We start from the raw sequence: 229,013 nt of genomic DNA, 5'->3' as shown, positions 1-229,013 counted from the left end.
CGCGGTGGCATTGGAGAACCTGGACGTCGAGGTGGCCCGCTGGGAACGCGCGGGCTCGTTCGCGGGCGTGCGTGGCGGGAGTCCCGGCACGATCACGTTCACGGTGGACAACCTGACGTTGATGGTGAACTTCACCTCGACCGGCGCACGGCACCGCATCGACGGTTGGCTGGTGCCGGCGGGTGAGCACACCGTCGAGGTCCGGGTGGCCGAGCACAAGTCGAGCACCACGAAGGCCGACGACGGTGGTCGGTTCGTGTTGTCCGACGTGCCCGCGGGGACCACGCAGATCGTGGTGCACCTGGTGAACTCCCGGGGTGAGCCGGGGCGGACGGTCGTGACGCCGACGATCATGTTGTAGGGGTGGTGTCACGGCGGGTCGACCGACGGCGGGCTCACGGGGAGTAACCCGTTCGGCTCAGCTATGACCACCACAAGACGGCTTCTCGAACACGTTCTGTGTGCCGACATAAGGCGTGTCCGTGCCTCGTGCTGCCCTGCCGATTTCACCGGCCGTCTACGGGCGTCGAAGCGACCACGGTCCGTACCCGGATCCTGATCACCTTGTCGTACGGTGAGGCGGAGACGGAGTCGGTCGAGGGCGGTCTGGCGTGCCTGTGGACGGCCGGTGAGCCGGTCTCGTCGTTGCCCGGGGGTCCGGACGCGGTGGGGTTGCGGGCGATCGTGCAGGACCAGCGGGCCTTGATCCTGCACCGGGCGGGGCGGACCGCCGAGGCGCTCGCGCTGTACGACGAGTCGGTGCGGCAGTTGTCGGTGCGGCAACTGGAGGACGGGCGGGCGTCGGGGGGCGGTCGGCGCGGCGACGTTGTCGACGGCGTTGATGAACCGCGGGTTGACCAACACCGGTGACGTGCCCCGGTCGTTGGGTTATCACGAGCGGGCCGAGCGGGTGTTCCGGTTGTTGGCGCCGATGGAGACGTTCCACAAGCTCCTGGCGGACGGCAAGTCGGCGTCCCACGCGCCGGCCGAAGCGACCGCCGTCGACCCACTACGTCGCCCGTTCGTGTGCTTCGGCGCTTAACCCATCCGTGGCCCGACCTGAGGCAGCATCACGTGCACGGTCCACCAGGTGGCGGTGGGCTTCAGAACGAGCCGATCAACGCACCCGCGTCACTCACCGGCACGGTGTGCGTGGCGAAACCGGATTCGGTGGCGACGTGCAGCAGGAACCCGGTCGGCTCGGCGAGGGCCCCGATCTGCCGGTCGGCGCGCAGGGTGAGCGACGTCTGGCGGTAGGTGCTCGGCGCGACGGACACCGAGGTGCCCGCGAACGGCACGCTGATCGCGCGGTGCACGTGGCCTGCGAGAACGCGCGCCACGTTGCCGTGGCGGCCGAGGACCGCGCCCAACGCCGGGCCGTTCTCCAGCCGCATCCCGTCGAGGAACGGGATCCCCACCGCGACCGGCGGGTGGTGCAGGCACACGAAGGCGGGCACGTCGGGGCGTTGGGCGAGCACGTCGTCCAGCCAGGACAGCTGGTCGTCGCCGAGGATTCCGGCAGGCCCGTCCGGTCGCCACGAGTCCAGGGCGATGACCGTGAAGCCGGGGTGGGCGACGGCGTAGTGCGTGGACGTCCCGCCGCCGAGGAACGACGTGCCGCCGAACACTTCGAGCAGCGCGCCGGGGTTGTCGTGGTTGCCGGTGGTCAGGTGGAGCGGCAGCGGGAAGGCGCCGATGACCTCGCGCAGCTGGGTGTAGGCGTCGACGTGCCCGTGTTCGGTCAGGTCGCCGGTGATGACCACGCAGTCCGGCCGCGGATCCAGCGCCAGGACGCGGCCCAGTGCGCGGCGCAGGGAGGCTGCGGGTTCGGCGGCCAAGGCGTCGGTCCGCAGGTGCGGGTCGCTCAGGTGCGCGATGAGCACGTGGTCGGCTCCAGTCCTCGATGGCGAACGGGGTGCGGCGGCGGACGTCGGGGCGGCGTGGTCGGAGGCTGGGTGTGGGCTGGGTGTGGGCAGGTGGGGTGGTTCGGGGTTCGGTCTGGTTTAACCGAGGTTCGGTAACGGTGTTTCCGTACACTTTTTGGTTGATCTCACCCGATGGTGTGATCCAGAGGCCGTTCTACCCCCATGCTCGCACGGCGAAGGGCCCGGTTCACCTGAGGTGAACCGGGCCCTTCCGTGACTTCAACCGATCAAACCGGTCCGGAGACCTGGCTCGATCAGAAGTCCATGCCGCCGCCCTCGGGCATGGCCGGGGCAGCGCCCGCCTTCTCCGGCTTGTCCGCCACCACAGCCTCGGTGGTGAGGAACAGCGCGGCGATCGACGCGGCGTTCTGCAGCGCCGAACGGGTGACCTTCGTCGGGTCCGGCACGCCGGCCGCGAGCAGGTCCTCGTACACGCCGGTCGCGGCGTTGAGGCCGTGGCCGACGGGGAGGCCCTTGACCTTCTCCACCACGACGCCACCCTCGAGGCCGGCGTTGATGGCGATCTGCTTCAACGGCGCCTCGACGGCGACCTTGACGATGTTCGCACCGGTCGCCTCGTCGCCCTCGAGCTTCAGGCCCGCGAACGCGATCTCGGCGGCCTGCAGCAGCGCGACGCCACCACCGGCGACGATGCCCTCCTCGACGGCGGCCTTGGCGTTGCGCACCGCGTCCTCGATGCGGTGCTTGCGCTCCTTCAGCTCCACCTCGGTGGCGGCGCCGGCCTTGATGACCGCGACACCGCCGGCGAGCTTCGCCAGGCGCTCCTGCAGCTTCTCGCGGTCGTAGTCGGAGTCCGACTTCTCGATCTCCGCGCGGATCTGGTTGACGCGGCCCTGGATCTGCTCGGCGTCACCCGCACCCTCGACGACCGTGGTCTCGTCCTTGGTCACGACGACCTTGCGGGCCTTGCCCAGCAGCGACAGGTCGGCGTTCTCCAGCTTGAGGCCGACGTCCTCGGTGATGACCTGGCCACCGGTGAGGATGGCGATGTCCTGGAGGATCGCCTTGCGGCGGTCGCCGAAGCCCGGGGCCTTGACGGCGACGGACTTGAACGTGCCGCGGATCTTGTTGACGACCAGCGTGGCCAGGGCCTCGCCCTCGACGTCCTCGGAGATGATCAGCAGCGGCTTGCCGCTCTGCATGACCTTCTCCAGCAGCGGGAGCAGGTCCTTCACCGACGCGATCTTCGAGCCGTAGAGCAGGATGTACGGGTCCTCGAGGACCGCTTCCTGCCGCTCCGGGTCGGTCACGAAGTAACCGGAGATGTACCCCTTGTCGAAGCGCATACCCTCGGTGAGCTCGAGTTCGAGCCCGAGAGCGTTGCTCTCCTCGACGGTGATGACGCCTTCCTTGCCGACCTTGTCCATCGCCTCGGCGATGAGCTCGCCGATGGTGGTGTCGCCCGCGGAGATGGACGCCGTGGCGGCGATCTGCTCCTTGGTCTCGACCTCCTTGGCGGTCTTGTGCAGCTGCTCGATCACGGCGTCGACGGCCTGCTCGATGCCGCGCTTGAGGCCGAGCGGGTTGGCGCCGGCGGCCACGTTGCGCAGGCCCTCGCGGACCAGCGCCTGGGCCAGCACGGTGGCGGTGGTGGTGCCGTCACCCGCGACGTCGTCGGTCTTCTTCGCCACTTCCTTGACGAGTTCGGCCCCGATCTTCTCCCACGGGTCCTCGAGCTCGATCTCCTTGGCGATGGAGACGCCGTCGTTGGTGATGGTCGGCGCGCCCCACTTCTTCTCGAGCACGACGTTGCGGCCCTTGGGGCCGAGCGTCACCTTGACGGCGTCGGCGAGAATGTTCATGCCACGCTCGAGGCCGCGGCGGGCATCCTCGTCGAACGCGATCATCTTGGCCATTGCGGTGTGTTCCTCCGCCTGATTACGAATGGGGCCACTGCGGGCTCGCGCCCACAGCGGAACACGGTGCTTCGGCCAGGACTCGGTGCCCGCGACGGACGACCTGCCCCCGGAGGGGGACCGGCCTCACCGTCCCAGCCTGCGTGTTGGCACTCGGGTGTTCCGAGTGCCAATACCGTGTTTAGCACTCGACCGAGGAGAGTGCAAGAAATCGAGGTCAGCGGGACGTGCGAACGGGCACGCTGGTGGGCAGCGCTTTGCTGCTCGTCGTGCCTCCGACCTCGATGGACTGGCTGGTGCCGCCGGTGCCGCCCTGGCGCGGCGGTTCGTCCTTCGGAGTGAGGATCACCACGAGGACGATGATCAGCACGATCGCCACCGCGCCGGCGATGACGGGCGCGAGCCACGACGGCCGGGACTTGGCGGTGGTGGTGAACGCGCTGGCGCCGACCTGCGCGGGCGGGCGCAGCCGCACCGGCTCCTGCAGGAAGCCCGGCTGCTGCTGGTAGGGCGGCCGGTACTGGGGCTGCTGCGCGGGCACGCCACCGGTCTGCGGGCCCATCTGCTGCGCGCCCATCGGCAACGGGCCGGAGTCCGTGCGGCGGGGCGGCGGGGCGCCCTGGGGCGCGGCGGACAGCGCGACGCGCGCCGCGGCGATCAGCTCGACGCACGAGCCGTACCGCTGGGACGGGTCCTTGGAGGTGCCCTTGCGCAGCACGTCGTCGATGGCCGGCGGCAGCGCCACCACGGCGGTCAGCGGCGGGATCTCGGAGCCGAGGTGGCCCTGGATGACGTCCTGCACGGACCCCTGGAACGGTGGCCGCCCGGACAGGCACGCGTACACCATGCACGCGAGCGCGTACTGGTCGGTGCGGCCGTCGAGCGGTTCGCCGCGCAGGTGCTCGGGCGCGGCGTAGGTGGGTGAGCCGAGGAAGTCGCCGGTGCGGGTGCGGTGCCCGGTGGCGCCGCGCCGGGTGAGGCCGAAGTCGGCCAGGTAGACGTGCTCGCCCGCGGCTTCCTTGGCGGTGACCAGCACGTTGGCCGGTTTCACGTCGAGGTGGACGAGGCCCTTGCCGTGCAGCATGTCCAGCGCCTCGGCGACCTGGCCGAGCAGCGTCAGGGTGCGCGCGGGCGAGAGGGGGCCGTCCTTGATGTGCGACGCGAGGTCCTGGCCGTCGACCAGCCGCATGGCGATGTAGAGCAGCCCGTCGACCTCGTCGAAGTCGTAGAGCGGCACGATGTTGGCGTGGTCGATCGCCGAGGTGTTGCGGGCCTCGTCGACGAACCGCTCGCGGAACTCGGCGTCCGCGGTGAGGTGTTCGCCGATGACCTTCAGCGCGACCTTGCGACCGAGCCTGACGTCCGTGGCCTTGTAGGTCACGCTCATGCCACCTCGGCCGAGCACCCCGTCGATCCGGTAATGGCCCAGCCGTCGCCCGCTCAGGTCCTCCGACACGCGAGGGAGCCTAACGTCCGCGGACAAGGGCTTGCGCGCGGTTCCCGGCATTGACGGCAAACACACACCCGGAAGCCACACCCGGGGAAGCCGCACACCGGGAAGCCACGCACCGGGAAAGCGGCCCGACCCGCCGCGCAGCGGGTCGGGCGGAGGTCACGATGCCTTCCGGACGTCCGATGCCTGGCTGCGGCCGTCGCGGCCCGCCTGGATCTCGAACTCCACGCGGTCACCCTCGGCCAGCGTGCGGAAGCCTTCCATCTGGATCGCCGAGTAGTGCACGAAGACATCCGGCCCGCCGTCGGCGGCGATGAAGCCGTACCCCTTCTCCGAGTTGAACCACTTGACCGTGCCGACAGCCAAGACGTCCTCCTTTGAGAAATACCTTGAGCAAACCGCCACGCTAGAGGCACGAGGGGGTTCCCCGATACCTCCTTATGGAGTCATGAGCGGGCGCTGAATCCGTTGTCGCGCAACCAACTGACAAGTCCTCGCGGGCTGCGGGTCCGGGTGAGCACCAAACCGGGACCGGCGAAGTCGAGCACGAGTCCTTCGCCATTCCGCACGGATTGGGGGGCGTCCGGGGAAACGGCGCGCAGCCGGCACTGGACCGTGTCGGCGAACGCGACCACGTGCCCGCTGCTCAAGGTGACCAGCTCGCCCGGGTCGAGGGTCACCACGTCGAGGGTGCCGTAGCAGCTGAGCACGACGGGCCCGGTGCCGAAGGCGTAGGTGAGGAAGCCGTTGTCGCCGCCGTGGAGGGCGCGCACGGGCGGTGCGGCGGGGTCGAGGTGCGCGGTGGCGGCGCAGGCGAGCCAGCTGTTGCGGGTGACGCACCAGCCGGTCTTGCCGTCGAGTTCGAGCACGTGCAGGTCGCCGGGCAGGGGCGGGGCGACGTCCACCCAGCCGCCTTCGGCGCCCGCGGTGCACAGCGCGGCGGTGACGCCGGGCGCCTTGGTCCTGTGGTCGATGCCGATCCCGTAACTGGTCGCGAGCACCGAGGAGCGCTCGACCACCACCGGTTCACCGGGTGCCAGGACGAGTCGGGCCACCCCGAACGTGGGGGTGTGGCGGGTCCGGACCTGCAACTTTCCCCCTGTCGTGATCAGCACCGGTTGGAGCAGTCTGCCACGCGGGCGGCAGGATGGTGTGCGTGTCGAACAGGCTGAGTCGAGTCGCTGATCACAAGGCCCGTGTCGCCGGGCTCGTCGGGCTGATGCCGGTGGTGGAACTGCCGGTGGCCAGCCGACAAGACGAAGAGCACTGCCTGGGGTTGGTGCTGGCCGGTGACGTGGTCGCGCCGGTGCCGTTGCCGCCGTTCGACAACTCGGCGATGGACGGTTACGCGGTGCGCGCGGTGGATGTGGCGTCGGTCCCGGTGGAGTTGCCGGTGGCGGAGGACATCCCGGCGGGGCGGACGTCGCTGGCGCCGTTGGAGCCCGGCACCGCGCACCGGATCATGACGGGTGCGCCGATGCCGCCGGGTGCGGACGCCGTGGTGCAGGTGGAGTGGACGGACGGCGGCACGTCGGTGGTGCGGGTCGATCGCGGGGTGGCGGTCGGGGCGAACGTGCGGCGGATGGCGGACGACGTGGCCGTGGGCACGACGGTGCTGCGTGCCGGCGTCACGCTCGGTCCGGCGCAGTTGGGGTTGGCGGCGGCGCTGGGGTTCGGTTCGCTGCCCGTCCGTCGCCGGCCTCGGGTGCTGGTGCTGTCGACCGGGTCCGAGCTGGTGGGGCCGGGTGTGGCGTTGGAGCCGGGGCAGATCTACGAGTCGAACGGCGTGATGCTGGCCGCGGCGGTGCGCGAGGCGGGCGGCGAGGCGGAGTTGCTGCGGTTCGTGCCGGACGACGTGGAGCAGTTCCACGCGGCGATCGCGCCGCGGTTGGCGTCGGTCGACCTGCTGCTCACGTCCGGTGGGGTGAGCGCGGGGGCGTACGAGGTGGTGAAGGACGCGTTCACCGGTCGTGGCGTGGAGTTCACGAAGGTCGCGATGCAGCCGGGCGGGCCGCAGGGCGCGGGGCGCTACCAGGGTGTGGCGGTGGCGACGCTGCCCGGGAACCCGGTGAGCGCGCAGGTGTCGTTCGAGGTGTTCATCCGGCCCGCGCTGCGGGCGGCCATGGGCTTCGCCACCGTGGAACGGCCGACCGCCGCCGCGCGGTTGAGCGCGCCGATCACCTCGCCGGCGGGACGCACGCAGTTCCGGCGCGGCGCGTACGACCCGGCTTCGGGTCAGGTGGTGACGCCGGTGGGCGGGCCGGGTTCGCACCTGCTGTCGGCGTTGGCGATCAGCAACTGCCTGATCGAGGTGCCCGAGGACGTCACGGAACTCGCGGCCGGGGCCGAGGTCGCGGTGCGCCTGCTGCACGGAGAGTAGTTTGGGGTTGACACTCCGACGTCGATCACGGAGTGTGACCAGGATTACACTTGAGTTGTCCTCGTTCCGGTCGGTCCGTGCGTTCGTCGGGGGACGCACGGGCGGGCCGGACGAGGGCCGGTGGAGCCGCGTAGCGTGTGGCGCGCCGGAAGCACCGCCCTGACACGGAAGAGCCATGACCGTCGATCGCGACAAGAACAGTGGTGCCGTCTCCCACTTCCTCGAGCTCGCCCGGGGGATCGTTCCCCCGATGCACCCCGCGGGCCGTCCCTTCGTGGCCGGCGCAGCCGTCGCGACACTGCTGCTGCGCCGGTTCTCCAAGCGCTTCGGCATCGCGGGCGCGCTGCTGACCGCGTGGGTCGCGTGGTTCTTCCGCGAGCCCAGGCGCACCACACCCACCCGTCCCGGCGTCGCGGTCGCACCCGCCGACGGCACGGTGTCGCACGTCGTCGAGGCCGCGCCGCCCGCCGAACTCGGGCTCGGCTCCGCGCCGATGACCCGGATCAGCGTGTTCCTGTCGGTGTTCGACGTGCACGTGCAGCGCGTGCCCGTGGCCGGCCTGGTGCGGCAGGTGTCGTACCGGCCCGGGAAGTTCCTGTCCGCGGACCTGGACAAGGCGAGCGAGGACAACGAGCGCAACACGGTGTGGCTGAGCACGCCGTCGGGGCAGGACGTGGTGGTCGTGCAGATCGCGGGCCTGGTGGCGCGGCGGATCGTGTGCGAGGTCGTCGAGGGCGACAAGGTCGGGGTCGGGCAGACGTACGGCCTGATCCGGTTCGGCTCGCGGGTCGACCTGTACGTGCCTTCGGGCAGCCGGGTGCTGGTCGAGGCCGGGCAGCGCACCATCGGCGGCGAGACCGTGCTCGCCGAGCTCCCGGAGGGCTGAGCGGATGGCTCCCAGCGGGCCGGGGATAAGGCTTCTGCCGAACGCCATCACGGTGCTGGCGATGTGCGCGGGGCTGTCGGCCGTGCACTTCGCGATCAGCGGGATGTACGGAGCGGCGATCGGATCGATCGCGGCGGCGGCGGTGTTCGACGGGTTGGACGGGCGGATCGCCCGGCTGCTCGACGCGACCAGCAAGATGGGCGCGGAGCTGGACTCGCTGGCCGACGCGATCTCGTTCGGCGTCGCGCCCGCCCTGGTGATCTACGTGTGGAAGTTCGACCCGGGTCGTGAGGGCTGGGTCGTCGCGTTGATCTTCGCGGTGTGCATGGTGCTGCGGTTGGCGCGGTTCAACACGCTGCTGGAGGTGGAGCAGCCGCCGTTCGCGAAGGAGTTCTTCGTGGGCGTGCCGGCGCCGGCCGGTGGCTTGTTGCTGCTGCTGCCGCTGATCGTGGACGAGCAGCTGGGCCGGTCCGGGTGGTGGTCGGAGAAGATCGTCGTCGCGGTGTGGACGGTCGGGATCGCGATGCTGCTGGTGAGCCGGATCCCGACGCTGTCCGTGAAGACGATCAAGGTGCCGCCGAGGTTCGTCGCGCCGTTGTTGGTGCTGGTCGGGTTGCTGGCGGCGGCGGTCATCACGTTCCCGCTGGTGGCGTTGATCGCGGCGATGCTGGTGTACCTCGGGCACCTGCCGTACTCGGTGCGGCGGTACCGGTGGCTGGCGAAGCACCCGGAGGCGTGGTCGGTGGCGGCGGCGGACCGGCGGGCGATCAAGCGGGCCCACGGTGTGGCGGCGCGGCGGTTGGGGTTGCGGCAGCCTCTCGGTGGACGGGTGGCGGGCGCGGCGATGCGTGCCGTGCGGCGGCCCCGGCGGGCGGTCGACCCGACGCAGGTGGCGGCGGAGACGAACGGCCAGCCGCGGCCCGGCAAGCGGCGCGGGTGGCGGCAGATCGGCTTGCGCCGGCACGACCGGCCTTGATCTTCTGCACGCCGGCACGACTGCCCATGATCTTCTACACTGTGTCTGACCTGCACTTTTACTTGAGAACGGGATACACGATCGGGTGATCATCGCCCGATCAAGTACGGAAACGCTGTTATTTCCGATGTGAAACGTCGGTTGGAACAACGAGGACCGCACCCAACCCCCGCCCCACCCACCCCGACCACACCCCACACCCCACACCCGCCCCGACCACACCCGCCGAACCACGCTGACCCCCACTACGCTCGACGCCGTGATCACCCTGACCGCCCGCCTGTCCCCCTCGGCCCTGGACACCCGGCGCGGGGTGGTGCGCCTGCACCCGGAGGTGCTGGACGCGCTGGGCCTGCGTGCGTGGGACGCGGTGCGCCTGACGGGCGCACGGGTGAGCGCCGCACTGGCCGCCGCGACGGCCGGCGACGGCGCGCCCGGCGTGGTGTTCGTGGACGACGTGACGCTGTCGAACCTCGGCGTGGTGGAAGGCGCGGAGGTGGTGGTGGCCCCGGTCGACGTCGCCGCCGCCCGCACGGTGACGGTGGCCGGGTCGCGGTTGGCGAGCACGTCGCTGACGCCCGAGACGCTGCGCATGGCGCTGACCGGCAAGGTGCTGACCGTCGGCGACGCGGTGTCGCTGCTGCCGCAGGACCTGGCACCGCCGCCCGGCGCGGACGTGAGCGCCACGCGGCGGAAGCTGTCCAACGCGATCGGCATGACGTGGACCAACGAGCTGCTGACGATCACGGCCGCCGACCCCGCCGGTGGGCCGGTGGCCGTGCAGCCGTCGACGGTGGTCGGCTGGCGTGACGGTCCGCGCACCGGTGACGCGCCCGCGGTCGTGGCGGGTGGGGGTTCGGCGCGCGGGGGTGCGGCGGGTTCGGGTGCGGCCGGTGCGCCTGGTGCGGCGGGTTTGGGTGCGCCTGGTGCGGCGGGCTCGGGTTCGGGCGGTGTGGTTTCGGCGGGGGCGGCCGGCGTGGGTGGTGGGTCGTCGGTGGCGGCGGTCGAGGCTGTGGCGCGGGTCGTGCCCGCTGTGCCGGTCGCGGATCTGGTGGGGCAGCAGGAGGCTGCGAAGCGGCTGGCGGAGTGGCTGGACCTGACGTTCAGCCACCCCGAGTTGCTGGCCCGGCTCGGTGCTACGGCGCGGTTGGCGGCGCTGGTGAGCGGGCCCGAGGGGGTTGGCAAGACGACGTTCGTGCGGGCCGTCGCGCACGGGGCCAAGGCGGCGGTCGTGGAGGTTGCGGCGCCCAGCATCGCGGTGTTGGAGGCGAACGCGGCGGCGCAGCGGGTGGCGGACGCGCTGGCTTCGGCGCAGGCACAGGCGCCGGCGGTGTTGTTGTTGACCGACGTCGAGGCCCTGTTGCCGGCAGCCACGCCTCCGCCGGTGGCGACGGTGGTGTTGGACGCGTTGCGCGGGCGGCCCGACGGGGTCGCGTTGGTGGTCACCAGCGCGCATCCGGAGGCCATCGACCCGAGGCTCCGGGTGCCGGAGTTGGTGGATCGGGAGCTGGTGCTGCCGTTGCCCGACGGCGGCGGGCGGACCGAATTGCTGCGGGTTCTGCTGCGGGACGTGCCGGTGGAGTCCGATGTGGACCTGGGTGCGGTCGCGGATCGGACGCCCGGGTTCGTCGTGGCGGATCTGGTGGCGTTGCGGCGGGAGGCGGCGGTCCGGGCGGCTTTGCGGCAGCGGGACGTGGACGAGCCCCGTGTCGGGCAGGCGGACCTGTTGGGCGCGTTGGAGGTCGTCCGACCGATCTCGATGTCCACTTCGGACACTTTGCGGACCGGTGGCCTGACGTTGGACGACGTCGGCGACATGGTCGAGGTCAAGCAGGCGTTGACCGAGGCCGCGTTGTGGCCGCTGCAGTACCCGGATTCCTTCGCCCGCCTGGGTGTCGCGCCGCCGCGCGGGTTGCTGCTGTACGGGCCGCCGGGGTGCGGTAAGACGTTCCTGGTGCGGGCGTTGGCCGGGTCCGGGCGGCTGAACGTGTTGTCGGTCAAGGGCGCGGAGCTGATGGACAAGTTCGTCGGCGAGTCCGAGCGGGCGGTTCGCGAGTTGTTCCGACGTGCCGCCGAGGCCGCGCCCGCGATGGTGTTCCTGGACGAGGTCGACGCGTTGGCGCCCCGGCGCGGGCAGTCGTCCGATTCCGGTGTGTCCGATCGGGTGGTGGCTGCTCTGCTGACCGAGTTGGACGGGGTCGAGCCGCTGCGTGACGTGATCGTGCTGGGCGCGACGAACCGGCCCGAGCTCGTGGACCCGGCGTTGCTGCGGCCCGGCCGGTTGGAGCGGCTGGTGTACGTGCCGCCGCCGGACGCCGAGGCGCGGGCGGAGATCCTGCGGGCGTCGTCCCGGAACACGCCGTTGGCGTCGGATGTGGATCTCGGTGCGTTGGCCGAGGAGTTGGACGGGTATTCGGCGGCGGACTGCGCGGCGTTGATCCGCGAGGCCGCGTTGACGGCGATGCGGGAGTCGTTGGCGGCGGCGGAGGTGACGGGTGCCCACCTCGCCTCGGCGCGTGCGGCCGTCCGGCCCTCGTTGGACCCGGTGCAGCTCGCGACCCTCGCCGCCTACGCCAAGTCCCGCGAACGGTGACCGTGGTCCCGCACGGTCACCCCGCACGGGTGACCGTGCGGGAGGGTCAGGAGCCCTTGGGTGAGGGGCCCTTGTAGTCGTTGGTGACGATCACGATGATGCCCGCGTGCGCGTCCTGGATGCCGTCGAAGCGGGCTTCCACCCGGGCGTTGAGGATCTGCGCGAGTTCGCGGGCGGAGGCTTCCTCGTCGGTGCCCGGCCGGTAGTAGACCGTGGTGGTCGGGATGAGGCCCTGCGAGTAGTTGCCCTTTTCGGCGACCTGCCAACCGGCTCGTTCCACGTCGTCCGACGCGCGACCGGCCAGGCCCTGGGTGGTGCTGTTGTTGTAGACGCGCACCGGGGGCTTCTGGGTCGTGGTCACCGGTGGTGGCGGGGTGGTCGTGGTGGTCGCGCCCGGGTTGCCGGTCGTCGTCGTGGGCGCGCCCGTGGTCGGGGACGTCTCGGACGGCGCGGGGGACGGGGTCGTCGGATCGCCGGTCGCCGACGAGGTGTCCGAGGTGGTGGACGGCGTGGTCGGCTGGGCGGTGGGCTGGTCGTCGTCCGGGCCGCCGATGAACAGGCTGACCAAGCCGATCACGAGGGCGATGACGGCCACGCCGATCAGCGCGTAGCCCAGGGCGCGTGCCGGGTGCGCGGGGCCCGCCGGCTGTTCCGGATTCGTCATCGGCGCTCGACGCCCAGCCGCTTCGCCGCGCGGGCGCGTTGCCTGCCGGAGCGGGACCTGCGCAGTCTCTTGATCAACATCGGATCGGCGGCCAACGCCTCTTCCTTCTCGATCAACGCGTTGAGCAGCTGGTAGTACCGCGTCGCGGACATGTCGAACAGTTCTTTGACGGCCTGTTCCTTCGCACCCGCGTACTTCCACCACTGGCGTTCGAAGGCCAGGATCTCGCGCTCCCGGTCGCTCAAACCGTCGTCCGGCCCCTCCGCCGGCGCCAGTGCCTCTGCGGCGTCCATCTGGCTCCTCAGCCGTGTCCCGTGCGTGGGTGCCATTACATCACGTGATCTTCGCGAGGGTCGGCTCATCGGTCGGCGCGTCCGGATCGACGCGCCGATAGGCTGGACGCCATGGCAGTTCACCCGATCCGGATCGCCGGAGATCCCGTGCTCCACAACCCGACCCGCCCGGTCGAGGTGTTCGACGACGCGCTGCGCGCCCTGATCGACGACATGTACGAGACGATGGCGGCGGCGCACGGTGTGGGGCTGGCGGCCAACCAGATCGGGGTCGACCTGCGGTTGTTCGTCTACGACTGCCCGGACGACGAGGGTGTGCGGCACCGGGGTGTGGTGGTGAACCCGACGTTGGAGACGTCCGAGGTGCCGCTGGGCATGCCGGATCCGGACGACGATTACGAGGGCTGCCTGTCCGCGCCGGGCGAGTCGTACCCGACGGGGCGGGCGTCGTGGGCGAAGGTGACCGGTTCCGACGGTGACGGCAAGCCGGTCGAGGTCGAGGGGACCGGGTTCTTCGCGCGGTGCCTCCAGCACGAGACCGATCATCTCGACGGGTTCATCTACCTGGACCGGCTGGTGGGGCGGCACAAGCGGGCGGCGCGGAAGATGCTGAAGTCCAACGGCTGGGGTGTGCCCGGCCTGTCGTGGGACCCGGCGACCTCCGAGGACCCGTTCGCGGACGACGACGAGGACGAGTAGCCCCGGCCGGTGCCGGTGTCGGTGCCGGTGTCGGTGTCGGTGTCGGCGGGCCGACCGGGTGGACGGCCGCCGACCTGGTGCTGGTCGGCGTGCTAGACCGGGTCCGTGGCCGGCTCGTCCGAGGCGGTGCGCGTCGGGTCCTGGAGCGTGTCTCCGGTGGCGTCCTCGTCGCGTCGGGGCTTCGCCTGGTGTTCGACGCGCGTTGAGCCCTCGGGCCGCCGCCAGGGCAGTTCGGGGAACGACGCCAGCTCGACGTGGGTGGTGCAGCCCGCCAGTTCGGGGTAGGCGCCGGCGAGGACGGAGGCCCGGATGCGCTGCACCTGGCCGACCGTCGGCAGCTCCCCCACCAGCAGGAACGGCAGCAGCAGACGCCACGCGCGGACGACCGCCGCACGTCGTCGGTGCGGTGCGCGCAGGGTCGCGCGGGCCACCCGCAGCGCGTGTTCGCCCGCCGTGATGGACGACGGGAACCCGGCGTGGTCCCACGACCAGCGCAGGCCGTCGGCCATGGCGCACCTGACGCAGTCCACCGGTCCGGTGCCCAGTTCCTCGCCGCACTGGGAGCACGCGAGCAGGCTCATGGCCCAGTCGGTGCACGTCCACGGGTGCAGCCCGACCTCGTCGGCCAGCACGAGTTCGGCCAGCTCACGCTCCCCCGCGCCGCCTTCGGCGAGCTGTTCGGCGGCCAGCAGCACCTGCCAGTCGAGCAGCCAGTACTGGTCGACCAGCTCGGCGCAGAACCGGCACCCGGGGTAGCCGCGCCCCGCCAGGTCGCCGCACGACGGGCACGGCGAGACCGCGGCGGGGCGTGCCACGCGCCGGGCGCCGGGCGGGAACGGCCGGTGATCAGCCACGCGGAGAAAGGTACGCGCAAACGGTGGCGGTTGGCATCCGCACCTTGGCATCGACACCGGGCCGTGGCTATGGTCAGGCCGACAGCTCAACACACACTGACAACTCAACACACGCGGGAGCTCGCGCCACAGCGGGCTGAGAGGGCGGCTGGGGCCAGGGGCTCCGGTGCCGCCGACCGCCTGAACCTGACCGGGTAATGCCGGCGTAGGGAGGAATGTCGTGACGGCACTTGACGACCGTTCGGTCAAGCCCAGTGTCACCACCGGGCCGATCTCCGGCTCGCACAAGGTCTACCGCCAGGTGGACGAGGACGTGCGGGTGCCCTTTCGGAGGGTGGAGCTGACCAACGGCGATCACGTCGATCTGTACGACACTTCCGGTCCGTATACCGACGACGACGTGACCATCGACGTCCACAGTGGACTTCCCGCACTGCGTGCGGACTGGATCTCGAAGAGGGAACCGGTCGGCGGGGCGGTGACCCAGCTGGCGTACGCCAAGGCGGGGGTCGTCACGCCGGAGATGAGGTTCATCGCGGCGCGCGAGAACATGAGCCCGGAGTTCGTCCGCGACGAGGTGGCGATCGGCCGGGCGGTCATCCCGCTCAACCGGAACCACCCCGAGGCCGAGCCGATGATCATCGGCAAGAAGTTCCTGGTCAAGATCAACGCGAACATCGGGAACTCGGCCGTGACCTCCTCGATCGAGGAGGAGGTGGAGAAGATGGTGTGGGCGTCGCGGTGGGGCGCCGACACGATCATGGACCTGTCGACCGGCAAGCGGATCCACGAGACCCGCGAGTGGATCATGCGGAACTCGCCGGTGCCGATCGGCACGGTGCCGATCTACCAGGCGTTGGAGAAGGTGGACGGCGATCCGGCGAAGCTGTCGTGGGAGGTGTACCGCGACACGGTGATCGAGCAGGCCGAGCAGGGCGTCGACTACATGACGGTGCACGCGGGCGTGCTGTTGCGGTACGTGCCGCTGACGGCTCGCAGGGTGACGGGCATCGTGTCGCGCGGCGGGTCGATCATGGCGGCGTGGTGCCTGGCGCACCACCGGGAGAGCTTCCTCTACACGCACTTCGAGGAGCTGTGCGAGATCCTGCGCACGTACGACGTCACGTTCAGCCTGGGTGACGGGCTGCGGCCGGGGTCGATCGCGGACGCCAACGACGAGGCGCAGTTCGCCGAGTTGCGGACGTTGGGCGAGTTGACGCACATCGCGCGGGCGCACGACGTGCAGGTGATGATCGAGGGTCCGGGTCACGTGCCGATGCACAAGATCGCGGAGAACGTGCGGTTGGAGGAGGAGTGGTGCGGTGAGGCGCCGTTCTACACCCTCGGGCCGCTGGCCACGGACATCGCGCCCGGGTACGACCACATCACGTCGGCGATCGGGGCGGCGCAGATCGGGTGGCTGGGCACGGCGATGCTCTGCTACGTCACGCCGAAGGAGCACCTGGGGCTGCCCAACCGGGACGACGTGAAGACCGGCGTGATCACGTACAAGATCGCGGCGCACAGCGCTGACCTGGCCAAGGGTCACCCAGGCGTGCAGGACTGGGACGACGCGCTGTCGAAGGCGCGGTTCGAGTTCCGGTGGGAGGACCAGTTCAACCTGTCGCTCGACCCGGACACCGCGCGGTCGTTCCACGACGAGACGCTGCCCGCGTCGCCCGCGAAGACGGCGCACTTCTGCTCGATGTGCGGGCCGAAGTTCTGCTCGATGAAGATCACCCAGGACGTGCGGCGGTACGCGGAGGAGCGCGGTCTGTCCACTGTGGAGGCGATCGAGGCGGGCATGTCGGAGAAGTCGCACGAGTTCACCGACCACGGCAACAAGGTCTACCTGCCGGTAGTGGACTGATGGGGGGTGGACTGATGGCGTCCACGCCACCGAGGGTCCTCACCATCGCCGGATCGGATTCCGGCGGTGGTGCGGGCCTGCAGGCCGATCTGCGGACGTTGTTCGCGTGCGGTGTGCACGGGATGACGGCGGTCACGGCGGTGACCGTGCAGAACTCGCTGGGCGTCACCGGGTACACCGAGATCCCGCCGGACGTGGTGGCGGCGCAGATCGAGGCGGTGGCCGCGGACATCGGGGTGGACGCGGCGAAGACGGGGATGCTGGCGTCGGCGGCGATCATCGAGGCCGTCGCGGCGGCGGTCGACCGGGTCCACATCGGACCGTTCGTGGTCGACCCGGTGGCGGCGTCGATGCACGGGAACCAGCTGCTGGCCGATGACGCGCTGGACGCGTTGCGGTCGTTGCTGTTCCCGCGGGCGACGCTGGTCACGCCGAACCTGGACGAGGTGCGGCTGCTCACCGGTATCGACGTGCGCAGCCGTGCGGACCAGCGGAAAGCCGCCGAGGCGCTGCACGCGATGGGCCCGGAGTGGGTGCTGGTGAAGGGCGGGCACCTGTGGGACGACCCGGAGTGCCTGGACGTGCTGTACGACGGCGCGGAGTTCGTCGAGTTCCTCGGGCCGCGGTACGACGTGAAGCACACCCACGGCAGTGGCGACACGCTCGCGTCGGCGATCGCGTCGCAGCTGGCGCGGGGTGCGGACGTGCCGGCGGCGGTGCGGTTCGGCAAGGACTTCATCGTCCGTTCGGTGGCCGCCGCGTACCCGTTGGGAGGCGGGGTCGGTCCGGTGTCGCCTTTGTGGCGGTTGGAGGGCTAGCTTCGGTGGGGTGGAGGTCGACCTGACCGGCGCCCCGGAGACGATGTCGGCGACGCTGTACGCGCGGGCGCTCGACGCCCGCGCGCAGCACCCGGTCCTCGGTGACACGGCGGCTCTCGGCGCCGTGTCGCGGATCGAGTACGACTTCCGCCGCGCGGGCATCAACGCGTCCGCGGCGGCGGGCGTGGCGATGCGCCGGCCGGTGGTCGCCGCCGCCGAGGGTCTGACCACGTACCTGCCCGAGGACGAGCAACACGGTCGGCGCGTTCGGGGCCGTCGTGCTCGCTTGGCTGATCACCGCTGACGTGATCACCGTCGACGGCGCCTTCGTCACCGCTCAGCAGTATTCCGAGAAGGTGCGGATCTGGTCGCCGGACGGCACGTCCGCGGTGCTCGGTGACATGGGTGGGCTGCGCTGCCTGGGCGGGACGCGGGTGGGTGGCCGCACGCTGATCATCGCGGGCGGGTCGGGAGTCAAGGTGTGGGACGCCGCCGACGGGACCGAGGCCGGCCACGTCGACACGCGCGGGCACGACGTCACGGCGCTGGGGTCGGCGGACATCGACGGGCGTCGGGTGCTCGTCACGTCCGGGAACGACGGCGTGCTGCGGATCTGGGACGAGTCCGACCTGGCCTGAAGCGCCGACGACGCGGTGCGGAGGCCGAACGCCGGCGTCAGGTCGTCTCGCCGACCAGTTCCTCCAACGCCGGCAGGGCGTTCACCAGGGCGTCCCGGTGTTCCGGCGTCAGCTCCTCGATGCGCCGCTGCAACTCGCGCACCCGGGCAGAGCGGACACCGGACACCATCGTCACGCCCTCCGGCGTGGGCGTCGCCAGCCAGGCCCGCCCGTCCTGCGGGTCCGGCTCACGCCGCACGTACCCGGCCTCCACCAGGGCGGCCACGATCCGCGACAGGGTCGGCGGGGCGACGCCCTCCTTGCCGGCGAGGTCGCCCAACCGCATCGGACCGCACCGCGCCAACGTGGCCAGCGCGGACACCGCGCCCGGCCCCAGCCCGGGTGACCCGGTGCGCCGCAGCAGCCGGGATAGCCTGCCGATCGCGAGGTACAGCCGGGCGGTGGCGTCCTCGACCTGGTCGGCCGTCACGGCACTCCTCCTCGGGCAGACGGACACGATGAGCGTCCATCATGCCGTGTCCGGCAATCACCCCACGGCCGGACTCGACGCATGCGCCCAGAACCGCTTCGGGATCCGTCCCGCCAGCCGCGCCAGCCGGCCCGCCTCGACACCGGCGCGCATGGCCGCCGCCATCCGCTCCGGGTCCTGCGCCCTCGTCACCGCCGTCGCCAGCAGCACGGCCGAACAGCCCAGCTCCATCGCCAACGCCGCGTCCGACGCCGTGCCGACACCCGCGTCGAGGACCACCGGCACCGACGCGCGGGACACGATGAGCTCGATGTTGTGCGGGTTCCGGATGCCCAGGCCCGTCCCGATGGGCGAACCCAGCGGCATCACGGCGGCGCAGCCGATCTGCTCCAACCGCAACGCCAGCACCGGGTCGTCGGAGGTGTAGGGCAGCACCACGAACCCGTCGTCGACCAGCTTCTCCGCCGCGTCCAACAACTCCACCGGGTCCGGCAGCAGCGTCTGGTCGTCCGCGACGACCTCCAGCTTCACCCAGTTCGTCTCCAACGCCTCCCGCGCCAGCCGCGCGGTCAGCACGGCCTCGGCGGCGGTGCGGCAGCCGGCGGTGTTGGGCAGCGCGGAGATGCCCAGCCGGCCCAGGAGGTCCAGCACGCCGCCGCCGGACGCGTCCAGGCGGCGCATCGCGACCGTGGTCAACTCGGTGCCGGACGCGACCAGGGCGCGTTCCAGCACCGACAGGTTCGCCGCGCCACCCGTGCCCATGACCAGCCGCGAGCCGAACTCGCGTCCGGCGATCACCAAGGGGTCGTCCACGTCAGCCTCCCTGCACGGCGGTCAGCACCTCGACCACGGCGCCTTCGGGCACCGCGGTCGTCCCCCACGCCGCGCGCGGCACGACTTCGCCGTCCACCGCGACCGCGACCCCGCTGGGCGGTGCGTCCAGCAGCGCGAGCACGGACGCGACGGTCGACCCGTCGGCCAGTTCCCGCTCCAGACCGTTGACCTTCGCCTTCACCGACTGTTTCCTCCCTCGCGGAGCAGGGTGAGCACCCGCCGCGCCGTGACGGGCGCGAGCAGCAGACCGTTGCGGTGGTGGCCGGTGGCGGCCAGCACACCGGGTTCGAGCCAGTCGACGACCGGCGCGTTGTCGGGGCTGCCCGCGCGGAACCCGGCGGCGGCCTCGACCAGCGCGTACTCGGCGATACCGGGCCACACCACCTCGGCGTCGCGCAGCAGGTCCCGCACACCGCCGACGGTGACGTCGCCGTCGAACCCGGCCTCGTACTGGGTCGCGCCGAGCACGAACCCGCCCTCGCGCGGCACCAGGTAGACGGGTCGCCCGGACACCTGGGCGCGGATCGTGTGCCGGGGCGGCGGCAGTGCGCCGGGTCTCGCTTTCAGCCGCAGGATCTCGCCCTTGACGGGCCGGATCACGCCGCGCAGCAACGGGTGCAGGTCGCGGCTCCACGCGCCGGCCGCGATCACCACCACGTCGGACTCCGTGGACTCCGTCGCGAACGCCACCCCGCTCGCGACGCACGCCTCGCGCAGCGCGCGCAGCAACGCCCGGTTGTCCACGGCCAGGTCACCCGGCACCGACAGTCCACTTCGGACAGGACCGAGGCCGGGTTCCAACGCGCGCAGCTCACGCCCGGTCAGCCGGGACGCGGACCGCCCCATCGTGGCCAGGTAGGCGCACAGCCGGTCCAGCACCTCGGCATCCGCCCGGTCCACGGCCACCGCCAACGTCCCCGCCGGCGACAGCTCCACCCCCAGCTCGCGGGCGAACTCCGGCCACAGCTCCAGGGATTCGACGCCGAGGTCCAGCACGTCCTCGTCACCGGGCCACGCCTCGGTGATCGGCGCGAGCATCCCGCCCGCCACCCACGAACCGCCGTGCGGCGAACCGTGGTCGACCAGCTCGACCGGGAAACCGGCGCGCGCGGCGTACCAGGCCGCGGACAGGCCGATGACACCACCGCCGAGGACGGTCACTCGCATTGCCAAGGCACTCACGCTCCCTGCGCCGGCATGACCCGGATCAGGTTCGACGGTCGGAGCGAACCACGCTCCCTCTCAGCCCGGTGTTTCCAGGCTCCCGTGCGGACCGCCTCCACCGTAGCGCAAGAAACGGCCCGCCGGTTACCGTGCGGGCCGTGCCAGGACTCGACGGAACGCAGATCAGGCGGCGGCTCGCCGACGCGCGGCTCTACCTCTGCACGCCGACGCGACCGGACCTCGCGGAGTTCGCGGACGCCGCGCTCGCGGGCGGCGTGGACATCGTGCAGTTGCGCGACAAGGGGCTCGAAGCCAGGCAGGAGATCGCCGCGCTCGAAGTGCTCGCCGAGGCGTGCGCGCGGCACGGCGCGCTGCTCGCGGTGAACGACCGGGCGGACGTGGCGCTCGCCGTGGACGCCGACGTGCTGCACCTCGGGCAGGACGACCTGCCGGTGCCGGACGCCCGCCGGATCCTGGGCGACGACGTCGTCATCGGCCGGTCGACGCACGACGTCGACCAGGCGCGTGCGGCGGCGGTCGAGCCTGGCGTGGACTACTTCTGCACCGGCCCGTGCTGGCCCACGCCGACCAAGCCGGGACGTCCCGCGCCGGGCTTGGACCTGGTGCGCGCCACGGCCGGCACGACGGACCGGCCGTGGTTCGCGATCGGCGGCATCGACCGGGCCCGGCTGCCGGAGGTGCTGGCCGCGGGCGCGGACCGGGTGGTCGTCGTGCGCGCCGTCACGGAGGCGGCGGACCCCCGTGAAGCCGCGGCCTGGCTGAAGCGCCGGCTGAGCGGCGTGCGGTCGGCGGTGTGATGCGCGGGAACACCCCCTGGGCCGAGGAGGTGGCCCAGAGGGTGTTCTTCAAGCGGTGCGCGGTCCGCAGGGGGAACGACCGCGCGCCTGGAGCCGCGATCAGCCGCGGGTCAGGCTCAACCCGTAGGCGCTGAGGATCTCGCCGACCGGCTGGAAGAACGTCGTGCCGCCGGACGAGCAGTTGCCCGAACCACCGGAGGTCACGCCCTGGGCCTGGCTGTAGCCGGAGCCCGCCACCCACGAACCGCCCGAGTCACCGGGCTCGGCGCAGGCGTTGGTGCGGGTCAGGCCGCCGACCGAGCCCTGCGCGTAGTTCACCGTCTGGTTCTTGGCCTGGACGGTGCCGCAGCGCCAGCCGGTGGTCGAGCCGGAACGGCAGATCGCCGCGCCGACCGCCGCCGACGTGGAGCCGGTCACGGTGACGTTGGAGCCGTTGTAGCGGTTGACCCACGGGCGCGAGGTCCAGCTGGAGTTCGTCCGCACCCAGGCGTAGTCGTTGCCCGGGAAGGACGAGCCGGCGAACGTGCCCTGCGAGACGCGGTTGTAGCCGGTCGTCGCGTTGCCCGTGCGACCGCAGTGGCCCGCGGTCACGAAGCCGCCGGAGACCGCGAAGCCAACCGAGCACCGGCCGCTGCCGATGTAGTAGGCGTCACCGCCCCTGGTGTCGTACAGGGTCGTCGGGGTCTCGTCGACCTCGACCACCCGGACCGCCGGGCTGACCGACTTGGCCGCGGCCAGGAACGACTCCGCCGCCGCGTCGCGCTGGAAGCGGTTGACCTCGACCACGACCGAGTTGGTCTGGTCGTCGACCCGCCAGCCGGTGATCGACTTCGGCGCCGACATGCCGTCCAGCGCCGACTTCGCGCCGGTCAGCTGCTGGTGGGAGAAGGCGACGTACTTGGCGTCGGCGCCCGCGGCACGGGCCGCGTCCGCCTTCGCCGGGTCGGTCACCGCGACGACCAGCTTGCCGGTCGACGCGTTGATCCACGAGCCCGCGTAGGCGCCGCCGACCGCCGACTTCGCCGCGGACTCGACCTCACCCGACCGGGCGTCACTCGCCAAACGGGCGGTGATCTGCTCGGCGTTCAGGCCCAGGTCGCGTTGCACCGCTTGGAGCAACTCGGTCGGGTAGCTCTCCGTATCGGCCGGGCTTGCCGCATAGGGCGCGGCGGTGTCCGCGATGGCCGGTACGCTGAGAGCTGTAGCCGTGCCGGTGGCCAGCAGGACGGCCGTGGCAAGGCGAGCCGCACTCGTGCGGTTCATTAGGCGTCTCCCTCATCTTCGGGTGCAGGGAACCCGAGAGCCTGGTTGCAGGGACCGCTCTCGGGGGCTCTAGGGGGACGGGCGGTGGGGCGGCGGCAGGGGTCGCCCCACCCCTTTACTTCTCGCCCAGGTCGTCGCTCGGGTCTCCGGGTCAGTGGTCGCGCACGGCGTCACACACGGCAAGGACAGGGCTCGCGGCTCGCGCATGGCCCTCCTCCCCGGTCTCTACTGACCAGTACTCGCCCGTTCGAGCGACGTTATGACCCTGTTACCTATTACGGTTCAGGCCATCTGAGGGCGAAGTGTGTCACAGCACACGCCTATATGACTGCGCTGTGTAGCGTTTGACTGTTAACTCTCACTCAAGGTAGTGAGTCGATCACCGATTCGGGCGGATTTACCAGAAGTGAGCGTTTCGCCGCTAAACGTCCCCATACGTGTGAATCCTCTTGCCCCGGCTGAGTGAAGCCGGAGGAATTCCGGTTGCCGCCCGTGTAGTCGTCGAGCCGCCGCCGGGGTGAGGATCGTCGGCATGGGACTCGTGACGATCTCCGACATCCGGGCCGCGACGGAAAGCATCGGAAACGCGGCGGTCCGCACACCGCTGCTGCGGTTCGACGACGGGCTGTGGCTCAAGCCGGAGAGCTTGCAGCCGGTCGGCGCGTTCAAGATCCGCGGCGCCTACAACGCGTTGGCGCGGCTGCCCGAGGACGTGCGGGCGCGCGGCGTCGTCGCCTACTCCAGCGGCAACCACGCGCAGGCCGTCGCGTACGCGGCGAAGCTGTTCGGTGTGCCCGCGGTGATCGTGGTGCCGGACACGACGCCGCGGGTCAAGGTGGTCGCGACCCGGTCGCACGGCGCCGAGGTGATCCAGGTGCCGATGGCGTCGCGCGAGACGCGGGCCGCCGAGCTGGTGGTGGAGCGGGGCGCGACGCTGATCCCGCCGTTCGACCACCCCGACGTCATCGCCGGTCAGGGCACCATCGGGCTGGAGGTGGTGGCCGACCTGCCGGACGTGGCGACGGTGCTGGTGCCGGTCAGCGGCGGCGGGCTGATCTCCGGGGTGGCGACGGCGGTGAAGGCGCTCAGCCCGTCGACCAGGGTGGTCGGGGTGGAGCCGGAGCTGGCGGGCGACGCGGCCGAGTCGCTGCGGGCCGGGACGCTGATCCGGTGGCCGGCCGAGGACCGGGCCCGGACCGTCGCGGACGGGCTGCGGGCCGAGCCGTCCGAGCTGACGTTCGAGCACATGCGGGCGTACGTGGACGACATCGTGACCGTGTCCGAGGAGGAGATCGGCGCGGCGGTCGGCCGGCTCGCCCGGCAGGCGCGGCTGGTGGTGGAGCCCAGCGGCGCGGTCACCGTCGCCGCCTACCTCGCGCGGCCGTCGGAGCGGACGGTCGCCGTGCTGTCCGGCGGGAACGTCGACCCGGAGGTGTTCGCCCGGTACCTCTCGGCGTGACTCGTCTTCTCAGCGTGGCTCGTTCTCGGCGAGCGCGTGCGCGGGTGGGGCGTCGACGCCGCAGCTGTGGCGCTCGGGTGCGGCGGGGGTGGTCTGGAGGACGCGGTTGTCGGTGCCGATGGCCAGCAGGCCGCCGGCGATCGACGCCACCGCGCACACCAGCAGCGCCGTCCGCCAGCCCGCGGTGAGGGCGATCGGGTCGGCGTACTGGGCGCCGGTCAGGCCCGCCACGGCGGGCAGCACGGCCACCGCGACCAGGCTGCCGGTGCGGGCGACCGCGTTGTTCACCCCCGAGGCGACCCCCGCGTACCGGTCGGGGGCGGCGGCCAGCACGGTCGCCGTCACCGGCGCCACCACCGCCGCCAGGCCGAAGCCGAACACGAGGAGGCCGGGCAGGACGCCGGTCCAGTAGCCGGCGCCCGGCTCGACCCAGCGCAGCATCAGCATGCCGACCCCGATCAGGACCGGTCCTCCGACGAGTTGGGCGCGGGGCCCGATCCGCTGGGCGATGTTCCCGGAGCGCGCGGACAGCACCAGCATGATGATCGTGATGGGCAGGCTGGCCAGGCCGGCGGCCGTCGGCGAGTAGAGCAGCGACACCTGCAGTTGCAGCACCATGAGCACCATCACCCCGCCCAGGGCCGCGTAGACGAGGAACGTCAGGGCGTTGGCCAGGACGAACGTCCGGTTGGTGAACAGCTGTGGCGGCACGAGCGGGTCGCGGCCGCGGCGTTGCATGACGACGAACACGACCAGGCCGACCACGCCGACCACGGCCGCCGTCACGACCAGCGGGTCGGCGCCCCGGCCCGGCGCCTCGACGAGCGCGCCGGTGATGCCCGCCAGGCCCAGTGCTCCGACGACCGACTCGGTGATGTTGGGGTGGCCGGTGAGCGCCTCGTCGCGGGACTCGGGCACGTGGCGCCGGGCCAGCCACACGCACACCACCGCGACCGGCAGGTTGATCAGGAACGCCAGGCGCCACGACCAGGCCTGCACCAGCAGGCCGCCGAGCAGCGGCCCGACCGCCGTGGCCACACCGGACAGACCGGACCAGGCGCCGATGGCCCGGCCGCGGTCGGTCTTGACGAACACCGACTGGAGGATGGCCAGCGAGCCGGGGGTGAGCAGCGCGCCGCCGACGCCTTGCAGGACGCGTGCGGCGACCAGCAGTTCGGTGGTCGGCGCCAGCCCGCACAGCAGTGACGCCGCGCCGAACCAGATGACGCCGAAGGTGAAGACCCGGCGGCGGCCGTAGCGGTCGCCCAACGAGCCCGCGATCAGGATCAGCGAGGCGAGGGCCAGCAGGTAGCCGTCGAGGATCCACTGCAGACCCGCGACGGACGCTTCGAGTTCGGTGCCGATCCGCGGCAGGGCGACGTTGACGATCGTGCTGTCGAGCATCGCCATGCCGGAACCGAGGATGGTCGTCGCGAGGACGGCTTTGGCGCGCCCGGTCCCCCACACCACTGTCTCCGTCACCGGGACATTCTGCGCCCGGAGTTGTCCACAGGGTGTGGCGAGACGCTCGAAAACCGTCGGTGCCGGCCGGCAAGATCAAAGCAGGGGTCCCCTGGGCGGGGACCCCTGCGAAGCGTGGCGGGCGGGGCGGTGGTGCGGGCGGTTCGCGTCAGTCGGCGGGCCGGTTCAGGGTGGCCACGAACTTGTAGCGGTCGCCCCGGTACACCGAGCGCACCCACTCGACCGGGTTGCCCTCCGTGTCGAACGAGTGCCTCGACAGCAGCAGCATCGGCAACCCGATGTCCGCACCCAGCAGCTCGGCTTCCTCCGGTGACGCGAGCGCCGTCTCGATGGTCTCCTCGGCGTGTCCCATCTCGACGCCGAACCGCTCCCGCAGCACCTGGTAGAGCGACGCCCCCGGCGCGAGGTACCGGCGCAGACCGCGGAACCGGCCCAGCGCCAGGTGCGTGGTCTCGATCGCCATCGGCTCGCCGTCGGCCAGCCGCAGCCGGTGCAGTCGGAGCACCTTCGCGCCCGCCCGCACGCCCAGCAGCCTGGCCAGCTCGGCCTCCGCGGGCATCTCCGACGCCTCGATCAACCGCGACGACGGCTGCCGACCCTGGGCCTTCATGTCCTCTGTGTACGAGGACAGCTGAAGCCGTTGCGCCACCTTGGGTTCCGCGGCGAACGTGCCCTTGCCCTGCACGCGCAGCAACCGGCCCTCGACCGTCAGCTCGGCAAGCGCTTGCCGAACCGTGGTCCGCGACACGTCGAACTCGGCCGCCAGCGACCGCTCCGTCGGAATCGGCGACCCTGGCGGCAACGCGCGCAGGAGGTCGAGCAGATGCCGCTTGAGTCCCCAGTACTTCGGCTCGCGCTGCGCGCGAGTCCTGGCGTCCACGCCAGTTGCAGGGCTCGTTTCGAGCATGCCTTCCTCCTCGACCTTGCCGGCGCTCCCAGACACAGGATGCCTTGTCCCCGTCCGATCGTGCGCCCGAACCCCCGACAAGGGCCGAGAAATTGATCCGATGACTTTGCAACGGTCCAGCAACGGCCTTGACATGCCTAGTGGCGAGGCACACTCTAGGCCGCATTGGTCTACACCACTTTGGGCGTTCCGGTCGCGGGATCGGGGCATTGGGAAAGGGCGCACACGTGAAGGGCTGGAGAGGACTGGCCGTAGGTGCCGCCGCACTCGCGGTGGCCGTGGCCGGATGTGGCACGAGCTCGGACGGCGGCAGCGGCAACTCCGGAGACCCCAAGACGCTCACGGTCTGGTTGATGGACGGCTCCGCGCCGACCACCCTGACCGACGCGCTGAACAAGGAGTTCCAGGACTCGCACCCCGGCGTCACCGTCAAGTACGAGGTCCAGAAGTGGAACGGCATCCAGGAGAAGCTGACCACCGCTCTGACCAGCAACAACCCGCCGGACGTCATCGAGCTGGGCAACACCCAGACGGCGAAGTTCGCGTCCGAGGAGACGCTGCTCGACCTCAGCGCCGACGTCTCCGGCCTCAACGGCGACCAGTGGCTCGGCGGCCTGAAGGACTCGCTGACCTGGGACGGCAAGGAGTACGGCCTGCCGTTCTACGCCGCCAACCGCACCGTCATCTACCGGACCGACCTGTTCCAGGCCGCGGGCATCGCGAGCCCGCCGAAGTCGCGTGACGAGTGGCTGGCCGCGATCGAGAAGCTGAAGACCGCGAACGCGGCCGACCCCGAGTTCCAGCCCCTGTACCTGCCGGGCCAGTCCTGGTACGTGCTGCTGTCGTTCATCTGGGACGAGGGCGGCGACGTGGCCGAGTCGCAGGGCTCCGCCTTCACCGGCGCGCTGGACACCCCGCAGGCCAAGGCCGGCCTGGAGTTCTACAAGAAGCTGGTCGACGCCTCCGGCACCAAGGCCCCGAAGGACACCGACGAGGCCACGCCGCAGCAGATGGAGGTCTTCGGCACGGGCAAGGTCGGCATGATGATCGGCCTGCCGTGGGAGCTGGGCGGCGCCGTCAAGGCCAACCCGGCGCTGAAGGACACCACCTCGGCGTTCCCGATCCCGTCGAAGACCGCGGGCAAGACCGCCCCGGTGTTCCTCGGCGGCTCGAACCTGGCCATCCCGGCCGGCAGCAAGAACGCCGACCTCGCCAAGGAGTACCTGAAGCTGCTCAGCTCGAAGAAGTACCAGGACATGCTGGCCGAGGGCGGCGCCGTGCCGGGCACGTCGACCGACACCGCGAAGCTGGCGACCACCCCGCTGGGCAAGGCGCTGGCGGAGTCCGCCCCGAACGGCAAGGTCACCCCGACCACGCCGTCGTGGGCCGCGGTCGAGGCGGGCCAGAACCCGCTGAAGGACATGCTGACCGCGTACCTGACCGGCGCGAAGTCGCTGGACCAGGCGACGGGCGACGCCAACTCCTCCCTGTCGAAGACCCTGGGCGGATGACGATCGCATGACGGCCGTGCACACGACCGACGCCGCGGTGCCGACGACCTCCACGTCGGCGCCGCGGCGTGCCGCACCGGACGGCGCGCCGCGTCGTCGGGGCGGCGCCTTCGACCGGGCGCTGCCCTACCTGCTGCTGGCCCCCGCCGTGGTGGCCATCCTCTGGCTGATCGGTTGGCCCGTCCTCTCCGTCGTGGTGACCAGCTTCCGCAAGCTGAACCTGCGCGAGCTGACCCGCGGCGAGGTCGTGTGGACCGGTCTGGACAACTACGTCGAGATCCTGGGCGACCCGGCGTTCTGGGGCATCACGGTGCGCACGGTGGTGTTCACCGCGCTCGTGGTGGCCGTGTCGGTGCTCGCGGGTCTGCTGATCGCGCTGCTGATGCGGCAGATCAGCCCGTTCGTGCGGATCGTGCTCCAGGTCGCGATGCTGCTGGCGTGGGCGATGCCGCTGCTGGCGGCCACCACGGTCTACCAGTGGATCTTCGACCAGCAGTACGGCATCCTCAACAAGACCCTGGTGAAGGTCGGGTTCGACTCGTTCGCCGGGTACTCGTGGTTCTCCACCGGCACGTCGACGCTGACCGTGATCGGGCTGCTGATCGTGTGGCAGGCGATCCCGTTCCTGGCGTTCTCGCTGTACGCGGGCGCGATCGGCATCCCCAAGGACCAGTACGAGGCGGCGGGCATCGACGGCGCGTCGGCGTGGCAGACGTTCCGCGCGGTGACGTGGCCGGAGCTGCGGCCGTTGCTGCTGATGGTGACGTTCCTGTCGCTGCTGTGGGACTTCAAGGTGTTCGCCCAGATCTGGGCGATGAAGAAGGGCGGCCCGGACGGCGGCAGCACCACGTTGGCCGTCTACCAGTACCTGGAGGGCATCTCGAAGAGCCACTTCGGGGTGGCGGCGGCGGTGTCCGTGGTGATGGTGGCGCTGTTGGCGCTGCTGACGTTCCAGTACCTGCGCAGGCTGGTCCGTTCTCAGGAGGGCTCGCTGTGATCGCGAAGAAGATTTCCGCGAACGTGGTCGCGCTGGTCGTGGCGCTGTTCTTCGCGTTCCCGACCTATTGGATGGTCGCGACCGCGTTGAAGCCGCGTGGCGAGATGCTGACCAGCGGTTACGACCTGGTGCCGTTCTCGGTGACGGACGCGAACCTCGTGACCGCGTGGACGAAGCCGGGGTTCCTCAACGCGCTGGGCAACAGCCTGCTGGTGTCGTTGGGCGCGGTGCTCGGCGCGATCGTGGTGGGTCTGCTGGCGGCGGTGGCGTTGTCCCGGATGCGGTTCAAGGGCCGCAAGGGCTTCGTGATGCTGATGCTGGTGGCGCAGATGGCGCCGTTCGAGGCGCTGCTGATCCCGATGTTCCTGATGATGCGCGACCTGGACCTGCTGGACCGGCTGCCCGCGTTGGCGCTGATCTACTTCGCGGTGACGCTGCCGTTCTGCGCGTGGACGCTGCGCGGGTTCGTCAACGGCATCCCGCTGGAGCTGGAGGAGGCGGCGATGGTGGACGGCTGCGGGCGGTGGGGCGCGTTCCGGCGGGTCACGCTGCCGCTGCTCGGCCCCGGTCTGGTGGCCACGTCGGTGTTCGCGTTCGTGACCGCGTGGAACGAGTTCCTGTTCGCGTTGTCGCTGATGAAGGACCAGGCCAAGGAGACCCTGCCGGTGTGGCTGTCGGGGTTCCAGACCAACTTCGGCACCGACTGGGGTGGCGCGATGGCCGCTTCGGCGCTGTTCACCCTGCCGGTGCTGGTGTTCTTCCTGATCGTGCAGCGCAAGATGGTCACCGGTGTCACCGCCGGTGCGGTGAAGGGGTAGGGCCGCATGTCGTTGCACCGGCTCGCGTCGGGTGTCCTGCTGCCGGGGTTCCACGGGACCTCGGCGCCGGACTGGCTGTTGAAGCGGGTGGCCGACGGGCTCGCCGGCGTGGTGCTGTTCGGGCGCAACGTCGTACCCGTCGGCGGAGCCGACGATCAGGCCGAAGACGCGCAGGTCAAAGCCCTGAACACACAGCTGCGGGGTGTGCGGGCTGACGTGGTGATCGGGATCGACGAGGAGGGTGGCGACGTCACCCGGCTCGACGCCGGTCACGGGTCGGAGGTGCCGGGCAACCACGCGTTGGGCGCGGCGGACGACCTGGGGTTGACGCGGGCGGTGGCGGCGTCGATCGGGTCGCGGTTGGCGGCGTGCGGGGTGAGCCTGAACCTGGCGCCGTCGGCGGACCTGGTGCTGACGTTGGACGACCCGGTGATCGGGGTGCGGTCCTTCGGGTCGGACCCGGTGGCGGCGGGCGCGCACGTGGCGGCGTTCGTGGAGGGGATGCAGGCGGTCGGGGTGGCGGCGTGCGCCAAGCACTTCCCCGGCCACGGTGCATCCACTGTGGACTCGCACGCGGCGCTGCCGGTGTTGCCGCGGTCGGTGGCGGAGCTGGAGGCGGTGGAGTTCGTGCCGTTCCGGGCGGCGGTGCGGGCGGGGGTGCGGTCGATCATGACCGGGCATCTCGTGGTGCCGGAGTGGGGTTCCGCGCCGGCCACTTTGAACCCGCTCGCTCTCCGGGTGCTGCGTGAGGAGCTGCGGTTCACCGGGGCGGTGATCACCGACGGGCTGGACATGAAGGCCGTCGGCGGCGACCTCGCGCAGGGGTCCGTGCGGGCGTTGGTGGCCGGTGTGGACGCGTTGTGCCTGGGTGGCGAGCCGTTGGACGACGACGGGTTGCAGTGGCTGGTCGACAGCATCGTGGCGGCCGTGGAGTCCGGTGAGCTGCCGTTGGCGCGGTTGGAGGAGGCGGCTCGGCGGACGGCGGCTTTGGGCACGCCTCCGTCTTCGGTGGACGGGCACGATCCCGCGTTGGGGCTGCGTGCGGCCCGTGAGGCGTTGGAGGTGCGCGGGTCGCTGCGGCTGTCGGGGCCGCCGGTGGTGGTGGATCTGGCGGTGGAACCGTCGATCGCGGTCGGTGACGTGCCGTGGGGGCTCGGGCCTTATCTGGTGGAGCTGTTGCCGGGCACCTCGGTGGTGTCTTCCAGGTCGGCTTCCGACATCGCTTCGTCGGCTTCCGGACGCACTGTCGTGGTGGTGACACGTGAGGCACACCGCCATGCTTGGACTCGCGAGCTGGTGGCGTCGCTGGTTAGTATTGGTCTAGACCTAGTTCACGTCGAGACGGGCGTGCCCGGACCGGACCTGGGCACCGCCGCCCGCGTCGACACCCACGGCGGTTCACGGGTGTGCCTGCGAGCCGCGGCAGAGCGCATCGCCGCAAGCATCTGAGTAGGGGATTGCGATGACCGACCACCAGCCCGGCAGGCACATGGCGGCCGAGATCGGCCAGCAGCCCGGGATCTTCGCCGACCTCCTCGCGCGGCGGGCCGAGATCGCGTCGGTCGCTTCGGCGATCGCCGCGCGCCGGCCGCGTTTCGTGCTGTTGGCGGCGCGCGGGTCCAGCGACCACGCCGCTTTGTACGCGAAATACCTGACCGAGGTGCTGCTGGAGTTGCCGGCCGGGCTGGTGTCGCCGTCCACGACCACGCTGTACGGGGCTCAGCCGGACCTGCGTGACGTGCTCGTGGTGTCGGTGTCGCAGTCGGGCGGGTCGCCAGACCTGCTGGAGGTGACGGAGTCGGCACGGGCGCGCGGGGCGTTGACGGTGGCGGTGACGAACACGGCGTCGTCGCCGTTGAACGGGGCCGCCGAGCTGTCGGTGGACGTCGGCGCGGGCGTGGAGCAGGCGGTGGCGGCGACCAAGACGTACTCGGCGACGTTGCTGGCGTTGTACCTGCTGGTGGACGCCATTCGGGGCGGTGACGGTACGGCGGCTGTGTCCCTGGGTGACCTGGCGCAGTCGACGCTGGACCTGTCGGCGGACGCGGTGGCCGAGGCGGTGCAGCGGTACCGGTTCGTGGACCGGGTGCTGACGACCGGGCGCGGGTACTCGCTGCCGACGGCGTTGGAGTCGGCGTTGAAGCTGGCCGAGACGTCGTACCTGGCGGCGCGGGCGTACAGCGGTGCGGACCTGCTGCACGGGCCGGTGGCGGCGGTGGACGCGGAGACGGCTGTCCTCGCCGTGACGAGTTCCGGCAAGGGCGGTGACGCTCTGCACGACGTGCTGGACGCGGTGCACGGCCGCGGCGCCGACGTCCTCGCCGTGGGTTCGGCCTCCGACAAGGTCTCCGCGGCGCTGCGCATCCCGGTGGCCGAGACCGCCGAGGAAGTCGCCCCGATCCTGGAAATCCTCCCGATCCAGCGCCTGGCCCACGGCCTGGCCCTGGCCCGCGGCGGCGACCCCGACAGCCCCCGCGGCCTGAACAAAGTCACCCGAACCCGCTAACCACACGCGTGTGTCCTACCTCCAGAACGCGTGTGTCCTACCTCCAGAACGCGTGTGTCCTACCTCCAGAACGCGTGTGTCCTACCTCCAGAACGCGTGTGTCCTACGTTCAGAACGCGAGAGTCGAACGTTCAGGACCCCTGAGTTCAACACTCAGGACTAGGCAAGCGCACATGCGAGAGGCCCGAGGGATCACCCTCGGGCCTCTCGCTTTTCCGCGACTACTGACCGGCCGCGGCCACGCCGACCGGCGCGTTCTCGTGCGCCGCCGTGTTGTCGAACACGACCTCGCCGTCGACCCACACCTTGCGCGGCCGGAGGTCGTCATCCCACCAGACCAGGTCGGCCACGGCACCGGGCTCCAGGCGGCCCAGCGTGGGCTCGCCGATCGCGTCGGCCGGGACGATGGTCGCCGACGCCAGCGCGTCCGCCAGGTCCACGCCCACCGACACGATGTTGCGCACGGCCCGGTCCAGGGTGAGCGCGCTGCCGGCGATCGTGCCCTCCGGTGAGCGCGGCACGCCGTCCTCGGTGAGCAGCACGTCCGCACCGCCGAGCTGGTAGCGGCCGGGCGGCATGCCGGCGGCGGCCACGGCATCCGTGACCAGCGCCACCCGGTGGCCGGCGGCGTTGAAGACGAGCCGGCAGACGTCCGGGCCGACGTGCGCCAGGTCCGCGATCAGGCCCAGCGTGAACCTGTCGTCCACGAGCGCCACACCGGGCACGCCCGGTTCGCGGTGGCCCAGCGGGCGTTGGGCGTTGAACAGGTGCGTCACCATCCGGGCGCCCGCGTCGGCGGCTGCCCTGGTCTGCTCGCCCGTCGCGTCGCTGTGACCGACGGCCACCAGCACGCCCGCCTCGGCCAGCCTGCGGACGGCGTCCAGGCCGCCCGGCTGCTCGGGGGCGAGCGTCACCATGCGCAGGGCGCGGCGCAGCACCTCGTCGTGCAGGAGCATGTCGATCTCGGCCGGGCCGGGCGCCACCATCAGCGCGGGATCGTGCACGCCCGCGCGTTTCGGCGACAGGAACGGCCCTTCCAGGTGCACGCCGAGCGGCTTGGCGCCCGCGTGCCGCGGCAGGATCGCCGACGCGGCCAGGACGGCGTGCGCCTGGCGCACCGCGACCGGCACCGGTGCGGTGATCAGGGTCGGCAGGAAACGGGTCACCCCCGTCCGCGGGAGCGCTCGCGCCACCGCGGCCATGCCGTCGGGGTCCACCTCGGCGAAGTCGACCCCGACCGCCCCGTTCACCTGCACGTCCACCAGGCCCGGGGTGAGCAGGCCGTCGGTCAGCACCTCGGCGCCGTCGGGCGGTGAGCCCGCGACGACGTCCACGATCCGGCCCGCCCTGAACCTCAGGCTGACGGGACCGGTGATGGTGCGACCGAGCAGTGCTCGCGGAGCTGCGACAACCGTGTCCAAGGTCCCTCCTCAATGGTCCAGACCATTATGGCGGCAAGTGGCGGACGCCGTCACGTCTGGTTATAAGATAACCGAATAGAGTGAAGGCGGGTAAATGTCTTGCCGCACGGTGGTTCCGCCGCGCGGCGCTTCGTCGTGGCCCATACTTGGCGCCAGACATCCGAGGTCTAGCTGACGAGTCGAGGACCGCCGTGGCAGTTACCGACGACGCCATCCTGCGCGTCAAGGAGATGATCGTCTCGGGCGAGCTGAAGCCGGGCGACCGGTTGCCGCGCGAGGCGGACCTCGCCGAGCGACTGGGGCTGTCGCGGAACTCCCTGCGTGAGGCGGTCAAGGCGTTGTCGCTGGTCAGGGTCCTGGACGTGCGGCAGGGTGACGGCACGTACGTGTCCAGCCTGCGTGCCGACGACCTGCTCGGCGCGCTGTCGTTCGTGCTCGACCTGCACCGCGGTGAGGACTCCGTGCTGGAGGTCCTGCAGGTGCGGCGGATCCTCGAACCGGCGGCCGCGGCGATGGCGGCGCAGCGGGTCGGGCCCGACGAGATCGCCTCGCTGCGTGCCCTGTGCGACGCCGCCGAGTCCGCCCGGTCGGTGGAGGAACTGGTCGAGCACGACCTGGAATTCCACCGCGCCATCGCCCAGGGTTCGGGCAACGCCTACCTCGCGCAGCTCCTGGACACCCTCGCCGGCCCGACCGTCCGGGTCCGCATCTGGCGCGGCATCACGCAAGGCGGCGCGGTGGACCGGACCGTCGCCGAACACCGCGCCATCGTCGACGCCCTGGCCGCACACCAACCCGAACTCGCCCGCTCCTGGTCCACGGTGCACGTGGCCGGCGTCGAGCAGTGGCTGTCCGACCTGGCCTGACCAACCAGCCTTCCCATGCCCTGCAGGGGTCCCCGCCAAGGGGACCCCTGCTTTAACCCTGCCACAAGGGACCGACAATCCGCGGCGTTCGCAGGCTGCCTGTGGACAACTGCACCGGGCAGCCTGCTCACGATCCCCGACCGGACGCCTCACGGTGCCTGAGAACGCGACTCCCGGTGTTCTGAGCGTTGAACTCAGGGGTCCTGAACGTAGGACACACCTGCCGTGAACGTAGGACACACGCGTTCCGAACGTAGGACACACCTGTCCTGAACGTAGGACACACGCGTTCTGAGCGTTCGACTCTCGGCACCTGAGTGTTCGACTCTCGGGATCTGAAGGTTCGACTCTCGTGTTTGGGGGCTGGGTCAGGGGGAGTTTGGGGTTGCGCGGCGGAAGTGGAAGGGGCAGGTGGGGGCGCCGTGGGCGATCGTGGTCGGGCGTTGGAAGTCCACGTGGTGACGGTCACGGTCGATGGCGCTGATCCACGCGGCGTCGAACTCGCAGAACACGGGGCCTAGTTCGGGCACGCCTGCCACCGCCAACACCTGGACGTAGAAGCAGCGGTGGACGTCGACCAGGTACTGAGAGGCGTCCTCGACGCGGGTGAACGAGAAGTCCGAGCCGAAGTAGTTCTCCTCCCGGTCCTTCGAGTAGCCGGTGATCACCGAGAACGGGTCGTCGGAGGCGTCCAACGCGGCACGGGTGCCGTCGTGCACGTACGGCCGGATGGGCTCGTGGAACGCCTGCGCCACCAGCGACAGAGCCTCCGACCTGGGTAGACGGCGGAGCAGCACCTGGTAGGCGCCCGCGACCAGGGCGGTCAACGGGAGGTGCGGGCTGGAGCCGCCGACGGCGGCGGCGATCCGGGCGGCCGCCGCGTCGACCTCGTCCAACGGGGCGGAAGGCTCGATGTGCGCGCGGAAAAGGGAGATGAGCTGTTCGTTCATGTGTGGTTGTTCCTCACGGTTGTCCGTACCCGCGCATGCGCGGGACGGCCAGCACGCTCCAACCACCAACCTGGCGCTGACCAGAATTACAGGATTACAGACTTACAGCGTCAGACCGTACACCCGAGCCGCGGTGCCGGAAAAGACCTCCCCCTGCTCGGCGGCGGCCAGGGAGGAGGTCAACTCCCGCGCCGCCTCCACACCTCGGCGTACGACGCGGCGAGCAGGCACACCGGCCAGTCCGACCCGAACATCAGCCGCGACGGCCCGAACGCGTCCAGCACGACCTCGAAGTACGGCCGCAGGTCGGCCACCGTCCACCGCTGCCAGTCGGCCTCGGTGACCAGCCCGGACACCTTGCACGTCACGTTCTCGTGCGCCGCCAGAGCCTGCGGCAACGCGGCCACCGCGCGCCGGTGAGGTCAGGTCCGTCCACCCCACCACCGCGCCGACCAACGGGTCGGAAGAAGCCAACGCCAACATCTCCGGCGTCTCCTCCGGCACCGCCACCGTCTGCACCAGCACCGTCCGCACCACCGAGTCGGAAACGGCCGCCGCCAGATCGGACAGCGAGAAGGAGCGCCGGATCGCGCCCATCGGCGGGTCGGTGATCCAGTCCTGATCCCGCACGGCCAGGTCCCACACGTGGTGGTGCGCGTCGACGATCACAGCAACCCCTCGACGATCACAGCAGCCCCTCCGTCCGCAGGTCGTCCCACAGCGCGTCCGGCACCGGCGCCGACAGGGCCGACGCGTTGGCCCGCATCTCGGCCGCCGTCCGCACGCCCAACAGCACCGACACCACCGCCGGGTGCCGGAACGGGAACCGCACCGCCGCCTGCGGCAACGTCACGCCGTGCCGCGCGCACACCGAAGCGATCCGCCGAGCCCGTTCCACCAGCGCGGCGGGCGCGGCCTGGTAGTCGTACGTGGAACCGACCTCGGGCCGCGCCAACAGCCCCGAGTTGAACACCCCGGCCGCCACCACGGACACCCCGCGCGAAGAGCACAACTCCAACAGCGAAGCCCCGGACTGGTCCAACACGGTGTACCGCCCGGCCAGCAGCACCACGTCCAGATCGGTCTCACGCACGAACCGAAGAGGCATCTCCCACTGGTTCATCCCGACACCGATCGCCCCGACGACCCCCTCGGACCGCAACGACGCCAACGCGGGCACCGCCTCCGAAACGGCCTGCTCCCAATGCGAATCGGGATCGTGCACGTACACGACGTCGACCCGGTCGAGCCCCAGCCGCTCCAAAGAGGACTCCAACGACCGCCGCACGCCGTCCGCGCTGAAATCCCACCGCCGCCGGGAGGAAGCGGGCACCGCGAACCCGTTGGCCAGGTCGTCCCCGCCGCCGGACCACGGCTCCAACACCCGACCGACCTTCGTGGAGACGACGAACGAGTCACGCGGCCGTGACGCGAGGAACTCACCGATCCGCCGTTCGGACAACCCCAGCCCGTAGTGCGGCGCGGTGTCGAAGTACCGGACCCCGACGTCCCACGCGGCCTCCAGCGCGCCGGAAGCGTCCGAATCGGACACCTCCGCGTACAGGTTTCCGATCGGCCCGCCGCCGAACCCCAACCGCGACAGGGGGATCACTCCTGCACCTTCCCCGTGGCGAACCGGGTCACGACCAGCGCGACGATGATCACCGCGCCGTACGACGCGTTGATGTAGAAGCCGCTGACGCTGAGCAGCCGCAGGATGTTCTCCACCAGCCCGAGCATCAGCACACCGGACAACGCGCCGAACAACGTGCCCCGCCCGCCCTGCAACGAGATGCCGCCGATCACCGCCGCCGCGAACACCTTGAAGATCATCCCCGAGCCCTGGGTGACGGCGACCGTGCCCAGCCGTCCGGTCATCAGGATGCCCGCCACGGCCGCCAGCAGCCCGCCGAGGATCAGCACGACCCACACCACCCGGTCGACCCGGATACCGGCGGCCCTCGCGGCCTCCTTGTTGCCGCCCACCGCGTACAGGGCGCGCCCCTGCCGCAGGTAGCTCAACGCGAAGATCCCCACCGCGAACAGCAGCACGCAGATCCACACCGCCGCCGGCAGCCCCAGCCACGTCGCCGCGCCCAGGTACAGGAACGACTCGGGCACGTCGAACAGCGTCTGCCCCTTGGTCAGCGCCTCCTGCAGCCCGCGCAGCATGGTGAGCATCCCGAGCGTCACCATGAACCCGGACAGCCCGAGCTTGAGGACCAGGAACCCGTTGAACCCGCCGATCAGCGCGCCGACCAGCAGGCACACCGGGATCGCCGTCCACGCGCCCAGTTCGACCCCGAGCCCGTTGGACGCCGCCGGGATGACCAGGGCGATCGCCAACGCGGGCGCGATGCCGATGGTCGACTCCAGTGACAGGTCCATCTTGCCGACGATCAGGATCAGCGCCTGCCCGAGCACCAGCAGCGACAGCTCGCTCTGCTGCTGCACGACGGCGATCAGGTTGTCCGCGGACAGGAAGATCGGGCTGACGACCGCGCCGACGATCAGCAGCACCACGATCGCGGGCACCAGCGCCAGGTCCTGGTAGCGGCCCAGGGAGAACGACCTGGTCGCAGGCTCCGCCTTGACCGGGCGCTCGACTTCGGTGGTCACCGGCTCATCCCTTCCACGGCGGCGATCAACTCCTGGTCCGACCAGCCGCGCCCGAATTCCCGCACCACCCGACCGTGGAACAGCACCAGCACCCGGTCGCACACCCGCAGGTCGTCCAGCTCGTCCGACACGACGACCGCCGCCGTGCCCGCCCGTGCCCGGTCGTCGACCACGCCGAGCAGCGATTCCTTCGACTTCACGTCCACCCCGGCGGTGGGGTTGATCAGCACCAGCACCGACGGGTCGGCGGCCAGCGCCCGTGCCATGACGACTTTCTGCTGGTTGCCGCCGGACAGGTCGGACACCGGCTGCGCCGGACCGTCGGCCTTGATGTCGTAGGACGCGATCGCGGCCCGGCCCGCGCTGTGCAGCGCCTTCCGCCGCACAACCCGGTCCAGCACGCTCAGCCGCGCGTTCTCCGCGACGCTCAGGTCGAGCACCAGCCCCTGGTGGTGCCGGTCGCGCGGCACACACCCGATACCCGCGCGCAGCGCGCTCGGCACGTCCTTCACCCGCACGCCCCGCACCGACACCGACCCGGCCGACGCCCGGCGCAGCCCGTACACGGTCTCCGCGAGCTGGTGCTTGCCGCTGGACGCACTGCCCGCGAACCCGACCACCTCGCCCGCGCGCACGGTCAGCGACACGTCGGTGAACGCCTCCCCGGACAGCCCGCGCACGGCAAGCACCTCTTCGGCAAGCACCTCCTCCCCTGGCTCACCGCGCCCGGACGCGCCGGGCACGGTCAACCCGCCCGGCTCGCCCGTCATGGCCTCGATCAGCGCGGGCTTCGACATCTCCGCGACCGGCGCGGTGACGACGTGCCGCGCGTCCCGGTACACCGTCACCGCCTGGCACACCTCGTAGACCTCCTGGAGGTGGTGCGAGATGAACAGGAACGCCACCCCGGCCTCGCGCAACGACCGCATCCGCTCGAACAGCCGCTCGATCGCCGGACCGTCCAGCTGGGCGGTCGGCTCGTCGAGGATGATCAGCCGCGCGCCCGTGGACAACGCCCGCGCGATCTCCACCAGCTGCCGCTGCTCCACGGTCAGGTCGGCCACCCGCGTGTCCGGCCGCACCGACACCTCGTACTGCTCCAGCAGGTCGACGGCCCGCTGACGCAGCCGTGACCAGCGGACGAACGTGCCCTGCCGGTTGAGGAACAGGTTCTCCGCCACCGACAGGTCCGGCACGACCGTCGACTTCTGGTAGACGCACGACACCCGCGCCCGCCACGCCGCCCGGTCGGCCACCGACGGCGCGGGCTCGCCGAAGAACCGGACTTCACCCGCGTCCGGCGCGCGCATCCCGGTGAGCACCGAGACCAGCGTCGACTTGCCCGCGCCGTTGCGGCCGACCAGCGCGTGCGTCTCGCCTTCGCGCACGCGGATGACCACGTCGTCCAACGCCACCGTGCGGCCGAACCGCTGCGTGACGCCCGTCGCCTCGACCGCGAACATCAGGACCCGATCTGGTTGCCCCAGAAGGCCTTGTCGTCCACGTTCTCCTTGGTGATCAGCGGCGCGGGCAGCTGGTCCTCGAGCTGGCCGCCGCCGACGTCCACGATCTCGCTGCCGTGATCGGTCTTGCCCGGCTGGAAGGTCTTGCCCTCCACGGCGGCCTTCGCGTAGAACAGCGCCCACTCCGCGTACAGGTCGGCGGGCTGGGACACGGTCGCGTCGATCTCGCCCTTGCGGATCGCCTCCAGCTCCTGCGGGATGCCGTCGTTGGACACGATGAACACGTGCTTCGGGTCCTCCGGCGGGACCAGCATGTTCTTCTGCCGCAACACCTGCAGCGTCGGCGCGAGGAACACGCCGCCCGCCTGCATGTAGATGCCGTTGATGTCCGGGTGCTGGGTCAGCCTGGTCTGCAACGCGGCCGAGGCCTTCGTGCCCTCCCAGTCCGTCGGCTCCTCGAACACCGTGATGTCCGGGTAGTCCCGCTTCATGCACGCGGCGAACGCCTCGGACCGGTCCCGGCCGTTCACCGAGGACAGCGAGCCCTGGAACTCGATCACCTTGCCCTTGCGGCCGAGCTTGTCGCCGAGGAACTTGCACGCCTTCTCGCCGTACGCCTTGTTGTCCGCGCGCACGACCATGTAGGCGCCGCCCCGGTCCGGCCGGGTGTCCACGGTGATCACCGGGATCTTCGCCTTGCCGAGGCGGTCCAGCGTGGACGCGATCGCGCCGGTGTCCTGCGGCGCCATCACGATCGCCTTCGCGCCCTGGCTCTGCAGGCTCTGCGCGTTGGCGACCAGGTTCTCGACCTTGTTCTGGGAGTTGGTCGGCGCCATCAGGTTGATGCCGAGCGCCTTGGCCTTCTCCGGCGTGTACTTGATGTAGGAGTTCCAGAAGTCGGAGTCGGCCCGCGGGTAGTCGACGCCGATCGGGCCCACCCCGGACGCGCCGGTGGTGCCCGCGGAACCGCAGGCGGTAGTGGTGAGCGCGAGGCATACCGCGGCGGTGAGGATGCTGCGACGCTTCATCGTCCCTCGTTTCGGTTAGCTACGACTCGGGCTTGTTCTCGGGGGAGCGCAACCGCAGCCCGTGCATGCCGCCGTCGACCGCGAGGACGGTGCCGGCGGTGGAACCGGAGAGCGGACCGGCCAGGTAGGCGATGGCCCCCGCGACCTCGTCCGCCGAGACCAGCCGCCCGTGCGGCTGCCTGGCCTCCAACGCGGCCCGCTCGGCGGCCGGGTCCGGCGCCGAGTCGAGCAGGCGGCCCACCCACGGGGTGTCCGCCGTGCCGGGGGCCACCGCGTTCACGCGGATGCCCTCCCGCACGTAGTCCGCGGCCATGGCCAGCGTCAACGCGTGCACGGCGCCCTTGCTCGCCGAGTACAGCGCGCGCTGCGGCAGACCTGTCCAGGCCGCGATGGAGCCGGTGTTCACGATCGCCGCCGACGGCGACTTCCGCAGGTGCGGCAAGGCGGCGCGGGCGACGCGGGCCATGCCGACCACGTTCACGTCCAGCACCCGGTGCCACTCGTCGTCCGGGTTCGCGGCCACGTCGCCCTGCGCGCCGATGCCCGCGTTGTTCACCACCACGTCGAGCCGGCCGAACCGCTCGACCACCTCGTCGATCGCGGCGCGCACCGACGCGTCGTCGGTGACGTCCACCCTGATGCCGTGCAACGGCGGGTCGACCCGCGGGTTCAGGTCCAGCGCCACCGCGGTCGCGCCCCGTGCGGCCAGCAGCCGTGCGGTGGCCAGGCCGATGCCCGACGCGCCGCCGGTCACCACCGCGACCAGGCCCTCGAACTCGCTCAACGCTCCTCCGTCTGATCGTCGGCTCCGCCGATGGCTAGGTCCATCGGCTTCGTCAGGTTCGTCAGGTTCGTCAGGTCAGCCAGGTCCGTCGGCTCCGTCGGTTCCGTCGGGTCGGTCGCGTCCGTCGGATCCGTCCACACAGGACCGTCCGGGTACCGGTAGTCGGCCAGGGTCTCGTCGCGCAGCCTGGCCGAGAAACCGGGCTCGGCGGGCGCGAGGTACCGGCCGTCGCGCACCACGGCCGGGTCGGTGAAGTGCTCGTGCAGGTGGTCGACCCACTCGATCACCCGGCCGTCCAGCGAACCGGACACCGCGACGAAATCGACCATCGCCAGGTGCCTGACCAGCTCGCACAGGCCCACGCCGCCCGCGTGCGGGCACACCGGGACGCCGAACTTGGCCGCCAGCAGCAGGATCGCCACGTTCTCGTTGACGCCGCCGACCCGGCACGCGTCGAGCTGCACCACGTCCACCGCGCCGGCCTGGAGCAGCTGCTTGAAGACCACCCGGTTCTGCACGTGCTCGCCGGTGGCGACCTTGATCGGGCTCAACGCCCTGGCGATCGCGGCGTGCGCGAGCACGTCGTCCGGCGAGGTGGGCTCCTCGATCCAGTACGGGTCGAACGGGGCCAGCTCGCGCATCCACGCGATGGCCGTGTCGACGTCCCACCGCTGGTTGGCGTCCACCGCGACGCGCACGCCCTCGCCGACGACCTCGCGGGCCAGCTTCATCCGGCGCACGTCGTCTTCCAGGCTGCCGCCGACCTTCAGCTTGATCATGTCGAACCCGTCGGCCAACGCCTGCCGCGCCAGGCCCGCCAGCTTCTCGTCGGAGTAGCCGAGCCAGCCCGGTGACGTCGTGTAGGCCGGGTAGCCGTCCCTGACCAGGATCTCCGCGCGTTCGGCGCGTCCGGGTTCGGCGCGGCGCAGGATCTCCAGCGCCTCGTCCGGGGTGAGCGCGTCGGACAGGTACCGGAAGTCGACCAGGCCGACGATCTCCTCCGGCGTCATCGAGGACAGGAACCGCCACAGCGGCAGGCCCGCGCGCCGGGACGCCAGGTCCCACGCGGCGTTGACCACCGCGCCCAGCGCCATGTGCGCGACGCCCTTCTCCGGGCCGAGCCACCGCAGCTGCGAGTCGCCGACCAGTTCCGCGTACAGCGCGCCCAGGTCGGCGGCCGTCTCCGGCACGGGTCGGCCGACGACGTGGTGCGCCAACGACCGGATCGCGGCGGCCTGCACGTCGTTGCCACGGCCGATGGTGAACGCCAACCCGTACCCGTCCGGTCCTTCGGAGGTGCGCAGCACGACGTAGGCGGCCGAGTAGTCGGGGTCGGGGTTCATCGCGTCCGAGCCGTCCAGCTCGCGCGAGGTCGGGAACCGGATGTCCAGCACGTCGAGCGCGACGATCCGCGCCTCTGGTGTCGCCATCACGCCTGGCCCGCCATCACGCCTGGCCGAACGTCTGCCGCTGGCGGCCGAGCCCGTCGATCTCCAGCTCCACCACGTCACCCGCCTTCAGGTACGGCTTCGGCTCCGGCTGCCCGAGTGCGACGCCCGCCGGCGTGCCGGTGTTGATGAGGTCACCCGGTCGGAGGACGAGGAACCAGCTCAGGTAGCGGACCAGCTCGGCCACCGGGAAGATCATGTTCTTGGTGGAGGAGTCCTGCCGCGGTGTGCCGTTGACCCACAGCCGCATGCCCAGTGCCTGCGGGTCGTCGATCTCGTCCACGGGCACGAGGAAGGGTCCGAGCGGGTTGAAGGTCTCGCAGTTCTTGCCCTTGTCCCACTGCCCGCCGCGCTCCAGCTGGAACTCGCGCTCGCTGACGTCGTGGGACAGGGTGTACCCCGCCACGCAGGTCAGGGCCTCCTCGGTGGACTCCAGGTACCGGGCGGTGCGCCCGATCACCACGCCCAGCTCGACCTCCCAGTCGGTCTTCACCGAGCGTCGCGGCACGAGCACCTCGTCGTCGGGGCCGACGATCGTGTCGGGGGTCTTGAGGAACACCACGGGCTCGGCCGGGACCGGTGCGCCGGTCTCCTCGGCGTGGTCCCGGTAGTTGAGGCCGATGCAGACGATCTTGCCCACGCCCGTCACCGGCGGTCCGATCCGCACGCCGTCGACCACGACCGGGTGGAGTTCACCGGCCGCGAGCGCGGCACGGGTGCGGGTGATGCCGTCGTCGGCCAGGAACGCGCCGGTCACGTCGTCGGTCACCGGCGTCAGGTCGTACGTGACGCCGTCGTCGGCACGGACGGCGGGGCGTTCGGAGCCCGACGGTCCCAGGCGCAGCAACTGCACGGCAGGTCCTCCTCAACAGCCGGTCGATAGATCGGATGTATAGCGCCCCAACGCGGGTCCGTCTAGAGGTTGTCCGGTTATTGGTCCGATGAATCCTGGTCACGAAAGGTTGCGATGAAACTCCACCGTGTGGTGTGGGCGTCCGCCGCCACCACCGCCGCACTGCTCGCCACGGTTGTTGTCGGCGGCGGCCCGGTGTCTGCGGAGCAGGCTGCCGAACCGCTGCCGCCGAACCGCGCCGAGCACGCGGGCACCGGGTCGTCCGAGCGGATCGGCGGCCCGGAGTCGTCCACAGGGCCGGAGTCGTCCACAGGATCGGAGTTGTCCACAGGGCCGGGCGGAGCGCGCGAAATCGTCGGTGCCGGCCGGCAGGATCAAGAACAGGGGACCCCCGGGCGGGGACCCCTGCGAAGCACGGCCGGCGGCGCGCTCGCCCGCGCCAACGGGCCGGTCACGGCGTTCGTCGAGCTGACCGAGACCCCGGCCGCCGAGGCGTACGGCGACGAGAAGGCGCGCGGCGCGGGCGACCCGGCGGCGGCGGCCCGAGCGGCACGGCAGCGCACCGACGTGCAGGCCGACCGGGTGGTGGAGGCGTTGCGGGACAAGGACGCGGGCACCCGCGAGGTAGCCAAGACGCGCAACGCGGTGCCCGGCGTGGTGGTCACCGCCGACGCCGCGAAGCTGCGCGAGCTGACCGCGTTGCCCGAGGTCAAGGCCGTGCGGCTGACCGTGCCGAAGGTGGTGCGGAACGCGTCGTCGGTGGAGCTGACGCGGGCCGCGCAGGTGTGGCGGGACACCGGCCGGTACGGCGAGGGCCTGCGCATCGGCATCGTGGACACCGGCATCGACTACACGCACGCCGACTTCGGCGGACCCGGCACTCCCGCCGCCTACGAGGCCGTCGACCGCACCGCGCCGTGGACCGCGACCGCGAAAGTCGTCGGAGGTCACGACTTCGCGGGTGACGACTACGACGCGCACGTGCCGGAGAAGGCGACGCCCGCGCCCGACCCGAACCCGTTGGACTGCCACAGCCACGGCACGCACGTCGCGGGCTCGGCCGCCGGGTACGGCGAGAACGCGGACGGCACCACGTTCACCGGCGACTACCGCACGTTGACGCCGGAGGCGGTGGCCGGCATGAAGATCGGCCCCGGCACCGCGCCGAAGGCGTCGCTGTACGCGTTGAAGGTGTTCGGCTGCACCGGGTCCACCGAACTCGTCGCCCAGGCCCTCGACTGGTCGCTCGACCCGAACGGCGACGGCGACTTCGGCGACCACCTCGACGTGGTGAACCTGTCCCTGGGCAACGACTTCGGCGGCCAGGACGACCCGGACAGCCTGTTCGTGCGCAAGGTCGTGGAGCACGGCGTGATGGTGGTCGCGTCGGCGGGCAACGGCGGCGACTTCTACGACGTCGGCGGCTCGCCCGCGAACACGCCGGAGGCGTTGGCGGTGGCCAACACGCGGGACGCGTTCGCGATCCTGGACGGCGTCGAGGTGGCGGGCGCGCAGCAGCCCGGCCAGTACAGCAAGAGCTACACCGGCTACGACACCCTCGACCAGACGCTGCCCGTGGTGCCGGTGTCCGACCCGGCGAACCTCGACGGCTGCGCGCCGATCACCGAGGACCTGAACGGCAAGTACGTGTGGCTGGAGTGGGACGAGGACGACACGACCCGCGAGTGCGGCTCGGGCGCGCGGACCGACAACGCCGAGGCGGCGGGCGCGGAGGGTGCGCTGTTCACCGCGACCAGCGACAACTTCAGGGCGGCCATCGCGGGCAACGCCCGCATCCCGGTGTTCCAGTTCACCGGCACCGCGACCGAGGCGGTGCGGCCCGCGTTGACCGGTGGGACGTTGCAGGTGCGGATGCTCGGGTCGCTGCGCAACTCCGTGCCGACGACGACGCCGAACCTGGCCGACACGATGACGCCGTCGTCGTCGCGGGGTGCGCGCAGTGCTTCGGCCGCCAAGCCCGACGTGGCCGCGCCCGGTGACACGATCCTGTCCGCCGAGGTCGGGACCGGCGTCGGCGCGATCAGCATGGGCGGCACGTCGATGTCCGCGCCGCACGTGGCGGGCATCGCCGCGCTGGTCCGCGAGGCGCACCCGGAGTGGACCGTCGAGGAGGTCAAGGCCGCGATCATGAACACCGCCGACGGCGAGGTGACCGACGGCGACGACCACACCACCGGCACGCCCGAGGCCCCGATGCGCGTCGGCGCGGGTCGGGTGGACGCGCTCGACGCGGTGGACGTCGACCTGCTGGCCATGGTGCAGGACGACCCGGGCACGGTCGGCGTGACGTTCGGGCCGGTCGAGGCCGCTCTTCCGTTGTCGGTGACGAAGGCGTTGAAGGTGGTGAACAAGTCCTCCGGGTGGCGCACGGCGGCGCTGTCCTACCAGGCCGCGACGACGGTGCCCGGCGCGCAGTTCGAGGTGTCGCCACCGGTGCTCCTGCTGCCGCCGGGCGGGTCGAAGACGGCCCGGGTGACTTTGCGCGTCACGCCCGGTGAGCTGCGCAAGGTGGCCGACCCGACGGTGGTGAAGCAGCAGGCGGACGTGGCCAGGCAGTTCCTGGCGGAGGCGTCCGGCCGGGTGCTCGTCCGGTCCGGTGAGGCCGCGCTCCGGGTGCCGGTGTACGCGGCGCCGAAGCCGGTCGCGGACGTGGAGGCGGTCGATCAGGGTGACGGCACGTTGGTGTTGCGCGGGTACGCGCTCGACCAGGGCGAGGGTGACGAGGCGTACCGGTCGTTGCTCAGCGCGTTCGAGTTGCAGGGCAGCAGCCCGGAGTTGCCCGACTGCACGGACGGGGTGCTGGTCGACTGCGCGTTGAACGGTTCGGCGAAGGGCGGTGACCTGCGGTACGTGGGCGCGGCGTCGTCCGGCGGGATGCTCGCGTTCGGGGTGGTGACCTGGCACAACTGGGTGACGCTCGGCAGCGCCAACAGCCCGGAGATCCGCATCGACACGACTGGTGACGGCGTGCAGGACTACACCGTGCGGGCGGTCAAACCGACCGACGCGAGCGGCAGCGTCACGGCGGACGTGTGGCTGGCGCGGACCGTGCGGGTGGCGGATCACACGGTGGTCGACGAGCAGCCGCTCAACGGCCAGTACGGCGACGTCGACACGAACCTGATGGACAGCAACGTGGTGGTGCTGCCGGTGGAGTTGGCGGCGTTGGGCATCGACCCGGCGGTGGGCAGCGCGCGGCTGACGTACACGGCGGGGGTGTCCGGGCAGTACCCGGCGCCGGGGAACGCGGACGGGTTCGTGGACCGGATCGACACGCCGATGTCGTTCGACCCGTTGCGGCCCGGGTTGGGGCTCGGCGAGGTGTCGTTCGTGGCGGAGTCCGGGGCGGTGCTGGAGGTGCGGCGCGATCCGGAGTCGTTGGCGGCGGACAAAGCGGACAGCCTGCTCCTGCTGCACCACCACAACGCGTCGGGCGACCGTGCGCAGGTCCTCGTTCCCCTGCCTTGATCCCCTGGCCTTGATCCCTGGACCTTGATCACGGAGAGCCAGGTCCGGCACAACCCGGTTGGGCGTGCCGGACCCGGTGCTCGCTGGGCATACTCGTGCGAATGGGTTTCGTGGTGGGTCTGGACGCGGGCGGCACGAGCACCCGGGCGTTGGTGCTCGACCTGGACGGCACCCGGCTGGGCGCCGGGGTCGCGGGCGGCGCGAACCCCAACTCCCACTCGCCGGAGCAGGCCGCCGCGCACGTCCGCCAGGCGCTGACGGCGGCGTTGGACGGGTTGGACCCGGCGAAGGTCCAGTCGGGTGTGCTCGGCATGGCCGGTTCGAGCAAGCTGACCGACCCGGCGGTGGCGGCGTTGTTCGAGGCGGCGTGGACCGGTGCGGGACTGCGGTGCCCGATGCACGTGATCACGGACTGCGAGGCGGCGTTCGCGACCGGCTCGTCGTCACCGGACGGCACGGTGCTGGTGGCCGGGACCGGTTCGATCGCGGCGAGGATCGAGAAGCACGAGCTGGTGTCCACCGCCGGCGGTTACGGCTGGTTGCTGGGTGACGAGGGTTCGGCGTTCTGGCTGGGCCGCGAGGCCGTGCGCGCGACGCTCGAAGCGTTGGAAAAGGACAGCCTGGACGCCCTCTCCACCGCCGTGCTCAACCGCGCGGGCATTCCCGCCCTGCCCCACCGCGACCAATGGCGCCGACTGATCACCGCCGCCAACAACGCCCCGCCGATCCGATTGGCGACCTACGCGCCCCTCGTGACGACCCACGCCACCGCACCGTCAGCGGACCGAATCATCACGGCCGCCGTGCGCACCCTGGCCGACCTGGCCGAAGCGACAAGACCCGAACACGACCAAACGCCGATCGTCCTGATGGGCAGCCTGATCCACGCCCACCCCCTGGGCGAGCGTTTGAAACGCGAACTGACAACCCGCACCACCGCCCCGGTGCGCGTAGCCACCGAAGGCGCAGCCGGCGCAGCGTGGCTGGCAGCCGTGAAAGTCCTGGGCGAATCCGCACCCAGGCCAACCTGAACGTAGGACACACCCGTTCTGAACGTAGGACACACGCGAGAGTCCTACGTTCGCGTTGCGAGAGTCCTACGTTCAGGTGCCCCGAGTTCAACGTTCAGGTGCGGGGGTGGCGTAGGCCCGGGTGGTCGGCGGGGAGGGTTCGGCGGAGGATCCACCAGCTCACGGCTATGCACGCGACTTGCAGGGGCCAAGTCAGAACTGCTCGCATGATGCCCAGGAGGATTACCTCGCCGGCCAGCCACAAGGCGCCGAAGAGGACTACGCGCAGAACGTATTGACCCACCCACGGCCACGAGGCGATTCGGTAGGCGCGCATCAGGTCCGGGTCGCGTCGCCATTTGAACTTCTGGCCGGTGACCAGGCCCACGACCACTCCCAGAAGAGGCCAGCGGAGCACGATCGACACCGACCAGACGAGCGCCGACGCGGCGTTCAGGAAGATCTGCACGAGGAAGAAGTCCTCGGCCCGCCCCGTCTGCAACGCGATGTACGCCGCCAGCACGACCAGCGCGACGGACACGAGCAGCGCGCGCGGCCGTCCGCCCCGCACCACCCGCACCACGCCGACGACGACACCGCACGCGACGGCGACGAGAGCACCGGCGGCGATGGAACGCCCACCCAGCAACCACCCCACCACGAAGGCCAACGGCGGCAGCGAGGCGTCCAACGCCCCACCCCGCCCGCCCAACAGGGCGGCCAGCGACTCCTGACGCGTGTCGGTCATACCTCCAGGGTGCCTTAGGCAAACCTAACTCAGGTAACGGACCCGTCTCGGAGCATTGACCGGGGTAATCCCCCTCACTACCGTCACCACGAAATCGTCTGGAAAGTTAACAGACAGGAGAGACGATGCGAGCCGGGAGCCCGAGGCTGCTGCGCGAGATCAACGACCGCGCCGCGATCGAGGCGTTGCTCCGCAACGGCCCGCTGACCAGGGCCGAGCTGGAAGGGATCATCGGCCTCTCGAAGCCGGCGACCGCGCAGCTCCTCACCCGCCTCGAAACCGAGGGCACGGTCCTGCGCAACGGCTTGCGGGGCGGCGGGCGTGGTCCGCGGGCGCAACTGTGGACCGTCAACGGCGCGCTCGCGCACGTCGCCGCGGTCGACCTCACCCCCGACACCATCGACATCGCCATCGCCGACATCTCCGGCACGACGCTCACCGAGCACCGCGCCCCGATGCCGAAGACCGACGTGCTGGAGGCGTTCCACAGCGCGATCACCAAGACCGCCGCCCAGGCGGGCCTCACCACCGACGCACTGCACCACGTCGTCGTGGGCAGTCCCGGCGCGGTGGACCCGGCGACCGGGCGCCTGAACTACGCGCCGCACATGCCGGGCTGGGAGAACAAGAACATCCCGGAGGAGCTGGAAGCCCTCCTCGACACCTCCGTCACGGTCGAGAACGACGTCAACCTCGTCGCCCTCGAAGAGATGATCGCCGGCCGCGCGGTCGGGGTGCGGGACTTCGTCCTGCTCTGGCCCGCCGACGCGGTCGGTGCGGCCGTGGTCGTCAACGGCGTCCTGCTCCGGGGCGCGACCGGCGGCGCGGGCGAGATCGACGCCCTGCAGGTCCCCGACCACGCGCACGCCGACACGGGCACGGCACGCACCGGCAGCCGTTACGGCGACCTGCTGGACAGCGGCGCCATCGCCCGCCTGGCCCGCGCGCACGGCGTGTCCGCGCGCACCGGTCAGGCCGCCGTGGAGAAGGCCTTGAGCGCGGGAACGGCCGGCCGCGAGTTCCTGGTGGACCTGGCCCGCCGCGTCGCCACCGGCGTCGCGAACGTGATCGCCGTGCTCGACCCCGAACTGGTGCTGCTCTCCGGCGAGATCGCGCAGGCGGGCGGCACCACGCTCGCCGACCTCGTCGCCGCCGAGCTGCGGCACCTGGTGGTTCCACGCACCCCCGTCCAACTCGCCCTGGTGACCGGGAAACCGGTGCGTTCCGGCGCACTGCACTCCGCGCTGTCGGTCGTCAGGGAACAGGTGTTCGGTCTTCCGGCCGCCACGACCGAACCCTTCCGCGGCCCTCGACGAGAAGAGCAAGCCGCAGCAACGTCCCCGTCCGCACGTTGACCTGAAGGAGAGCACATGCGCAAGCTCCACCGCGCAGCGTTGCTATGCGTGGCCGCAGCGGTGTCCGTCACCGCGTGCGCGGCAGGCTCGGGCAGCAAGACCGAGCAGTCGGGGCCAGCGGCGGCTCCCGGCCGGGACGACAAGTTCTCCCTGACCGTCTGGAGCAACTACTCGGGACGTGAGCAGGACGAGGTCACCAAGGCCTTGGAGAGCTTCAAGAAGAAGTACCCGAACGCGGAGATCAAGCACGAGGGCAGCCAGGACGACGACAAGATCACCGCGGGCATCCGCAGCGGCAACCCGCCGGACGTGGCCATGTCGTTCACCACCGACAACATCGGCCAGTTCTGCTCCAGCGGCTCGTTCCAGGAGCTGAAGCCCTACATCGAGCGCGACGACGTCGACCTCGGCCAGATCCCGGACGCGGTCCGCTCCTACACCGAGTACAAGGGCAACCGCTGCGCGATGCCCATGCTCAGCGACGTGTACGGGCTGTACTACAACAAGGACATGCTCGCCGAGGCGGGCATCACCGCGCCGCCGAAGACGACGGCCGAACTGCTGGACTTCGCCAAGCGCACCACCAAGAAGGCGCCGGACGGCACGATCGAGGTCGCCGGTTTCCTGCCGACCATGCTGTTCTACGCCAACCGCCCGCCGATCTGGGCGCCGAACTTCGGCGCGAAGTGGGAGACCCCGGACGGCAAGTCCGGTCTCGCCAGCCCCGAGTGGGCGGCGATGCTGGAGTTCCAGAAGCAGCTCGTGGACTTCTACGGCTACGAGAACCTGGAGCGGTTCCGCGCCGGGCTCGGCCAGGAGTACTCGAACGACCACGCGTTCCACCAGAAGAAGATCGCCATGATGATCGACGGCGAGTACCGCACGGCGTTCCTCGAGGACCAGGCCCCGGACGTCAGGTTCGGCACCGCGCCGTTCCCGACGATCAAGCCGGAGCTGTACGGCATCGGGTTCACCACCGGCACGATCATGGGCGTCCCGAAGGGCGCGAAGAACCCCGGCGCGGCGTGGGAGCTGATCAAGCACCTGTCGTTCGACACCGAGGCGATCGTGAACCTGGCCAACGGGATCAAGAACATCCCGAGCACGAAGGCGGCGCTGGCCGACCCGCGCCTGGAGGTGGACGAGAACTTCAAGACGTTCATCGACCTGGCCACCTCCGGCAAGCTCCAGGGCAACCCGGTGACGCCGATCGGTGACGCGCACATCAAGGCCATCGGCGACTTCGCCACCTCGTGGCAGGCAGGCAAGGTGCCCGACCTGATGGCCGGGCTGAAGGAAGTCGACCAGCAGATCGACGACCAGATCGCGAAGAGCGGCAAGTAGGGATGACGGCCACGCTGGAGCGCGTGGACGTGGTGCGGACCGCCCCTGCCAAGGGGCGGTCCCGCTCCCGGGCCCGTCACCGCCTCACCGTGCTGGCGTTCCTCGCGCCCGCGATCCTCGGGTTCACCCTGTTCTTCGGCTACCCGCTGATCGCCACGATCGGGTTCTCGTTCACCAAGTACGACCTGATCAACCCGCCCGAGTGGATCGGGCTGGAGAACTACGCCTACATGTTCTCCGACAAGCTGTTCCGCACCGCCGTCTACAACACGCTGTGGTTCGTGGTGGTGCTGACGGTCGCCCGCGTGGTGTTCGCGCTGGGTGTGGCGTCGGTGGTCGCCCGGTTGAAGTCGGGTGTGGGGTTGGTGCGCACCCTGTGCTACCTGCCTTCGTTGGCGCCGCCGGTGGCCGCGACTTTGGTGTTCTTCCTGGTCATGCGGCCGAACGAGGGTCCGCTGGACGCGTTCCTGGGTTGGTTCGGCATCGAGAGCCCGTTGTGGTTCGCCGACCCGGCGTGGGCCAAGCCGGGCATCGCGGCGGTGATGCTGTGGGTGTCCGGCGATTTGATGATCATCATTCTGGCGGCGATCCTGGACGTGCCGCAGGAGCAGTACGAGGCGGCCGAGCTGGACGGCGCGGGCCCGGTGCGGCGGTGGTGGCACGTCACGCTGCCGACGATCTCGCCGGTGCTGATGTTCGGCGTGGTGAACTCGATCATCCTGGCGTTGCAGCTGTTCACGCAGGCGGTCGTCGCGGGGTCGGCGGCGAGCGGGTCGGCCGACGTCACCGGCGCGACGAAGAACCTCGGTTTCCCGGAGAACTCGACGCTGACGTTCCCGGTGTGGCTCTACACGCAGGGCTTCCGCTACTTCGACATGGGTTACGCGGCGGCGATGGCGACCGTGCTGTTCGTCATCTTGTTCGCCGCGACCGCGCTGCTGGTGCAGCGCATGCGCAAGTCCGCGCACCAGGAGGAAGGGGGACCGGGCGCATGACGACGGCAACGCTCCCCGTCACGTCGCCGGCCTCGTCCCCGTCGCGGGAGCCACGCCGTCCGCGCGACTGGCGGCGGGTGCTCGACTGGGTGGCCGTGCACAGCCTCGGCATCGCGCTCGGGCTGATGTTCGCGCTGCCGATCGTGTTCGTGTTCCTGACCGCGGTGATGTCGGACAGCCAGGCGTTCACGAAGGACCTGTGGCCGCGCGAGTGGCACTGGGGCAACTTCCTGGAGGTCTTCGACAAGGCGCCGTTGCTGAAGTACCTGGGTAACAGTCTGCTGTACTCGCTGTTGGCGACGATCGGGATGCTGCTGTCGTCGATCCCGGCGGCGTACGCGTTGGCGAAGATGAAGTGGCGTGGCCGCAACGCGGTGTTCCTGCTGGTGGTCGGCGCGATGATGCTGCCGCCGCAGGTGGTCGCGGTGCCGTTGTACGACACGTGGTCGAGCCTCGGGCTGACGGGTACCTTGTGGCCGTTGATCGCGCCGTACTTCCTGTTCGACGCGTTCAGCATCTTCCTGCTGCGGCAGTTCATCCTGACGATTCCCCAGTCCTATGTGGATGCCGCACGGGTGGACGGGTGCTCCGAGTTCCAGGCGCTGGTGCGGATCATCGTGCCGATGGCGCGGCCGGGTATCGCGGCGACCGCGTTGTTCTGCTTCCTCTACACGTGGAACGACTACTTCGGCCCGCTGCTGTACACCAGCGAGAAGCCGGACCAGTGGACGCTGTCGTTGGCGCTGTCGTCGTTCAAGGGCATGCACCACGTGCAGTGGAACCTGGCCATGGCGGTCACGCTGCTGATCATGGTCCCGGCGGTGGTGCTGTTCGTGTTCGCGCAGCGCTCGTTCGTCAAGGGCATCACGTTCACGGGGGTCAAAGGGTGAAGCTCACCGTTGTCGGGGGCGGGTCGACCTACACGCCGGAGTTGGTCGACGGGATCGCGGGGCGGCGCACGAGCCTCGCGGTGGACGAGATCGTGCTGGTCGACCCGGACGTGTCGCGGTTGGAGGTGGTGGGGGCGTTCTCGCAACGGCTGCTGAAGCACGCCGGGCACCCTGCTGTCGTCACCACCACCACGGATCTGGAGCGGGGGGTCGACGGGGCGTCCGCTGTGCTGCTCCAGTTGCGGGTCGGCGGGCAGGCCGCGCGGGCGTCCGACGAGACGTTCCCGCTCATGTGCGACTGCGTCGGGCAGGAGACGACCGGCGCGGGCGGGTTGGCCAAGGCTCTGCGGACGGTGCCGGTGGTGCTGGACATCGCCGAACGGGTGCGCGCGATAGCCGGTGAGGACACCTGGATCGTCAACTTCACCAACCCGGTCGGGATCGTGACGCGGGCGTTGCTGCAGGCCGGGCACCGGGCGGTGGGGCTGTGCAACGTGGCGATCACGTTCCAGCGCTGGACGTCCGCGCTGCTCGGCGTGCACCCGGAGAGCGTGCGGCTGGGGCACGTCGGGTTGAACCACTTGACGTGGGAGACCGGGGTGTTCGTGGACGGCGTGGACCGGCTGCCGGAGTTGCTGGACCGGCACGGTGACGCGTTGGGCTCGCACATCGGTGTGCCGGCGTCGTTGATGCGGCGGTTGGGGATGGTGCCGTCGTACTACCTGAAGTACTTCTACGACCACGACGAGGTGGTGCGGAAGCAGAAGACCGAACCGCCGCGCGCCGAGGTGGTGGCGGGGGTGGAGAAGGAGCTGCTCGACGTGTACGGCGATGTGGGGGTTGTCACCAAGCCCGCGCAGTTGTCGCAGCGTGGTGGCGCGTACTACTCGGAGGCGGCGGTGCAGTTGGTGCACGCGTTGACCGGCGGGGCCGGGCCGGGAGCGGCAGATTCCGAGCGGCACGTGGTGAACGTCCGCAACGACGGCACGCTGCCGTTCCTGCCCGACGACGCGGTGATCGAGGTGCCCGCGGTCGTGGACACCAAGGGTGCTTCGCCGCTGCCCGTGCCGTCCGTGCCGCCGTCGATCACCGGGTTGATCGCCCACGTGACGAGCTACGAGCAGCTGGCGCTGGACGCGGCGGTGCGCGGTGGGCGTGACCGGGTGGCGGACGCGTTGCTCGCGCACCCGTTGATCGGGCAGCACTCGATCGCCGACCGGCTGGCCGACGAGTTGGTGGCGCGCAACGCGGACTTCCTGCCGTGGGCGAAGGGGCCCGCGGGAGACGTGCACGGGGGGAAAGGGGTCCAGTGACGGACCGGGTGCTCGCCATCGACGGCGGGAACAGCAAGACGGCCATGGCGCTGGTCGACGTGGACGGGCGGGTGCTCGCGCAGGTGCGCGGGCCCGGTGCGTCACCGCAGCAGGTGGGTCTTCAGCGCAGCGTGGACGTGTTCGAAGGGCTGGCCCGTGAGGCGGCCCGGCGGGCGGGACTGGGCGCGGACGAGCCGATCGCCGCGCACACCGCCGCGTACCTGGCGGGGGCTGACCTGCCGAAGGAAGAGGACGACCTGCGTTCGGCCATCGAGGCGCGTGGGTGGTCGGGGACGACGGTCGTCGGGAACGACACGTTCGCCTTGCTGCGGGCCGGCACGGCGGACGGCATCGGCGTGGCCGTGGTGTGCGGGGCGGGGATCAACTGCGTGGCGGTCGCGCCGGACGGGCGGACGCACCGGTTCCCGGCGTTGGGGCGGATCTCGGGTGACTGGGGTGGTGGCGGTCACATCGGGTCGGAGGCGTTGTGGCTGGCCGTGCGCGCCGAGGACGGGCGGGGTGAGCCGACGGCGTTGCTGGACGCGGTGATCGCGCACTACGGCACGGCGACGTTGGCCGAGGCGGTCGAGCTCCTGCACTTCGAGGAGGTCGAGTTCGACCCGCACGCGCTGTGCCCGCTGCTGTTCCAGGTGGCGGCGGCCGGTGACGCGGTGGCGCGGACGGTGGTGGACCGGCTCGTGGAGGAGATCGTGCTCTTGGCGCGGGTGTCGCTGTCGCGGTTGGCGCTGCTGGCGGAGCCGGTGGACGTGGTGCTCGGCGGTGGGGTGTTGACCGGGACGAGCGGTGTGGTGGTCGACGCGGTCGACGTTCGGCTGCGGGCGTACGCGCCGGCGGCTCGGGTGCGGGTGGTGGACGTGCCGCCGGTGGTCGGGGCGGCGCTGCTCGGGTTGGACGCGTTGGGCGCGTCACCGGGGGCTGAGCTGCGGTTGCGGACGGCGTACGAGACGCCGGTCGAGGTGGCGGCCGGCTGAGGTGACGGCTGGTTCAGGACGGGCCGGCTGAGAAGAGCCGGTCGATCGACACCGGTGCGCGGGAGGTACCTGGCGGCGGCCCCTCCCGCGCACCGGTCCTTCGCTCGACGTGATGTGCGACGCACTCGGTGGTCCGGAACCTGGTGAATCACCCAATGCAGACACTGGTTCACACCACCGAGTGACACCTTGGTAACAGGGCGGCCAATTGCCGGTGGCGCGGGTCGGACCTGGCGTTGCATGCTGTCCTGCGCGGTCATGGGGGTGTCGCGCGGAGGGGAGGGGCGATGCACGGTCTGGACAGCTTCGTCGCGGTGGGTGACAGCTTCACCGAGGGCATGGACGATCCGGCGCCGAACGGCACCTACGTGGGCTGGGCCGACCGGCTGGCCGCGATGATGTCGACCCGCCAGGAGGGTTTCCGGTACGCGAACCTGGCGATCCGGGGCAAGATGCTCCAGGAGATCGTGGACGAGCAGATCCCGCTGGCGGTGTCGCTGAAGCCGAAGATGGTGACGCTGTGCGGGGGCGGCAACGACATCCTGGTGCCCGGCAGCGACGCGGACGCGTTGGCCGAGGTGTACGAGATCGCGGTGGCCGACCTGCGGGCGGCGGGCGCGGAGGTGCTGATCTTCACCGGGTTCGACCCGAAGCACACGCCGCTGCTGCGGTCGTTGCGCGGCAAGATCGCGATCTACAACAACCACCTGTGGTCGGTCGCCGAGCGGTACCACTGCAAGGTGGTCGACCTGTGGTCGATGACCGTGCTGCACGACCGGCGCGCGTGGAGCGAGGACCGGCTGCACCTGTCGTCCGAGGGGCACCGGCGGGTGGCGCTGCGGGCTGCCGAGGTGCTCGGGTTCAAGTCGGACGAGGAGTGGAACACCCCTTGGCCGCCGCCGGCGGACGAGGATTGGATGACGCAGCGCCGGCACGATTTGAAGTGGGCGCGGGAGCACGTGATGCCGTGGATCGCGCGGCAGTTGCGGGGCGAGTCGATGGGTGACGGGCTGGCGCCCAAGCGGCCTGAGTTGTTGCCGGTCTGCGGGGAGTGACGCGGCTTGACCCCGGGGTTTGTTTTCCGGGGTTGAGGGTTGGGGTTGAGGGTTGGGGTTGAGTCCGGCTCCCGCCGGTTGGGTGCGGAGCGGGTGGGACTGGTGGCCGGCGGCGCGATGAACTGCAGGAACAGGCCAGCCGGCCGGCGCTCTCCCCCGAACGCCGGCCGGCTGGTTCGGGTGGCTTCCCCCCTGGTTCCCCCTCCCAAGAGCCACCCGGCGCCGACCACTACTCGCTTGATCAGCACCGTGTCCAAGTTCCCACGATTTCGGGCGGTCGCGCTAAACAGCGGCTAAACCTCGGAGGTCAAGGCTTCAAGAGCCGTTCGGACCAACATCGCCCGGGGTGAGCCGAGGCGTTCGAACAGCCGAAGCGATTCGGCCAGCTCTGCTTGTGCCGCAACGCGTTCACCCCGTTTCGTCAGCACTTGACCGAGGACTTCGCGGCCCCACGCCTCCTCGAACTGCATGGAGCCGCCGCGGGCCAGTTCGACGCCTTGGCGGGCGTGTTCCTCGGCCTCGGCCAGCAGTCCCAGTTCGGCGTACAGCTCGGCCAGGTTGTTCACCGCGACGGCGTACGCCCGCTCGTCGCCGTTGCGGTGGTAGATCTCCATGGCCAGGAACTGGTGTCGCGCGGCCGTTTCCCGGTGTCCGAGCCGTTGCTCCACGTGGGCGAGGTTGTTGAGCACGGTGGCCTCGCCGAGCGCGTCACCGTCCCGGCGGGCCAGGTCGACGGCTTCCCGGTAGTGCGCCAGGGCTTCCTCCACCAGTCCCTCGGCGTTGAGGGCCAACGCCAACTGGTCCAGCGTCATCACCAGGTAGCGCGGCTCGCCCAGCTCGACCGCGATGCGGTGTGCCAGTTCGGCGTGTTCGAGTGTGCCGCGGAGGGCTCCCGCGCGGTTGTTGATGTCGTGCATCGCGTTCAGGACCAGCATCTCGCCGCGGCGGTCGCCGCTGATCCTGGCGGATGCCAGGCCGAACTCGGCGATGCCGTGCCATTCGCGGCTGACCAGCCTGGTCACGCAGTAGGTGTGCACCAGCCGCACGAGTTGCCAGACGTGTTCGTGCAGACCGGCCTCCGAACCGGCGTGCACCAGCGCGATGAGGTTCGGCCACTCCTTGTCGAACCAGGACAGCGCCTGCCCCGACGTGGCCGGCCTGGGCGCGGTGGAGTCGGTGAAGTCGAGGCCGTCGGACACCGGCCGGATGAGCCGTCGCGCGTGGTCGCACGCGGCGAGGTAGTGCTCCATCAGCCGGCGCAGGGCGCCGTCGTGTCTCCGCTCCTCCAGCACTTCCCGGGCGTACAACCGGACCAGGTCGTGCAGCACGAAACCGCCGCGCCACTGCTCCACCAGCAGGTGCGCGTCGGCCAGGTCGGCCAGCCGGCCGGCGGCCGTGCCCAGGTCGATGTCGCACACCGCGGCGATGGCGTGCGGGCTCACCCACCGCCCGGGCACCAGACCGGCGGCGCGAAACGTCTCGGCCAGTTCCGGCGGGAGGTTGCGGTAGGACACCGCCAACGCGCGGCCGACGCCGACACCGGAGTCGGCTAAGTCCAACGTGCGCAGGCGGGTGTCGTCGTCGGAGAGCTGGGCCACCAGCGCCTCCACTGTCCACTCAGGACTGAACACGAGCTTCGCGGCGGCGATGCGGAGTGCCAGGGGCAGGTTGCCGCACAGCTCTACCAGCATCCGGATGGCCGCCGGCTCCTGGTCGGACAACGGCTTGCCGACGACCTCGTCCACCAGTCGGACGGACTCCTCATCGGACAACGTGTCCAGCGTGAGCATCCGCGCGCCGTTGCTGACGACGAGTGATTCCAGGCGGCGGCGACTGGTCACCAGCACGACCGAACCCGCGCCTGGAGGGAGCAGCAGTCGGACGTGCTCGGGGTCCCACGCGTCGTCCAGCACGACCAGCACGCGCCGCTTGGCCAGCACCGACCGGTACAGCCCTACCCGGTCGTCCAGGTCGCGCGGCACGCCGTCCGCGGGCACGCCGAGCGCCAGCAGGAACCGGGCCAGCACCTCGGCGGGCTCCACCGGCTCGCGGTCGGGCGCGAAACCGTTGAGGGAGGCGAAGAGCAGCCCGTCCGGGAACTGCTCGGCCCGCCGGTGCCCCCACGTCACGGCCAGCTCGCTCTTGCCGATCCCCGGCGCGCCGTTGACCACGGCGATCGTGGTGGCGGCCAGGTCGCGCGAGTCGCACAGGCGGTCCAACCAGGCCAGTTCCTCGTCGCGACCGATGAAACCGCTGGCCGCGGCGGGCAACTGGGCCGGCACGACCACGCCGGGACGCGGCGGCACCGGGGCCGCCTCGGGCAGGCCGGGCGAGCTGAGCGCCGGGTCGTCCCGCAACACCTGCTCGTGCAGCACCCGCAGGCCGGGACCGGGGTCGATGCCCAGCTCGTCGACCACGCGCCGGTGGAAGCGCTGGTAGGCCTCCAACGCGTCGGCCCGCTGACCCGACCGGTACAGCGCCCGCATCATGTGACCGACCAGGCGTTCCCGGAACGGGTACTCGTTCACCAGCTGCCGCAGCTCGCCCACCAGCTCCAGGTGCCTGCCCAGTTCCAGCTCGGCCTCGATGCGCTCTTCCACTGCGGCAAGCCGAAGCTCTTCCAGGTCGGTCGTGATCGGATCACCGGGAACGTCGGCCAGCACCTGGCCCCGCCACAGGCCGAGCGATTCGCGCAGCAGCTGCGCCCGGATCGGCGCGGGCTTGCCCCGCGCGCTCGACACGAGCTGCCGGGCCCGGTGGAAGTCCAGCCGCCACGGGTCCACCGACAGCTGGTAGCCGGGCGGCGTGGTGAGTATCCGCGCCGAGCCCGCCGGGTCGGCCTGCTCCAGCATCCGGCGCAGCCGCGACACGTAACCGTGCACGATCGTCCTGGCCGTGGCAGGTGGCTCGTCGGCCCACAGGCAGTCCACGATCTCGTCGATCGGGACGACCCGGTTGGCCTCCAGCACCAGCATCGCGAGCAGACCGCGCATGCCCTTGCGGCCGATCACGAGCTGCCGGCCGTCCGCGAGCACCTGCAACGGTCCGAGGACGCCGAACTCCAGCCCGCTCTTGCTCCGGTCAGCCATGCCCCTCCCCCGCCCAGTCTCACGGCTCGGTCACTGGATCAGGTGCGCCCGGTGTGCCGTTAGATACCTGTGGGTAAATGTTGCTTGCTCAAGTAGTCGTGCTCCCATGACCGGACGTCGGCACGACGGCTAGGGTTTTGGCCCCGGACAGTCCCAGCCGGCTTCTGGGCTAGTGCAGGAGGGCAAGTGCCGCGCGAGCCGATGAACGTGGTCGACCGTGGCGCCGCTTGCCTGTTGGGCGGTGCGCTCGGCGATGCCCTTGGCGCGCCCATCCAGTACCTGGGGTGGACGGACATCCAACGAGACCACGGCCCGGAAGGTGTTCTCGAGCCGCCGCGTCCCGCATTGGTCACCGACGACACGCAGCTCACCCTGTTCACCGCGGACGGCTACCTGCGGGCGTGGGTGCACGGGCGGGCCACGGGCGAGTGGGACCCGGTCGAGATCGTGTGGCAGAGCTACCGGCGGTGGTTGATCACCCAGCAGGTGGCCGCGCCCGAGCCGGGTGCGGTCGGCCTGGTCGGCGACGAGCGGCTGTACTCCAGCCGGTCGCCCGGTCTGACGTGCCTGCGCGCGTTGGCCGCCGACACGCCGCCGACGCCGGAGCAGCCGCACAACGAGTCGTCCGGCTGCAACGGCGTGACCCGCACCGCGCCGGCCGGGTTCGCGCCCAGCGCCGAGATCGCCTACGACCTGGGGTGCCGGTTCGCCGCGCTGACCCACGGCGGCACCGGCGGTTGGGTGTCCGGTGGGGCGTTCGCGCTGCTGATCCACCTGCTCGCGGTGAAGGGGCGGCCGATGCGGGAGGCGGTGGACCAGGTCATCGGACGGGTGCTGCGGGACGACCCGTACACCGCGAACACGCTGAACCGGGCCGTGGTGTTCGCCGACGAGCACAAGGCGCTGGGGTTCGACTCGGTGCGGGTGGACCGGTTGGGCAGCGGGTGGACCGGGCCGGAGGCGCTGGCGATCGCCGTGCACACGGTGCTGGTGTACCCGAAGCGGGCGCAGTTCGTCGACGCGCTGCGCGCGGCGGCCAACCACTCCGGCGGCAGTGACGCGACGGCGGCGTTGACCGGCAACATCCTGGGCGCCCTGCACGGCACGGCGGCGTTGCCCCGGGACTGGCTGGCGGGGCTGGAGCTGGTGGACCTGCTCACGCAGCTCGGCACGGATCTGGGACGTTCGGTGACGGGGCAGGAGTTCGACTTCGCCCGGTACTCGTGACGGTGGTGTGAAGACGGGGGAAGCCGGCCTCGGCACGCACGTTCCCGAATGCGTGCGACCGAGGCCGGCTCTCCACGTGGTCGGCGGTGGGACACGCCCCGAGCGCGGAACCCGGCCGACCTGCCGTGGAGCGGGAAACCCGTGGGCGGAACCGTAGCAGAGCGCATGTAAGCGGTCACAGGCGGCCCACCCCTAACATTGGTCACAGGCGGCCCACGCCTAACAATGGCGAGGTGGTGGTGCACCATCGTGCAGGTGGCGCTGGGACTGCGGACGGCCCTGGACCTGCTCGATGAAGTGGGTCCGGACGGCCTGACACTGCGCCGGTTCGGCTAGTGGCGGCGGGCATCCGCGCGGTCACGAAGATGTTGATCGCCCTCGACGCCGAGCCGGACGCACGCGATATCGGGAACCTGGCCGTTCAAGCTCTTCGACAAGCCCCGCCGCCCACTCGCGACACCGTCGACGCCCTCGCCGAACTGGCCGAGGTCACCGGCTGGATCCTGTTCGAGGAGGAACGCCAACCCGAGGCGCACCACCACAACCTCGCCGCCTTGGCACTGGCCCGTGCCGCAGGCAACCGGGACCTGGAAACCCTGACCCTGCTGACCATGTCGATGCAACGCGCCCACGTCGGCAGGTTCACGGAAGCCCTCCACCTGGCCGACCACGGCGAGTCCACCACCACCTCGCCCCGCGTACGCGCCATGTTCGCCCTCCGCCGCGCCCGCGCCTACTCCCGAATGCGCCTGACGTCACCGGCCCTCCACGCCCTCGACCGCTCCCGCGCGGCCCTCGAAGACGACCCGTCGGCCCCACCGTGGGCGTGGTGGATCGACGAAAGCGAACTGCTGGCCCACCACGGCGCCGTCCTGGCCAACCTCGGCCGCCTGCACGAGGCCCTCCCACTACTCACCGACGAACCCGGCCCGAGGTTCCGGGAAGTAGTCCGAGCCATGCGCTACCGAACCCTCGCGGCCCTAGGCGAATGGACCGGCCCACCACCAACCTTCACCAGCCCGAGAGCTGTATCGATTGCTGTGTCTAATTGCGCCGCCTCCGGCGTCGCGGGCTCGGCCGCCCGGGAGGTCGGCCGCTCGCGCCTGATTTTCCGACGATCGAAAAGCGTGATCGCCGGAAAATGAGTCGCGAACGACCGACGGCGGCCTCGCGTGGTGGTCGACGCCCAGCCGAACGGTCAAACCGCCGAACCGGTGGTGGCCGACGAGGCCGGTCAGTCCCACGGGACCACGACGGACCCGGCGGTGGCCGACGAGGCTCGATTTGACATGGGTTCGGGTGCCATAGGCTGGTCGGAGCCGGCAGGCGTGGCGGGACGCTCTTCCCCGCCATGCCTGCCGGCTGCGGCCTGCCTCCGGTGCCCGTAAGGGCCCCATGTCAAATCGAGCCGGACTGGACCCCAGGCGGTGTCGATCACCGGGCACCAAGCCGCCATCGGCTCAGCCGGCGACCGACGCTCCGGCAACCGACGCTCCGGCGACCGGCAGACCAGCGGTCCGGTGCACGCCGTGGTCGGCGTCCACCGCGAACACTTCGCAACCCTCCTGCTCGGCCGCCCACTCGATGCCGGCGACGCCCATCGCGAAAGCCGCCGTGGCGGTGGCGTCGGCGACGGTCAGGGTGGGGGCGACGACGGTCAGGCTCAGCAGATCCGTGACCGGCCGGCCGGTGCGGGCGTCGAGGATGTGGTTGCCCCGCTCGTACCGGGCCGAGGTCGCCACAGCCTCGGACGTCACTTCCAGGACCGTGCAATACCGGTCCGCCTCAAGCGGGTGGCGCACGCCCACCCGCCACGGGCCGCCCGACGTGGCCACGTCGCCGCCCGCGTTGATCACGAAGCTGGTGGAGCCTGCCGCCGCGAGCAGGTCGGCGGCACGTTGCACCGCCCAGCCCTTGACCACCGCGCACGGGTCCAGGCCGCGGCCGGGGATGCGGGCGCTGAACGCGCCGCCGGTGGCCCGTTCGTAGTGGTCGCACAGGTCCAGCACGTGTGCCAGATCCGGGCTGAGCCCGTTCGGGGCGGGCTCAGCCCGGTCCAGCCGGGACACCTCGCTGTCGGCTCGGAACGGGCTGAACCGCGCATCCACCTCGCGCAGCCACTCGAACGCCCGGTCCACCGCGGCGGGGTCCCCGTTGCGGAGGTCGACCGAGATCGGGAAACCCATGATGTGCTCGACCCTGCGCACTAGTCGCCCTTCGCATCGATCGCGGCCTGGAGCGACTGCACGTACGCCCCGCTGGTCGTGGTCGCGCCGGACACCGTGTCCACGTCGGCGCTCTGCGCGTCCAGCGTCTCCCGCACCAGCACCGGCACGGCCATCTTGGTCGGACCGCTGTTCGGCTGCTTGACCATGGTCACCGCGGTGATCTGATCACCCGCGTACGTCAGCCGCACCTGCACGTCGCCGTACTTGGTGCTGATCAGGGAACCGGTCACGGTCTGGGCACCGGAGGCGGCGGGCGCCTGGGACGTGCCGGAGACGTCCGGCGCGGCGGTGTCCGGCGCGGCGGCCGCAGGTGCTTCGGGAGCAGCGACCACGGTCTCCGGCTCGGCCTCGAACCGCCACAGCGGCACCAGGCCCGCGATGGTCAACAACAGGATCGGAACGGCTCGCTTCACTTTCGTTCTCCCTCAACCGGCCAGGCTGAAACGCTCGGCGTGCACCTGGTGCTTCGGCACACCCAGGTCCCGCATGGTCTGCAACACCGCGTTCGTCATCCCCGGCGGCCCGCACACGAACACGTCCCGGTCCCGCACGTCCGGCACCGCGCGCCCGATCGCGTCCGGTCCCAACGGCGCCCGGTCGGACGGCCCGGTCACCACGTGCAGCACCGCGCCACGCGCATGGGCCAGCCCGCGCATCTCGTGCAGCAGCACGGCGTCCTCCGGCCTGGTCACCCGGTAGATCACCACGACGTGCCCGCGCAGTTCCTCCAACAACGCCCGCACCGGCGTGATCCCGACCCCGCCGGCCACCAGCAACGTGTTCGGCCGCGTCTGGTGCAACGTGGTGAACGCCCCGTACGGACCCTCGGCGAACACCCGAGTCCCGACCTTCACCGACCGCAACGCGGCACTGCCCGGCCCCAACGCCTTGGCGGTCAGCCGCAGCGACCGGCCGTCCGGAGCCGCGGAGAGCGAGAACGGGTTCGCCTGCCACCACCGGTCCTTGGTCAGGAACCGCCACAGGAAGAACTGACCCGCCCGCGCGGGCAGCTTGTCCAGGTGACGTCCGGTGATGTGGATCGACACCACGTTCCCCGACTCGGGCACGACGGCCGCGACCCGCAACCGGTGCCGCAGGTTCCGCCACAGCGGCAGCCCCAGCCGGCCGACGAACACGGCGCCGAGCGCGAACCCCCACACGCCCCACCAGTAGGCGGTCGCGAACGCGGACGCGGTGAACGTCGGCCCGACCGCCACCTGGTGCGAGAACGCCAGCACCACGGCGACGTAGGTGTAGAGGTGGACGAAGTGCCACGTCTCGTAGGCCATCCGCCGCCGGGCGAACCGGGCGGACACCGCGCCGACCACGATGATCAGCACCAGCGCCACGATCGCCCGGAGGATGCCGTCGATGGTCGTGGCCATCGTCACCAGCTCGTCCACCGGCGGCAGCGAGGTCACCTGCGCGTACCCGAGCGTGATGAACACCGCGTGCGTGAGCAGCGTCCACAGCAACGAGAAGCCGATCCAGCGGTGCCACGACGTGAGCCGGTCCATGCCGAGCCGCCGGTCCAGCCACGGCAGCCGGGCCACCAGGAGCAGCTGGAACGCCATCAGCAGCGCCCCGTACAGCCCGGCGAGCCTGCCGATCAGGATCAACGCGTTCACCGACAGGCCGGCCTGGAAGAACAGCACGGTCACCAGGAGCACGTTCGCGGCCAACACCGCGAACAGGCCGGTGCGGGCCACCACTCCGGGGCGCGCGGACGGCCGGCGCTCGACCGGCGCCGAGAGTTGGAGGGTTGTCACGTGTGGCACTCCTTGCCGATGTGTGGCCGATACCGATGTGGGCACCGATACGGGGTGGGCCGGTACCGGGGTGGGGGCCGACACCGATGTGGGCCGACACCGAGCCTGCTGTGCGGACCTGTGCATCGCCTGTCACGAACCTGTCGACTCGCTGTTGATCCGTTCGGCGGCAGCGGATCGCCTCGCCCGCCCGGACGGCGGTAGCGCACCATGGACACGTGGACAAGGGCACTTCGGTTCGACTGCTCGTGGTGGACGACGAGCCGCACATCGCCGATCTCGTGGCGACGGTCGCGCGCTACGAGGGCTGGCAGGCGGTGACCGCGGGCAGCGGTGAGGCCGCGTTGCGGGCCGCCGCCGACTTCCACCCGGACATCGTGGTGCTCGACCTGATGCTGCCCGACCTGGACGGCTTCACCGTGCTGGACCGGCTGCGGTCGGCGGGCGCGATGGTGCCGGTGGTGTTCCTCACCGCCCGTGACGGCACCGCGGACCGGGTCGCGGGCCTGACCCGCGGCGGGGACGACTACCTGGTCAAGCCGTTCTCGGTGGAGGAGCTGATGGCGCGGCTGCGGGCCGTGCTGCGGCGGTCGACCGGGCCGACGTGGAAGCGGTCGGTGCTGAAGGTGTCCGATCTGGCGATGGACGAGGACACCCGCGAGGTGCGGCGGGGCAACCGGCTGATCACGCTCACGCCCACCGAGTACGAGCTGCTGCGGTACCTGATGCGCCGCTCGCCCGCCGTGCTGACGAAGGCGCAGATCCTCGACCACGTGTGGGAGTACGACTTCGGCGGCCGGTCCAACGTGGTCGAGCTGGTCGTGTCCCACTTGCGGCGCAAGCTCGACGACGGCGGCGAACCGCTGATCCACACCGTGCGCGGCGTCGGCTACGTGTTGCGGCGAGCGGCGGAGTGAAGTTCCGGCGGCTGAGCCTGGGCACCCGCCTCGCCCTGGGTCTGGGCGCGCTCGCGTTGGCGGTGTTCGCGGTCGTCGGCACGGTGATGGCACGGAGCATGCAGGGGTACCTGGAGCGCCGGCTCGACGCGCAGATGGAGACCACGCAGATCTCGCTGAAGAAGAACCTCGCCAGCACCGGCACGGTGAAGGGCGCCGCGTACGGCTGGTACACGGTCGTCTACGACGTGAACGACGGCAAGGCGGACCCGAAGAACCCCGACGACCTGCCGGAGGACGGGGACGATTTGGCCGCGGTGGCGTTGGACACCACCACGCGCGACCCCGTGTACCGGACCGAGTACTTGAAGGGCGACGGCACGTACCGGCTGCGCGGGTGCGCGGTGTCCGACGGTGTGGTGTTGGTCACGGCGGCACCGATGGGCGACATCTCCACCACCGTGCGGCAGCTGGTGATCGTGGAGGTGGCCACGTTCCTGCTCGCGCTGATCGCGTTCGTGCTGATCGGGCGGGCGGTGCTGCGGCGCGGGCTGCAGCCGTTGAGCGACATGGCCGCGACCGCGCACGACATCACGTCGCACGACCTGACCGACTCGGCCCGGCTGCCGGTGCGCGCCGAGGGCGGCAACGGCGGCGTGGAGGTCGAGGAGCTGCGCACGGCGTTCAACACGATGCTGGACCACATCGACACGTCCCTGGCCGCCCGCACCGCCGCCGAGCAGCGGTTGCGGCGGTTCATCGCGGACGCCTCGCACGAGCTGCGCACGCCGTTGACCTCGATCCGGGGTTACGCGGACCTGTTCCGGTACGCGGCGGCGAACGCGCCGGAGGAACGCGAGGCGCACCTGGAGAAGCTGCGGTCGGAGGCGGCGCGGATGAGCGTGCTGCTGGACGACCTGCTGCTGCTCGCCCGGCTGGACTCGGCGGAGGTGGAGACGCCGCTGCGGGTGACCGAGGGCGATCTGGTGGCGTTGGCGCGGGAGGCGGCGGACGCGTTCCGCGCGGCCCGACCGTCGCACCCGCTGACCGTGACCGTCCCGGACGGTCCGGTGCCGCTGGTGTTCGACCGGCTGCGGCTGCGGCAGGTCGTGGACAACCTGCTCACCAACGCCGCCGTGCACACCCCGGCGGGCACGGCGGTGTCGCTGTCGGTCTCGGTGGAACCCGGGTCGGCGGTGCTGCGGGTCGGTGACGCCGGTCCCGGCATCGCGCCGGCCGACCAGGCCCGCATCTTCGACCGCTTCTACCGGGTCGACGACTCCCGCACCCGTGATCGCGGTGGCAGCGGGCTCGGGTTGGCGGTGGTGCACTCGCTGGTCGCCGCGCACGGCGGCACGGTCGAGCTGACCAGCCGACCGGGCTCGACCGTCTTCGCGGTCGGATTGCCGCGGCTCGGGCGCGTCTCCCGAGTCGGGGCCGACGACCACGACCAGGACTAGGGAGTCCGGGAGTCCCACCAGGCGAGCACCCGGGTCCCGAACAGGGTCAGCCACTTCGACGGCTCCCCCGCCGGCACGTCGACCTCGAACCACACCCGCCCGGGGTGTCGGCGGGCCTGGAGCCAGGTGCCGTCCGGCTGCCTGGCGGCACGGACGAGCTCGATCGCGTCGGCCATGCGCGGGTCCGGCGGCGTGCCGTCCAGCAGTGACACTTGGCGGAAGTACTCGGCCGCGTTGAGCACGTCCGGAGATTTCACGGGGACACACCCTAGCCGGCGTTCGAGGACTCCGCCCACAGGTCGACGCCCGAGTCGACCGCGTGCTCGTCGATCCGCTCCACCTCGTCGCCGGCCGCCCGCAGAACGTCGGCTTCAACGGCGTGTGGCGGTCGAACGCGACGAAGTTCGTCGTCCTGGTGACCGACGCCGGACCGGGCGGGTTCGACGACACCCACACCGCCGCCGACGTGGCCGACGCCCGCCGTACCATGATCATGATCCACTCTGAGCCGGTGGCGGGACTTGAACCCGCAACCTTTCGCTTACAAGGCGAGTGCTCTGCCAATTGAGCTACACCGGCATGGCCCGGAGGCCTGGAACATCGTAAGCGCCCGCACGGGGTGCCACCTGCGGCGAACGGTCTGCTCACGGTGCGCTCACATTGGTCCATCCGGAGGTCACCAGTACCGTCCGGGTGGCCCTGCGAACCCCTAAAACCGCTGGCCAGCGGTATCAACAGTACTGAACGCACCGTGATCAAGTCACCTGTATTGGGTACCTCGTCCGGGGGTGGCGCATGACACAGCCCTGAATGTGAAACGGTCGGGCGTGGCGACCATCCGACCGAAGGAGGTGGCGCCTGGTGCGGTTGTGGCGCCGGCGGTACCAGGACACCCAGCAGGCACGCCCCGTCGAAGGACCGTCCCTCCCGGACGACTCGACCGTCCACCTCGTACTGGACCTCGCGCTGCGCGTCGGTGAGGCGCAGATGGCCGGCGGGGCCGGCGCGGCCGACGTCACCACCACCATCCTGGCGGTGACGAACGCCTACGGGCTCCCGCACACCGAGGTCGACGTCATCTACACGTCGATCACCGTCTCCTGCCACCGCGGCACGGAAGCCGCGCCCGTCACGCTGATGCGCGTCGTGCGCAGCCGCAGCGTCGACTACACCCGCCTCGCCGCCGTGGAGGCGCTGATCCGGCGGATCACCGCGGACGACACCCCGGCCGTCGAGGCGTACGCCGAGATCGACCGCATCAGCCGCGCCGACCACCCGTACCCGCGCTGGGTGGCGACGCTGGCGTGGGCGGGCATGGCGGGCGCGGTGGCGTTCCTGGTCGGCGGCGGGCCCGTGCTGGCCGCCACGGCGGCCGTCGTCACGGCGTTGATCGACCGCGTCGGGCGGTTGCTCAACCGGCGCGCGCTGCCGTTCTTCTTCCAGCAGGTCGTCGGCGGCGCCCTGGCCACGTCCGTCGCCGTCGCGATGTACGCCACCGACCTGCTGCCGGACCTGCGGCCGTCGCTGCTGATCGCGACCGGGATCGTGGTGCTGCTGTCCGGCCTGTCCCTGGTCGGCACCGTGCAGGACGCCATCACCGGCTACAACGTCACCGCCGCCGGCCGCACGGTGGAGGCCGGGCTGCTCACCGCGGGCCTCATCGCGGGCATCGCGCTCACGCTCCGCGCGGCCGTGCAGTTCGGCGTGCGGACGAACATCGCCGACCCCCTGCCGCCGCTGATCCCGGAGGTCCCGATGCAGTTCGCGGCGGGCGCGGCCACCTCCGCGTTCTTCGCCCTGGCCAGTTACGCACCACCACGGGCCCTGCCGGTGGCCGCCGCCGCGGGCGCGGTCGGCACGACGAGTTACGGCCTGCTCGCGCTGATCGGCACGAACGCCATCACCAGCGCCGCCGTCGCGGCCACCGTGGTCGGTTTCGGCGGCCAGATCGTATCCCGCCGGCTGCGGACGCCGCCGCTGGTCGTCGCGGTGGCCGGCATGGTGCCGCTGCTGCCCGGCTGGACCACGTACCGGGGCCTCTACCAGCTGACCGCGGAGGGTGACGCGGCCGGCCTGTCGACCCTCGTGCTGGCCGCCGGCACGGCGCTCGCGCTGGCGAGCGGCGTCGTACTGGGTGAACATCTGGGACGTCCGGTCCGCACCGGTCTGGGCAGGCTGGCCGCTCGTTCCCGGAGGTGACGCCCTGAACACGGGCTTTCCACGTGAGGTGGACCACCTGACGAGCTTTCGTCAAGTCAACACTGTGTGACGGGGGTGACGACAGGGCATCCAACCTGCGCGTTCCCACTAACCTCGACGGTGGGCGAGACGAATCCCTAGGAGGCGCTACCCGGTGAGCAGCATTGGCGAGAACGGCGCGGATTTCCTGGTCGTGGCCAACCGCCTACCGGTTGACCTGGAGCGCCTGCCGGATGGCACCCAGCGCTGGAAGCACAGCCCCGGTGGCCTGGTCACCGCCCTGGAACCGTTCCTCCGCACGCACAGCGGCGCGTGGGTCGGCTGGCCCGGCATCGCGGACGCGGAAGTGGACGCGTTCGAGGAGGACGGCCTCCAACTGCACCCGGTGGCGTTGAGCGCCACCGAGGTCGCCGACTACTACGAGGGCTTCTCCAACGGCACGCTGTGGCCGCTCTACCACGACGTCGTCGCGCCGCCCGCGTTCCACCGCCGCTGGTGGAACGCCTACGTGCGGGTCAACCAGCGGTTCGCCGACGTGACCGCGAAGGTCGCCGCGCAGGGCGCAACGGTGTGGGTGCAGGACTACCAGTTGCAACTCGTCCCGGCCATGCTCCGCGAGCTGCGCCCGGACCTGCGCATCGGCTTCTTCCTGCACATCCCGTTCCCGCCGGTCGAGCTGTTCATGCAGCTGCCGTGGCGCACGGAGATCATCCGCGGTCTGCTGGGCGCGGACCTGGTCGGGTTCCACCGGCCCGGCGGCGCGCAGAACTTCCTCTGGCTGGCCCGGCGCCTGGTCGGCCTGGAACCGAGCCGCGGCGCGGTCGGCGTGCGCACCCGGCCCGGTGTGGTCCAGGTCGGTGATCGCACGGTCCGCGTCGGCGCGTTCCCGATTTCGATCGACTCCGCCGGCCTGGACGCGCTCGCCCGCGACAAAGACGTCCAAAAACACGCGAAACAAATTCGCGAAGACCTCGGCAACCCGAAGAAGATCCTGCTCGGCGTCGACCGCCTCGACTACACCAAGGGCATCGACGTGCGCCTCCGCGCGCTGTACGAGCTGCTGGCCGACGGCCGCGTCGACCCGACCGAAGTCACCATGGTCCAGCTCGCCACACCCAGTCGCGAACGCGTCGAGCACTACAAGCAGATGCGCAGCGAGATCGAGCAGGCCGTCGGCCGGATCAACGGCGAGTTCTCCACCGTCGGCCACCCCGTGGTCCACTACCTGCACCAATCGGTGAACCGCCGGGAGCTGACCGCGTTCATGAGCGCGGCCGACGTCATGGTCGTGACCCCGGTGCGTGACGGCATGAACCTCGTGTGCAAGGAGTACGTCGCCACCCGCTACGACCTCGGCGGCGCGCTGGTGCTCTCCGAGTTCGCGGGCGCGGCGGCCGAGCTCACGAGCGCGTTCCTGGTGAACCCGCACGACCTCGACGGCGTAAAAAACGCGTTGGATGCCGCCCTCACGCTCGATCCGGCGGAAGGCCGCCGTAGGATGCGCGCGCTGCGCCGCCAAGTCCTCACGCACGACGTCGACCGCTGGGCTCGATCGTTTCTTGATGCCTTGGGCACGCAGACCACGATCTGATCAGTTTCCTCATCGGCTTCTGAATCAGTTCAGATCCGACTTTACCGACCTTGTCCCACCGAGCATTGAGGAGGGGCGTTGACCGCCGAGGCCCTCCCCGCCGAACTTCGTCGTGCGATCGTGCAGCTGGCGCGCACACCGCGCCTGCTGGTCGCCTGCGACTACGACGGGACATTGGCTCCGATCGTGGCCAACCCAGAGGACGCCCGCCCGCTGCCCGAGTCGGTGGGCGCGTTGCGCTCCCTGGCCGGTCTGCACGAGACGACGGCCGCGGTGATCTCCGGGCGCGCTCTGCGCGACCTGGCGACGCTGTCGCGCCTGCCGTCCGAGGTGCACCTGGTGGGTTCGCACGGATCCGAGTTCGACGTCGGTTTCGTGCACGCGCTGGACGCGGACGCGAAACAACTGCACCGCCGCCTGGAGACAGAACTGGAGGGAGTCGTCGCCGGCCACGAAGGCGTCGCCCTCGAGGTGAAACCCGCGAGCATCGCGGTGCACGTCCGGCGTGCCGATCCCGCCGTGGGGGAGCGGGTTCTGGACGCCGTCCGCACCGGTCCGGCGACATGGGACGGTGTGCAGGTCACCGAGGGCAAAGCCGTGATCGAGCTGGCCGTGGTGCAGACGGACAAGGGCCACGCCCTGGACGTCCTGCGGCACCGCGCGGCGGCGACCGCGGCCGTGTTCGTCGGTGACGACGTGACCGACGAGAAGGCGTTCGCCAGACTGACCGGGCCGGACGTCGGCATCAAGGTCGGCGAGGGCGAGACGCTGGCCCAGTACTACATCGCCGACAGCGTCGACGTGGCGACCGTGCTGGCGTTCCTGCTGGAAGAGCGGCGGGCGTGGCTGCACGGCGACCAGGCCGTGCCGATCGAGCGGCTGACCATGCTGGCCAACGAGCGTTCGGTGGCGCTGCTGACCCCCGACGCCCGGCTGAACTGGCTGTGCCACCCGGAGCCGGACTCGGCGGCGGTGTTCGCCGACCTGCTCGGCGGACCGGCCGCCGGCCACTTCTCGATCAAGCCCGAGCACGGCTCGCTGCCCCTGGGCCAGCGGTACGTGCCCGGCACGATGATCGTGGAGACCCGCTGGTCACGGCTCCTGGTGACCGACTACCTGGACCACGACCTGGCCTCGCACCGCACCGACCTGGTGCGGCGCATCTCCGGCTCGACCAACGCGGTGATCACGTTCGCGCCGCGCCCGGAGTTCGGCCAGGTGCCGGTGCGGCTGCTGCGCGAGCGCGACGGCCTGCGGGTCGTCGGCACCTCGGACCCGATGGTGCTGCGCTCACCCGGCGTCGACTGGCAGATCACGTCCGACGGCATCCAGGAGACGGCGACCGCCGTGGTGCGGCCCCGCGAGGCCGCGCCGATCCTGCTGGAGCTGCGCTGCGGCACGGACGACCTGTCCGAGGCCACCCTGGGCGAGCCGGAGCGCCGTGCGCGCGCCGGGGCGTACTGGTCGGACTGGGCGGCGACGCTGAAGCTGCCGCCCGTCGAGTCGGACCTGGTGCTGCGGTCGGCGTTGACGTTGAAGGGCCTGGTGCACCACGACACCGGCGCGATCATGGCCGCCGCCACCACCTCGCTGCCCGAGGAGCTGGGCGGCATCCGGAACTGGGACTACCGGTACTGCTGGCTGCGTGACGCGGCGCTGACCGCCCAGGCCCTGGTGTCGGTCGGGTCGACCGGCGAGGCGGAGGCGTTCCTGGGGTGGGTGCACGGGGTCCTGGCGACCCTGCCCGGCCCGGAGCGCCTGCACCCGCTGTACACGCTGCAGGGCACCATGCTGGGCGCCGAGGCCGTCATCGACACGCTGCCCGGGTACGCCGGGTCGCGGCCGGTGCGCGTCGGCAACCTGGCGAACCAGCAGGTGCAGCTGGACGTGTTCGGTCCCGTGGTGGACCTGGTCGTGCAGCTGGCCGCGGTGCGCGGTTCGCTGACCGACCAGGACTGGCGGATGGTGCAGGCGATGGCCGAGGCGGTCGCCCGCCGTTGGCACGAGCCCGACCACGGCATCTGGGAGGAACGGCACGCTCCGCGTCACCACGTGTACTCGAAGGTGATGTGCTGGGTGACCCTCGACCGGGCGGTGAAGCTGGCCGAGGCGTACGGGCGGGAGATCGACCCGTCGTGGCCGGTGCTGCGCGACACCATCTCCAACGACGTGCTCAAGAACGGGTGGAGCGAGGAAGCGCAGTCGTTCACCACCGCGTACGACGGTGACGACCTGGACGCGGCGTCGCTGCACGTCGGGCTGTCGGGTCTGATCGACCCGGCGGACGACCGGTTCCAGGCCACGGTGACCGCGATCGAGGCCGAGCTGCGGTCCGGTTCCACGGTGTACCGGTACCGGCGTGACGACGGTCTGCCGGGCGACGAGGGCGGCTTCCACCTGTGCGCGGCGTGGATGATCGAGGCCTACCTCCTCACCGGGCGGCGCACGGAGGCCGAGGAGCTGTTCGCGCAGATGGTGGACGCGGCCGGGCCGACCGGTCTGCTGCCCGAGGAGTACGACCCGATCGCGGAGCGTTCCCTGGGCAACCACCCGCAGGCGTACAGCCACCTGGGTCTGATCCGCTGCGCCCAGCTGCTGGCGGCCACCAAGTAGGTGTTCTTCGTTGAACGGCGCCCGGTCTCCTTCGGGGACCGGGCGCCGTTCTTTGCTCGGGGCTATTTCGTGAGCTTGAGCAGTTGCAGCGCCTCCAGCAGGTCGTACGCGACCAGCGCCCGCGTCTCCGGGGGCAGCTTTCCGGCGTCCGGCGGCACGAGGGCCTTCGTGTAGCCGAGCCGGGCGGCCTCGGTGAGGCGGCGGCCCACGCCGTTGACGCGGCGCAGTTCACCGGACAGGCCCACCTCGCCCACCACGACGAGGTCGTGCGGCAGGGGCAGGTCGGTGGCCGCCGACGCGACCGCCAACGCCACCGCGAGGTCGACGGCGGGCTCGGTGAGCCGCATCCCGCCGACCGTGGCGGTGAAGACGTCCTTGTTGCCCAACCCGACCTTGCCGCGCTTCTCCAGCACCGCGAGCACCATCGCGAGGCGGGCCGAGTCGAGGCCGCTCACCGCGCGCCTGGGCGCGGGCAGGGCGGTCGGGGCGACCAGCGCCTGCACCTCGCCCAGCATCGGCCGCTTGCCCTCCACGACGACCGTGACGGCCGTGCCGGACACCGCCTGGTCGCGGCGGTGGAGGAACAGGCCGGACGGGTCGGGCACGCCCGCGATGCCGTCGTCGCGCAACTCGAAGCAGCCGACCTCGTCCGCCGGCCCGAACCGGTTCTTCACGCCGCGCAGCAGGCGCAGGCTGGAGTGCCGGTCGCCCTCGAACTGGAGCACCACGTCCACCAGGTGCTCCAGGACGCGCGGACCGGCGACCGAGCCCTCCTTGGTCACGTGGCCGACCAGGACGACCGGCAGCCCGCGTTCCTTGGCGACCGCGATCAGACCGGACGTGACGGCGCGGACCTGGCTGACCCCGCCGGGCGCGCCGTCCACGGCGGGTGAGGACATGGTCTGGACGGAGTCCACGATCAGCATGCTCGGCTTGACCACGTCCACCTGGCCGAGGACGGCGGAGATGTCGCTCTCGGCGGCCAGGAAGATCTCTTCGTGCAGGTTGCCGGTCCGATCCGCGCGCAGCCGCACCTGCCCGGCCGACTCCTCGCCGGTGACGTAGAGGCAGCGGCCGACGGAAGACGCCCACTGGTGCGCGACCTCCAGCAGCAGCGTCGACTTGCCCACCCCCGGCTCACCCGCCAGCAGGACCACGGCGCCAGGCACCAGCCCGCCGCCCAACACCCGGTCCAACTCCCCCACGCCGGTCGAGACGGCACGGGCCGATTCGACGTCGACCTGGGCGATGGGACGCGCCTCACTGCTGGGCACGCCCGCGAGGAACCGAGGGGCAGCCGAGACCCCCCGCTCCTCCACCGTGCCCCAGGCCTGGCACTCCGGGCAGCGCCCGACCCACTTGGCCACCTCGTGCCCGCACTCGGCACACCGGTACGTCGGCCTGGCCACCCGTGCTGTCTTCGCCACGCCCCGGAGGCTATCCGGCACCCCCGACAACGCCGCCGAAGATCGCCCACTCCGGCGCGCCCGCCGCGCTTCAGGGCGGCGCGACACGCCCGGCGGACGGCGGTCACCGAGGTCCGGCCAGTTGTCCACAGGCCGCGGCCGATCACCCCGAATCGTCGGTCCCCGCCGGCAAGATCAAAGCAGGGGTCCCCTCGGCGGGTACCCCTGCGCAGCGTTCCTCAAGGTCGGCAGAGCGTGTTCACCAAGGTCGGCAGAGCGCGCTCACCGAGGCCGGAGCAACTGTCCACAGACCCCGCCCGACCAGCCCGAACTGTCGGTCCCACCCGGCAGAATCAAAGCAGGGGTCCCCTTGGCGGGGACCCCTGCGGAGCGTTCGTCGGTGGAGCTCAGTGGAGCTCAGTGCTCGGAGGGCTCGTCCTTGCGCGGTTCCGTGGTGGCGCCGATCGGCAGCTCCAGGGTCACCTCGCCGGCCTTCTCGAACAGGAACGTCACCCGGATCGTCTCGCCCGGCCGCAGCGGCTTCTTCAGCCCCTTCAGCACGATCTTCACCACACCCGGCTCACTCGGGTCGGCCGACGACGGGGTCTTCGTCGCCGTCGTCGGCGGGTTCGAGATGGACGTGCCGTTGCCCGTCGTCGGGGTCACCGTGGTCGTGCCCGCGGCCGGCGAACCCGTGGTCGTGGGCGTCGTGGTGGTCGTGCCCGACGGCGCGGAAGTCGTGGTGGACGGCGCGGTGGTCGTCGTGGCGTGGCTGCCCGCGTCGTCCTGGTCGGCACCGCCGACGATGGCCGACGCGGCCTCCAGCACCGAGTCACCGGTGATCTCGGCCGGCTCGGCGGACTCGCTGGTCACGGCCATCAGCTTGTCCGGCGTCGTGCCGTTGTTGGCGATCACGACCGTGATCGGCGCGTCGTCGCCCTCCTCGTAGGCGCCGTGCGCCTCCGGGAACAGGAACTGCGCGTCGCGGACGGCGATGGCTCCCGCCTGCCCACTAGCCCCGTTGACGGCGGCCACCTGGGTGTCCGTCTGGGTGACCTGACCTGCGCTGCAACCTGCGGCGGCCAAGCCGAGGCCCGTCGCCAGGGCGGCCACGACGGCCAGGCGGCGCGGCGCTGTGGACTTCTGGAGTGCGCGACCCACGGCTGCTCGGATCCTTCCCGGTGTGCTGACGAGGCGGGCCGTACCCTGGAGTAACGGGTCCGACCACCAGTCGAGGAGCCTAACGGGGTGCCCTCGGACCTGCGGCAGGCGGTGCCCCACAGTGGCCCCGAACCCCCGCCCACACGTCCACAGTGGAGCAAGATCGACGTCGGGTGTTGCATGCGACCGGGTGATTTGTCAACCCCCCACGCGGCCCTGACCAGCGCGAACTGATCTCCGCACGCCGAAGAGGGGATTGCTCGGCGTGTTAGGATGAGGTTAGCGAAAGGGGCAGAGGACACATGGTTTTCAAGGTCGGAGAGACCGTCGTCTACCCGCACCACGGTGCCGCTCTCATCGAAGCAATCGAGACCCGTGTGATCAAGGGCGAGGAGAAGAAGTACCTCGTTCTCAAGGTTGCCCAGGGTGACCTCACGGTTCGCGTCCCCGCCGACAACGCCGAGATCGTGGGCGTGCGCGATGTCGTCGGCCAGGAGGGTCTTGACAAGGTCTTCGAGGTCTTGCGTGCTCCCCACACGGAGGAGCCGACCAACTGGTCCCGGCGGTACAAGGCCAACCTCGAGAAGCTCGCGTCCGGTGACGTGAACAAGGTGGCCGAAGTGGTGCGCGACCTCTGGCGGCGCGAGAAGGATCGCGGACTGTCCGCTGGTGAGAAGCGGATGCTGGCGAAGGCTCGACAGATACTGGTTAGCGAACTGGCGCTGGCCGAGGGCACCGACGAGGACAAGGCCGAGGTCCTCCTCGACGAGGTCCTGGCTACCGCGTCCTGATCGTCCACCCAACATTCGGAAACCGCGAACATGGGTGTGGTCGTGCTCGTGCCCGCGGCGGGCCGGGGTGAGCGGTTGGGCTACGGGATGCCCAAAGCGCTCGTGCCGGTCGACGGCGTTCCGCTGCTCGTGCGTGCGGTGCGCGGCCTGCTCGACTCCGGCTGCGTGCAGCACGTGGTGATCGCCGCGCCCCCGTCCGATGTGGACATTGTGAACACTGTCACCGCCCCGTTGGCCCCAGCCGACGGGGCGGTGCACGTGTTGGCCGGTGGCGCCGAGCGGTCCGACTCGGTGCGCCTGGCGTTGGCGTACGCGATGCGTGAGGTACCCGACACGACGATCGTGCTGGTGCACGACGCGGCCCGCGCGTTCACCCCGCCGTCCGTGGTGAAGACCGTGGTGGACGCCGTTGCCGCAGGTCATCCGGCGGTCATCCCGGTGCTGCCGGTCGCGGACACGGTGAAGCAGGTCGACGCCGACGGCGTGGTGGTCGCCACACCCGATCGGGCGTCGTTGCGCATCGTGCAAACTCCTCAGGGTTTCGACGCGGCTGTGCTGCTGCGTGCGCACGAATCCGCACATGAGGCCGGTCTGCTGGCGACGGACGACGCGGGCCTGGTCGAACGGCTCGGTGTGCCGGTCGTCACGGTCCCCGGCCACCAGGACGCCATGAAGATCACCACGAAGTTCGACCTGGCGGTCGCCGAGGCGCTGCTGGTCGGCACCGAAGGAGCACCGTGATCCCCAGGGTGGGCATCGGCACGGACGTCCACCAGGTGGAGCGGGGCCGCGAGTGCTGGTTGGCCGGTCTCCGCTGGGACGACGCGGACGGTTGCGCCGGTCACTCGGACGGTGACGTGGCCGCGCACGCGCTGTGCGACGCCCTGCTGTCCGCCGCCGGACTGGGCGACCTGGGCGCGGTGTTCGGCACGAGCGACCCCCGGTGGTCCGGTCGGCACGGCGTGGAGTTCCTGGCCGAGGCGCGTCGGCTGGTCGAGGAGGCCGGCTACCAGGTCGGCAACGCGGCCGTGCAGGTGATCGGCAACGCGCCGAAGATCGGCAAGCGCCGTGACGAGGCGCAGAAGGTGCTGTCCGAGGCGGTCGGCGGGCCGGTGTCGGTCAGCGGCACGACCACGGACGGCCTGGGGCTGACCGGGCGCGGTGAGGGCATCGCGGCCGTGGCCACGGCGCTGCTCGTGCCACTAGCCTGATCCACATGGCGATCACCCTCAGCGCGGCGACGCGTGCCCTGGTCGACGGCAGGAACTACGCCACGCTGGCCACACTCAACCGGGACGGCAGCCCGCACACGGCGGTGATGTGGATCGCCCGGGACGGCGACGACCTGCTCTTCTCCACCCTCCGCGACCGGGCCAAGGAACGCAACCTCCGGCGTGACCCGCGGGCTAGCGTGAGCGTGTGGGACACCGCCGACCCGGAGGTGTACGCGGAGATCCGCGGCACCGTGACGATCACCGAGGACACCGGCCGCGTGCTGGCGAACGCCCTCTCGCACAAGTACTACGGCGGGGACTTCCCGGCCGACGCGCCCGGCCGGGTGCGCGTGGTGCTCCGACTGACCCCGACGAAGGTCACCGGCAACGCCGCCTAGCCCCGAGCCGTCGTGCACGGCACCAAGTCCGGCAAGCCCACCTGGACCACCACGCGAGGTCGACCTCCCAGGCGACCTCGCCCGCCGTCTGCGGAGCAGCGGCAATTAAGCACGGTGAGCCTGCTCTCGGTTCTCCTGCTTCCCGAGACCTCCGATGTCCGGACCACGTACCGTGCGCTCCGTGACGATCCGCGCCGTGCTCTTCGACTTCTCCGGCACCCTGTTCCGCTTGGAGCACGACTCGCTGGCCGCCCACGCCGAGTTGATGCGCGCGCTCACCGCACCCGTCGGCGTGGCGGACGGGCTGGACATCGATCCCGCACAGTGGGAACGCCGCGACCTCGACCCGGACGCGCACCGCGAGATGCACCTCGCCGTTCTCGCGAAGGCGGGCGCGAAGGACCCGGCGCGGTTCTACGCGGACCTGTGCAGCCCGCCGTTCTGGCAGGCCTACCCGGACACCGCGCAAGCGCTTGGCACCGAGCTGCCCACCGCGGTCGTCAGCAACATCGCCTGGGACATCCGGACCGTTTTCGCACGTCACGGCGTCGAGAACCGGGTGGACGAGTACGTGCTCTCCTACCAGGAGGGCTTCATCAAGCCGGACCCGAAGCTCTTCCGCATCGCCTGCGACCGGCTGGGCGTGCACCCCAGCGAGGCGCTGATGATCGGCGACAGCCTCGAAGCGGACGGCGGCGCGGCGGCGATCGGGTGCGCGGTGGAGATCGTGGAACCGCACCCCACCGGCAGTAGGCCGGATGCTCTGCTGCAGGTGCTCCGTAAGCACATTTGACCGGGCGATTCAACCCCGGCTGGTCATCGCCCGTACCATCTTCACGTGAGCCTCCACCTATTCGACACCGCGACCCGGTCCATGCGGGAGTTCGTCCCGCAGGTCAGCGGAACGGCGTCGATCTACGTCTGTGGGGCCACCGTGCAGGGCGTTCCGCACATCGGGCACGTGCGCAGCGGCCTCAACTTCGACGTGCTGCGCCGCTGGCTGGGCCGTGACGGCTCGACCGTGCACCTGGTGCGCAACGTCACCGACATCGACGACAAGATCCTCACCAAGGCCGCTGAGCACAACGCCGAGTGGTGGGAGTGGGCGTACCAGCACGAGCGGGCGTTCGACGACGCCTACGACGCGCTGGGCTGCCTGCCCGCCTCGTACTCGCCGCGCGCGACGGGGCACGTCACGCAGATGGTCGAGCTGATGGACCGGCTGATCGAGAAGGGCCACGCCTACGCGTCCGGCGGTGACGTGTACTTCTCGGTGACGTCGTTCCCCGAGTACGGCGCGTTGTCCGGGCAGAAGCTGGACGAGGTGCACCAGGGCGAGTCCGCCGCGACCGGCAAGCGCGACCCGCGCGACTTCACGCTGTGGAAGGCCGCGAAGCCGGGCGAGCCGTCGTGGCCGACGCCGTGGGGTCCGGGCCGTCCGGGCTGGCACCTGGAGTGCTCGGCGATGGCGACCGCGTACCTGGGCGGCACGTTCGACGTCCACGGCGGCGGCATCGACCTGATCTTCCCGCACCACGAGAACGAGCAGGCGCAGTCGCGGGCCGCGGGCGACGGGTTCGCCCGGTACTGGATGCACAACGCCTGGGTGACCATGGGCGGCGAGAAGATGGCCAAGTCGCTCGGCAACACGGTGTCCATCCCGGCGATGCTGGAGCAGGTGCGGGCGCCGGAGCTGCGGTACTACCTGGTGGGGCCGCACTACCGGTCGCACATCGAGTACTCGCCCGAGGCGTTGGACGAGTCGGTGTCCGCGTACCGGCGGATCGAGTCGTTCCTGCGGCGCGTGGTCGAGCGGACCGGGGCCGTCGGTGCGGACGGCGAGCTGTCGCCCGCGTTCGTGGCGTCGATGGACGACGACATGGGCACGCCCGGCGCGTTGGCCGCGATCCACAAGCGGTTGCGCGAGGGCAACACGGCGCTGGAGTCCGGTGACGACCTGGGCGCGCGTGCCGCCGCCGAGTCGGTGCGGGCGATGACCGACGTGCTCGGCTTGGACCCGCTGTCACCGCGGTGGCACGACGCCTCGGCGGGTGGTGGCGCGGGCAGACGCGCGCTGGGCGTGCTGGTGGATCGGCTGCTGGAAGAGCGGTCGCAGGCCCGCAAGGACCGGGACTTCGCGCGCGCGGACGCGCTGCGCGATCACCTGCTCCTGGCCGGTATCGCCGTCGAGGACACCCCCGACGGTCCGTTGTGGACTTTGAAGGACGACTGAGCTCGTGGCTGGTAACTCCAAGCGCCGGGGCGCCATGCGCAACCCCGGCTCCAAGAAGGGCGCGGTCGTCGGTTCCGGCGGGCAGAAGCCGAAGGGCCTGCACGGCAAGGGCCCGACGCCCAAGGCGGTCGAACGACCCAACCACCCCGCGTACAAGCGGGCCACCGCGGCGGCGAAGGTCGACCAGGCCCGGACGCAGCGGCGCAAGGCCGCCGAGAACGGGCCGGAGACCGTGGCCGGGCGCAACCCGGTGGTCGAGTGCCTGCGGGCCGGGATCCCGGCGACGGCGCTGTACGTGGCTTTGGGCATCGACGCGGACGACCGGGTCGCCGAGGCCGTTCAGTTGGCCGCGACCCGTGGCATCTCGGTGCTGGAGGTGCAGCGCGGTGAGCTGGACCGGATCACCGGCGGCGCGATGCACCAGGGGCTCGGGCTCCAGGTGCCGCCGTACGAGTACGCCGAGCCGCGTGACCTGCTGAAGATCGCGAACCAGTCCGGGATGCCGCCGTTGCTGGTGGCGTTGGACGGGGTGACGGACCCGCGCAACCTGGGCGCCGTGGTGCGGTCGGCGGCGGCGTTCGGGGCGCACGGGGTCGTGCTGCCGCAGCGCCGTTCGGCGGGTATCACCGCGGTGGCGTGGCGGACGAGTGCCGGCACGGCGGCGCGGATGCCGATCGCGGTGGCGACGAACCTGACCCGGCAGCTCAAGGAGTGGGCCGAGGCCGGGCTGATGATCATCGGTCTGGACGCGGACGGCGACGTCGACGTGGACGGCCTCGACCTGGCCACCGGCCCGCTGGTCGTGGTCGTCGGCTCCGAGGGCCGGGGCCTGTCGCGCCTGGTCAAGGAGACGTGCGACCAGACCGTCTCGATCCCGATGGCCGCCGGCGTGGAGTCGCTGAACGCCTCCGTCGCCGCCGGTGTCGTCCTGGCCGAGATCGCCCGCCGACGCCGCCAAGACATCCGCGGCTGACCCACCCCGAACGCACAACACACCCGTCCTGAACGCAGGACACACCGCGGAGCGTGTGTCCTGCGTTCGCGGGGGTGGGGGCTGCGTTCGTGGGGGTGCGCGGTGTGAGGTGGGTCGGTTTGTGGAGCGAACGGCTCCGGGGCGCGTGAGCGGCGGATAAGGTCTGCGGCGATGTCTTTCGCCAGCCCGTTGTTCCTGTGGTTCTTCCTGCCGGTCGTGCTCGCGACCGTCCTCGTCACGCCCAGGAACTGGCGCAACGGCGTGGTCGCGGTGGCGAGCCTGCTGTTCTACGTGTCCGGCGCGGGCGGGACGACGTTGCTGCTGCTCGCCTGCATGGTGGTCAACTTCCTGGCCGGGCGGCGGCTGGAGCCGGGCTCGCCGGGCGACCGGCGCCTGGTCCTGGTCGGCGCGATCGCGGTCGACCTAGGCGTCCTGATCATCTGGAAGTACGCCGGGTTCGCCACCGCCCAGCTGCACGACATCGCGTCCGTCGTCGGCGCCGACCTGCCGGTGCTCGAACTCGCGCTGCCGATCGGCATCTCCTTCTACACGTTCCACCACATCTCCTACGTGGTCGACGTGTACCGGGGCGAGCGCCCGGCCCTGCGCGAGCCGGTCGCGTTCGTCACCTACATCGCGATGTTCCCGCAGCTCGTCGCCGGCCCGATCGTGCGCTACCGGGAGATCGCCGACCAGCTGCCGCAGCCGCGCATGCACCGCTTGGACGACATCGCGGCCGGTTTCCCCCGGTTCGCCCTCGGCCTGTGCAAGAAGGTGATCATCGCCGACTCGCTCGCGCCGATGGTCGACGCCTGCTTCGCCACCCCGGCCGACGAGATGACCACGGCCGTCGCCTGGCTGGGCGCGGTCGGCTACACGCTCCAGCTGTACTTCGACTTCTCCGGCTACTCGGACATGGCCATCGGCCTCGGCCGCATGCTCGGCTTCCGGCTGCCGGAGAACTTCGCCCGCCCGTACTCGTCGGTCACGATCACCGAGTTCTGGCGCCGCTGGCACATGTCGCTGTCCCGCTGGTTCCGCGATTACGTCTATATCCCACTGGGCGGGAACCGCGGCGGTGTGGTTCAGACCTATCGCAACCTGACGATCGTTTTCGTGCTCACCGGTTTCTGGCACGGCGCCAACTGGACGTTCCTCGTGTGGGGTTTGTTCCACGGCGGCCTGCTCGTCCTGGAGCGCCGATTCGGGTGGGATTCGGCGCCCGTCACTACGCGTGCCCGAATTGCGCGGCGGGCCCTCACGATGTTGCTGGTGGTAATCGGCTGGGTGTTCTTCCGGTCCGCCGATCTAGGTACAGCGTTCACAATCATCGGGCACTTGCTGTTGCCGGATCTCAGCGGACTGACTGAAGCGGTCGCGGCCGCGGCGACCAATCAGCGCATTGTGCTGCTGCTGCTCGCGCTGGCGATTGTGGCGCTGCCCGACCACCCCGTGACCGGCCCCTACCTGGAGTCTTCCCGCGACAAGGTGGCCACCGCGGCCAGGGTCTCGCTGATGACGGTCGGCGTTGGCTACGCGGCGATCCTGGTCGCCAGCGGCACGTTCAGCCCGTTCCTCTACTACCAGTTCTGAAGATCGACAACTCTGTGTTTGTTCAACAATTACGCACCCAACCGTCGCGGTCGGCTCGGCGGCCCGCAGGAACGTGCTGACCCGGTCGGACCATCGACCTCAGACCCAATCGCGACCGCGGTCGACGTAGGGTAGGCGAGGATTGCTCACGCCGGGTCACCTACGGTCAACTGTGAAGAATAAGGAGCTGATTTTTCGCCATTGTAACTACTTTAGGTAACCGACCTGCTCCGTTCAGGTACACACTGTGGTAGGACTAGAGATTGCACATCCGGCAGCTTCTACCGTGCTAACCGAGGGAATTGTTACTTCGGGTGGGGGTAACGTGACTCACTCATCGGGGCCGAGCAACCTGGGGGAGTCGTGACTTCCGGGGGGACCATCCGCGCGCTCGTGGGCAACCGCGAGTTCCGCGGCATGTGGATCGGCTCGACGGTGTCGACTTTCGGCGACCAGCTCGCCGCGGTCGCGTTGTCGCTGTTGGTGTTCGAACGCACCCACTCCCCCGCCTGGACCGCCCTCACCTGGTCGTTGACGCTGTTCCCGTCGCTGATCTCCGGGCCGATGCTCGGTTGGATCGCGGACCGGTTCCCCCGTCGCACGGTGATGGTGTGCTGCGCGTGGCTCCAGGCCGTCCTGGTCGGCCTCATGGCCGTGCCCGGGATGCCGCTGTGGATCATGCTGGTGCTGCTGGTCGTCGTCCTGATGATCTCGTCGCCGTTCCTGGCGGCCCAGGAGGCGAGCCTGCCCCACGTGCTGCCGGAGAAGCGCTACGACGACGGCGTGGCGCTGTTCGGCACGTCCGTGGATGTCGCCCAGATGGCTGGTTTGGCCGCCGCGGGGTTCCTCGTCCACGGCGCCGGCGCCAACGTCGCGCTCGTGATCGACGCGGCGACGTTCGTGTGGGTCGCGGTCCTGGTCCAGCTCTCCGTCCGGCACCGGCCGGCCGCCGATCCGCTCGGTGCGCGTCGCGACCCCGAGGGCCCGCAGGGAGCCCTGACGCTCCTGCTCACCGAACCCAGGCTGCGCAGCCTGCTGGGCATCCGCCTGCTCGCCGGCCTGGCCATGGTTCCCGAGGGGCTTGCCGTGCCCCTGGCGGCGAGTCTGGACGCGGTGTGGGCGGTCGGCCTGATCCTGGCCATCGAGCCCGCGGCCAACGTCCTGGGCGTGGCCGTGCTCTTCCGGGTGGTGCGCGACCCCGCCAAGCGCGAGCGGCTCATCGGTCCACTCGCCATACTGTCCTTGGCGCCCCTGGTCATGTTCGCGTTGAACCCCAACCTGACCTGGACCATCGCACTGCTGGTCATCGCGGGTATGGCGGGCGCGTACCACACGCCGGCGCGTTCGGCGTGGATGCGAATCCTGCCCGACGCCTACCGCGGTCGGGCCTACGGGATCGCGCGCACGGCGCTGCGTTCGAGCCAGGGCGGCGGGATGGCCCTGGCGGGCGTGGTGGCGCACGCGATCGGCTCGGTGACCGCGACACTCGCGGGCGCGGGAGGCATCGGATTGCTCCTCGCGGCGCAGGCCACCGTAGCCTGGAACCGGTCGCGGACCAGGACGGACCCGAACGCGGTGACCACATGAAACGGACTCATCATGAATGACGATTCCCATGACGTAGCGTTCGTGCGCACTCCGCGAGGGCGTGCGCACTCACAGTGAAGATTCTCGAGGCGGGCTCTGGGGTAACGATGAGGTCACCACTCGCGGTTACGCATGGCAGATGCTCCTCTACGCGCGTGGGTACCGACTGGGTCCGTAAGGCCGGCGCAGCGCCGGCGTGGTGCCGCGCGGCGGCGGCATGAGTGTAGGGGGACGTGGTGAAGAACAGTTTGCCTGACCACGAGCCATCCGCGACAGTCGTCCAGAGGCACCAGATCCGCAGGTGGGATCTCTGGTCGCTGCGCCGCACCGCGATCGCCTACATCCTTTCGGTCGAGGCGGCTGTGGCAATTGCCGCCATTGGGCTGCTGACTACTGTCGGTTCTACAACGGGCACGGAATGGCTTCGGTTCACCGCCTTGGTGCTGGCGATCACCGTTCACCTCACGATCGTCCGGCGCGCCGAGGAATCCCGGCGTGACGAATCCGCCGGCCCGTACTTCGACCTGACTTCGGTGTGGACTTTCGCCGCCGCGATCGCGCTCCCGGGCAGCCTCGCCGTGTTGGTGGCCGTCTGGTTGCGGATCGTGATCTGGCCGATCGCGCGGCGGCAGCCGTACCGCTTCATCTTCACGTCCGCCCACATCGTGGCGAGCACGCTCCTCGCGGGCGGCGCCGTGCACCTGTCGGGCTTCTCCCTGGCGGCGTCCGGCAGCGTGCTGACCGACCTCGGCCTGCTCGCGGTGCTGGTCGGCGTCGCGGCGCTGTACTGGTTCGTCCAGGTGCTCCTGATGACCATCGCGATGAAGATCGTCAACCCGGCCACCCGGTTCGCCGACTCGCTCGGCTCGCGCAACGACAACATGCTGGAGATGACCACGCTGGGCGTCGGTGCGATGCTCGGCATGCTGATCGCGACGCACTGGGTGGCACCGTTCGTGCTGGTCGTGCCGGTGATCCTGGTGAACGCCCTGCTGCACCGCGCGTCGGAGCGCCAGGCCCACCTCGAACGGCTCATCGCCGAGCAGCACCAGGCGCACCTGCAGCTGACGAAGGACGCCCACACCGACTACCGGACCGGCCTGTTCAACACCAACGGCCTGAACGAGTACGGCGGCAGGCTCACCGACCGGTGCCGGCACGAGGGCAGGCCGGTGACCGTGCTGGCGATCGACCTGGACCACTTCAAGCGGATCAACGACACGTGGGGCCACCCGGCGGGCAACGCCGTGCTGGCCGAGGTCGGCCGGATACTGCGGGAGAAGCTGCGTCCCGGTGACGTCGCGGGCCGTGACGGCGGCGAGGAGTTCGTCGTGGTGCTCGCCGACACGGGTCTGGCGCAGGGCACGGCCATCGCGGAACGGGTGCGCGAGGCGATCGGTGAGATGTCCGTGGTGACCACCGACAAGCACCGCAACACGGTGACCCTGCGCGGTCGGAACCTGCCGTTGACGCCGGAGGGGCCGGAGGTGCGCGCCATCTCGGCGTCCATCGGCGTGGCCGTGCTGCCGGAAAACGGCGAGTGCCTGACCGACGCCCAGCACTGCGCCGACGCGGCGCTCTACGCGGCCAAGGAGAACGGCCGCAACCAGGTGCGGGTCGCTGCGGGCGAGATCCGACTGCTGCCCGCACCGCGGGTGGACCCGTCGCTGGACGAGTCCGTCGAGCAGGGGACGGCCAGGGCCACGCGGTCCGCCTAAGTGGACACGCGCTAAGTGGGCACGCGCACGACAGCCACGAGCACGACAGCCACGCGTGCGGCACGCACGAGCACGACAGCTGCGGGAAGAACGACGGTCGCGGGCACGGCCTGATCCGCCACCGCGACCGCGGTGGATCCCCGGCGTCATCGTGCGTCGCATGGCACCTGCTTCCGCGCGGCCCGCAGCCGGGCCGGTGCCCCCTTGCGACGCGTGTACCCGCTCGCAGCCGATCCCAAACGTGTTACTGGACTCTTTCCCGCTTGCCGCTCATCAGCCGGCAGACCAGGTAGATGAAGAACGACACGGCGGTGACGAACGCGCTCACCGGCATACCGGGCGCGAGCGACAGCAGCATCCCGCCCAGCACGGACACCTCGGCGAACACCACGGCCAGCACGGTGGCCTTCAGCGGGCTCGCGGTGACCCGGCTCGCCGCCGCCGCGGGCGTGATCATCAGCGACAGCACGAGCAGCGCGCCGACGAGCTGCACGCTCAACGCCGTCGCCACGCCCACCAGCACCGCGAACACCACCGACAGCGTGCGCACCGGCACGCCGCGCGCCACGGCCACCGCCGCGTCCACGCTGGCGAAGTGCAACGGCCGGTAGATGAACGCCAGCACCGCCAGCACGGCGACCGAGGAGCCGATCAGCAGCCACAGGTCGGTCGACCCGACGCTCACCACCTGGCCGGTGAGCAGGCCGAACTTGTTCGCCGCCCGTCCCTTGTAGAGGGCGAGGAACAGCACGCCGAGACCGAGGCCGAACGCGAGGATCGCGCCGATCACCGAGTCCCGGTCCGAATCACGCCTGCTCAGCAGCCCCAGCAGCAGGGCCGCGATGACGGAGCCCGCCAGCGCGCCGTACCCGACGCCGATCCCGATCAGCAGGGCCGCCGCGCCGCCGGTGAACGCCAACTCGCTCGTGCCGTGCACGGCGAACGCCATCTTGCGGGTCACGACCAGCGGGCCGAGCAGCCCGGCCACCAGCCCGAGCACGGCACCCGCGATGAGCATCGGCTGGACGTAGCCCAGCAGCTCGACGGTGAGCCGGAAGTCGAAGAAGTTCTCCATCAACCCTCATCCGCCACGTGGTGCGGCTCGTCCTCGCACACGTGCTGCGCGCCGACCACGTGGATCTGGTCGCGCACCCGGACCACCTCGACGTTCGTGCGGTACAGCTCGGTCAGCGTCCGCGAGGTCATCACCTCGGCGGGCGGGCCGATCCGGAACCGACCGTCCACCAGGTACAGCACCCGGTCGACCAGCGGCAGGATCGGGTTGATCTCGTGCGTCACGAACAGCACGGCCGTGTCCGCGGTGCGGCGGCGGGCGTCGATCAGATCGCTCACGACGCGCTGGTTCGCGAGGTCCAGCGAGAGCAGCGGCTCGTCGCACAGCAGCACCTCGGGGTCGCCGACCAGGGCCTGCGCCACCCGCAGCCGCTGCTGCTCGCCGCCGGAGAGCAGGCCGATCGGCTCGTCCGCGTACCTCATCGCGCCGACGGACTCCAGCGCCGCGTCCACCTTGCCCCGGCGTTCGCGCCGGTTCCGCCAGCCGACGCCCCAGCCGTGGCCGTCCAGGCCGAAGCCGACGAGGTCCCGGCCGCGCAGGGTGAGGCTGACGTCGATCGCCCGCTGCTGCGGGATGTAGCCGATGCGCCGGTTGCCGCCGGCGACGTGCACGGTGCCGGCGGACAGCGGCTGCAGGCCGAGCAGGACCCGGATGAGGCTGGTCTTGCCCGAGCCGTTGGGTCCGAGCACGGCCACGAACTCACCGGGGGCGACGTCCAGGTCGAGCCCGTCCCACAGCACGCGGTCGCCGTAGGACAGCCGCGCGCCGCGCAACGCGACCGCGGCGCGCGTCGACCTGTCCGTCACCTGGGCCGTCTTGCCCCAAACGGTCATACGCCGAGCGCCCCCACCAGCGAGTCGACCTGCTTCGTCATCCAGTCAAGGTAACCCGTGACGCCCTCGGGCAGCGTCTCGGTCACCTCGGCGATCGGCACGCCCGCCGTCTTGGCCTGGTCGACGACCTGCTTGGTGCCCGCGTTCTCGGTCTGCACGTTGTTGACCAGCGCGGTGATCTGCTTCTCCCCGATCAGCCGGGTGACGTCGGCGAGCGCGGCGGCGGGGATGTCCGTCTCGTTCTCCACGGCCTCGCTGAACGACTCGGGGGTGACGTCCTCGACGCCCGCGGTGTCGAGCAGGTAGTGCGCCACCGGCTCGGTCGCGACGACCTTCTTGCCCGCGCCCTTGCCCTCGACGCGCTGCTCCAGCTCGGTCAGCTTGGTGCCGAAGTCCTTGGCGTTGGTCTCGAACGTCGCCTTCTTGTCCGGCGCGATCGCGCCGAGGTCGGCGGCGGCCTGGTCGGCGACCTTGCGGACGGTCTCGAAGTCGTACCAGACGTGCTCGTTGACCGCGTGGTCGTGGGCCTCTTCGCCGGTGGGCTCGGGCTCGCCGCTGGTCTCCGGCTCCTCCTCGGCGGCCTTGCCGGAGACCGCGAACGTCTCGATCTTCTTGGCGGTCCCGCCCTCGCCGACCAGGGTGGAGAAGAAGTCGTCGTAGCCGCCGCCGTTGAAGATGACGAGCTTCGCGTCGCGCACCGCGGCCACGTCGGCGGGCTTGCTCTCGTAGGAGTGCGGGTCGCCGGACGGGTCGTTGATGATCGAGGTGACCTCGACGTCGTCACCGCCGACGGCCTTGACCACGCTGCCCCAGACGTTGGTGGAGGCCACGACCTTGATCGTGCCGCTGCCGCTCGCGGCGGGGGTGTCCTGAGCGCCGCAGGCGGTGAGGGCGACGGCGGTCGCGGCGGCCACCGCGCCGAGCAACACGTTGCGGACGGTCATCAGAGCACTCCTCGACAGGCGGATGGACAGGCAATGGAAACCGTTGTCGAGTGCAGCTTAGAACGCTCAGCCACCGCTCTGTCCACCGAAGGGGTGTTCCGCACGCCACAGGGGCCGCCTCCGTCGGAACGGAAGCGGCCCCTGTGGGTGGTTCGGGTCAGTCGGTCAGGCGGTAGCCCGACTCCGGGTGGAACAGGTGGACCTCGGTGGCGTCGCGCACGGCGATCTTCACCGTCTGGCCCAGGGTGGGCGGCGTGCGGCCGTCCACGCGGACCACGAACCGCTCGGGCACGTCGCCGATGCGGACCGAGCCGTGCATGAGCGCGTCCGCGCCCAGCTCCTCGACCAGCTCGACGGTCATGTCCATGCCCTGCTCGGAGGAGCTGACCAGCGCCAGCGACTCGGGCCGGATGCCGAACGTCACCTCGGACAGGCCCTCCGCGGTCGCCTTGTCCATCGCGCTGCGCTCCAGCGGCACCACGATGCCGTCGAGCTTCGCGCCCTCCGACGTCAGCGGCACGGTCTTGAGGTTCATCGCGGGCGAGCCCATGAACCCGGCGACGAACGCGTTGGCCGGCTTGTCGTACAGCGCGCGCGGGGTGTCGCACTGCTGGAGCAGGCCGTCCTTGAGCACGGCGACCCGGTGGCCCATGGTCATGGCCTCGACCTGGTCGTGCGTGACGTAGATCGTGGTGGTGCCGAGGCGCGCCTGGAGGGCGGCGATGTTCGCGCGGGTCTCCACGCGCAGCTTCGCGTCCAGGTTGGACAGCGGCTCGTCCATGAGGAACACACTCGGTTCGCGCACGATGGCGCGACCCATCGCGACACGCTGCCGCTGACCGCCGGACAGGGCCTTCGGCTTGCGGTCCAGGTACTTGCCCAGGTCGAGCATCTTGGCCGCCTCGGCGACCTTCTCCTTGATCTCGGCCTTGTTGACGCCGCGCAGCTTGAGCGCGAAGCCCATGTTCTCCGCGACCGTCATGTGCGGGTAGAGCGCGTAGGACTGGAACACCATCGCGATGTCACGGCCCTTGGGCGGAACGTTGGTGACGTCCTTGCCGCCGATGTGGATGGCGCCCTCGTCCACGTCCTCCAGACCCGCGAGCATCCGCAGCGCGGTGGACTTGCCGGAGCCGGACGGACCGACCAGTACCAGGAACTCGCCGTCGGTGACATCCAACGACAGCTCGTCGACCGCGCGGACCGGCGGGTTGCCGGAGAAGATCCGCGAAGCCTTGACGTAGGAGACCTCAGCCATGCGAACGCACCTTTCACTACCCGAGCTTTGCCGCAACGCTAGGGATTGCAAGCGCTTACGGGAACGGGTGAATTGGTCTAGTTCCGCATCGGTTCAGCGGGTCTGGTACTCCTGAGGCATGGCCACCGACCTCGTGCTCGTCCGCCACGCGAGCTCCGTCATCCCCACGCCGGACGGCCCGGACGAGATGACCAGGCCGTTGACGGACGAGGGGTTGGCGCAGGCCCGCGACCTGGTCGACGTCCTACGGGTCCTCGGTCCCACCGCGGTCCTGTCCAGCCCCTACCTGCGGGCAGTGCAGACGGTCAGCCCCACCGCCGAAGCGCTCGGCCTGACCGTCGACACCCGGTGGGACCTGCGGGAATGGGACTCCGGAATCGCGCCGACGCCCGATTACGTCCGGCACTTCGCACACAGCTGGGACAACCCCGACGAGGCCCGTCCAGGCGGCGAGAGCATGGCGCGGTTGAGCGCACGCGTGGCGCGGGTGTTGGCGGAAGTGGCCGAGGAGCACGACGGCGGCGTGGTGCTGATCGGCACGCACGGCACCTTCGCCGCCCGCGCCCTCCTCGCGGCGGGCCACGCCGTCGACTGGCCGTTCCTGAAGAACATGCCAATGCCGGCGATCTACCGGATGCGGTGGCGGGACGGCCGCCCCACCACCGCCCACGGCCCCGGCCTACCCCGCGAAGTGACCGCGGCGGACCTCATCGAGCAGCACAAGCGCCCACCTCAGCCCTTCACCGCGCCTGACGACAGGCCGGTCACCAGGAACCGCTGCACCAGGTAGAACACGACGATCGCGGGGATCGCGACCAGGATCGACGCCGCCGCCAGGTGGCCCCACTCGGTCCGGTTCTGCTGGACGAACACCTGCAGGCCGACCGCCAGCGTCTTCGACTCGTCCGCCGCCGACAGGAACGCCGACGCGAACGCCACCTCGCCCCAAGCGGTCAGGAAGGCGTAGAACGCGGTCACGGCCAGACCCGGCCGGGCCAGCGGCAGCACCAGGCGCCAGAACACGCCGATCGGTGACAGGCCGTCCACCCGCCCGGCCTCGTCGATGTCGGTGGGGATGGTGTCGAAGTAGCCCTTCAGCATGTACGTGCAGAACGGCACGGCGGTCGTGCAGTACACCAGCACCAGGCCAAGGGACGTGCCCTGCAGGCCCAGATCCAGCAGGATGTTGTACAGCGGCACGATCAGCACCGCGAACGGGAACATCTGCACGACCAGGAACGACAGCATCAGCGACCGCTTGCCCGGGAACCGGAACCGCGACGCCGCGTACCCCGTCGTGGCGGACAGGAACACCGCCAGCACCGTGGTCATCAGCGCGATCAGCACCGAGTTGCCGAACCACGCCAGGAAGTCGCCCTTCTCCCCGGACAGGATCCGCACGTAGTTGTCCACGCTGGAGTCGTTGACCAGCTTCGGCGTGGTCTCCACGGCCTTCGCGTCCGGCTTGAACGACGTCACCAGCACCCAGAACACCGGGAACACCGCGATCAGCGACGCCACGACCAGAGCGCCGTGCAGCCCGACGCTCGCGAGCACCGACCGTTCCGACCGCTTGAGCCCGCGGGCAGGCTGGACCGCCTGCAACGAAGCGGCTTCGACCGACATCACCACACCTCGCCTTGCTTGCGCAGCGCACGCCGGTACACGCCCGCGAACACGAGCAGCACGGACAGGATCAGCACGCCGTAGGTCGACGCCACCGCGAAGTCGCGGGACGCGCCGGAGAAGAACCGCTCGAACGCGTAGGTCACCAGGATCCGGGTGTTCGGGTTCGGCCCGGTGATCAGGTAGATGATCGCGAACATGTTGAACGTCCAGATGATGCCCAGCAGCACCACCGTGCTGGACACCGACCGCAGGCCGGGCAGCGTCACGTCCCGGAACCGCTGCCACGCCGAAGCGCCGTCCACCTCGGCCGCCTCGTAGAGGTCACCGGGGATCGACTGCAGGCCGCCGAGCAGCGCCACCATCATGAACGGCACGCCGAGCCACACGTTCACGATGACCACCGCGACCAGCGCCCAGTCGGACTGGCCCAGCCACACCGGGTCGGGCAGGCCGAGGAAGCGCAGGAACTGGTTGATGATCCCGTACTGCGCGTTGAACATGTACTTCCACGCGAACGCGCTGATGAACGCGGGCACGGCCCACGGCAGGATCAGCAGCACCCGGTACACCGCCCGGCCGCGCACCTGCCGGTTGAGCAGCAGGGCCAGCGCCAGGCCGATCGTGTAGTGGAAGAACACGCAGCCGAACGTCCAGACCAGCGTGCGCACCAACGTCGACCAGAACGCGCCGTAGCTGGCGTCGCCGGAGAGCACCTTCAGGTAGTTGTCCAGGCCAACGGAGACGTAGGTCGCCGGCCGATCCAGGATCGGGTTGGCGATGTTGCCCTCGTTGATGTTGGTGAAGGTGAAGAACACACCCTGGGCGAGCGGGAACAGCACCAACACCGCGATGACCACCACGACCGGCAGCACCATCGCGTACGCGTACCAGTGCCGGTCCAGGAACCTGCGCACCGAAGTCTCCCTTCGAGCGGTCCTCGCGGGGGCCTCTCCTCCGAGAGACCCCCGCGAGGGCACGGTCAGCCGACGGTGTACTCGGGGACGACGGTGTCCTTGTAGGCCTTGGCGACCTCGTCCAGCGCCGTCTTGGCGTCCTTCTTGCCGGCCAGCACGTCCGCGTAGGCGATCTTCAGCGGGTCGAACAGCTGGCCGCCCTCGGGGATCCACGCGCGCGGGTGGGCGGCGGTGACGACCGGCTCGAACGCGGAGACGACCGCGTTGGCCTTCACGTCCGCGTTCTCGTAGGCGGACTTGCGGGTGGGCAGCAGGCCCAGTTCCTTGGCGATCTGCACCTGCGACTCGACGCTGCTCATGCAGGCGATGAACTTGATCGACGAGTCCTTGGCCTTGGTGCCCTGGCGGATCACGTAGTCGTGGCCGCCGACCGGCGCGGAGCCCTTGCCGGCGGTGTCACCGGGGACGGGCGCGATGCCCAGGTTGGCGGGGTCGGCGAACGCGGCGCCCTTGAGGTAGTCGGCGACCGACCACGGGCCGTTGACGACCATGGCGACCTCGCCGGAGGTGAACGCGGCCTGCATGTTGTTGTAGGAGTTCGCCGGGTCCAGCGCGGTGGAGGCGGCCTTGGCGTCCAGCAGGCCCTTGGCGGTCTCCAGCGCCTTCACGTTCTCCGCCGAGTTGACCACGATCTTCTTCGCGTCGGCGTCGACCAGGTCGCCGCCCGCGCCGTAGATGAACGGCAGCGCGTAGTACGCGTCGTTGTTGATGAAGACGGTCTTCTCGCCGCCGAGCTTGGCCGCCGCGGCCTTCAGCTCGTCCCACGTCTTCGGCGGCTCGACACCCGCGTCGGCCAGCAGCTTCTTGTTGTAGAACAGCGCCAGCGAGTCGGTGACCTGGGGGACGCCGTACGACTTGCCGTCGTACTCGGTGGAGCCGAGCGGGGTCTCCAGGAAGTCGGCCGTGTCGGTGGCCAGCTCGGTGCCGGTCAGGTCGACGACGTAGCCGAGCTTGGCCAGCTGCGACACCCACGCGACCTCGGCGCGGAACACGTCCGGGCCCTGACCGCCCTGGGCGGCCGTCCGGTAGTTGTTGAGCGCCTGGTCGAAGGCGACGGTCTCGGTCTTGACCTTGTACCCGCCCTTGGTCGCGCAGTCCTGGGCGATCTTGGTGAACACCGGGCTCTCGTTCGGGCCGCTGGTGTCCCAGAAGGTGATCTCACCGGAGTCGCCGGACGCCGATCCGCCGTCGCCACCACCGCACGCGGTGAGGACTAGGGCGCCGACTGCCGCCACTGCGGTCACAAGGGTGGTACGTCGCATCGTTGCTGTCGTCCCTCCTGCGCCTCCACCGTGATGAAGGCTCTTGCAAGAACTTGCGAAATTGTTGACGCGGATTTCATCCCGCCGACCAGGGGCGGGTCAAGGGTCTTGACGTAACCAAGCCGTAACGGACGCGTCCGGTCGGCGGAAACCAAGGTGGGCGTTGCAAAAATTTGCCGCTGGCGGCAGGCTGCATTCACCCACTTCACGCAGTTGGACCGAGGAGGCACGGTTGTCCGGTCTGTCCGAGATCGCCAGGGCAGCCGGGGTGAGCATCTCGACGGTCAGCCGGGTGCTCAACCGCCGGGCGGGCGTAAACGACGAGACGCGCCAGCGCGTGCTCGGGGTGCTTGCGGAAATGCCTTACACCCCACGGGGGCTGGGCGCCCTCCAGCGGACCGGTGTGATCGGGCTGCTCGTGCCGGAGCTGTCCAACCCGGTGTTCCCGGCGTTCGCCGAGGCGCTGGAGGTGCGCGCCGCGCGGCTGGGCTACTCGTCGCTGCTGTGCAACACGCGTGCCACCGGCGCCGGCGCGATGGGCGAGGAGGAGTACGTGCGGATGCTCCTCGCGCGCGGTGTCGAGGGCATGGTGTTCGTGTCGCCGGAGATCACCAACGTCGAGGTGCCGCTCGGCCAGGCGCCGCGACCGTCGTACTACGCGAAGCTGCTGGCCGACGGCGTGCACATGGTGTTCCTCAACGGGGCGACGCCGTCGCTGGACGTGCCGGACGTGACCGTGGACGAGCAGCACGCGGGGTACGCGGCGACCAGGCACCTGGTGGAGTTGGGGCACCGGCGGATCGGGTTCGTGTCGGGTCCGGCGCGGTCGTTGCCGTCGCGGCTCAAGCGGGCCGGGTGGGCGGCGGCGTTGGAGGAGGACGGGTTGCCGGCGTCGTCCGACTTCGTGGCGCACGCGCCGTTCGGGCCGGAGGGCGGCGCGGAGGCGGTGTCGACGTTGCTGGACACGGTGCGGCCTTCGGCGGTGATCTGCTCGTCCGACCACATGGCGATCGGCGTGCTGCGGGAGGCGCACCGGCGCGGGCTGTCCGCGCCGGGCGACCTGTCGGTGGTGGGGTTCGACGACATCCCGCTGGCGTCCTATTGCTCGCCGTCGTTGACCACTTTGGCCCAGCCGATCGAAGAGATGGCGGCGGCGGCCGTGGACGAGTTGGTGCACCGGCTCGACCCCGATCGGCGGCGACGTCCGGCCGGCAATTACACGCGCGTTTTCCGACCCAGGCTGGTGGTGCGCGAGTCGTCCGCGCCACCCTCATTGGTTTAGACCATTGTACTTCAAGGTAACGTAGTCCTACCTGCACTGATGGCGATCCAGAGGGACGCCCGTCACCCCCACTTCTGTAATTGGTTCTGAACCGTTACGGTCACTTCATGGCGCGGTCGATGCATGTGCGACGCCCCGCGACGCTCGCCTCACTGGCGGCGGAGCTGGGTGTTTCCCGGACAACGGTGTCCAACGCGTACAACCGTCCCGACCAGCTCTCGCCAGAGCTGCGACGCCGGGTGTTGGAGACAGCTAGACGACTCGGGTACCCGGGGCCCGACCCGGTTGCCCGTTCACTGCGGACCAGGAAGGCCGGTGCGGTGGGCCTCCTGCTCACCGAGAACCTGTCCTACGCGTTCCGCGACCCGGCGGCGATCGGGTTCCTCGAAGGGTTGGCGCTCGCGTGCGAGGACGCCGGGACCGGGCTGCTGCTCGTGCCGGCGAACCCGGAGCGCGAGGACGTGGCGGCCGTGCACCGGGCGGGGGTGGACGGTTTCGTGGTGTATTCGGTGCCCGACGACGACCCGCACCTGGCCGCGGTGCTGGAACGGCCGGTGCCGACCGTCGTGTGCGACCAGCCCGACCTCGACAACGTCGACCGCGTCGGCATCGACGACCAGGCGGCCATGCACGCGTTGGCGCAGCACCTGATCTCGTTGGGGCACCGGCGGGTCGGCGTGGTGTGCATGAGGTTGGCGCGGGACCGGAACGACGATTTCGTGACGCCGGAACGTCAGCAGGCGGCGCACTTCCACGTGCAGCGGGCCCGGTTGGCGGGGCTGGCGCAGGCGTTCGCGTCGGTCGGCGTCGAGTGGGCCACCGTGCCGGTGGCGGAGCGGTTCGACCACACCATGGCGTCCGGCGCTTCGGCGGCGGCGCAGGTGCTGGAGCGCGACCCGCAGATCACGGCGCTGATCTGCACGTCGGACATACTGGCTCTCGGTGCTCTCGGCGAGGTCCAGCGGCGGGGCCTGCGCGTGCCGGCCGACATCACGGTCACCGGCTTCGACGGCATCCGCGAGGCCGAGCAGGCAGGCCTGACGACGGTGCGGCAGCCGGTCCTGGAAAAGGGCCGTGCGGCGGGCAAACTCCTCCTCGACTCGGCCGAGCGCACCCGTCCCCGAGCCGTGACCCTGTCCACCGAACTGGTCCTGGGCGCCACCGCCGCCTCCCCCCGCGGCACCGCCGAGGAACGCTGGTTCGGCCCGTGACCACGCACTGACCGCAAACGCCGAGCAGGGTCCCCGCCGTAAAGGGGGCCCCTGCTCGGCCAGGTGGCTGCGGTCATCGGCGGATGAACGCGCCCGGCCGAGGCTGCCGGGATCGTGGCGAACGATGCGGCGAACGTGAGTGAACGTGATGCTCGTCCGATTCTCTTGCCCGACATGCGGGACCCGGGTTCCAATCCCAGAGAACACGGGAGGTGCGCGATGACCGCGATCGATGAGCTGCTCCGCCGAAACGCCGAACTGGGCAACATCGTCCCCGGCGACCGTTCCTCACCACGTCCCTCGATGCACGTGACGATCCTGACCTGCATGGACTCGCGCATCCGGGTGTTCGAGATCTTCGGCCTCAAGCAGGGTGAGGCGCACGTGCTGCGCAACGCGGGCGGCGTCGTCACCGACGACATGATCCGTTCGCTGGCGCTGAGCCAGCGCAAGCTCGGCACCCGCGAGGTGCTGCTGGTGCACCACACCAACTGCGGCCTGGAACTGGTCACCGAGGACGCCTTCAAGGACGAGCTGGAGCAGGACTCCGGTATGCGGCCGACGTGGTCGGTCGAGGCGTTCCGCGAGGCCAAGGACAGCGTCCGCGGCTCGATGAACCGGGTCCGGCACAGCCCCTTCCTGCCGCACCGCGACAACGTGCGCGGGTTCGTCTACGACGTGCACACGGGTGAGCTGACCGAGGTGATCTGACCCGCGGCACGGTCGTGGGAGACTGGTCGGCGCTATGAGCCTGGACGCCGAGCTCCTCCTCGACTGGTTCGCCGACACCGCCCGTGACCTGCCCTGGCGACGGCCGGAGTGCACGGCGTGGGGTGTGCTGGTCAGCGAGATCATGTTGCAGCAGACCCCCGTCGCACGGGTCGAACCCGTCTGGCACGAGTGGCTGGCCCGGTGGCCGACGCCGTCGGCGATGGCGGAGGCGAGCCAGGGCGACGTCCTCCGCGCCTGGGGCAAGCTCGGCTACCCGCGCCGCGCGCTCCGCCTGCACGCCGCCGCGCAGGCCATCGCCGAGCAGCACGGCGACGTGGTCCCGCAGGACGTGGACACGTTGCTCGCCCTGCCGGGCATCGGCGCGTACACGGCACGGGCGGTCGCGGCGTTCGCCTACGGGCAGAAGTGCCCGGTCGTCGACACGAACGTCCGGCGGGTCGTGGCACGGGCCGTGCACGGCGCGGGTGACGCGGGCCCGCCGTCCACGACCAAGGACCTCCGGGACGTCGAGGTCCTCCTCCCCGACGAGCACGCCGCCGTCTACTCGGCCGCGTTGATGGAACTGGGCGCCCTCGTCTGCACGGCCCGCGCACCGAAGTGCGCCGACTGCCCGGTGTTCGACGCCTGCGCGTGGCAGCTCAACGGCCGCCCGGCGTACGACGGCCCGGTCAAAGCGGTGCAGAAGTTCGCGGGCACCGACCGCCAGGTGCGCGGCCTGCTGCTGGACGTGCTGCGCGGCACCAGCGAACCGGTGGCGAAGACCCGGCTCGACGTCGTCTGGTCGGACGCGGGCCAGCGGGACCGGTGCCTGCACTCGCTCCTCGTCGACGGCCTGGTCGAGCAGACGCAAGACGGCCTGTTCGCGCTGCCCGGGGAGCACTGACGTGCACGCGCTCGTGGTGTTCTTCGACGCGGAGGCGGACAACGCGGTGCGCGGCCTGTGGCGGCGGATCGGCGCGCGGTCCGAGCTGCCACCGCACCTGACCTACGCGGCGGCGGGCGCGATCGGGCCGAAGGTGCGCGCCGAGCTGCGCGAGGACCTGTCCCGGCTCTGGCTACCGGACGTGTGGCTGCACACGCTCAGCGCCACCGAGAACACCCTTCAGCTGGGCGCCGTCGTGGACAGCGAGCTGCTGGCCGTCCACTCGGCCGTGCACGACGTGCTCGCGGGCCGGGTGAAGCACCCGAACGCCCAGCACCTGCCGGGCAACTGGGTACCGCACTGCACGCTGTTCAACGGCGAGGACGCCGACGTGAAGACGGCCTTCGCCGAACTGCACCCGATCACGCCGATCCGCGCCAAGACCAGGGAGATGGCGATCGTGGACACTCAGACCGGCGCGATCGACCCGCTCAGGAACGCCTCCACCGCACCCCGGTAGACCTCCGGCGCCTCGTCGTGCACCACGTGCCCGGACTCGGGCACGACCAGGTGCCACGCCCCGGTCCGCCGCGCCACCTCGGCCATCTGCCCGGCCCGCAACCCGCCCCGCCCGGCCTCGATCACCAGCATCGGGCACCGGATTGCATCCACGAAGTCCCAGTACGCCCGCTCGCCCCACTCGGCGGCGATCTCGTACAGGTCGGGCAGCCGCGCGATGAGGTGCCAGCCGTCCTCCCGTTCCTCGAACATCTCCTCCACCCGCGGCACGTCCACCACCGACCGCACGTGCGCCAAGGACTGGAACGGCACCGGCCACGCGTCGAAGTACCACTTCCACTCGTCGATCGTGCGGCCCCGGTTGTCCGGCACCACGTCCTCGACCACGACCGCGCGCACGAGATCGGGCCGGGTCGCGGCGAGCGCCCACGCGTGCAGCCCGCCCATGGAGTGCCCGATCACCACCGCGGGCGCGAGGTCGAACCGCTCGATCACGGCCGCCGCGTCGGCGACGAAGTCCTCGGTCCGGAACGGTCCCCGCACCGGGTTGCGGCCGTGCCCGCGCGCGTCCGGCGCCACCACCCGGCCGTAGGGCTCGAGCCACCGCGCGACCGTCCACCACGTGCTCGCCCGGCTCATCAGGCCGTGGAGCAGCAGGATGCCCTGCCCGGATCCCCCGAACTCCGCAACACTCATGCGTGCATCATGTCGGCATGGCCATCAGCCCCAAGGCACGCCCGTACCTGCTCATCCTCACCCTGGTGCTGGTGGCCGCCGGGATCCTGGTGGCCAGACTGCCGCAGGACGAGCAGGCCGCGGCGCCCGCCACGACCGGCGCGACGACCCCGCCGGTGGTGAACGCCGAGGGCGGTGACGGCGCGGGTGACGCGTACTACCCGAAGGACGGCAACACCGGCTACGACGTCAGCGGCTACGACGTGTCGATCAGCTACGACCCGACGTCCAAGCGGCTGGACGGCGTCGCGAAGATCACCGCCAAGGCGACCGCCGACCTGTCCCGGTTCAACCTCGACCTGTACGAGCTGGAGGTCACCAGCGTCGACGTCGGCGGGACGAAGGCGGCGAGCTTCGAGCGGCAAGGCGACCACGAGCTGGTCGTCGTGCCCGGACGCGCGTTGCGCAACGGCGAGGAGTTCACCACCACGGTCGCCTACGGCGGGCAGCCGACCGTGGTGGAGGACCGGGCGCTCGGCCGCAGCGGGTGGCAGATCTCCACGACCGGCGGCGCGTTCGCGGCCGGCGAGCCGCACTCGGCCACCACCTGGTTCCCGGCCAACGACACCCCGCGCGACAAGGCGACGTTCTCGTTGACCGCGCGGGTCCCGGAGGGCTGGTCGGTGGTCTCCAACGGCGTCGAGCAGGGCTCGACCAGCGCGGACGGCTGGACGTCGTTCCGCTGGGCCGCCGAAGAACCGATGGCCACCTACCTGACCACGATCGCGATCGACAAGTGGACGATCGAGCGGTCCACCCTGCCCGACGGCACGCCGGTGGTGGACGCCTACGCGCCGGGCGCGCAGAACGGCCGCCAACACCAGGAGCGGCTGCCGGAGGTCCTCGCGTTCCTGTCCGAGAAGTTCGGGCCCTACCCGTTCGAATCGGCGGGCGGGATCTTCCTGGCCGACAACATCGGGTTCTCGCTGGAGACCCAGACCCGGCCGATCTACGCCGGGTGGGCCGATCTGGACACCGTCGTGCACGAGAACGCGCACCAGTGGTTCGGCGACTCGGTGACGGTGGAGAACTGGGCCGACATCTGCCTCAACGAGTGCTTCGCCAGCTACGCCCAGTGGCTGTGGGACGAGGCTCAGGGGAACGTCGACCTCGACAGCCTGTACCACGCCGAGATCGAGCGGACCGGCGACCGGGACACGTACTGGGGCCGCAAGCTCTACGACATGGGCCGCGGCAACGAGTTCCGCGGCGTCTACGACAAGGGCCAGCTCGCGCTGCACGCGTTGCGCCGCCAGGTCGGCGACCAGGCGTTCGACCAGGTCCTCAAGGGCTGGACGGCCAAGCACCGGGACGGCAACGCGTCGTGGCCGGAGTTCGAGGCGCACGTGGAGCAGGTCTCGGGGCAGGATCTGGACGCCTTCTTCGCCGCGTGGTTCCGGGGCGACGAGGTGCCCGCCGACGAATACCTGTACCCGGGCTCGCTGCGCCGTTAGCGCGGCCGTCCTGCGGTAACGTCGGGGTCATGGCGGTTGTGAAGATCAATGCGATCCACGTTCCCGACGGCTCGGGCCCGGAACTGGAGAAGCGGTTCGCCGCGCGGCTCGGCGCGGTCGACTCCGAGCCCGGTTTCCTCGGCTTCCAGCTCCTGCGGCCGGTCAAGGGTGACGACCGGTACTTCGTGGTGACGCAGTGGGAGACCGAGGAGGCCTTCCAGAACTGGATGGGCGGCCGGGCCAAGGAGGCGCACTCGGGCGAGCGGGCCAAGCCGGTGGGCACCGGTTCGGACCTGCTGGAGTTCGAGGTCGTGCTCAGCTCCCAGCCCAAGCGCTGACAATCAGGGGGTTGTCTGAGGGTCTCGACCGCGCGGCGGAGCTGATCGAGGGCGCCGACGCGCTGCTGGTGTGCGCGGGCGCCGGGATGGGCGTCGACTCCGGCCTGCCGGACTTCCGCGGCGCCACCGGCTTCTGGCAGGCGTACCCGCCGTACGAACGGCTGGGGCTGCGGTTCGAGGAACTGGCCGACCCGGTGCACTTCGTGGAGGACCCGACGCTCGCGTGGGGCTTCTACGGGCACCGGCTCGACCTGTACCGCCGCACCGTGCCGCACGACGGCTTCCGCGTGCTCCGGGACTGGGGCGCGCGGGTGTTCACGTCGAACGTGGACGGCCAGTTCCAGCGGGCCGGGTTCACCGACGTGGCCGAGGTGCACGGCTCGATCCACCACCTGCAGTGCGTGGAACCGTGCACGGACGACGTGTGGCCCGCCGACGACATCGCGGTGCACGTGGACCCGGAGTCGATGCGCGCGACCGGGTCGCTGCCGTCGTGCCGCAACTGCGGTGGCCTGGCCAGGCCGAACATCCTCATGTTCGGCGACTGGTCGTGGATCGCGGGACCGTCGCAGAAGGCGTTGGACGCGCTGGTGGAGTGGCGGCGCGCGCACCGGAACCTCGCCGTGATCGAAGTCGGCGCGGGTCTCGCGGTGCCGACCGTGCGCCGTCAGGCGGAGCTGGCCAGTGCCGCCTCGGGCGCGCTGATCAGGATCAACCCGCGTGAGCCGGAGGTCCGGCACGGGCGCGGGGTGTCGCTGCCCATGGGCGCGCTCGAAGCGATCACCGAGCTGGCACGACGAATCGGCTGACGACGGCCCGGTGGTCCGAGCCTGGGATGTCGACCACGGCGAACGTGTCCACCGGGCACCGGCTGTCCACCAGCACGTGGTCGATGGCCACCGGCGGCGGCCACAGCGCGCCGGACGGCCACGTCGGGTTCAGGCCTTCGCCGACCTGGTCGGCCGCGTCCACGTAACCGTCGTTGAGGAGCCGGCGCATGCCGACGTGGTCGAGGGTGGCGTTGAAATCGCCCGCCAGCACCCGCACCGGTCCGTTGATCTCCCGTTTCGGCAGGCCCGCCATGTCGCGCTGCCAGTTCTCCGGCCCGGCGGCGACCACCGGCGGCATCGGGTGCACGGACAGGATCTCCAGGTCGTCACCGGGCAGGTCGACCAGCGCGCCGGCCTGGCGCAACTTGCTGGGCGGCGTGAGCGTGCGCGGGAACAGCGGGTAGCGGGACGCGATACCGGAACCGGACCCGCCCGGTTCGTCCAGGAAGTGCCGGTACGGCAGCACCTTCCCGAGGCCGGCGCGTTCGAAATCGCGCACCATCGCGGGCGTCAGCTCCTGGAGGGCCAGCACGTCGACGTCGTGCGCCCTCACGGCCGCCACCACCGCCTCCGCCTCGGCCTTGCCGACCAGCAGGTTCGCCGCCATCACGGTGACGTCCTGGCCGACGCCCACCGGGCGTGAATCGGGGAACGCCCGCGGCGCGACGGCCGCCACCAGCACCACCGCGACCAACAACGTGACGAGGCCGACCACCCAACGTCTCAGGAGCAGCGCGAGCGCGCCCAACACGACCCCGGCCGCCGTGAAGTACGGCGTGAGGGCGGTCGTGGCGAGCATGTGCCGGCTGCCGTCGATCCCCAGCAGCCGGGTGCACGCGGCGAGAACGAACGCGATGGCCGCCACCACCAGCAGGAACGTCGTCCCGCCGCGCCTGGTGCGGCGTTCCTCGATGTCGACCACGACACCCAGTCTGCCCGAAACGGAGGTATCGCTGACGGCGTGCGCACGACCGCGTGCGCCCCGCACCGACCCCGGACACGCGAAGCGCCCCCCGGAGAACCGGGGGGCGCTTCGACTCGGGGTCGTTCAGCCGTCAGGCGTCAGGCGGACTCGGAGTCCGACTCGCCACCGGAGTCGCCACCTGCGGACGACGCGAGGTCGACCGGCGGAGCGTCCGGCACGCGGAGCGGCTTGGCCTCACCGCGGAACACGAAGTGCGCCTTGTCGTCGGCCTCGGACTCGCCGTCCCAGCCCGCGACGTCGGTGATGATGATCTGGCCGGGCTGGATCTCCCCGAACAGGATCTTCTCCGACAGCTGGTCCTCGATCTCCCGCTGGATCGTGCGACGCAGCGGCCGCGCGCCCAGCACCGGGTCGAACCCGCGCTTGGCCAGCAGCATCTTCGCGCGATCCGTGAGCTCGATCGCCATGTCCTTGTTCTTCAACTGCGTCTCGACGCGGGCGATCATCAGGTCCACCATCTTGATGATCTCGTCCTGCGTGAGCTGGTGGAAGACGATGATGTCGTCGATGCGGTTGAGGAACTCGGGCCGGAAGTGCTTCTTCAGCTCGTCGTTGACCTTGTTCTTCATGCGCTCGTAGTTGGACGCGGTGTCCTGACCCGAGGTGAAGCCGAGGCCGACGGCCTTGCTGATGTCCGACGTGCCCAGGTTGGACGTGAAGATGATGACGGTGTTCTTGAAGTCCACCGTCCGGCCCTGACCATCGGTCAGGCGGCCGTCCTCCAACACCTGGAGCAGCGTGTTGTAGACCTCCTGGTGCGCCTTCTCGATCTCGTCGAACAGCACCACCGAGAACGGCTTGCGGCGCACCTTCTCGGTGAGCTGGCCGCCCTCTTCGTAGCCGACGTACCCGGGAGGGGCACCGAACAGGCGCGACGCCGTGTAGCGGTCGTGGAACTCGCCCATGTCGATCTGGATCAGGGCGTCGTCCTCGCCGAACAGGAAGTTCGCCAGCGCCTTCGACAGCTCGGTCTTACCCACACCGGACGGGCCGGCGAAGATGAACGAGCCCGACGGGCGCTTCGGGTCCTTCAGACCCGCCCGGGTGCGGCGGATCGCCTGGCTGACCGCCTTGACGGCGTCGACCTGGCCGATGATCCGCTTGTGCAGCTCGTCCTCCATGCGGAGCAGACGCGTGGTCTCCTCCTCGGTGAGCTTGAACACGGGGATGCCGGTCCAGTTCGCCAGCACTTCGGCGATCTGCTCGTCGTCCACCTCGGCGACGACGTCGAGGTCGCCGTCCTTCCACTGCTTCTCCCGCTCGGCCTTCTGGCCGAGCAGCGTCTTCTCCTGGTCGCGGAGCTTCGCGGCGCGCTCGAAGTCCTGCGCGTCGATCGCGGACTCCTTGTCCCGGCGCACGTCGGCGATCTTCTCGTCGAACTCGCGCAGGTCCGGCGGCGCGGTCATCCGGCGGATGCGCATCCGCGCGCCCGCCTCGTCGATCAGGTCGATCGCCTTGTCCGGCAGGAACCGGTCGTTGATGTACCGGTCGGCCAGGGTGGCGGCGGCGACCAGCGCGGAGTCGGTGATCGAGACGCGGTGGTGCGCCTCGTACCGGTCACGCAGACCCTTGAGGATCTCGATCGTGTGCTCCAGCGACGGCTCGCCGACCTGGATCGGCTGGAACCGGCGCTCCAGGGCGGGGTCCTTCTCGACGTACTTGCGGTACTCGTCGAGGGTGGTCGCGCCGATGGTCTGGAGCTCGCCCCGGGCCAGCATGGGCTTGAGGATCGACGCGGCGTCGATCGCGCCCTCGGCGGCACCCGCACCCACCAGGGTGTGGATCTCGTCGATGAACAGGATGATGTCGCCGCGCGTGCGGATCTCCTTGAGCACCTTCTTCAGGCGCTCTTCGAAGTCACCGCGGTAACGCGAGCCCGCGACCAGCGAACCCAGGTCCAGCGTGTAGAGCTGCTTGTCCTTCAGCGTCTCGGGCACCTCGCCCTTGACCACCATCTGGGCCAAGCCCTCGACCACGGCGGTCTTGCCCACGCCGGGCTCGCCGATCAGGACCGGGTTGTTCTTGGTGCGGCGGGACAGCACCTGCATGACCCGCTCGATCTCCTTGGTGCGCCCGATCACCGGGTCGAGCTTGCCCTCCCGCGCGCTGGCGGTCAGGTTGCGCCCGAACTGGTCGAGGACCAGGGACGAGGACGGGGTGCCCTCACCGCGGCCGCCGGACTCGGCGGGCTCCTTGCCACCGGAGTAGCCGGACAGGAGCTGGAGAACCTGCTGGCGCACCCGGTTGAGGTCCGCGCCGAGCTTGACCAGCACCTGCGCGGCGACGCCTTCGCCCTCGCGGATCAGGCCGAGCAGGATGTGTTCCGTGCCGATGTAGTTGTGTCCGAGCTGCAGCGCTTCGCGCAGTGACAGCTCGAGCACTTTCTTTGCGCGCGGGGTGAAGGGGATGTGGCCGGATGGGGCCTGCTGGCCCTGGCCGATGATCTCTTCGACCTGCTGGCGGACGCCCTCCAGCGCGATCCCCAACGACTCCAGCGCCTTGGCGGCGACACCTTCACCCTCGTGGATCAACCCCAAGAGGATGTGTTCGGTGCCGATGTAGTTGTGGTTGAGCATCCGGGCCTCTTCTTGGGCCAGGACAACCACCCGCCTCGCGCGGTCGGTGAACCTTTCGAACATTCGCACTCCCTGACTGCTGCGCCGGCGGTCCTCGGGCTCACCCCTGGCCGACCGTCTGGCTGACCGTGGAGAGCGCGGCACCGTGGGACCACTGTAGTCGCCAGGCCCGACACTCCCAGTCCCCGATCGCAGGCAGTGGTCTTCGGGGATCTCTGACATCGGTATCAACGCGTGATCTGCCTGGCAGATTCCACGGATCGGGTGCTGTCCGCTCAGCGCGAACATTCAACCGTTTGGCGATTCCGGGGTGACCGGAGTCACCGCTACGGTGCGAGTTAGGCAAACCTCGGTAAGGTTAGGCAAGCCTCAACCACTCGAACCGACGAGGACCTTCTGGCCATGACCGTACCGGCGAAGGTGACCGTGTGCGACGTGACAACGGACGTGACGACGCCCGTCGCCGAGTCCGTCCGGCGGGCTGCCGCGCTGTCCGCGGGCTTCGAGGTGCGGTTCGGTCTGCCGGCCGATCGGGACGACTGGGTCCTGTGCTCGGAGTTCATCGGTGAGCCGGAGCGGTTCGACGTGTGGCGCAAGCAGCTGGCCGAGTGGCTGCGCGAGCAGTACGGCGAGGCGCCCGACCGCACCACCGCCGGGTATGTGATGAGTTGGTACCTCAACGTGGTCGGCGTGCTGGGCGGGCTGTTGTTCCACACGGCGCGGCGGGTGCCGTCGCTGCGGCCCTCCGACGTGGCGATCAGGCTGGCGCCCGAGGGTCGGCCGCACGCGGTCGGCGTGGCGCTGCTGTCGGACGAGTTCGCGTGCCTGCCGGACGACCCGGCGGGCAACCACCCGGCGGCGACCGCGGTGGCCGACGAGACCGCGTTGGCGGCGTTGCTGAGGGCCCGGTTCGCGGCGCACAGCGCGCAGTTCGTCGGCTCGTTCGGGCCGACCGTGCGGCTGGGGCGGCGGATGCTGTGGGCGGCGGCCACGGACGCCCTGGACGGTGCGGCGTGGACGGCGGGCCGGTTGGCCGGTGACGAGACGGCGGGCGTGATGGACTCGGCGCTGTTGCTGCCGGCCAAGCTGGACCCGTTCACCTCGGCGTCCACCCTGAAGGCCACGGACACAGGTTGGACCCGGCGCCGGGAGAGCTGCTGCTTCCACTTCGTGCTGCCGAACGCCGAAGCCTGCACCACCTGCCCCCGCGTCTGCTGACCCCACCCGAACCCGAGAGTCGAACCCTCACGTCCCGAGAGTCGAACGTTCAGGTAGGCCGAGTTCAACACTCAGGTTCCGGCCACACCGCGTCCTGAGCGTTGAACTCACCGCACCCGAGCGTTCGACTCTCGGCGCCTGAGCGTTCGACTCTCGTGCTCTGAACGTAGGACTCTCGCGTGTGTCCTACGTTCGCGGCGGGTGTGTCCTACGTTCGCGGCGGGTCTGCATCGGACGCTTCGCGTGCGATTCATCGAACGCTGCGCGTTCGAGGTGGCCGATGGGGATGACGAGTGGGGTGCCGGCTACGGGGTCGGTCACGACTCTCGCGTCCAGGCCGAAGACCTCCAGGAGGTTCGGCTCGGTCAGGACGTCCGCAGGCGGGCCCTCGACGACGATTCGGCCGTCCTTCATCGCCACCAGGCGCTCGGCGTAGCGGGCGGCCAGGTTGAGGTCGTGCAGGACCATCACCACGGTCCGGCCGTGCTCCCGGTGCAGCCGCTGCACGAGGTCCAGCACGTCGATCTGGTGGGCCAGGTCCAGGTAGGTCGTCGGCTCGTCCAGCAGGAGCAGGTCGGTGCCCTGGGCCAACGCCATGGAAATCCACGCACGCTGCCGCTGACCGCCGGACAGCTCGTCCACGGTCCGCTCGCTCAACTCCGCCATGCCCGTCATCTTCAGTGCCGCCGTCACGGCCTCCTCGTCGTCCGGCGACCACTGCCGGTACCAGGCCTGGTGCGGGTGCCTGCCGCGCGCCACCAGCTCGGCCACGGTCAGCCCCTCGGGCGCCTGCGGCGACTGGGGCAGCATCGCCAGCACCTTCGCCACCTCACGGGTGGGTGTGCGGTCGATGCGCTTGCCGTCCAGCACCACCGCGCCGGCCCGAGCGGGCAGCAGCCGCCCCAAAGCACGCAGCAACGTCGACTTGCCGCACCCGTTGGGCCCGATCACCGCCGTCACCGACCCGGCGAGCACGTCCAGGTCGAGGTCGGACACCACCAGCCGCTCCCCGTACCCGACGGACAGCGACTGGGTCTGGAGCCGAACAGCGGTCATACCCGTGCCTCCCGGCGACTGCGGACGAGCAGGTACATCAGATAAGGCGCGCCGAGCACCGCGGTCACCACGCCGACCGGCAGTTCGAACCCGCCGAACGCCAGCCGCGCGACCAGGTCCGACACCACGACCAGCAGCCCGCCGACGACGGCCGACCCGAGCAGCGGCGGCGTGGCGGTGCCAGCCAGCCGCAACGCGATCTGGGGTGACGCCAGCGCCACGAACGCGACCGGACCGGCGGCGGCCGTCGCCACGGCGGCCAGCACGACGGCCAACAGCAGCATCACGCTGCGCGCGCCGTTGAGCCGCACCCCGAGCCCGCGCACGGTGTCGTCGTCGAACTGCAGGGCTCCGAGCAGCCGGGTCCCGACCAGGGCCGCCGGGATCAGCAGCGCCAGCGCCAACCCGACCGGCACGACGTGCTCCCACCCGCGCCCGTTGAGGCTGCCGGTGATCCACACCATCACCCGCGCCGCATCGGTGACGTCACCGACGGTCAGCAGGTAGTGGGTGAAGTTGCCGGCCACCGCCGAGATGCCGATGCCCACGAGCACCAGCCGGAAGCCCTCGATCCCCCGCCGCCACGCCAGCCCGTAGACCAGGAGCCCGGCCAGCAGCCCGCCGGCCAGGCTCGCCAACGGCACCCCGACCCGCGCCATCGTCCCGTCCACCGCGCCGAGCGTCCCGGCGAACGTGATCACGCTGACCGCGCCCGCCCCCGCACCCCACGTGACGCCCAGGATGTCCGGGCTGGCCAACGGGTTGCGCGCGATCGACTGGAACACCGCGCCCGCCACACCGAGCGCCGCGCCGACGAACAGGCCGGTCAACGCCCTGGGCAGGCGCAGGTCGAGCACGATGAACCGCTGCCCGCGCTGCCCGCCGCCCAGGAGCACGTCGAACACCTGCCCCAACGGGATCGGGAAGTCACCGCGCGCGACGCTCACCGCCGCCGCGAGCACCAGCAGCCCCAGCCCGACGACCACGACGACGAACGGCCGCCACCGCAGCGGCCCGGACACCGGTCCGAGTCGGAACCCCGTGGACCCCGTGGACCCCGTCACAGCTTCACCAGCTTCCGCCGCCGCACCAGGGCGATGAAGAACGGCGCGCCGACCAGCGCCATCACCACGCCGACCTCCAGCTCGCCCGGCCTGGTCACCACGCGTCCGACCACGTCCGCGACCAGCAGCACGATCGCCCCGATCACCCCTGAGAACGGCAGCAGCCACCGGTAGTCCGGCCCGGTCAGCGCCCGCGCCGCGTGCGGCACGACCAGCCCGAGGAACCCGATCGGCCCGCACACCGCCACCGCGCCGCCCACCAGCAACGTGGTCGCGACGACACCCACGACCCTGGTCAACGCCACCCGCTGCCCCAACGACCGCGCCACGTCGTCACCGAGCGCCAGCGCGTTCAGCCCGGCCGCGTTGAACGCCGCCAGCACCAGCCCGAGCACCAAAAACGGCAGCACCTGCCACAGCACCGCGAGGTCACGTCCGGCGATCCCGCCGACCTGCCAGAACCGGAACGCGTCGAGGCTCTGCCGGTCGAGCAGCACCAGCGCGGCCACCAGCCCCTGCATGAGCGCGCTGACCGCCGCACCCGCGAGCGCCAACGTCACCGGAGTCGGCCCGGACCGCCCGGAACCGAGCAGGAACACCACGACGCTGGCCACCAGCGCACCGGCGAACGCGAACCACACGTACCCGTAAAGACTCGTCACGCCCAGCGTGAAGATCGACAGCACGACCGCGAACGCCGCACCCTGCGTCACGCCGAGGATGCCCGGATCGGCCAACGGGTTGCGGGTGTGCCCCTGCATCAACGCGCCGCCGATGCCCAGCGCGATGCCCACGGCGACGCCGAGCAACGTGCGCGGCACCCGCAATTCGCGGACCACGAGGTCGTTCTCCAGCCCGGTCGAGGCCGTCAGCGCGTGCCAGACGTCACCGAGCGGGATGTCCTTCGCACCGATGGCCACGCTCGCGAGAGCGACCAGGACGAGGAGCCCGACGAGCAGGAACAAGCGGGTGCTGCGGAGGGCCAAAATGCTGCTCCTCCCGCGGCAGCCCGACTTGGGTGAGGCGAGCCTAACCGAATGCGCGGGGGTGATCGCCGGGCACGCTCCGTGCCGCCGAACGGTCGAACGGAAGATCCCCGAACCGCACCCGGAACACCCCGGAACGGTCCGTGGAAAGGATCATCGTTTCGCGGAGAGCGGATCAGCGGGTCGGCAAAAACAACCGAGGGGCACCGGACGAATCCGGCGCCCCTTCGTCGATTGACGTAATTGCCGTGGCCTGCGCCACGTCAATGACTCCCGTCAGCCCTGCTGGTGGTAAGCCTCCAGCACCTCGGCCGGGATGCGCCCGCGATCGGACACCTTCATGCCCTGCTTGCGCGCCCACTCCCGAATGGCCTGGTTCTGCTCTCGATCAGCCGAAGCCGGACGAGCTGCCTTCACACCGGCCGGACGACCCGGGCCGCGCTTGCGGCCGCCCGCCTTGCGGGCACTGGCGACGAAGTCGGCGAGAGCGTCGCGGAGCCTGCCCGCATTGCTCGCAGAAAGGTCGATCTCGTAGGACACACCGTCCAATCCGAAGCCGACCGTCTCCTCGGCCTTCCCACCGTCCAGGTCATCGACCAGGGTCACGGTGACCTTCTGCGCCATGCGTATCCTCCTGGACTCGAATGCGCGGTGTTCCCCGACCGCGACCTAAAGCATTGGCGAGTGCAGGTTAGCGCACAACTCCCGGAATGCGCCGCCCGGAGTCCCAGAAGTTACTCATTCAGGTCGCACGAGGGGGAACAGGATCGTCTCCCGGATACCGAGACCCGTGAGAGCCATCAGCAGCCGGTCGATGCCCATTCCCACGCCACCGCTCGGTGGCATTCCGTACTCCAGCGATCGCAGAAAGTCTTCATCGACCGGCATGGCCTCGACGTCACCGGTGGCGCCAAGGCGTGCCTGGGCTTCCAACCGCTCCCGCTCGACCACCGGGTCGACCAGTTCCGAGTATCCCGTGGCCAACTCGAAACCGCGCACGTACAGGTCCCACTTTTCAGCGACACCCGGCCGGCTGCGGTGCTGACGGGTGAGCGGCGAGGTCTCCACCGGGAAATCGCGCACAAACGTGGGCGCGTGCAGGGTGTCGCCGACCAGGTGCTCCCACAGCTCCTCGACCAGCTTGCCGTGCCCGGTCTTCGGGTCCGTCTCCAGGCCGTGCTTGTCCGCGAGCTTGCGCAGGTGTTCCGAAGAAGTTTCAGGTGTGACGTCTTCACCGACCGCGTCGGACAACGAGTCGTACATGCTCAACGTGGTCCACTCGCCGCCGAGGTCGTACTCGGAACCGTCGACCAGCGTTACCACGTGCGAACCGGCGACCGCCAGCGCGGCCTCCTGGATCAGCTCCCGGGTCAGCACCGCGTTCGTGTCGTAGGTGGCGTACGCCTCGTAGTACTCCAGCATGGAGAACTCCGGCGAATGCGACGAGTCCATGCCCTCGTTGCGGAAGTTGCGGTTGATCTCGAAGACCTTCTCGATACCGCCGACCACGCACCGCTTCAGGTACAGCTCCGGCGCGATCCGCAGGAACAGGTCGATGTCGAGCGCGTTCGAGCGGGTGACGAACGGCCGGGCGGTCGCGCCACCCTGCAACGTCTGCAACATCGGCGTCTCGACTTCGATGAAACCGCGCCGGTGGAACGACTCCCGCAACGAGCGCACCACGGTCGCCCTGTTGCGCACCGTGTTCCGCGCCTGCTCGCGCAGGATCAGATCCACGTACCGCTGGCGAATGCGGGTTTCCTCGGCGAGTTCCTTGTGCGCGACCGGCAACGGGCGCAACGCCTTCGCCGTGATGGCCCACCGGTCGGCCATCACGGACAGTTCGCCGCGGCGGGACGTGATGACCTCGCCGTGCACGAATACGTGGTCGCCCAAGTCGACGTCGGACTTCCATTCGCCGAGCGCCTGCTCGCCGACACCGGCCAGGCTCAGCATGGCCTGCAGTTCGGTGCCGTCGCCTTCGCGCAGCGTGGCGAAGCACAACTTGCCGGTGTTGCGGATGAACATGACCCGGCCGGTCACACCGACGACTTCGCCGGTCGCCGTGTCGGGCTCCAGTCCCTGATGCGCTTCGCGCACCTCGCGCAACGTGTGCGTGCGTGGTACTTCGACCGGATAGGGATCGACACCGCGTTCCAGCAGTCGCGCCCGCTTCTCCCGGCGCACCCTCAGCTGCTCGGGGAGATCGTCGTCGCTGGTCGCGGAACCGGTCGCTGGCTGCTCACTCACAACAGGAAGGGTACGGAAAGACCGCTCGGGAAAACGAACCGGATCTCACTAGGGTGTGCGTGTGACGGGAGATGACTTGCGGGCGCGGCGGGCGAACTCCTTCGGAGCGCACGCCTCGGCTTACGCGGAACACCGACCGGACTACCCGATCGAGGCCATCCGGTGGGCGCTGGAACCGTTGGGCGAGGGGCCGCACCACGTGCTCGACCTCGCCGCGGGCACCGGCAAGCTGACCGGCGGTCTGCTCGCGGAGGGCCACCAGGTGACGGCTGTCGAGCCGGACGAGGGGATGCTCTCGGAGCTGGTGCGCCACCACGGGGCGGCACGCGCGCTGCCCGGCAGCGCGGAGCGGATCCCGGTGCCGGACGGCACGGTCGACGCGGTCGTGGTCGGGCAGGCGTTCCACTGGTTCGACACCGAGCGGGCGATGCCGGAGATCGCGCGCGTGCTGCGGCCGGGCGGTGTGCTGGCCGCGATGTGGAACGGCTTCGACGAGTCGGTGCCGTGGGCCGTCGAGTTCGACGAGTCGGGCGCGTCGAGCGCCAGCGCGAAGGGCGTGTACGGCGACGTGCCGGAGCACGAGCTGTTCGGCAGCAGGTCCGAGCGGCGGTTCGCGCACTCGCACCGGCGCACCGCCGAGTCGCTGGTGGCCACCATCAACACGCACTCGCACGTCCTGGTGATCCCGGAGGAGGAACGGGCCGAGCTGAACGCGCGACTGCTCGCGTTCCTCAAGTCCCGTCCCGAAACCGCCGAGGGCGAATTCGACTACCCCCTGGTGACCTTGGTGCAGCGCGCGGTGTGCACCAAGCCCGCTTGACCACCTCGCGAGGTCGCCGTCGATCGTTCGCGACTCATTTTCCGGCGATCACGCTTTTCGATCGTCGGAAAATCAGGCGCGAGCGGTCTGCCCCCGCGGAGCGGCGGATCGACTACAGCCCGGGCGACCGAGCCGCCGTCTGCGGAGCAGCGGCCATCCAACACAGTCACTTCATATTGCGCTCGAACACCAACCGCAGGCCCAGCAGCGTCAGATCCGGCACGTGCGCCTGGATGGTGGCCGACTCGGTCACCACCAGGGGCGCGAGACCGCCGGTGGCGATGACCGTCACCGGGCCCGGCTCGCTGAGTTGGAGTTCGTCCACGATCCGTCTCACCAGACCGTCCACCTGGCCGACGAACCCGTAGACGATGCCGGACTGGAGGCATTCCACGGTGTTCTTGCCGATCACCGACCGGGGTCGCACCAGTTCGACCTTGCGCAGCTGCGCGGCACGTGCCGCGAGCGCGTCCACGGAGATCTCGATCCCCGGTGCCAGCGCGCCGCCCAGGAACTCGCCCTTGGCCGAGATCACGTCGAGGTTCGTGGACGTGCCGAAATCCACGACAACGCACGCCGTGCTGTGCAGGTGGTGCGCGGCCAACGTGTTGATCACCCGGTCGGAGCCCACCTCCTTGGGGTTGTCCACCAGCAGCGGCACGCCGGTCCGCACGCCCGGCTCGACCAGCACCTTCGGCACGGTCGAGTAGTACCGGCCGAGCATCACGCGCAGTTCCCGCAGCACCGCGGGCACGGTGGACAGCGCCGAGATGCCGGTGATCTTGTCGGCGTACTCGCCGAGCAGGCCGCGCATGGTCAGCGCCAGCTCGTCGGCGGTCATCCGGGCGTCGGTGCGCATCCGCCAGTCGCGGATGAGCGCGGCGGAGTCGCCCGTGCCGTCGTAGAGGCCCAGGACGATGTTGGTGTTGCCGACGTCGATGGCGAGCAGCACTGCGGAACCCCCTAGTCCTCGGCCTGGATCAACGCGTCCAGCGCCGCCGCGTCCTCGGTCTCCGCCGACACCGGCTCCGGCTGCGCCTGGGCCGGTTTCTGGACCGTCGTCGACCCGCTGACCAGCCCGGAGCCCTCCGGAGCACGGGCCGGGTCGGCGCCGAGGTCGACCACCTTGTTGTCGGCGTCGACGAACACCACCTTCGGTTCGTACACCCGTGCCTCGGCGTCGTCCATCTGCCCGTAGGCGATGAGGATCACCAGGTCGCCCGGCTTCACCAGGTGCGCCGCCGCGCCGTTGATGCCGATCACGCCGGTGCCGCGCTCGCCGGGGATCACGTAGGTCTCCAGGCGCGCGCCGTTGGTGACGTCCACGATCGCCACCTGCTCGCCGGCGAGCAGGTCGGCGGCCTCCATCAGGTCCTCGTCCACCGTGACCGAGCCGACGTAGTGCAGGTCGGCCTGGGTGACGGTGGCCCGGTGGATCTTCGACTTGAGCATGGTGCGGAACATCGCGGTCCCCTTACTCGTCACCGGTGCCGAGCAGCACGGCGGTGTTGTCGATCAGTCGGGTGGAGCCGACGCGGGCGGCCACCAGCAGGCGGGCGTCGCCGTTCTCCGGCGCCGGACCGAGGTCGGGCGCGCGCAGCTCCAGGTAGTCGAGGTCGACGCCGGGCACCGCGGCGAGGGTGTCGCGCGCGGCCTTGAGCACGGCGTCCGCGCCCTGGCCGCTGACGTACGAGCCCGCCACCAGAGCGGCGGACAACGCGGTCGCGGCGGAGCGCTCCTCGTCGGACAGGTAGCGGTTGCGCGAGGACAGCGCCAGGCCGTCCGGCTCGCGCACGGTCGGCACGCCGACCACGTCCAGCGGGAAGTTCAGGTCGCGCGCCATCCGGTGGATCAGGGTGAGCTGCTGGTAGTCCTTCTCGCCGAACACCGCGTAGGTGGGCTGCACGATGTTGAACAGCTTGGCGACCACCGACAGCACGCCGGTGAAGTGGCCGGGCCTGGTCCTGCCCTCCAGCTCGTCGCCGAGCGGGCCGGGATCGACCGTGACGGTGCTGCCGGGCAGGTACATGTCGTCGACCGACGGCGCGAACACCAGGCCGACGCGTTCCGCGCGGCAGATGTCCACATCGGACTCGAAGCTGCGCGGGTAGCGGTCGAAGTCCTCGTTCGGGCCGAACTGCTTGGGGTTCACGAAGATGGAGACGACGACCACGGTGTTCTGCATGACGTGCGCTTCGCGGATCAGCTGCCGGTGGCCCTCGTGCAGCGCGCCCATGGTCGGCACCAGGGCGATGTTGCGACCCGCCGCCTTCAACGCCCTGGTGACGCGGCGCAGCCGCTCCGGGTCGCGGTGCACCGTCACGTCGTTCGGCGCGTAGTCGTCCTTGGTGAGCGGCTTGGTCATGCCTGTTCAGTCCTCGAGGGTGGTGCGGACGTCGGACGCCAGTTCGGGCTTGAGCAGCCCGGCGGCCTGTGCGCGCGCCGCGGTGCGGAGCGCGAGAACCCGGTACGCGGGCAGGGTGTCCTGGTCGGCGAGCACGGCCAGGTGCTTGGCCACGGTGCCCGCGTCGCCGCGTGCGACGGGGCCGGTGAGGGCGCGGTCGCCGTGCCGCAGGGCGTTGTCCAGCGCGGCGGACAGCAGCGGGCCGAGCATCCGCTCGGCGTCCTGGATGCCCGCGCCGCGCAGCAGGTCCGCGCAGTCGGCGACCAGGGTGATCAGGTGGTTCGCGCCGTGCGCGAGGGCGGCGTGGTAGAGCGGGCGGACGGCCTCGGGGATGCGCACCGGTTCGGCGGACATCTCCACCACCAGCGCCTCGCCCACGTTCCAGGCGATCTCGTCGCCGTCGGCCGCGGTGACGCCGACCGAGCAGGCGTTCATCCGCTGCACGTCCTCGACACGGCCGGTGAACGTCATGACGGGGTGCAGCGCCACGCACAGCGCGCCCAACCCGGCGGCGGGCCGGAGCACTCCGACGCCCTGCGCGCCGCTGGTGTGCACGACGATCTGCCCGGCGCGCAGCGAACCGGTGGCGACGAGGCCGCGGACCAGACCCGCCAGCTCGTCGTCGGGCACGGCGAGCAGCACCAGGTCGGCGGAGGCGGCGACGTCCGGCGGCGGCAGCACCGGCACGTCCGGCAGCAGGTCTTCGGCGCGGCGGAGGGAGTCGCGGGAGACGGCGGCGACAGCGCTCACGACGTGCCCCGCTCGGGACAGCGCGGCACCCAGCACCGAACCCACCCGGCCTGCCGAGATCACTCCCACGGCCAGCCGCGCGGGGCGGGGGGTCGCGTCCATGCGACGTACTCCTTCAGGCGGCGTTCCAGGCCCTGATGCGCGGGTACCGGACGACGGGCGCGAGCGTAATCCGGTGCGTCGGGATCAGCGCTCAACTGCGACGAACGCCACCCGCGGCCTTCAACGCACCCGGCGCGTCGACCGCGGCCTGGCGTGCGGCGATGAGGGCTTCGAGCAGCTTCGTGTGACGCTCTTCGGCGTCCTGACCAGCGGTTCCGTTTTCGATGCGGTGCCGCAGGAACGCCAGTTCGGTGGCCGCCACCTGGTAGCCCGCGACCGCCTTCGCGGCCTCGTCACCGGCCTTGCGCCGCACCAGGCGCCGCCACCGGCTGCGGCCCTGCAGGCTCGCCAGCAGGGTGACCTCGCTGGAGGCGATCCACTTGTTGGCCGCCATGGTCGGCAGCTGGCCGGCGACGATCCGCTGCTCCCGGCGGCGCTGCCAGACCACCATGGACACCATGCCGGCGAAGATCGGCACCATGATCAGGAAGTACAGGTTGATGAAGGTCGAGCCGGTGCCGACGGTGGTGGAGAAGTTCCACAACGAGTGCAGGCCGGCCGCGGCGAGGTAGCCGAGGACCGGCGCGACGACCCGCAGCTTCCGGTTGGCGGTCATGGCCGCGATGCCGATGCCGATCCCGGTCATCGACGTGAACAGCGGGTGCGCGAACGGCGAGAGCACGCCGCGCAGGATGAACAGGGCGATCACACCGCTGCTGAGGTCGCCGAACCCGCTGTCGGAGAAGACCCGGGCGAAGTACCAGATGTTCTCGGTGAACGCGAAGCCCGCGGCCGTCACACCCGCGTAGACCACGCCGTCCACCACGCCGTCGAACTCCTGCCGGCGGCGCAGGAACAGGACCACGATGAACGCCGCCTTGGCGGCCTCCTCGGTGATCGGCGCGCCGATGACGGCGGCGAACGTGCTGCCGTCACCGCCGTCGATCAGCTGGCCGAGCACGTGGGCGGTCTGGTTGAACACCAGCGAGGTGATCGTCGCGCCGCACGCGCCCCAGATGAAGGCGAGGAGGAGGATCTTCGCCGGCTCCGGCTCCCACCGGTCGATCCACAGGTAGGCGCCGATCACCGCGAGGACGGGCAGCAGCGCGGCCAGCGCGCCGACCAGGATGGGCAGCAGGCCGATCTTGCTCGTGCCGAGGCCGAGGAGCACGAGCCCGGACACACCCAGCGCGATCAGGCCCACGACCGGGAGCAGGACGGTCCAGCGGTGCTGGTCGACGCGCTTGCGGGCGGGAGTGGTCACGGGGAGGAACCTTAAAGGGACACTTGACCGATGGTTGACTCGGAAGCCCTGTGGCGGGAGGCGCTGTACGGGCCGTCGGGGTTCTTCACGCGTGGGGCGGTGCCCGCCGACCACTTCCGCACCGCGCCCCTGGTGGGGCCTGAGCTGGCCGAAGCGCTGCTCGTGCTCCTCGATCGGGTGGATTTTGCGCTGGGACGTCCCGAGCGGCTGGACTTCGTGGACGTCGGGGCCGGTGGCGGGGAGCTGTCGGCGGCGGTGCGGTCGCTGGCGTCCGGGTCGCTGGCGGCGCGGTTGGTGGTGACGGCGGTGGACGTCGGGCCTGCCCGGACGGTGCCGGGTGTGCGGTGGACCTCGGCGTTGCCTTCGTCGGTGTGCGGGTTGTTGGTGGGGCACGAATGGCTGGACGCGGTGCCGTGTCCGTTGGTTACGGGCCCGTTATCCCATCCTTGGTTGGATCGGTGGTGGCCGGTCGGGGACGGGGAGAAGGCGGAGGTAGGGGCGCCGAGGGATGCGGCGTGGGCGGACGCGGTGTCGCGGGTGCGCGGTGCGGCGTTGGCGGTGGACTACGGGCACGTGCTGGCCGATCGGGTGGCCGGGCGGTACGCGTCGGGGACGTTCGCGGCCTACCGGGACGGTCGGCGGGTGGAGCCGGTGTTCGACGGGACCTGCGACCTGACCGCGCACGTGGCGCTGGACGCGTGCGCGGCAGCGGCCGGGGGTGATCGGGTGCTGGTCTCGCAACGGGACGCCCTGGCGGCGTTGGGGCTGGTGGGCAAGCTGGGCTCGGCAGGCTCGGCAGGCTCGGCAGGCTCGGTCGGTGTGGGCGGTTCGGTGGGTGCGGCTGATTGGTTGGCGTCGGCCGAGCGGGCGTCTCGGATCGCGGAGTTGCGGGCGGAGGGCGGGCTGGGGTCGTTCGGGTGGCTCCTGCACGGCGTGGGCGTGCCCGTGTCGTCCCTGCTGCCGCCGCTGCCCCCGTGGCGGCCGTGATCAACTCCTTGGCCCCTGTCTCCAGGGCTGAAGACCGCCGGCGGCGCCGCACCTCCCCGACCACGATCAGGCGCATGAGGATCCACGCGCTGCCCACCGACGTCCTGGAGCGGGCCCGCAAGCTGGCGGGCACGGACGAACACCACGAGTTGCACGCGGACTCCCCCGGCGCACCGCTGCGCTGCTGCCTGCGCAAAGCCGAGCCGGGCGAACCGGTGGTCCTTTTCCGCCACACCCCCACGGCGGGCACCGGACCGTACGAGGAACTCGGCCCCGTGTTCGCCCACGCCGACCCGTGCGACGGCCCGGCGAGCACGACGGAGTTCCCGGAAGCCTTCCGCCACGCGCCCCGAACCCTCCGCGCCTACACGGCCGACGGCCGCATCCACGACGGCGAAATCGCCCGACCGGAAGTCCTCACCGAAACCCTGACCAGGCTGTTCGACAATCCCGAGGTAGCCGAAATCCAGGTCCGAAGCGTCTCCCACGGCTGCTTCCTGTTCGCCGTCACCCGCGATTGAGCCGTCGCCCGATTCAGAGGCCGGCGGCCGGGTGGCGGGTTTCCGCGGGTCGGACGGGGGCGTGCGAGCATGAACGGGTGGAGATCACCGTTGGCGTTGGCGCCGGGGCGCGGCACCTCGGGGTGGATCGGGTGGTCGATCTGGGCCCCCTGCACCCGTCGGCGCACGGCGCCTACCGGTTGCGGCTGACGGTTCGCGACGACGAGGTCATCACCGCCGCCGAACCCCTGGTCGGGCACCTGCACCGGGGCGCGGAGAAGTTGTTCGAGGTCCGCGACTACCGGCAGGTCCTCACCCTCGCCAACCGGCACGACTGGCTCGCCGCCTTCTGCAACGAACTGGCCGTCGCCCTCGCCGTCGAGCGGATGACCGGCATGGACGTCCCGCCCCGCGCCCAAGCCCTGCGCGCCCTGCTGTGCGAGCTCAACCGGATCATGGCGCACCTCGTGTTCCTCGAACCGCTCACCGGCGCCCGCAACCGCGACGCCGTGCAAGCCGTGCTGGAGGAGGCGTCCGGCGGCCGGATCCACTTCATGTTCAACCGGATCGGCGGCCTGCGCGAGGACGTCCCCGCCGGCTGGACCGACCGGGTCCGCGAGGTTATGTCCACTGTGGACCCCGGTGAGCCGCCGGAGGGCTTGGCCGGGATCGGTGTGCTGGCACGGGATGCCGCGCTCGCGTTCGGCGTCACCGGGCCGATCGGTCGAGCGTCCGGAGTGGACTTCGACCTGCGCCGCGACGACCCGCTCCCCGGCTACCGGAACCTGGACGTCCGGCCCGTGGTCCGGACCGAGGGCGACGCGCTCGCCCGCGTCCGCTGCATGGTGGACGAGGTCCGCCAGTCCATCGCGCTCGCCCACCAGTGCCTGGACCAGCTGCCGACCGGCCCGGTGAACCTGCGGCTGCCCAAGGCGATCAAGGCGCCGGAAGGCTCGGTCTACACGTGGGTCGAGGCGCCGTTGGGCACTTCGGGCGTCCACCTGGCGTCGCGTGGCGAGAAGACCCCGTGGCGGTTGAAGCTGCGGACGCCGTCGTTCAACAACGTCCAGGCCCTGTCCGCGCTGCTGCCTGGCACCCGGGTCGCGGACCTGCCCGCGGTGCTCGGGTCGTTCGCCGTGGTCGTCGGCGATATCGACAAGTAGCGGGCCTAGTCGTCGCGGCGGCGACGGCGGCGCGGCGAATCGGCACCGCCGAACGCGGCGAGCAGTTCGCTGACCGACTTGCCGTCCGCGTGCGCGCCGGCGGGCTCGGCCGGTTCGGGCGCGCTGCGCCTGCCGGACGGCTTGGGGCTGTCCTCCCAGCTGTCCCAGGACTCCTCGACCCGACGCCGACCGCCACCCGACTCGGCGGCGGGCTCGGCCGCCCGACGACGCCCCTCGGACGGCGTCACGGAGGCCGACGCGGAATCGGCCGAACGTCCACCGACCGACTCGCCGAGCACCGGCTCGTCGACCACCGGACGGTGACCACCGGTCATCTCGACCGCACGACGTGATCGGCGCACGTCGTCCTCAGCGGAACGTCGCGCGGGCTCCGCCTGCCGGGCCACCGGGAGGTGCTCGCCGGTCAAATCCGCACGCACCGCCGGCCGGCGCACCTGCTCGCTGATCGGGTCAGGACGACCCACCGGCCGGTGCTCACCAGTCATGTCGACACGGGCAGCAGGCCGACGCACCGGCTCGGCAACCGGCTCACCACGCCCGACAGACCGCTGTTCACCGGTCATGTCACCCCGCGCAGCAGGACGACGCACGTCCACCGGCCGGTGCTCGCCGGTCAACTCCACCCGCGCGGTCGACGGTCGACGCATCTCGCCCGGCACGGCCCGCTGCTCACCGGTCGACTCGGCACGCGGAACGGCCCGCTGCTCACCGGACGACTCGGGACGTCCACCGGGCGTCCGCCGCGCCGCGCCCTCCGCGGCCAACGCCTCCCGGCTGATCATCTCGGTCCGCTCGGCCACCCGGCTGCGCCGCTGCACGGTGTGCTCGGTCTTCGACGGCTCCGACGTCCGCTGCCGCTCGGCGGGCTCGGCCGGTCGACCGGAGGGAGCCGGAGGGGGCGCCAACCGCGCCGCCACGTCCCGGCTCACCCGCTCCGTCGGATCCGCCTTCGGCGCCTCCCGCCGCACCACCACGGGCGGCGTCGGGCGGGGCTGGGCGGCGGCACGGGCCGGTTCCCGGCGCACCGGCTGGGCCGGCTCACGCCGCGCGGGCTCGGGGCGCGTCGGTTCGGGACGCCGAACCTGATCTTTGCGCGAGGTGTCCACGTTGACCCGCTCGATCAACTCGGTGCGGTCCACCTGCGGCTTGTCCGGGGCCTTCTTCGTGACCGGCACGGCGGGCCCGGCGTTGATGATCCGCTTGTCACCCACAGCCATCAGCCGGGACTGGTCGGACAGGGCGCGCATCCGGGTCGACTCGGCGCGCAACGCCACCCGTTCGACCAACACCTCGCCACCGAGGAGGGCTTCCAGGTTCTCCCGCAGGGCGCGCAGCTCACCGCGCAGCGCCTCCAGGTCGTCCTTCGCCTCTTCCTGCACCCGCTTGCGGGTCTCGGCCTCGACCTCCAGCTCGTACTCGCGACGTGCGGCGACCTCGCGTTCCAGCTCCAGTTCGTACACCGACTGGAGGTCGGCCACCTCGTCCTCGCGCTCGGAGATCTGCTTGCGGTAGCGGGCGGCGAGGAACGCGCCGACCAGCGCGGCCCACAACGCGGCCACCACGGCCAACCGCAGCCAACGGGCGTTGTCGCTCAGCACGAGCACCGCCGCGGCCCCGAGTGCGAGCGCCAATGCCGCTACCAGCAGTAGCCGTCCGGAGCCACGACCGTGATCTTGCTGCTCGTCATCTTCCGACGCGCCTCGCCCGGTCATGGCGTCTACCGTACCGGTCAGTTACCCGATTGAGACCTCGGCGTCGGTATTCATTGATCGAGATGCGGATCATCCGGTGTCTTGCAGCAGCGTTCGAGCCACAGCGCGGCGCCGATGAGCACGGCCCCGCAGACGATCCCGACGATGCTGCTGACCACGTCGTGATCGGCCGCCTCGAACTCGCCGCGCGCCGGCAGCACGTAGATGAGCACACCGGCCCACGCGCCGACCATGATCGCCCCGAGCAGCGACGACGCCTTGGCGAACGCCACCGCCCGCGCCGCGGTCAACGGCTCCACCGGCCGCGCGCCGGGCTTGCGGAGGATGCGCGCTCGCAGCGAGAACGCGAGCCACAGGTTGACGGCCGCGATCACGAGGAGGGTGAACCCGGCGAACGTCGGCAGCGGCGGCAGCGTGTCGTAGGCGAGCCGGATGAGCAGGTGCGCGAGCAGGCCCGCGACGAGTCCGACGGCGAGCAGATCACGGGGTTTGGTGAACCTCACCCCACCATCGTCCCCGACTACTCGACCAAGGCGGTCTCGCGCCTGCCGAACAACACGGGCAGCACGGGCAGCCACGGCCCGGGATCGGTGTCCCAGTCCAGCGAACGCACCTGGTCGTCGCTGCGCCGGCCGCCCAGCACGCGCAACAACTCGAACGACGACGTGCGCAGCACGCCCGCCGGGTCTCCCTCGCCCACCACGCGGTCGCCGTGCTCCAACGTGATCCGCAACGCGGGCAGGTGCTGTTCCCGCATCCGCTTGTCCAACTCCTGCAACGGCCGCGTCAACGCCGCCCGCACGGCAACGTTGTCCCGTTCCCCCGGCTGCCCCAGCGCCGTCCGGATGTCGTGCTCGTGCGAGATGATCTCCGCGATCAGCACCGCGCCCACCGGCGAGTCGAAAAGCCCTTCGGCGATCTGGAAGTTCCGCTCCCACTCGACCAACAGCTCACCCATGCTGCGATCACGCCGGTCACGAACCTGCCGCTCGCCCCACGAACCGTCCTCGTACCCGTCGAGCCGCCGCTCGGTGAAATCCGCCAACCCGCCGGCGAGGTGCGCGACCACGTCCTTCACCGTCCACCCGGGACAAGCCTCGACCGCCGCGTCGGGATCGCCTTCGGTGACCATGCTGATGATCCGCCGCCGCGCGGCGTCGTAAGTGACCGCGTTGCTCATCCGCGCCACCTCCGCGCCCAACGCTAGCCCCGCCACGCACCCGCCGCACTGCTACTCGGCCCCTTGGGATGCCCGGTGCTTGTCTGCTCAACTCCTCCCAGCCCTTGGCCGCGTCGTTGTCGGCGAAGAGCACATCCCACTCGTCGGGTCGCGGCGTTGAAAGTCGGCGGCGTTGATCAGAGCAGCGAGAGATCAGCCCTTCGTGTGACCCCGCTCAGGTCCAGACCGGTCACCAAGTCGCGTACGCGGCCATGTCCGGGCACGACGGCGTCCGGCTCGATGTCCAGCCACGGCACCAGTACCGAGGCACGCTCGTGCGCGCCCGGATGCGGCAGCAGCAGCTCCGGATCCGATGACCGCACGCCGTCCACCGCCACCACGTCCACGTCCAGCGTGCGCGGCCCCCAGCGCCGCTCGCGGACGCGCCCGGCGGCCTGCTCCAACGCCTGGCCGCGCCGCAGCCAGCCCCACTCGTCCACGTCACCGGACACGATCAGCACCGCGTTGAGGAAGTCGTCCTGGTCGGTCACGCCCCACGGCGCCGTCTCGTACACCGGAGACGCCGCCACCAGCACGTCGGCGAACCCCTCCACCGCGAGACGCAGGTACCCCAGCCGGTCGCCCATGTTGGAGCCGAGCGACAGCACCGCCCTAGTCACGGGTGCGCCGGATCGTCACCGAGACATCGCTGAACGTCAACGGGATGGGGGCGGACGGCTTGTGCACCGTCACCTCGGTCGCCCGCACCCGCAGGTCGGTCATCACCTCGTCGGCGACCTTGCCCGCCACCGTCTCGATCAGGTCGTACGGCCCACCGGCCACGATCGCCGCCGCCCGCTCGGCCAGCTCCCCGTAGTGCAGCGTCTCGCGCAGGTCGTCCGTCGCCGCCGCCCGCGAGAGGTCCAGCCACGCCGTGATGTCCACCAGGAAGTCCTGGCCGTCCCGCTTCTCGTGCTCGAACACACCGTGGAACCCGCGCACCCGCAGACCCCGCAGTGCAATCCGATCAGCCACGTCCCTGCCTCCACGCCCGTGCCACAGCCACCGCATCAAGGGATCGGTCCACGTCGTGCACCCGCACACCCCACGCGCCGGTGAACGCCGCCAGAGCGGAGACTGCCGCAGTCGCGTCTTCCCTGCCATCGGGGGCCCGATCGCCGAGCAGCGTGCCCAGGAAACGCTTGCGGGACGCCCCGACCAGCACCGGGAACCCCAGCTCGAGCAGCGAATCCAGCCCGTGCAGCAGCTGCCAGTTGTGCGTGGCGTTCTTGGCGAACCCCAGACCGGGGTCGAGGATGATGTCGTCCGACGCCACGCCCGCGGCCAGGGCGGCGTCCACCTGGCGGCACAGCTCGTCGCGCACGTCGCGCACCACGTCGTCGTACACGGCCAGCTGGTCCATCTGCCTGCTGTGCCCACGCCAGTGCATCAGCACGTACGGCACGCCCGCCGACGCCACCAGCGGCGCCATCGCGGGATCGGCCAACCCGCCGGACACGTCGTTCACGATCGACGCGCCCGCGTCCAGCGCGGCCTCGGCCACCTCGGCCCGCGTGGTGTCCACGCTGACCGGCACGCCCTCCGCGACCAGCGCGCGGATCACCGGCGCCACCCGCGCGGCCTCCACCGACGGTGACACCCGCGACGCGCCGGGACGCGTGGACTCGCCGCCGACGTCCACCACGTCGGCCCCGCGCCGGAACATGGCCACGCCGTGCGCGACGGCGTCGTCCAGGTCGAGGTACCGACCGCCGTCCGAGAACGAGTCCGGGGTGACGTTCAGGACGCCCATCACCACGCAGTGCCCCGGCCTGGGGACGCTCACCGCAGACGTCCCCTGATCAGCTCGATGGCCTCCGCCCGCGACGACGCCGAGCTGCGCAGCAGCCCGCGCACCGCCGACGTCGTGGTCCGCGAGCCGGGCTTGCGCACGCCGCGCATGCCCATGCACAGGTGCTCGGCCTCGACCACCACGATCACGCCGCGCGGTTCGAGCCGCCGCACCAGCGCGTCCGCCACCTGCGACGTCAGCCGCTCCTGCACCTGCGGCCGCTTGGCGTACAGGTCGACCAGCCGGGCCAGCTTCGACAGCCCGGTCACCCGGCCGTGCTCGTTCGGGATGTACCCGACGTGCGCGACGCCGTGGAACGGCAGCAGGTGGTGCTCGCAGAACGAGAACATCGGGATGTCGGTGACCAGCACCAACTCCTCGTGGCTCTCGTCGAACGTCCTCGCCAGCACGCTGTCCGGGTCGGTGTGGAGCCCGGCGAACATCTCCCGGTACGCCCGTGCCACCCGCGACGGCGTGTCGCGCAGCCCTTCGCGCTCCGGGTCCTCACCGCACGCGAGCAGCAGTTCACGCACCGCTTCCTCGGCGCGCTTCTGGTCGAAGGGTCGGCGTGCGAGACCGGCCCCCCCGTTTCCGGAGAGGCCGGTCTGGTCGATCTCGGTCACGTGCGGTTGTCCGGGTCGGTGTCGAAGGACCGCTTCCCCGCTTCCGCGTCCGTCGGCTCCGGCTGCCACTGGGGTGGCTGCGGGGCGCCGCCGGGCACCGTGGCCGGGGTCCACCCGGGCGGCGCGCCGTAGTTCGGCGGGCCGGACGACGGGTGCTGCGGCTGGTACGGCTGCTGGTACGGCTGCGGCGGCACGCCGTTGCTGCCGTTCTGCGGCGGCGGCGACGTCGTCGACGGCGTCGGCACCGCGTCCGGGACGTCCGGCTCGGCGTCGAGGGTGTCCTCGATCGCGGGCGGCCACGGCTCGCCGCGCTCCCTGGCCAGTTCCGCCGGGGTCTTGACCGGCGGCTTGTCCGACGGGGTGCGGTTGCCGAACTCGTTGAACTTGGTGATCCGCGGCCGCTTCTCGACGCCGGCGAAGACCCGCTCCAGGTCCTTCTGGTGCAGGGTCTCCTTCTCGATCAGCTCCAGCGTCAACGCGTCGAGCACGTCGCGGTACGTGTTCAGCACCTCGTACGCCTCGGTGTGCGCGGCCTCGATCAGCTCGCGGACTTCCTCGTCGATCTCGTGCGCGACTTCCAGCGAGTAGTCGGCCTGCCGGCCCATGGCGCGCCCGAGGAACGGCTCACCCTGCTCCTGGCCGTACTTGACCGCGCCGAGCCGGGCGGACATGCCGTACTCGGTGACCATCGCGCGGGCGATCTTGGTCGCCTGCTCGATGTCGTTCGACGCGCCCGTGGTCGGCTCGTGGAAGACCAGCTCCTCGGCGGAGCGGCCACCCAGCGCGAACACCAGCCGGGCGATCATCTCCGACCTGGTCATCAGGTCCTTGTCCTCCTCGGGCACGGACAGGGTGTGACCACCCGTCCGGCCGCGGGCCAGGATCGTGACCTTGTAGACCGGGTCGATGTCCGGCATCGCCCACGCGGCCAGGGCGTGCCCGGCCTCGTGGTACGCGGTGATCTTCTTCTCCTTCTCGGAGATGATCCGGCTCTTGCGGGCCGGACCGCCGATCACGCGGTCCACCGACTCTTCCAGCTCGACGCCGGTGATGACGGTGCCGTTCTTGCGCGCGGTGAGCAGCGCGGCCTCGTTGACCACGTTGGCCAGGTCGGCGCCGGAGAAGCCCACGGTGCGCTTGGCCAGGCCGTCGAGGTCGGCTTCCGCGTCCAACGGCTTGCCCTTGGCGTGCACGCGCAGGATCTGCTTGCGACCCTTCAGGTCCGGCGCGGACACCGGGATCTGCCGGTCGAACCGGCCGGGGCGCAGCAGCGCCGGGTCGAGGATGTCGGGCCGGTTCGTCGCCGCGATCAGGATGATCCCGCCGCGCGAGTCGAAGCCGTCCATCTCGACCAGCAGCTGGTTGAGCGTCTGCTCGCGCTCGTCGTGACCGCCGCCCATGCCGGCGCCGCGGTGGCGGCCGACCGCGTCGATCTCGTCGACGAAGATGATGCAGGGCGCGTTCTGCTTGGCCTGTTCGAACAGGTCGCGGACGCGCGAGGCGCCGACACCGACGAACATCTCCACGAAGTCCGAGCCGGAGATCGAGTAGAACGGCACACCGGCCTCACCGGCCACGGCGCGCGCGAGCAGCGTCTTGCCGGTGCCGGGCGGGCCGTAGAGCAGCACGCCCTTCGGGATCTTCGCGCCCAGGGCCTGGTAGCGGCCCGGGTTCTGCAGGAAGTCCTTGATCTCGTAGAGCTCTTCGACGGCCTCTTCGGCGCCCGCGACGTCGGCGAACGTCGTCTTGGGCATGTCCTTCGACAGCTGCTTGGCCTTGGACTTGCCGAAGTTGAGGACGCGGTTGCCGCCGCCCTGCGCGTTGTTCATCATCCACATCAGCAGGAGCAGCAGCAGGCCCAGCGGGACCAGGTACAGCAGCATCTGCATCAGGAACGAGTCCTGGGTGACCTTGGTCTCCACGACCGGCTTGTTGCCCGCCTGGTCGAGGATGGTGAAGATCTCGTCCGTGGAGCTCGCCGGGAACTGGGCGCGCACGCGGTTGCTGCCCTCGACGGTCACCCCGTCGTTGAGGGTGAGCTTGAGAAGCTGCTCCTTGTCCTCAATCGTGGCTTCCTTGACCTGGCCGTCCCGGATCTGTTGCAGTGCCTGGGACGTCTTGATCGGGGTGTAACCCCGGTTGTCGTCGAAGAGCACGTTGAAGGCGTAAAAGAGCAGCAACACCGCCACGATCCACAGCAGCGGGTTGCGAAGCAGGCGCTTGCGGTCCATGCACTTACGGCCGGCGGGCGGCCTCGACCCTCCCTGACTTGTCGACGGGCGCAGACGGGCACACCCGTCCGACCAGCCTACCGCCCGAGGCTCGGGCGGAGCGCTCCGCGTGCGGGCCCTGTCGCGTCTTGCCGGACCAACGGGCGAGAGCGGTCCAGTGTTCCCGTGGTGGTTCCGTGGTGACCCTGAACACGGACCGCAGGTCAGCACGGTTCACCCGGTCGGGCGTTTTGACCATGAACCGCACGGGCATCAACCCCGTAACACTTACGAGGGGTATTCCGTTACTAGCAGGTAGCGACGATGTGAGGACCACTCGGGTGACGTAGAACACGAGAGTTTGTCACGCGAGTGAGCCGTGTCATCCTCGGCAACCACCGAGTGTTCTTCGCCCACCCGAAAGGGTGAACACCGACCAAAGGTACGAAGCATGTCAGCTCGCAACCCGGACAGCCCCGGTCGCCTCCGCCGCGTCATCCTCCCCGTCGGCGCCCTGCTCGGCGTCATCGCCGCCGCGGGCGTCACCGTGGTGGCGCTGCGAGCCACCAGCGGCCCCGAGTGCAAGGGCACCCTTCCGCTCAAGATCGCGGTCACCCCGGCGATCGAGGAGGTCGTGCGCGGCGCGGCCGACGACTACCAGACCAGCCAGCCCATCGTGGACGGCAAGTGCGTGCAGGTGCAGGTCGAGGCGCGCGGCGCGGCAGACGTGTCCAACGAACTGCCCACCGCGCAGATCAACCCGCCCGCGCTGTGGATCCCGGACTCGTCCATGTGGGCCGCCGAGACCCAGCGGCAGGCCGGTGACCAGGGCGCCGAGGCGCCGCGCCTGGACATCCTGGACTCGCTGGCCAGCTCGCCGCTGGTGATCGCCGGCTCGGAGCAGGCGATGACCGCGCTCGGCTGGCCCGTCACGCCCGTGACCTGGGCGAGGGTCGTGGACCCGAAGGTTTCCGTGACGCTGAGCGACCCGACCACGTCCACCGAGGGCCTGGCCACGCTCGCGGTCATCCGCGCGCAGCTCGGCAACCCGGACGGCACGCCCAAGCCGGAGCTGATCGGCGCGCTGCTGCGGGTCGGCCGCAACGCGCTGCCGTCCGTGCGCGACGCGTTCGGCAAGGTCGTGCAGGGCACGGAGAACGCCCCGGTGTTCACCGCTTCGGAGCAGTCGGTGCTGGTCGCCAACCGGGCCGCCGCGACACGCCGGGTCGTCGCCTCCTACCCGAAGGAGGGCACCGTCTCGTTCGACTACCCGGTGGTGCGGGTCAGCCGGTCGGGCGAGCAGGCGGGCACCGCGCAGGCCGCGGAGGGCTTCGAGAAGGCCCTGCGCACCGGCCGGACCGCCCAGCGGTTCGCCGAGGCGGGCTTCCGCACGCCCGACGGCAACGCGCCCGACGGCTGGACGAACGAGAAGGACGGCGTGCGCGGCGACGACGTGGCCGTGCTGAAGACCCCGGACCCGGACCAGGTCTCCGAGCTGCTGCGCACGTGGGGCGCGGTGAGCCTGGACACCCGGATGCTGGCCGTGCTGGACGTGTCCGGCTCGATGGCCGAGAAGATGAGCAACGGCCAGACCAGGATCGACTCGGCCAAGGAGGCGGCGCTGACCGCGTTGGGCATGCTGCCCGACACCTCCGAGATCGGCCTCTGGGCGTTCTCCACGGACAAGAAGCCGCCGAACGACTGGATCGAGCTGGTGCCGGTCGGGCCGCTGGGCGAGCCGATCGCGGGCGCGCCGCGGCGGGTGCAGCTGCAGAAGGGCGCGGGCACCCTGCCCGCCCTGGTCGGCGGCGGCACGGCGTTGAACGACACGGCGCTGGCCGCGTTCCGGCACATGCAGAAGACCTACGACCCGTCGAAGATCAACTCGGTCACGCTGTTCACCGACGGCAGCAACGACGACATCTCCAGCATCGACCTGCCCGGTCTGCTGGCCACGTTGAAGCAGGAGTCCGACCCGGCCCGACCGGTGCCGATGATCATGGTCGGCCTCGGTCGTGACGCCGACATGAACGCGTTGCGGCAGATCGCCGCCGCCACCGGCGGCAAGGCCTACCAGGCGCTGGAGCCGGAGGACATCCGCGGCGTGCTGCTGGACGCCATCTCACAGAGGCGCTGCCGGCCGAGCTGCTGAGTTCGGACGCACGAACGGGGCGGCCCTTCGCGGGCCGCCCCCGTTCGGCGTTCTCAGCTCGAGTAGACCTTCGGGTCGAGCGCGCCGATGTAGGGCAGGTCGCGGTAGCGCTCGGCGTAGTCGAGGCCGTACCCGACCACGAATTCGTTCGGGATCTCGAAGCCGACGTACTTCACCGGCACCTCGACCTTCACCGCGTCCGGCTTGCGCAGCAGCGTGCACACCTCCAGCGACCGCGGCTTGCGCGACGCGAGGTTCTTGAGCAGCCACGACAGCGTCAGGCCGGAATCGATAATGTCCTCGACGATGACCACGTCCCGGCCCGCGATGTCCCGGTCGAGGTCCTTGAGGATGCGCACCACGCCGGAGGACGAGGTCGACGAGCCGTAGGAGCTCACCGCCATGAACTCCAACTGGACCGGCACCGGCAACGCCCTGGCCAGGTCGGTCATGAACATCACCGCGCCCTTGAGCACGGTGATCAGGACCAGGTCGTTGCCGTCTTCGGCCGGGAAGTCAGCCGCGACCTTGTTGGCCAGCTCGGTGACCTTGTCGCTGATCTCCTGCTCGGTGATGAGCACGGAACTGATGTCGCCGTCGTACACGGACGGTTCCCCTTTTTGTCATGACTGCACTGGTTCCACTTGCAGCCTGCCATGCGCGCGCCGCGCCACAAAGCCGCCCGGCAACCAGACTCCGCCTTGACCTCGCCACTCGCTCACCAGGGCGTCTACCCGGCGCAGGTGCGAGTCGGACAACTCGGGCACGTTCTCCCGGAGCAGCCAGCGCCGCAGGACGCGGCGGCGCAGCGCGGTCGGCAGGCGTCCGACGTCCTCCACCGAGCGGCAGTCGCCGTCGAACGCCTCGGCCAACTCGTCCAGGGCGTCGTTGTCCTCGCGCAGGTGGGCGGCGGTGCGGGCGAGGGCGTCGGCCACCCCGCCCTGCAGCACTTCTTCCAGCAGCGGAAGGACTTCGCGGCGCAGCCGGACCCTGGTGTAGCGGGGGTCTTCGTTGTGCGGGTCGCTCCACGGCGTCAGGCCGAGTTCGTCACAGGCGGCCTCGGTCGTGGCCCGGGAGATGCGCAGGAGCGGGCGGCCCCACGGCGGGTCGTGCGGGCGCATACCGGCGATGCTGCGCGGTCCGGAGCCCCGGCCGAGGCCGAGCAGGACCGTTTCGGCCTGGTCGTCCCTGGTGTGGCCGAGCAGGACCAGGCCGCGTTCCGGCCTCAGCGCCGCGTACCTGACCCTTCGGGCGGCGGCTTCGGGGCCGCCCGGTCCGGTGACCTCGACCCGGCGCACCTCGGTGGCCAGACCCAGCTCTCGGCACGCCTGCGCGGCCCGTTCGGCGACGTCGGCGGAATCGGGTTGCAGGCCGTGGTCCACCACGACGGCCGACGCCTCCGTGAGGCCTGACGTGACGGCGGCCAGGGCGAGCGAGTCCGCGCCGCCGCTCACGGCCACCGTGACCCGCTCCGGGCGGTGTTCGAGCAGGAAGCGCTTGACGGCCGTGCGGACGTCGGCCACAGGGCCGTTCACGGTTGTGTGCTCATGGCTGGGCGCTCACGGTGCTTGACGCTCACGGTGCTGGGCGCTCACGGTCGGACGCGACGCAGCCAACCGGCGGGCTCGGCGATCTCCGCACGCGTGGGGAGGGTGTCGGGGCTGGTCCAGACGGTGTTGAAGCCGTCCATGCCGACCGCGTCGACCACGTGCCCGGTGAACGCCGCGCCCTCCGCGTACTGGCGGACCTTGGCCTCGACGCCGAGGAGGGTGCGCAGCACGCGGTCCAGCACGCCACCGCCCTGGCGGCGGGCGGTGAAGCGTTCGCGGATCGTGCGGACGGACGGCACGACGTCCGGGCCGACGGCGTCCATCACGTGGTCGGCGTGGCCCTCCAGCAGTGTCGACAGAGCGATGAGCCGATCAAGCACCTCGCGTTGGGCCGGGCTCTGCAGCAGTTCCACCAGGCCGTCCGCCTCGCGGAGCCGTTTCGGCAGGTCGCGCAGGCGGGGCGCGCTGCTCTCGTCCATGCTGCCGAGCAGGGTGGCGACCAGGCCCGCGAAGTGGTCGGCGAGCCACGGCACGGCGGTGAACTGCAGGCGGTGGGTGCCCTCGTGCAGGCAGACCCACATGCTGAAGTCCTCACCGGAGACGTCCAGGGCCCGTTGGGCGCCGACGATGTTCGGTGCGACGAGGAGCAGCCTGCCGCCGTCGGAGAACGGGTCGTACTGGCCGAGCACCCGGCCGCTGAGGAAGGCGATGACGACGCCCGCCTGGACGCCCGCCGTGCCCGCGAGGACGCCGCTGAACGCGCCGGACTGCTTGGGCAGGGCGTCGTCGGTGAGGGCGGCGAGGCCTTGCACGGCGGCCCGCACCCATCCGGGGCGGTCGACCACCTCGCCCTGCTTGAGCGGCAGGCCGTGACCGAGGCCGGTGAGCTCGCGGACGTGCACCTCGGCGTCCACGGCGAGTTCGCGCAGGCGGTGCACGGCGATGTCCGCCTCGGCTCTGGGCACGATCGGACCGGGGCGGACGAGCCTGGTCGCCGTGGTGACGGCCAGAGCCCAATCGACCGGGGCACTGCGGTCCTGCGTCGCCGGGTTCACCCTTCTGACGCTACCTGCGGAGACCGCCCGAACAACACTCCCGCCCACGCCCGCCGCCCGAGTTGTCCACAGGCACGGCCCGAAGGCCCGATCTCGTCGGTCCGCTCTGGCAGGATCAAATTCGGGGATCCCCCGAGCGAGGACCCCTGCGAAGCGTCGGCGCCGGCACGGCACGCCGTGGGGTTCGGTCAGCGCGAGCCCAGGTCAGCGCGGGTCCGAGTCAGTGTGAGCCCGAGTCAGCAGCCGCAGGTGCGCAGGGCGGCGGCCATCTCGTCCAGAGCACCCCGGACGGGGATGGCCTGCTCGGGGCTCAACGACATGAACGCGAACACCAGCAGCCGGCCGTCGGTGTCCAGGACCACGCCGGCCAGTGAGTTCACGCTGGTCAGCGTGCCGGTCTTGGCCCGGACCCAGCCGCGGCCCTCCGCGCCGGACTCCTCGTAACGCCCCGCCAGCGTGCCGCTGCCGCCCGCCACCGGCAGTGCCGTGAGGAGGGGTCGCAGCTTGGCGGTCTTGGGATCGGAGGCGTCCGGTTTGGCCGCCGCGGTGAGGACGTCGGCCAGCAGCTTCGCGGGCACCTTGTCGTTCGGCGACAGCCCGCTGCCGTCCACGACCGTGGACGACGACAAGTCGAAGCCGTTCTCGGTCAGCACGTCCCGCACGGCCTTGGCCGCGCCCTCGAACGACATCTCCGCGCCACGCGCCTTGGCCACCTCACGGGCCATCGTCTCGGCCAGCACGTTGTCCGAGATCTGCATGAGGTTCTCGACCAACTGGTCCACCGGCGCCGACTTCACCTCGCCGAGCACCTTCGCGTCCGGCGTCGCCACACCGGCCGCCACCGCCGGCACGCCCAACCGCTGCGCCAACGCCTGCGCGGCCGCCGCGGCGGGTGTGGACGTGCGCGGTGTGTCCATCTTCTTCGGGTCGCTACGCCCGCCGTCCAGCATCACCGGCTCGATCGGCGAGACGTACCCGGTCGGCACGTCGGCGGGGTCCCAGCCGGGCGCCATCCCCGGACCCGCGTACCGCGACACGTCGTACTGCACCTGCGTCACCGGCTGCCCGGTGGCACGCACCTGCGCGGCCAGGTCGTCGATCGTCGCCGCGCCCGGGTACACCGTGGTCTCGCCGGCGGGCAGGGACGACAGCGTCGGATCACCACCGCCGACCAGCACCACGGTCCCCGGCTGCGCACCCTGCACGACCTTGGTCGACAGCTGGGACGTGTGGTCGAGGGTGAGCAGCGCCGCCGCCGCGGTCAGGATCTTGATCGTGGACGCGGGCGTCTGCGGCGCCGTCTCGCCCTGGTTCCACAGCGTCGTGCCGGTCACCGGGTCGACCACCACGCCCGCCACGGGGGCCAGCAGAGCGTTCGCCGCCGGACCGCTCAGCACCGCCCGCACGCCGGCGGCCGTCGGCGCGGTGCCGTCCGCGCCGACGCCCTTCATCGACAACGCCACCGGTGCGGGAGGCAGGGGCGCGGCGGTCGTCGGCGCGGGCGTGGTGTCGAACCACCCCATCTGGGCGCCGGTCACCGCCGTGCCGGCGAGGGCGACCACCAGCAGCGCCGCGGCGCCGAGCACGAGCGGGCGCTTCCGACGACGAGCAGGCGGCGATGCGGTCGTTGGTGGCGGCGGTTCTTCACGTTCCGTGATCGGTTCAGGAACCCGTTCAGGTTCCGACTTGATCTCGGTCGCCGGCTCCTGCTGGGGCCGCGAAGGCGGCGCGACGGGCTTCGGCGGCACCCTCACGGGCTTGGCCGGAACCGGCGCCTGAATACGCATGGTGGGCGGGTCAGGCCGCCTGACCTGCACCGTCGGCGGCTCGCGGTCGACCTCGTCGTCATCAACGGTCGGCCACGATGGCTCGTCGGGCACGCAGTCCTCCGCGGTCGAGTACGGGCAACGTCACACCCTCGGCAAGGGGTTGACGAGACGTCGTAGTCCACACTAGTGGCGTAACGAACGGCGAAGACGAGCGAGGACCGCGCAGTGGAGTTCGACGTCACCATCGAGATCCCCAAGGGGGTCCGCAACAAGTACGAGATGGACCACAAGACGGGGCGCATCCGGCTGGACCGGACCCTGTTCACGGCCACTCAGTACCCGGCGGATTACGGGTTCGTCGACAACACACTCGGCGAGGACGGTGACCCGCTCGACGCGCTCGTGCTGGTCCAGGAACCGACGTTCCCCGGCTGCCTGATCCGCTCGCGCGCGATCGGCATGTTCCGGATGACCGACGAGAAGGGCGGCGACGACAAGCTGCTCTGCGTCCCGGCGGAGGACCCGCGTTCCGAGCACCTGCGCGACATCCACCACCTCAACGAGTTCTACCGGCTGGAGATCCAGCACTTCTTCGAGGTCTACAAGGACCTCGAGCCGGGCAAGAGCGTCGAGGGCGCGACCTGGGTCGGCCGCTCCGAGGCCGAGGCGGAGATCGTCCGCTCGTACCAGCGTCTGAAGGACGCCGTGGCGCGCGGCGAAGACCACTGAGCTGAAAAGCGCGAAGAGGCCCGCTCCCCCGATCGGGGGAGCGGGCCTCTTTCGTGTCAACGCGTTCGGGTCAACGGGTCAACGGGTCAGTGCATCGCGACCGGCGTGGGCACGTCGGCGTCCGCCTCGTCCTGCACCCGCTCCAGGCCGGAGCGGTTGGACAGCGGCACCTCGCGCAGGAACCAGATCACCACGAAGCCCACCAGCGTCACCAGACCGCCGACCAGGAACACGATGTCGATCGAGCTGGAGAAGCCGTCCAGGAACGGCCGGGCCAGCACCGGGTCGAGCTTGCTCAGGAACTCGGTGTTGTCCAGGTCGAAACCGGCGCCGCTCTGCAGGGAGCCCGCGAACTCGCGGTTCTCCGGACGGGCCAGCGCCGCCTGGAAGTCCGGCGAGCCCATCGCCGTGCGCAGCGCGTTGCCGATCTTGTCGCCGACCGTGCTGAACAGGATCGACAGGAACACCGCGGTGCCGACCGTGCCGCCGATCTGGCGGAAGAACGTGGCCGACGAGGTCGCCACACCCATGTCGCGCGGCTCGGCGTCGTTCTGGATGGCCACCAGCAGGGTCTGCATGCACAGGCCCAGACCGGCGCCCAGGACGAACATCAGCGCCAGCGGCAGGGAGACCGGCGTGTCCGTGCCGACCGTGCTGAAGATGAACAACGCGATCGTCATCAGCCCGAACCCGACGACCGGGAACACCTTGTACCGGCCGGTCTTCGCGGTGATGTTGCCGCTGGTGCCCGCCGCCAGCATGATGCCGAGCGTGAGCGGCAGCATCATCAGGCCGGACTCGGTGGCCGAGTAGCCCTTGACGATCTGCAGGTACAGCGGCAGCGAGACCATGCCGCCGAACATCCCGATGCCGAGCACGAAGTTGATCAGGTTGCCCAGCGAGAACGTCTGGCGCTTGAACAGCCGCAGCGGGAGCAGCGCCTCGTCGCCCATGCGCTTCTCGGCGAACACGAACCCGATCAGGCCGAGCACGCCGACGACGTACATCGCGATCGCGGTGCCCGACGCCCAGCCCCACTCGCGGCCCTGTTCGGCCACGATCAGCAGCGGCACCAGGCCGACGGTGAGCAGGCCGGCGCCGAGGAAGTCGATCCGGTGGTTCACCCGCTGGTGCGGGATGTTCAGCACCTTGGCGACGACGACCAGCGCGACCAGCGCGATCGGCACGTTGATCAGGAACACCCAGCGCCAGCCGGCCGTGCCCAGGAACGACTCCATGCCGGCGAACAGGCCGCCGACGACCGGGCCCGCGACGCTGGAGATGCCGAACACCGCCATGAAGTAGCCGGTGTACCGGCTGCGCTCACGCGGCGAGGTGATGTCCGCCAGGATCGCCATGGCCAGCGACATCAGGCCACCCGCGCCGAGGCCCTGCACCGCGCGGAACGCGGCCAGCTCGTACATGGAGCCCGCGATGCCGCTCAGCAGCGAGCCCGCGAGGAACAGCGAGATCGCGGTCAGGTACATCGGCTTGCGGCCGTAGATGTCGGACAGCTTGCCGTACAGCGGCGTGGAGATCGTCGCGGTGATCAGGTAGGCCGTGGTCGCCCAAGCCTGCAAGGTCTGGCCGTGCAGCTCGTCCGCGATGGTCTTCATGGCGGTCGCCACGATCATCTGGTCGAGCGCGGCCAGGAACAGCCCGAGCAGGAGGCCCGACAGGATCGTCAGGATCTGGCGGTGGCTGAGCGTCGAGGCGCCGGGTGGCGGCGCGTCCGCTCGGGTAGTCGTTTCCGACATCAGTGGTTCTCCCCTTCTGAGCGCGGCCCCAGTCCGCTCTCAGCGATGAAATACGGCAGCGCTTTCTCGTAGTCCCCCACGAAGCGCTCGAAGTACTCGATGAACTGGTCCCACTCCTCTGCGGACCAGCCGGAGTTCGTGAACAGGCGGGCCAGCGCCTCGTTGCGCTGCGCGCGGCGTTCCCGGAGCAGGCGGGCGCCCGCCTCGGTCACCGCCAGCACGCTCGCGCGGCCGTCCTCCGGGTCCGCCCGGCGTTCCACCAGGCCGTCCTTGACCAGCGTCGCCACCTGGCGGCTGACCGTGGACGGGTCGGAGAACACCGCCTCGGCCAGTGCGCTCGCCCGCGAGGGGCCGAGCTGGCTGAGGTTGGCCAACAGCACGAAGGAGGCCTTGTCCATGCCCGACTTGCTCATATGCGCGGCGACGCAGGCATGCATCTTGTTCATGCGCACCAGAGCCATGCCGAGCCGGTCGGCCTTCGCGAGCTCCTCGGCCCGCACTTCGTCACCCACCGGGGTCGCCATCACACACTCCGTTTGCTTGCATCAACCAACTAGTTGCTGAGTACAAGCATGAACCTGGGCGATCGACTTCGCAAACGGATTACCCGTGACTCGCGTCTCATGGTTACCGGTCGGTAGCATCTGTCCCCATGAGCGCTGACTACTCGTTCGTCGCCGACGCGATGAAGCAGGCCGTGCCGTGGGTGAAGACGATGGGCGTGGAGTTCCTCGAGGTCGCGGGCGATCGGGTGGTCGCCGAGCTGCCCGACCGCGAGGAACTGCGCAACCACGTCGGCGGCCCGCACGCGGCGATGATGTTCGGCGTCGCGGAGACCGCGTCGGGGGCCGTGGTGATGGCCGCGTTCACCGAGCACATGGACAAGGCGACGCCGTTGGTGGCGCGGTCGGAGATCACCTACAAGAAGTTGGCGCTGGGCGCCCTGCGCGCCGAGGCCGTGCTGGGGCGGCCCGCGGCGGACGTGGTGGCCGAGTTGGAGGCGGGCAGGCGGCCGGAGTTCCCGGTCGGCGTGACGCTCACCAACGCGGAGGGCGTCACGACCGGTGAGATGACCGTCGTGTGGACCCTCCGCCCGAACCGCTGATCAGCTCATGAAGGTCGACCGGCTGGAGATCGCTTACGACCCGCGGACCGTGCTCGACGCCGCCCGCGAGGCGGAGGCCGACGGCTGCGACGGTTTCTGGCTGGCGGAGACCCGGCACGACCCGTTCGTGGCGCTCGGCCGCGTCGCCGGGCAGGTGGAACGGGTCGAGTTGGGCACGGCGATCGCGGTGGCGTTCGCGCGCAACCCGATGAGCACCGCCGTGCAGGCGAACGACCTCCAGCTGCTCTCCGGCGGCCGGTTCAACCTGGGCCTCGGCTCACAGGTGGAGCCGCACGTCACCAAGCGGTTCGGCATGCCGTGGTCGCACCCGGCCGCGCGGATGCGCGAGTTCGTCCTGGCGTTGCGCGCGATCTGGCACAGCTGGGCCACCGGCGAGCGGCTGAGGTTCCGCGGCGAGTTCTACACGCACACGTTGATGACGCCGTTCTTCGACCCCGGCCCCAACCCGCACGGGACGCCCAAGGTGTGGCTGGCGGGTGTCGGCGAGCTGATGACCGAGGTCGCGGGCGAGGTGGCGGACGGGTTCCTGTGCCACAACTTCACCACCGAGCGGTACCTGCGCGAGGTGACGCTGCCCGCGTTGGCGCGCGGGCGGGCCAAGGCAGGCAAGCCGTTGGACGGCTTGGAGATCAGCGGGCCGCCGCTGGTGGCGTGCGATGAGGAGGCCGTCGTCGAGGTCAGGCGCCAGATCGCGTTCTACGGCTCGACGCCCGCGTACCGCAAAGTCCTCGACCTGCACGGATGGGGCGAGCTGCACGAGGAACTCCACCGCCTGTCCCGGCGGCGGCTGTGGGACGACATGGCCGCCGCCGTCACCGACGAGGTGCTGGACGCCTTCGCCGTCGTGGGCACGCCCGCGGAGGCGAAAGCCGAGGTGACCCGCCGCTACGGCGACGTGATCACCAGGATCGCCGCGCCGGTCGTCAGGACCGGATGAGGTGCCGTCCGCTCGGCTCCTCGCACACCCAGCAGTGCCGGAACAACTCGGTCCGAACCCGAGTCACGGTCCGCCGCCGAACCCTCCGGCGACGCCCCACCCGCGCCGCGAGCACGGCTAACGGCAAGGCCAGCACCGTAAACACGATCGTCGTGACCATCGCCCTCACCTCCACGGTGGCAACGACACGGTGACCCACACCTGACGCCAACGGCAAAAAGGTCACCCCGATGGAGCAACGACACCCCGTGTCCGACCGCCCCGTGCTACGCCGAAGATGAGCGGCGATACGCCGTTCGGAGGTCTTGGTTCCCGATCGCCGGGTACGCCCCACCGGGTTCACCCGAGGTCGGTCGACCGGGCGTTACGCCGGGTACAACCTCGTGCGCAGTTCCGACAGGGAGCGGTTCAGCACAGCCATTTCGAATTCCTGCGAGTCATGCCTGTCCGGATCGTACTCCGCCATCAATTGATGGGAAGACTCGAACCACCCGCGAAGGTGCCCGACCGCTTCCGGACCAATGCGCGCACTCCTCACGGCGTGTTCCGTGATCAATGCGAACTCCTGCTCCATGAGTTCCGGCTTGGGGCGCTGGGGATTCACCCAGTCGTCCGCCAGAACCGGACGCATGCGAACCGCGTGATCGTTCCAGTGGAGCAGCAGAGCCAGGTCTGAAGTAAATCCCGCCGGCAGGACGTCCGGCCAGAGTTCGCGCACGGCGGCACGTTGTCCCGACCAAGGGGTCGAGCCGGCTTTGGGAAGCAACTCGGGGAACAAAGTGCCCGCCAGCGGCGCGAAAAAGCCGTGCAACCACAACTGCGGGTAGAGCGGACGCCAGTACAGGTCGGAGATTGTGGCGTCGGCGATTCCGTTGAGGATCGGCTCCACCAGCAGGGGGACCAGAGGCGGATCACCGTAATATCGAACGTCGCCATCGACGAGGCACACCACGTCCCCGACACTCGCTTCGACTCCCCCGAGAATCGCCATTCCCTTCCCGATCCCCGACTCCACCACCTTCGCGCCCGCGCCGCGTGCCACTTCGACAGTGCGGTCGGTACACCCGCTGGCGCTGACGATGACTTCACCCGGCACGTCGAGCATGGCCAAGCCACGAGCTGATTCCGACACCACTTCGGTAATGCTCTGCTCCTCGTTGTGAGCCGGAATCACCACGCTCACGGTCGCGACCCTGCGCTCCAACGTACGACTGGCCACCAACTCGATGCCGAGTGCCGGATTGATGGGAGGCAGAGCCACGTTGCACATCCTCTTCAGCTGATTTCATTTGCCATCGCGCCACCCAGGACGGCGCTTGCACGCTCACCGACGACCGCGACCCCACCGCGCCGGAGCCGGCACGCCACACCCAGCCGCCCCGGCAACCCGGTCGCGCCGACCACGGGCGAGCTGTTCGGAGGTGCCGCACGCTCATGACTGAGCTGGTGTGCCGGAAGCGGATCCGGCCGGTGTCAGCGAGGCCGATGGAAACACGTCGGCCCCGGTGCGTCATTGCGCACCGGGGCCGACCGCATCTCACCTGAGCCGCCTGTCGGAATCGAACCGACGACCTGTTCATTACGAGTGAACCGCTCTGGCCGACTGAGCTAAGGCGGCGAGACGCGACAACTATAGCCCAAGCCGTGCCATCACCCGAGCGGGGGGCGGGTCGTTAGGCGAGGAGTGACGGTGCTCACGCGGGCGTCGCACGGTGACGCCGCTGTCATGGAGGTACGACCACATGCGCCTGATGGCTTTGCCCGCCGCCGCCGTGTTGGTCGCGCTCTGCGCCGCTCCCGCCTCCGCCCAGCCGTCGACCACGCCGGTGCCCGGACCGCGTGACCCGAACCAGCCGCCGGTGTCCGCGGTACCCACCACCCGGGCTCACGCGATCGGGGACGCGGGGACCGGGTTGGCCGTCGTCCGGCTCGCGCCGGGCTCCACGCCGATTCCGGTACGACCGGGACCCAACCAGGAAGTCGGCCGTGAACTCAGCCCCGCTGGAGGGTGGTGAGCATGGCCTCGACCGCGATCCGCGGCTTCACGTTCAGCTCCAGCGCGGTCCGGCAGTTCAGCACCGCCTCCAGCCGGCGCAACGTCGACTCCGGCGTCCACGACAACGCGGCCGCACGGGCGTCCTCGGCCCGGTCCGGGTGGTTCAGCACCGCCTGCGCGCCGGACGCCGTCACCAGCACGTCCCGGTAGAACGCGGCCAGGTCGACCAACGCCTGGTCCAACGAGTCGCGCTGGGTCCGGGTCGCCCGCGACTTCTGCCGCTTCTCCAGGTCCTTCAACGCGCCCTTGGCCCCACGGGTCGCGGCGGCCGTCCCCTTGCCGGTGCCACCACCACCCATGGCGGTCTCCAACGCCTCGCGTTCGGCCACGTCACGGCCCTCGTTCGCGGTCAGCGCGTCCCCCTCGGCCGCCGACACGAGCTGGTCGGCACACGTGAAGATGTCCGCCGGACGCCGCAACGCCATCGGGATCCGCAACACCGCCTCACGCCGCGCCCGCACCTGTTCGTCCGTGGCCAACCGCCGCGCCCGCCCCACGTGCCCGCCGCACACCGAGGCCGCCCACGACGCCACCTCCGGCGCCACGCCCTCGTACTCCAACGCCGACGCGATCGCCGCGACCCGGGGCGTGGCCAGCGACACGATCCGGCACCGCGACCGGATGGTCACCGACACGTCGTCCGGGTGGTCCGACGGCGCGCACAGCAGGAAAACGGTCCGGTCCGGCGGCTCCTCCACGGCCTTGAGCAGCGCGTTCGCCGCGCCCTCGGTGAGCCGGTCGGCGTCCGCGATGATCACCACCTGCCAGCGCCCGGACGTCGGCCGCCGGGCCGCGATCTGCACCAGCGACCGCATCTCGGCGACCGAGATCGACAACCCCTCGGGCGCGACCACCCGCACGTCGGCGTGCGTGCCGGCCAACGTCGTGTGGCACCCCGGGCACTCGCCGCACCCCGGCCGGTCGTCGACGGCGGTGCACTCCAGAGCGGCGGCGAACGCCCGTGCCGCCCCCGAACGCCCGGAGCCGGGCGGTCCGGTGAACAGCCACGCGTGGGTCATCGCTCCCGGAGCCGGCGACCCGCCTGCCACGATCGACGCGGCCGCCTCGGCCGCCGCCGACAACACCGCGACCGCCTCGGGCTGGCCGACGACGTCGCCCCACACACCACGGTTCACCAGGCGACCGTACCGATCCGTCAGGACGTCTCCGCCACCGGCTTGACCGGCACACCGGCCCGCCGCGCGAGCAGCGGCACGACCGCGACCCGCACCCGTTCGGCCACCTCGTCCTCGGTGCCGTCCGCGTCGACCACGACGTACCGCTCCGGGTCGGCCGACGCCATGTCGGTCAGCAGCTTCTGCACCCGCCAGTGGTGCTCGACCGTGTCCAGCGTGCCGCCGGACGCCCGCACCTGCGACGGCGTCCGGTCCAGCAGCACGGTCACGTCCGGCCGCAGCCGTCCGGTGGCCCAGTCGACCAAACCCTCCACCTCGCGCGGCTCCACGCTGCCTGCCGCGCTGAAGTGCGCCAACGGGCTGTCGACGTACCGCTCCATGACGACCAGCGCGCCGTTGTCCAACGCCGGCCGCACCTCGCGTTCCACCACGTCCGCCCGCACCGCCGCGGCGACCAGCGCGTGCGCCCGCACCCCGGCCAGGTCGGCGGTGGACAGCAGGTTGCGCAGCCGCTGCTCGTCCAGGTCCGGGTCGGACGCCAGCACCACCTCGCGCCCGGTCTCGCGCAGCGCCTCGGCGAGCCGCCTGGCCTGCACGGACGTGTCCAGCCGGGTGTCGCCCTCGACCGCGATCAGCACGCCACCGGTCGTCCGCCGGGCCCGGCCGCGCAACGCGGCGAGCAGGTCGGACAGGAGCGGCTCGGACCGCCGGTTGTCCATCTGCCGGTAGGCGATCAACCCGAGCAGCGCGGCGATCACGCCCGCGCCGAACAGCACCGGACGGGTGCCGTCCACCTGCATCGGGTGGTTGAAGATCGTGATCGTGCGCTTCTGCACCAGCGACACCAGCAGCGGCGCGGCGGCCGACGCGGCGAACAGCACGATCTTCAGCAACGACTGGAGCAGGGCCACGGTCCGGCCGCGCATCGCGTCCTCGACCTGCGAGCCGACGATGGTCAGGCCGGTCAGGAACGCCATGCCCGCCGACGCGCCGACGCACGCCACCGCGACCAGCGCCACCCACAGGTGCGGCGCCAGCGCCACCACCAGCAGGCTCAGGCCCGCGACCAGGATCGTCACGCCGAACAGCCGGTCGTACGGCAGCCGCTGGGCCATCCGCGGCGCGGTGGCCATGCCGACCGCCAGACCGGCGAACACGGCCACGAACAGCAGGCCGAACGTCGAGGCGCCGCCGAGCAGCGACTCCGCGTACGAGGGCGCGGTGCCGATGACCGCGCCCGCCGCCGCGAAAGCGCCGATCATGCCGATGACCAGGCCCCGGACCAGCGGTGTGCGGCCCGCGTACTTCATGCCCTCGCGCAGCATGGCGAAGAAGCCGGGCGCCTCGCCGTTCTCGCGGGTTTGCCTGACCGCGGTGATCCGGCCGGACAGCTCCGGGATGCGGGTCGCCACGATGATCGCCGACGTCACGTACAGCGCGCCGTTGACCATGACCGCGATGGTGGCGATGCGGAACTCGAGATCGCTGTTCTGCAGGCCCAGGTAGCCGGGGATGCCGGAGATGATCGAGTACAGGCCCGCGCCGGAGATCACCGAGATGCCGTAGGTCATCACCAGGCCGAGCTGGTTGGCCGTCTCCACCTGGTCCGGCCGGCGCAGCAGGTTCGGCACCGCCGAGTCCTTGGCCGGGATCCACAGCATCGCGCAGCAGCCGACCAGGAAGTTCGCGATGAACAGCCACCACGCGGTGCCGACCAGCGCGATCGAGATGAACAGGCCACCGCGCAGCAGGTCGCAGACCACCATGATCTTGCGGCGGTCGAACCGGTCGGCCAGCACGCCGCCGAGCGGCGCGAACAGGATGCCGGGCAGCAACTGCGTGAGCACGACCAGGCTGAGCGAAAAGTTCTGCCACTGGTAGCTCTCGGTCATCTGCCTGACCAGACCCGTCAGCGCCAGCAGTGACAACCAGTCACCGACGCTACACAGATAGGTGACACCCCAAAGCCTGCGGAACGGCCGGATCGCCAACACGCTGCGAATCCGGTGGCTGGTCGAGGCCGCTGTGCCGCCGTCTTGGATGGTGCTCACCCCCGCCAATGCTGCAGGCCGTAAGGGTAGCGGGGCGGATTCACCCCCATGACCACATCCGCCATTCGGGTGACCGAAGCGAAATCATCGCAGCAGGTCGACCACTGCTTCGATGATCTCACGCACCACGTTGAACAGCAGCCCGCTGAGCGCGGCGAGCACCACGAGGCACCCGATCAGCCCACCCCGGCTCTTCTTCGGGCCTTCCTGGACGACCGCCTGCTCGGGCTGACGACGGGCCGGCTCCGCGTGCGGCACGTGGGCCGCCGGCTGCCCCGAAACCTGCCTGGAAACGTGCGTCGAAACGTGCCCGGAAGCGTGCGTCGAAACCTGCCCGGAGGCCTGTCCGGGCACCTGCCTGGCCGGTCTGGAGTGCTGCGCGGGCCGCAGCGCCTGCCCACGTGCCGGACGGCGGGCAGGCGGGACGTAAGCCGGTCCCGGCTGCGGCAGGGGCACGGGTGGCGGCACCACGACCGGTGGCACCGCCTCCACGTCGTAGCGCTCGCCCGTCACCAGCCCCGCGAGCGGGTCCGGGAACACCCGCGGTGGCGGTGGGGCCTGCGTGCCGTCCTCGCCGAACAGACCAGCGCCGAAATCGTCCACCGCCCCGCCTCCACCAGCTAGCTCTTGGACTTCGCCGGAGCCTTCTTGCGCGCGGGGGCCTTCCTCGCCGCCGGGGCCTTCTTCTTGGTCGTCGGCCCCTTGGCCCGCTTCTCGGCCAGCAACTCGGCCGCCCGCTCGTCGGACAGGCCCTCGACGCTGTCGGACTTGCGCAGCGACGCGTTGGTCTCGCCGTCGGTCACGTACGGGCCGAACCGGCCCTCCTTGACCACCATCGGCTTGCCGGACACCGGGTCCGCGCCCAGCTCCTTCAACGGCGGCGCGGCGGCCGCCCGGCCCCGCTTCTTCGGCTCGGCGTAGATCTTCAGCGCCTCGTCCAGAGTGACCGTGAACAGCTGGTCCTCGCTGGTCAACGACCGCGAGTCGGTGCCCTTCTTCAAGTACGGCCCGTAGCGGCCGTTCTGCGCGGTGATCTCCGCGCCGGTCTCCGGGTCCTTGCCGACCACGCGCGGCAGCGAGAGCAGCTTCAGCGCGTCGTCCAGCGTGACCGAGTCCAGCGACATCGACTTGAACAGCGAGCCGGTGCGCGGCTTCGGCGCCTTCTTGGTGCCCTCCGGCGCCTCCGGCAGCACCTCGGTCACGTACGGCCCGAACCGGCCCTCCTTGGCCACGATCTCGTGCCCGGTGACCGGGTCCGTGCCCAGCGAGCGGCCCTCCTGCGGGGTCGCGAACAGCTTCTCCGCGACCTCCCGGTTCAGCTCGTCCGGCGGCAGGTCGTCGGGCAGGTTCGCCCGCTGCGCGCTGACCTGGCCGTCCGGCCCCTCGACCTCGCGCTCCAGGTAGGGCCCGTACCGGCCGACCCGGACGTACACCGTGCGGCCCTCGATGTCGGGGAACAGCGGGATCGAGTTGACCTCGCGGGCGTCGATCGCCTCGACGCTGGAGCCGACCAGCTTCTTCAGCCCGCCGGACCGGCCGACCGAGGACTCCGGGCCGACGTTGCCGCCGAAGTAGAACCCGGACAGCCACGTGGTGCGCTCCTGGCGACCGGCGGCGATACCGTCCAGCTCGTCCTCCAGCGCGGCGGTGAAGTCGTAGTCCACCAGCCGGCCGAAGTGCTGCTCCAACAGCCCGACCACGGCGAACGCGACCCACGACGGGACCAGGGCGGAGCCCTTCTTCCACACGTAGCCGCGGTCCTGGACGGTGCTGATGATCGAGGCGTAGGTGGAGGGGCGGCCGATGCCCAGCTCCTCCATCGTCTTGATCAGGCTCGCCTCGGTGAACCTCGGGGGCGGCGACGTCGAGTGGCCGTCCGCGGACAGCTCGGCCGCCAGCAGCGACTGGTCCTTGACCAGCTGCGGGAGACGCGACTCGGCGTCGTCGGACTCGCCGCCCGCCTCCGAGTCGACCGTCTCCACGTAGGCCTTGAGGAAGCCGGCGAAGGTGATCGTGCGGCCCGATGCGGCGAAGGTGACCTGCTCGCCACCGGTCGTCGTGCCCGAGATGCGGACGCTGGTCGTGTTGCCGCGTGCGTCGGCCATCTGGGAGGCGATCGTGCGCTGCCAGATCAGCTCGTACAGCTTGAACTCGTCCGAGTCCAGCTCACGGGCCACCTGGCCGGGGGTGCGGAACACCTCGCCCGCCGGGCGGATGGCCTCGTGCGCCTCCTGCGCGTTCTTGACCTTGCGCGTGTACTGGCGGGGCGACTTGGACACGAACTGCGAGCCGTACAGCTCGGTGGCCTGCGCCCGTGCCGCCGCGATCGCGGTCTCCGACAGCGTCGTGCTGTCGGTGCGCATGTAGGTGATGTAGCCGTTCTCGTACAGCTTCTGCGCGGTGCGCATGGTGCGGTCCGCGGAGAAGCGCAGCTTGCGGCCCGCCTCCTGCTGGAGCGTGGAGGTCATGAACGGCGCGTACGGCTTGCGCGTGTACGGCTTCTCCTCGACCGAGGAGACCGTCATCGTGGCCTTGGCCAGGCCCGCGGCGATGGCCCTGGCCTGCGCCTCGTCCAGCACTCGGACGTCGGAACCGGCCTTGAGCCTGCCGTCGGAGCCGAAGTCGCGGCCCGAGGCGAGGCGGGTGCCGTCGACCGCGATCAGCCGGGCGCCGAACGTGCGCGGCGAGGCGTCCTTGCCCGCGTCCATGGTCGCCGAGACGTCCCAGTAGGACGCGGTGACGAACTTCATCCGTTCGCGTTCGCGCTCGACCACGATCCGGGTCGCCACGGACTGCACGCGGCCCGCCGAGAGCTTCGGCATGACCTTCTTCCACAGCACCGGGCTGACCTCGTAGCCGTAGAGGCGGTCGAGAATGCGGCGGGTCTCCTGGGCGTCGACCAGGTCCTGGTCCAGGTCGCGCGGGTTCGCCGCGGCGGCGAGGATCGCGGGCTCGGTGATCTCGTGGAACACCATCCGCCGGACCGGGACCTTCGGCTTCAGCGTGTCCAGCAGGTGCCAGGCGATGGCCTCGCCCTCGCGGTCGCCGTCTGTCGCCAGGTAGAGCTCGTCGACGTCCTTGAGCAGCTCTTTCAGCTCCGCGACGGTCGACTTCTTGTCCGGCGTGACGACGTACAGCGGCTCGAAGTCGTGGTCCACGTCGACGCCCAGCCGGGCCCACGACATGCCCTTGTACTTCGCGGGCACGTCGGCGGCACCCCGGGGGAGATCCCGGATGTGTCCCTTGGATGACTCCACGACGAAGTCGCTCCCGAGGTACGACGCGATCTTCCGCGCCTTCGCGGGCGACTCGACGATCACCAACCGCCGGTTGCCGCTCGCTGATCCCCCGTTTGTCTTCCTCGCCCGTGTCGATCCAGCCACGCCGTCCCGCTCTCTTCGAACCCTGTGTCCCGACCCGCCAGTGTGCACTGTCCTTCGTCACCGCTGGGCAGCCCTGGTCGGGACAGGGTGACACAACTGTGCCCGATCCTCCGCCAAGAGGACGCGCTACGCGGCCGGCCAGGTGCGCTCGGCGACGCCCCGCGGCGCACGTCCGACCAGCTCCGCGAGCCGTTCGAGCCGCCGTCGGCCGACGACACGCAGCGCCGGTCCCCCGGCCTTCTCCGTCAAGAGTGTCGAGGGGAGGCCCGACGTGGCCAACGCTTTTCGCAACGCCTCATGCGTGTCGGGCGACTCCGGGTCGAGGCCGAGGAAGTACCCGGACTCCACCCACCGGCCGGACGCCAGCGCCCAGAGCCGCAGCGCGCCGCCGTCGAGGGCGAAATCGGCGGGCACGACCTTGCGGCGACCGTCCAGCCACTGCGCGGCCAACCCGGTCAGATCGGTCCGGAAAGCGGTCGTGACCTGCACGGGACCGTCCTCGTCGAGATCGGTCCGGGCCTGCACGCCGCGCTCGGCCAACGCCGCCACGACGGCAGCGGCACGGGCCCGGGTGTCGACTCCCACCGAAACCCGGGCCGCACGTCCACGGGCGAAGCCCAGCGCCTGGCCGGGCCCGCACAGCAGGCCCGCCAGGTCACCGAGGCAAGGCTGTCTCGCCTCGGCCGAGAAGAAGGACAGTTGCCCCACGGACAGGCAGCGTAGAACACACGTTCGACCACGGCCAGTCTCCGAAGGGCTGAACCACGTACCCCAACGGCCTCACGTGCATCAGCACGGTGTCAGCTGCCGAGGCTCTTCAGCGTCTCGGCCATCTGCACGCACTGCGGGGCCTGCTTGAACGCCTCGCCGAGCTTCGGGTCCTCCTGGAGCTTCTTGATCTGCTCCTGGAGCTTGGACGGGTCGGCCTGGTCGCCGCCCAGCTGCTCCAGCTTGGTGGCGAACTGCGGGTCGGCCGGGTCCAGCTTCGCCAACTCGGTGTTGACCTCGGTCAACGTCTTGCCCGAGTCGGTGAAGAACTTGACCAGCTCGTCGTGCAGGACCTGGGTCTCCGCCGAGGGCGCGCCGAGGCCTTCCAGCTTCTCGCCCGCCTCGGACATCGACTCGCCCGCCTTGGCGCTGTAGTCGAGCAGCGCGGCCTTCTGCTTGGCCGGGTCCTCGGCGCCGCCCTCGAACATGATCTTCAGCAGGTCCAGCACACCCTGCACGGTGGGCCCGATGCCGTCGCAGAACGTGCCGGTCCACTCGACCGGGTCGGCGGTGGCCGCCGCGGTCGTGGTCGTGGTGGTCGCGGACGAGCCCGAGCCCGAGGACGACGACGATCCGCCACCGCCGCACGCCGCGGTGACCAGAACAACGGCGAACGCCGCCGCGAGAACGACGCGGTGCTTCACGCTGTGCTTCACCAAAGCCCCCCAAGGAGTCGAAAGACGAGGGGGAAACCTACTACGAGGTGGGTGGCACCGACTCCGACGGGCTCAACGTCGTCAGGTTCTGGCAGGAAGCAGCCTGCTCGGCCGCCGCCGACAGCTCCGGTGACGCCTCCAGCTGCTTGAGGGGCTCCACGAAGTCGTTCAACCGCGTGATGGCCTCACCGGCGGCCTGCAGCCCGCCCACCGGGTCGTTGGCGTCCGCCGCCTCGATGGCCGCCTTCGCGTCGGTGAAGTTCTTCGCGATGTCGGTGAACGTCACCGCCATCTTCTCCACCTGCTCGGTGCCGCCCGGCATCGGCGACGGCCCGACCTCGCGCAGCTTGGTGGCGGTCTGGCTGAACGCGTCCGCCATCTGGCCCATGTACACGGCCATGTCGGCCTTGAGCTTCGCCGGGTCGTTCGCGTCGAGCTTCGGCGGCGTCTTGGGCACCGCCGTGAACGCGGCCACCGCCGTGCAGACCTTGTCCATGTACGCCACCGCCGGCGCGTCGGACGGCGCCGACGGCGACGTGGGTGGCGCGGAGTCACCCCCGGACCCGCACCCGGCAACCGCCACGACCAGGGCGGCCGCGGCGACCAGCGGAAGAAGTCTCATGAGGGTGCTCCCAACAGTCCTAGGCATCACCGACAAGTGTGCCCCCACTCGGCCTATCCGGAGCAAGCGAAGGCGGGGTGCCACCGAGTGCGGCACCCCGCCTTCACACCGGGCTCACGCGGAGGTGGTCGCCTCCGCCGGGGTGTCCGCGATGGCCGTGCCGCGCCGCTTGGACACGACCACGGCCGCCACGATGATCGCCACCGCCACGATCGCGATCGTGTACCGGATACCGGCCGACGCGTCCGCGCCGACCGAGAAGCCGACGATGGCGGGCGCGATCAGCACCGAGACCAGGTTCATCACCTTGATCAGCGGGTTGATGGCCGGACCGGCGGTGTCCTTGAACGGGTCGCCGACGGTGTCGCCGATGACGGTCGCGGCGTGGGCGTCGGAGCCCTTGCCGCCGTGGTTGCCGTCCTCGACCAGCTTCTTCGCGTTGTCCCAGGCGCCACCGGAGTTGGCCAGGAACACCGCCATCAGGGTGCCGGTGGCGATCGCGCCGGCCAGGTACCCGGCCAGCGGGCCGACACCGAGGCCGAAGCCGACCGCGATCGGCGCCAGCACCGCGAGCAGACCGGGGGTGGCCAGCTCGCGCAGCGAGTCCTTCGTGCAGATGTCGACGACCTTGCCGTACTCCGGCTTGACCGAGCCGTCCATGATGCCCGGGTTCTCCCGGAACTGGCGGCGCACCTCGAACACGATCGCGCCCGCCGCACGGGTCACCGCGTTGACCGCGAGACCGGAGAACATGAACACCACGGCCGCGCCGATCAGGAGGCCGACCAGCACGTTCGGGCTGAACACCACGTTGGTGAACGACACCGGCACCTCGCCGAGGCCGACCTGGACGTCCCGCAGCGCCTGTTCGATGGCGTCCCGGTAGGAGCCGAACAGCGCGGTCGCGGCCAGCACGGCGGTGGCGATCGCGATGCCCTTGGTGATGGCCTTGGTGGTGTTGCCGACCGCGTCCAGCTCGGTGAGGATCTGCGCGCCCTCGCCGTCGACGTCGCCGGACATCTCGGCGATGCCCTGGGCGTTGTCGGAGACCGGGCCGAAGGTGTCCATGGCCACGATGACGCCGACCGTGGTCAGCAGGCCACAACCGGCCAGCGCGACCGCGAACAGCGACACGACCACCGAACCGGACAGCAGGAACGCGCCGTAGACCGCGCCGCCGATGACCAGCGCGGTGTAGACCGCCGACTCGAAGCCGACCGAGATACCGGACAGGATGACGGTCGCCGCGCCGGTGAGCGAGGTGCGGCCGACCTCCTTGACCGGCTTGTGCTCGGTGCCGGTGAAGTAGCCGGTCAGCCACAGGATGACGCCCGCCAGCACGATGCCGATGATCACCGCGATGGCCGCGATCAGGGCCGGGTTGCCGCTGGTGCGGGCGATGTCCTCGGACACGCCCTCCAGGCCCGCGAACGAGCTGGGCAGGAAGAGGAACGCCGCCACCGTGCACAGCACCGCCGAGATGACCGCCGAGATGTAGAACGAGCGGTTGATCGCGGTGAGGCCGTTCTCGCCGGTCCGGGCGCCGGTGATGTAGACGCCGATGACCGCGGTGAGCACGCCGATCGCCGGGACGATCAGCGGGAACAGCAGGCCCTTCGCGCCGAACGCGGCGGTGCCCAGGATGAGCGACGCCACCAGGGTGACGGCGTAGGACTCGAACAGGTCCGCGGCCATGCCGGCGCAGTCGCCGACGTTGTCGCCCACGTTGTCCGCGATGGTCGCCGCGTTGCGCGGGTCGTCCTCGGGGATGCCCTGCTCGACCTTGCCGACCAGGTCAGCGCCGACGTCGGCGGCCTTGGTGAAGATGCCGCCGCCGACCCGCATGAACATGGCGAGCAGCGCGGCGCCGAAGCCGAAGCCCTCCAGCACCCGCGGCGCCTGGCCCACGTAGACGAACACGACCAGCGCCGCGCCGAACAGGCCGAGGCCGACGGTGAACATGCCGACCACGCCACCGGTGCGGAACGCGATCCGCATGGCCTTCTCCCGGCCGGCGGGCTCCCTGGCCGCGGCGGCGACGCGCACGTTCGCGCGGGTCGACAGCCACATGCCGAGGTAGCCGATGGTGGCGGAGAAGCCGGCACCGACGAGGAAGAACAGCGACCTGCCGATGCGCTCCCCCAAGTCCTCGGCGGGGAGCATGAACAGCAGCACGAACACGATGACGACGAAGATGCCGAGCGTTCGGAACTGCCGGTTGAGGTAGGCCGCTGCGCCCTCTTGGACCGCCTTGGCGATGTCCTGCATCTTGGAGGTCCCCTGGCCCGCGGCCAGTACCTCCCGGAGCAGCACATAGCCCACGGCCAGGGCAGCCAGGGCGACCACGGCGACCACGGCGACGAGGCCGCGATCACCTCCGGAGAGCTCGAGGCCCTCCGCGAGGAATTGCCGGGACATCCGTCCTCCTGGTGAGTTTTCCTAACCCAACGTGGGTCACACCCCGCTAGTGTGAGGCGGGTCACTCACGCGACTGTCAGCCCCGACACAACGTGATGCATCCCTCATTGGATGCGATTCGGCGGAGTCTATTCATAGCGCGCAAGTCCACAACGGCGCGTCCCGATCCGTGCACACACCGTTATGCGCGCAGGCTGAGTCTTATCCCTCGTGAGGGGGTCCGTGATGTGCGAAGCTGCGCCCGTGGCGAACCAGGGACGTCGTTTGCTGGACCGGGTCCTCGCCGGTGTTCCGGCCGGTGAATCGCCGCTGACGCACACCGAAAACCTGCCGCCGCGTGCGGCGCAGCCCGTCCCGTGGCCGTCGTGGACGCCGTCCCCGGTGGTGTCGGCGCTGGTGGAACGGGGTGTGGCCGAACCGTGGCGGCACCAGGTCGAGGCGGCGGAGCTCGCGTGGTCAGGATCACACGTGGTGGTGGCGACGGGCACGGCGTCCGGCAAATCACTGGCGTACCAATTGCCGGTTCTGAGCGCGTTGACAGTTGATCCGAAGGCAACAGCTCTGTACCTCTCGCCGACGAAGGCGTTGGGTGCGGACCAGTTGAGATCGGTGACTTCGTTGGGCGTGCCGGACGTGCGCGCGGCGTCGTTCGACGGTGACACTCCGATGGCGGAACGCGATTGGGTGCGGGCGCACGCCAACTGGGTGTTCAGCAACCCCGACATGCTGCACCGGGGCGTGCTGCCCAACCACGCCCGGTGGATCCGGTTCCTGCGCCGGCTGTCGTACGTGGTGGTCGACGAATGTCACTCGTACCGGGGTGTTTTCGGTTCGCACGTGGCGTTGTTGTTGCGGCGGTTGCGGCGGGTCGCCCAGCGGTACGGCGCGGACCCGGTGTTCGTGCTGGCGTCGGCGACGGTGGCCGATCCGGGTGCGTCGGCTTCGGCGCTGCTCGGGGCGCCGTGCGCGGCGGTGACGGAGGACGGTTCGCCGCGCGCCGGGCGGACGGTGGCGATGTGGGAGCCGCCGCTGTTGGCGGAACTGGAAGGCGAGAACGGTGCGCCGGTGCGCCGGTCGGCGGGGGCCGAGACGGCGCGGATCCTGGCCGAGCTGGTGGTGGAGGGCGCGCGGTCGCTGGCGTTCGTGCGGTCGCGGGTGGGTGCGGAGCTGACCGCGTTGGGCGCGCGGCGGCTGCTGTCGGAGGTCGACCCGTCGTTGGCTTCGCGGGTGGCCGCTTATCGCGGCGGGTACCTGCCGGAGGAGCGGCGGGCGTTGGAGCGGGCGGTGTCGTCCGGCGAGCTGCTGGGTGTGGCGACGACGAACGCGTTGGAGCTGGGCGTCGACATCGTCGGGCTGGACGCCGTGGTGGTGGCCGGGTTCCCCGGCACGCTGGCGTCGTTCTGGCAGCAGGCCGGGCGCGCGGGGCGGACGGGCGACTCGGACGCGCTGGTGGTGTTCGTGGCGCGGGACGACCCGTTGGACACCTACCTGGTGCACAACCCGTCGGCGGTGCTGGACAAGCCGGTCGAGGCGACGGTGCTGGACCCGACGAACCCGTACGTGCTGGAGCCGCAGCTGGCGTGCGCGGCGGCCGAGCTGCCGTTGACGCCGGAGTCGCTGGCCTCGTTCGGCGGTGACGCGGCGCTGGCCGTGGTGGAGGACATGGCGGCGCGGCGGGTGCTGCGGCGGCGGCCGAACGGCTGGTACTGGACTTCGCACGACCGGCCGCACGCCGACGTGGACATCCGCGGGTCCGGTGGCGAGCAGGTCGTGGTGGTGGAGGCCGATTCGGGTCGGATGCTCGGCACGGTCGACCCCGGCGCGGCGTGCTGGCAGGTGCACTCGGGGGCGGTCTACCTGCACCAGGGCGAGTCGTACGTGGTGGACCACCTCGACCTGGACGGCGCTATCGCGTTGGTGCACGCGGAGCGGCCGGACTGGTCGACGACGGCCCGTGACACCAAGGACATCTCGGTGGTGCGGGTGCTGGAGGAGCGGGCGTTCGACGGGGTGACGGTGTGCCTGGGCGAGGTGGAGGTGACCTCGCAGGTCGTCGGGTACCTGCGGAAACTGCCGTCCGGCCAGGTGATCGACTCGGTGCCGTTGGACCTGCCCGCGCAGACGCTGGTGACGCGGGCGGTCTGGTACACCGTGTCGGCGGAACTGCTGGGCAGTGCGCCGGGGGGCGCCGGTCTGGCTCCGGCGCGCGTCCCCGGCGCACTGCACGCCGCCGAACACGCGGCGATCGGCCTGCTACCGCTCTTCGCGACCTGTGACCGATGGGACATCGGCGGCGTCTCGACCGCACTGCACCAGGACACCGGGGAGGCGACGGTGTTCGTGCACGACGGTCATCCCGGGGGAGCCGGGTTCGCCGACCGCGGGTTCAACGCGGTCGTCCCGTGGTTGGTCGCTACTAGGGAGGCCATCGCTGCTTGCGCATGTCCGGCCGGGTGCCCGTCCTGCGTGCAGTCGCCGAAGTGCGGGAACGGCAACGATCCGCTGGACAAGGCGGGCGGGGTGGCCGTGCTGGACGTCGTGCTCGGGGTGGTCGGGGAGAGACGCCACGACATCCGGCACGGCCACGTGGATCAGGACCGGTCGGCGGCGACCAGGCCGTAGGCGGGGGTGGGGTTGGCGGCCTGGAGCAGGGCGTCCCGGACCACGTTCGCGTGCGGCAGCTGCCACGCGCAGATCTGCGGCTTGACCCGCCAGTGCACGACGCCGACCTGGGCGGGGCTCGGCGGCAGCGGGACGTACTCGCCCTGGCCGTAGTGCTTGACGTCCCCGTCGGTGCTCGTGGCGCTCGGGATGGCCGTGCCGCCGGAGGCGACCAGGAACATCCAGCGGCCCTCCGGGGTCGCCACGATCGGGACGGGGATGCCGGTGGCGCGCAGTTCGACCGCGGCCCGGCGGCCGAGGTCGGCGCTCACCTCGATGGCGTCCACGCCGTGACCGGTGGCCAGCAGGATGCTGTAGGAGTGGCCCGCCCACCAGGTGGCGACCTGCTCCGCCTCGGTGCCGATGCGCTCCTGCCAGTCGCGGTGCACCGGAACCGGGCCGTCGTCCTCGACCCCGTTGCGCCCGGCCCACTGCTCACCCGCCGGATAGGTGCCCGGCAGCACAGGCCACCCGTGCCACGCGAGGTTGACCGCCTCTGCGCGCAGCTCGATGCGGAAGGCCCCGCGCCAGCTATCCGACCACTCCATTTTTCGTTCGCCTCCATGCGTTGCGATCCACGACACCGTGTCGGGCGTTGTTCGACACCGTGTCGGTGCCACCACTTGAACTAACGACATGACCGGGGGTTTTGGTAACCGCCAGTCGACAACTGGTCGATGTGGCACGGCGAACGCGGTGGGTGCGGGCGGCCGGCAGAACGGTGTGGAGGCGGTTCACCCACCGCGAAGCCGCGAATCTGCGGTCATGTGAGTCCGCTCACCGCCAGTGGACGACCGTTCGTCGCGGCAGGTAGGGGTCATCGTTCAGTCGGACCTGCACGCGCACGTGCGCTGGGCGCGCCGAACACCGAGGCCGGACCGGACACCCGCACGATGACCTCCCACCCGTGCACGTCGCAAGCCGCCAACCGGGCGTCCATCCGTTCGACGACCCACTTGGCCCGTTCGCAGGCGTGGGCGGCTCCGGACACCAGCCTCCCGGCCGCCGCCAACGCGCCGAGATCGGCCGCCGCGCTCAACCGATGCCTGGTCACGACGGCCTCCCCCACCTGCACGCCGACCACGACCAGCGCGAACCACACCCCGGCGACGGCCACCGCGACGACCGAGGCCGCCCCGCGGTCATCCATCCGCCACCCCCGGCTCCAGCACGGCGTAGGCACGTGCCTTCAACTCCACGCCCAGGCGCGAGGCGCTGACCTCCACCCACGCCGTGTCCCCCTCTCTGTGGACCGCCCACCGAGCCCCTTCGGGCGCGATCGCTTCGACCACGCCGTCAGCCCGCGCGTCGTCGCCACGCGCGACCAACCGGGCCGCCTCCCGTGCCGCGTCGGTGCACCGGAGCTGCCCCACCACCGCCATGACCGCGGTGACGCCGAGCGCCAGGACGACGACCAACCCGCACACCGCCAGCGCCGCCTCGACCGTCACCGCGCCCCGGTCGTCCCCGAACACCTTCGCCGGGGCGCAGTCGCGCTTCACGCGTCCACCGTGAAAGCTCGTTGCAGCAGGCCTTGGAGGAGGTTCAGCGTCCAATCCCCGGTCACGATCGAGTACAGGAGCACGGCGAGTCCCGCCGCCGCGATCGTCCCGATCGCATATTCCACAGTGGACATCCCACTGTCGTCCAACACCTTTTCCCCGCTTCGAGGCATCTGCCTTCTCCCGTCTACTGTGGACTTTCACCAGTTCTCGCTGACGCTGCCGACGAGACCGATCACCACGGGCAGCACACCCAGGCACAGGAACGCCGGCAGGAAGCACAGGGCCAGCGGTCCCGCCACGAGGACGGCGGCTCGTTGCGCGCGGGCCTCGGCTTGGTCGGACACGGTCGCCCGCGCCTCCGCGGCCAGGTCCGCCGCGGCACCGGCCAGGGCCGCGCCGGAACGTGCGGTGCGGCGTGCGGCTCTCGCCAGCGGTGCGGTGTCCGGGTGGTCGAGGGCTTTGGCCCACGCGTTCACCGGGTCCGCGCCCAGCGTCAGCAGGTCGACCACCTCGCGGAGGCGTTCGGCCGGGCCCGGTGGGACGCCCGCCAGCACGGCGTGGACCGCTCTGGCCACCGGCAGCCCTGCCCGGAGGGCGGCGGCCAGCAGGTCCCAGGTCGCCGCTCGGGCGAACGGGTCCGGTGGCCTCGGCTTGGGCCTGGGCTGCCGCCGGGGTTTCGATTTCAGCCTCGACGCGGCCCTCGGTGGTGGTGGGAACGCGAGGAGCGCCAAGGCGAGCAGCAGCAGGGTCATGCGATCACCTGCCTGGTCAGGCGACCGCTCCAGCGCAGCCCGGCGCAGATCAGGACCACTCCGACGACCAGCAGCACCTGTCCCGGCGCGGTGCCGGTCAGGACGGCCAGCGGACCGGCGCCGCCCAGTTCGCCGAGCACCACGCCGAAGAGCGGTAGGCCGGCCAGGACGGCGGCGCCGGCTCGTGGACCGGCCATGCGGGCGTGGACCTGTCTGGCGAACGCGGTGCGCCGGTCGAGGTCTCGCCGGACCGCGTCCAGCACCTCGGCCAACGGCACGCCGTGCACCGCCGACAGCCGCCACGCCCGCGCCAGGTGGTGGGCGTCCGGGAAGTCGGTGAGCGCCGCTTCCACATCCCCGCCACGTGCCGACGTCGCCGCGATCGCCCGCAGGACGTCCGTCGCCGGTGGTTCCGCGTCCTCGGCGGCACCGATGGCGGCCTTGGCCGGGTGGGCGCCAGAACGCAGTTCGGCGACGAACGCCTTCAGCCCGTCTGCGAGAGCCGCAGACGCCTTCAGGTGGTCGCGTTGCCGTGCGCTCTCCCGGTACGTGCGCCAGACGGTCGAGGCCAGCAACGCGCCCGCGATCGCCCCGCCCACGCCGATCGGGATGCCCAATGCGGTGCCCGCCAGGACGGCAAGCGGCTGGTTGGGTTTCGGCGGCTTCCACCGGGGTTTCGGTCCGCGCTGAAGCCCGGCCAGGCGTCGGCGCGCCGCCGAGTGCGGCAAGACCAGCAGTGCGGCGGCCAGCAGCAGGAGGCTCACAGCGCCCCCACCAGGGACTCCAGCTCTGCGGCGGCTTCCTGCCGGCCATCGTCACGCCGCCAGGCCGGCCGGACGACCAGCTCGCCGGACCGGCGTTCCAGCACACCGATCTCGGCCAGGTACCGGGTGCCGTCGCGAGCACGGCGCATGTGCAGCACCACCTTCACCGCCGCGGCGAGCTGACTGTGCAACGCGTGCCGGTCAAGCCCGCCGAGCGCCGCCAAGGCCTCCAGCCGTGCCGGGACTTCCGCCGGCGAGTTGGCGTGCAACGTGCCCGCGCCACCGTCGTGCCCGGTGTTGAGGGAGGACAGCAGCTCGCACACTTCCGCTCCCCGAACCTCCCCGACCACGATCCGATCCGGCCTCATCCGCAACGCCTGCCGGACCAGGTCGCGCATCGTCACCTCGCCCGCGCCCTCGACGTTCGGACCGCGTGCCAACAGCCGAACGACCTGCGGGTGGTCGGGCTCCAACTCCCCCGCGTCTTCCACGCACACCACCCGTTCGTGGTGCGGCACGCAGCCCAGCAGCGCGGCGAGGAGCGTCGTCTTACCCGACCCCGTGCCGCCGACGACCAGGAACGCCTGGCGGCTCATCACGATCGCCCGGAGCAGGTCGCCCGTCGGTTCGTCGAACGTGCCGCACGCCTGCAGCGTCGCCAGGTCGTGCACAGCCGGGCGGAGGACCCGCAACGACAGGCAGGTGAGCGGCGCGATCGGCGGCAACACCGCGTGCAACCGCACCGAGCCCGGCAACCACCCGTCGACGTAGGGCGCCGCATCGTCCAGCCGCCGACCGGCCGCCACCGCGAGCCGTTGGGCGAGTCGGCGCACAGCGGCTTCGTCCGGGAAGGTGACGTCCGTCCGGCGCAGCCCGGTGACACCGTCGACCCACACCTGATCGGGCCCGGTGACGAGGACATCGGTCGTGTCCGGGTCGCGCAGGAGCGGTTCGAGCGGCCCAGCGCCGACGAACTCCTGGCGCAGCACCGTGAGCGCCCGCTGGACGTCCTCGTCGCCCAGCACCCCACCGGCCTCCCCCCGCACCGCCGCCGCGACAGCGGCGGAAGTGAGGTCGCTGCGCCCATTGGCCAGCCGCTGCCGAACGCGCTCAACCAGATCGTTCACAACCCACCTCCCCGCCACGCACCGCCAAGACCTCCCGCGCCGCCTCGACCAACGCCCGCCGCCCAACGCCCGCCTGCCGCTCCGAAGAGACCGAAGAAGCCACCGGATGAGGCAAGGACAGCTCGGCAAGCACGAGCGCCGACAGCAGCACCGGACGACAAGTCCGGAACACCGGAGCCGGCCGAAACCCGGGATGCCGCTTGACAGTCGGTTTCCGATCACAACTCACAAAGCACCCCCACTCCCGCCCCCGACCGCGAACCCGACCGCATGAAGCGAGCAGCCGGTCCGCGCCGGGGCGCGCACGTGAGGCGCGGACCGTTCACCGCACAGAACCGTCGACAGCGGCGTGGGGTGGTGGGGTCGGGTTGGAGCGCGGTTGCGATCAACAGGCCGATCAACAGTCACAGGCCGATCAACAGTCATGGAGTGCCGCCAGGACTTCTCGGGCCGCCTTCGCCAGGGGGCCGCGGGTGGTTTCGGGGAAGCGGCCGTTGTCCAGGGCTGTTGCCAGCCTCGGTTCCGGGCGCATGGTGGTGAGCAGGGGGACGTCCACCGCTTCGACCACCTGCGCGGTGGACAGGCCGCCCGGGGCTGGGCCTCGGACTACGGCTCTCAGCCGCACGCCGCGTTCGGCGGCCTGTTCGACCAACGTCTTGGCCGCCATGCACGCCTTGACGTCGGCCGGCACCACCAGGACCGCCAGGTCGGCTCGGTCGAGTGCGGCGCAGGCGGCGTCGGTCAGTTGGCGCGGTACGTCGCACACGACCGTTCCGCCGGCGCGCCGGCCGGCCTCGATCACCGCGACCACGGCATCCGGTTCCGGGCCGGGGCCGGTTCGGCCGCAGGACAGCACGGTCAGGCTCCCGCGCCTTCCGGTGCGACCCGGCAGCGCCGAGCGGAGTGCGGCGGCCGGGACGCGGCCACCGGTCAGCTGCAACGTGGGCCAGCGCAGGCCCTCCTGGCGTTCCGCGCCCAACGTCAGGTCGAGGCCGCCGCCCAACGGGTCGCAGTCGACGAGCAAGCCGTGGCCGCCTGTGGACAGCACGGCCTGACCCACCGCCACCGACAGCACCGACGCGCCGGCACCACCACGGGCGCCCAGGACCGCCAGGACCTTGCCCTCACCGACCGGACTGCCCTCGGCGGCGTCGGCCAGCACGGCGCGCAGCCGGTCGTGGTCGGCAGGTAGCTCCAAGACCTGCTCCGCACCCAAGGCCAAGGCACGCCGCCACGTCGCGGGATCGGGCGGACCGGCACCCACGACGTGAACACCCGGTCTGCGTGGGAACCCCGCCGCCGCGCACGCGACCACCGCCTCCTCGTCCAGCACCACCGCCGGAGCGCCGTGCCAACGACCGCGCAACGCGGTCACGTCGACCACCCGCTCCAACTCGCACCCGACGACCGCCGCCGCGTGCAGCACTTCCTCCACCAGACCCGCTTCGGCCACCAACGCCACCGGTCGCTTCATCCCGCCCTCCCCGTTGTCGATCTACGGGTCCCACGGTGGCGAGCGGTGAGGAAGGACACAACGGTTCATGATCAACATGTGGACAACCGGACCGGCTGTGGACAACCGAGGGCTCCGCGAGTGGACGCACGAGGGCCGACAGGGACAGCGCGGGACGGCCGCGGAACGGCGCGGCGGAAGATCGGAAGTCGATGCAAGAAGGGGCGCAAGTGCGCGGAGGTCCAGCGGAACGCCCCGGAAAACCGACCCCGGACATGGGACGACCCCCGCCAGGGGGGAGGGACGGGGGTCGTCATTGGTTCAGTCCCGGGGGGTCGGACTGAACCTGTCCGGTCGAGCCGGACCCGTCTACTGTATCCCCACAGGACAGGGTCATGCGTGTCTTCCGTTAGAGGGACGCGGAAAATTCGGTGGACCACACACTCAGTTCGTAAAGCACCGAACGACCACCGCCGCCGGTGCCGACCCGCCCGCCTTAAGCTGGACCGGTGACCGAGCACGCCACCGAAGGCAATCGAGTCGCCGCGTTCTTCGACCTGGACAAGACCGTCATCGCCAAGTCGAGCACGCTGGCGTTCAGCCGGCCTTTCTTCCAAGAGGGCCTGATCAACCGGCGAGCGGTGCTCAAGAGCGCCTACGCGCAGTTCGTCTTCATGCTGGCCGGCGCCGACGCCGACCAGATGGACCGGATGCGCTCGCACATCACCGCGCTCTGCGAGGGATGGGACGTCGAGCAGGTGCGCTCGATCGTCGATGAGACGCTGCACGACATCGTCGACCCCCTCGTCTACAAAGAGGCCACCCAGCTCATCACCGACCACAAGACCGAGGGCCACGACGTGGTCGTCGTGTCCGCTTCCGGCGAGGAGCTGGTCGCGCCCATCTCCACCATGGTCGGCGCGACGCACAGCGTCGGCACGCGGATGGTGGTCGCGAACGGCCGCTACTCCGGCGAGGTCGACTTCTACTGCGCGGGCGAGAACAAGGCGATCGCCGCCAAGCAGCTCGCCGAGCAGCACGACTACGACCTGAGCCGCTGCTACGCCTACTCCGACTCCATCACCGACCTGCCGCTGCTGGAGGCCGTCGGCCACCCGACCGTGGTCAACCCGGACCGCGCGCTGCGCAAGATCGCGGCACAGCGCGGGTGGCCGGTGCTGACGTTCTCCGACCCGGTGTCGCTGCGCGCCCGGATCCCCCGCCCGTCGGGCACGGCGGTCGCCGTCACCGCCATCGGTTTGGGCGCCGCTACGGCCGCGGGCGTGGCCTGGTACGGCCTGCGCAGGCGGCGTCGGAGCTGATTCACCCCGGCTTGCCCCGGTCAGCGGTACCTGCGGCCCCCACCCGCCGGGAACCACTGCCGGGAAAGCCTTTCCGCTACTGAACGTGGCTTGACCGGTGCACCCCATCGAGCCCTTGCTGTGACGCCGAACAGCTACTACAAATGGAGGTGCGGACCTCGGGTCGGCCAGGGACGAAGCGGAAGAGAAGCATCGTTCACCCCGACAGAGCTCCGTGCGCGGACTTCGAGACACCCACGCGCAGCACGCCGCGGGAGGCTTGTCGTCTAGGGCCTGCGTACCGGGACGCCGGACGCCGAGGCCAGGTTGGTACGACACGAGTTGCACGCTTGGTAACTCGGAAGCCCGCGCCGTTGACGGTGGGGCCCCTTACGAGGGTGCCCCACCGTTTTTGTGTGCCAAGAATTTGTGCCAAGAACTGAACAGCCGCCCGAGGCCGCCCGATCGGGTGACGCCCCCGCCTGCCGGATCTGTCGGTGCTCCCCGCCACAATGCCCACACAGCGCAACCCGTTGACCCGCCTCTGTGACGTGGGTAACTTACCGATTGTCACCACTTAGTGGTGGAAGATTTCCCAGTGGGAGGCCGCAGTGCTCCGTCCGCTCGTCGCCGTCGCCGTGGTCGCGGCTTCCGTCGCGACACCACCCGCGCAAGCCGCGCCGACAGGATCCCAGGGCATCGGGGTGCACAGCCTCACCGCCCTGGTCGAAGGCATGTCGCTGGAGCAGAAGGTCGGCCAGCTGTTCGTCACCTACGTGCACGGCCAGTCATCGGACGAGGCGCACCCCGGCAACCTGCGCGACTTCGGCGTCGCCACCCCGGCCGAAGTGGTGGCGAAGTTCCAGCCGGGCGGTGTCATCTACTTCAACAACTCGAGCTACGACAACATCGACACCCCGCGCCAGATCGCCGCCCTCTCCAACGGCCTCCAGGCGGCGAGCCGCATCCCGCTGTCCATCTCCACCGACCAGGAGATGGGCATCGTCACCCGCATCGGCGCGCCCGCCACCCAGTTCCCCGGCAACATGGCCCTCGGCGCGGGCCGCAGCACCGCGGACGCCGAGCGCGCCGCCCGGATCACCGCCCGTGAGCTGCGGGCCATGGGCATCACCCAGAACTTCGCGCCGGACGCGGACGTCAACTCGAACCCGGCGAACCCGGTCATCGGCGTGCGCTCCTACTCCAGCGACCCGGCGTTGGCGGCCGAGATGACCGCCGCCCAGGTGCGGGGCTACCAGGGGCGTTCCCTGTCCAGGCACGTGGTGAGCGCGACCGCCAAGCACTTCCCCGGCCACGGCGACACCGACCAGGACAGCCACGCCACCCTGCCGAAGGTCGACCGCACCGAGGCGGAGTGGAGCGAGCTGGACGCCCCGCCGTTCAAGGCCGCCATCGCCGCGGGCATCGACTCGATCATGACGGCGCACATCCAGATGCCGAAGATCGACCCTTCGGGTGAACCGGCGACGCTCTCCAAGCCCGCCATCGACCTGCTGCGGGAGAACCTGGACTACGACGGCGTGGTCATCACCGACTCGCTCGCCATGGCGGGCGTGCGGCAGCTGCACTCCGACGCCGAGATCCCCGTGCTGGCCCTGAAGGCGGGTGTCGACCAGCTGCTCATGCCGGTGAACCTGCAGGTGGCCGTCGACAGCGTGCTCGCGGCGGTCCGCGGCGGCGAGCTGACCGAGCGGCGCATCGACCAGAGCGTGCTGCGGGTGCTGCGGATGAAGTTCCTGCGCGGGATGCTCACCAGCCCGCCGGTGGACGTCCAGAAGGTCGATTCGGCCCTCGGCACGCCCGAGCACCTGGCCGCCGCACGGCAGATCGCCGACCGCACCATCACCGCCGTGCGCAACGACGCGGGCGTGCTGCCGCTGGCCGCCAAGCCGACGTCCGCGCTGGTCACCGGCTGGGGCGAGACGACGAGCCGCACCCTGGCCGCCGCGCTGGGCGGCACCGCGCTGCCCACCGGCACCGCGCCGACGGAAGCGCAGATCACCGCCGCCGTGCAGGCCGCGGCCAACGCGGACCTGGTCGTCGTGCTCACCAACGCGCTGTCCCGCCAACCGGCCCAGCAGACCCTGCTGACCAGGCTCCTCGCCACCGGCAAACCGGTCGTCGCGGTGGCCGCGCAGAACCCGTACGACGTGGCGCACACCGCCGCGCCGACGTGGCTGGCCACCTACTCCTACGGCGCGGTCTCGATGCAATCGCTGGCCAGGGTGATCACCGGCGAGGTGACGCCGGTGGGCAAGCTGCCGGTCGCGGTGCCCGGACCGACGCCGTACCCGTTCGGCCACGGCGTGGGTTGGTGACCCGGTGGACCGCAGGCACTTCCTCACCGCAGGCGCCCTCGCCGTACCCGCGTTCAGCGCCCTCGACGCCGACAATCCCGATCACTCCGATCACTCCGATCAGTCCGACCGGCTTGACCGGCCCGACCGCCCGCGCGCGGTCAAGACCGGGGCCGAGCAGCTGGCCGAGGACGGCTGGCGGCGGTTCGCGGGCCGCAAGGTCGGCGTGGTCACCAACCCGACCGGCGTGCTGCGCGACCACACGCACATCGTCGACTCGATGGTGGCCGCCGGGCTGAAGCCGCACGCCGCGTTCGGCCCCGAGCACGGCTTCCGCGGCACGGCCCAGGCGGGCGGCTCGGAGGGCGACTACCTCGACCCGCGCACCGGCGTCCCGGTCTACGACGCGTACGGCGCGAACGCCACCAAGCTCGCCGGCATGGTCGCCAAGGCGGGCGTCGACACGCTCGTGTTCGACATCGCGGACGTCGGCGCGCGTTTCTACACCTACATCTGGACCATGTACACGGCGATGCAGGCCGCCGCCGCGACCGGCGCGCGGTTCGTGGTGCTCGACCGCCCGAACCCGGTCGGCGGCACGGCCAGGGGCCCGCAGCTCGACCCGGCCTACGCGACCGGTGTCGGCCGCAAACCCGTGGTCCAGCAGCACGGCATGACGATCGGCGAGCTGGCCCGCCTGTTCGACGCCGAGTTCCTGCCCGTCGACGGCGGCGGGCTCAGCAGCCTCGAAGTGGTCGACGTGAAGGGCTGGAAGCGGGACGACCTGCACTCCGGCATCCCCTGGATCGCGCCGAGCCCGAACATGCCCACGCACGACACCGCGCTCGTCTACCCCGGCACGTGCCTGTTCGAAGGGCTCGTGTTCTCCGAGGGCCGCGGCACCACCCGCCCGTTCGAGACGATCGGCGCGCCCGGCCTGGACTGGCGGTGGGCCGAGGACCTCAACGCGCTGGCGCTACCGGGCGTCCGGTTCCGGGAGACCTACTTCACGCCCACGTTCAACAAGTTCGCGAACAAGCTGTGCGGCGGTGCAGCCCTGCACCTCACCGACCCGCACAGGTTCGACGCGGTCCGCACCGCGGTGGCCATGATCGTCACGGCGAAGGCCCGGTACCCGGAGGTCTTCGCCTGGCGGCCGGACAACTGGATCGACAAGCTCAGCGGCTCGGACCGGCTGCGCCGCATGGTGGACGCGGGCGCGGGCACCGACGAGGTGGTCGGCGCCTGGGCCGACGAGCTGGCCGCGTTCGAACGCACCCGCCGGCCGTACCTGCGCTACCGGTAGATGGAGACAGCGATGCGCATCCCTGCCCTGCTGATCGCTACGACCACGTTCGTCACGACGCTGCTCACCACGCCGGCGCACGCCGACCGCCGCGAGGCCCGCTTCGACCAGCCGCACGACGGCTGGTCGCACAGCGTGCTCCGACCGGGTACACCAGAGCGCGTGGGACTCGACCCGGCTCCGCTGGACGCCGCACTGGCGCAGATCGAGCGCTACACCGTCCCCGACGCCACCGGGCACCCCCTGTTCTCAGGCGCCGTCACGCTCTACGCGCACGACGGCGTCGTGGTCACGCACGAGCCGGCGGGCTGGGCGGTCCGCTACGCCGACGCGGCGGGCACCGAGCTGCCCGAGGCCGAGCGGGTGCCGATGGACCGGGACACGATCTTCGACCTGGCCTCGATCTCCAAGCTGTTCACCTCGGTCGTGGTGATGCGGCAGCACGAGCTGGGCCGGTTCGGGCTGGACGACCCGGTGGCCCGCCACCTGCCGGAGTTCGCGGTCAACGGCAAGGAGTCGATCACCGTCCGGCAGCTGCTGACCCACACGTCGGGCCTGGTGGCGTGGCTGCCGCTGTGGTCGCAGTACCCGGACGTCCCGTCCCGGCTCAAAGCCGTGATGGACACGAAGCCCCGCAGCGCGCCCGGCGCCACGTACCTGTACTCGGACCTGAACCTGATCACGCTGGGCCTGCTGGCCGAGAAGTGGTCCGGCAAGGAGCTGGACGAGCTGGTCCGCGACGACATCGCGCGTCCGCTGGGCCTCCAGGACACCGGCTACAACCCGCCCGCCGCCAAGCTCGACCGGATCGCGGCCACCGAGTACCAGGCGGGCCGGGGCGTCATCCGCGGCACGGTCCACGACGAGAACGCCTGGTCGCTGGGCGGGGTCGCGGGCCACGCGGGCGTGTTCTCCACGGCGCGCGAGCTGGCCACGCTCGGCCAGACGATCCTCAACGGCGGCGTTCACGCGGGCAGGCGGATCCTGCGCGAGGACACCGTCCGGCTCATGCTCACCGACTTCAACCAGGGCTTCCCCGGCAACTCGCACGGCCTGGGCTTCGAGCTGGACCAGCGCTGGTACATGGGCGCGCTGACGTCGCCGAGGTCCGCCGGGCACACCGGCTACACGGGCACCACGCTGGTGCTGGACCCGTTGTCGCGGTCGATCGCGATCCTGCTGACCAACCGGGTGCACCCGACCCGCAACTGGGGCTCGATCAACCCGGCGCGGCGCGTGGTGGCCAACGGGCTGGCGCAGGCGCTGGCGGTGCAACCGCGGCACGGCACGGCGTGGACGCCGGAGGCGGACGGCGCCACGTTGACCACGCGCGACCTCCCGCAGCGGTCCGCGACGCAGCGGCTGTCGTTCTGGGCGTTCGTCGACCTGGACCCCGGCGACAAGGTCGTGCTCGAGGCGACTGACGACGGGGCCACCTGGCGCGACGTCCAGGTGTTGGCCGGTTACGGGCAGCGGCGGTGGCACAAGGTCGAGGTCGAGACGGCGTCGGCGGTGAAGTACCGCTGGCGGTACGTCCGGGGCACGACCTCCTACGGCGGGCGCGGTGTGTACGTGGACGCCGTGCGGGTCACCGACCAACGGGGTGTGGCACTCGACGGCGAGCGCGAGCCAGCGGGTTTGCACCCCGAAGGGTGGCGCTCTGCGGCCCGTTAGTCACACACGGACAGCGGGATCCCGCCAAGCGGTGCGATTCGGTCACGGTTGGGGTGAGTTAGGCCCACCCTGCGTTGACCGCACGTTGAGCGGTTAGTAAGTTTCCCACGTGTCCACCGAAAGTACCGCCGACTCGAGCCCCCTGGTCAAGATCCGTTCACTCCTGCCGGGCCTGGCCCGCGCGGAACAGCGGGTCGCCAAGGTCGTGCTGGACAACCCGGCGACCGTCGCACACCGCAGCATCACCGAGGTCGCCGAGGCCGCGGGCACCAGCGAGACCACGGTGACCCGGTTCTGCAAGGCCATCGGCGTCGGCGGCTACCCCGAGCTGCGCATAGCGCTGGCCGCCGACACGGCCCGGACGTCCATGCGCACGGACCGCGACCTGGGCGGCGACATCGGCCCCGGTGACGACCTGCGGCAGGTGGTGGGCAAGGTCGCGTTCGCGGACGCGCGGGCGGTCGAGGAGACCGCCGAGCAGCTGAACGTGGAAACGCTCGAAGCGGTGGTCGAGGCGGTCGCGGGCGCGGGCCGGGTGGACGTCTACGGGTTCGGGGCCAGCGCGTTCGTCGCGTTCGACCTCCAGCAGAAGCTTCACCGGATCGGGCGAGTGTGCTTCGCCTGGAACGACACGCACATCGCGCTCACGTCCGCCGCCGTGCTCACCGAGGCCGACGTCGCGGTCGGGATATCGCACACCGGCTCCACCTCGGAGACCGTCGAGGCGCTGAGGGTGGCCAAGGAGCACGGCGCGACCACGGTGGCGCTCACCAACTTCCCGCGCTCGCCGATCAGCGAGGTCGCCGACCACGTGCTGACCACGGCGGCGCGCGAGACCACGTTCCGCTCGGGCGCGATGGCCAGCCGGATCGCCCAGCTCACCGTGATCGACTGCCTGTTCATCGGGGTCGCGCAGCGGCACGTGGACAGCGCCAAGACGGCCCTCGAAGCGACGTACGACGCGGTCTCGGGGCATCGCCTCGGGGCGCGTCCGGACGGCAGGCGGCGCCGGGAGTCCGGTAAATGACGCCGCCCCGGCACGATGTCGCGGTCCGCGTGGAATCCCCCACCGAGGCCAGGAACCCGCGCACCGAGGACATCGACCGGCTCTCCACGCTGGACGTGCTCCGTCTGATCAACACCGAGGACCACCTCGTCCCCGACGCCGTCGCCGCCGTGCTGCCCGAACTGGCGCGCGCCGCGGACCTCGCCGTCGGCGCGCTGCGCGCGGGCGGCCGGGTGCACTACGTCGGCGCGGGCACGTCCGGCCGGCTGGCCACGCTCGACGCCGCCGAGTTGGTGCCGACGTTCAACGCGCCGCCGGACTGGTTCGTCGCCCACCACGCGGGCGGCCGGGAAGCCCTGGTCAACGCGGTGGAGGACGTGGAGGACCAGGCGTCGAACGGCGCCGCCGAGATCCGTCGGCACGCGGCGGCCGGTGACCTCGTGCTGGGCGTCACGGCGTCCGGCCGCACGCCGTTCGTGGTGGCCGCGCTGGAAGAGGCCCGCACGATCGGCGCGCACACGGTCCTGGTGTCCAACAACCCGACCGCGCCGCCACCGGTCGAGGTGGACGTGCTGATCGCGGTCGACACCGGGCCGGAGGCGATCGCGGGTTCCACCCGGATGAAGGCGGGCACCTCGCAGAAGCTGGTGCTGACGTCGTTCTCCACCGCCGTGATGATCCGGCTCGGCCGCACGTACTCGAACCTCATGGTGTCGATGCGCGCCACCAACGCCAAGCTGCGCGGACGCACCGTGCGCATCCTACGTGAGGCGACCGGTCTGGGCGAGCAGGAGTGCACGACCGCGTTGGCCGACGCGGGCGGCGACCTGAAGGTGGCCCTCGTGCACCTGTTGGCCGACGTGCCCGCAGCGCGCGCTGCGGAGGCGTTGGAACGCAACCAGGGTCACGTCCGGCTGGCGCTCAGCCAGCTAGCACAGGGCGCCACGGGATAGGCGTCGAGAGCACCATCGCGCTGGACGTCTCGCCGTAGCCGCCCAGCCGCACGAGCAACCGCTCCAACTCGCTGATCGACGTGGTCACCACCTTCACCACCGAGCAGATGTCGCCGGTCAGCCGCACCACCTCCACCACCTCGGGGCAGTCGTCCAGCAGCTCCGGGTGCACCGTGATGCACCGCGGCCCGTAGCACTTCATCCGCACCAGGGCGACCACCGACCGCCCCACCGCCGTGGGGTCGACGGTGGCGCGGTAGCCGGTGATGACGCCCGCGTTCTCCAGCCGCCGCACCCGCTGCGCCACCGTCGGCGGCGACACGTGCACGCGCCGCGCCAGCTCGTTGTACGACAGCCGCGCGTCCTCCTGCAGGGCCTCCAACAGGGCCCAGTCCACGCCGTCCAGTTCGATGCTCATGACTGCAAAGCTATTGGCCCTGATGCTTGCCGGTCGTAAGAACTTGCCGGTGAAAGACCTTTTGTTGGCCATTCAGATCACCTGAACACGCCGTCATGATGAAGACATGACTTGCCCGGTCGCACCCAAACTTGATTTCGGCGGCACGACGCCCTACGAGGACTACGTGCACGCCTCCGTGCTGCACTCGCTGCAGCAGCAGTGGTCCGACGACCCGCGTGAGATGTCGTTCCTGGTGATCACGCAGGTCATGGAGCTGTACTTCGGGCTGCTGTGCTTCGAGTGGCGGCAGGCCAAGAAGGAACTGCGCGCCGACGACGTGCGCGCCGCCGTCCGCACCCTGCGCCGCAGCGATCTGCACATGCAGGCCCTCAACGCGGCGTGGCGGCCGATCGCCCGGATGACGCCCGCCGAGTTCAACTCGTTCCGCGACGCCCTCGGCGAGGGCTCCGGCTTCCAGTCCGGCCGGTACCGCGAGGTGGAGTTCCTGCTCGGCGAGAAGTCCCGGTCGCTGCTCGTGCCGCACCGGGCCGTGCCGCGGCAGCACGACGCGCTCGAAGCGCTGCTGCACGAGCCGAGCCTGTACGACGACGTGCTCGCCGCCCTGCACCGCCAGGGCCTGCCGATCCCCGCCGAGGTGCTGGAGCGGGACGTCAGCCAGGCGTACGAGCCGAACGCCCAGGTGGAGGCCGTGTGGGCGGACATCTACCGCAGCGGGTCCCGTGACCTGCTCGAACTGGGCGAGGCGTTGACCGACATCGCCGAGGAGTTCGCCCGCTGGCGTTACGACCACCTGCTCGCCACCCGCCGTTCGATGGGCGCGAAAACCGGAACCGGTGGTTCCGCGGGGGTTGCGTGGCTGGAGAAGCGCACGCAACGCTCTGTCTTCCCCGAGCTGTGGACGGCTAGGAGTCACGTATGACGCGTATGACCGACCCGTTGGCGACCGACCCGTTGGCGCACACCCGCGACCTGTTCGACCTCGACGACGACGTGGTGTACCTGGACGGCAACTCGCTGGGTGCGCCGCCGAAGGCCGTTGCCGAGCGGGTGCAGGACGTGGTGCGCAACCAGTGGGGCCGACGGCTCATCCGGAGCTGGTCGGAGGGCTGGTGGGAGGCGCCGGAACGGGTCGGCAACCGGATCGGGCGGCTCGTCGGCGCCAAGCCGGGGCAGGTCGTGGTCGCGGACTCGACCAGCGTGAACCTGTTCAAGGCGCTGATGGCGGCGGTGCGCAACACCGATCGCATGGAGATCGTCGTGGACGCCGGGACGTTCCCGACCGACGGGTACATCGCGCGGTCGGTCGCCGAGCTGACGGGTCTGGCTTTGCGCCCGGCGCCGCCGGAGGAGCTGGACCTGCGTGACACGACGGCGGTCGTGCTGCTGAACCACGTCGACTACCGCACGGGTCGGTTGCTGGACATGGCGAAGCTGACCGAGCAGGTGCACGCGGTGGGCGCGAAGGTCGTGTGGGACCTGTGCCACAGCGCGGGCGTGCTGCCGATCGAGCTGGACGCTCTCGGTGTCGACCTCGCGGTGGGGTGCACGTACAAGTTCCTCAACGGCGGACCGGGCTCGCCCGCGTTCATCTACGTGCCGAAGGCCGCCCAGCACGCGTTCGAGCAGCCGTTGACCGGGTGGACGGGCCACGAGGTGCCGTTCGCGATGTCGCCGGAGTACACCCCCGACCCCGGCGTGTCCCGCGCCCGCGTCGGCACACCGGACATCATCTCGATGCTCGCGCTGGACGCCGCCCTGGACGTCTGGGACCACGTAGACCTCAAGGACGTGCGCGCCAAGGGCCTACGCCTGACTGACCACTTCCGCGGCCTTGTCCAAGACCTCCCGGGCATCGAGGTGATCACCCCGGCCGACGAGTGGCGCGGCCACCAGATCTCCCTCCGCCACCCCGAAGCCGGCCGCCTCATCGACCAGCTGATCGAACGCCAGGTCATCGGCGACCACCGCCCGCCCGACGTCCTCCGCTTCGGCTTCGCCCCGCTCTACAACACCTTCGACGACGCCGAACGCGCCGCCACCACCCTAAAAGAACTCCTCTAACCCGAGAGTCGAACGCTCAGAACGCGAGAGTCGAACGTTCAGGTACCCCGAGTTCAACACTCAGGTTCGGCGGCCGCTGTCGTGAGCGTTGAACTCGGGTGTTCTGAGCGTTCGACTCTCGGGACCTGAACGTTCGACTCTCGCGGTTAGGGGGTGGCGGTGTCGGCGATGCTGCGGGCTTCGCGGGCGCCGGCTTCGAGGGCTTCGCACCAGAAGAGGATCCAGCGGGTGATGCCTTCGGGGTCGCCCGTTGAGAAGCCGTGCAGGGCTGAGGCGTAGTCGTTTTGACGACGTAGGCACAGGACCTCGGGGACGCCCAGGGATTTGGGGTCCAGGCCGGTGGCGATGGAGGCCAGGCGGGACGCGGCGCGCGCGACGACGCCGTTGGCGGTGTCGAACGGTGCCATCGACATCAGCTCGCCGTGCACCACGGCCACGTGGAGGGGACCGGGGACGGACGTACCGCCGGTCACCAGGTGGGCCAGCAGGTCCAGGCGCTCGGAAACGCCCGGGGCCAAGCGGGGGCGGCCGAGTTCGCCGCCCAGGTCGGCGCCGGCCAGGACGTGCAACCGCGCCAGAGCCTGCAACGGCGCCCGCTGCCACGTCGGCAGCACCACGCCCAGCGCCTCGGCCACCCGCAGCGCACCCGCCAGCACCGGATCGGACACCGATCCGTCGAACGGGATGGCGGTCGGCCCGCCGTCCAGGGCCGCCGACGCACGGGCGGCACGCACGGACGCCTCGGCCGCGGTGGTCGCCCAGCCACGCAGGTTCACCCGGTGCCGGTGCACCTGGAACACGGCGTCACGCGCCGCCGCGACGGCGTCGGCCACACCGGGCAGGTCCAGCAACGGGGCAAGCGGATCGGTCACGCCGGAGCACACTACCCGCCGGTAAGTGGCCACGAGGAACGAACCGGAAATGGCTATTCAAAGTAGCCACTAACGCAACTACCGTCCAAGGCATGAACTGGTACGACCGCCCGGTGCTCATCGGCAACCACGTCCGCCTCGAACCCCTGTCCACGGATCACGCCGAGGGCCTGCACGCGGCGGGCAAGGACCCGGAGATCTGGACCTGGCTCAGCACCCGCCAACCGGTCACCGTCGAGGGCACCCGCGCCTACATCGAGCAGCGCCTGGCCGACCGCACGCAAGTGGTCTGGGCGCAGATCGACCCGCGGACGAACGAGGTCGCCGGCACGACGTCGTACTACGAGATCGACCCGAAGCACCGCGGCCTCTACATCGGCCACACGTGGATCGGCACGCGCTGGCAGCGCACCGCGCTGAACACCAACGCCAAGTTCCTCCTGCTCCAACGCGCGTTCGAAGACCTGGGAGCGCACCGCGTCGGCTGGCACACCGACCTGCGCAACGAGCGCTCCCAACGAGCCATCGAACGCCTGGGCGCGACCCGCGAGGGCGTCCTCCGGGTGCACCGGGTCAGACCGGACGGCACGCTGCGCGACACAGTGGTGTACTCGATGACGGCGGCCGAGTGGCCCGACCTGAAGGCCAAGCTCACCACGTGACGCGAGTCACGCCAGGTGCCGCTGGTCGCAACCTACGTGTCGTTCGGCGGAATCGCGGTGGTCAAGGGGCACGGGTCGGGTTACACAGTTACCCACGCGTTTCGAACTCGGCCGAAATTGGTCTGAACCTTTTGGGTGCGCAGTGACCTGAACCGCACTACGGTCAGTGCGCATCCCCACGGATTCAGGAGGTCCGCCCACCATGACAGAGCCGCAAGCCGCCGCCCTGGACAACCTGTTGACGGAGAACAGGACGTTCCCGCCGAGCGAGGACTTCGCCGCGCAGGCCAACGCCACCGCCGCGCTGTACGAGGAGGCGGATGCCGACCGCGAGGCGTTCTGGGCGAAGCAGGCCGAGCGGCTGTCCTGGGCCACCAAGTGGGACCAGGTCCTCGACTGGTCGCAAGCCCCGTTCGCGAAGTGGTTCGTCGGCGGCAAGCTGAACGTCGCCTACAACTGCGTCGACCGGCACGTCGAGTCCGGCCACGGCGACCAGGTCGCGATCCACTGGGAGGGCGAGCCCGGTGACAGCCGCGCCATCACCTACGCCGAACTCCAGCGCGAGGTCTCCAAGGCCGCCAACGCCCTGATCGAACTGGGTGTCGGCGCCGAGGACCGGGTCGCCATCTACATGCCGATGGTCCCCGAGGCCATCTTCTCCATGCTCGCCTGCGCGCGCGTGGGCGCGATGCACAGCGTGGTGTTCGGCGGCTTCTCCGCCGAGGCCCTGCGCACCCGCATCGAGGACTCGCAGGCCAAGCTCGTGATCACCACCGACGGCCAGTACCGGCGCGGCAACCCGGCGGCGCTCAAGCCCGCCGTGGACGAGGCCGTGGCCAACGCGAAGAGCGTCGAGCACGTGCTGGTGGTCAAGCGGACGAACTCCGACGTGGAGTGGACCGAGGGCCGCGACCTGTGGTGGCACGACGTCGTGGACCGGCAGGCCGACCAGCACACGCCGGAGGCGTTCGACTCCGAGCACCCGCTGTTCATCCTCTACACCTCGGGCACCACGGGCCGCCCCAAGGGCATCCTGCACACCTCGGGCGGCTACCTGACCCAGGCGTCGTACACGCACCACAACGTGTTCGACCTCAAGCCGGACACCGACGTGTACTGGTGCACCGCCGACATCGGCTGGGTCACCGGCCACAGCTACATCGTGTACGGCCCGCTGTCCAACCGCGTCACGCAGGTCGTCTACGAGGGCACGCCCAACACCCCGCACGAGGGCAGGCACTGGGAGATCGTGCAGAAGTACGGCGTCTCGATCTACTACACCGCGCCGACGCTGATCCGCACGTTCATGAAGTGGGGCGCGGACATCCCCGCCAAGTACGACCTGTCGTCGCTGCGCGTGCTGGGCAGCGTCGGCGAGCCGATCAACCCCGAGGCGTGGATCTGGTACCGGGAGACCATCGGCGCGGGCAAGACCCCCGTGGTGGACACCTGGTGGCAGACCGAGACCGGCGCGATCATGATCTCGCCCCTGCCCGGCGCGACGTCCACCAAGCCCGGCTCGGCGCAGCGCCCGCTGCCCGGCATCGGCGCGAAGGTCGTGGACGACCAGGGCAACGAGGTCCCCAAGGGCGGCGGCGGCTACCTGGTGCTCGACCAGCCGTGGCCGGGGATGCTGCGCGGCATCTGGGGCGACGAGGAGCGCTACCGCGAGACGTACTGGTCGCGGTTCGCCGACCAGGGCTTCTACTTCGCCGGTGACGGCGCGAAGTACGACGCGGACGGCGACATCTGGCTGCTGGGCCGGGTGGACGACGTGATGAACGTGTCCGGGCACCGGATCTCCACCACCGAGGTCGAGTCCGCGCTGGTCTCGCACCCGACGGTGGCCGAGGCGGCGGTGGTCGGCGCGACCGACCCCACCACCGGCCAGGGCATCGTGGCGTTCGTGATCCTGCGCGGCGGGGTGGCCGAGGGCTCGGACGGCGCGGAGGCCATCAAGGCGCTGCGCGAGCACGTGGCCAAGGAGATCGGCCCGATCGCGAAGCCGCGGCAGATCATGGTCGTGCCGGAGCTGCCGAAGACCCGGTCAGGCAAGATCATGCGCCGGCTGCTGCGCGACGTGGCGGAGAACCGGCAGGTCGGTGACGTGACCACGCTCGCGGACTCGTCCGTGATGGACCTCATCTCCAGTGGCCTGAAGTCCGGCGCGTCCGAGGACTGAGAGCACGTCCCAGGCGGGTGCCCTTCCGTTCGTCGGCAGGCACCCGCCTGGGTTAGGGTTGTCTCCGGAGAGCCGGGAAGCCTGGTCGGCACGAGGATGATCCGTAGCCGACCCACCGGAGTCGATCTTGAACCGCACGCGCAACGCCGCCACCGAGTTCGCGCGCTTCCTGCGCACCGAGACGGTCGGCGGGATGATCCTGCTCGCCGCCACCGCCGTAGCCCTGATCTGGGCGAACTCGCCCGTGTCCGGTGCGTACACGGCGTTGCGCGACTTCCACGTCGGCCCGGAGTCGCTGCACCTGAGCCTGAGCGTCGGCGACTGGGCCAAGGACGGGCTGCTCGCGATCTTCTTCTTCGTCGCCGGACTCGAGCTCAAACGCGAGCTGGTGATCGGCGAGCTGAACAACTTCAAGGCGGCGATCCTGCCGGTGGTGGCCGCGGTCGGCGGCATGGTCGTGCCCGCGGCGGTCGCGCTCGGCGTCGGCTGGGGTGAGCCGGGGATCGAACGGGCGTGGGCGATCCCGGTGGCCACGGACATCGCGTTCGCGCTGGGCGTGCTGGCGATCACCGCGTCCGGTCTGCCGAACAGCCTGCGGTTGTTCCTGCTCAGCCTGGCCGTGGTGGACGACCTGGGCGCCATCCTGCTGATCGCGGTGCTGTTCACGGCCTCGTTCAACCTGGTCGCGGCGGCCGTCGCGGTGGCGTTGCTGGCGCTGTACGCGTTCCTCCAGCACAAGCGGGTGACGACGCCGTTGCTGTACGTGCCGATCGCGATCGGCACTTGGGTCGCCGTGCACGAGGCGGGCGTGCACGCCACCATCGCGGGCGTCGCGTTGGCGCTGCTGACCCGCGTGCGCAAGGACCACTACGAGCACGAGGCACCGGCGTTGCGGCTGGAGCACCGGTTGCAGCCGTGGTCGGCGGCCGTGGCCGTGCCGGTGTTCGCGCTGTTCGCGGCCGGTGTGCCGGTGAACGGCGAGGCGTTGGGCGCGTTGTTCTCCGACCGGCTGGCGCTGGGCGTGATGCTCGGTCTGGTGGTGGGCAAGCTGGTCGGCATCGTGGGCGCGTCCGCGTTGGCGGTCCTGCTCAAGGCCGCCGTGTGGCCCAACGGTGCCGGGCCGCGCGACATCATCGCGGTGGCCATGCTCGGCGGTGTCGGCTTCACGGTGAGCCTGTTGATCTCCGATCTGGCGCTGGACGGCGCAGCCGCCGAACAGGCCAAGGCGGCGGTGCTGCTGGCGTCGTTGGCGGCCTCGTTGCTGGCCTCGGTTTTGTTGGTCCGGCGCAGTCGGGTGCACCAGAGCGCCGACGACGACGCGTAGAGACGCGCAGATCGGTGGAGATCAGCCAGTCGAACGGCCCCGGTGAAGCGTGCATGGCACGATGACCCGGTGACCAGCGCTCGGGAGAACACCAACGGCAGCGGACTGCCACCTGTTCCGTCGATCCCGTTGACCGCGGAGAGCGCGGCGAAGATCGCGGAGGAAACGTCCATCGGCGGCCTGGTGCGCGACGCGACGGCCCACCTGTCCACGTTGGTCAGGGCCGAGGTCGAGCTCGCCAAGTCCGAGGTCGCGGGCGAGATCAAGAAGGGTGTGAAGGGCAGCGTCTACTTCATCGTCGCGCTGACGGTGCTGCTGTTCAGCACGTTCTTCGCGTTCATGGCCCTGGGCTTCTTCTTCAGTGACGTGTTCGGCTGGGCGGTGTCGTTCTCGTTCCTGATCACGTTCCTGCTGATGCTGGCCACGGCGGGCTTCTTCGCCTTCCTCGGCTACCGCAAGGTGAAGAAGCTGCGCGCGCCGCAGCGGACCATCGACTCGGCCAGGGACACCGTCGCCGCCCTCACGCACCGCGGCGAAGGCCGCTGAGCCGCGCCGTGCGGCTGCCACCGGACCCGTCGACCGCACGGGTGCCAGGCCCGTGGGCGCACCGCGACGTGTCCGCGAACGGCATCCGCCTGCACGTCGCCGAGATGGGCGAAGGGCCGCTCGTGCTGCTGCTGCACGGGTTCCCGGAGTTCTGGTGGTCGTGGCGGCACCAGCTGGTCGCGCTCGCCGAGGCGGGCTACCGGGCGGTGGCCGTGGACCTGCGCGGTTACGGCGATTCGGACAAACCGCCGCGCGGGTACGACGGGTTCACGCTGGCGGGCGATGTCGCGGGCCTGGTCAAGGCGCTCGGTGAACCGCGCGCGCACCTCGTCGGCCACGCCTGGGGCGGCATGCTGGCTTGGACGGTCGGCGCCATGCACCCCCGCCTGGTCTACTCGGTGACGGCCCTGTCCGCGCCGCACCCGCTGGCGCTGCGCCGTGCGATCCGCCGTGATCCCCGCGGTCAGGGACGGGCCAGCGCGCACCTGTTCCGGTTCCAGCTCCCGATGTACCCGGAGCGGTGGCTGACCAAGGAGCGCGGCGCGGCGGTGGTCGGGATGCTCCGCGCCTGGGGCGGTCCGAAGTGGACGGTGTCGCCGGAGTTCGACGAGGTGGTGCGCCGCAACCGCGAGGCGGTGATGGTGCCCGGTGTCGCGCACAGCTCGATGGAGTACTACCGCTGGGCGGTGCGTTCCCAGCTGCGCAGTGACGGACGGCGCTTCGCCGAGGCCGTCGACCGCCGGCTGGAGGTCCCGGTGCTCCAGCTCCACGGCGCGCTCGACCCGGTGATGCTGGAGTCGACGGTGTCCGGTTCGGACGCGTGGACCGGTGCGCGCTCGTCGTACCGGGTGCTGCCCGAAGTGGGGCATTTCCCGCACCAGGAGACGCCGCACACGACGAGCCGGATCATGACCGACTTCCTCGCCGAGATCTGAACCGGCGGGTGTGAGGCGGCAGCGGATCAGGCCGCCGCACCCACGGCGAACGGTTACGAGGCGCAGGTCTGGGTGGACGCCCGCCGCACCATCGTCGGCGCCTTCGCCACTTCCTCCGCGACTTCCTGCGCGGTCAGCACGAAACCGGTCTCCTGGTCGTCCACGGCCGCGCCGAACACCACGCCCATCACCCGGCCCTGCGGGTCGACCAGCGGGCCGCCGGAGTTGCCGCTGCGCACCGTCGCCCGCACCGTGTACACGTCCCGCGTCACGGTCTGCGCGTCGTAGATGTCCGGTCCGCGCAGCATCTTGATCCGCTCCCGGACCCGCGCCTCGGACGCCGTGTACGGGCCGTCCAGCGGGTAGCCCAGCACGATCCCGTCCTCGCCCGGCGCGATCTCGTCGGCGCGGAACTTGAGCGGCGTCGCCTCCAGGTCCGGCACGGCCAGGATCGCGATGTCGGTCTGCGCGTCGTAGTGCACGACCGTCGCGTCGAACTCGCCCGGTCCGACCTCGACCGTCACGTCGGTGGTGCCCGCGACCACGTGCGCGTTCGTCATGACCCGCTCCGGCGAGATGACGAACCCGGTCCCTTCGAGAGCACGTGAGCAGGACGGCGCGCGCCCGCGCACCTTCAGCACACTGGGTTCCAGCTTCCGCACGATCGGGTCCCTGATCAACGCCGGGTTCGGCGGACCGACCTCCCGCAACGGGGTCTGGTTGAACGGGTCCATCGCGGCCGGGAAACCGGACACGTCGAACAGGTTCTGCAGGTCGTCGGACAACGTCCGCGCCGCCTGCGGCATGGTCTCGTCCACCGTGGACAGGATCACCGACTGGTTCAGCGCCTTCGCCAACGACGGCAGGCCCGCGACCATGGTCAGCGGCAGCGCGATCATCCAGGCCACCACGAACACCACGGCGCCCTGCACGATCGCGCCCAACGCGTTGTCCACGCCGCGCAAAGGGCTGGAGTTGACCCGCGGTTTGATGGTCCGGCCGACGTACACGCCCAGGGTCTCGCCCAACGCGACCAGCAGCACCACGACGCCGACCGCGAACACGACCTTGGTCACCACGTTGTCGAACTGGGCGACCACCAGCGGCGCGAGTTGCGTGCCGAGCAGCAGGCCGATGAGCACGCCGACGAACGCCGGCAGCGCCACGACCATGCCCTGCCGGGCGCCCGAGACCGCGGCGAAGGCGGCCAGCGCCAGCACGAGCAGGTCAACCCAGTTCACGAAACCTCCGTCGCACGCAAGGCCAGGTCGAGATCACGCACGTCCGCGGTGTCCCACGGCCGTTCCCAGCCGCCCAACGCGAGCAGCCCGTTGAGCAGACCGGCGGTGAAGCCCCACACCAGCATGCCCGGTGCGGAGAAAGCCGGACCGATGTAACCCGACGGGTGGCTCACGCGGAACCTGTTCGTCGGATCCGACAGGTGCGCGATCGGCACCCGGGCCACGGCGGCGGTCTCCGCCGGGTCGACCGGCGCGACCGGTGACGGCTCGTCCCAGTGCGCCAGCACCGGCGTGACGACGAACCCGGACACCGGCACGTACAGCTGCGGCAGCGTCGCGACGGGCCGGACGCCCTCGCGCAGCACACCGGTCTCCTCGAACGCCTCGCGCAGCGCCGTGTCCACCGGGCCGTCGTCGGTCGGGTCGGACGCGCCGCCGGGGAAGGCGACCTGGCCGGGGTGCGAGCCGAGGGTGTCGGCGCGGCGCAGCAGCAGCACGTCGGGACCGTCCGGGCCGTCGCCGAACAGCATGAGCACGGCGGCGGGCCGTCCGGTGCCGTCGGGCGGCGGCGAGATGCGGCTGAAGGCGCGGGCGTCGATCTCGGCGGTGGCCTTGACGAGCCCGCTCATCCACTCCGGCACGTCGTCCGGGTCCACCAGGGCGGTCATCCGACCACCTCGCGCACCTGGTCCACCGACTTGAACACCAGCGGCTCGGTCACCTCGGTCAGTGATCCGTCCGCCTCGACGACGTAGCTCAAGGGCAGCCTCGGCGGCGGGCGCACGGCCTTGCGCGCCCCGTCGGCCGGGTCGAAGACCGACGGCAGGTGAACACCGAGTTTCGCCATCAGCTCCAGACCGTCAGCCTCCTTGCTCTCCACCAGGATCGTCACCACCGGCACCGCGCCCGGTTGCTGCGAGTAGGTGTCGAGCACCTTCAGTTCCTCTTGACAGGGAACGCACCAGGTGGCCCAGAAGTTCACCAGAACCCGGCCGGACAAAGTGGACGCCATGTCCACGGGGCTGCCGTCGCCGAGGCACACGGCCGCGACGCCGCGCAGCGCCTGAGGTCCTCGCGCCTCCGGCGCCGGTGCGTTCCGGGGGCACGGCCGCAGCGCCGCTCGGCCGCGCACGACGCCCAAATCCGGTGTCGGCCGGGTCTGGACGTGCGGCTGGCCCGACCCCGGGCCTGGGCCCTGGCCGACCGGGTCCGCCGAACGCGGCCACAGCGCGACCACCCCCGCCACCGCCAGCACCAGGACGACGACGGCCCACCGCGCTCCGGCGCTCACGCCAGTTTCTCCCCGGCCCGCACGCGTTCGGCGAGTTCGATCAGGTGCGGCGCTTCCTCGCCCTTGACCAGCTTCTGCGCCTTGGCCGGGTCTACCTGGCCGATGCCGTAGGACGGGCACTGCGGCGCCAGCAGGCACGCGCCGCACGCGGGCGTGCGGGCGTGGCAGACGCGGCGGCCGTGGAAGATCGTGCGGTGCGAGAGCTTGGTCCACTCCTTGCGCTCGACCAGTTCCCCGATGGCGTGCTCGACCTTGACCGGGTCCTCCTCCTGGGTCCAGCCCCAGCGGCGGACGAGCCGGCCGAAGTGGGTGTCGACCGTGATCCCCGGCACACCGAAAGCGTCGCCCAGCACCACGTTCGCGGTCTTGCGGCCCACGCCGGGCAGCGTGACCAGGTCCTTGAGGTTGCCGGGAACCTCGCCGTCGAACCGTTCCACCAGCGCGGCGCCCAGGCCCATCAGGGACGTCGCCTTGTTGCGGTAGAAGCCGGTCGGCCTGATCAGCTCCTCCAGCTCGGTGCGGTCGGAGGAGGCGTAGTCGGCCGCCGTGCGGTAGCGGTGGAACAGCTTGGGTGTGACCTGATTCACGCGGACGTCGGTGGTCTGCGCCGAAAGCACGACGGCGACCAGGAGCTGCAGCGGATCTTCGAAGTCCAGCTCGCAGTGCGCGTCCGGGTAGCCCTCACCGAGGACCCGCACCATGCGACGCGCCCGGCGGACCAGCCCCAGCCGCGTCTCCGGCTGCTTCACCGCGCTCTTCGCCATGCTGCGAGATTACTGCGTCCGATTGCGCCGCCTCTGGCGTCGCGGGCTCGGTCGCCTGGAGGTCGGCCGCTCGCGCCTGATTTCCCGACGATCGAAGGGCGTGATCGCCGGGAAATGAGTCGCGAACGACCGACGCGACCTCGCGTCTTCCCCGGCGATCTCGTCCCCCCGCGACGCCGGAGGCGGCGCGATCAACACGGCGAAGCAACGGCGAAGCAACCTCGTGCCGAGTGCGCACGTCCTTTGAACGACCTCGAACCGACACGCCGGAACGACCCCCCTTCACCGCGCGCCGAACCGGATGCGCAAGGATCGGAGCCATCATGACTGCCTGGTTCGTCATCGCCGTTCCGATCGTGATCATGTTCTTCGCGCTCTTCATGGAGCGCGTTGAAGCTCGTCTTCGGCACGTCGCCGTGCAGGAGGACGAGGTCGAGGAGTTCCTGGAGTCGGCCCGTCCCGACGAGGTCAGGGCGCTCTACGGGCACGGCATCGGCCGCGCGCTGGAACTGTTCCGGCTGCGCAGGCTGGGCGGTCGTGCCAGGAACCTGCGTCAGCGGCGTACCCGCCGCTAAGCGGGGAAGGACCGGCGAGGCCCACGGGGTCAACCCCCGCGGGCCTTATCGGGCTGTCCGGGCCATGTGGGACGGCGCGCCGGACGGCGATCCACACCACAGCCCTTAGACTGCACTCAGTGATCGGCGGCAGGCGCAGATCCGCCAGAAGGCGGAACGCGCTCAACCATGCCGCCGCGTCTCGACAGGAGGGACGAGGTGGACGAGACCCTGGCCCGCGCGGGCATTTTCCAGGGGGTTGAACAGGCCGCAGCGGAGGCACTGGCGCAAACGCTGGAGTCTGTTGAATTCCCGCGTGGCCACGTGATCTTCGCGGAAGGCGAGCCGGGAGACCGGCTCTACATCATCCAGTCCGGCAAGGTGAAGATCGGCCGGAAGTCGCCGGACGGCCGGGAGAACCTGTTGGGGATCTTCGGCCCGTCCGACATGTTCGGCGAGCTGTCGATCTTCGACCCCGGTCCCCGCACGTCCACCGCCACCACGGTGACCGAGGTGCGCGCCGTCAGCATGGACCGCCCCGCGCTGCGGCAGTGGATCACCAACCGGCCGGAGATCGCCGAGCAGTTGCTGAGGGCCCTGGCCCGCAGGCTGCGCCGGACGAACTCCATGCTGGCGGACCTGATCTTCACCGACGTGCCCGGCCGCGTGGCGAAGGCGTTGTTGCAGCTCGCGCAACGCTTCGGCAGCCAGGAGGCCGGCCTGCTCCGGGTCACCCACGACCTGACGCAGGAGGAGATCGCCCAGTTCGTCGGCGCCTCGCGCGAGACGGTGAACAAGGCACTCGCCGACTTCGCCCACCGCGGTTGGCTCCGGCTCGAGGGCAAGAGCGTGCTCATCCTCGACCCCGAGCGCTTGGCTCGCCGCGCCCGCTAGGTCGTAGTAGAAAAACAACAAGACCGGGCGCCGCCCCCGACGCGGCGCACCGGTCTTGTTGTCGCGCGGCCCATCCCCCGACAGACCGCACCTTTCCACACATCCGGCGCCCGCAGGCCCCGACCCTCGTAGCGCCGGAAGGAGGCTTGGTTACCCGCTGCTGTCACGCACGAAACGGGCAGGCAGTGGGTGCCTCAACGATCGCACGTCACCTCCCCCGCAACTCAAGCCCGTTCACCCTCAAGGACCCTCTGTTCAGCGGTTTTGCCGCATGCTTTCACCCGGTCATCCCATTGTTGTAACCGAACTGCAATCCACTCCCAGGTGGTGGACGCGGTCAGACCGGGTGACGCCGAGGTGGAGGGTCACAGCCCGTCGCCGTTCGGCCGATCGCCGCGGTGCCGGCCGGGGGTGACCTCCAGGGCGATCTCCAGCGTGACGGTTCGAGTGATCGCTTGTAGTGATCACCGGGTGACGGATCGCACCGACAATTGACTGGTACGGGCGTACCAGTCAGGGCATACTGGTACACATGTCCCACTCTGCTCGCCTCTCCGACTACCGCACCGCCCTGACCACACCCGGAATGCGCGGCCCCGTGGTCGCGTCCCTGCTCGCCCGCCTGCCGATCGCGATGGTCGGCCTCTCGCTGCTGCTGTACGTGCAGCGCGAGACCGGTTCGTTCGCCGCGGCGGGTCTGGTGTCGGCGTCGTCGCTGGTGGGTGTCGCGGTCGGGTCGATCGTGCAGGGCAGGTTGATGGACCGGATGGGGCCGACCCGCCCGTTGCTCGGCGCGGTGTCGTTGTTCGCGGTGTTCGTGACGCTGGCGATCGCCGCGGTCGAGGCGGGCGCGGCGCTGGCCGTGCTGGTGCCGGTCGCGTTCGCGGTCGGGCTGACCGAGCCGATGGTCGGTTCCGCGTCCCGCGCGCTGTGGTCGCAGGTGCTGCCCGCCGGGCCCGCGCGGCTCGCCGGGTACGCCTACGAGGCGATCAGCATGGAGGTGTTCTTCATCCTCGGTCCCGGTCTGGCCGGGCTGCTGGTCGCGGCGCCGTGGGCGGGTACCGGTGTGGTGATCGGCGCGGTGTCGATGGCGGTCGGCGCGCTGTGGTTCGCCCTGAACCCGACGGTGCGCGGGGTGCGGCCTACGCCCATCGGGCGGAGCTTGCTGGGCGCGTTGGCGTCGCCCGGGATGCGCACGGTGGCGTTGGCGGCGTTGGGCTTCGGTGTGACGATCGGGTTCATCGAGGTGGCGGTGCCCGCCGCGGCGGCGCAGGCCGGTCACGTCGGCATGGGCGGGCTGCTGCTGAGCCTTTGGTCGGTGAGCTCGGTGATGTTCGGGATCTTGTACTCGATGAAGCCGTTCCCGCGGGCGATGCACCTGCGGCTGCCGGTGCTGCTCGGTGGGTTCGCGGTGCTGTCGCTGCTGCTCGCCGTGCCGACCGGGCTGATCGGGCTCGGTGCCGCGCTGCTCGTGGTCGGCACCCTGATCACGCCGCAGGCCACCAGCCACTCGGCCGCGATCGAGCAGGTCGCGCCCCCTGGGACGGCCACCGAGGCGTTCGGCTGGGTGGTGACGGCGGTGACCGTGGGGTTGGCGATCGGCCAGTCGGCGAGCGGTCAGCTGGTCGAGTCGTACGGCACCGGTGTGGCGTTCGTCGCGGCGGCGTTGTCCGGCTTCGCGATCGCGGTGCTGGTGTGGGTGTTCCGCGGCACGGTGGCGGCCGGCGTGCCGTTGCCGAGGCAGGACGAACTGGCACTGGCGGGCCGCTGACCTGGTCTTATCCGGGAATTGTCGGTGGTCGGGTCTAGCGTCGCCGACATGGACCTGACCGCCACCACGGCCGACCTGGCCGGCGCCGCCGCCGATGTCGCCCGCCTGCTGCCCACGAGGGTGTTCGACCCCGTGCTGGCCGGCCTCGTGCTGCGCGCCGACGGCCACGGGGTCGAGCTGGCGGGCAGTGATCGTGAACACGCCGTCCGCCTGACACGTCCCGCGACGGTGCACGTGGACGGCGCGGTGGTGGTGCCGGCCAAGCCGCTGGCGGACACCCTCCGCAGCCTGGAAGATCCGCAGGTGAGGCTGGTCGTGGAGGGTTCGCGCCTGGCCGTGCGCACGTCGACGGCCCGCTTCGCCCTGCCGTTGCTGGACCTGGCGTCCCACCCCGGCATCCCGCCGCCCCCGCCCGAGGTGGGTTCGCTACCGGCGCGGACTCTCACGTCGGCTCTGGTGCCCGTGTCCGGCGCGGCGTCCAAGGACGACGCACTGCCGATGTTCACCGGCGTCCGGCTCCACGGCGCGGGTGGGCGGCTGGAGTTGATTGCCACAGATCGTTACCGAATGGCATTCGCTTCGCTACCGTGGGTGCCGACAGGCGAGCTGGACGTCCTGGCGCCGGCGGTGGTGCTGGCCGAGGCGTCGAGGCAGCCGGACCGCGATGCCGAGGTGGCAGTGCACGCAGATGCCGACCGCATCGCCCTGTCGTGGGCGGGCGGGAGCGTGAGCACGGCGCTGCTGGCGGCCCCGTTCCCCGACGATCGAGTACGGAAGCTGCTGGAGGCGGTCATCGACAGCACGGTGTTGGTGGAGGCTGATGTGCTGGCGGGCGCGGTGCGACGGGCAGTCCCGTACGCCGGGCCGCACGGCTCGGTCACGCTCCAGGTGGATGACGGGGAGCTGCGGGTGCGCGGCAGTGATCCGCAGAACGGCGAGTCGGAGGAGTCGATCAAGGCGACCATCGACGGCAACAGGGTCACGAAGACCTTCCAGGCCAGGTACCTGGCCGATGCCCTGCGTGCCTTCAGCGGCCGGCGGGTGGAACTCCGGATCCAGGACGGTCTCCGTTCCACGGTGCTGACGTCCCAGGCAGGGGACGACGGCGTGGAGCTGACTTACCTGGTCGTCCCCCTGCGAACGGTCTCCTGACCACTGCCGGGGCAAGGCGCTCGGGTACCGCCACCGTCGCCGGACAACGGCCCACACGCCCCGCCCCACAAAGAACCCCACCCACCACGGCTCACGCAGCCCAGGACCCACACAGGCCTCAGCACGCCGCGCCAGGACGGCCGTCGCCCTGCCCAGCCGCGCCGCCCGCCTCCGCGATCTGCCCGAACCGGCGCGCCGTCCGGCCACCGGGTGGTTGTATGCGATCGACAATCCGTCAGGCGTTGCGCAGGTACTCCAGCTGGGCCCGGACCGACCACTCCGCCGCCGGCCACAGGGAACGGTCGACGTCGGCGTACACGAGTTCGACCACCTCGCGGGCGGTCGGTGCGCCGCCTAGTCGGGCCACCGCTGCCTTGACCTGCGCCAACCGCTGTTCGCGGTGGGTCAGGTAGGCGTCGGCGGCTGACACCACGTCCGGTAGTTCGGGGCCGTGGCCCGGCAGTCCGATCGTGCCCGAAGGCAGGGCCGCCAGGAGGCGCAACGACGCCAGGTAGTCACCCAGCTTGCCATCCGGGTGGGCCACGACGGTCGTGCCGCGACCCAGCACGGTGTCGCCGGTCAGCACCGCGTCGTCCAACTGGAAGCACACCGAGTCGGCCGTGTGCCCCGGCGTCGGCAGCACCCGGATCGACAGACCGGCCGCCTCGATCACCTCGCCCTCGGCCAACCCCTGCCCGCCCAGCCTGAACGCCGGATCGACGGACCGCACTGGCGCGTCGACCTGTCGCCCGAACGAACGCGCCCCCTCCGAGTGATCGGGATGACCGTGGGTGAGGAGCACGACCTCCACCGGCGCCTGCAACGCGATCCGCCCGAGGTGCGCCGGGTCCGCCGGCCCCGGATCGACCACCACGCACGACGACGACCCCGGCGCACGCAGCACCCAGGTGTTCGTCCCGTCCAACGTCATCACACCGGGGTTCTCCGCCAACAACACCGCCGCCGTAGGCGTGACCTGCCGCAACACCCCATAAGCCAACGCGCTCACGGCACGACCACCCGCACTGCCCCGCCCTCCCGGACCAACTTCGGAATGATCTTCGACACCGTCCGCGGCGACTCCAGCACGGCCGACACCGACCCCAGCTCGTCCAACTCCGACAACGTCACCCAAGTAGGCGGCAGCAACGCCCGCCGCCCGGCCTTCCAGTCCGCCAACGCGTCGACCGGCCGCTGCCACGCCGCGTCCGAAGCCTCGGAAGTCATCCCGTCCGCACTCTGCCCGCCAGGCAGCACCGCCACGAAGAACCGCGTGTCGTACCGCCGCGGCTCCTCGACCGGCGTCACCCAGTTCGCCCACGGCCGCAGCAGGTCCGCCCGCAGCACCAACCCCTCGGAGGCGAGGAACTGCGCCAACGACAGCTCCCGCGCCACCAACGCCGCTCGCGCGGAGGCGTACCGAGCCGTGGAAGCCACCACCGACGAAGCCGAAGGCCCGGCCAACAGCACCCCGGACTCCTCGAACGTCTCCCGCACCGCCGCGCACACCAGCGCCGTCGCCAACTCCACCGAGCACGAGAACCGCTCAGCCCACCACGAAGGCGGAGGCCCGGCCCAAGCCACCGACGTGTCCGCGTCACGCGGATCGACCCCGCCACCGGGGAACACCGTCATCCCGCCCGCGAACGCCATCCCGGCCACCCGCCGCAGCAGGAACGCCTCGACCCCGGCCGCACCGTCCCGCACCAACACCACCGTCGCGGCGTCACGCGGTTCGACCGGCGGCCCGGTGAAGGTCTCCGGGACCATGCCCGCCGGCAACACGAGTTCCTCGGGGAGTTCACGCACGACCCGAGCCTACGACGAGGATCACCCCCCGTGGACACCACGAAAAGCACCGCAGGAAGCACCACGGGCAAAGGCTGCCTGGTCAACATCACCCTGTTCGTCGTCGGCGCGATCGTGGGCACCGGCCTGACGGCAACGGCCGCCGTGCTCCTCTTCCTGCCCTCCACCACGACGACCAGCACGAACGAGGGCACGCCCAACGTCTACGTCAAGGAGCGGTCCAGCCTGATGGGCGGCACCGACCACGAGGTCTGGCTCGGCCGGACACCCGACTACGGGCACCGGATCCTCATCCCCAGCGGCTGGGACAACACCCCCGAGGTCGAACGCCAGGCCAACGGCGTGGAGCTCAGGTTCGACAACGGCGGCCGGATCTTCGTCCCCGAATCGAGTTACCTCGGCGGCCGGTGAAAGGCAGGATGGGCCAGGTGGACGAACAGCTGCGCGTAGGACTCATCGGTGCCGGCCCCTGGGCGAACATGGTGCACGCCCCGGGCATCGCCGATCACCCGGGCACCCGCCTGGCCACGGTCTGGGCCCGCCGGGAAGAGGCCGCGACCGAGCTGGCCAACACCTACGGCGCGACCACCGCGAAGACCCCCGAGGAACTGCTGGACCAGGTCGACGCGGTGGCGTTCGCGGTGCCGCCCGAGATCCAGGCCGGGATCGCCATCAAGGCCGCTGAACAGGGCAAACACCTCATCCTGGAGAAGCCGATCGCGGCCACCCTCGACGACGCGGAACGCCTCGCCGACGCCGTGCGGAGCAACGACGTCGCCTCACTCGTGATGCTCACCAAGAGGTTCGCCCCGGAGACCCGCGAGCAGTTGGACCAGCTCCGCGCGGCCGGCGGCTGGGTCGGCGGCAGCGCCCGCTGGCTGACCGGCGCGCTGCTCGGCGGCCCGTTCTCGAACTCGCCGTGGCGGCACGACCGGGGCCCGCTGGACGACGTCGGCCCGCACGCGTTCGACCTGCTCGACGCGGCCCTGGGCACGATCACCGACGTCATCGCGGCCAACCGGTCCGAGCACGGCCTGTGGCAGGTCGTCTTCCAGCACGAGGGCGGCGCGACCAGCGTGGCCACGATGACCATGACGTTGCCGCTGAACCCGGGCATCTCCGAGGTGATCGTGTACGGCGAGCACGGCCACCGCGTCCTGGCCGACCGCGGCACGACCGCGCAGCAGTGCTTCACGAACCTGCTGGACGATTTCGTGGCCATGGTCGACAGCGGCACCACCGAGCACCCGCTGGACGTCGGCCGCGGCCTGCACCTCCAGCGGATCATCGACCTGGCGCGGCGGAAGTCGCAAGCGTGAAGCCCAGCCACCGGTAGGACCGAAAAAGCAGCTCGGCCCTACCGCCCGCTCACAACGGACGCCAGGGCCGAGCTGTTGACGAAACCGAGGAGCCTCTAGCCGGGGTACTTGCCGTTCGAAGGCTTCGGCACGCCGTTGACGAACTCCGGTCCGGCGGGCCACGCCTGCTGTTCGCGCTGCGCCAGCTCCTCGTGCAGCTGCTGCAACAACGCCCGTTCCCGGTCGCTGAGCTTGGCGTCCACGGTCGGCGGTAGCTGGACGGCAGCCGGGGCTTGGCCCTCGGCCAACGCCGCCTGCAGCGCGGCCAGGTCGTCCGGCCCCAGTTCGGTGGTCACCTCGGCCCGGGACAACGGGTGGTCGTCCGGGAACGGGAACGCGAACATCGGTGGCGGAACGGGCGCCTGCCGCTCCTCGGCCACGGGCTCGACCACGGGCGGCGGCTCGACGAGGGCTTCCGGGACGGCCTCGACCCGGACGTCCTCGACGTGCACCTCGTCGGCACGCATCTCGTCGGCACGCATCTCCTCGACGCGCACCTCCTCCACACGCGGCTCGTCGACGCGGACGTCGTCCACCCGAACGTCGTTCACCCGGACGTCATTCGCCCGAACGTCGTTCACGCGGACGTCCTCGACCGGTTCGCGCACCGGCAGCCGCTTCACCGGCTTGGGCGGGAACGGCTGCGCCCCCTCGTACGACTCGACGCGCGCACGACGTGACTTGGAGCCGTTCTGGGGTTCGACAGGCACCGGTTCCGGCTCGACTACCGGTGCCTGGCCCCGCACTTCACCGTCGAACCACGCGCCGGAGTCCGGTGGTGGCTGTGGGCTCGTGGACCCGGACGAGAAGAACACCTCGCGGGCCGTGGTGACGGCCGCCGCGTGGTACTCGCCGAGCTGGTTGCCCACGGTCAGCACCTCGACCGCGGCCCGGATGCCCGCCTTGCGCAGCACGGTGTCCACCCGGTAGGCGGTGGCGGGCGCGAAACCCGCCGGGCCGATGTCCACCAGGACGACCCGCTGCGGCAGCGGTCCGGGCGTCGCACCGGCCGGGGTGGACCGCCACGTCGCACGCACGCCGCGCACGTCCGGCAGCACCGACACGGTCTTGCCCAGCACGTCACCGAGGCCGTCGGCCGGGTCGGACTCGACGCTGAAGCGGTGCCTCACCACCGGCACCTGCTCGACCGCGAACAGCCGGTCGGCCAGCGTGCGGTCCGAGCGGACCTCGCTGAGCAACCAGCCGATCTCGTGGCGCTCCTCCGGCGACACCGGGATGCGCCCGGCCAGCAGGCAGCCGACGACGAGCTCCACGGCTCTGTCCAGCTCGGCAACCGCCAACAGCTCCCGAGCCTGGGTCAGCGCGTCGTCGTCGACGCGTCCGGCCAGCGCCAACAGGAGGTCGTGTAAACGGACGGGGAGTCCCACTCCGTCGTTCGTCACGCCTGTTCTCCTTCCGGCCCGCGCGGGAGCGCCGAGCTCTAAACGGGCACCAGGTGCCCATCGGCATCGGCGCCGGCGCACACCAGCTCCGAAGCCGCCAACGCCGCCCTGTGGTAGGGCGACAGGTCCAATCCGGCGGGCAGGACCTCGACACACGGGTCGTGCTCGCCGAGCGCCCGCAGCACCCGCTGGAGCTCACCGGTCAACCGGGCTTCCCCGGTCGAAGCGGTGACCAGGATCAGCCTCCTGGGTTCGCCCCTGCCCAGCCGCCACGAGGACCGGACTTCGCCGACCCCGGGGCGTCCACGCAAGGTCGCTCCGAGCACCACGGTCGCGGAATCACCCATCGCCACCCGTTCGGGTGATTCCGGGGAGAAGGTGTAGCCGGAATCGGGCAGTTCGTCCAGCCCTTTGACCGAACTGATCGTGGACCGGTCGGCCCCGTGCGGCACGAGGGCGTCCGCGAGGAGCCTCTGCTCGTAGTCCGTCAGACCGACCCTGTCGTGCAGCAACGTGCGCGGCAGGGCTCGTGCGAGCACCTTGACGGCGTCCGTGGCGGCCCAGTCGCGGAACCTCCAGAGGACTTCGTCCGGCAGCCGCCCGGCCAGCCTCAGCAACAGCTCGTGGCACGTGTCCGACATCTCACTCCCCGATCTCGACGATCAGTTCCACCTCGACCGGCGCGCCCAACGGCAACTCGGCCACGCCGACCGCGGCCCGCGCGTGCCGACCGGCCTCGCCGAAGACCTCGCCCAGGAGGTCCGACGCGCCGTTGATCACGGCGGGTTGGCCGGTGAAGCCCTCGGCGGAGGCGACGAACCCGACCAGTTTGACGACGCGCACCACCGAGTCCAGGCCCACCAGCGCGTCGACGGCGGCCAACGCGTTCAGCGCGCAGGTGCGGGCCTGCGCCTTGGCCTCCTCCGGGCTGATGTCGCCGCCGACCTTGCCGGTGGCCGCGAGCGAGCCGTTGACGAACGGCAGCTGCCCGGACGTGTACACCAGCTGCCCGGTGCGCACGGCGGGCACGTAGGCCGCGACCGGAGCCGCGACCTCGGGCAGTTCGACACCCAGCTCGGCGAGACGCGCCGTCCAGCTCATGCCTTGGGTCGCTTCAGGTAGGCGACGTGCTGCTCACCGCTCGGGTTGGGCAGAACGGTGACCAGCTCCCACCCGTCCGCGCCCCACTGATCCAGGATCGCCTTGGTGGCGTGGATCAACAGCGGGACGGTCGCGTACTCCCACTTCTGCATGGGCCGCAGCCTAGCGGGAGATCGAACGGGGGCACCCGACCGAGTACCTCCGTTCGGGTCATAGGCGAGTGTTCTTCACATCAGCGAGGAACGCGGAGTACGCCCGCGCCCCGAACACCAACGTCCCGCCATCACGGTTTTTGTATCCCGTACACCGGCGACACGCTCGGTCACGACCAACTCGACACACTGCGCGTCAGAGCCCCTTGGCGGTCGGACCGCTCGGCGGCTGCCTGGGTCTGGACTTCGGTGACGGATCGACGGAGGTGACCCGGCCGGACGGCGGTCTCCGGATCTCGACCACGAGCGCGGAGCGGGCGCTCTGGTACTTCACGATCGACAAGACGGCCGAGGCGCGCCTCGTGTGGGTGGAAAGTGGGGCCGATCCGGGCGTCAAGGCGTGACGGCGCGATCACGCCGGGCTAGCTTGCTCACGTGGAAACATGGCGGATCGTCGCCACCGGCTCGTTCCTCCTGGGCGGGCTGGTGATGATCCTCGTCGGCATGGCGCAGGCGCGGGATCGCAAGGGGGCCATGCCGTCCGACGTGTGGCGGGCGCTGCTGATCGGCGCGGTGATGGTCGCGGTGGTGGCGGTGCTCATCGCGTACGTGCTGCCGTCGGTGATCGCGTGGGGGATCGTCGCCGCGACCGCGATCGCGGTGGTGTTCGTCACCATGATGGACTGACCGTGCTCGACGGCGTGGCCGGCTTGACGGCGTGGCCCGCGGTTCTCAGGCCGGCGCGCATAGGCTGATCTGGTGAACGGCTGGACCGACGAACTCACCCGCGCGCGACTGCACGTGGTGACGGGCAAGGGCGGGACCGGCAAGACCACGGTCGCCGCCGCGCTCGCGCTGGCGCTGGCCACCGGCGGACGGCGCGTGCTGCTGGTGGAGGTGGAGAACCGGCAGGGCATCGCGCAGCTGTTCGACCGCCCGCCGCTGCCGTACTCCGAGGAACGGATCGCGTCCGCGCCCGGTGGCGGCGAAGTGCGTGCGCTGGCCGTGGACCCCGAGGCGGCGTTGCTCGAATACCTCGCCATGTTCTACAACCTCGGCTTCGCCGGCCGGACGTTGAAGAAGATGGGCGCGATCGAGTTCGCCACCACCCTCGCACCGGGCCTGCGCGACGTGCTGCTCACCGGCAAGGTCAAGGAGTGCGTGCGCCGCGCGGGCAAGACCGGCCGGCACGAGTACGACGCCGTGGTGCTCGACGCGCCGCCGACGGGCCGCGTGGTCCGGTTCCTGGACGTCACCAGGGCCATGGCCGACCTCGCCAAGGTCGGGCCGATCAAGGGCCAGAGCGAGGGCGTGGTGAACCTGCTGCACTCCGGTGACACCGCGGTGCACCTGGTGGCGCTGCTGGAGGAGATGCCGGTGCGCGAGACGTTGGACGCGGTCGCCGAGCTGGACGCGGCGGACCTGAGGCCGGGCGCGGTGTTCGTGAACCGGGTCAGCCCGCCGAGGCTGCCCGCGCGGTCGGTGGCGTCGGCGTCCGAAGGCCGGGTCGACGCCGGCCGGATCCGCGCCGGGTTGCAGGCGGGTGGCCTCGACGTGGAGGAGGAGGTGCTGGACGGGCTGGTCGAGCAGACCGTGGAGCACGCCCTGCGCGTCCGAATGGAGCAGCGGGCCAAGGAGAAGCTGGCCGAAGCCGATCTGCCCACAGTGGAGCTGCCGGAGCTGACCGACGGGGTTGACGTGGCCGCGCTCTACGAGCTGGCCGAGGTGCTGGTCGGGCGAGGTGTGCGGTGAACCGGCTGGACGTGGACGCGTTGCTGGACAACCCGGAGACGCGGGTGCTGGTGTGCTGCGGCTCGGGTGGCGTCGGCAAGACGACCACGGCGGCGGCGCTGGCCGTGCGGGCGGCCGAACGCGGCAGGCGGGCGGTCGTGCTGACGATCGACCCGGCGCGCAGGCTCGCGCAGTCGCTGGGCCTGGGTGAGCTGGACAACCAGCCGCGGCGCGTCGACGTGGAGGGCTTCAAGGGCGAGCTGCACGCGATGATGCTGGACATGCGCCGCACGTTCGACGACATGGTGTGGCAGCACGCCGGCCGCGAGCGGGCCGAGCAGATCCTGGCGAACCCGTTCTACCAGACGATTTCCACGTCGTTCTCCGGCACGCAGGAGTACATGGCGATGGAGAAGCTCGGCCAGCTGGTCGAGCGCGACGAGTGGGACCTGGTGGTCGTGGACACGCCGCCGAGCCGCTCGGCGCTGGACTTCCTGGACGCGCCGCAGCGGCTGTCGACGGTGCTGGACGGCAAGCTCATCCGGATGCTGTCGGCGCCCGCCCGTGCGGGCGGGCGCGGCATCCGCAAGATCGTCGGCGCGGGCTTCGGCCTGTTCACCAAAGCCGTGTCGACCATCGTGGGCGGCCAACTCCTGCACGACGCTTCCACGTTCGTGCAGGCGTTCGACAGCATGTTCGGCGGCTTCCGGCAACGCGCCCAGGCCACCTACGAGCTGCTGCGATCACCGGGCACGGGGTTCCTGGTGGTCGCGGCGGCCGAACCGGACGCGTTGCGCGAGGCCAGCTACTTCGTGGAGCGGTTGAGCGCGGAACGGATGCCGTTGACCGGTCTGGTGGCGAACCGGACGCACCCGGTGCTGGCCCCCTTGCCCGCACCAGGCGCGTTGGCGGCGGCGGACCGGTTGGAGCGCACTGGGGACGCCCCGCTGGCTGCCGCGGTGTTGCGGGTGCACGCGGATCGCGTGGCCGTCGCCGATCGGGAGAAGCGACTGCTCGCGCGGTTCACCCGTGCGCACCCCGGTGTTCCGCTGATCGGTGTGCCCGCGCTGCCGACCGACGTGCACGACCTGGACGGCCTGCACGAGATCGGTCGGCGGCTGGCGGGCGAATAGGGGTCGGGCCTTCCGGCCTAACCGACCTTGGACTCTTCGTGGTGCTCCTGACGTGCGGTGTCCAGGAGCTCGTGCCATGACGTGACGTCCGGGCGACGCCGCAGCAACGCCCGCCGTTCACGTTCCGTCATGCCGCCCCAGACACCGAACTCGATCCGGTTGTCCAGGGCCTCGGCAAGGCACTCGGTGCGCACCGGGCATCCCAGGCACACCAACTTGGCCTTGCGCTGCTCCGCTCCGCGGACGAAGAGCTGATCCGGCTCCTCATCACGGCACGAAGCCTTGATACGCCAATCCCCCTGCTGCATAGCCCCCACCTCAGTTCACACAGTGCCCAGACTTCCTAAATCCGCCACACCCCTGCCGCGGATGCCGTAGGCTCACCATCGAGTGGTCAGCCGTCGGCGTGCTGTCTTGGACAGTGACGGACTGTAGAGCCTTCTGGTTCCACCTCCAACCCTGGGTTGCCCACCTGTTACCTGTCTTGAGTACGAGTACTCATCCTGCGTAATCACTCTTGCGCGATCTCGATCACCTCTTTGCATGCCGCGTACGCTGACCCGCATGCGAGCCAGGAACGGCGTGCTGAAACTTCTCGGCCTGTGTCTGCTAGCGGGAGTGCTGCTGGCAGGCATGTTGTTCCCTGTCGTCGGTTCGCTGGGGCTGGTGTCGAACAGAGCCAGCGACACGGTGGACAGCATCTCCTCGGACCTGGTCACCACCGACCCGCCGTTGATCTCCACGATCACGGACAAGGACGGCACGCCGATCGCGTACCTGTACGACCAGTACCGGGTGCTGGTGCCGCCGGAGAAGATCTCCCCCACCATGAAGGCCGCGCTGGTCTCGGTGGAGGACCGCAGGTTCTACGAGCACCAGGGCGTGGACTGGCGGGGCACGATCCGCGCCGGGTTGACGAACCAGTTCAGCGGTTCCGTCACCCAGGGTGCCTCCACGCTCACGCAGCAATACGTGAAGAACTACCTCGTGCACGTGGTCGCGCGGAACAACCAGGTGGAGCAGCAGAAGGCGCAGGAGCAAACTGTTGCGCGAAAAGGCCGTGAATGGCGCATCTCCTTGCAATTGGAACGCCAACTGGGCAAGGAGGAAATCCTCGCCGGCTACCTGAACGTGGTGCCGTTCGGCTCGACGATCTACGGGATCGCGGCGGCGGCGCAGGCGTACTTCAACACCACGCCGGACAAGTTGACCGTGGCCCAGTCGGCGATGCTCGCGGGCATGGTCAACAGCCCGTCGGCGTTGAACCCGGAGGTGTTCCCGGAGAAGGCGTTGGAGCGGCGCAACCAGGTCATCGACAAGATGGTCGAGAACGACAAGCTGTCCCGTGACGCCGCCGAAGCCTCCAAACAGGAGCCGCTCGGGTTGGCGACGCCGGTGCGGACGCCGCCGAGCGGGTGCGTCGGTGCGGGTCCGGAGCACGGGTTCTTCTGCTCGTACGTGCTGAACTACCTGGAGCGGAACGGTTTCAGCCAGGAGCAGTTGAAAACCGGCGGTTACACCATTCGGACCACTTTGGACCGGACGATCACGCAGCAGGCGAAGGTCGCCGCGGAGGCCCAGGTCGCGAAATCGACCGAGGGGATCGCGAACACGATGGCGATCGTGCGGCCGGGCAAGGAGCGGCACGAGGTCGTGGCGTTGGTGGCGAACCGCGACTACGGGTTGAAGAGCGACCAGTTCCAGACCCAGTTCGACCTGCCGTCCGGGGTGGAGAACAAGTTCGGCGCCGGCTCGATCTACAAGGTGTTCACGGCGGCGGCGGCGTTGGAGAAGGGCATGGGCATCGAGAGCACGATGGCCACGCCGAGCTCCTACGAGTCCCGGGTGTTCAAGGGCGGTGGCGACAAGTGCCGCCCCACCGGTGAGCCGAACACGCGGTGGTACTGCCTGAGCAACTTCGACTCGTCGTACCCGCCGCAGATGTCGTTGCAGACGGCGTTGCAGACCTCCCCGAACACGGGGTTCGTGATCCTGGAAGAGCAGCTGGGCATGGACCCGGTGGTGGACATGGCGTCCCGGCTGGGGATGCGCGAGACGATGGCGACGAACATCGCGGGCGTGCGGCCCGACCCGAAGGCGAAGAACCGGGAGCTGCGGATCTCGCAGACGGAGTTCTACAAGTCCAACGGCGGCAACGCCTCCTTCACGTTGAGCCCGGCGCCGGTGAGCACGTTGGAGCTGGCGAACGTGGCGGCGACGATCATCAGCGGCGGGGTGTGGTGCCCGCCGTCGCCGATCGGCCAGATCCTGGACCGCAACGGTCAGCCGGTGCAGGTCAACGAGGCGCCGTGCGAGCAGGTCGTGGCGGAGCCGCTGGCCAACGGGTTGGCGGTCGGGATGTCGAAGGACGACCAGGGCCGCGGCACGGCGGCGCGGGCGGCGCAGCAGTTCAAGTGGACGCGGCCGATGCTGGGCAAGACGGGGACGACGGAGGACTACAAGTCGGCGGCGTTCATCGGCGCCACGCCGGACTTCGCCGGTGCGGTGCAGACGTTCAACGACGGCGTCGAGCCGCGCGGGATCTGCGTCACCGGCGCTCCCAGGCTGTGCGCCGAGGGGAACATCTTCGGCGGCACGGTGCCCGCGCGGACGTGGTTCGACACCATGACGAAGGTCCACGAAGGACTGCCGGTGCGCGGGTTGCCGCCGGTCGAGGAGCGTTACCTCAAGGGTGGCGCGGAGATCCGGATCCCGGATGTGGTGGGTCGCAACGTGAACGAGGCGACGCGCATCCTGGAGCAGGCCGGGTACAAGGTGTCCGCGCAGAACCGGAATTCGGAGCAGCCGAAGGGCCAGGTCGTCAGCCAGACGCCACGCGGCAGCGCGCTGCGCGGCACCGTGATCACGCTGCTGGTGTCGACCGGCTACGTCCCGCCACCGCAGCCGACCGAGCCGGCCCCGACCACCGAGGTGCCGACCCCCGGGCGGCCGGGCGCACCGGGCATCCCGGGCTTCCCGGGCCGTCCGAACGACCCGCCGATCACCCTCCCCACCGACCCGCCGCGCAGGTAGTCCGGGCGGAAGAGCCCGCGCGGCGAGGGTCGCCGCGCGGTCGTGAGAGCGCTCTCACACCATCGCCGTGACTGTCCCGCCGGCGGGAAATGCCTGCTAGAGGCAGGTGTGGACGGCCGACCGCTTCCTGGACACCGCGTTCGGCGCGTCCCTATATTCGGTTCGATCACGGGTGGCACGGCCACCGCACCCAGCTCCGACACCACCGCACTTGCCGTTCGGTGTGCTTCGGCGCGCCCGAAAACCGTGGGGGAACACCTTGCTCCGGTGGAAATCGACCAGACGGTTGGGCGCCGCGATGATCCTCGCGCTGCTCCCCGTCACGGCTGCCCAGGCGGCTCCCGACCAGAAGACCGACAAGACCGCCGAACGGGCCGGTTCGCCCGCCGAGGTGGCGAGCGCGGAACCCCGAACGGTGCCTCCGGACAAGCGGACCGAGGTGCTGGGCAAGAACTGGCGCGAGTCCGCCGACGTGGCCTGGACAACGTCCGGCGACGCCGACGGCTTCCACCTGCTCGCCGCGCGGGCGGCCGACGGCTACGCCTGGCGCACCGTCGCGACCCTGTCCGAGCCCGGCTTCGACGTCGACCAGTGGATCGGCAACGCCTGCGCCACCGGGTCCGGCCGACGCCTGGTGGTCGTCTACGCGCCGCGCACGTTCACGAACGAGACGGACCTGTTCGACCGGGGCGGGTTCACCGCGACCGTCAACCTGGACTCCGGCGCGGTGACCAAGCTGCCGGTGCAGAGCAGCCTGGCGTACTACAACCCCGGTTGCGGCGCCGGTGAGACCGCCGTGATCACGCAGGACGGTGTGGACTCGCTCGGCCGGACCAGGCTCCTGGAGGTGGACGCGGCGGCCGGGACGCTCGGCGCGCCCGTCGCTGTGCCCGGCCAGCTGACCTCGGCGGTTCCCACGCCGGGCGGCATCGTCGCGGCCGACTCCGCCGGTCTGGTGTCGGTCGACCGGGCGGGCGCGCGGCGGCTGCTCGCGCCGACGTCCGAACTGCCCTTCCACCTCAAGGCCGATGCCGACGGCGGTGTCGTGTTCCTCGACCGCGAGGGCGACACGGCGTTCGTCCGCAGGCTCGCGAAGGCCGAGAAGAACGCGCAGGTCGACACCCTCGCCAAGGGTCCGCTCAGCGAACTGGGCCTGGCCGCGAGCGCGGCGGGCCGGGTGTTCGTCACCGGCAAGGCCGACGAGGTGAAGGGCCTGCCGCGCACGGTGGCGCGGCTGGACGTGCCCAAGGACAGCGAGATGTCGACGCTCGGCGAGGTGGCCGTGACCTCGGTGCTGCGGGCCGGGAACTCCGACCCGCGTGCGGCGGTGCAAGACCTGGCGGCGGCACGGCCGGTCCGCGTCGAGGCGAAGGTGACGGCCACCGGCAAGCAGACCGCGTTCACCGTCGACCCGGCCGCCACCCCGTCCCCGATGTCCGACACCGGCCGGGTCCGCCACCCCGAGCTGACCGCCGCCACCATCGGCGCGGCGGGCTCCCCGGACACCCCGCTGGACGCCGAGCAGACCTGCGCCATCGCCCGCAACGACCCGAACGTGCAGGTCTACCAACCCACCGCGCGCCAGGTGGAGTGGGCGGTGAACTACGCCGTCACGAACGGCCTCTACATCCAGCGGGAGGCCAACTGGAAGCACTCCGGCCTGCCCGCGTGGCAGCCGCAGCAGATGTTCCCGCCGCGCGCGCTGACGGGCGGCGGCCGGGTGCCGTCGCAGGTGATGCTGGGCATCCTCGCCCAGGAGTCGAACCTGTGGCAGGCCGCGCGGTTCGCGCTGCCCGGCGTCACGGCCAACCCGCTGATCGGCAACTTCTACGGCACCGACATCTACAACACGGACCCCGGCGACGACTGGGACATCCGCTGGAACGAAGCGGACTGCGGCTACGGCGTGGCGCAGGTGACCGACGGCATGCGGATGGCCGGGCGCACCAAGCCGGGCGAGACCGCGCTGCCCGCGAACCAGCAGAAAGCGGTCGCGGTCGACTTCGCCACCAACATCGCCGCCGGACTGCGCATCCTCCAGGAGAAGTGGAACCAGACCCGCAACGCCGGGATGCTCGTCAACGACGGCGACCCGCAGTACCTGGAGAACTGGTTCTTCGCGATCTGGGCGTACAACTCGGGGTTCAACCCGCAGAACCCGCCGAGCGACTCGCCGTGGGGCGTCGGCTGGGCCAACAACCCGGTCAACCCGCGTTACCCGGCCAACCGCGCGTCGTTCCTGGACATCAGCTACGCCGACGCGGCGAACCCCGAGCGCTGGCCGTACCAGGAGAAGGTGCTCGGCTGGGCGGGCCACCCGATCGAGTCGGTGGAATCACCCGGCAAGCTGGTGCACGGCTACGTCGCGTCCTACTGGAACGGGTGGCGTGAGGGCATCGACCCGCCGCAGACCGGCCCCAGCGCCGAGGCGAACCGGCGCGCGGTGAAGCCGCCGACGACCCTGTTCTGCGAGGTCCTGAAGAACGGCTGCGACACCACCCGGTCGGAGCTGCCGAACAAGCCGGACGACCCGAACACGCCCGAGGACGAGTCGACGATCGGTGAGCCGGCGGGGCCGTGCGTGCACCGCGACGCGCAGGGCTACTACGACCTGAAGTGCTGGTGGCACTACCCGGCGCAGTGGAAGGACGACTGCGCCGCCAAGTGCGGCCACGAGATCATCCGGTTCCGCGAGCCCGATGTGGCCTACCAGCCCGACGGCCGCAGCTACCCGCCGAACTGCAGGCGCGACGGCCTGCCCGACGGCGCGCTGGTCGTGGACGACGTCACGACGTCCGTGCCGCCGCACTCGACGACCCAGCGACCGTGCGGCGTGCAGTGGACCAGCGAGGGCTCGTTCTCGCTGGCGTTCGGCGCCGACTCCGCCGGCCGGTATCCGTCCAAAGCGGACTTCCACCAGCTCGGCGCCGGGTTCGGCGGGCACTTCTGGTTCTCCCACACCAACCGCGCCGATGCCGTGGGCGCCAAGCTCGAGGTCACCGGCACGTGGACGCTCAACCGGCCGTTGAACGGCTGGGCGCGGGTCCTGGTCCACACCCCGGACCACGGCGCGCACACGCAGCAGGCCCGTTACGAGGTCAACCGGGGCGGTGGGTCGTTCGACAAGAACCGGTACCTGCCACAGGGCACCGAGCAGAACAAGTGGGTGTCGCTGGGCGTGTACCAGTTCACCGGCACGCCGCAGGTGCGGTTGAGCAACATCACCGAGGAGGGCCGGGGCGTCAACGACGTGGCGTGGGACGCGGTCGCGTTCCAGCCGCTGCCCGCCAAGCCACGGCACATCGTGGCCGTGCTCGGCGACTCCTACACGTCCGGTGAGGGCGTGGGGAACTACTACCGCGAGACGGACAACAACCACGGGACGCCCGACTGGGCCGCGTGCCGGCGCAGCCGTGACGCGTGGGCGCGCAAGACGGTGCTGTTCGGGGAGGAGGACAACCTCGGCCAACTGGCCGACGAGTTCAACCCCCGCGCCGAACTCGGCTTCGTGGCGTGCTCGGGCGCGCGGACGTGGTCGGTGCTGGGCACCCGAGTCCCGACGTCGTGGGGCAACCCCGCCCAGTACACGGCGGGCGAGGGCCAGTTCCGGGAGATCGCGCAGGTCGACTCCGGTGTGCTGGACGCCAACACCACGCTCGTCGGCCTGACCATCGGCGCCAACGACGAGAACATGTTCGGCGGCGCCATCTCGAACTGCATCGAGCACACCGCCTGCGGCAGCGGCAGCATCGCGGAGTTCGTCGAGAAGTACAAAACGCTGATCGACAACAACAAGTCGGGTATTTCGGCCACCCTGCGCACCATCGCGTCGCGCGCACCCAACGCGGACATCGTGCTCATGGGCTACCCGAAGCTGTTCGTCGAGGAGAACGCGTGCAGCGGCCAACTGTTCAGCAGCATCCACGCCAAGGCCCTGAACGATCTCGCCGCGCACATCACCCTCCGGCAACGGGAAGCCGTCGAAGAGCAGGCCGCGCTGGGCCGGAAGGTCCACTACGCGGCGGCGATCGACCACTTCACCGGCCACCGGATCTGCGATTCGTCGGCGTGGCTCCACGGTCCGCGCCTCGGAGCCAACGGCGAGGGCGACTACCACGAGGGCGACGCGCCGTCGCCGTTCTGCATCCCCTCGGTCGGCGGGGAGGACCCGTGCACCAGCCGGGAGTCGTTCCACCCCAACACGCCGGGTGCGTCGGGCTATTCGCTGCTTTTCCAGCACAAGCTTGACTCGATCGAGTATCAAGGTTCATGACCGGTTCCCGCGAGTGGCGCCTCGGCCGAGCACTCACCACGCTCTCGTGGTGGGTGCTCGGCGGGGTCCTCGTCGTCTTGGTCGGCGTCGCCACGTGGTTCTTCGTGGCCGTGCACGACTCCGGCGAGCGCGGCAGGCGGTTCGCCGAGGAGGACGCGCGGATGGTCATGGCCGGCGTCGTGGAGGACCTGCGCGCCGCGATCGCCGACGGCGAGCTGACCGACGCCGATGTCGCGTCGGTCGACTCCTCGTCCAACAAGGTGCTGGACGTCAGCCGTTCACCCGACCGGGTTGTGATCACCGCCCGGGTGAACGGCTTGGGCCCGGGGGCCGTGATCGGTGGCAGCAGCGTCTGGCTGTGCTCGGTGTACGAGATCCCGCTGCCGATCACGGACGCGGTCGTGCACCAGCACGAGACGGACACCTGCTGACCCGTCTCGCGGCTCTGCCCCGCCGGCCTACGCCAGCTTCGCCTTGACCGCCGCCGCCACTCGCCCACCCTCGGCACGCCCCGCGACCTGCGCGTTGACGGCCTTCATGACCTGGCCCATCTGCCGCTGCCCCGGCTGCTCGCCGATCTGCTCCGCCACCTGGGCGATCGCGGCGTCGACCAGCGCGGCCAGCTCGTCGTCACCGAGCTGCGCGGGCAGGTAGGCCTCCAGCACCTTGGACTCGGCCTGCTCCAACTCGGCCTGCTCGGTCCGCCCGGCGCCGGCGAACGCCTCCGCCGCCTCCTTGCGCTTCTTCACCTCGCGGGTGATGACCTTCAGCACCTCGTCGTCGCTCAGCTCGCGAGCGGTCTTGCCGGAGACCTCTTCGGTGGTGAGGGCGGCCAACGTCATCCGCAGCGCGCCCGCCCGAACCGTCTCCCGGTTCTTGATCGCCACTGTCAGATCCGCCTGCAACTTCGCCTTCAACTCCGCCATGAGCCGGAACGGTACCGGGCGGCCCGTCGCACCCCGAATCGGTTAACGCCCTACCCTCGACCACGTGAAGACGCTCGGCCGAACGCTGCTAGCCACCACCGCCCTGGGCACCGCCACGCTCGCGTACGCGGCGGGCATCGAGCGCAGGCGGTGGACGTTGCGCGAAGCGACGGTGCCGGTGCTCGCGCCCGGCTCGTCGCCGTTGCGCGTGCTGCACCTGTCGGACCTGCACATGATGCCGGGCCAGAAGTCCAAGCAGCGCTGGGTCGCCGCGCTGGACGAGCTGGAGCCGGACCTCGTGGTGAACACCGGGGACAACCTGGCGCACCAGCAGGCCGTGCCCGCCGTCGTCCGCGCCCTGGGCCCGCTGCTGAACCGTCCGGGTGTGTTCGTGTTCGGCAGCAACGACTACTACGCGCCGCGCCCGAAGAACCCGGCCCGCTACCTGCTGCCGTCGGCGAAGACGAAGCGCATCCACGGCATCCCGCTGCCGTGGCGGGACCTGCGTGCGGCGATGATCGAGCGCGGCTGGCTGGACCTGACCCACACCCGCGTCCGGTTCGAGGTGAACGGCCAGGAGATCTTCGCCGCCGGTCTGGACGACCCGCACCTCAAGCGCGACCGGTTCGACGAGATCAGCGGCCCGATCCCGGACGTCCCGCTGCGCCTGGGCGTGACCCACTCGCCCGAGCCCCGCGTCCTGGACCCGTTCGCCGCCGAGGGCTACGACCTCGTGCTGGCCGGCCACACGCACGGCGGCCAACTCCGCATCCCCGGCTACGGCGCACTCGTGACGAACTGCGAACTGGACCGCTCACGCGCCCGCGGCGTCTCCCGCTGGGGCGCGCACACGTGGCTGAACGTCTCCGCCGGCCTGGGCACGTCGCCGTACGCCCCGGTGCGCTTCGCCTGCCCTCCGGAGGCGAGCCTGCTGACCTTGGTCGCGCGCCCCGTCGACGCAGGTCAAACCCCGTCCGAGGCAGAAAGTGATACCCGGTTCGGAGTGGGTCGGAGCATCAGGTAGAGTTCACCTCGTTCGATCCCACGCCGGGGTGTGGCGCAGTTTGGTAGCGCGCTTCGTTCGGGACGAAGAGGTCGCAGGTTCAAATCCTGTCACCCCGACGCAGCTCAGGGCCTTACCGAGATCCTTCGGTAAGGCCCTGAGTCGTCTGGGCTGGTGACAGAAGCGCAAGAGGTGCGGCTGAGATTCCGTTCGGGAGCAGACGCGGGAACCGGGACGGCGACGGGACGGCGGGTCACGGAGTAGGAATCCGTGACGCGCGCCCCTTGGATGTGTCCGGTCGACGTCCCCGGCCCCTCGACGGGTCACATGCCCCGCAACGGCGGGTACGGCTGATCGGGAGCCGGCGGGGGCTGCTTGTTGAGGTTGCGGGCTTCCTCGAGTTGGTCCTCGAGGGTGACGATGCGGCACGCGGCGTCCAGACCCATGCCCTGATCGACCAATTCCCTGACCCGGGACGCCAACCGCAGTTGGTACCGGGAGTAGCGGCGGTGGCCGCCTGACGAGCGTTCCGGCTCGATCAGCTTCGCCTCGTCCAGGCTGCGCAGGAATCCCGGCGTGGTGCCGAGCATCTCCGCTGCTCTGCCCATCGTGTAAGCGGGGTAGTGGTCGTCGTCGAACTTGTCAGCCGCAGGTCGCGGCTCGTTTGTTTCTGGGGTCATCGCACCTCCGCGCCACGAGGGGCCCCGGTGCCGTTCGGCACCGGGGCCCCGGGGTTATGGGTTCCCACCAACCGACCGCGAGGTCGGCTTACTGCTTCCGCGTCATCCGCACGAGCAGCGGAGACTGCGTGGATCGCATTCGCGTAACCGGAGACCACCTTCCAATCTTCTTGGACTGCGGTACCCGCCCGGCCGACTTCAGCCCGAGGCAGGCGATCCGATGGTGTAAAACCCTTCCCTTCTCCTCTGGTTATCGACTTGCCTGTCACCACTCGACGATCGGCACCGGACTTCTCGCCCGCTCCGGCTCACCTCGCCGACCGTCCTCGGCCACCGGCTGGAACCCCTTCCACTGATCGGCCCCAGCTCGCCTGACCGTCCTTCGACTACCACCTGCGGCTGTCGGCTCCGGGTCTTGCGCATTGCTGTACTGCGTACTGCGGCATTGCTGTCGTGCGTAATTCGGTTGCGCTCCCGGTACTTGCCTGCCGACTGCCCTTGCTGCACGGGTAGTTCGTCATCTCCCGTGCCGATCGGACGTTCTCTCTCGTACAAGGAGAACACTACACACGATCACGTGCGAATGTCTACCCCAGCGATCATAGATTTGCTCGTTCGAGTGAGTCCACCTACCTCACCTGCGGAGATGGCAGACGCGCCTTCCGGATCTCCTCGCCCGGCCCCGATCGGCGTGGCGCCGCCGGCTGCGCGGAGACCACCGCGCCCGCCAGGAGCAGGGCGAGCGGGAGGAGCAGGCCGCCGCGGTGATCCGTGCCGTGGACGTCGTGCCGTGCCAGGCCTCGTGCAGGCGCCGCAGTACGCCCGCCGCGTCCTGGTAACCCAAGTCGACCTGTTCGACGGGTGCGTCGACGCACCCGCCCCGGTTCGGGACGAAGAGCACGACCTGGTGGCCTGCCGGGGGTTCAGCGGTTGAACCACCGCTCGGCGGCGAGCTTGTTGAGGGCCATGAGAACCGCCTGTCGACAAGCCGGTGGCCAGCAGAGCATCCGGGGGTACAACCCCGGTACAGCAGCAATCCGCGGTCAGGTGGTCAGCGGTCAGGTGGTCAGGCGGGCCTTCCAGATCTCCTCGCTCGGCCACTGGTGCGCCCACGACGACGAGACGTCGTCGTACTCGCGGTGCGCGGGGTCCGGGGCCTGGATCTCGATCAGGTCCTCGACGGTGAAGCCGGACGACCGGAGCAGCCGCAGCATCTCGCCGTGGCCCAGGGTGAACTCCGCCGACGTGCTGTAGTCCACCCGCCGCAGGCCGAACTGGGGGCGCTGCAACGACGTCGACGCCGTGCCGCCCTCGCGGGTGCACAGGGCGAACAGCGGCGACCGGTGCAGGAAGACCAGGTGTCCGCCGGGCCTGAGCAGGCGGGCGGCTTCCGGGATCCAGCGGTACGGGTCGCACCACAGGGACGCGCCGTACTCGCTGATCGCGAGGTCGAACGTGGCGTCGTCGCGCGGCACCTGTTCGGCGTCGCCGAGGATCAGCGGGAACTCCAGGCCGAACTCGGCCTGCATGGTGCGGGCGGTGGCGAGTTGCTTGGCCGAGATGTCGATGCCGACGGGCCGGGCGCCCAGCCTGGCCAGCCACGCCGACACGTACGCGGTGCCGCAGCCGAGTTCGATCACGTCCATCCCGGACAGGTCCGGGGGCAGCGCCGAGACCTGCGACTCCGGCGTCGCCCACAGGCCCCAGCGGGGTTCCGTGCGCGCCCAGTGCTCCCGGGCCAACGGCCCGTGCCAGGCGGCGGCGCTGTCCTCCCAGTAGCGGCGGTTCAGTTCCGTGTGGTTGATCACGGATCCATTGGAGTGGTGCGCACGTCGATCCGCCAACCCTTTTCAGCCCCGGTAGTGCTCGGCGACGGAGCCGAACGCGGCCTTCCGCCGCCACGTGCCGTCGTCCAGCACCTTCACCACGCCGTAGCCGCCCAGGTCGAGGTCGCGACGCGGGTCGTCGGGGCGGTGCGGCAGGTGGTAGCAGGCGAAGGTGCACAGGAACGCGCTGTCGACGTCCTCCGCCTCGAAGACCTCCAGCAGTTCGCGGATCACGGCGGCCTGCTCGTCCTCGTCACGCGTGTAGTCGCCGTCCAGCCCGACCGGCTCCGCGCCCTCGTACACGACGATCATGCCGCCCTCCGCGCCCCGCGCCGCCGCGCCCCGGAACGTCGCGCTGCCGAACTCGGTGATCGCGACCGGTTTGCCGGACGCCACCAGTCGGCGCACGGCGGGCACGAACCGGTCCGCGATCCCGGCCGTCCGGTACAGGTCGATCGAGAGGAAGTCGAACGGCTCCCAGTCGACGCCCTCGAACTGGATGGACGCGTACGTGACCTTGCCGCCGAACCGCTCGCGCACCACGGCGACCGCCTTGCCGAGGAAGTCGTTGATCAGCGACGGGACCGTGGGCAGCGCCGCGACCAGCCGGCCGCGGTCGGCCAGCAGTCCCAGTCGTTCGTCGAGGTCGTCACCGGGCAGGAAGCCCTTGGTGAACAGGCTCAACTCCGCGCCGGTGACGAACACGACCTCCGCCCCGGCCGCGCGCAGCCGCTCGGCGCGGGTGGCGCAGTCGGCCAGCAGGTCCAGCAGCTCGTCCCGGGTCAGGTCGCACGTGAACGGTCAGAACCACACCTCCAAGCCCACGTCCGCCGCGATCGTGGCGGCCAGTTCGAGCCGGTCGGGGTCGCCGCCGGTGACGCGCACCGCCGTGCAGTGCAGTTCCTCGCGGATCACGCGCATGTCCTCCCGCACGGTCGCCAGGTCGAACGACGGGTGCGTGCTCACGCCCCCGTTGAGGAAACCGGTGTCGTAGGTGATGCCCTTGGCTCGCATGTCCACCCTCTCAAGTTAAGGTACGTCAAGTACCTTAAACCCATGTCTACCTAGTACGTCACCGACTTCAGTAAGGTACTTCCAGTACCCAGGAGGAGTGCACGTGGAAGGTGCGACCAGGCGGCGCGGCGCGGCGCTGGAGCAGGCGATCCTGAACGCGGCGGCCGACGAACTGATCGAGTCGGGGTACGCCGGGCTCACCATGGACCGCGTCGCCAAACGCGCGGGCACCAACAAGAACGCGATCTACCGGCGTTGGCCGAACCGCGCGGCGCTCGGCGTCGCCGCCTACCGGCAGCTGGCCGAGGTCGAACTCCACCCGCCGGACACGGGTGACCTGCGCACCGACGTGCTGACGATGCTGCGCCGGATCAACGGCGACCAGTCGTCACCACGCGGCGACGTCCTGCGCGGCCTGCTGGCGGGCATCGGCGACGAACCCGAGCTGCTCGCGCAGCTGCAGAACCAGTTGGGCGACGGCGGCTTGAAAGCGTGGCTGACGATGCTGGTCCGGGCGGTCGCACGCGGCGAGTTGTCAGCGGAGGCCCTGCACCCGCGGGTCGCGACCGTGGCGATCGGGTTGCTGCGCAACGAATACCTGACACAAGGCCTGGCCACCGTGCCGGACGCCACGATCGTGGAGATCGTGGACGAGGTCTTCCTGCCCCTGCTCAAGGGACGCGAGCGGGCTTGACGGACGAGCGCGGTGGTCGGGAGGGTCCGCCGACCCTCCCGACCAGGCGTTACTTCACGTGCGGGCGGAGTTCGGCCAGGCGTCGGAGGAGTTCGCCGACCTCGTTCCAGTCGAGCTTCGCCGACTCGCCGGGCGGGGTGTGGATGCAGACGTTGCCCTCTTCGGTGAGCGTGACCTCCAGCGTCCGCCGACGACCCAGGGCATCAACACACCCGACGCGACCGCCCTGCCGAACCGTGTTCTCGATCATCGGTCAGACCTCCCCTGTAGTCACCACCGTGTAATCCGTGATTCGTTCGGACCAACGAGGACGTTACGAGTCACTCCCCGCTGTTGATTAAGTGCCCCACTACGCCAACCACCCGAAGGTTCGTCACGTTCCGTTGACCCGATCAGGTGAAAGTTGACGATTCAAATCACGGTGCGTAACAAGCGGCGGGGTTCGGACGACGACGAGTCAACGCGCCCGCTCCAGCGCCCCCCGCCGCGACACAGGGAGAAACTCACATGATCATCACGACCACCACCAAGAGCTGGGTCCCCGTCGTGGCCTGGACCCAGGTCGCGCTCGGCTTAGCCGGTGTCCTCGCGCTCCTGACCTCGCCCGTGGTGGCAGTGGTCTTCGCGACGGCCGCCGCGCTCGTCGCCCTGACCTGCCGCGCCACGGTCAGGGCGTCCCACAAGCTGGACCGGATCCTGGCCGAGGAACTCGACCGCTAGTCCACCCCGCAGCCCGTCAGGTCGCGCACGACCAGGTCACCCTCCGTCGCGTCCGGCGCCGGGAACGTCTCACGCAACGTGAACGCGAACGGCGTCGGACCCTGCTCCCGCAGCCTCACCAGCCGTTCCTGCGCCTCCGCCACGGTCGGCCGGTGGCCCGCCGGCACCCACCAGAGCGCGGTCATCGCCTCGGCCGGCCGCTCGAAGTACTGCCGCCGCTCCCGCAGCACGGCCACGTGCTCCGGCCCGTACACGTAGTCGACCAGCGCCTGGTGCGACGCCCACGTCGACATGTTCACCAGCAGCCACTCGTCGTCGAAGACCCGCATCGCGGTCGCGTCGCCGTCCTCGGTCTGCAACCGCCACCGGAAACCCGCCGCCCGGTCGGCCACCGCGTTCACCGGCTCCAACGCCGCCACGAAACCCGCCATCCGCGGACTGTCCAGCGGCGCGAGCATCCGGCCGATGTTCACCTGCGCCAAGTCGAAGCTCTCCCCAGTCATGCCCCGCACGTTAATCGGCAAGATCGGGGTGTGGCAGACCGGACGGAAGTGCAGCGGGTGTACGGCGCGGGCGACCTGGCGGCGTTGCCGGTGTTCGCGGGCGGCTTCATCAACTTCGGGTACTGGGCGGGCATCCCGTTGGACGGCGACCTGACCGTCGAGCAGCGCGTCGCCACCCAGGAAGCCCTGTACGACGTCGTCTTGGACGCCTTGCCGGTGCGCGCGGGAGACCACGTGCTCGAAGTGGGCTGCGGACGCGGGCTGGGTGCGCGCCGCGTCCTGCACCGCGACCCCGGCCTCGTGCGCGGTGTGGACCTGACGCCGGAGCAGGTGGCGCGGGCGACAGCAGCCAACGACGACCCGCGGGTGGCGTTCGTCCAGGGCTCGTCCAGCGACCTGCCGTTCCCCGACGCCTCGTTCGACGCCCTGCTGTCCGTCGAGGCCGCCCAGCACTTCGAGGACGTCCCGGGGTTCGCGCGCGAGAGCGCCCGTGTGCTCGCACCCGGCGGCCGGTTCGCGCTGACCACCTTCTTCGCCCGGCACGACCGGGCCGGGCAGCAGCTAGCCGAGCTGCTGAAGACGTTCGCCTCCGGCCTCGACCTCGCCCACCCGGTCGACGACGTGCTGGACCACCTCCGCGAAGCCGGGTTCGAGCAGGTGACCGCGCACAGCATCGGCGAGCACGTCTGGCGGGGCCTGGACCGGTGGCTCGAACTGGGACCGCGCCCGGACCGGTGGGACCGCAACTGGTTGCGCGCGTTCGAGCGGGGTCTGGTCGACTACTACCTGATCACCGCGCGGAAGCCGGCAGGATCGGGGGTGTGACGACGCACCCGACCGCCGAAGTGCCCGACCAGCTGTTCGCCGACGCCGAGGCCGAAGCCCGCTGGCGGGCCCGCTTCACGGCACCGCGCGTGAGCCTGCCCGGTTGGGCGGACGACGCGCCGGACCGCAGCCTGTACCTGTCGAACTCCAGCGGCGTGTGGGAGATCTACGCCTGGGACCGCGCCACGGACAGCCACCGCAAGGTCACCGACCGCCCGAACGGCACGTCGCACGCCGCGCTGAGCCCGGACGGCGAGACCATCTGGTGGTTCGCCGACACGGACGGCGACGAGTTCGGCACGTGGGTCAGCGAGCCGTTCGAGCGGGGCGGTGACCCGAAGCCCGCCGTGGACGGCGTGCAGGCCGGGTACCCGGCGGGGTTGGAGATCGGGCACGAGGTGGTCGCGGTCGGCACGTCCACCGACGACGGCACGACGGTGTACGTCGCGCGTGGCGGCGGCTCGGCCGAGGTGATCTACCAGCACGAGAACGACGGCGGCGTGTCCGCGCTGTCCAAGGACGAGACGCTGGTCGTGCTGTCGCACTCAGAGCACGGCGATAACCGGCACGCCGCGCTGCGCGTGGTGACGCCGTCCGGCGAGACGGTCGCCGAGAAGTGGGACGGGCCGGGCAAGGGCCTGGACGCGATCGCGTTCAGCCCGGTGCGCGGTGACAACCGGCTGCTGGTCGGGCACGAGCGGCGCGGCAAGGACGAGCTGCTGATCTGGGACGTCGCGGCGGACACCGAGATCGAGATCGTGATCGACCTGCCCGGCGAGATCAGCGCCGACTGGTACCCGGACGCGCGGTCGCTGCTGGTCGTGCACACGTTCCAGGCGCGGAACACGTTGCACCGCTACGACCTCGGCACCGGTGTTTTGTATGCATTGGACACTCCACACGGGACGGTCGGCAGCGCGAACGTGCGGCCGAACGGCGCGGTGGAGTACTCGTGGTCCTCGGCCGGGCAGCCGGGTGTGGTGCGGGTGCTCGACGCGGACGGCGACGAACGCGTGCTGCTGGAGCCGCCCGGCCACAAGGCGCCGGCGTCCGTCGACCTGACCGACGTGTTCGTGGGTGACGTGCACGCGCTCGTGGCACGCCCGGCCGGCGCGCCCGACGGTCCATTGCCGACCGTATTCCACCTGCACGGCGGGCCGCACTCGTCGGACGAGGACCGGTTCTCCGCCTACCGCGCGGTGTGGCTGGACGCCGGGTTCGCCGTGGTGCACGTGAACTACCGGGGCTCCACCGGGTACGGCTCGAAGTGGCGCGACGCGATCGAGGGCCGGCCGGGGCTGACCGAGCTGGAGGACGTGGCGGCGGTGCACGACTGGGCCGTCTCGTCCGGGTTCGCCGACCCGGCGAAGTGCGTGGTCAACGGCGCGTCGTGGGGCGGTTACCTGTCACTGCTGGCGCTCGGCACGCAGCCGGAGCGGTGGGCGGCCGGTGTCGCGGGCGTGCCGGTGGCCGACTACCTGGCCGCCTACGAGGACGAGATGGAGCCGCTGCGGGCGTTCGACCGGGCGCTGTTCGGCGGTTCGCCGGAGGAGCTGCCCGACCGGTACCACGAGTGCTCGCCGTTGACGTACGTGGACGCGGTGCGCGCGCCCGTGATGGTGCTGGCGGGCGAGAACGACCCGCGCTGCCCGATCCGGCAGATCGACAACTACCTGGAACGGCTGGCCGCACGGGGTGCGACGTACGAGGTGTACCGGTACGACGCCGGGCACGGCTCGCTGGTGGTCGCGGAGACCATCCGGCAGACGGCCGCCGAGGTCGCGTTCGTGCGACGCGTGCTTTAAGGTGCCGGCAGGCGCCGTCCCGCGCCCTACCTCCTGACCGGTCGCCCGGGCCTACGACGAGATCGTCACCGAACGCCTGCGCCTCCAGCTCACCGAAGGCGCGGCGGCCACGGCGGCGATCCGGTCGTTGAACGACCGGGTGGACGGGCTCCAGGCCGCGATGGCCGCCGCGCCGCCGTCCGAGACGACCGTCCGCGCGCTGTTGAAGCGCCTGGCGACACTCGTCGACCAGGCGCGTGAACTGGAGGAACAGGCCGTCGAAATGCTCTGACGACACCGCGGCCCCGGGCGTCCAACGGACGCCCGGGGCCGTTCACCCCGCCTCACGCCTGCTGCGCCTGCCACATCCAGTGCGCCTGCTCGACGTTCTTGGTGATCTCGATCAGCAGGTCCTGGGTGACCAGGTCGGACTTGTCCGTCTCGTCGATCCGGCCGCGCAACCGCTGGACCAGCTCGGCCAGCGCGGTCACGATCGCCGTGACGACCTCGTCCTCCTTGAGCCAGCCGCCGGGGAACTCCGGCACACCCGAGCCCTCGGCCACGGTCCGCGCCTTGCCGTCGGGCGAGATGCCCAGCGCGGCGGCGCGTTCGGCCACCTCGTCGGTGTAGGTGCGGGCGGTCGTCACCAGCTCGTCGAGCTGGAGGTGCACGCTCCGGAAGTTCTTGCCGACCACGTTCCAGTGCGCCTGCTTGGCCACCAGGGACAGGTCGACCAGGTCGACCAGGGTGGCCTGGAGGACCGCACCCACCGACACCTTGTCGGCCTCGGACAGCGGACTGGTGATCGGGGACTTGCTCATGGTCTGACGCCTCCTCACACGGTGGTCGTGAGAGCCACCTCGATGTTGCCGCGCGTCGCGTTGGAGTACGGGCAGATCTGGTGGGCGGCGGCCACCAGCTGCTCGGCCACGGCCTGCTCGACGCCCGGGATGTGCGTCGCCAGCTCCACGGTCAGCTGGAAGCCGCCTTCGCCGTTGGGGCCGAGACCGACCTTCGCGGTCACCGTCGTCTCACCGATCTTGGTCTTGACCTGGCGGGCGGCGACCTTCAGCGCGCTGTGGAAGCACGCCGCGTACCCGGCGGCGAAGAGCTGCTCGGGGTTGGTCTTGTCACCGCCGGGACCGCCCAACTCCTTGGGCGTGGAGAGCTGCTCGTCGATCACGCCGTCCGAGGACCGGACCTCGCCGTTGCGACCGTCTCCGACTGCGATGGCTTCCGCGGTGTAGAGCACCTGCATGGTGAACGCTCTCCCTTGAGCTGGTGTTGGGCTGACGATCGAACCCAACACCCGGCCGAAGCCGAACCACACCCGGTCGTGTGGCAACTCACGCCCTCACAGGTACCCCGTCAGCTGGTCCTCGACACTGCGAACTCGGTCACCTGTCGCCCGATCGTGCGGAGTTGGTCGGCCACCGACGGCACCGAGCACCCGCCTTCGAGGTCGAACTCGACCTCACGCGAGTTCACCGCCGCACCCAACGGCGTGGGCCAGCCGCGCAGCGCGTGCACGATCGAGCGCAACGCGGTCAACGTGGTCACCGACGCCTGCCAGCCCTGCGCCGCCGCCACGCAGCCGACCGCGCGGCCGTCCAGGTAGGGGCGCTCGTCGCCGCGCAGGTCCTCGATGTAGTCGAGGGCGTTCTTGACCAGGCCGGACACCGTGCCGTGGTAGCCGGGTGAGACCAGCACCACGCCGTCCGCGAGGCGCAGCGCCTCCACGAGTCGGCGGGCGTTGTCCGGCCGGTCGGGGATGGAAGGGTCGTAGAACGGCAGCACCAGGTCGGGGCCGGCGATCTCGACGACCTTCGCGCCGGCCTCGATCGCGCCCTCCAACGCGATCCGCATCGCGCGCTCGGACTGCGAGTTGGGGCGGAGGGACCCGCCGATGCCCACCACGGTGACCGTCATGGTTTCCGATCCTGCCACCTCCACCTAGGCCGAGGTCCACTACTCGCTTCGGTCCCTACCGGCGAGTAACGTGCGTCTCATGTCGAAGCTCGCCGAGTCGATCCCTCCCGGCGTCCTCGCCGGCGCCCTGCGCTTCGTGTTCGGTCTGCCCGCGCCGCTGCGCGGGCTGATCGCCGGCCGACCGATCACGCTCGACGGTCAGCGGCTCCACCCGGAAGCCCAGCTCCTGCTGCGGTTGAGCCAGCTCACCGGTGAGGAGTGGCAGACGACCACGCCCGCCGCCAACCGCTCCGCGCTGTCCCGCAGCAACGCGTTGGTCCGCGGTCCCGTCATCGGCGGCGTGGCGGTGCGGTCGCTGTCGCTGGACGGCGTCGGCGCGCGGTTCTACGAGCCGACCGGGCTGGCCGACGGCTCGCCGCTGCTGGTCTTCTACCACGGTGGCGGGTGGGTCAGCGGTGACCTGGACAGCCACGACAACCTGTGCCGGTTCCTGGCCGTCGAGGGTGGTGTGCGGGTGCTGTCGGCGGACTACCGGCTCGCGCCCGAACACCCGTTCCCGGCAGCGGCGGAGGACGCGCGGACGGCGTTCGAGTACGCCGTCGCGCACGCCGACGAGCTGAACATCGACCCGGGTCGGATCGCGTTGGGCGGTGACAGCGCGGGCGGCAACCTGGCGGCCGTGACGGCGTTGCACGCGGGCGAGGTGAAGCCGGTGTTCCTGCTGCTGTTCTACCCGGCGGTGGACGCTTCGGTGCGGCGGCGGTCGCGGGAGCTGTTCGGCAACGGCTTCTTCCTCACCGACGAGAAGATGGACTGGTTCCTCGACCACTACGCGCCGTCACGCGAGGCGCACACCGATCCGCGGCTGTCCGTGTTGCTGGCGGAGGACCTCAGCGGGCTGCCGCCGACGTACCTGGCGACGGCCGGCTTCGACCCGTTGCGGGACGAGGGCGAGGCGTTCGCGGAGAAGCTCGCGCGGCAGGGCGTGCCGGTGGTGTTGCGGCGGTACGAGGGGCTGTTCCACGGGTACGCGAACATCCTGGGTGTGGGTGGTGTGTTCCGGGAGGCGGTGGCCGAGGCGGTCGGGTCGCTGCGCACCGGGTTGGCGTTGGCCAACACCCGGCAGGACATCCCCGAGACCGCGTGACGTGACGTGCCGGTCGCCGCAGTCGGCGACCGGCCCGTCGTCGATCTCCGGGTTTTCAGCCGCCCTGGGACTGGCCTTGGGACGGGCCGCCCTCGGACTGGCCTTGTTGTGACTCGCCACCTTGCGACTGACCGCTTTGCGCGGGACCGCCCTGTGACGTGCCGGCCTCCGCCTGGCCGCCGGTCTCGGCGGCGTCCATCTGCGCGTTGAGCTCGGACCGGAGCGCGGCGACCTCGTCCTGGGTCGCCTGGCACACCTTGATGATGTCGGCGACGGCGAGGTGCACGGTCTCCTCGGCCACCGGGCCGTCGACCGCGTCTTCGAGCCAGCTCCCGTCGAGCACCATGGAGACGGCGGGGTCGGCCTGCCCGGCGATGGTCAGGATCTCGTCGGACGCGACGCGCGCCAACTCGTCCATCTTCTGCGCGATCCTGGCGACCTCATTGATCAGCGTGTCCAGCTGCTTGCGCTCGTCGCGCAGCTCGGCCAGCTCCTCGCTCATGGCCGCGCTCGCCGAGTCCGACGCGGAACCCTCGGTGCTCGCCTCGTGCTCGGCCTGCGCCTTCTCCTGTTCCTCGATGGCCTTGTCGAGGTCGGCCGCGGCGGTGCCGAGCTGCTGGACGTAGGCCTCGATCGCCTGCGGGTCGTAGTCGATCTGCCGGATCGCCGCGATCGGGTCGGGTGAACCGACCTGGCCTGCCGCCTGCGCGAGCCGCACGCAGCCGTCCATCGCCTTCTGGAGTGCGGGGTGGGTCATCGCAGGCCCTCGCCGGATCGGTTGACGTCCTCGGTGTTGTCGGCGTCGACGCGGTCGTACTCGTCGGCTTCCGCGCGGACCTGTTCGGCGATCTCGGCCAGCCGGTCGCGGCGCCGCGCGACCCGGTCACGACGACGTCCGACGATCGCGTCCAGGTCCGCCGCCAGCCCTCGTCCCGGACCTGAGATGCCGAACGCGCCGCTCGGGACGGTGGTCGCACCCAGCGAACCCGCCGCCGTGCCCGCGTGGTCGCCGGCGCGCCGGAACCCGTTGGCGGATTCGCGCATCCGGCCGGTGTCGGCCCTGAAACCTGCCATGCCTCCCCCTCTTGCCATTGCTCCGCTACTGCGTGCCCAGGTAGTACGAACGCCGCTCGGCCACCAGCTCACGGGCCTTGCGCTGGGCCTCGCCCGCGGCCTGGAGGACCGCGTTGGCCAGTACCTTCGGGTCGACCCGCCCGACCAGCGCCGCGTTCACCGCGACTTCGACGACCTTCGCCGTGTGGTCCACGCCGATCTCGACCAGGCCGCTGTCGTCGCGGCCGAACACGACCCGTTCGGCGAGGTCGCGTTTGAGCGCGAGACGCGCCTGGTCGAGTCGTTCGGCACGGGCCGCCAACTCGTCCAGCGATGGCTGATCCGTCATGCGCGCGTCCCCCGATCGGCGGCACGGTGTTCCCCGTTCGGACGGAGATCATCCGAGTCCGGTTCCGTTTTGGCTACGGTAATCTGAAGATCGTGGGCTACTGGGTACGGGTCAGGGTCGGGGACGTGCCGCCGCCCGCCCGGCCGGTTGCGGACAGTGAGCCCCGTTGGGTCCGGGCCGGCATCCGTACCGTTGTGTCGGCCGCGCCCCCTCCCGCGCGTTCCGCCGAGTCCGAGCCCGAATCCGAGTCGCTGACGCCGGAGACGTGGCTGGTGGACTCGTTCGAACTGGTCGTGCCGCGTTACCCGTGGCAGAAGGCCACCGAGACCGATCCGTAGATCCGATCTCGTCCCGCGGTGGCGGCCGGCTAGGATCGGGGGCATGAAGTTCTTCTTCTTCCTCGTCTGACGCGCCCGCCGGCGGGTTGCGCGGACAATCCCCTCGCCGGCGATGCGGGGCGGTGATCACGCCGCTCCGGGTCGCGACGTGGGAGTAGATCAAGTGATCTCTCGTGAACCGGCGCTCGCGCGCGCCGGAGTTCTGCCGCGTCCGGGCGCAGTCGTCACGACGTGACGGCCGCGCGCCTGGTGGCGCGGACGGTTCGGGGTGTCGAGGACGTGGTGGCGGCGGAGATCCGCCACCTGGGGCTGGGTCGGGTGGAGCGGGTCGGACACCGCGAGGTGTGGTTCCGGTGCGCCGACCCGAGCCCGGACGTGCTCGCCCTCCGCACCGCCGACGACGTGTTCCTGGTAGCCGCCGAGGTCACCGGCGTGGGCCGTGCCAAGGCGGACCTCCGCTTGTTGGCCGACGCTGCCGTGCCGATTTCTCGACTGTTGGAGCTGCGCGAACGGTGCGGCGGCGTGGTCACGACGGCGGGCGTGGACGTCTCGGCGTCGTTCCTCGGTCGCCGCAACTACACGCGTTACGACGTGGAGGACGCCGTGGGCACGGCTTTGGCCGCCGCCTTGGCGGTCCCGTACCGGACGAGACGGGCGGGCGGGGTGCCACCGCCCGGAGGGCTGTCGTGGCGCGTGACCATCGCCGACGACCGCGCCCTGCTGGCCCTGCGCATCGCGGACCGGCCCTTGCACCGCAGGTCCTACCGGGTGCGGTCGCGGCCCGGGAGCCTGCACCCGCCGCTGGCCGCCGCGATGGTCAGGCTGGCCGGCCCGGTGGCCGGTGCGACCGTGCTGGACCCGTTCTGCGGGACGGGGACCATCCCGATCGAGGCGGCGCTGGCTGCCTCACGAGTTGTCCACAGCCTGCGGATCGTGGCCGGCGACCGCGACCCGACCGCATTGGCGTCGGCCGTGACCAACACCGAACAAGCTGCCGGAACCGGCCCTAGCGCAACACGATTGGGTGATCATCACCGGAATATGTACGGAAACACTGTTCTCGTACCTCGGTTAGAACGAGGCGCCCCGAACCACCCCGGCACCCCGCGAATCACCTGGACGACCGCCGACGCCGGCCGCCTGCCGATCGCCGACGACACGATCGACCTGGTCCTGACGAACCCGCCGTGGGCCCGGCAAGTGCCCCCGACCGGCACCCTGGCCCGGGAGCCGGGGCGGTTCTGGCGGGAGCTGCGCCGGGTGCTCCGCCCGGACGGACGCGCCCTGCTGCTCCTGCCCGACGCCGACGAGCGCGTGGCCGATGCGGCGCGGGCGGGGCTGGCCGTCAGGAGCCGCCGACCGGTGAGCCTGTCCGGCCTGCACCCGGAGATCGTGGAGCTGACACCCCGTTGACCCGACCCCTTGACCCCGACCGCGTTGACCCCGACGCCGTCGATCCGACCGCGTTGATTCGACCGCGTTGATCCGCCGGCACACCGTCACCGAACGGGTTCCGTCGCGGGTATCCCCTGGAGGTCCAGCAGGAGGTCCCGCACATCGGTGGCGGCGATCCGGCCGGCGCGCTCGACCGCCGCCGGCACGACGTCGTTCGAGCACAGCAGCACCGGACCGTCCTCGACGCGGTCGGGCAGCCGGCCGTGGGTGCCCCGCACGCACGACGGGTCGAGCGGCACCACGTTCATCGCGTAGCGGAGGCCGAGCTTCTTGCGGGCCAGGGCGAGCCCGGCCCGTGCCTTCGCGAACCGGTCCGCCGGGTCGAAGAACAGCTCGGCCGGGTCGTACCCCGGCTTGCGGTGGATCTCCACACCCCGGGCGAAGTCCGGCGCACGGCTGTCGTCGGTCCAGTAGTAGTAGGTGAACCAGGCGTCGGGCTCGGCCACGGCGACCAGTTCGCCCGACCGTTCGTGGTCGAGGTCCACCAGGGCCTGGGCGTCCCGGTCGAGCACCGCGTCGACGCCGGGCAACTCGTCGAGCACCGCCCGGACCCTCGGGACGTCGGCCGGATCCGCGACGTAGACGTGCGCGATCTGGTGATCCGCCACCGCGAACGCGCGGGACGTCCAGGGGTCCAGCAGTTCCATGCCCGCCTGCGCGTAGACCTCCAGCAGCCCTTCGGCGCGCAGTCGGCGGTTGATGTCGACCGGTCTGCGCGCCGCCGTGATCCCGTACTCCGACAACGCCACCACGGTCGCGCCGGCCGCGTCGGCGTCGACGAGCAGCGGGGCGAGCGCCGCATCGACCTCGGCCGCCGCCGTCACCGCCTGCGGGCTGTCGGGACCGAACCGCTGGAGGTCGTAGTCGAGGTGCGGGACGTAGACGAGCAGCAGGTCGGGGCGCTGCTCCGCGAGCACCTCCCGGGCCGCGCCCACGATCCACTCGCTCGACGCGAGCGAGGCCGTCGGCCCCCAGTACCGGAACAGCGGGAACTCACCGAGGGCACTGGTGAGCCGGTCGTGCAGCTCGGGCGGGCGGACGTAGCAGTCGGGCGATTTGCGCCCGTCCGCGTGGTAGACCGGGCGCGGGGTCACGGTGACGTCGGTCGACGCGCCCATGGCGTACCACCAGCAGATGTTGGCGGCCGTGTAGCCGGGGTGCGCGCGGCGCGCGGTCTCCCACACCTTCTCGCCGCCGACCAGCCGGTTGTGCTGGCGCCACAGGTGGACCTCGCCGAGGTCGCGGAAGTACCAGCCGTTGCCGACGACGCCGTGCCGCGCCGGGGTGAGGCCGGTGAGCAGCGTGGACTGGACGCTGCACGTCACGGCGGGCAACACGGTCCCCAGTGCGGCCTGCCAACCGTGACGGCCCAAGGCGGCGAGGTTGGGCATGTGCCGCAGCAGACCCGGTGTCATGCCGACGACGTCCACGACGACCAGCGGTTTCACGCCGACACCCCTTCGCCCAGGTGCTCCATCGCCCAGCGCAGTTCCGCCGCGATGCCCTTGGCCAGTCCGTCGTCGGAGTGGCGCGATCCGGGCAGGACGGTCCACGTGTACGTCTCCACCTCGAAGTGCGGCATGGTCTCCACCGTCGCCCTCAGGGCTTCGGTCGCCGCCAGCAGGACACCGGTCGTCGAGGTGAGCGGCGCGGGCGGGGCCTCGTGCAGCGGGACGTGGAAGTGCACCCGCCACGGGTGCTTCGCCGGCAACTCCTCCAGCGCGTCCGGCAGGTCGTCGGCCGCGAGCACGCCCGCCGGGTCGTTCTCCCGGACCTGGTGCAGGTAGCGGGGTTCGGCGAACGCGGCGATGGCCCGCCTGCCCTCCTCCGTGCCCGGCTCGGCGACCTCCAGCGCCGCCGACGCCTGCACCTTGACCACCGACAGCCCGGCGCGGTGGATCGTCGCGACGGCCTCCGCCGGGTCGGCGAACGACACGGCGAGGTGGCAGGTGTCCAGGCAGACGCCGATGTGGTCGTGGTCGACGCGGCCGGCCATCCACTCGACGGCGTCGGCGACGGTGTCGAGCACGCAGCCCGGCTCCGGCTCGACCGCGAGCATGATCGGCCTGCCGTTCCGGGTCGCCTCGGCACGCAGGAAGCGCGCGAACGCGTCGAGCGCGCCGCGCGCACGTTCGTCGTCGATGCCCGTCCACGGCTCCCGCCAGGCCAGCGGCAGCGTCGAGATGCTGCCGTAGGAGGCGGAGTCGGGCAGCAGGTCGGCCAGCACGACGGCGCAGTCCGCCGTGTACGCCAGCCGTCGCGGATCGGTCCACGGGGGCAGGTAGACCGAGTGCTTGACCACCTCCTGGTGGAACCCGCCGTACGGAAAGGCGTTGAGGGTGCTCACCGTCAGCCCCCTGGCCCGCAGTTCGGCCGCGAGACCGTGCCTGGCCGTCTCGTCCTTGGCGAGGCCGTGCGCGACCGGCTCGGCCAGCCACAGGCCGAGCGCGAGCGTGTCGACCCCCAGGTCCTCCCGCACGTGCACGGCGTAGCGGTCGAGCTGGGCGAGGACACCGGGCAGGTCCTCGGCCGGGTGAACGTTGGTGCAGTACGCCGGCGGGGTCACGGTCGTGCTCCTCTCAGGACCGAGTTCCCGGCGAACGTGTCGGACGTGTCGGACGTCCCGGACGGGTCGTCCAGGTTGAGGCGACCGCTCTGGCCGTAGAACTCGACCGGGTTCCGCCACAGCACCTTGTCCACGTCGGCTTCACCGAACCCCGCGTCGAGCATCGCCAACGCCGTCTTGTAGGTCTTGAGCGGGTCGGACCGGCCCCAGTCGGCGGCGGAGTTCACCAGGACGCGGTCCGTGCCGTACTCGGCGAGGACGGCCACCATCCGGGTCTCGTCCATCTTGGTGTCCGGGTAGATGGAGAACCCCATCCAGCAGCCGGAGTCGGCCACGGCGCGCACCGTCACCTCGTTGAGGTGGTCCACCAGGACCCGTTCGGGTGGCAGGCCCGACTCGCGGACCACGTCGAGCGTGCGCGTCGTGCCCGCCGCCTTGTCCCGGTGCGGCGTGTGCACCAGCACGGGGAGGTCGTGCTCGACGGCGAGTTGCAACTGTCGGGCGAAGGCCTCGTCCTCCTCCGGGGTCATCGAGTCGTAGCCGACCTCGCCGACCGCGACGACACCGTCCTTCTCGAGGTAGCGCGGCAGCACGTCGAGCACCCCCGTGCACCGCGGGTCGTTGGCTTCCTTGGGGTTGAGCGCGAGCGCGCAGTGGTGCCGGATGCCGAACTGCGCCGCCCGGAACCTCTCCCAGCCGATCAGGCCGTCGAAGTAGTCGGTGAACGACGCGACGCTCGTGCGCGGCTGACCGAGCCAGAACGCGGGCTCGACGAGTGCGCGGACCCCGGCCCGGCTCATCGCCTCGTAGTCGTCCGTCGTGCGCGAGGTCATGTGGATGTGCGGGTCGAAGATGCGCATCAGGTCTCGCTCCTCAGCAACTCGGCGGCCTCCGCCGGCACGTCGCGCCCGGCGGCACGGCGTTCGTCGGCGTACGCGCCGACCATGCGCAGCAGTTCCGCGTCCGCGCGCCGGTCGAGTCCGGCCACGGCGGCGAGGGGGATTCCCAGGAACAGGCACTTCAACACGCCGTGGCGCCAGGTGTGTTGGTCGAGGTGGTCCGCGGCGAACGGTCCGAGCGCGGCGGCGACCAGCCTGGTGTCGTTGGTGCGCAGTGCGTCCTTGACGAGTTCGACGCCCTGCGTGACGGCCTTGTCCCCGACCTCGGCGAGTGCCCGCAGCACACCGCGCCGTTCGGCGTCGTCGCCGAAGCGGTAGAGGGAGACCAGTTCGGCGCCCAGGTCCTCGCTCACCCCGGCCAGGGCGACCAGCAGCCGGGTGCGGGCCAGGTCGTCCACGGTGCCGTGCACGACGCCGAGCGGGTCGGTGTGCTCGTGCAGCGGCGTTCTGCCGACCGTGCGGCCGACCGCGGGGAAGAGCGTGCGGATCGAGGCGGGGTCGGCGCGGACGGTCTGCTCGGCCTTCACCAGCCAGGGGTGGTCGACCGGGGGTAGGGCCGCTTTGAGCGCTTCGATGGCCCTGCGTGCGACTTCGGGCGCGGCGTGGCTGTGCCTGGGCAGCTCGACCGCGGCCAGTCCGGTGTAGCCGATCTCCGCGAGCGCGCCGAGGGTGGCGGGGAGGTCCAGGGTGCCTTCGCCGAACTCCAGGTGCTCGTGGACGCCGGGCAGCATGTCGTCGAGCTGCACGTTGAGCAGCAGGTTTCCCACTCGGCGGATGCACGCGGCGGCGTCCTCCGGCTCCACGGCGACGCAGTGGCCCACGTCCAGGGTGATCCCGAGCAGCTCCGGTGACCCGAGTTCGGCGTGCAGCCGCAACGCCTGCGCCACGTGCTCGACGACCATGCCGGGCTCGGGCTCCAGCCCGAACGGCACCCCGTGCCCGGCCGCGCCGTCCAGCACCGCCTCGACGCCCGCGCGCAACCGCCGCCACGCCTCGTCGGGCTCGACGCCGGGTGGCGGGACACCGGACCAGAAGGAGACGCAGTCGGCGCCGAGGTCGGCCGCGATCCGCACGGCCCGCAGCAGGAAGTCGACCCGGACTTCCCGGTCCTCGCCGACCAGCGTCGGGTGGTGCTTGCGGCGCGGGTCGAGCAGGTAGCGGGCCCCGGTCTCGACCACCACTGCCAGGTCCAGTTCGCGCAGTCGTGCGGCGACCTTCTCGGTCTGCCGTGCGACGTCGGCGGCGAACGGGTCGAGGTGGGCGTGGTCGAGCGTGAGCGCCACCCCGGTGTAGCCGAGATCGGCGATCACCGCGAGGGCGTCGCCAAGCCGGTGGTTGGCGAACCCGTTCGTGCCGTAACCGAGGCGGAACGTCATGTCGGACCCACCTTCCGGCCGAGCCGGCGGGCGAGTGGCAGGGCGGCCGCGACCGCGACCGCGCCGAACAGCGACCCGCCTCGCGCGGTCAGCGCGGACTGCAGCAGCACCATGCCGTGGATGCCGGTCTTCGTCGCCGCACGGACCGTCGCCGCCCCCGGCGCGCGGACGGCCGCGAGTTGGGCGCGCCCCACCGTCGCGGCGTACCCGAGGCCTCCGGCGAGCGCCGCCAGCCGGTGCGGCCGGGTGGCCACCGGACCGATGACCGAGGTGATCGCGGTCAGGGCGGTGCCCGCCAGCACCGCCTTCGCGGTACCGGACGACGTGCCGTGGACCTCGCCGCGCGACAACGCCGTCACGCCGAGCGTGTGGCCGGCCATGACCATCGCCGCGGGCACCGCCGCACCCGCACGCGCACCACCCGCCCCGAGGAGAACGTCGAGCGCACGGCAGGCCGCCATGCCGAACGGTCCGGCCGCGGTGGATTTCAGCAGCGTGTCGTAGGACAGGACCGCAACAGACAGCGGCACCGCGACACCGAGCGCGTCGCGACCACCCGCATACGCCGCGATACGGAGGCCGGCCGCACCGAGCGCAACGGCGGTGACCAGCGCGGCACGCGGGCTGATCCGGCCGGACGGGATCGGGCGCTCAGGCCGCTCCACCGCGTCCAGGTCGCGGTCGGCCCAGTCGTTGAGCGCCATCCCGGACCAGTACAACGCGACCGACGACAGCGGCAGCAGCAGGCGTCGGCCGCGCAACGGCCTGCCGGACGCGGCGGCCCCGGCGACGGTGTCACCGAGGACGGTCAACGCGGCCGGTGCCCTGACCAGTTCCGCGTAGGCCTTCACGCCAACTCCCGTGCCCAGCGGTAGAGCGCCCGGGTCTGCTCGGCGAACCGGTGTTCGTCGCTGCCGATCGGGTCTTTGAAGAAGAACGCCAGCGACCCGAGCGCGCCCCACTGCCCGTGGGCATGCGCGGCGGCGACGAGGCGGGCGAGGTCGAGCACCAGCGGCGCGGCCAGTGACGAGTCGAGTCCGGTCCAGGTGAACTCGAGGGTCATCCGGGCGCCGAGGAACCCCTCGAACGACACGTGGTCCCAGGCCGTCTTCTGCTCATGCAGATCCGGCACGTGGTCGATGTGCAGCGGCGCGGTGACGTCACTGCCCAGCAGCGCGGCGAGACCGCGTGCCTTCGACTCCAGCTTGCTGACCGCGCGCACCGGGTCGTCCAACGTGGCGCCGTCGCCACCGCCGAGCAGGTTGGTGCCCGCCCACGACCGCACGTGCAGCGCCCGCGCGGTGAACATGGGCGCCAGCACCGTCCGCACCAGCGTCTCCCCCGTCTTGCCGTCCCGGCCCGCGTAGGGCAGCCGCCGTCGGCAGGCGAGTTCGTCGAGCGCGGGCAAAGCCACACCGGTGGACGGGGTGAAGTCGACGAACGGGCAGTCCGCGCTCAGCGCCGCGTACGCGGCCAGCGAACTGGGCGGCAGCACCGAGCGCCGCGGGTCGGCCAGCGCAGCCTCCAGCGCGGCGAGGTCACCGTGCTCCGGGACCGCCTCGACCGGCGGCTCGGTCGAGGCCACGTTGATCACCACGACACGCGCCAAGCGGTGCCGTTCGCGGAACCCGGCGATGTCCGCGACCAGGCGCTGAGCCGCCTCCGCCTGGCTGCCCCGGTGGGTTTCGGGGTGGTAGCCGTCGCGGATCTCGGCGTCGACCGCGCGCAAACCCGCCGTGATCGGGACGAGCAGCTCGTGCGGCAGCACACCGCTGTGGGCGAGCTCCTCGGCGTGTTTCACCAACGGCGTCTGCACGATGTCGTGTCCACCGACGACCAGGTGGTCCCAGCCCGGCAACGGCACGTCGGCCAGCTCCGGCTGCCCGGTGACGCATCCGGTCGGTGGGGCGAGGCCGGCGCGCAGCGCGAGCAGTCCGCTGATCGCCGTCGTCGCGACCGATCCGCGCGCACCGATCAGCCAGAGCCCAGTGGGTTCGTCCGTCATGGCCGCCTCCTCGTCCGGACCGCACCGCACCGCAACAGTCAGCCACCGCCGGGCAGGCCCCGCAACGCGGCGATGGCCGCGTTCGTGTCGTCGACGGGCAGGTCGCGCACCACCGGACCGGTGGCCTTCCGCCGGCACGCGACCCGTCAGCGGACGACGCGGTCCTCGCGGGGTACGGCTGCCGGTCACCGATGTCACCCAGCCGGGTCACCCCAGGCGGGTCACACCAAGCGGGTCACACCAGGTGGGTTACACCGACGTTCGCGCTCAGGAACGCGGTCGGGTGGTGGGGTCCGGTCCCTGGTCGGCGAGCAGGTCGCCCATGGTGGCGTGCAGCCGGTGGAGGAAGTCCTCGAACCGGTCCAACTCCGCGGGCTCGTACTGGGCGACCAGGGCTTGGAAGTGCGCGCCGAGCGGGCCGAAGAACTCGCGCGCGGGCCTCTCGATGCGCGGGCTGCTGCGCAGGGTCACGACGCGGCGGTCGGCGTGTTCGCGCGTGCGGACGACGTGCCCGAGCTTTTCCAGGCGGTTGATCAGGTTCGTGGTCGCGCCCGTGGTCAGCCCGAGGCGTTCGCTGAGGCGGGTCGGGGACAGGGGCGTGCCCTTGTCCTCCGCGTACAGGATCTCCACGAGGGCGGTGGCGTCGGTCGAGTTCAGGCCGAGCCACGCCGCGAAGCGGCCGGTGAAGTCGGTGTAGAGCGCGCCGAACGCCCGCAGGCCGTCCAGCAGGCGTGCGCTCCGTTCGGCGACGCCGCCGTCCACCCGCTCCCCTTCCACCGCCGCCCCTTCACCGCTGTAGATCACCAGTCGTCGTTGACAACCTACCCGCGACCAATTTACCTTCATGGTGAAGCTACTTTTCAATGAAGCAAACTGGGGGAAGCGTGACCGAAGCACCGCACGTGGACGTCGATCCGTTCGCCGCAACGAGCCGCGGCATCGACGAGCCGGCCCCCGATCGCGCCGCGTTACGCGCCGCCGGGCCGATCGTCCAGGTCGACGCCCCGGCCGGCGGTCGGGCGTGGATCGTCACCGACGACGCCGTCGCACGTCAGGTCCTCGCCGACCCGCGCCTGGTCAAAGACCCGGCGCAGGCACCCCCGACCTGGGACCGCCGCACGGCCGGCCTGGAGCGGACCGCGGCCGAGCAGCCCTCGCTGACCACCCTCGACGGGCCGGCGCACGCCCGGCTGCGTCGCGCACACGCCCCGCTGCTCACCGGCAAGCGCATCCGCGAGCAGTCCGACCGGATCCACGAGATCGCCCGTGACCTGCTCACCGCGTCGGCCGGGGCCGCGGAGGTCGATCTGGCGGCGGACTTCACCACCCGGTACCCGATCACCGTGCTGCTCGACCTGCTCGGCGTCCCCCTCGACCGCGTCGACCGGGCCACCGAGGCGTGCCGCCTGATGCTCGGCACCGACCCCGCCGACCAGGGCGCCGCCATCTCCGCCCTCATGGACCTGGGCGCGGCCGGTCTCGACAGCGGTCAACGCGGTCTGGCCGTCGAGCTGCGCGAGCGCGTTCCCCCGGAGACCACCGCGGACGAGGTGAACTACCACCTGTTCGCGTTGATCTTCGCCGGGCAGCTCACCACCGACGCCTCCCTCGGTTTCCTGCTCGCCCGTGCGCTCGCGGACGGTCCCGGGGGAACGCCGGACGACGAGTTGGTCCGCGCGACCCTGCGCCGCTACCCGCCCGCGCCGTTCACGCTCTGGCGGTACACCACCACCGAGGTCGAGTTCGCCGGCGTGCGGCTGCCGGCGGGGGCACCGGTGCTCGTGGACATCCAGGGGATCAACGCCCACGGCGGCGCGGACCTGAGCTTCGGCGCCGGGCCGCACTTCTGCATCGGCGCCCAACTCGCCCAACTCGAACTGCGGGCGGCGGTCGCGGTGCTGCGGGCCGATTTCCCGGACGCCCGGCTCACCGTCCCGTTCGGCGAACTGCGGCAGAGCGGGGTCGGCGGTATCCAGGGAACGCGGCTGACGGCGCTGCCCGTGGCGTTGCGCGGCTGAGGAGGCTTGGCACGACGAAGGGCCGCCCGGCGTGCACCGGGCGGTCCTCGTCAGTCGAGCGTGATCACTTGCCGAAGGCGGCGGCGATCTTGTCGCCGGTCTCCTTGTCGATGTTGCGCCAGTACTCGAACACGCGCTCCAGAACCGGCTCGGACACGCCGTTCGACGCGTGCGCGATCACGGTCTGCACCAGGCGCTCGCGCTGCGCGTCGTCCATGATCTCGCGCACCAGGGTCCCGGCCTGGCCCCAGTCGTCGTCCTCCGCGTGCAGCTTGTAAGCCGAACGGGTGACCTCGTCCTCGACGCCGTACGACGACGCGACCTCGCCGGCCGCCTCGACCGACGCGTGCGGGCCGCCGTACGAGTTGGGCGCGTACACCGGGTCGACCGCGTTGGCGAAGCGCATCGCGCCGTCCTTCGCGTACGAGTTCACCGGCGACTTCGGCCGGTTCACCGGCAGCTGCGCGTAGTTCGCGCCGATCCGGTACCGGTGCGCGTCCGGGTACGAGAAGATCCGGCCGATCAGCATCTTGTCGGGCGACGTGCCGATGCCGGGCACCAGGTTCGTCGGCTCGAACGCGGCCTGCTCGATCTCGGCGAAGTAGTCCGACGGGTTCCGGTCCAGCACCAGCCTGCCGACCTTGATCAGCGGGTAGTCGGCGTGCGGCCACACCTTGGTCAGGTCGAACGGGTTGAAGCGGTACGACGCCGCGTCCTCGTACGGCATGACCTGGACGTGCAGCGTCCACGACGGGAACTCGCCCCGCTCGATGGCGTGCCACAGGTCGGCGCGGTGCGCGTCGGCGTCCTCACCGGCGATCTTCGCGGCCTCTTCCGAGGTCAGGCACTCGATGCCCTGGTCGGTCTTGAAGTGGTACTTGACCCAGAAGCGCTCGCCGGCCGCGTTCTCCCACAGGTAGGTGTGCGAGCCGTAGCCGTTCTGGTGCCGCCAGGTCTTCGGGATGCCCCGGTCGCCCATCAGCCACGTCACCTGGTGCGCGGTCTGCGGCTGGAGGGTCCAGAAGTCCCACTGCATGTCGTGGTCGCGACGGCCGGTGTCGGCGCGGCGCTTCTGCGAGCGGATGAAGTCCGGGAACTTGATCGGGTCGCGCAGGAAGAACACCGGGGTGTTGTTGCCGACCAGGTCGTAGTTGCCCTGGGTCGTGTAGAACTTCAGCGCGAAGCCGCGCGGGTCCCGCCACGTGTCGGGCGAGCCGAGCTCGCCGGCGACGGTCGAGAAGCGCAGCAGCGTCTCGGTCTTCACGCCGGGCTGGAACAGGGCCGCCTTGGTGAACCGGCTGATGTCCTCGGTCGTCTCGAAGTAGCCGAACGCACCGCCACCCTTGGCGTGCACGACCCGCTCGGGCACCCGCTCCCGGTTGAACTGGGCGTTCTTCTCGATCAGGTAGTGGTCCTGGAGCAGGATCGGGCCGTTGGCGCCGAGGGTCAGCGAGTGGTCGTCGCTCGCGACCGGGATGCCTGCGTTGTTGGTGGTGTGACGCGCTTCGGTCACGCTGGCTGCTCCTTCTGTGTTCCTGCTGTGTTCCTGTGGCAGTCAGGGGGAGCCCTCTCTGTCAGACTGGTGTGAGACACAGGATCAGTTGAGTCTTCTGTGGAATTCGTAGGGCGAAGACAGGATTTTTGGGACTGTGACGTTGAGTGCCGCCGATCTCCAGGCCGATGATGGTTCGG

General features: G+C 70.8%; 222 protein-coding genes, 3 tRNA genes and 1 riboswitch (1 of these 226 running past the window's edge). Of the genes, 104 read left to right on the top strand and 121 right to left on the bottom strand.

Annotated elements, in window-relative coordinates; genetic code table 11:
* The 3 genes from FM051_RS27795 to FM051_RS27785 all read left to right on the top strand — a co-directional run.
* A protein-coding gene (locus FM051_RS27795; protein ID WP_420803631.1) for a carboxypeptidase regulatory-like domain-containing protein crosses the window boundary here: on the top strand, positions 1-361 show its 3' portion. Its footprint begins 62 nt before the window's first position; 361 of the gene's 423 nt are visible here — the last part of the coding sequence; its start codon lies off the left edge, out of view; its stop codon occupies positions 359-361.
* A gap of 203 nt (positions 362-564) precedes the next feature.
* Entirely contained in the window at positions 565-870 is a 306-nt protein-coding gene (locus FM051_RS27790) for a hypothetical protein (RefSeq protein ID WP_158848371.1), read from the top strand.
* A complete protein-coding gene (locus FM051_RS27785) occupies positions 854-1,042 on the top strand; it encodes a hypothetical protein (RefSeq protein ID WP_158848368.1) in 189 nt (62 codons plus the stop codon). The genes FM051_RS27790 and FM051_RS27785 overlap by 17 nt, the downstream gene beginning before the upstream one ends.
* A 61-nt stretch (positions 1,043-1,103) precedes the next feature.
* Here the strand turns inward: FM051_RS27785 and FM051_RS27780 are convergent, their stop codons facing one another.
* The 5 genes from FM051_RS27780 to FM051_RS27760 form a co-directional block, all read right to left on the bottom strand.
* Positions 1,104-1,883, bottom strand: a complete 780-nt coding sequence (locus FM051_RS27780) for a phosphodiesterase (protein ID WP_158848366.1) — start codon at positions 1,881-1,883, stop codon at positions 1,104-1,106.
* A gap of 296 nt (positions 1,884-2,179) precedes the next feature.
* Positions 2,180-3,802 carry a chaperonin GroEL gene (gene groL, locus FM051_RS27775; protein WP_158848364.1) on the bottom strand — a complete coding sequence of 541 codons (1,623 nt, stop codon included), beginning with the start codon at positions 3,800-3,802 and terminating at the stop codon, positions 2,180-2,182.
* 217 nt (positions 3,803-4,019) lie between these two features.
* Positions 4,020-5,258 carry a serine/threonine-protein kinase gene (locus FM051_RS27770; RefSeq protein ID WP_158848362.1) on the bottom strand — a complete coding sequence of 413 codons (1,239 nt, stop codon included), beginning with the start codon at positions 5,256-5,258 and terminating at the stop codon, positions 4,020-4,022.
* Between the two features lie 156 nt (positions 5,259-5,414).
* Complete coding sequence (locus tag FM051_RS27765) at positions 5,415-5,621, bottom strand: cold-shock protein (RefSeq protein WP_033432301.1); 207 nt, start codon at positions 5,619-5,621, stop codon at positions 5,415-5,417.
* 80 nt (positions 5,622-5,701) lie between these two features.
* On the bottom strand, positions 5,702-6,346 hold the full coding sequence (locus FM051_RS27760; protein WP_158848574.1) for an AIM24 family protein: 645 nt from the start codon (positions 6,344-6,346) through the stop codon (positions 5,702-5,704).
* Positions 6,347-6,402: 56 nt separating this feature from the next.
* Between FM051_RS27760 and moeA the strand changes: the two genes are divergently transcribed.
* From moeA to FM051_RS27740, 4 genes are all read left to right on the top strand, one after another.
* Positions 6,403-7,635: a molybdopterin molybdotransferase MoeA gene (moeA, locus tag FM051_RS27755; protein ID WP_158848360.1), complete on the top strand. Its 1,233-nt coding sequence runs from the start codon at positions 6,403-6,405 to the stop codon at positions 7,633-7,635.
* A gap of 175 nt (positions 7,636-7,810) precedes the next feature.
* Positions 7,811-8,521, top strand: a complete 711-nt coding sequence (locus tag FM051_RS27750) for a phosphatidylserine decarboxylase (RefSeq protein WP_158848358.1) — start codon at positions 7,811-7,813, stop codon at positions 8,519-8,521.
* 4 nt (positions 8,522-8,525) lie between these two features.
* The gene (gene pssA, locus FM051_RS27745; RefSeq protein WP_158848356.1) at positions 8,526-9,497 is read left to right on the top strand and encodes a CDP-diacylglycerol--serine O-phosphatidyltransferase; all 972 of its coding nucleotides are present in this window, start codon (positions 8,526-8,528) and stop codon (positions 9,495-9,497) included.
* Between the two features lie 259 nt (positions 9,498-9,756).
* Positions 9,757-12,090 (top strand): AAA family ATPase, encoded by a 2,334-nt coding sequence (locus FM051_RS27740; protein WP_158848354.1) that lies wholly within the window; start codon positions 9,757-9,759, stop codon positions 12,088-12,090.
* Positions 12,091-12,136: 46 nt separating this feature from the next.
* Here the strand turns inward: FM051_RS27740 and FM051_RS27735 are convergent, their stop codons facing one another.
* Together FM051_RS27735 and FM051_RS27730 are read right to left on the bottom strand one after the other, a co-directional pair.
* Positions 12,137-12,754 (bottom strand): LytR C-terminal domain-containing protein, encoded by a 618-nt coding sequence (locus FM051_RS27735; RefSeq protein WP_158848352.1) that lies wholly within the window; start codon positions 12,752-12,754, stop codon positions 12,137-12,139.
* Positions 12,751-13,047, bottom strand: a complete 297-nt coding sequence (locus FM051_RS27730) for a DUF3263 domain-containing protein (RefSeq protein ID WP_158848350.1) — start codon at positions 13,045-13,047, stop codon at positions 12,751-12,753. The genes FM051_RS27735 and FM051_RS27730 overlap by 4 nt, the downstream gene beginning before the upstream one ends.
* Positions 13,048-13,158: 111 nt before the next feature.
* Between FM051_RS27730 and FM051_RS27725 the strand changes: the two genes are divergently transcribed.
* Positions 13,159-13,746 carry a peptide deformylase gene (locus FM051_RS27725; protein WP_158848348.1) on the top strand — a complete coding sequence of 196 codons (588 nt, stop codon included), beginning with the start codon at positions 13,159-13,161 and terminating at the stop codon, positions 13,744-13,746.
* 92 nt (positions 13,747-13,838) lie between these two features.
* On the opposite strand, the gene FM051_RS27720 is transcribed toward FM051_RS27725, so the two are convergent.
* Positions 13,839-14,600, bottom strand: coding sequence for a hypothetical protein (locus FM051_RS27720; protein WP_202919051.1), 762 nt, complete (start codon positions 14,598-14,600; stop codon positions 13,839-13,841).
* A gap of 220 nt (positions 14,601-14,820) precedes the next feature.
* On the opposite strand from FM051_RS27720, the gene thiC reads away from it, so the two are divergent.
* The 4 genes from thiC to FM051_RS27700 are packed head-to-tail and all read left to right on the top strand — an operon-like array spanning position 14,821 to position 17,926.
* Positions 14,821-16,470, top strand: coding sequence for a phosphomethylpyrimidine synthase ThiC (gene thiC, locus FM051_RS27715; RefSeq protein ID WP_158848346.1), 1,650 nt, complete (start codon positions 14,821-14,823; stop codon positions 16,468-16,470).
* 14 nt (positions 16,471-16,484) lie between these two features.
* Entirely contained in the window at positions 16,485-17,288 is an 804-nt protein-coding gene (thiD, locus tag FM051_RS27710) for a bifunctional hydroxymethylpyrimidine kinase/phosphomethylpyrimidine kinase (RefSeq protein WP_158848344.1), read from the top strand.
* Positions 17,289-17,298: 10 nt separating this feature from the next.
* Positions 17,299-17,592 carry a hypothetical protein gene (locus FM051_RS27705; protein ID WP_158848342.1) on the top strand — a complete coding sequence of 98 codons (294 nt, stop codon included), beginning with the start codon at positions 17,299-17,301 and terminating at the stop codon, positions 17,590-17,592.
* Positions 17,567-17,926 carry a WD40 repeat domain-containing protein gene (locus FM051_RS27700; protein ID WP_158848340.1) on the top strand — a complete coding sequence of 120 codons (360 nt, stop codon included), beginning with the start codon at positions 17,567-17,569 and terminating at the stop codon, positions 17,924-17,926. The genes FM051_RS27705 and FM051_RS27700 overlap by 26 nt, the downstream gene beginning before the upstream one ends.
* A gap of 37 nt (positions 17,927-17,963) precedes the next feature.
* On the opposite strand, the gene FM051_RS27695 is transcribed toward FM051_RS27700, so the two are convergent.
* Genes FM051_RS27695 through thiO form a run of 4 tightly spaced genes read right to left on the bottom strand, consistent with a single transcriptional unit; the run spans position 17,964 to position 20,396 of the window.
* On the bottom strand, positions 17,964-18,395 hold the full coding sequence (locus FM051_RS27695; RefSeq protein ID WP_158848338.1) for a MarR family winged helix-turn-helix transcriptional regulator: 432 nt from the start codon (positions 18,393-18,395) through the stop codon (positions 17,964-17,966).
* A 57-nt stretch (positions 18,396-18,452) separates the two neighbouring features.
* A complete protein-coding gene (gene thiG / locus FM051_RS27690; RefSeq protein ID WP_158848336.1) occupies positions 18,453-19,208 on the bottom strand; it encodes a thiazole synthase in 756 nt (251 codons plus the stop codon).
* A 1-nt stretch (position 19,209) separates the two neighbouring features.
* Positions 19,210-19,410 carry a sulfur carrier protein ThiS gene (gene thiS, locus FM051_RS27685; protein WP_158848334.1) on the bottom strand — a complete coding sequence of 67 codons (201 nt, stop codon included), beginning with the start codon at positions 19,408-19,410 and terminating at the stop codon, positions 19,210-19,212.
* Complete coding sequence (gene thiO / locus FM051_RS27680) at positions 19,407-20,396, bottom strand: glycine oxidase ThiO (RefSeq protein ID WP_158848573.1); 990 nt, start codon at positions 20,394-20,396, stop codon at positions 19,407-19,409. The genes thiS and thiO overlap by 4 nt, the downstream gene beginning before the upstream one ends.
* Positions 20,397-20,507, bottom strand: a riboswitch (TPP riboswitch).
* 44 nt (positions 20,508-20,551) lie between these two features.
* On the opposite strand from thiO, the gene thiE reads away from it, so the two are divergent.
* Positions 20,552-21,211 carry a thiamine phosphate synthase gene (gene thiE / locus FM051_RS27675; protein ID WP_158848332.1) on the top strand — a complete coding sequence of 220 codons (660 nt, stop codon included), beginning with the start codon at positions 20,552-20,554 and terminating at the stop codon, positions 21,209-21,211.
* Positions 21,212-21,310: 99 nt separating this feature from the next.
* Here thiE and FM051_RS27670 read toward each other — a convergent pair whose 3' ends face one another.
* The gene (locus FM051_RS27670; RefSeq protein ID WP_158848330.1) at positions 21,311-22,474 is read right to left on the bottom strand and encodes a S1 family peptidase; all 1,164 of its coding nucleotides are present in this window, start codon (positions 22,472-22,474) and stop codon (positions 21,311-21,313) included.
* A 532-nt stretch (positions 22,475-23,006) separates the two neighbouring features.
* On the opposite strand from FM051_RS27670, the gene FM051_RS27665 reads away from it, so the two are divergent.
* The gene (locus FM051_RS27665) at positions 23,007-23,933 is read left to right on the top strand and encodes a threonine ammonia-lyase (RefSeq protein ID WP_158848328.1); all 927 of its coding nucleotides are present in this window, start codon (positions 23,007-23,009) and stop codon (positions 23,931-23,933) included.
* 9 nt (positions 23,934-23,942) lie between these two features.
* Here FM051_RS27665 and FM051_RS27660 read toward each other — a convergent pair whose 3' ends face one another.
* Positions 23,943-25,415 (bottom strand): MFS transporter, encoded by a 1,473-nt coding sequence (locus FM051_RS27660; protein WP_158848326.1) that lies wholly within the window; start codon positions 25,413-25,415, stop codon positions 23,943-23,945.
* Positions 25,416-25,563: 148 nt separating this feature from the next.
* Positions 25,564-26,322: a GntR family transcriptional regulator gene (locus tag FM051_RS27655; protein WP_073887006.1), complete on the bottom strand. Its 759-nt coding sequence runs from the start codon at positions 26,320-26,322 to the stop codon at positions 25,564-25,566.
* A 227-nt stretch (positions 26,323-26,549) separates the two neighbouring features.
* Between FM051_RS27655 and FM051_RS27650 the strand changes: the two genes are divergently transcribed.
* The 5 genes from FM051_RS27650 to FM051_RS27630 are packed head-to-tail and all read left to right on the top strand — an operon-like array spanning position 26,550 to position 32,154.
* Positions 26,550-27,833, top strand: a complete 1,284-nt coding sequence (locus tag FM051_RS27650; RefSeq protein ID WP_158848324.1) for a sugar ABC transporter substrate-binding protein — start codon at positions 26,550-26,552, stop codon at positions 27,831-27,833.
* A gap of 7 nt (positions 27,834-27,840) precedes the next feature.
* Entirely contained in the window at positions 27,841-28,830 is a 990-nt protein-coding gene (locus tag FM051_RS27645; RefSeq protein WP_158848322.1) for a carbohydrate ABC transporter permease, read from the top strand.
* Entirely contained in the window at positions 28,827-29,648 is an 822-nt protein-coding gene (locus FM051_RS27640; protein WP_158848320.1) for a carbohydrate ABC transporter permease, read from the top strand. Before FM051_RS27645 ends, FM051_RS27640 begins: the two co-directional genes overlap by 4 nt.
* A gap of 6 nt (positions 29,649-29,654) precedes the next feature.
* Positions 29,655-31,097 (top strand): glycoside hydrolase family 3 protein, encoded by a 1,443-nt coding sequence (locus FM051_RS27635; protein ID WP_158848318.1) that lies wholly within the window; start codon positions 29,655-29,657, stop codon positions 31,095-31,097.
* Between the two features lie 13 nt (positions 31,098-31,110).
* Positions 31,111-32,154, top strand: a complete 1,044-nt coding sequence (locus FM051_RS27630; RefSeq protein ID WP_158848316.1) for an SIS domain-containing protein — start codon at positions 31,111-31,113, stop codon at positions 32,152-32,154.
* 221 nt (positions 32,155-32,375) lie between these two features.
* On the opposite strand, the gene nagA is transcribed toward FM051_RS27630, so the two are convergent.
* Positions 32,376-33,575: an N-acetylglucosamine-6-phosphate deacetylase gene (gene nagA, locus FM051_RS27625; RefSeq protein ID WP_158848314.1), complete on the bottom strand. Its 1,200-nt coding sequence runs from the start codon at positions 33,573-33,575 to the stop codon at positions 32,376-32,378.
* Between the two features lie 191 nt (positions 33,576-33,766).
* On the opposite strand from nagA, the gene FM051_RS27620 reads away from it, so the two are divergent.
* Entirely contained in the window at positions 33,767-34,441 is a 675-nt protein-coding gene (locus FM051_RS27620; protein ID WP_158848312.1) for a FadR/GntR family transcriptional regulator, read from the top strand.
* Between the two features lie 368 nt (positions 34,442-34,809).
* Here the strand turns inward: FM051_RS27620 and FM051_RS27615 are convergent, their stop codons facing one another.
* The 9 genes from FM051_RS27615 to FM051_RS27575 form a co-directional block, all read right to left on the bottom strand.
* Positions 34,810-35,391: an L-2-amino-thiazoline-4-carboxylic acid hydrolase gene (locus FM051_RS27615; RefSeq protein ID WP_158848310.1), complete on the bottom strand. Its 582-nt coding sequence runs from the start codon at positions 35,389-35,391 to the stop codon at positions 34,810-34,812.
* 179 nt (positions 35,392-35,570) lie between these two features.
* Positions 35,571-35,798, bottom strand: coding sequence for an amidohydrolase family protein (locus FM051_RS53750; RefSeq protein WP_338019500.1), 228 nt, complete (start codon positions 35,796-35,798; stop codon positions 35,571-35,573).
* 278 nt (positions 35,799-36,076) lie between these two features.
* Entirely contained in the window at positions 36,077-37,003 is a 927-nt protein-coding gene (locus FM051_RS27605) for an aldo/keto reductase (protein WP_158848308.1), read from the bottom strand.
* Positions 37,000-38,010 carry an ABC transporter permease gene (locus tag FM051_RS27600; protein ID WP_158848306.1) on the bottom strand — a complete coding sequence of 337 codons (1,011 nt, stop codon included), beginning with the start codon at positions 38,008-38,010 and terminating at the stop codon, positions 37,000-37,002. Before FM051_RS27600 ends, FM051_RS27605 begins: the two co-directional genes overlap by 4 nt.
* Positions 38,007-39,473 carry a sugar ABC transporter ATP-binding protein gene (locus tag FM051_RS27595; RefSeq protein WP_158848304.1) on the bottom strand — a complete coding sequence of 489 codons (1,467 nt, stop codon included), beginning with the start codon at positions 39,471-39,473 and terminating at the stop codon, positions 38,007-38,009. Before FM051_RS27595 ends, FM051_RS27600 begins: the two co-directional genes overlap by 4 nt.
* A complete protein-coding gene (locus FM051_RS27590) occupies positions 39,473-40,501 on the bottom strand; it encodes a sugar ABC transporter substrate-binding protein (protein WP_158848302.1) in 1,029 nt (342 codons plus the stop codon). The genes FM051_RS27595 and FM051_RS27590 overlap by 1 nt, the downstream gene beginning before the upstream one ends.
* A 19-nt stretch (positions 40,502-40,520) precedes the next feature.
* The gene (locus tag FM051_RS27585) at positions 40,521-41,285 is read right to left on the bottom strand and encodes an SDR family NAD(P)-dependent oxidoreductase (RefSeq protein WP_158848300.1); all 765 of its coding nucleotides are present in this window, start codon (positions 41,283-41,285) and stop codon (positions 40,521-40,523) included.
* On the bottom strand, positions 41,282-42,715 hold the full coding sequence (locus FM051_RS27580; RefSeq protein WP_158848298.1) for an enolase C-terminal domain-like protein: 1,434 nt from the start codon (positions 42,713-42,715) through the stop codon (positions 41,282-41,284). The genes FM051_RS27585 and FM051_RS27580 overlap by 4 nt, the downstream gene beginning before the upstream one ends.
* Positions 42,716-42,731: 16 nt before the next feature.
* Positions 42,732-43,586 (bottom strand): fumarylacetoacetate hydrolase family protein, encoded by an 855-nt coding sequence (locus tag FM051_RS27575; RefSeq protein WP_158848296.1) that lies wholly within the window; start codon positions 43,584-43,586, stop codon positions 42,732-42,734.
* A 114-nt stretch (positions 43,587-43,700) separates the two neighbouring features.
* Here FM051_RS27575 and FM051_RS27570 point away from each other — a divergent pair, with 114 nt between their 5' ends.
* Together FM051_RS27570 and FM051_RS27565 are read left to right on the top strand one after the other, a co-directional pair.
* Positions 43,701-47,075, top strand: coding sequence for a S8 family serine peptidase (locus FM051_RS27570; RefSeq protein WP_158848294.1), 3,375 nt, complete (start codon positions 43,701-43,703; stop codon positions 47,073-47,075).
* A 101-nt stretch (positions 47,076-47,176) separates the two neighbouring features.
* Entirely contained in the window at positions 47,177-48,106 is a 930-nt protein-coding gene (locus FM051_RS27565) for an N-acetylglucosamine kinase (RefSeq protein ID WP_158848292.1), read from the top strand.
* A 94-nt stretch (positions 48,107-48,200) separates the two neighbouring features.
* On the opposite strand, the gene FM051_RS27560 is transcribed toward FM051_RS27565, so the two are convergent.
* On the bottom strand, positions 48,201-48,833 hold the full coding sequence (locus FM051_RS27560; RefSeq protein ID WP_158848290.1) for a DUF3159 domain-containing protein: 633 nt from the start codon (positions 48,831-48,833) through the stop codon (positions 48,201-48,203).
* Positions 48,834-48,958: 125 nt separating this feature from the next.
* On the opposite strand from FM051_RS27560, the gene FM051_RS27555 reads away from it, so the two are divergent.
* From FM051_RS27555 to FM051_RS27525, 7 genes are all read left to right on the top strand, one after another.
* A complete protein-coding gene (locus FM051_RS27555; protein ID WP_158848288.1) occupies positions 48,959-50,188 on the top strand; it encodes an ROK family transcriptional regulator in 1,230 nt (409 codons plus the stop codon).
* A gap of 15 nt (positions 50,189-50,203) precedes the next feature.
* Positions 50,204-51,532 (top strand): ABC transporter substrate-binding protein, encoded by a 1,329-nt coding sequence (locus FM051_RS27550; RefSeq protein WP_158848286.1) that lies wholly within the window; start codon positions 50,204-50,206, stop codon positions 51,530-51,532.
* Between the two features lie 2 nt (positions 51,533-51,534).
* Positions 51,535-52,527 (top strand): carbohydrate ABC transporter permease, encoded by a 993-nt coding sequence (locus FM051_RS27545; RefSeq protein WP_158848284.1) that lies wholly within the window; start codon positions 51,535-51,537, stop codon positions 52,525-52,527.
* Positions 52,524-53,417: a carbohydrate ABC transporter permease gene (locus FM051_RS27540; RefSeq protein WP_158848282.1), complete on the top strand. Its 894-nt coding sequence runs from the start codon at positions 52,524-52,526 to the stop codon at positions 53,415-53,417. Before FM051_RS27545 ends, FM051_RS27540 begins: the two co-directional genes overlap by 4 nt.
* Entirely contained in the window at positions 53,414-54,730 is a 1,317-nt protein-coding gene (locus FM051_RS27535) for a 6-phospho-beta-glucosidase (protein WP_158848280.1), read from the top strand. Before FM051_RS27540 ends, FM051_RS27535 begins: the two co-directional genes overlap by 4 nt.
* On the top strand, positions 54,727-55,722 hold the full coding sequence (locus FM051_RS27530) for an N-acetylglucosamine kinase (RefSeq protein WP_158848278.1): 996 nt from the start codon (positions 54,727-54,729) through the stop codon (positions 55,720-55,722). Before FM051_RS27535 ends, FM051_RS27530 begins: the two co-directional genes overlap by 4 nt.
* A gap of 287 nt (positions 55,723-56,009) precedes the next feature.
* The gene (locus FM051_RS27525; protein WP_158848276.1) at positions 56,010-56,777 is read left to right on the top strand and encodes an SGNH/GDSL hydrolase family protein; all 768 of its coding nucleotides are present in this window, start codon (positions 56,010-56,012) and stop codon (positions 56,775-56,777) included.
* Between the two features lie 293 nt (positions 56,778-57,070).
* Here the strand turns inward: FM051_RS27525 and FM051_RS27520 are convergent, their stop codons facing one another.
* Entirely contained in the window at positions 57,071-59,866 is a 2,796-nt protein-coding gene (locus tag FM051_RS27520; RefSeq protein ID WP_158848274.1) for an AfsR/SARP family transcriptional regulator, read from the bottom strand.
* Positions 59,867-60,052: 186 nt separating this feature from the next.
* On the opposite strand from FM051_RS27520, the gene FM051_RS27515 reads away from it, so the two are divergent.
* Together FM051_RS27515 and FM051_RS27510 are read left to right on the top strand one after the other, a co-directional pair.
* Complete coding sequence (locus FM051_RS27515; protein ID WP_158848272.1) at positions 60,053-61,093, top strand: ADP-ribosylglycohydrolase family protein; 1,041 nt, start codon at positions 60,053-60,055, stop codon at positions 61,091-61,093.
* A gap of 365 nt (positions 61,094-61,458) precedes the next feature.
* Positions 61,459-62,238, top strand: a complete 780-nt coding sequence (locus FM051_RS27510) for an NsdA family TPR-like regulatory protein (protein WP_158848270.1) — start codon at positions 61,459-61,461, stop codon at positions 62,236-62,238.
* Between the two features lie 315 nt (positions 62,239-62,553).
* On the opposite strand, the gene FM051_RS27505 is transcribed toward FM051_RS27510, so the two are convergent.
* The 3 genes from FM051_RS27505 to FM051_RS27495 are packed head-to-tail and all read right to left on the bottom strand — an operon-like array spanning position 62,554 to position 65,090.
* On the bottom strand, positions 62,554-63,279 hold the full coding sequence (locus FM051_RS27505; protein WP_238412685.1) for an FAD:protein FMN transferase: 726 nt from the start codon (positions 63,277-63,279) through the stop codon (positions 62,554-62,556).
* Positions 63,280-63,299: 20 nt separating this feature from the next.
* A complete protein-coding gene (locus FM051_RS27500; protein ID WP_158848266.1) occupies positions 63,300-63,734 on the bottom strand; it encodes an FMN-binding protein in 435 nt (144 codons plus the stop codon).
* Between the two features lie 12 nt (positions 63,735-63,746).
* Entirely contained in the window at positions 63,747-65,090 is a 1,344-nt protein-coding gene (locus tag FM051_RS27495; RefSeq protein WP_158848264.1) for a ferredoxin reductase family protein, read from the bottom strand.
* A 218-nt stretch (positions 65,091-65,308) separates the two neighbouring features.
* On the opposite strand from FM051_RS27495, the gene FM051_RS27490 reads away from it, so the two are divergent.
* Positions 65,309-66,007, top strand: coding sequence for a response regulator transcription factor (locus tag FM051_RS27490; protein WP_158848262.1), 699 nt, complete (start codon positions 65,309-65,311; stop codon positions 66,005-66,007).
* Entirely contained in the window at positions 66,004-67,446 is a 1,443-nt protein-coding gene (locus tag FM051_RS27485; protein ID WP_238412684.1) for a sensor histidine kinase, read from the top strand. Before FM051_RS27490 ends, FM051_RS27485 begins: the two co-directional genes overlap by 4 nt.
* On the opposite strand, the gene FM051_RS27480 is transcribed toward FM051_RS27485, so the two are convergent.
* The 3 genes from FM051_RS27480 to FM051_RS27470 all read right to left on the bottom strand — a co-directional run bounded on the left by FM051_RS27480 (position 67,443) and on the right by FM051_RS27470 (position 68,025).
* The gene (locus FM051_RS27480) at positions 67,443-67,703 is read right to left on the bottom strand and encodes a hypothetical protein (protein ID WP_476655320.1); all 261 of its coding nucleotides are present in this window, start codon (positions 67,701-67,703) and stop codon (positions 67,443-67,445) included. The two genes, FM051_RS27485 and FM051_RS27480, sit on opposite strands and share 4 nt — an antisense overlap.
* A gap of 11 nt (positions 67,704-67,714) precedes the next feature.
* Positions 67,715-67,948 (bottom strand): hypothetical protein, encoded by a 234-nt coding sequence (locus FM051_RS50760; RefSeq protein WP_158848261.1) that lies wholly within the window; start codon positions 67,946-67,948, stop codon positions 67,715-67,717.
* A gap of 4 nt (positions 67,949-67,952) precedes the next feature.
* A tRNA-Thr gene (locus FM051_RS27470) sits at positions 67,953-68,025 on the bottom strand.
* Between the two features lie 282 nt (positions 68,026-68,307).
* Here FM051_RS27470 and FM051_RS27465 point away from each other — a divergent pair.
* From FM051_RS27465 to otsB, 3 genes are all read left to right on the top strand, one after another.
* Positions 68,308-69,645, top strand: a complete 1,338-nt coding sequence (locus tag FM051_RS27465) for a threonine/serine exporter family protein (protein ID WP_158848258.1) — start codon at positions 68,308-68,310, stop codon at positions 69,643-69,645.
* Positions 69,646-69,799: 154 nt separating this feature from the next.
* Positions 69,800-71,236 carry an alpha,alpha-trehalose-phosphate synthase (UDP-forming) gene (locus FM051_RS27460; RefSeq protein WP_158848256.1) on the top strand — a complete coding sequence of 479 codons (1,437 nt, stop codon included), beginning with the start codon at positions 69,800-69,802 and terminating at the stop codon, positions 71,234-71,236.
* A gap of 78 nt (positions 71,237-71,314) precedes the next feature.
* Positions 71,315-73,849, top strand: a complete 2,535-nt coding sequence (gene otsB / locus FM051_RS27455; RefSeq protein WP_158848254.1) for a trehalose-phosphatase — start codon at positions 71,315-71,317, stop codon at positions 73,847-73,849.
* A 62-nt stretch (positions 73,850-73,911) separates the two neighbouring features.
* Here otsB and radA read toward each other — a convergent pair whose 3' ends face one another.
* Both radA and FM051_RS27445 read right to left on the bottom strand, forming a co-directional pair.
* Positions 73,912-75,276 (bottom strand): DNA repair protein RadA, encoded by a 1,365-nt coding sequence (radA, locus tag FM051_RS27450; RefSeq protein WP_158848252.1) that lies wholly within the window; start codon positions 75,274-75,276, stop codon positions 73,912-73,914.
* A 396-nt stretch (positions 75,277-75,672) separates the two neighbouring features.
* Positions 75,673-76,416 (bottom strand): copper chaperone PCu(A)C domain-containing protein, encoded by a 744-nt coding sequence (locus tag FM051_RS27445; protein WP_158848250.1) that lies wholly within the window; start codon positions 76,414-76,416, stop codon positions 75,673-75,675.
* Positions 76,417-76,718: 302 nt separating this feature from the next.
* Here FM051_RS27445 and FM051_RS27440 point away from each other — a divergent pair, with 302 nt between their 5' ends.
* The 10 genes from FM051_RS27440 (at position 76,719) to FM051_RS27395 (ending at position 86,923) form a co-directional block, all read left to right on the top strand.
* A complete protein-coding gene (locus FM051_RS27440) occupies positions 76,719-77,207 on the top strand; it encodes a CarD family transcriptional regulator (protein ID WP_012782996.1) in 489 nt (162 codons plus the stop codon).
* A gap of 30 nt (positions 77,208-77,237) precedes the next feature.
* Positions 77,238-77,948 carry a 2-C-methyl-D-erythritol 4-phosphate cytidylyltransferase gene (gene ispD, locus FM051_RS27435; protein ID WP_158848248.1) on the top strand — a complete coding sequence of 237 codons (711 nt, stop codon included), beginning with the start codon at positions 77,238-77,240 and terminating at the stop codon, positions 77,946-77,948.
* Positions 77,945-78,418 (top strand): 2-C-methyl-D-erythritol 2,4-cyclodiphosphate synthase, encoded by a 474-nt coding sequence (gene ispF, locus FM051_RS27430; RefSeq protein ID WP_238412683.1) that lies wholly within the window; start codon positions 77,945-77,947, stop codon positions 78,416-78,418. The genes ispD and ispF overlap by 4 nt, the downstream gene beginning before the upstream one ends.
* A 5-nt stretch (positions 78,419-78,423) precedes the next feature.
* Positions 78,424-78,819, top strand: a complete 396-nt coding sequence (locus tag FM051_RS27425) for a PPOX class F420-dependent oxidoreductase (protein ID WP_158848246.1) — start codon at positions 78,424-78,426, stop codon at positions 78,817-78,819.
* Between the two features lie 181 nt (positions 78,820-79,000).
* Positions 79,001-79,612 carry an HAD family hydrolase gene (locus FM051_RS27420; RefSeq protein ID WP_158848244.1) on the top strand — a complete coding sequence of 204 codons (612 nt, stop codon included), beginning with the start codon at positions 79,001-79,003 and terminating at the stop codon, positions 79,610-79,612.
* 45 nt (positions 79,613-79,657) lie between these two features.
* Entirely contained in the window at positions 79,658-81,052 is a 1,395-nt protein-coding gene (gene cysS, locus FM051_RS27415; protein ID WP_158848242.1) for a cysteine--tRNA ligase, read from the top strand.
* Positions 81,053-81,056: 4 nt separating this feature from the next.
* Positions 81,057-82,025, top strand: a complete 969-nt coding sequence (gene rlmB, locus FM051_RS27410; protein WP_158848240.1) for a 23S rRNA (guanosine(2251)-2'-O)-methyltransferase RlmB — start codon at positions 81,057-81,059, stop codon at positions 82,023-82,025.
* A 171-nt stretch (positions 82,026-82,196) separates the two neighbouring features.
* On the top strand, positions 82,197-83,618 hold the full coding sequence (locus FM051_RS27405; protein WP_158848238.1) for an MBOAT family O-acyltransferase: 1,422 nt from the start codon (positions 82,197-82,199) through the stop codon (positions 83,616-83,618).
* A gap of 363 nt (positions 83,619-83,981) precedes the next feature.
* Positions 83,982-85,205, top strand: a complete 1,224-nt coding sequence (locus FM051_RS27400) for an MFS transporter (protein WP_158848236.1) — start codon at positions 83,982-83,984, stop codon at positions 85,203-85,205.
* 440 nt (positions 85,206-85,645) lie between these two features.
* On the top strand, positions 85,646-86,923 hold the full coding sequence (locus FM051_RS27395; protein ID WP_238412697.1) for a GGDEF domain-containing protein: 1,278 nt from the start codon (positions 85,646-85,648) through the stop codon (positions 86,921-86,923).
* A 244-nt stretch (positions 86,924-87,167) separates the two neighbouring features.
* On the opposite strand, the gene FM051_RS27390 is transcribed toward FM051_RS27395, so the two are convergent.
* The 4 genes from FM051_RS27390 to FM051_RS27375 all read right to left on the bottom strand — a co-directional run bounded on the left by FM051_RS27390 (position 87,168) and on the right by FM051_RS27375 (position 91,033).
* On the bottom strand, positions 87,168-87,998 hold the full coding sequence (locus FM051_RS27390) for a metal ABC transporter permease (RefSeq protein ID WP_158848234.1): 831 nt from the start codon (positions 87,996-87,998) through the stop codon (positions 87,168-87,170).
* On the bottom strand, positions 87,998-88,831 hold the full coding sequence (locus tag FM051_RS27385) for a metal ABC transporter ATP-binding protein (RefSeq protein WP_158848233.1): 834 nt from the start codon (positions 88,829-88,831) through the stop codon (positions 87,998-88,000). Before FM051_RS27385 ends, FM051_RS27390 begins: the two co-directional genes overlap by 1 nt.
* Positions 88,828-89,775 (bottom strand): metal ABC transporter solute-binding protein, Zn/Mn family, encoded by a 948-nt coding sequence (locus FM051_RS27380; RefSeq protein WP_158848232.1) that lies wholly within the window; start codon positions 89,773-89,775, stop codon positions 88,828-88,830. Before FM051_RS27380 ends, FM051_RS27385 begins: the two co-directional genes overlap by 4 nt.
* A gap of 157 nt (positions 89,776-89,932) precedes the next feature.
* Positions 89,933-91,033, bottom strand: coding sequence for an ABC transporter ATP-binding protein (locus FM051_RS27375; protein ID WP_158848231.1), 1,101 nt, complete (start codon positions 91,031-91,033; stop codon positions 89,933-89,935).
* 118 nt (positions 91,034-91,151) lie between these two features.
* Here FM051_RS27375 and FM051_RS27370 point away from each other — a divergent pair, with 118 nt between their 5' ends.
* Positions 91,152-91,823, top strand: a complete 672-nt coding sequence (locus FM051_RS27370) for a histidine phosphatase family protein (protein WP_158848230.1) — start codon at positions 91,152-91,154, stop codon at positions 91,821-91,823.
* Here the strand turns inward: FM051_RS27370 and FM051_RS27365 are convergent.
* From FM051_RS27365 to FM051_RS27355, 3 genes are read right to left on the bottom strand one after another with little or no spacing between them, the layout of a single operon-like run.
* On the bottom strand, positions 91,766-92,659 hold the full coding sequence (locus FM051_RS27365) for a sugar ABC transporter permease (protein ID WP_158848229.1): 894 nt from the start codon (positions 92,657-92,659) through the stop codon (positions 91,766-91,768). The genes FM051_RS27370 and FM051_RS27365 overlap by 58 nt on opposite strands.
* Positions 92,659-93,645 carry a carbohydrate ABC transporter permease gene (locus tag FM051_RS27360; RefSeq protein WP_420803630.1) on the bottom strand — a complete coding sequence of 329 codons (987 nt, stop codon included), beginning with the start codon at positions 93,643-93,645 and terminating at the stop codon, positions 92,659-92,661. Before FM051_RS27360 ends, FM051_RS27365 begins: the two co-directional genes overlap by 1 nt.
* A complete protein-coding gene (locus tag FM051_RS27355) occupies positions 93,642-94,871 on the bottom strand; it encodes an extracellular solute-binding protein (protein ID WP_238412682.1) in 1,230 nt (409 codons plus the stop codon). Before FM051_RS27355 ends, FM051_RS27360 begins: the two co-directional genes overlap by 4 nt.
* A 259-nt stretch (positions 94,872-95,130) precedes the next feature.
* Between FM051_RS27355 and FM051_RS27350 the strand changes: the two genes are divergently transcribed.
* From FM051_RS27350 to FM051_RS27330, 5 genes are all read left to right on the top strand, one after another.
* Positions 95,131-96,180 carry a LacI family DNA-binding transcriptional regulator gene (locus FM051_RS27350; RefSeq protein ID WP_158848225.1) on the top strand — a complete coding sequence of 350 codons (1,050 nt, stop codon included), beginning with the start codon at positions 95,131-95,133 and terminating at the stop codon, positions 96,178-96,180.
* 107 nt (positions 96,181-96,287) lie between these two features.
* Positions 96,288-97,391, top strand: coding sequence for a LacI family DNA-binding transcriptional regulator (locus tag FM051_RS27345; RefSeq protein ID WP_158848224.1), 1,104 nt, complete (start codon positions 96,288-96,290; stop codon positions 97,389-97,391).
* A 219-nt stretch (positions 97,392-97,610) separates the two neighbouring features.
* Complete coding sequence (locus tag FM051_RS27340) at positions 97,611-98,102, top strand: beta-class carbonic anhydrase (protein WP_158848223.1); 492 nt, start codon at positions 97,611-97,613, stop codon at positions 98,100-98,102.
* Between the two features lie 34 nt (positions 98,103-98,136).
* Positions 98,137-99,006, top strand: coding sequence for an HhH-GPD family protein (locus FM051_RS27335; protein ID WP_158848222.1), 870 nt, complete (start codon positions 98,137-98,139; stop codon positions 99,004-99,006).
* 1 nt (position 99,007) lies between these two features.
* Positions 99,008-99,505 (top strand): 2'-5' RNA ligase family protein, encoded by a 498-nt coding sequence (locus FM051_RS27330; RefSeq protein ID WP_158848221.1) that lies wholly within the window; start codon positions 99,008-99,010, stop codon positions 99,503-99,505.
* Here FM051_RS27330 and FM051_RS27325 read toward each other — a convergent pair.
* Positions 99,454-100,200: an alpha/beta fold hydrolase gene (locus FM051_RS27325; protein WP_158848219.1), complete on the bottom strand. Its 747-nt coding sequence runs from the start codon at positions 100,198-100,200 to the stop codon at positions 99,454-99,456. The genes FM051_RS27330 and FM051_RS27325 overlap by 52 nt on opposite strands.
* A gap of 17 nt (positions 100,201-100,217) precedes the next feature.
* Between FM051_RS27325 and FM051_RS27320 the strand changes: the two genes are divergently transcribed.
* The 3 genes from FM051_RS27320 to FM051_RS27310 are packed head-to-tail and all read left to right on the top strand — an operon-like array spanning position 100,218 to position 102,840.
* Positions 100,218-101,693, top strand: a complete 1,476-nt coding sequence (locus FM051_RS27320) for a M1 family metallopeptidase (RefSeq protein WP_158848217.1) — start codon at positions 100,218-100,220, stop codon at positions 101,691-101,693.
* Between the two features lie 29 nt (positions 101,694-101,722).
* Complete coding sequence (locus FM051_RS27315) at positions 101,723-102,031, top strand: antibiotic biosynthesis monooxygenase family protein (protein WP_158848215.1); 309 nt, start codon at positions 101,723-101,725, stop codon at positions 102,029-102,031.
* Between the two features lie 11 nt (positions 102,032-102,042).
* A complete protein-coding gene (locus FM051_RS27310; RefSeq protein WP_202919050.1) occupies positions 102,043-102,840 on the top strand; it encodes an SIR2 family NAD-dependent protein deacylase in 798 nt (265 codons plus the stop codon).
* Here the strand turns inward: FM051_RS27310 and FM051_RS27305 are convergent.
* Positions 102,812-103,783: an endonuclease/exonuclease/phosphatase family protein gene (locus FM051_RS27305; RefSeq protein WP_158848213.1), complete on the bottom strand. Its 972-nt coding sequence runs from the start codon at positions 103,781-103,783 to the stop codon at positions 102,812-102,814. The two genes, FM051_RS27310 and FM051_RS27305, sit on opposite strands and share 29 nt — an antisense overlap.
* A gap of 140 nt (positions 103,784-103,923) precedes the next feature.
* Positions 103,924-106,485, bottom strand: coding sequence for an ATP-dependent Clp protease ATP-binding subunit (locus FM051_RS27300; protein WP_158848211.1), 2,562 nt, complete (start codon positions 106,483-106,485; stop codon positions 103,924-103,926).
* 339 nt (positions 106,486-106,824) lie between these two features.
* On the opposite strand from FM051_RS27300, the gene FM051_RS27295 reads away from it, so the two are divergent.
* A complete protein-coding gene (locus FM051_RS27295; RefSeq protein ID WP_158848209.1) occupies positions 106,825-107,640 on the top strand; it encodes a (2Fe-2S)-binding protein in 816 nt (271 codons plus the stop codon).
* Positions 107,641-107,826: 186 nt separating this feature from the next.
* Here the strand turns inward: FM051_RS27295 and FM051_RS27290 are convergent, their stop codons facing one another.
* The 5 genes from FM051_RS27290 to lysS form a co-directional block, all read right to left on the bottom strand.
* Positions 107,827-108,696 carry an ABC transporter ATP-binding protein gene (locus tag FM051_RS27290; protein ID WP_158848207.1) on the bottom strand — a complete coding sequence of 290 codons (870 nt, stop codon included), beginning with the start codon at positions 108,694-108,696 and terminating at the stop codon, positions 107,827-107,829.
* Complete coding sequence (locus FM051_RS27285; protein WP_158848205.1) at positions 108,693-109,760, bottom strand: FecCD family ABC transporter permease; 1,068 nt, start codon at positions 109,758-109,760, stop codon at positions 108,693-108,695. Before FM051_RS27285 ends, FM051_RS27290 begins: the two co-directional genes overlap by 4 nt.
* Positions 109,757-110,746 (bottom strand): FecCD family ABC transporter permease, encoded by a 990-nt coding sequence (locus FM051_RS27280; protein WP_420803627.1) that lies wholly within the window; start codon positions 110,744-110,746, stop codon positions 109,757-109,759. Before FM051_RS27280 ends, FM051_RS27285 begins: the two co-directional genes overlap by 4 nt.
* A 276-nt stretch (positions 110,747-111,022) precedes the next feature.
* On the bottom strand, positions 111,023-111,370 hold the full coding sequence (locus FM051_RS27275) for a histone-like nucleoid-structuring protein Lsr2 (RefSeq protein ID WP_053715841.1): 348 nt from the start codon (positions 111,368-111,370) through the stop codon (positions 111,023-111,025).
* Positions 111,371-111,484: 114 nt separating this feature from the next.
* Complete coding sequence (gene lysS, locus FM051_RS27270; RefSeq protein WP_158848203.1) at positions 111,485-112,996, bottom strand: lysine--tRNA ligase; 1,512 nt, start codon at positions 112,994-112,996, stop codon at positions 111,485-111,487.
* A 61-nt stretch (positions 112,997-113,057) separates the two neighbouring features.
* On the opposite strand from lysS, the gene FM051_RS27265 reads away from it, so the two are divergent.
* On the top strand, positions 113,058-113,816 hold the full coding sequence (locus FM051_RS27265) for a class I SAM-dependent methyltransferase (protein ID WP_238412681.1): 759 nt from the start codon (positions 113,058-113,060) through the stop codon (positions 113,814-113,816).
* A 166-nt stretch (positions 113,817-113,982) separates the two neighbouring features.
* On the opposite strand, the gene FM051_RS27260 is transcribed toward FM051_RS27265, so the two are convergent.
* The 5 genes from FM051_RS27260 to FM051_RS27240 form a co-directional block, all read right to left on the bottom strand.
* Entirely contained in the window at positions 113,983-114,768 is a 786-nt protein-coding gene (locus FM051_RS27260) for a type III pantothenate kinase (RefSeq protein ID WP_158848200.1), read from the bottom strand.
* Between the two features lie 11 nt (positions 114,769-114,779).
* Positions 114,780-115,280: an aspartate 1-decarboxylase gene (panD, locus tag FM051_RS27255; RefSeq protein ID WP_158848198.1), complete on the bottom strand. Its 501-nt coding sequence runs from the start codon at positions 115,278-115,280 to the stop codon at positions 114,780-114,782.
* 10 nt (positions 115,281-115,290) lie between these two features.
* Positions 115,291-116,181 carry a pantoate--beta-alanine ligase gene (gene panC, locus FM051_RS27250; RefSeq protein ID WP_158848196.1) on the bottom strand — a complete coding sequence of 297 codons (891 nt, stop codon included), beginning with the start codon at positions 116,179-116,181 and terminating at the stop codon, positions 115,291-115,293.
* 6 nt (positions 116,182-116,187) lie between these two features.
* Positions 116,188-117,072 carry a Rossmann-like and DUF2520 domain-containing protein gene (locus tag FM051_RS27245; RefSeq protein ID WP_158848195.1) on the bottom strand — a complete coding sequence of 295 codons (885 nt, stop codon included), beginning with the start codon at positions 117,070-117,072 and terminating at the stop codon, positions 116,188-116,190.
* A 91-nt stretch (positions 117,073-117,163) separates the two neighbouring features.
* Positions 117,164-118,336: a PrsW family intramembrane metalloprotease gene (locus FM051_RS27240; protein ID WP_158848193.1), complete on the bottom strand. Its 1,173-nt coding sequence runs from the start codon at positions 118,334-118,336 to the stop codon at positions 117,164-117,166.
* A 30-nt stretch (positions 118,337-118,366) separates the two neighbouring features.
* Between FM051_RS27240 and FM051_RS27235 the strand changes: the two genes are divergently transcribed.
* The 3 genes from FM051_RS27235 (at position 118,367) to FM051_RS27225 (ending at position 120,986) form a co-directional block, all read left to right on the top strand.
* A complete protein-coding gene (locus FM051_RS27235; RefSeq protein WP_158848191.1) occupies positions 118,367-119,323 on the top strand; it encodes an SAM-dependent methyltransferase in 957 nt (318 codons plus the stop codon).
* A gap of 74 nt (positions 119,324-119,397) precedes the next feature.
* A complete protein-coding gene (locus FM051_RS27230) occupies positions 119,398-119,844 on the top strand; it encodes a DUF1203 domain-containing protein (RefSeq protein WP_158848189.1) in 447 nt (148 codons plus the stop codon).
* A gap of 77 nt (positions 119,845-119,921) precedes the next feature.
* Positions 119,922-120,986 (top strand): NADH-quinone oxidoreductase subunit D, encoded by a 1,065-nt coding sequence (locus FM051_RS27225; RefSeq protein WP_158848187.1) that lies wholly within the window; start codon positions 119,922-119,924, stop codon positions 120,984-120,986.
* Between the two features lie 5 nt (positions 120,987-120,991).
* Here the strand turns inward: FM051_RS27225 and FM051_RS27220 are convergent, their stop codons facing one another.
* The 8 genes from FM051_RS27220 to ftsH form a co-directional block, all read right to left on the bottom strand.
* Positions 120,992-122,719 carry a DUF6779 domain-containing protein gene (locus FM051_RS27220; RefSeq protein ID WP_158848185.1) on the bottom strand — a complete coding sequence of 576 codons (1,728 nt, stop codon included), beginning with the start codon at positions 122,717-122,719 and terminating at the stop codon, positions 120,992-120,994.
* A 50-nt stretch (positions 122,720-122,769) separates the two neighbouring features.
* Positions 122,770-123,222, bottom strand: coding sequence for a DUF3180 domain-containing protein (locus FM051_RS27215; RefSeq protein ID WP_158848183.1), 453 nt, complete (start codon positions 123,220-123,222; stop codon positions 122,770-122,772).
* Positions 123,223-123,239: 17 nt separating this feature from the next.
* Positions 123,240-123,899, bottom strand: coding sequence for a maleylpyruvate isomerase family mycothiol-dependent enzyme (locus tag FM051_RS27210; protein WP_158848181.1), 660 nt, complete (start codon positions 123,897-123,899; stop codon positions 123,240-123,242).
* A gap of 176 nt (positions 123,900-124,075) precedes the next feature.
* Positions 124,076-124,558, bottom strand: coding sequence for a 2-amino-4-hydroxy-6-hydroxymethyldihydropteridine diphosphokinase (gene folK, locus FM051_RS27205; RefSeq protein WP_158848179.1), 483 nt, complete (start codon positions 124,556-124,558; stop codon positions 124,076-124,078).
* Positions 124,551-124,913, bottom strand: a complete 363-nt coding sequence (folB, locus tag FM051_RS27200) for a dihydroneopterin aldolase (RefSeq protein ID WP_158848177.1) — start codon at positions 124,911-124,913, stop codon at positions 124,551-124,553. Before folB ends, folK begins: the two co-directional genes overlap by 8 nt.
* Positions 124,906-125,691, bottom strand: coding sequence for a dihydropteroate synthase (gene folP, locus FM051_RS27195; RefSeq protein WP_158848566.1), 786 nt, complete (start codon positions 125,689-125,691; stop codon positions 124,906-124,908). Before folP ends, folB begins: the two co-directional genes overlap by 8 nt.
* Before the next feature lie 29 nt (positions 125,692-125,720).
* Positions 125,721-126,344: a GTP cyclohydrolase I FolE gene (gene folE, locus FM051_RS27190; protein ID WP_158848564.1), complete on the bottom strand. Its 624-nt coding sequence runs from the start codon at positions 126,342-126,344 to the stop codon at positions 125,721-125,723.
* 5 nt (positions 126,345-126,349) lie between these two features.
* The gene (gene ftsH, locus FM051_RS27185) at positions 126,350-128,584 is read right to left on the bottom strand and encodes an ATP-dependent zinc metalloprotease FtsH (RefSeq protein ID WP_158848175.1); all 2,235 of its coding nucleotides are present in this window, start codon (positions 128,582-128,584) and stop codon (positions 126,350-126,352) included.
* A 430-nt stretch (positions 128,585-129,014) separates the two neighbouring features.
* Between ftsH and FM051_RS27180 the strand changes: the two genes are divergently transcribed.
* Complete coding sequence (locus FM051_RS27180; protein ID WP_158848173.1) at positions 129,015-130,715, top strand: substrate-binding and VWA domain-containing protein; 1,701 nt, start codon at positions 129,015-129,017, stop codon at positions 130,713-130,715.
* Positions 130,716-130,768: 53 nt separating this feature from the next.
* On the opposite strand, the gene hpt is transcribed toward FM051_RS27180, so the two are convergent.
* From hpt to dacB, 4 genes are all read right to left on the bottom strand, one after another.
* Positions 130,769-131,320 carry a hypoxanthine phosphoribosyltransferase gene (hpt, locus tag FM051_RS27175; RefSeq protein WP_158848171.1) on the bottom strand — a complete coding sequence of 184 codons (552 nt, stop codon included), beginning with the start codon at positions 131,318-131,320 and terminating at the stop codon, positions 130,769-130,771.
* 18 nt (positions 131,321-131,338) lie between these two features.
* Positions 131,339-132,250 (bottom strand): tRNA lysidine(34) synthetase TilS, encoded by a 912-nt coding sequence (gene tilS, locus FM051_RS27170; protein ID WP_158848169.1) that lies wholly within the window; start codon positions 132,248-132,250, stop codon positions 131,339-131,341.
* Between the two features lie 56 nt (positions 132,251-132,306).
* On the bottom strand, positions 132,307-133,320 hold the full coding sequence (locus FM051_RS27165; RefSeq protein WP_158848167.1) for a zinc-dependent metalloprotease: 1,014 nt from the start codon (positions 133,318-133,320) through the stop codon (positions 132,307-132,309).
* A gap of 236 nt (positions 133,321-133,556) precedes the next feature.
* Positions 133,557-134,906, bottom strand: coding sequence for a D-alanyl-D-alanine carboxypeptidase/D-alanyl-D-alanine endopeptidase (gene dacB, locus FM051_RS27160; RefSeq protein ID WP_238412680.1), 1,350 nt, complete (start codon positions 134,904-134,906; stop codon positions 133,557-133,559).
* Positions 134,907-135,314: 408 nt separating this feature from the next.
* On the opposite strand from dacB, the gene FM051_RS27155 reads away from it, so the two are divergent.
* A complete protein-coding gene (locus FM051_RS27155; protein ID WP_158848165.1) occupies positions 135,315-135,818 on the top strand; it encodes an inorganic diphosphatase in 504 nt (167 codons plus the stop codon).
* 86 nt (positions 135,819-135,904) lie between these two features.
* On the opposite strand, the gene FM051_RS27150 is transcribed toward FM051_RS27155, so the two are convergent.
* On the bottom strand, positions 135,905-137,575 hold the full coding sequence (locus FM051_RS27150) for an MDR family MFS transporter (RefSeq protein WP_158848163.1): 1,671 nt from the start codon (positions 137,573-137,575) through the stop codon (positions 135,905-135,907).
* Positions 137,575-138,099, bottom strand: coding sequence for a MarR family winged helix-turn-helix transcriptional regulator (locus FM051_RS27145; RefSeq protein WP_158848161.1), 525 nt, complete (start codon positions 138,097-138,099; stop codon positions 137,575-137,577). Before FM051_RS27145 ends, FM051_RS27150 begins: the two co-directional genes overlap by 1 nt.
* 128 nt (positions 138,100-138,227) lie before the next feature.
* On the opposite strand from FM051_RS27145, the gene FM051_RS27140 reads away from it, so the two are divergent.
* Entirely contained in the window at positions 138,228-138,680 is a 453-nt protein-coding gene (locus FM051_RS27140; RefSeq protein WP_158848159.1) for a DUF4442 domain-containing protein, read from the top strand.
* Between the two features lie 7 nt (positions 138,681-138,687).
* Positions 138,688-139,638 (top strand): TIGR03617 family F420-dependent LLM class oxidoreductase, encoded by a 951-nt coding sequence (locus tag FM051_RS27135; RefSeq protein WP_158848157.1) that lies wholly within the window; start codon positions 138,688-138,690, stop codon positions 139,636-139,638.
* 364 nt (positions 139,639-140,002) lie between these two features.
* On the opposite strand, the gene FM051_RS27130 is transcribed toward FM051_RS27135, so the two are convergent.
* Complete coding sequence (locus FM051_RS27130; protein ID WP_238412679.1) at positions 140,003-140,899, bottom strand: glycosyltransferase; 897 nt, start codon at positions 140,897-140,899, stop codon at positions 140,003-140,005.
* Positions 140,900-141,182: 283 nt separating this feature from the next.
* Positions 141,183-141,256: transfer RNA gene (locus tag FM051_RS27125), tRNA-Thr, on the bottom strand.
* A 124-nt stretch (positions 141,257-141,380) separates the two neighbouring features.
* Here FM051_RS27125 and FM051_RS27120 point away from each other — a divergent pair.
* Positions 141,381-141,653: a hypothetical protein gene (locus FM051_RS27120; protein WP_202919049.1), complete on the top strand. Its 273-nt coding sequence runs from the start codon at positions 141,381-141,383 to the stop codon at positions 141,651-141,653.
* Here FM051_RS27120 and FM051_RS27115 read toward each other — a convergent pair.
* The 8 genes from FM051_RS27115 to FM051_RS27080 form a co-directional block, all read right to left on the bottom strand.
* Positions 141,631-142,830, bottom strand: coding sequence for a DNA polymerase III subunit delta' (locus tag FM051_RS27115; RefSeq protein ID WP_158848153.1), 1,200 nt, complete (start codon positions 142,828-142,830; stop codon positions 141,631-141,633). The genes FM051_RS27120 and FM051_RS27115 overlap by 23 nt on opposite strands.
* A gap of 20 nt (positions 142,831-142,850) precedes the next feature.
* Positions 142,851-144,881 carry a bifunctional MFS transporter/dTMP kinase gene (locus tag FM051_RS27110; protein WP_238412678.1) on the bottom strand — a complete coding sequence of 677 codons (2,031 nt, stop codon included), beginning with the start codon at positions 144,879-144,881 and terminating at the stop codon, positions 142,851-142,853.
* Between the two features lie 84 nt (positions 144,882-144,965).
* Positions 144,966-145,484 carry a hypothetical protein gene (locus FM051_RS27105; protein ID WP_158848149.1) on the bottom strand — a complete coding sequence of 173 codons (519 nt, stop codon included), beginning with the start codon at positions 145,482-145,484 and terminating at the stop codon, positions 144,966-144,968.
* Between the two features lie 17 nt (positions 145,485-145,501).
* Positions 145,502-148,264, bottom strand: a complete 2,763-nt coding sequence (topA, locus tag FM051_RS27100) for a type I DNA topoisomerase (RefSeq protein WP_158848147.1) — start codon at positions 148,262-148,264, stop codon at positions 145,502-145,504.
* 126 nt (positions 148,265-148,390) lie between these two features.
* Positions 148,391-148,972, bottom strand: a complete 582-nt coding sequence (locus FM051_RS27095; protein ID WP_158848145.1) for a hypothetical protein — start codon at positions 148,970-148,972, stop codon at positions 148,391-148,393.
* 92 nt (positions 148,973-149,064) lie between these two features.
* A complete protein-coding gene (locus FM051_RS27090; RefSeq protein WP_158848143.1) occupies positions 149,065-149,688 on the bottom strand; it encodes a hypothetical protein in 624 nt (207 codons plus the stop codon).
* Positions 149,689-149,728: 40 nt separating this feature from the next.
* Entirely contained in the window at positions 149,729-150,310 is a 582-nt protein-coding gene (locus FM051_RS27085; protein WP_158848141.1) for a hypothetical protein, read from the bottom strand.
* A gap of 114 nt (positions 150,311-150,424) precedes the next feature.
* A complete protein-coding gene (locus FM051_RS27080; RefSeq protein ID WP_158848139.1) occupies positions 150,425-152,728 on the bottom strand; it encodes a sodium-translocating pyrophosphatase in 2,304 nt (767 codons plus the stop codon).
* Between the two features lie 225 nt (positions 152,729-152,953).
* On the opposite strand from FM051_RS27080, the gene FM051_RS27075 reads away from it, so the two are divergent.
* A complete protein-coding gene (locus tag FM051_RS27075) occupies positions 152,954-155,350 on the top strand; it encodes a DEAD/DEAH box helicase (protein ID WP_158848138.1) in 2,397 nt (798 codons plus the stop codon).
* Here the strand turns inward: FM051_RS27075 and FM051_RS27070 are convergent.
* The 8 genes from FM051_RS27070 to ssd form a co-directional block, all read right to left on the bottom strand.
* On the bottom strand, positions 155,320-155,937 hold the full coding sequence (locus tag FM051_RS27070; protein ID WP_158848136.1) for a bifunctional DNA primase/polymerase: 618 nt from the start codon (positions 155,935-155,937) through the stop codon (positions 155,320-155,322). The two genes, FM051_RS27075 and FM051_RS27070, sit on opposite strands and share 31 nt — an antisense overlap.
* A gap of 269 nt (positions 155,938-156,206) precedes the next feature.
* A complete protein-coding gene (locus FM051_RS27065) occupies positions 156,207-156,539 on the bottom strand; it encodes an Rv3654c family TadE-like protein (RefSeq protein ID WP_158848134.1) in 333 nt (110 codons plus the stop codon).
* Positions 156,532-156,891 carry a TadE family type IV pilus minor pilin gene (locus FM051_RS27060; protein ID WP_238412677.1) on the bottom strand — a complete coding sequence of 120 codons (360 nt, stop codon included), beginning with the start codon at positions 156,889-156,891 and terminating at the stop codon, positions 156,532-156,534. The genes FM051_RS27065 and FM051_RS27060 overlap by 8 nt, the downstream gene beginning before the upstream one ends.
* Complete coding sequence (locus FM051_RS27055) at positions 156,888-157,025, bottom strand: DUF4244 domain-containing protein (protein WP_238412676.1); 138 nt, start codon at positions 157,023-157,025, stop codon at positions 156,888-156,890. Before FM051_RS27055 ends, FM051_RS27060 begins: the two co-directional genes overlap by 4 nt.
* A gap of 66 nt (positions 157,026-157,091) precedes the next feature.
* Positions 157,092-157,646 carry a type II secretion system F family protein gene (locus tag FM051_RS27050; RefSeq protein ID WP_158848130.1) on the bottom strand — a complete coding sequence of 185 codons (555 nt, stop codon included), beginning with the start codon at positions 157,644-157,646 and terminating at the stop codon, positions 157,092-157,094.
* Complete coding sequence (locus tag FM051_RS27045) at positions 157,643-158,410, bottom strand: type II secretion system F family protein (protein ID WP_158848128.1); 768 nt, start codon at positions 158,408-158,410, stop codon at positions 157,643-157,645. Before FM051_RS27045 ends, FM051_RS27050 begins: the two co-directional genes overlap by 4 nt.
* A complete protein-coding gene (locus tag FM051_RS27040) occupies positions 158,407-159,537 on the bottom strand; it encodes a TadA family conjugal transfer-associated ATPase (protein WP_158848126.1) in 1,131 nt (376 codons plus the stop codon). The genes FM051_RS27045 and FM051_RS27040 overlap by 4 nt, the downstream gene beginning before the upstream one ends.
* A gap of 415 nt (positions 159,538-159,952) precedes the next feature.
* A complete protein-coding gene (ssd, locus tag FM051_RS27035) occupies positions 159,953-161,011 on the bottom strand; it encodes a septum site-determining protein Ssd (protein ID WP_158848125.1) in 1,059 nt (352 codons plus the stop codon).
* A 488-nt stretch (positions 161,012-161,499) separates the two neighbouring features.
* On the opposite strand from ssd, the gene FM051_RS27030 reads away from it, so the two are divergent.
* The 6 genes from FM051_RS27030 (at position 161,500) to FM051_RS27005 (ending at position 169,548) form a co-directional block, all read left to right on the top strand.
* Entirely contained in the window at positions 161,500-162,312 is an 813-nt protein-coding gene (locus tag FM051_RS27030) for an HAD-IB family hydrolase (RefSeq protein WP_158848123.1), read from the top strand.
* A gap of 590 nt (positions 162,313-162,902) precedes the next feature.
* Positions 162,903-164,630: a glycoside hydrolase family 3 protein gene (locus FM051_RS27025; protein WP_158848121.1), complete on the top strand. Its 1,728-nt coding sequence runs from the start codon at positions 162,903-162,905 to the stop codon at positions 164,628-164,630.
* A 4-nt stretch (positions 164,631-164,634) separates the two neighbouring features.
* On the top strand, positions 164,635-165,915 hold the full coding sequence (locus tag FM051_RS27020; RefSeq protein ID WP_158848119.1) for an exo-beta-N-acetylmuramidase NamZ family protein: 1,281 nt from the start codon (positions 164,635-164,637) through the stop codon (positions 165,913-165,915).
* Between the two features lie 12 nt (positions 165,916-165,927).
* A complete protein-coding gene (locus FM051_RS27015) occupies positions 165,928-167,589 on the top strand; it encodes a serine hydrolase domain-containing protein (protein ID WP_158848118.1) in 1,662 nt (553 codons plus the stop codon).
* Positions 167,590-167,698: 109 nt separating this feature from the next.
* On the top strand, positions 167,699-168,616 hold the full coding sequence (locus tag FM051_RS27010) for a MurR/RpiR family transcriptional regulator (protein WP_158848117.1): 918 nt from the start codon (positions 167,699-167,701) through the stop codon (positions 168,614-168,616).
* A complete protein-coding gene (locus tag FM051_RS27005; protein ID WP_158848116.1) occupies positions 168,613-169,548 on the top strand; it encodes an N-acetylmuramic acid 6-phosphate etherase in 936 nt (311 codons plus the stop codon). The genes FM051_RS27010 and FM051_RS27005 overlap by 4 nt, the downstream gene beginning before the upstream one ends.
* Here the strand turns inward: FM051_RS27005 and FM051_RS27000 are convergent.
* On the bottom strand, positions 169,517-170,038 hold the full coding sequence (locus FM051_RS27000) for an Lrp/AsnC family transcriptional regulator (protein WP_476655319.1): 522 nt from the start codon (positions 170,036-170,038) through the stop codon (positions 169,517-169,519). The two genes, FM051_RS27005 and FM051_RS27000, sit on opposite strands and share 32 nt — an antisense overlap.
* 34 nt (positions 170,039-170,072) lie before the next feature.
* Between FM051_RS27000 and FM051_RS26995 the strand changes: the two genes are divergently transcribed.
* Positions 170,073-170,888, top strand: a complete 816-nt coding sequence (locus FM051_RS26995) for a tryptophan 2,3-dioxygenase (RefSeq protein WP_158848115.1) — start codon at positions 170,073-170,075, stop codon at positions 170,886-170,888.
* Entirely contained in the window at positions 170,885-172,030 is a 1,146-nt protein-coding gene (gene kynU, locus FM051_RS26990; protein ID WP_202919047.1) for a kynureninase, read from the top strand. Before FM051_RS26995 ends, kynU begins: the two co-directional genes overlap by 4 nt.
* A gap of 146 nt (positions 172,031-172,176) precedes the next feature.
* On the opposite strand, the gene FM051_RS26985 is transcribed toward kynU, so the two are convergent.
* Positions 172,177-172,902, bottom strand: coding sequence for a Fic family protein (locus FM051_RS26985; RefSeq protein ID WP_158848113.1), 726 nt, complete (start codon positions 172,900-172,902; stop codon positions 172,177-172,179).
* Positions 172,903-172,994: 92 nt separating this feature from the next.
* Here FM051_RS26985 and FM051_RS26980 point away from each other — a divergent pair, with 92 nt between their 5' ends.
* From FM051_RS26980 to FM051_RS26960, 5 genes are all read left to right on the top strand, one after another.
* Complete coding sequence (locus tag FM051_RS26980) at positions 172,995-173,564, top strand: GNAT family N-acetyltransferase (RefSeq protein WP_158848111.1); 570 nt, start codon at positions 172,995-172,997, stop codon at positions 173,562-173,564.
* A 202-nt stretch (positions 173,565-173,766) separates the two neighbouring features.
* Complete coding sequence (gene acs, locus FM051_RS26975) at positions 173,767-175,746, top strand: acetate--CoA ligase (RefSeq protein WP_158848109.1); 1,980 nt, start codon at positions 173,767-173,769, stop codon at positions 175,744-175,746.
* A 127-nt stretch (positions 175,747-175,873) separates the two neighbouring features.
* Positions 175,874-177,070, top strand: coding sequence for a Na+/H+ antiporter NhaA (gene nhaA / locus FM051_RS26970; RefSeq protein WP_158848107.1), 1,197 nt, complete (start codon positions 175,874-175,876; stop codon positions 177,068-177,070).
* Between the two features lie 69 nt (positions 177,071-177,139).
* Positions 177,140-177,616: a phage holin family protein gene (locus tag FM051_RS26965; RefSeq protein WP_158848105.1), complete on the top strand. Its 477-nt coding sequence runs from the start codon at positions 177,140-177,142 to the stop codon at positions 177,614-177,616.
* Between the two features lie 8 nt (positions 177,617-177,624).
* Positions 177,625-178,551, top strand: coding sequence for an alpha/beta fold hydrolase (locus FM051_RS26960; RefSeq protein WP_158848103.1), 927 nt, complete (start codon positions 177,625-177,627; stop codon positions 178,549-178,551).
* Between the two features lie 53 nt (positions 178,552-178,604).
* Here FM051_RS26960 and FM051_RS26955 read toward each other — a convergent pair whose 3' ends face one another.
* The 4 genes from FM051_RS26955 to nth are packed head-to-tail and all read right to left on the bottom strand — an operon-like array spanning position 178,605 to position 181,847.
* Positions 178,605-179,792, bottom strand: coding sequence for a MarP family serine protease (locus tag FM051_RS26955; protein ID WP_158848101.1), 1,188 nt, complete (start codon positions 179,790-179,792; stop codon positions 178,605-178,607).
* Positions 179,789-180,460 (bottom strand): NUDIX hydrolase, encoded by a 672-nt coding sequence (locus FM051_RS26950; protein ID WP_158848099.1) that lies wholly within the window; start codon positions 180,458-180,460, stop codon positions 179,789-179,791. The genes FM051_RS26955 and FM051_RS26950 overlap by 4 nt, the downstream gene beginning before the upstream one ends.
* Positions 180,457-181,083 carry a TlpA family protein disulfide reductase gene (locus FM051_RS26945; RefSeq protein WP_158848097.1) on the bottom strand — a complete coding sequence of 209 codons (627 nt, stop codon included), beginning with the start codon at positions 181,081-181,083 and terminating at the stop codon, positions 180,457-180,459. Before FM051_RS26945 ends, FM051_RS26950 begins: the two co-directional genes overlap by 4 nt.
* Positions 181,080-181,847: an endonuclease III gene (gene nth / locus FM051_RS26940; RefSeq protein ID WP_158848095.1), complete on the bottom strand. Its 768-nt coding sequence runs from the start codon at positions 181,845-181,847 to the stop codon at positions 181,080-181,082. The genes FM051_RS26945 and nth overlap by 4 nt, the downstream gene beginning before the upstream one ends.
* A gap of 323 nt (positions 181,848-182,170) precedes the next feature.
* On the opposite strand from nth, the gene FM051_RS26935 reads away from it, so the two are divergent.
* From FM051_RS26935 to dnaN, 4 genes are all read left to right on the top strand, one after another.
* On the top strand, positions 182,171-182,422 hold the full coding sequence (locus tag FM051_RS26935) for a hypothetical protein (protein WP_015097743.1): 252 nt from the start codon (positions 182,171-182,173) through the stop codon (positions 182,420-182,422).
* Positions 182,423-182,620: 198 nt separating this feature from the next.
* Positions 182,621-183,295, top strand: coding sequence for a Crp/Fnr family transcriptional regulator (locus FM051_RS26930; RefSeq protein WP_033441932.1), 675 nt, complete (start codon positions 182,621-182,623; stop codon positions 183,293-183,295).
* Positions 183,296-183,827: 532 nt separating this feature from the next.
* Positions 183,828-185,066: an MFS transporter gene (locus tag FM051_RS26925; RefSeq protein ID WP_158848093.1), complete on the top strand. Its 1,239-nt coding sequence runs from the start codon at positions 183,828-183,830 to the stop codon at positions 185,064-185,066.
* Between the two features lie 48 nt (positions 185,067-185,114).
* Positions 185,115-186,218: a DNA polymerase III subunit beta gene (gene dnaN / locus FM051_RS26920; RefSeq protein WP_158848091.1), complete on the top strand. Its 1,104-nt coding sequence runs from the start codon at positions 185,115-185,117 to the stop codon at positions 186,216-186,218.
* A 235-nt stretch (positions 186,219-186,453) separates the two neighbouring features.
* On the opposite strand, the gene FM051_RS26915 is transcribed toward dnaN, so the two are convergent.
* Together FM051_RS26915 and FM051_RS26910 are read right to left on the bottom strand one after the other, a co-directional pair.
* On the bottom strand, positions 186,454-187,227 hold the full coding sequence (locus FM051_RS26915) for an MBL fold metallo-hydrolase (RefSeq protein WP_158848089.1): 774 nt from the start codon (positions 187,225-187,227) through the stop codon (positions 186,454-186,456).
* A complete protein-coding gene (locus FM051_RS26910) occupies positions 187,224-187,988 on the bottom strand; it encodes an NUDIX hydrolase (protein ID WP_158848556.1) in 765 nt (254 codons plus the stop codon). The genes FM051_RS26915 and FM051_RS26910 overlap by 4 nt, the downstream gene beginning before the upstream one ends.
* A gap of 69 nt (positions 187,989-188,057) precedes the next feature.
* On the opposite strand from FM051_RS26910, the gene FM051_RS26905 reads away from it, so the two are divergent.
* On the top strand, positions 188,058-188,438 hold the full coding sequence (locus FM051_RS26905; protein WP_158848087.1) for a hypothetical protein: 381 nt from the start codon (positions 188,058-188,060) through the stop codon (positions 188,436-188,438).
* Positions 188,439-188,446: 8 nt separating this feature from the next.
* Positions 188,447-189,346, top strand: a complete 900-nt coding sequence (locus tag FM051_RS26900; protein WP_158848554.1) for a Gfo/Idh/MocA family protein — start codon at positions 188,447-188,449, stop codon at positions 189,344-189,346.
* 95 nt (positions 189,347-189,441) lie between these two features.
* Here FM051_RS26900 and FM051_RS26895 read toward each other — a convergent pair whose 3' ends face one another.
* The 4 genes from FM051_RS26895 to FM051_RS26880 form a co-directional block, all read right to left on the bottom strand.
* Positions 189,442-190,740 carry a hypothetical protein gene (locus FM051_RS26895; RefSeq protein WP_158848085.1) on the bottom strand — a complete coding sequence of 433 codons (1,299 nt, stop codon included), beginning with the start codon at positions 190,738-190,740 and terminating at the stop codon, positions 189,442-189,444.
* A gap of 86 nt (positions 190,741-190,826) precedes the next feature.
* On the bottom strand, positions 190,827-191,429 hold the full coding sequence (locus FM051_RS26890) for a hypothetical protein (RefSeq protein WP_158848083.1): 603 nt from the start codon (positions 191,427-191,429) through the stop codon (positions 190,827-190,829).
* Position 191,430: 1 nt separating this feature from the next.
* Entirely contained in the window at positions 191,431-191,889 is a 459-nt protein-coding gene (locus FM051_RS26885) for a RidA family protein (protein WP_158848081.1), read from the bottom strand.
* Positions 191,886-192,041 carry a Sp36 family protein gene (locus FM051_RS26880; protein WP_141979599.1) on the bottom strand — a complete coding sequence of 52 codons (156 nt, stop codon included), beginning with the start codon at positions 192,039-192,041 and terminating at the stop codon, positions 191,886-191,888. Before FM051_RS26880 ends, FM051_RS26885 begins: the two co-directional genes overlap by 4 nt.
* 206 nt (positions 192,042-192,247) lie before the next feature.
* On the opposite strand from FM051_RS26880, the gene FM051_RS26875 reads away from it, so the two are divergent.
* From FM051_RS26875 to bagB, 4 genes are all read left to right on the top strand, one after another.
* On the top strand, positions 192,248-192,445 hold the full coding sequence (locus FM051_RS26875; protein ID WP_158848079.1) for a hypothetical protein: 198 nt from the start codon (positions 192,248-192,250) through the stop codon (positions 192,443-192,445).
* A 31-nt stretch (positions 192,446-192,476) separates the two neighbouring features.
* Complete coding sequence (locus tag FM051_RS26870) at positions 192,477-192,728, top strand: hypothetical protein (RefSeq protein WP_158848077.1); 252 nt, start codon at positions 192,477-192,479, stop codon at positions 192,726-192,728.
* Between the two features lie 72 nt (positions 192,729-192,800).
* Complete coding sequence (gene bagA / locus FM051_RS26865) at positions 192,801-193,793, top strand: ATPase BagA (RefSeq protein WP_202919046.1); 993 nt, start codon at positions 192,801-192,803, stop codon at positions 193,791-193,793.
* Positions 193,790-194,905: an ATPase BagB gene (gene bagB, locus FM051_RS26860; protein WP_158848075.1), complete on the top strand. Its 1,116-nt coding sequence runs from the start codon at positions 193,790-193,792 to the stop codon at positions 194,903-194,905. Before bagA ends, bagB begins: the two co-directional genes overlap by 4 nt.
* A gap of 17 nt (positions 194,906-194,922) precedes the next feature.
* Here the strand turns inward: bagB and FM051_RS26855 are convergent, their stop codons facing one another.
* Positions 194,923-195,213: a WhiB family transcriptional regulator gene (locus FM051_RS26855; protein WP_158848073.1), complete on the bottom strand. Its 291-nt coding sequence runs from the start codon at positions 195,211-195,213 to the stop codon at positions 194,923-194,925.
* Between the two features lie 256 nt (positions 195,214-195,469).
* Between FM051_RS26855 and FM051_RS26850 the strand changes: the two genes are divergently transcribed.
* The 3 genes from FM051_RS26850 to FM051_RS26840 all read left to right on the top strand — a co-directional run bounded on the left by FM051_RS26850 (position 195,470) and on the right by FM051_RS26840 (position 202,642).
* Positions 195,470-197,938 (top strand): penicillin-binding protein, encoded by a 2,469-nt coding sequence (locus FM051_RS26850; RefSeq protein ID WP_158848071.1) that lies wholly within the window; start codon positions 195,470-195,472, stop codon positions 197,936-197,938.
* Between the two features lie 298 nt (positions 197,939-198,236).
* Complete coding sequence (locus tag FM051_RS26845; RefSeq protein ID WP_158848069.1) at positions 198,237-202,211, top strand: golvesin C-terminal-like domain-containing protein; 3,975 nt, start codon at positions 198,237-198,239, stop codon at positions 202,209-202,211.
* The gene (locus FM051_RS26840; protein WP_158848067.1) at positions 202,208-202,642 is read left to right on the top strand and encodes a hypothetical protein; all 435 of its coding nucleotides are present in this window, start codon (positions 202,208-202,210) and stop codon (positions 202,640-202,642) included. The genes FM051_RS26845 and FM051_RS26840 overlap by 4 nt, the downstream gene beginning before the upstream one ends.
* Before the next feature lie 27 nt (positions 202,643-202,669).
* On the opposite strand, the gene FM051_RS26835 is transcribed toward FM051_RS26840, so the two are convergent.
* Positions 202,670-203,137, bottom strand: a complete 468-nt coding sequence (locus FM051_RS26835; protein WP_158848065.1) for a GatB/YqeY domain-containing protein — start codon at positions 203,135-203,137, stop codon at positions 202,670-202,672.
* A gap of 64 nt (positions 203,138-203,201) precedes the next feature.
* On the opposite strand from FM051_RS26835, the gene FM051_RS26830 reads away from it, so the two are divergent.
* Both FM051_RS26830 and FM051_RS26825 read left to right on the top strand, forming a co-directional pair.
* Entirely contained in the window at positions 203,202-204,161 is a 960-nt protein-coding gene (locus FM051_RS26830) for a metallophosphoesterase (RefSeq protein WP_158848063.1), read from the top strand.
* 24 nt (positions 204,162-204,185) lie between these two features.
* Positions 204,186-204,259 (top strand) — tRNA-Pro (locus FM051_RS26825).
* A 204-nt stretch (positions 204,260-204,463) separates the two neighbouring features.
* On the opposite strand, the gene FM051_RS26820 is transcribed toward FM051_RS26825, so the two are convergent.
* A complete protein-coding gene (locus FM051_RS26820) occupies positions 204,464-204,820 on the bottom strand; it encodes a helix-turn-helix domain-containing protein (RefSeq protein ID WP_158848061.1) in 357 nt (118 codons plus the stop codon).
* 790 nt (positions 204,821-205,610) lie between these two features.
* On the opposite strand from FM051_RS26820, the gene FM051_RS26815 reads away from it, so the two are divergent.
* Positions 205,611-205,754: a hypothetical protein gene (locus FM051_RS26815; RefSeq protein ID WP_158848059.1), complete on the top strand. Its 144-nt coding sequence runs from the start codon at positions 205,611-205,613 to the stop codon at positions 205,752-205,754.
* Between the two features lie 124 nt (positions 205,755-205,878).
* Here the strand turns inward: FM051_RS26815 and FM051_RS26810 are convergent, their stop codons facing one another.
* The 3 genes from FM051_RS26810 to FM051_RS53745 form a co-directional block, all read right to left on the bottom strand.
* Entirely contained in the window at positions 205,879-206,628 is a 750-nt protein-coding gene (locus FM051_RS26810; RefSeq protein WP_202919045.1) for a class I SAM-dependent methyltransferase, read from the bottom strand.
* Positions 206,629-206,670: 42 nt separating this feature from the next.
* Positions 206,671-207,351 carry a hypothetical protein gene (locus FM051_RS26805; protein ID WP_338019498.1) on the bottom strand — a complete coding sequence of 227 codons (681 nt, stop codon included), beginning with the start codon at positions 207,349-207,351 and terminating at the stop codon, positions 206,671-206,673.
* 96 nt (positions 207,352-207,447) lie between these two features.
* On the bottom strand, positions 207,448-207,666 hold the full coding sequence (locus tag FM051_RS53745; RefSeq protein ID WP_338019497.1) for a hypothetical protein: 219 nt from the start codon (positions 207,664-207,666) through the stop codon (positions 207,448-207,450).
* A 97-nt stretch (positions 207,667-207,763) separates the two neighbouring features.
* On the opposite strand from FM051_RS53745, the gene FM051_RS26800 reads away from it, so the two are divergent.
* Positions 207,764-208,354, top strand: a complete 591-nt coding sequence (locus FM051_RS26800; protein WP_238412675.1) for a TetR/AcrR family transcriptional regulator — start codon at positions 207,764-207,766, stop codon at positions 208,352-208,354.
* Positions 208,355-208,403: 49 nt separating this feature from the next.
* On the opposite strand, the gene FM051_RS26795 is transcribed toward FM051_RS26800, so the two are convergent.
* Positions 208,404-208,604: a hypothetical protein gene (locus FM051_RS26795; RefSeq protein WP_158848055.1), complete on the bottom strand. Its 201-nt coding sequence runs from the start codon at positions 208,602-208,604 to the stop codon at positions 208,404-208,406.
* Positions 208,605-208,861: 257 nt separating this feature from the next.
* On the opposite strand from FM051_RS26795, the gene FM051_RS26790 reads away from it, so the two are divergent.
* On the top strand, positions 208,862-209,074 hold the full coding sequence (locus tag FM051_RS26790) for a hypothetical protein (RefSeq protein WP_158848053.1): 213 nt from the start codon (positions 208,862-208,864) through the stop codon (positions 209,072-209,074).
* On the opposite strand, the gene FM051_RS26785 is transcribed toward FM051_RS26790, so the two are convergent.
* Positions 209,071-209,577, bottom strand: coding sequence for a DUF3291 domain-containing protein (locus tag FM051_RS26785; RefSeq protein ID WP_158848051.1), 507 nt, complete (start codon positions 209,575-209,577; stop codon positions 209,071-209,073). The two genes, FM051_RS26790 and FM051_RS26785, sit on opposite strands and share 4 nt — an antisense overlap.
* Before the next feature lie 30 nt (positions 209,578-209,607).
* On the opposite strand from FM051_RS26785, the gene FM051_RS26780 reads away from it, so the two are divergent.
* The 3 genes from FM051_RS26780 (at position 209,608) to FM051_RS26770 (ending at position 212,478) form a co-directional block, all read left to right on the top strand.
* On the top strand, positions 209,608-210,402 hold the full coding sequence (locus FM051_RS26780) for a class I SAM-dependent methyltransferase (protein WP_158848049.1): 795 nt from the start codon (positions 209,608-209,610) through the stop codon (positions 210,400-210,402).
* Positions 210,399-212,207: a prolyl oligopeptidase family serine peptidase gene (locus FM051_RS26775; RefSeq protein ID WP_158848047.1), complete on the top strand. Its 1,809-nt coding sequence runs from the start codon at positions 210,399-210,401 to the stop codon at positions 212,205-212,207. The genes FM051_RS26780 and FM051_RS26775 overlap by 4 nt, the downstream gene beginning before the upstream one ends.
* Positions 212,208-212,334: 127 nt before the next feature.
* Positions 212,335-212,478 (top strand): hypothetical protein, encoded by a 144-nt coding sequence (locus FM051_RS26770; protein WP_158848045.1) that lies wholly within the window; start codon positions 212,335-212,337, stop codon positions 212,476-212,478.
* Between the two features lie 52 nt (positions 212,479-212,530).
* On the opposite strand, the gene FM051_RS26765 is transcribed toward FM051_RS26770, so the two are convergent.
* The 3 genes from FM051_RS26765 to FM051_RS26755 all read right to left on the bottom strand — a co-directional run bounded on the left by FM051_RS26765 (position 212,531) and on the right by FM051_RS26755 (position 214,115).
* Entirely contained in the window at positions 212,531-213,007 is a 477-nt protein-coding gene (locus FM051_RS26765; RefSeq protein WP_158848043.1) for a Dps family protein, read from the bottom strand.
* A 14-nt stretch (positions 213,008-213,021) separates the two neighbouring features.
* Positions 213,022-213,444 carry an organic hydroperoxide resistance protein gene (locus FM051_RS26760; protein ID WP_158848041.1) on the bottom strand — a complete coding sequence of 141 codons (423 nt, stop codon included), beginning with the start codon at positions 213,442-213,444 and terminating at the stop codon, positions 213,022-213,024.
* A 110-nt stretch (positions 213,445-213,554) separates the two neighbouring features.
* Positions 213,555-214,115 (bottom strand): NADPH-dependent FMN reductase, encoded by a 561-nt coding sequence (locus FM051_RS26755; RefSeq protein WP_158848039.1) that lies wholly within the window; start codon positions 214,113-214,115, stop codon positions 213,555-213,557.
* A gap of 79 nt (positions 214,116-214,194) precedes the next feature.
* On the opposite strand from FM051_RS26755, the gene FM051_RS26750 reads away from it, so the two are divergent.
* The gene (locus FM051_RS26750; protein ID WP_158848037.1) at positions 214,195-215,262 is read left to right on the top strand and encodes an alpha/beta hydrolase; all 1,068 of its coding nucleotides are present in this window, start codon (positions 214,195-214,197) and stop codon (positions 215,260-215,262) included.
* A 55-nt stretch (positions 215,263-215,317) separates the two neighbouring features.
* Here FM051_RS26750 and FM051_RS26745 read toward each other — a convergent pair whose 3' ends face one another.
* Genes FM051_RS26745 through FM051_RS26735 form a run of 3 tightly spaced genes read right to left on the bottom strand, consistent with a single transcriptional unit; the run spans position 215,318 to position 216,664 of the window.
* Positions 215,318-216,019, bottom strand: coding sequence for a hypothetical protein (locus FM051_RS26745; protein WP_158848035.1), 702 nt, complete (start codon positions 216,017-216,019; stop codon positions 215,318-215,320).
* Positions 216,016-216,336, bottom strand: coding sequence for a type VII secretion target (locus FM051_RS26740; RefSeq protein WP_158848033.1), 321 nt, complete (start codon positions 216,334-216,336; stop codon positions 216,016-216,018). Before FM051_RS26740 ends, FM051_RS26745 begins: the two co-directional genes overlap by 4 nt.
* A 25-nt stretch (positions 216,337-216,361) precedes the next feature.
* A complete protein-coding gene (locus tag FM051_RS26735; RefSeq protein WP_158848031.1) occupies positions 216,362-216,664 on the bottom strand; it encodes a YbaB/EbfC family nucleoid-associated protein in 303 nt (100 codons plus the stop codon).
* 92 nt (positions 216,665-216,756) lie between these two features.
* On the opposite strand from FM051_RS26735, the gene FM051_RS26730 reads away from it, so the two are divergent.
* The gene (locus FM051_RS26730) at positions 216,757-217,002 is read left to right on the top strand and encodes a hypothetical protein (RefSeq protein WP_158848029.1); all 246 of its coding nucleotides are present in this window, start codon (positions 216,757-216,759) and stop codon (positions 217,000-217,002) included.
* Positions 217,003-217,233: 231 nt separating this feature from the next.
* A complete protein-coding gene (locus FM051_RS26725; protein ID WP_158848027.1) occupies positions 217,234-218,415 on the top strand; it encodes a methyltransferase domain-containing protein in 1,182 nt (393 codons plus the stop codon).
* Between the two features lie 86 nt (positions 218,416-218,501).
* On the opposite strand, the gene FM051_RS26720 is transcribed toward FM051_RS26725, so the two are convergent.
* The 7 genes from FM051_RS26720 to FM051_RS26690 form a co-directional block, all read right to left on the bottom strand.
* Positions 218,502-219,905, bottom strand: coding sequence for an alkaline phosphatase family protein (locus FM051_RS26720; protein WP_158848025.1), 1,404 nt, complete (start codon positions 219,903-219,905; stop codon positions 218,502-218,504).
* On the bottom strand, positions 219,902-221,023 hold the full coding sequence (gene eboE, locus FM051_RS26715; protein WP_158848023.1) for a metabolite traffic protein EboE: 1,122 nt from the start codon (positions 221,021-221,023) through the stop codon (positions 219,902-219,904). Before eboE ends, FM051_RS26720 begins: the two co-directional genes overlap by 4 nt.
* A complete protein-coding gene (locus FM051_RS26710) occupies positions 221,020-221,883 on the bottom strand; it encodes a TatD family hydrolase (protein ID WP_158848020.1) in 864 nt (287 codons plus the stop codon). Before FM051_RS26710 ends, eboE begins: the two co-directional genes overlap by 4 nt.
* Positions 221,883-223,298 carry an EboA domain-containing protein gene (locus FM051_RS26705; protein WP_158848018.1) on the bottom strand — a complete coding sequence of 472 codons (1,416 nt, stop codon included), beginning with the start codon at positions 223,296-223,298 and terminating at the stop codon, positions 221,883-221,885. The genes FM051_RS26710 and FM051_RS26705 overlap by 1 nt, the downstream gene beginning before the upstream one ends.
* Entirely contained in the window at positions 223,295-224,149 is an 855-nt protein-coding gene (locus FM051_RS26700) for an SCO3242 family prenyltransferase (RefSeq protein WP_158848016.1), read from the bottom strand. The genes FM051_RS26705 and FM051_RS26700 overlap by 4 nt, the downstream gene beginning before the upstream one ends.
* Positions 224,146-225,303 carry an inositol-3-phosphate synthase gene (locus tag FM051_RS26695; protein WP_158848014.1) on the bottom strand — a complete coding sequence of 386 codons (1,158 nt, stop codon included), beginning with the start codon at positions 225,301-225,303 and terminating at the stop codon, positions 224,146-224,148. Before FM051_RS26695 ends, FM051_RS26700 begins: the two co-directional genes overlap by 4 nt.
* 267 nt (positions 225,304-225,570) lie before the next feature.
* A complete protein-coding gene (locus tag FM051_RS26690) occupies positions 225,571-226,065 on the bottom strand; it encodes a MarR family winged helix-turn-helix transcriptional regulator (RefSeq protein ID WP_158848550.1) in 495 nt (164 codons plus the stop codon).
* A 122-nt stretch (positions 226,066-226,187) separates the two neighbouring features.
* Between FM051_RS26690 and FM051_RS26685 the strand changes: the two genes are divergently transcribed.
* Positions 226,188-227,321, top strand: a complete 1,134-nt coding sequence (locus tag FM051_RS26685) for a cytochrome P450 (protein WP_238412674.1) — start codon at positions 226,188-226,190, stop codon at positions 227,319-227,321.
* Between the two features lie 64 nt (positions 227,322-227,385).
* On the opposite strand, the gene FM051_RS26680 is transcribed toward FM051_RS26685, so the two are convergent.
* Complete coding sequence (locus FM051_RS26680; protein WP_158848012.1) at positions 227,386-228,834, bottom strand: catalase; 1,449 nt, start codon at positions 228,832-228,834, stop codon at positions 227,386-227,388.
* Positions 228,835-229,013: the final 179 nt, after the last annotated feature.

This window comes from Saccharothrix deserti, assembly GCF_009769385.1.
Classification (GTDB): Bacteria; Actinomycetota; Actinomycetes; order Mycobacteriales; family Pseudonocardiaceae; genus Actinosynnema; species Actinosynnema deserti.
Note: the sequence above shows the minus strand (reverse complement) of the source record. Positions and strands in the feature narration are given on the sequence as shown.

What these genes read in the sequence shown, in the direction of transcription:
- FM051_RS27180 (WP_158848173.1), top strand. Translation starts at nt 129,015, where the DNA reads ATGTCAGCTCGCAACCCGGACAGCCCCGGTCGCCTCCGCCGCGTCATC.
- FM051_RS27220 (WP_158848185.1), bottom strand. Translation starts at nt 122,719, where the DNA reads ATGACCGGGCGAGGCGCGTCGGAAGATGACGAGCAGCAAGATCACGGT.
- FM051_RS26855 (WP_158848073.1), bottom strand. Translation starts at nt 195,213, where the DNA reads ATGCAGCAGGGGGATTGGCGTATCAAGGCTTCGTGCCGTGATGAGGAG.
- FM051_RS27665 (WP_158848328.1), top strand. Translation starts at nt 23,007, where the DNA reads ATGGGACTCGTGACGATCTCCGACATCCGGGCCGCGACGGAAAGCATC.
- FM051_RS26925 (WP_158848093.1), top strand. Translation starts at nt 183,828, where the DNA reads ATGTCCCACTCTGCTCGCCTCTCCGACTACCGCACCGCCCTGACCACA.
- nth (WP_158848095.1), bottom strand. Translation starts at nt 181,847, where the DNA reads ATGGCGAAGAGCGCGGTGAAGCAGCCGGAGACGCGGCTGGGGCTGGTC.
- FM051_RS27050 (WP_158848130.1), bottom strand. Translation starts at nt 157,646, where the DNA reads ATGACCCTGCTGCTGCTCGCCTTGGCGCTCCTCGCGTTCCCACCACCA.
- FM051_RS27055 (WP_238412676.1), bottom strand. Translation starts at nt 157,025, where the DNA reads ATGTCCACTGTGGAATATGCGATCGGGACGATCGCGGCGGCGGGACTC.
- FM051_RS26900 (WP_158848554.1), top strand. Translation starts at nt 188,447, where the DNA reads ATGGGCCAGGTGGACGAACAGCTGCGCGTAGGACTCATCGGTGCCGGC.
- FM051_RS27120 (WP_202919049.1), top strand. Translation starts at nt 141,381, where the DNA reads ATGCGCCTGATGGCTTTGCCCGCCGCCGCCGTGTTGGTCGCGCTCTGC.
- FM051_RS27390 (WP_158848234.1), bottom strand. Translation starts at nt 87,998, where the DNA reads ATGGAGAACTTCTTCGACTTCCGGCTCACCGTCGAGCTGCTGGGCTAC.
- FM051_RS26890 (WP_158848083.1), bottom strand. Translation starts at nt 191,429, where the DNA reads ATGTCGGACACGTGCCACGAGCTGTTGCTGAGGCTGGCCGGGCGGCTG.
- FM051_RS27615 (WP_158848310.1), bottom strand. Translation starts at nt 35,391, where the DNA reads ATGAACGAACAGCTCATCTCCCTTTTCCGCGCGCACATCGAGCCTTCC.
- FM051_RS27315 (WP_158848215.1), top strand. Translation starts at nt 101,723, where the DNA reads ATGGCGGTTGTGAAGATCAATGCGATCCACGTTCCCGACGGCTCGGGC.
- FM051_RS27670 (WP_158848330.1), bottom strand. Translation starts at nt 22,474, where the DNA reads ATGAACCGCACGAGTGCGGCTCGCCTTGCCACGGCCGTCCTGCTGGCC.
- pssA (WP_158848356.1), top strand. Translation starts at nt 8,526, where the DNA reads ATGGCTCCCAGCGGGCCGGGGATAAGGCTTCTGCCGAACGCCATCACG.
- FM051_RS27335 (WP_158848222.1), top strand. Translation starts at nt 98,137, where the DNA reads ATGAGCCTGGACGCCGAGCTCCTCCTCGACTGGTTCGCCGACACCGCC.
- FM051_RS27275 (WP_053715841.1), bottom strand. Translation starts at nt 111,370, where the DNA reads ATGGCGCAGAAGGTCACCGTGACCCTGGTCGATGACCTGGACGGTGGG.
- FM051_RS27300 (WP_158848211.1), bottom strand. Translation starts at nt 106,485, where the DNA reads ATGTTCGAAAGGTTCACCGACCGCGCGAGGCGGGTGGTTGTCCTGGCC.
- FM051_RS27085 (WP_158848141.1), bottom strand. Translation starts at nt 150,310, where the DNA reads ATGAGACTTCTTCCGCTGGTCGCCGCGGCCGCCCTGGTCGTGGCGGTT.
- FM051_RS26850 (WP_158848071.1), top strand. Translation starts at nt 195,470, where the DNA reads ATGCGAGCCAGGAACGGCGTGCTGAAACTTCTCGGCCTGTGTCTGCTA.
- FM051_RS27015 (WP_158848118.1), top strand. Translation starts at nt 165,928, where the DNA reads ATGCGCATCCCTGCCCTGCTGATCGCTACGACCACGTTCGTCACGACG.
- FM051_RS27595 (WP_158848304.1), bottom strand. Translation starts at nt 39,473, where the DNA reads ATGTTCGCGGTCGAGGCGACGGGCGTCACGCAGCGGTTCGGCCGCACG.
- FM051_RS26880 (WP_141979599.1), bottom strand. Translation starts at nt 192,041, where the DNA reads ATGCAGAAGTGGGAGTACGCGACCGTCCCGCTGTTGATCCACGCCACC.
- FM051_RS27580 (WP_158848298.1), bottom strand. Translation starts at nt 42,715, where the DNA reads ATGGCGACACCAGAGGCGCGGATCGTCGCGCTCGACGTGCTGGACATC.
- FM051_RS27080 (WP_158848139.1), bottom strand. Translation starts at nt 152,728, where the DNA reads ATGTCCCGGCAATTCCTCGCGGAGGGCCTCGAGCTCTCCGGAGGTGAT.
- FM051_RS26760 (WP_158848041.1), bottom strand. Translation starts at nt 213,444, where the DNA reads ATGCAGGTGCTCTACACCGCGGAAGCCATCGCAGTCGGAGACGGTCGC.
- FM051_RS27550 (WP_158848286.1), top strand. Translation starts at nt 50,204, where the DNA reads ATGCGCAAGCTCCACCGCGCAGCGTTGCTATGCGTGGCCGCAGCGGTG.
- FM051_RS27345 (WP_158848224.1), top strand. Translation starts at nt 96,288, where the DNA reads ATGGCGCGGTCGATGCATGTGCGACGCCCCGCGACGCTCGCCTCACTG.
- FM051_RS27295 (WP_158848209.1), top strand. Translation starts at nt 106,825, where the DNA reads ATGACCGTACCGGCGAAGGTGACCGTGTGCGACGTGACAACGGACGTG.
- FM051_RS27570 (WP_158848294.1), top strand. Translation starts at nt 43,701, where the DNA reads ATGAAACTCCACCGTGTGGTGTGGGCGTCCGCCGCCACCACCGCCGCA.
- FM051_RS27555 (WP_158848288.1), top strand. Translation starts at nt 48,959, where the DNA reads ATGCGAGCCGGGAGCCCGAGGCTGCTGCGCGAGATCAACGACCGCGCC.
- FM051_RS27440 (WP_012782996.1), top strand. Translation starts at nt 76,719, where the DNA reads ATGGTTTTCAAGGTCGGAGAGACCGTCGTCTACCCGCACCACGGTGCC.
- FM051_RS27000 (WP_476655319.1), bottom strand. Translation starts at nt 170,038, where the DNA reads ATGGCCAACAAAAGGTCTTTCACCGGCAAGTTCTTACGACCGGCAAGC.
- FM051_RS27290 (WP_158848207.1), bottom strand. Translation starts at nt 108,696, where the DNA reads ATGACCGCTGTTCGGCTCCAGACCCAGTCGCTGTCCGTCGGGTACGGG.
- FM051_RS27070 (WP_158848136.1), bottom strand. Translation starts at nt 155,937, where the DNA reads ATGGAGTGGTCGGATAGCTGGCGCGGGGCCTTCCGCATCGAGCTGCGC.
- FM051_RS26765 (WP_158848043.1), bottom strand. Translation starts at nt 213,007, where the DNA reads ATGAGCAAGTCCCCGATCACCAGTCCGCTGTCCGAGGCCGACAAGGTG.
- panC (WP_158848196.1), bottom strand. Translation starts at nt 116,181, where the DNA reads ATGACCAAGCCGCTCACCAAGGACGACTACGCGCCGAACGACGTGACG.
- panD (WP_158848198.1), bottom strand. Translation starts at nt 115,280, where the DNA reads ATGTTCCGCACCATGCTCAAGTCGAAGATCCACCGGGCCACCGTCACC.
- FM051_RS27505 (WP_238412685.1), bottom strand. Translation starts at nt 63,279, where the DNA reads ATGGGTTTCCCGATCTCGGTCGACCTCCGCAACGGGGACCCCGCCGCG.
- FM051_RS27425 (WP_158848246.1), top strand. Translation starts at nt 78,424, where the DNA reads ATGGCGATCACCCTCAGCGCGGCGACGCGTGCCCTGGTCGACGGCAGG.
- FM051_RS27005 (WP_158848116.1), top strand. Translation starts at nt 168,613, where the DNA reads ATGACGCCGCCCCGGCACGATGTCGCGGTCCGCGTGGAATCCCCCACC.
- FM051_RS26735 (WP_158848031.1), bottom strand. Translation starts at nt 216,664, where the DNA reads ATGACGGATCAGCCATCGCTGGACGAGTTGGCGGCCCGTGCCGAACGA.
- FM051_RS26695 (WP_158848014.1), bottom strand. Translation starts at nt 225,303, where the DNA reads ATGACGGACGAACCCACTGGGCTCTGGCTGATCGGTGCGCGCGGATCG.
- FM051_RS27560 (WP_158848290.1), bottom strand. Translation starts at nt 48,833, where the DNA reads ATGACCGACACGCGTCAGGAGTCGCTGGCCGCCCTGTTGGGCGGGCGG.
- FM051_RS26845 (WP_158848069.1), top strand. Translation starts at nt 198,237, where the DNA reads ATGATCCTCGCGCTGCTCCCCGTCACGGCTGCCCAGGCGGCTCCCGAC.
- FM051_RS26995 (WP_158848115.1), top strand. Translation starts at nt 170,073, where the DNA reads ATGACTTGCCCGGTCGCACCCAAACTTGATTTCGGCGGCACGACGCCC.
- FM051_RS27075 (WP_158848138.1), top strand. Translation starts at nt 152,954, where the DNA reads ATGTGCGAAGCTGCGCCCGTGGCGAACCAGGGACGTCGTTTGCTGGAC.
- dnaN (WP_158848091.1), top strand. Translation starts at nt 185,115, where the DNA reads ATGGACCTGACCGCCACCACGGCCGACCTGGCCGGCGCCGCCGCCGAT.
- FM051_RS27405 (WP_158848238.1), top strand. Translation starts at nt 82,197, where the DNA reads ATGTCTTTCGCCAGCCCGTTGTTCCTGTGGTTCTTCCTGCCGGTCGTG.
- FM051_RS27370 (WP_158848230.1), top strand. Translation starts at nt 91,152, where the DNA reads ATGGCCACCGACCTCGTGCTCGTCCGCCACGCGAGCTCCGTCATCCCC.
- FM051_RS27150 (WP_158848163.1), bottom strand. Translation starts at nt 137,575, where the DNA reads ATGTCGGAAACGACTACCCGAGCGGACGCGCCGCCACCCGGCGCCTCG.
- FM051_RS26885 (WP_158848081.1), bottom strand. Translation starts at nt 191,889, where the DNA reads ATGAGCTGGACGGCGCGTCTCGCCGAGCTGGGTGTCGAACTGCCCGAG.
- FM051_RS26950 (WP_158848099.1), bottom strand. Translation starts at nt 180,460, where the DNA reads ATGACCGCCCTGGTGGACCCGGACGACGTGCCGGAGTGGATGAGCGGG.
- FM051_RS27565 (WP_158848292.1), top strand. Translation starts at nt 47,177, where the DNA reads ATGGGTTTCGTGGTGGGTCTGGACGCGGGCGGCACGAGCACCCGGGCG.
- FM051_RS26745 (WP_158848035.1), bottom strand. Translation starts at nt 216,019, where the DNA reads ATGACCCACCCCGCACTCCAGAAGGCGATGGACGGCTGCGTGCGGCTC.
- FM051_RS27245 (WP_158848195.1), bottom strand. Translation starts at nt 117,072, where the DNA reads ATGGACGCGACCCCCCGCCCCGCGCGGCTGGCCGTGGGAGTGATCTCG.
- FM051_RS27365 (WP_158848229.1), bottom strand. Translation starts at nt 92,659, where the DNA reads ATGTCGGTCGAAGCCGCTTCGTTGCAGGCGGTCCAGCCTGCCCGCGGG.
- FM051_RS27140 (WP_158848159.1), top strand. Translation starts at nt 138,228, where the DNA reads ATGAGCGCTGACTACTCGTTCGTCGCCGACGCGATGAAGCAGGCCGTG.
- FM051_RS26840 (WP_158848067.1), top strand. Translation starts at nt 202,208, where the DNA reads ATGACCGGTTCCCGCGAGTGGCGCCTCGGCCGAGCACTCACCACGCTC.
- FM051_RS26980 (WP_158848111.1), top strand. Translation starts at nt 172,995, where the DNA reads ATGAACTGGTACGACCGCCCGGTGCTCATCGGCAACCACGTCCGCCTC.
- FM051_RS27510 (WP_158848270.1), top strand. Translation starts at nt 61,459, where the DNA reads ATGTTGATCGCCCTCGACGCCGAGCCGGACGCACGCGATATCGGGAAC.
- FM051_RS27645 (WP_158848322.1), top strand. Translation starts at nt 27,841, where the DNA reads ATGACGGCCGTGCACACGACCGACGCCGCGGTGCCGACGACCTCCACG.
- FM051_RS27210 (WP_158848181.1), bottom strand. Translation starts at nt 123,899, where the DNA reads ATGAGCAACGCGGTCACTTACGACGCCGCGCGGCGGCGGATCATCAGC.
- FM051_RS26785 (WP_158848051.1), bottom strand. Translation starts at nt 209,577, where the DNA reads ATGACTGGGGAGAGCTTCGACTTGGCGCAGGTGAACATCGGCCGGATG.
- FM051_RS27540 (WP_158848282.1), top strand. Translation starts at nt 52,524, where the DNA reads ATGACGACGGCAACGCTCCCCGTCACGTCGCCGGCCTCGTCCCCGTCG.
- folP (WP_158848566.1), bottom strand. Translation starts at nt 125,691, where the DNA reads ATGGGCGTCCTGAACGTCACCCCGGACTCGTTCTCGGACGGCGGTCGG.
- FM051_RS27730 (WP_158848350.1), bottom strand. Translation starts at nt 13,047, where the DNA reads ATGGACGCCGCAGAGGCACTGGCGCCGGCGGAGGGGCCGGACGACGGT.
- FM051_RS27750 (WP_158848358.1), top strand. Translation starts at nt 7,811, where the DNA reads ATGACCGTCGATCGCGACAAGAACAGTGGTGCCGTCTCCCACTTCCTC.
- FM051_RS26790 (WP_158848053.1), top strand. Translation starts at nt 208,862, where the DNA reads ATGATCATCACGACCACCACCAAGAGCTGGGTCCCCGTCGTGGCCTGG.
- thiO (WP_158848573.1), bottom strand. Translation starts at nt 20,396, where the DNA reads ATGCGAGTGACCGTCCTCGGCGGTGGTGTCATCGGCCTGTCCGCGGCC.
- FM051_RS27325 (WP_158848219.1), bottom strand. Translation starts at nt 100,200, where the DNA reads ATGAGTGTTGCGGAGTTCGGGGGATCCGGGCAGGGCATCCTGCTGCTC.
- FM051_RS27655 (WP_073887006.1), bottom strand. Translation starts at nt 26,322, where the DNA reads ATGCTCGAAACGAGCCCTGCAACTGGCGTGGACGCCAGGACTCGCGCG.
- FM051_RS26795 (WP_158848055.1), bottom strand. Translation starts at nt 208,604, where the DNA reads ATGATCGAGAACACGGTTCGGCAGGGCGGTCGCGTCGGGTGTGTTGAT.
- groL (WP_158848364.1), bottom strand. Translation starts at nt 3,802, where the DNA reads ATGGCCAAGATGATCGCGTTCGACGAGGATGCCCGCCGCGGCCTCGAG.
- FM051_RS26705 (WP_158848018.1), bottom strand. Translation starts at nt 223,298, where the DNA reads ATGACGTTCCGCCTCGGTTACGGCACGAACGGGTTCGCCAACCACCGG.
- FM051_RS27145 (WP_158848161.1), bottom strand. Translation starts at nt 138,099, where the DNA reads ATGGCGACCCCGGTGGGTGACGAAGTGCGGGCCGAGGAGCTCGCGAAG.
- FM051_RS27385 (WP_158848233.1), bottom strand. Translation starts at nt 88,831, where the DNA reads ATGACCGTTTGGGGCAAGACGGCCCAGGTGACGGACAGGTCGACGCGC.
- FM051_RS26750 (WP_158848037.1), top strand. Translation starts at nt 214,195, where the DNA reads ATGTCGAAGCTCGCCGAGTCGATCCCTCCCGGCGTCCTCGCCGGCGCC.
- FM051_RS27320 (WP_158848217.1), top strand. Translation starts at nt 100,218, where the DNA reads ATGGCCATCAGCCCCAAGGCACGCCCGTACCTGCTCATCCTCACCCTG.
- kynU (WP_202919047.1), top strand. Translation starts at nt 170,885, where the DNA reads ATGACGCGTATGACCGACCCGTTGGCGACCGACCCGTTGGCGCACACC.
- FM051_RS27375 (WP_158848231.1), bottom strand. Translation starts at nt 91,033, where the DNA reads ATGGCTGAGGTCTCCTACGTCAAGGCTTCGCGGATCTTCTCCGGCAAC.
- FM051_RS27635 (WP_158848318.1), top strand. Translation starts at nt 29,655, where the DNA reads ATGTCGTTGCACCGGCTCGCGTCGGGTGTCCTGCTGCCGGGGTTCCAC.
- FM051_RS27735 (WP_158848352.1), bottom strand. Translation starts at nt 12,754, where the DNA reads ATGACGAATCCGGAACAGCCGGCGGGCCCCGCGCACCCGGCACGCGCC.
- FM051_RS27340 (WP_158848223.1), top strand. Translation starts at nt 97,611, where the DNA reads ATGACCGCGATCGATGAGCTGCTCCGCCGAAACGCCGAACTGGGCAAC.
- ssd (WP_158848125.1), bottom strand. Translation starts at nt 161,011, where the DNA reads ATGAAGCGACCGGTGGCGTTGGTGGCCGAAGCGGGTCTGGTGGAGGAA.
- FM051_RS27380 (WP_158848232.1), bottom strand. Translation starts at nt 89,775, where the DNA reads ATGACCGTCCGCAACGTGTTGCTCGGCGCGGTGGCCGCCGCGACCGCC.
- thiD (WP_158848344.1), top strand. Translation starts at nt 16,485, where the DNA reads ATGGCGTCCACGCCACCGAGGGTCCTCACCATCGCCGGATCGGATTCC.
- ispD (WP_158848248.1), top strand. Translation starts at nt 77,238, where the DNA reads ATGGGTGTGGTCGTGCTCGTGCCCGCGGCGGGCCGGGGTGAGCGGTTG.
- FM051_RS26820 (WP_158848061.1), bottom strand. Translation starts at nt 204,820, where the DNA reads ATGACCCCAGAAACAAACGAGCCGCGACCTGCGGCTGACAAGTTCGAC.
- FM051_RS26835 (WP_158848065.1), bottom strand. Translation starts at nt 203,137, where the DNA reads ATGGCGGAGTTGAAGGCGAAGTTGCAGGCGGATCTGACAGTGGCGATC.
- FM051_RS27725 (WP_158848348.1), top strand. Translation starts at nt 13,159, where the DNA reads ATGGCAGTTCACCCGATCCGGATCGCCGGAGATCCCGTGCTCCACAAC.
- FM051_RS27235 (WP_158848191.1), top strand. Translation starts at nt 118,367, where the DNA reads ATGGTTGACTCGGAAGCCCTGTGGCGGGAGGCGCTGTACGGGCCGTCG.
- moeA (WP_158848360.1), top strand. Translation starts at nt 6,403, where the DNA reads ATGGTGTGCGTGTCGAACAGGCTGAGTCGAGTCGCTGATCACAAGGCC.
- FM051_RS26935 (WP_015097743.1), top strand. Translation starts at nt 182,171, where the DNA reads ATGACTGCCTGGTTCGTCATCGCCGTTCCGATCGTGATCATGTTCTTC.
- FM051_RS27630 (WP_158848316.1), top strand. Translation starts at nt 31,111, where the DNA reads ATGACCGACCACCAGCCCGGCAGGCACATGGCGGCCGAGATCGGCCAG.
- FM051_RS26740 (WP_158848033.1), bottom strand. Translation starts at nt 216,336, where the DNA reads ATGGCAGGTTTCAGGGCCGACACCGGCCGGATGCGCGAATCCGCCAAC.
- ftsH (WP_158848175.1), bottom strand. Translation starts at nt 128,584, where the DNA reads ATGGACCGCAAGCGCCTGCTTCGCAACCCGCTGCTGTGGATCGTGGCG.
- FM051_RS26910 (WP_158848556.1), bottom strand. Translation starts at nt 187,988, where the DNA reads ATGGTCCCGGAGACCTTCACCGGGCCGCCGGTCGAACCGCGTGACGCC.
- FM051_RS27545 (WP_158848284.1), top strand. Translation starts at nt 51,535, where the DNA reads ATGACGGCCACGCTGGAGCGCGTGGACGTGGTGCGGACCGCCCCTGCC.
- FM051_RS27230 (WP_158848189.1), top strand. Translation starts at nt 119,398, where the DNA reads ATGAGGATCCACGCGCTGCCCACCGACGTCCTGGAGCGGGCCCGCAAG.
- FM051_RS27590 (WP_158848302.1), bottom strand. Translation starts at nt 40,501, where the DNA reads ATGAAGCGTCGCAGCATCCTCACCGCCGCGGTATGCCTCGCGCTCACC.
- FM051_RS26755 (WP_158848039.1), bottom strand. Translation starts at nt 214,115, where the DNA reads ATGACGGTCACCGTGGTGGGCATCGGCGGGTCCCTCCGCCCCAACTCG.
- FM051_RS27065 (WP_158848134.1), bottom strand. Translation starts at nt 156,539, where the DNA reads ATGGATGACCGCGGGGCGGCCTCGGTCGTCGCGGTGGCCGTCGCCGGG.
- acs (WP_158848109.1), top strand. Translation starts at nt 173,767, where the DNA reads ATGACAGAGCCGCAAGCCGCCGCCCTGGACAACCTGTTGACGGAGAAC.
- FM051_RS26710 (WP_158848020.1), bottom strand. Translation starts at nt 221,883, where the DNA reads ATGCGCATCTTCGACCCGCACATCCACATGACCTCGCGCACGACGGAC.
- FM051_RS27525 (WP_158848276.1), top strand. Translation starts at nt 56,010, where the DNA reads ATGCACGGTCTGGACAGCTTCGTCGCGGTGGGTGACAGCTTCACCGAG.
- FM051_RS27135 (WP_158848157.1), top strand. Translation starts at nt 138,688, where the DNA reads ATGAAGGTCGACCGGCTGGAGATCGCTTACGACCCGCGGACCGTGCTC.
- FM051_RS27520 (WP_158848274.1), bottom strand. Translation starts at nt 59,866, where the DNA reads ATGGCTGACCGGAGCAAGAGCGGGCTGGAGTTCGGCGTCCTCGGACCG.